Annotated in this window: 205 protein-coding genes, 2 tRNA genes and 4 pseudogenes (2 of these 211 running past the window's edge); 104 read left to right on the top strand and 107 right to left on the bottom strand. The window is 62.3% G+C overall.

Annotated features, from left to right (window positions below):
• The 14 genes from mnmG to tet all read left to right on the top strand — a co-directional run.
• Positions 1-825, top strand: partial view of a tRNA uridine-5-carboxymethylaminomethyl(34) synthesis enzyme MnmG gene (gene mnmG / locus D0T21_RS21105; protein ID WP_116991272.1) — the end only. It extends 1,107 nt beyond the left edge of the window; 825 of the gene's 1,932 nt are visible here — the last part of the coding sequence; its start codon lies beyond the left edge, outside the window; its stop codon occupies positions 823-825.
• On the top strand, positions 822-1,475 hold the full coding sequence (rsmG, locus tag D0T21_RS21100; RefSeq protein WP_116991271.1) for a 16S rRNA (guanine(527)-N(7))-methyltransferase RsmG: 654 nt from the start codon (positions 822-824) through the stop codon (positions 1,473-1,475). Before mnmG ends, rsmG begins: the two co-directional genes overlap by 4 nt.
• A gap of 116 nt (positions 1,476-1,591) precedes the next feature.
• Positions 1,592-2,362 (top strand): ParA family protein, encoded by a 771-nt coding sequence (locus tag D0T21_RS21095; protein WP_116991270.1) that lies wholly within the window; start codon positions 1,592-1,594, stop codon positions 2,360-2,362.
• Positions 2,363-2,371: 9 nt separating this feature from the next.
• Positions 2,372-3,259, top strand: a complete 888-nt coding sequence (locus D0T21_RS21090; protein ID WP_116991269.1) for a ParB/RepB/Spo0J family partition protein — start codon at positions 2,372-2,374, stop codon at positions 3,257-3,259.
• Between the two features lie 207 nt (positions 3,260-3,466).
• Complete coding sequence (locus D0T21_RS21085) at positions 3,467-3,832, top strand: ATP synthase subunit I (RefSeq protein ID WP_070268109.1); 366 nt, start codon at positions 3,467-3,469, stop codon at positions 3,830-3,832.
• Between the two features lie 21 nt (positions 3,833-3,853).
• Positions 3,854-4,654 carry a F0F1 ATP synthase subunit A gene (atpB, locus tag D0T21_RS21080; protein ID WP_116991268.1) on the top strand — a complete coding sequence of 267 codons (801 nt, stop codon included), beginning with the start codon at positions 3,854-3,856 and terminating at the stop codon, positions 4,652-4,654.
• 72 nt (positions 4,655-4,726) lie between these two features.
• Positions 4,727-4,990, top strand: coding sequence for a F0F1 ATP synthase subunit C (atpE, locus tag D0T21_RS21075; RefSeq protein ID WP_371875058.1), 264 nt, complete (start codon positions 4,727-4,729; stop codon positions 4,988-4,990).
• A gap of 42 nt (positions 4,991-5,032) precedes the next feature.
• Positions 5,033-5,503 carry a F0F1 ATP synthase subunit B gene (locus tag D0T21_RS21070; protein WP_116991267.1) on the top strand — a complete coding sequence of 157 codons (471 nt, stop codon included), beginning with the start codon at positions 5,033-5,035 and terminating at the stop codon, positions 5,501-5,503.
• A gap of 2 nt (positions 5,504-5,505) precedes the next feature.
• Positions 5,506-6,051 (top strand): F0F1 ATP synthase subunit delta, encoded by a 546-nt coding sequence (locus D0T21_RS21065; RefSeq protein ID WP_116991266.1) that lies wholly within the window; start codon positions 5,506-5,508, stop codon positions 6,049-6,051.
• A 62-nt stretch (positions 6,052-6,113) separates the two neighbouring features.
• A complete protein-coding gene (gene atpA, locus D0T21_RS21060; protein ID WP_116991265.1) occupies positions 6,114-7,655 on the top strand; it encodes a F0F1 ATP synthase subunit alpha in 1,542 nt (513 codons plus the stop codon).
• 52 nt (positions 7,656-7,707) lie between these two features.
• On the top strand, positions 7,708-8,583 hold the full coding sequence (atpG, locus tag D0T21_RS21055) for a F0F1 ATP synthase subunit gamma (RefSeq protein WP_116991264.1): 876 nt from the start codon (positions 7,708-7,710) through the stop codon (positions 8,581-8,583).
• A 29-nt stretch (positions 8,584-8,612) separates the two neighbouring features.
• On the top strand, positions 8,613-10,013 hold the full coding sequence (gene atpD, locus D0T21_RS21050; RefSeq protein WP_116991263.1) for a F0F1 ATP synthase subunit beta: 1,401 nt from the start codon (positions 8,613-8,615) through the stop codon (positions 10,011-10,013).
• Positions 10,014-10,073: 60 nt separating this feature from the next.
• Complete coding sequence (locus D0T21_RS21045) at positions 10,074-10,496, top strand: F0F1 ATP synthase subunit epsilon (protein WP_008443442.1); 423 nt, start codon at positions 10,074-10,076, stop codon at positions 10,494-10,496.
• 252 nt (positions 10,497-10,748) lie between these two features.
• A complete protein-coding gene (tet, locus tag D0T21_RS21040; protein ID WP_116991262.1) occupies positions 10,749-11,942 on the top strand; it encodes a Tet(A)/Tet(B)/Tet(C) family tetracycline efflux MFS transporter in 1,194 nt (397 codons plus the stop codon).
• A gap of 22 nt (positions 11,943-11,964) precedes the next feature.
• On the opposite strand, the gene rsgA is transcribed toward tet, so the two are convergent.
• From rsgA to D0T21_RS21025, 3 genes are all read right to left on the bottom strand, one after another.
• A complete protein-coding gene (rsgA, locus tag D0T21_RS21035; RefSeq protein WP_116991261.1) occupies positions 11,965-13,017 on the bottom strand; it encodes a ribosome small subunit-dependent GTPase A in 1,053 nt (350 codons plus the stop codon).
• A gap of 228 nt (positions 13,018-13,245) precedes the next feature.
• The gene (locus tag D0T21_RS21030; RefSeq protein WP_116991260.1) at positions 13,246-14,097 is read right to left on the bottom strand and encodes a PhzF family phenazine biosynthesis protein; all 852 of its coding nucleotides are present in this window, start codon (positions 14,095-14,097) and stop codon (positions 13,246-13,248) included.
• Positions 14,094-14,903, bottom strand: coding sequence for a helix-turn-helix domain-containing protein (locus tag D0T21_RS21025; RefSeq protein WP_116991259.1), 810 nt, complete (start codon positions 14,901-14,903; stop codon positions 14,094-14,096). The genes D0T21_RS21030 and D0T21_RS21025 overlap by 4 nt, the downstream gene beginning before the upstream one ends.
• An 80-nt stretch (positions 14,904-14,983) precedes the next feature.
• On the opposite strand from D0T21_RS21025, the gene D0T21_RS21020 reads away from it, so the two are divergent.
• Positions 14,984-15,610, top strand: a complete 627-nt coding sequence (locus tag D0T21_RS21020) for a glutathione S-transferase family protein (RefSeq protein ID WP_116991258.1) — start codon at positions 14,984-14,986, stop codon at positions 15,608-15,610.
• Here D0T21_RS21020 and D0T21_RS21015 read toward each other — a convergent pair.
• The gene (locus D0T21_RS21015; protein WP_199538515.1) at positions 15,607-15,975 is read right to left on the bottom strand and encodes a VOC family protein; all 369 of its coding nucleotides are present in this window, start codon (positions 15,973-15,975) and stop codon (positions 15,607-15,609) included. The two genes, D0T21_RS21020 and D0T21_RS21015, sit on opposite strands and share 4 nt — an antisense overlap.
• 86 nt (positions 15,976-16,061) lie before the next feature.
• On the opposite strand from D0T21_RS21015, the gene D0T21_RS31805 reads away from it, so the two are divergent.
• Positions 16,062-16,241 (top strand): hypothetical protein, encoded by a 180-nt coding sequence (locus tag D0T21_RS31805; RefSeq protein ID WP_147328150.1) that lies wholly within the window; start codon positions 16,062-16,064, stop codon positions 16,239-16,241.
• On the opposite strand, the gene speD is transcribed toward D0T21_RS31805, so the two are convergent.
• Genes speD through D0T21_RS20990 form a run of 5 tightly spaced genes read right to left on the bottom strand, consistent with a single transcriptional unit; the run spans position 16,234 to position 19,714 of the window.
• Positions 16,234-16,632 carry an adenosylmethionine decarboxylase gene (gene speD / locus D0T21_RS21010; RefSeq protein WP_116991257.1) on the bottom strand — a complete coding sequence of 133 codons (399 nt, stop codon included), beginning with the start codon at positions 16,630-16,632 and terminating at the stop codon, positions 16,234-16,236. The two genes, D0T21_RS31805 and speD, sit on opposite strands and share 8 nt — an antisense overlap.
• The gene (locus tag D0T21_RS21005; protein WP_116991256.1) at positions 16,629-16,811 is read right to left on the bottom strand and encodes a hypothetical protein; all 183 of its coding nucleotides are present in this window, start codon (positions 16,809-16,811) and stop codon (positions 16,629-16,631) included. Before D0T21_RS21005 ends, speD begins: the two co-directional genes overlap by 4 nt.
• Complete coding sequence (locus D0T21_RS21000; protein ID WP_116991255.1) at positions 16,808-18,274, bottom strand: DUF4178 domain-containing protein; 1,467 nt, start codon at positions 18,272-18,274, stop codon at positions 16,808-16,810. The genes D0T21_RS21005 and D0T21_RS21000 overlap by 4 nt, the downstream gene beginning before the upstream one ends.
• 9 nt (positions 18,275-18,283) lie before the next feature.
• Positions 18,284-19,312 carry an SPFH domain-containing protein gene (locus tag D0T21_RS20995; protein ID WP_116991254.1) on the bottom strand — a complete coding sequence of 343 codons (1,029 nt, stop codon included), beginning with the start codon at positions 19,310-19,312 and terminating at the stop codon, positions 18,284-18,286.
• A gap of 15 nt (positions 19,313-19,327) precedes the next feature.
• Complete coding sequence (locus tag D0T21_RS20990; protein WP_229211580.1) at positions 19,328-19,714, bottom strand: DUF350 domain-containing protein; 387 nt, start codon at positions 19,712-19,714, stop codon at positions 19,328-19,330.
• 65 nt (positions 19,715-19,779) lie between these two features.
• On the opposite strand from D0T21_RS20990, the gene D0T21_RS20985 reads away from it, so the two are divergent.
• From D0T21_RS20985 to D0T21_RS20970, 4 genes are read left to right on the top strand one after another with little or no spacing between them, the layout of a single operon-like run.
• The gene (locus D0T21_RS20985; protein ID WP_116991252.1) at positions 19,780-21,291 is read left to right on the top strand and encodes a polyamine aminopropyltransferase; all 1,512 of its coding nucleotides are present in this window, start codon (positions 19,780-19,782) and stop codon (positions 21,289-21,291) included.
• Entirely contained in the window at positions 21,291-22,901 is a 1,611-nt protein-coding gene (locus D0T21_RS20980) for an NAD(P)/FAD-dependent oxidoreductase (RefSeq protein WP_116991251.1), read from the top strand. Before D0T21_RS20985 ends, D0T21_RS20980 begins: the two co-directional genes overlap by 1 nt.
• Before the next feature lie 12 nt (positions 22,902-22,913).
• On the top strand, positions 22,914-23,756 hold the full coding sequence (locus D0T21_RS20975; RefSeq protein ID WP_116991250.1) for a polyphosphate kinase 2 family protein: 843 nt from the start codon (positions 22,914-22,916) through the stop codon (positions 23,754-23,756).
• A gap of 12 nt (positions 23,757-23,768) precedes the next feature.
• Positions 23,769-25,223: an NAD-dependent succinate-semialdehyde dehydrogenase gene (locus D0T21_RS20970; protein WP_116991249.1), complete on the top strand. Its 1,455-nt coding sequence runs from the start codon at positions 23,769-23,771 to the stop codon at positions 25,221-25,223.
• Here D0T21_RS20970 and D0T21_RS20965 read toward each other — a convergent pair.
• Entirely contained in the window at positions 25,220-26,281 is a 1,062-nt protein-coding gene (locus tag D0T21_RS20965; protein WP_229211579.1) for a PHB depolymerase family esterase, read from the bottom strand. The two genes, D0T21_RS20970 and D0T21_RS20965, sit on opposite strands and share 4 nt — an antisense overlap.
• A gap of 167 nt (positions 26,282-26,448) precedes the next feature.
• Here D0T21_RS20965 and D0T21_RS20960 point away from each other — a divergent pair, with 167 nt between their 5' ends.
• From D0T21_RS20960 to D0T21_RS20950, 4 genes are all read left to right on the top strand, one after another.
• Positions 26,449-27,051, top strand: coding sequence for a glutathione peroxidase (locus D0T21_RS20960; protein WP_020703997.1), 603 nt, complete (start codon positions 26,449-26,451; stop codon positions 27,049-27,051).
• 82 nt (positions 27,052-27,133) lie between these two features.
• Positions 27,134-27,388 (top strand): hypothetical protein, encoded by a 255-nt coding sequence (locus tag D0T21_RS31800; protein WP_147328149.1) that lies wholly within the window; start codon positions 27,134-27,136, stop codon positions 27,386-27,388.
• A 43-nt stretch (positions 27,389-27,431) separates the two neighbouring features.
• On the top strand, positions 27,432-28,127 hold the full coding sequence (locus D0T21_RS20955) for a toxin (RefSeq protein ID WP_116991248.1): 696 nt from the start codon (positions 27,432-27,434) through the stop codon (positions 28,125-28,127).
• Between the two features lie 70 nt (positions 28,128-28,197).
• Entirely contained in the window at positions 28,198-28,437 is a 240-nt protein-coding gene (locus tag D0T21_RS20950) for a hypothetical protein (protein ID WP_116991247.1), read from the top strand.
• Positions 28,438-28,439: 2 nt separating this feature from the next.
• Here D0T21_RS20950 and D0T21_RS20945 read toward each other — a convergent pair whose 3' ends face one another.
• Positions 28,440-28,841: a rhodanese-like domain-containing protein gene (locus D0T21_RS20945; protein WP_116991436.1), complete on the bottom strand. Its 402-nt coding sequence runs from the start codon at positions 28,839-28,841 to the stop codon at positions 28,440-28,442.
• Between the two features lie 97 nt (positions 28,842-28,938).
• On the opposite strand from D0T21_RS20945, the gene ftrA reads away from it, so the two are divergent.
• A complete protein-coding gene (ftrA, locus tag D0T21_RS20940) occupies positions 28,939-29,895 on the top strand; it encodes a transcriptional regulator FtrA (RefSeq protein ID WP_116991246.1) in 957 nt (318 codons plus the stop codon).
• Here the strand turns inward: ftrA and D0T21_RS20935 are convergent.
• Complete coding sequence (locus D0T21_RS20935; RefSeq protein ID WP_147328148.1) at positions 29,892-30,665, bottom strand: ABC transporter substrate-binding protein; 774 nt, start codon at positions 30,663-30,665, stop codon at positions 29,892-29,894. The genes ftrA and D0T21_RS20935 overlap by 4 nt on opposite strands.
• A 119-nt stretch (positions 30,666-30,784) precedes the next feature.
• Here D0T21_RS20935 and D0T21_RS20930 point away from each other — a divergent pair, with 119 nt between their 5' ends.
• Positions 30,785-31,144, top strand: a complete 360-nt coding sequence (locus D0T21_RS20930; RefSeq protein ID WP_116991244.1) for a DUF1428 domain-containing protein — start codon at positions 30,785-30,787, stop codon at positions 31,142-31,144.
• Positions 31,144-31,605: a GNAT family N-acetyltransferase gene (locus D0T21_RS20925; protein ID WP_116991243.1), complete on the top strand. Its 462-nt coding sequence runs from the start codon at positions 31,144-31,146 to the stop codon at positions 31,603-31,605. The genes D0T21_RS20930 and D0T21_RS20925 overlap by 1 nt, the downstream gene beginning before the upstream one ends.
• On the opposite strand, the gene pabB is transcribed toward D0T21_RS20925, so the two are convergent.
• The 3 genes from pabB to D0T21_RS20910 are packed head-to-tail and all read right to left on the bottom strand — an operon-like array spanning position 31,602 to position 34,799.
• Positions 31,602-33,452 (bottom strand): aminodeoxychorismate synthase component I, encoded by a 1,851-nt coding sequence (gene pabB, locus D0T21_RS20920; protein ID WP_116991242.1) that lies wholly within the window; start codon positions 33,450-33,452, stop codon positions 31,602-31,604. The two genes, D0T21_RS20925 and pabB, sit on opposite strands and share 4 nt — an antisense overlap.
• Positions 33,442-34,035: a nucleoid occlusion factor SlmA gene (gene slmA / locus D0T21_RS20915; protein WP_116991241.1), complete on the bottom strand. Its 594-nt coding sequence runs from the start codon at positions 34,033-34,035 to the stop codon at positions 33,442-33,444. Before slmA ends, pabB begins: the two co-directional genes overlap by 11 nt.
• Before the next feature lie 41 nt (positions 34,036-34,076).
• The gene (locus D0T21_RS20910; protein WP_373886681.1) at positions 34,077-34,799 is read right to left on the bottom strand and encodes a pyrimidine 5'-nucleotidase; all 723 of its coding nucleotides are present in this window, start codon (positions 34,797-34,799) and stop codon (positions 34,077-34,079) included.
• 85 nt (positions 34,800-34,884) lie between these two features.
• On the opposite strand from D0T21_RS20910, the gene D0T21_RS20905 reads away from it, so the two are divergent.
• A complete protein-coding gene (locus D0T21_RS20905; protein WP_229211577.1) occupies positions 34,885-35,760 on the top strand; it encodes a TraB/GumN family protein in 876 nt (291 codons plus the stop codon).
• Positions 35,761-35,795: 35 nt separating this feature from the next.
• Here D0T21_RS20905 and D0T21_RS20900 read toward each other — a convergent pair.
• Positions 35,796-35,870 (bottom strand) — tRNA-Thr (locus D0T21_RS20900).
• Positions 35,871-35,924: 54 nt separating this feature from the next.
• Positions 35,925-36,818 (bottom strand): acetylglutamate kinase, encoded by an 894-nt coding sequence (argB, locus tag D0T21_RS20895; protein WP_020704010.1) that lies wholly within the window; start codon positions 36,816-36,818, stop codon positions 35,925-35,927.
• A gap of 145 nt (positions 36,819-36,963) precedes the next feature.
• Here argB and D0T21_RS20890 point away from each other — a divergent pair, with 145 nt between their 5' ends.
• Genes D0T21_RS20890 through D0T21_RS20870 form a run of 5 tightly spaced genes read left to right on the top strand, consistent with a single transcriptional unit; the run spans position 36,964 to position 42,229 of the window.
• Positions 36,964-37,539: a sigma-70 family RNA polymerase sigma factor gene (locus tag D0T21_RS20890; RefSeq protein WP_116991238.1), complete on the top strand. Its 576-nt coding sequence runs from the start codon at positions 36,964-36,966 to the stop codon at positions 37,537-37,539.
• 24 nt (positions 37,540-37,563) lie between these two features.
• The gene (locus D0T21_RS20885) at positions 37,564-37,809 is read left to right on the top strand and encodes a zf-HC2 domain-containing protein (RefSeq protein ID WP_116991237.1); all 246 of its coding nucleotides are present in this window, start codon (positions 37,564-37,566) and stop codon (positions 37,807-37,809) included.
• A gap of 9 nt (positions 37,810-37,818) precedes the next feature.
• The gene (locus D0T21_RS20880; RefSeq protein WP_116991236.1) at positions 37,819-38,013 is read left to right on the top strand and encodes a cysteine-rich CWC family protein; all 195 of its coding nucleotides are present in this window, start codon (positions 37,819-37,821) and stop codon (positions 38,011-38,013) included.
• A gap of 12 nt (positions 38,014-38,025) precedes the next feature.
• Positions 38,026-41,082, top strand: coding sequence for a hybrid sensor histidine kinase/response regulator (locus D0T21_RS20875; protein ID WP_229211576.1), 3,057 nt, complete (start codon positions 38,026-38,028; stop codon positions 41,080-41,082).
• A gap of 13 nt (positions 41,083-41,095) precedes the next feature.
• Positions 41,096-42,229 (top strand): two-component system response regulator, encoded by a 1,134-nt coding sequence (locus tag D0T21_RS20870; RefSeq protein ID WP_116991434.1) that lies wholly within the window; start codon positions 41,096-41,098, stop codon positions 42,227-42,229.
• On the opposite strand, the gene D0T21_RS20865 is transcribed toward D0T21_RS20870, so the two are convergent.
• Positions 42,230-43,399 (bottom strand): PHB depolymerase family esterase, encoded by a 1,170-nt coding sequence (locus D0T21_RS20865; protein WP_116991235.1) that lies wholly within the window; start codon positions 43,397-43,399, stop codon positions 42,230-42,232.
• Between the two features lie 33 nt (positions 43,400-43,432).
• Positions 43,433-43,846: a CopG family transcriptional regulator gene (locus tag D0T21_RS20860; RefSeq protein WP_116991234.1), complete on the bottom strand. Its 414-nt coding sequence runs from the start codon at positions 43,844-43,846 to the stop codon at positions 43,433-43,435.
• Between the two features lie 87 nt (positions 43,847-43,933).
• Here D0T21_RS20860 and D0T21_RS20855 point away from each other — a divergent pair, with 87 nt between their 5' ends.
• From D0T21_RS20855 to D0T21_RS20845, 3 genes are all read left to right on the top strand, one after another.
• Positions 43,934-44,164 carry a DUF1289 domain-containing protein gene (locus D0T21_RS20855; protein WP_116991233.1) on the top strand — a complete coding sequence of 77 codons (231 nt, stop codon included), beginning with the start codon at positions 43,934-43,936 and terminating at the stop codon, positions 44,162-44,164.
• Positions 44,161-45,069 carry an MBL fold metallo-hydrolase gene (locus tag D0T21_RS20850; protein WP_116991232.1) on the top strand — a complete coding sequence of 303 codons (909 nt, stop codon included), beginning with the start codon at positions 44,161-44,163 and terminating at the stop codon, positions 45,067-45,069. Before D0T21_RS20855 ends, D0T21_RS20850 begins: the two co-directional genes overlap by 4 nt.
• Before the next feature lie 110 nt (positions 45,070-45,179).
• On the top strand, positions 45,180-46,133 hold the full coding sequence (locus tag D0T21_RS20845; RefSeq protein ID WP_116991231.1) for a nitronate monooxygenase family protein: 954 nt from the start codon (positions 45,180-45,182) through the stop codon (positions 46,131-46,133).
• A gap of 12 nt (positions 46,134-46,145) precedes the next feature.
• On the opposite strand, the gene D0T21_RS20840 is transcribed toward D0T21_RS20845, so the two are convergent.
• Both D0T21_RS20840 and D0T21_RS20835 read right to left on the bottom strand, forming a co-directional pair.
• Positions 46,146-47,615, bottom strand: coding sequence for an amidohydrolase family protein (locus D0T21_RS20840; RefSeq protein ID WP_116994509.1), 1,470 nt, complete (start codon positions 47,613-47,615; stop codon positions 46,146-46,148).
• Positions 47,616-47,693: 78 nt separating this feature from the next.
• Positions 47,694-48,746 carry a helix-turn-helix domain-containing protein gene (locus tag D0T21_RS20835; RefSeq protein ID WP_229211575.1) on the bottom strand — a complete coding sequence of 351 codons (1,053 nt, stop codon included), beginning with the start codon at positions 48,744-48,746 and terminating at the stop codon, positions 47,694-47,696.
• Between the two features lie 134 nt (positions 48,747-48,880).
• On the opposite strand from D0T21_RS20835, the gene D0T21_RS20830 reads away from it, so the two are divergent.
• Positions 48,881-50,077: a tetratricopeptide repeat protein gene (locus tag D0T21_RS20830; RefSeq protein WP_116991229.1), complete on the top strand. Its 1,197-nt coding sequence runs from the start codon at positions 48,881-48,883 to the stop codon at positions 50,075-50,077.
• Between the two features lie 3 nt (positions 50,078-50,080).
• Here the strand turns inward: D0T21_RS20830 and D0T21_RS20825 are convergent, their stop codons facing one another.
• The 9 genes from D0T21_RS20825 to D0T21_RS20785 form a co-directional block, all read right to left on the bottom strand.
• On the bottom strand, positions 50,081-50,650 hold the full coding sequence (locus D0T21_RS20825; RefSeq protein WP_116991228.1) for a hypoxanthine-guanine phosphoribosyltransferase: 570 nt from the start codon (positions 50,648-50,650) through the stop codon (positions 50,081-50,083).
• A 99-nt stretch (positions 50,651-50,749) separates the two neighbouring features.
• Positions 50,750-52,006 carry a phenylacetate--CoA ligase family protein gene (locus tag D0T21_RS20820; protein WP_116991227.1) on the bottom strand — a complete coding sequence of 419 codons (1,257 nt, stop codon included), beginning with the start codon at positions 52,004-52,006 and terminating at the stop codon, positions 50,750-50,752.
• A 6-nt stretch (positions 52,007-52,012) separates the two neighbouring features.
• Entirely contained in the window at positions 52,013-52,360 is a 348-nt protein-coding gene (locus tag D0T21_RS20815; protein WP_116991226.1) for an MmcQ/YjbR family DNA-binding protein, read from the bottom strand.
• A 20-nt stretch (positions 52,361-52,380) separates the two neighbouring features.
• Positions 52,381-53,232 (bottom strand): ABC transporter ATP-binding protein, encoded by an 852-nt coding sequence (locus tag D0T21_RS20810; protein ID WP_116991225.1) that lies wholly within the window; start codon positions 53,230-53,232, stop codon positions 52,381-52,383.
• On the bottom strand, positions 53,229-54,527 hold the full coding sequence (locus D0T21_RS20805) for an ABC transporter substrate-binding protein (RefSeq protein ID WP_116991224.1): 1,299 nt from the start codon (positions 54,525-54,527) through the stop codon (positions 53,229-53,231). Before D0T21_RS20805 ends, D0T21_RS20810 begins: the two co-directional genes overlap by 4 nt.
• Positions 54,528-54,562: 35 nt before the next feature.
• Positions 54,563-55,621 carry a branched-chain amino acid ABC transporter permease gene (locus D0T21_RS20800; protein WP_116991223.1) on the bottom strand — a complete coding sequence of 353 codons (1,059 nt, stop codon included), beginning with the start codon at positions 55,619-55,621 and terminating at the stop codon, positions 54,563-54,565.
• Positions 55,622-55,630: 9 nt separating this feature from the next.
• On the bottom strand, positions 55,631-56,527 hold the full coding sequence (locus D0T21_RS20795) for a branched-chain amino acid ABC transporter permease (protein ID WP_199538513.1): 897 nt from the start codon (positions 56,525-56,527) through the stop codon (positions 55,631-55,633).
• Positions 56,524-57,357: an ABC transporter ATP-binding protein gene (locus D0T21_RS20790; RefSeq protein ID WP_116991432.1), complete on the bottom strand. Its 834-nt coding sequence runs from the start codon at positions 57,355-57,357 to the stop codon at positions 56,524-56,526. The genes D0T21_RS20795 and D0T21_RS20790 overlap by 4 nt, the downstream gene beginning before the upstream one ends.
• A gap of 14 nt (positions 57,358-57,371) precedes the next feature.
• The gene (locus D0T21_RS20785; RefSeq protein ID WP_373886680.1) at positions 57,372-59,318 is read right to left on the bottom strand and encodes a long-chain fatty acid--CoA ligase; all 1,947 of its coding nucleotides are present in this window, start codon (positions 59,316-59,318) and stop codon (positions 57,372-57,374) included.
• 139 nt (positions 59,319-59,457) lie between these two features.
• Between D0T21_RS20785 and D0T21_RS20780 the strand changes: the two genes are divergently transcribed.
• Complete coding sequence (locus tag D0T21_RS20780; RefSeq protein ID WP_116991220.1) at positions 59,458-60,147, top strand: Crp/Fnr family transcriptional regulator; 690 nt, start codon at positions 59,458-59,460, stop codon at positions 60,145-60,147.
• A 102-nt stretch (positions 60,148-60,249) separates the two neighbouring features.
• Here the strand turns inward: D0T21_RS20780 and D0T21_RS31795 are convergent, their stop codons facing one another.
• Together D0T21_RS31795 and D0T21_RS20775 are read right to left on the bottom strand one after the other, a co-directional pair.
• A complete protein-coding gene (locus D0T21_RS31795; protein ID WP_147328147.1) occupies positions 60,250-60,537 on the bottom strand; it encodes a hypothetical protein in 288 nt (95 codons plus the stop codon).
• A 334-nt stretch (positions 60,538-60,871) separates the two neighbouring features.
• Entirely contained in the window at positions 60,872-61,126 is a 255-nt protein-coding gene (locus D0T21_RS20775; protein WP_229211574.1) for a HigA family addiction module antitoxin, read from the bottom strand.
• A 204-nt stretch (positions 61,127-61,330) separates the two neighbouring features.
• On the opposite strand from D0T21_RS20775, the gene D0T21_RS20770 reads away from it, so the two are divergent.
• The 6 genes from D0T21_RS20770 to D0T21_RS20745 all read left to right on the top strand — a co-directional run bounded on the left by D0T21_RS20770 (position 61,331) and on the right by D0T21_RS20745 (position 66,211).
• Positions 61,331-63,145: an aminopeptidase P family protein gene (locus D0T21_RS20770; RefSeq protein WP_116991219.1), complete on the top strand. Its 1,815-nt coding sequence runs from the start codon at positions 61,331-61,333 to the stop codon at positions 63,143-63,145.
• Positions 63,142-63,399: a hypothetical protein gene (locus D0T21_RS20765; protein ID WP_116991218.1), complete on the top strand. Its 258-nt coding sequence runs from the start codon at positions 63,142-63,144 to the stop codon at positions 63,397-63,399. The genes D0T21_RS20770 and D0T21_RS20765 overlap by 4 nt, the downstream gene beginning before the upstream one ends.
• A 24-nt stretch (positions 63,400-63,423) precedes the next feature.
• The gene (locus tag D0T21_RS20760; protein WP_116991217.1) at positions 63,424-64,170 is read left to right on the top strand and encodes an MgtC/SapB family protein; all 747 of its coding nucleotides are present in this window, start codon (positions 63,424-63,426) and stop codon (positions 64,168-64,170) included.
• A gap of 1 nt (position 64,171) precedes the next feature.
• Positions 64,172-64,789, top strand: coding sequence for a DUF924 family protein (locus D0T21_RS20755; protein ID WP_116991216.1), 618 nt, complete (start codon positions 64,172-64,174; stop codon positions 64,787-64,789).
• Positions 64,789-65,613, top strand: a complete 825-nt coding sequence (locus D0T21_RS20750) for a Rossmann-like and DUF2520 domain-containing protein (RefSeq protein WP_116994508.1) — start codon at positions 64,789-64,791, stop codon at positions 65,611-65,613. Before D0T21_RS20755 ends, D0T21_RS20750 begins: the two co-directional genes overlap by 1 nt.
• 235 nt (positions 65,614-65,848) lie before the next feature.
• A complete protein-coding gene (locus tag D0T21_RS20745) occupies positions 65,849-66,211 on the top strand; it encodes a hypothetical protein (RefSeq protein WP_116991214.1) in 363 nt (120 codons plus the stop codon).
• A gap of 2 nt (positions 66,212-66,213) precedes the next feature.
• Here D0T21_RS20745 and D0T21_RS20740 read toward each other — a convergent pair whose 3' ends face one another.
• Positions 66,214-66,801: a molybdopterin-dependent oxidoreductase gene (locus tag D0T21_RS20740; protein WP_116991213.1), complete on the bottom strand. Its 588-nt coding sequence runs from the start codon at positions 66,799-66,801 to the stop codon at positions 66,214-66,216.
• A 43-nt stretch (positions 66,802-66,844) separates the two neighbouring features.
• Between D0T21_RS20740 and D0T21_RS20735 the strand changes: the two genes are divergently transcribed.
• Both D0T21_RS20735 and D0T21_RS20730 read left to right on the top strand, forming a co-directional pair.
• A complete protein-coding gene (locus tag D0T21_RS20735) occupies positions 66,845-67,450 on the top strand; it encodes an alpha-ketoglutarate-dependent dioxygenase AlkB (RefSeq protein WP_116991212.1) in 606 nt (201 codons plus the stop codon).
• Positions 67,451-67,633: 183 nt separating this feature from the next.
• Complete coding sequence (locus tag D0T21_RS20730; protein WP_116991211.1) at positions 67,634-68,221, top strand: outer membrane beta-barrel protein; 588 nt, start codon at positions 67,634-67,636, stop codon at positions 68,219-68,221.
• A 50-nt stretch (positions 68,222-68,271) separates the two neighbouring features.
• On the opposite strand, the gene ettA is transcribed toward D0T21_RS20730, so the two are convergent.
• Positions 68,272-69,939 (bottom strand): energy-dependent translational throttle protein EttA, encoded by a 1,668-nt coding sequence (ettA, locus tag D0T21_RS20725; protein WP_116991210.1) that lies wholly within the window; start codon positions 69,937-69,939, stop codon positions 68,272-68,274.
• A gap of 82 nt (positions 69,940-70,021) precedes the next feature.
• Positions 70,022-70,897 (bottom strand): EamA family transporter RarD, encoded by an 876-nt coding sequence (gene rarD / locus D0T21_RS20720; protein WP_116991209.1) that lies wholly within the window; start codon positions 70,895-70,897, stop codon positions 70,022-70,024.
• A 227-nt stretch (positions 70,898-71,124) separates the two neighbouring features.
• On the opposite strand from rarD, the gene D0T21_RS20715 reads away from it, so the two are divergent.
• Complete coding sequence (locus D0T21_RS20715; RefSeq protein ID WP_116991208.1) at positions 71,125-73,005, top strand: potassium transporter Kup; 1,881 nt, start codon at positions 71,125-71,127, stop codon at positions 73,003-73,005.
• Positions 73,006-73,122: 117 nt separating this feature from the next.
• Positions 73,123-73,977, top strand: a complete 855-nt coding sequence (locus D0T21_RS20710; RefSeq protein ID WP_116991207.1) for an FKBP-type peptidyl-prolyl cis-trans isomerase — start codon at positions 73,123-73,125, stop codon at positions 73,975-73,977.
• A 73-nt stretch (positions 73,978-74,050) separates the two neighbouring features.
• On the opposite strand, the gene D0T21_RS20705 is transcribed toward D0T21_RS20710, so the two are convergent.
• From D0T21_RS20705 to D0T21_RS20690, 4 genes are read right to left on the bottom strand one after another with little or no spacing between them, the layout of a single operon-like run.
• Positions 74,051-76,480 (bottom strand): ABC transporter permease, encoded by a 2,430-nt coding sequence (locus tag D0T21_RS20705; protein ID WP_116991206.1) that lies wholly within the window; start codon positions 76,478-76,480, stop codon positions 74,051-74,053.
• Positions 76,481-76,493: 13 nt separating this feature from the next.
• The gene (locus D0T21_RS20700; RefSeq protein WP_116991205.1) at positions 76,494-78,884 is read right to left on the bottom strand and encodes an ABC transporter permease; all 2,391 of its coding nucleotides are present in this window, start codon (positions 78,882-78,884) and stop codon (positions 76,494-76,496) included.
• 18 nt (positions 78,885-78,902) lie between these two features.
• The gene (locus D0T21_RS20695; protein WP_008443565.1) at positions 78,903-79,583 is read right to left on the bottom strand and encodes an ABC transporter ATP-binding protein; all 681 of its coding nucleotides are present in this window, start codon (positions 79,581-79,583) and stop codon (positions 78,903-78,905) included.
• Between the two features lie 32 nt (positions 79,584-79,615).
• Positions 79,616-80,920, bottom strand: coding sequence for an efflux RND transporter periplasmic adaptor subunit (locus D0T21_RS20690; protein ID WP_229211573.1), 1,305 nt, complete (start codon positions 80,918-80,920; stop codon positions 79,616-79,618).
• A 201-nt stretch (positions 80,921-81,121) separates the two neighbouring features.
• On the opposite strand from D0T21_RS20690, the gene D0T21_RS20685 reads away from it, so the two are divergent.
• A complete protein-coding gene (locus tag D0T21_RS20685) occupies positions 81,122-82,549 on the top strand; it encodes a sigma-54 dependent transcriptional regulator (protein WP_116994507.1) in 1,428 nt (475 codons plus the stop codon).
• Entirely contained in the window at positions 82,539-83,783 is a 1,245-nt protein-coding gene (locus D0T21_RS20680; protein WP_116994506.1) for a PAS domain-containing sensor histidine kinase, read from the top strand. Before D0T21_RS20685 ends, D0T21_RS20680 begins: the two co-directional genes overlap by 11 nt.
• Before the next feature lie 10 nt (positions 83,784-83,793).
• Here the strand turns inward: D0T21_RS20680 and D0T21_RS20675 are convergent, their stop codons facing one another.
• Positions 83,794-84,246 (bottom strand): GNAT family N-acetyltransferase, encoded by a 453-nt coding sequence (locus tag D0T21_RS20675; RefSeq protein WP_116991202.1) that lies wholly within the window; start codon positions 84,244-84,246, stop codon positions 83,794-83,796.
• Between the two features lie 95 nt (positions 84,247-84,341).
• A complete protein-coding gene (locus D0T21_RS20670) occupies positions 84,342-84,767 on the bottom strand; it encodes an organic hydroperoxide resistance protein (protein WP_008443571.1) in 426 nt (141 codons plus the stop codon).
• A gap of 242 nt (positions 84,768-85,009) precedes the next feature.
• Between D0T21_RS20670 and D0T21_RS20665 the strand changes: the two genes are divergently transcribed.
• Positions 85,010-86,005 (top strand): TniQ family protein, encoded by a 996-nt coding sequence (locus D0T21_RS20665; RefSeq protein WP_116994505.1) that lies wholly within the window; start codon positions 85,010-85,012, stop codon positions 86,003-86,005.
• A gap of 116 nt (positions 86,006-86,121) precedes the next feature.
• Positions 86,122-87,021 (top strand): TniQ family protein, encoded by a 900-nt coding sequence (locus D0T21_RS32875; protein WP_116994504.1) that lies wholly within the window; start codon positions 86,122-86,124, stop codon positions 87,019-87,021.
• A gap of 184 nt (positions 87,022-87,205) precedes the next feature.
• Here D0T21_RS32875 and D0T21_RS20655 read toward each other — a convergent pair whose 3' ends face one another.
• The 7 genes from D0T21_RS20655 to D0T21_RS20615 all read right to left on the bottom strand — a co-directional run bounded on the left by D0T21_RS20655 (position 87,206) and on the right by D0T21_RS20615 (position 99,776).
• Positions 87,206-88,444 carry an AAA family ATPase gene (locus D0T21_RS20655; protein ID WP_116994503.1) on the bottom strand — a complete coding sequence of 413 codons (1,239 nt, stop codon included), beginning with the start codon at positions 88,442-88,444 and terminating at the stop codon, positions 87,206-87,208.
• Between the two features lie 15 nt (positions 88,445-88,459).
• Positions 88,460-90,679: a transposase gene (locus D0T21_RS20650; protein ID WP_147328146.1), complete on the bottom strand. Its 2,220-nt coding sequence runs from the start codon at positions 90,677-90,679 to the stop codon at positions 88,460-88,462.
• Positions 90,667-91,587, bottom strand: coding sequence for a TnsA endonuclease N-terminal domain-containing protein (locus D0T21_RS20640; protein ID WP_116994500.1), 921 nt, complete (start codon positions 91,585-91,587; stop codon positions 90,667-90,669). The genes D0T21_RS20650 and D0T21_RS20640 overlap by 13 nt, the downstream gene beginning before the upstream one ends.
• 1,298 nt (positions 91,588-92,885) lie before the next feature.
• On the bottom strand, positions 92,886-93,611 hold the full coding sequence (locus tag D0T21_RS20635) for an immunity 52 family protein (RefSeq protein WP_116994499.1): 726 nt from the start codon (positions 93,609-93,611) through the stop codon (positions 92,886-92,888).
• A gap of 392 nt (positions 93,612-94,003) precedes the next feature.
• A complete protein-coding gene (locus tag D0T21_RS20625; protein ID WP_116994497.1) occupies positions 94,004-95,008 on the bottom strand; it encodes a PoNe immunity protein domain-containing protein in 1,005 nt (334 codons plus the stop codon).
• A 41-nt stretch (positions 95,009-95,049) separates the two neighbouring features.
• Positions 95,050-96,669 carry a hypothetical protein gene (locus D0T21_RS20620; protein ID WP_116994496.1) on the bottom strand — a complete coding sequence of 540 codons (1,620 nt, stop codon included), beginning with the start codon at positions 96,667-96,669 and terminating at the stop codon, positions 95,050-95,052.
• Positions 96,666-99,776, bottom strand: coding sequence for a type VI secretion system Vgr family protein (locus D0T21_RS20615; protein ID WP_116994495.1), 3,111 nt, complete (start codon positions 99,774-99,776; stop codon positions 96,666-96,668). The genes D0T21_RS20620 and D0T21_RS20615 overlap by 4 nt, the downstream gene beginning before the upstream one ends.
• A gap of 308 nt (positions 99,777-100,084) precedes the next feature.
• Between D0T21_RS20615 and D0T21_RS20610 the strand changes: the two genes are divergently transcribed.
• Positions 100,085-100,480: a DUF2384 domain-containing protein gene (locus tag D0T21_RS20610; protein WP_116994494.1), complete on the top strand. Its 396-nt coding sequence runs from the start codon at positions 100,085-100,087 to the stop codon at positions 100,478-100,480.
• Positions 100,481-100,900: 420 nt separating this feature from the next.
• On the opposite strand, the gene D0T21_RS20605 is transcribed toward D0T21_RS20610, so the two are convergent.
• Both D0T21_RS20605 and D0T21_RS20600 read right to left on the bottom strand, forming a co-directional pair.
• Positions 100,901-102,244, bottom strand: a complete 1,344-nt coding sequence (locus D0T21_RS20605; protein WP_116994493.1) for a type II toxin-antitoxin system HipA family toxin — start codon at positions 102,242-102,244, stop codon at positions 100,901-100,903.
• Positions 102,244-102,549, bottom strand: a complete 306-nt coding sequence (locus D0T21_RS20600; protein WP_116994492.1) for a helix-turn-helix domain-containing protein — start codon at positions 102,547-102,549, stop codon at positions 102,244-102,246. The genes D0T21_RS20605 and D0T21_RS20600 overlap by 1 nt, the downstream gene beginning before the upstream one ends.
• A gap of 180 nt (positions 102,550-102,729) precedes the next feature.
• Between D0T21_RS20600 and D0T21_RS32520 the strand changes: the two genes are divergently transcribed.
• The 4 genes from D0T21_RS32520 (at position 102,730) to tcmP (ending at position 106,448) form a co-directional block, all read left to right on the top strand.
• Positions 102,730-102,993 (top strand): DUF6471 domain-containing protein, encoded by a 264-nt coding sequence (locus D0T21_RS32520; protein WP_116994491.1) that lies wholly within the window; start codon positions 102,730-102,732, stop codon positions 102,991-102,993.
• 72 nt (positions 102,994-103,065) lie between these two features.
• Entirely contained in the window at positions 103,066-103,941 is an 876-nt protein-coding gene (locus D0T21_RS20590) for a DUF5131 family protein (RefSeq protein ID WP_116994490.1), read from the top strand.
• Positions 103,942-103,953: 12 nt separating this feature from the next.
• On the top strand, positions 103,954-105,240 hold the full coding sequence (locus tag D0T21_RS20585) for a three-Cys-motif partner protein TcmP (protein ID WP_116994489.1): 1,287 nt from the start codon (positions 103,954-103,956) through the stop codon (positions 105,238-105,240).
• Entirely contained in the window at positions 105,240-106,448 is a 1,209-nt protein-coding gene (tcmP, locus tag D0T21_RS20580) for a three-Cys-motif partner protein TcmP (protein ID WP_116994488.1), read from the top strand. Before D0T21_RS20585 ends, tcmP begins: the two co-directional genes overlap by 1 nt.
• A 257-nt stretch (positions 106,449-106,705) precedes the next feature.
• Here tcmP and D0T21_RS31790 read toward each other — a convergent pair whose 3' ends face one another.
• From D0T21_RS31790 to D0T21_RS20560, 4 genes are all read right to left on the bottom strand, one after another.
• A complete protein-coding gene (locus tag D0T21_RS31790; protein ID WP_147328145.1) occupies positions 106,706-107,395 on the bottom strand; it encodes a hypothetical protein in 690 nt (229 codons plus the stop codon).
• 82 nt (positions 107,396-107,477) lie between these two features.
• Positions 107,478-108,170 (bottom strand): metallophosphoesterase, encoded by a 693-nt coding sequence (locus D0T21_RS20570; protein WP_116994486.1) that lies wholly within the window; start codon positions 108,168-108,170, stop codon positions 107,478-107,480.
• 25 nt (positions 108,171-108,195) lie between these two features.
• Positions 108,196-108,663, bottom strand: a complete 468-nt coding sequence (locus D0T21_RS31785) for a hypothetical protein (RefSeq protein ID WP_147328144.1) — start codon at positions 108,661-108,663, stop codon at positions 108,196-108,198.
• Between the two features lie 62 nt (positions 108,664-108,725).
• A complete protein-coding gene (locus D0T21_RS20560) occupies positions 108,726-109,865 on the bottom strand; it encodes a CAP domain-containing protein (protein ID WP_116994484.1) in 1,140 nt (379 codons plus the stop codon).
• A 51-nt stretch (positions 109,866-109,916) separates the two neighbouring features.
• On the opposite strand from D0T21_RS20560, the gene D0T21_RS20555 reads away from it, so the two are divergent.
• The 3 genes from D0T21_RS20555 to D0T21_RS20545 all read left to right on the top strand — a co-directional run bounded on the left by D0T21_RS20555 (position 109,917) and on the right by D0T21_RS20545 (position 115,948).
• Positions 109,917-110,336 carry a helix-turn-helix transcriptional regulator gene (locus tag D0T21_RS20555; protein ID WP_116994483.1) on the top strand — a complete coding sequence of 140 codons (420 nt, stop codon included), beginning with the start codon at positions 109,917-109,919 and terminating at the stop codon, positions 110,334-110,336.
• A 311-nt stretch (positions 110,337-110,647) separates the two neighbouring features.
• Positions 110,648-113,593: a TrlF family AAA-like ATPase gene (locus D0T21_RS20550; protein ID WP_199539642.1), complete on the top strand. Its 2,946-nt coding sequence runs from the start codon at positions 110,648-110,650 to the stop codon at positions 113,591-113,593.
• An 81-nt stretch (positions 113,594-113,674) separates the two neighbouring features.
• Positions 113,675-115,948: a hypothetical protein gene (locus D0T21_RS20545; protein WP_116994482.1), complete on the top strand. Its 2,274-nt coding sequence runs from the start codon at positions 113,675-113,677 to the stop codon at positions 115,946-115,948.
• 260 nt (positions 115,949-116,208) lie between these two features.
• Here the strand turns inward: D0T21_RS20545 and D0T21_RS32515 are convergent.
• Positions 116,209-116,341, bottom strand: a pseudogene (locus tag D0T21_RS32515) (helix-turn-helix domain-containing protein); the annotation flags it as partial.
• Positions 116,342-116,465: 124 nt separating this feature from the next.
• Here D0T21_RS32515 and D0T21_RS32510 point away from each other — a divergent pair.
• A pseudogene (locus tag D0T21_RS32510) lies at positions 116,466-116,582 on the top strand (IS30 family transposase); the annotation flags it as partial.
• Positions 116,583-116,747: 165 nt separating this feature from the next.
• Here D0T21_RS32510 and D0T21_RS31780 read toward each other — a convergent pair.
• The 5 genes and pseudogenes from D0T21_RS31780 to D0T21_RS20510 form a co-directional block, all read right to left on the bottom strand.
• Complete coding sequence (locus tag D0T21_RS31780) at positions 116,748-117,689, bottom strand: hypothetical protein (protein WP_147328143.1); 942 nt, start codon at positions 117,687-117,689, stop codon at positions 116,748-116,750.
• Positions 117,690-117,830: 141 nt separating this feature from the next.
• A complete protein-coding gene (locus tag D0T21_RS20525) occupies positions 117,831-118,442 on the bottom strand; it encodes an RES family NAD+ phosphorylase (protein ID WP_158568031.1) in 612 nt (203 codons plus the stop codon).
• A gap of 1 nt (position 118,443) precedes the next feature.
• Positions 118,444-119,208, bottom strand: coding sequence for a helix-turn-helix domain-containing protein (locus D0T21_RS20520; RefSeq protein ID WP_116994478.1), 765 nt, complete (start codon positions 119,206-119,208; stop codon positions 118,444-118,446).
• Positions 119,209-119,455: 247 nt separating this feature from the next.
• A complete protein-coding gene (locus tag D0T21_RS20515; RefSeq protein WP_116994477.1) occupies positions 119,456-120,439 on the bottom strand; it encodes a hypothetical protein in 984 nt (327 codons plus the stop codon).
• A 390-nt stretch (positions 120,440-120,829) separates the two neighbouring features.
• Positions 120,830-122,011, bottom strand: a pseudogene (locus D0T21_RS20510) (OB-fold nucleic acid binding domain-containing protein); the annotation flags it as partial.
• Between D0T21_RS20510 and D0T21_RS20505 the strand changes: the two are divergent.
• From D0T21_RS20505 to D0T21_RS20495, 3 genes are all read left to right on the top strand, one after another.
• Entirely contained in the window at positions 122,005-122,367 is a 363-nt protein-coding gene (locus D0T21_RS20505) for a hypothetical protein (RefSeq protein WP_147328142.1), read from the top strand. The pseudogene D0T21_RS20510 and the gene D0T21_RS20505 sit on opposite strands and share 7 nt — an antisense overlap.
• Before the next feature lie 213 nt (positions 122,368-122,580).
• On the top strand, positions 122,581-122,919 hold the full coding sequence (locus D0T21_RS20500; protein WP_116994474.1) for a hypothetical protein: 339 nt from the start codon (positions 122,581-122,583) through the stop codon (positions 122,917-122,919).
• 301 nt (positions 122,920-123,220) lie between these two features.
• A complete protein-coding gene (locus tag D0T21_RS20495) occupies positions 123,221-127,204 on the top strand; it encodes a hypothetical protein (RefSeq protein ID WP_116994473.1) in 3,984 nt (1,327 codons plus the stop codon).
• 426 nt (positions 127,205-127,630) lie between these two features.
• On the opposite strand, the gene D0T21_RS20490 is transcribed toward D0T21_RS20495, so the two are convergent.
• From D0T21_RS20490 to D0T21_RS20475, 4 genes are read right to left on the bottom strand one after another with little or no spacing between them, the layout of a single operon-like run.
• Complete coding sequence (locus D0T21_RS20490; RefSeq protein WP_116991201.1) at positions 127,631-130,057, bottom strand: penicillin acylase family protein; 2,427 nt, start codon at positions 130,055-130,057, stop codon at positions 127,631-127,633.
• A gap of 1 nt (position 130,058) precedes the next feature.
• On the bottom strand, positions 130,059-130,877 hold the full coding sequence (locus D0T21_RS20485) for an arginase family protein (RefSeq protein ID WP_116991200.1): 819 nt from the start codon (positions 130,875-130,877) through the stop codon (positions 130,059-130,061).
• Positions 130,874-132,112 (bottom strand): hypothetical protein, encoded by a 1,239-nt coding sequence (locus D0T21_RS20480; RefSeq protein ID WP_116991199.1) that lies wholly within the window; start codon positions 132,110-132,112, stop codon positions 130,874-130,876. The genes D0T21_RS20485 and D0T21_RS20480 overlap by 4 nt, the downstream gene beginning before the upstream one ends.
• Positions 132,109-132,801 carry a methyltransferase gene (locus D0T21_RS20475; RefSeq protein WP_116991198.1) on the bottom strand — a complete coding sequence of 231 codons (693 nt, stop codon included), beginning with the start codon at positions 132,799-132,801 and terminating at the stop codon, positions 132,109-132,111. The genes D0T21_RS20480 and D0T21_RS20475 overlap by 4 nt, the downstream gene beginning before the upstream one ends.
• Positions 132,802-132,946: 145 nt before the next feature.
• On the opposite strand from D0T21_RS20475, the gene tolB reads away from it, so the two are divergent.
• Entirely contained in the window at positions 132,947-134,218 is a 1,272-nt protein-coding gene (gene tolB, locus D0T21_RS20470; RefSeq protein ID WP_116991429.1) for a Tol-Pal system beta propeller repeat protein TolB, read from the top strand.
• On the opposite strand, the gene D0T21_RS20465 is transcribed toward tolB, so the two are convergent.
• The 8 genes from D0T21_RS20465 to D0T21_RS20430 all read right to left on the bottom strand — a co-directional run bounded on the left by D0T21_RS20465 (position 134,184) and on the right by D0T21_RS20430 (position 142,442).
• Positions 134,184-134,969 carry a diguanylate cyclase domain-containing protein gene (locus D0T21_RS20465; protein WP_116991197.1) on the bottom strand — a complete coding sequence of 262 codons (786 nt, stop codon included), beginning with the start codon at positions 134,967-134,969 and terminating at the stop codon, positions 134,184-134,186. The genes tolB and D0T21_RS20465 overlap by 35 nt on opposite strands.
• Positions 134,970-134,976: 7 nt before the next feature.
• Entirely contained in the window at positions 134,977-136,020 is a 1,044-nt protein-coding gene (locus D0T21_RS20460) for a histone deacetylase family protein (protein WP_116991196.1), read from the bottom strand.
• 13 nt (positions 136,021-136,033) lie between these two features.
• Positions 136,034-137,632, bottom strand: a complete 1,599-nt coding sequence (gene gshA, locus D0T21_RS20455) for a glutamate--cysteine ligase (protein WP_116991428.1) — start codon at positions 137,630-137,632, stop codon at positions 136,034-136,036.
• Between the two features lie 181 nt (positions 137,633-137,813).
• Positions 137,814-138,653 (bottom strand): peptide chain release factor N(5)-glutamine methyltransferase, encoded by an 840-nt coding sequence (prmC, locus tag D0T21_RS20450; protein WP_116991195.1) that lies wholly within the window; start codon positions 138,651-138,653, stop codon positions 137,814-137,816.
• Complete coding sequence (locus tag D0T21_RS20445) at positions 138,650-139,120, bottom strand: disulfide bond formation protein B (protein ID WP_116991194.1); 471 nt, start codon at positions 139,118-139,120, stop codon at positions 138,650-138,652. The genes prmC and D0T21_RS20445 overlap by 4 nt, the downstream gene beginning before the upstream one ends.
• Positions 139,121-139,202: 82 nt before the next feature.
• Positions 139,203-140,279 carry a peptide chain release factor 1 gene (gene prfA / locus D0T21_RS20440; RefSeq protein WP_116991193.1) on the bottom strand — a complete coding sequence of 359 codons (1,077 nt, stop codon included), beginning with the start codon at positions 140,277-140,279 and terminating at the stop codon, positions 139,203-139,205.
• A 92-nt stretch (positions 140,280-140,371) separates the two neighbouring features.
• Positions 140,372-141,646, bottom strand: a complete 1,275-nt coding sequence (hemA, locus tag D0T21_RS20435) for a glutamyl-tRNA reductase (protein WP_116991192.1) — start codon at positions 141,644-141,646, stop codon at positions 140,372-140,374.
• A gap of 106 nt (positions 141,647-141,752) precedes the next feature.
• A complete protein-coding gene (locus tag D0T21_RS20430) occupies positions 141,753-142,442 on the bottom strand; it encodes a response regulator transcription factor (RefSeq protein WP_116991191.1) in 690 nt (229 codons plus the stop codon).
• A gap of 238 nt (positions 142,443-142,680) precedes the next feature.
• On the opposite strand from D0T21_RS20430, the gene D0T21_RS20425 reads away from it, so the two are divergent.
• Entirely contained in the window at positions 142,681-143,193 is a 513-nt protein-coding gene (locus tag D0T21_RS20425) for a hypothetical protein (protein ID WP_116991190.1), read from the top strand.
• Positions 143,194-143,196: 3 nt separating this feature from the next.
• Here the strand turns inward: D0T21_RS20425 and minE are convergent, their stop codons facing one another.
• The 4 genes from minE to metE all read right to left on the bottom strand — a co-directional run bounded on the left by minE (position 143,197) and on the right by metE (position 147,576).
• Positions 143,197-143,448, bottom strand: a complete 252-nt coding sequence (gene minE, locus D0T21_RS20420) for a cell division topological specificity factor MinE (RefSeq protein ID WP_008443622.1) — start codon at positions 143,446-143,448, stop codon at positions 143,197-143,199.
• Between the two features lie 2 nt (positions 143,449-143,450).
• Entirely contained in the window at positions 143,451-144,266 is an 816-nt protein-coding gene (gene minD, locus D0T21_RS20415) for a septum site-determining protein MinD (RefSeq protein ID WP_026334797.1), read from the bottom strand.
• Positions 144,267-144,294: 28 nt separating this feature from the next.
• Positions 144,295-145,068: a septum site-determining protein MinC gene (gene minC / locus D0T21_RS20410; RefSeq protein ID WP_116991189.1), complete on the bottom strand. Its 774-nt coding sequence runs from the start codon at positions 145,066-145,068 to the stop codon at positions 144,295-144,297.
• Between the two features lie 150 nt (positions 145,069-145,218).
• Entirely contained in the window at positions 145,219-147,576 is a 2,358-nt protein-coding gene (gene metE / locus D0T21_RS20405; RefSeq protein ID WP_116994472.1) for a 5-methyltetrahydropteroyltriglutamate--homocysteine S-methyltransferase, read from the bottom strand.
• Positions 147,577-147,682: 106 nt separating this feature from the next.
• Here metE and D0T21_RS20400 point away from each other — a divergent pair, with 106 nt between their 5' ends.
• The 6 genes from D0T21_RS20400 (at position 147,683) to D0T21_RS20375 (ending at position 152,935) form a co-directional block, all read left to right on the top strand.
• Positions 147,683-148,591, top strand: a complete 909-nt coding sequence (locus D0T21_RS20400) for a LysR family transcriptional regulator (protein ID WP_116994471.1) — start codon at positions 147,683-147,685, stop codon at positions 148,589-148,591.
• Between the two features lie 263 nt (positions 148,592-148,854).
• Positions 148,855-150,033 carry an acetyl-CoA C-acetyltransferase gene (locus D0T21_RS20395; RefSeq protein WP_116991186.1) on the top strand — a complete coding sequence of 393 codons (1,179 nt, stop codon included), beginning with the start codon at positions 148,855-148,857 and terminating at the stop codon, positions 150,031-150,033.
• A 113-nt stretch (positions 150,034-150,146) separates the two neighbouring features.
• The gene (gene phbB / locus D0T21_RS20390; protein ID WP_116991185.1) at positions 150,147-150,887 is read left to right on the top strand and encodes an acetoacetyl-CoA reductase; all 741 of its coding nucleotides are present in this window, start codon (positions 150,147-150,149) and stop codon (positions 150,885-150,887) included.
• Positions 150,888-150,976: 89 nt separating this feature from the next.
• On the top strand, positions 150,977-151,933 hold the full coding sequence (gene pip / locus D0T21_RS20385; protein ID WP_116991184.1) for a prolyl aminopeptidase: 957 nt from the start codon (positions 150,977-150,979) through the stop codon (positions 151,931-151,933).
• 81 nt (positions 151,934-152,014) lie between these two features.
• A complete protein-coding gene (locus tag D0T21_RS20380) occupies positions 152,015-152,458 on the top strand; it encodes a DUF2721 domain-containing protein (RefSeq protein ID WP_116991183.1) in 444 nt (147 codons plus the stop codon).
• A 24-nt stretch (positions 152,459-152,482) separates the two neighbouring features.
• Positions 152,483-152,935, top strand: a complete 453-nt coding sequence (locus tag D0T21_RS20375; protein ID WP_020704076.1) for a hypothetical protein — start codon at positions 152,483-152,485, stop codon at positions 152,933-152,935.
• Positions 152,936-153,032: 97 nt separating this feature from the next.
• Here D0T21_RS20375 and D0T21_RS20370 read toward each other — a convergent pair whose 3' ends face one another.
• Positions 153,033-153,608 carry an SRPBCC family protein gene (locus D0T21_RS20370; protein ID WP_229211572.1) on the bottom strand — a complete coding sequence of 192 codons (576 nt, stop codon included), beginning with the start codon at positions 153,606-153,608 and terminating at the stop codon, positions 153,033-153,035.
• A 166-nt stretch (positions 153,609-153,774) separates the two neighbouring features.
• Between D0T21_RS20370 and D0T21_RS20365 the strand changes: the two genes are divergently transcribed.
• Positions 153,775-155,820 carry an NADPH-dependent 2,4-dienoyl-CoA reductase gene (locus D0T21_RS20365; RefSeq protein WP_116991181.1) on the top strand — a complete coding sequence of 682 codons (2,046 nt, stop codon included), beginning with the start codon at positions 153,775-153,777 and terminating at the stop codon, positions 155,818-155,820.
• 9 nt (positions 155,821-155,829) lie between these two features.
• Here the strand turns inward: D0T21_RS20365 and D0T21_RS20360 are convergent, their stop codons facing one another.
• The 3 genes from D0T21_RS20360 to D0T21_RS20350 form a co-directional block, all read right to left on the bottom strand.
• Positions 155,830-156,798 (bottom strand): hypothetical protein, encoded by a 969-nt coding sequence (locus D0T21_RS20360; RefSeq protein WP_147328141.1) that lies wholly within the window; start codon positions 156,796-156,798, stop codon positions 155,830-155,832.
• The gene (ybaL, locus tag D0T21_RS20355) at positions 156,788-158,515 is read right to left on the bottom strand and encodes a YbaL family putative K(+) efflux transporter (protein WP_116991179.1); all 1,728 of its coding nucleotides are present in this window, start codon (positions 158,513-158,515) and stop codon (positions 156,788-156,790) included. Before ybaL ends, D0T21_RS20360 begins: the two co-directional genes overlap by 11 nt.
• Positions 158,516-158,586: 71 nt before the next feature.
• The gene (locus D0T21_RS20350; protein ID WP_116991178.1) at positions 158,587-160,017 is read right to left on the bottom strand and encodes a PLP-dependent aminotransferase family protein; all 1,431 of its coding nucleotides are present in this window, start codon (positions 160,015-160,017) and stop codon (positions 158,587-158,589) included.
• A 79-nt stretch (positions 160,018-160,096) separates the two neighbouring features.
• Between D0T21_RS20350 and D0T21_RS20345 the strand changes: the two genes are divergently transcribed.
• Entirely contained in the window at positions 160,097-160,540 is a 444-nt protein-coding gene (locus D0T21_RS20345) for a GNAT family N-acetyltransferase (protein WP_116991177.1), read from the top strand.
• Positions 160,537-161,154 carry an FMN-dependent NADH-azoreductase gene (locus D0T21_RS20340; RefSeq protein ID WP_116991176.1) on the top strand — a complete coding sequence of 206 codons (618 nt, stop codon included), beginning with the start codon at positions 160,537-160,539 and terminating at the stop codon, positions 161,152-161,154. The genes D0T21_RS20345 and D0T21_RS20340 overlap by 4 nt, the downstream gene beginning before the upstream one ends.
• Before the next feature lie 4 nt (positions 161,155-161,158).
• Here D0T21_RS20340 and D0T21_RS20335 read toward each other — a convergent pair whose 3' ends face one another.
• Positions 161,159-162,280, bottom strand: coding sequence for a beta-ketoacyl-ACP synthase III (locus D0T21_RS20335; RefSeq protein WP_116991175.1), 1,122 nt, complete (start codon positions 162,278-162,280; stop codon positions 161,159-161,161).
• Positions 162,281-162,408: 128 nt separating this feature from the next.
• Positions 162,409-163,854: a S41 family peptidase gene (locus D0T21_RS20330; protein WP_116991174.1), complete on the bottom strand. Its 1,446-nt coding sequence runs from the start codon at positions 163,852-163,854 to the stop codon at positions 162,409-162,411.
• A gap of 363 nt (positions 163,855-164,217) precedes the next feature.
• Between D0T21_RS20330 and D0T21_RS20325 the strand changes: the two genes are divergently transcribed.
• The 11 genes from D0T21_RS20325 (at position 164,218) to D0T21_RS20275 (ending at position 180,143) form a co-directional block, all read left to right on the top strand.
• Positions 164,218-164,793, top strand: a complete 576-nt coding sequence (locus D0T21_RS20325; protein ID WP_116991173.1) for a hypothetical protein — start codon at positions 164,218-164,220, stop codon at positions 164,791-164,793.
• A gap of 166 nt (positions 164,794-164,959) precedes the next feature.
• Positions 164,960-167,188, top strand: a complete 2,229-nt coding sequence (locus tag D0T21_RS20320; RefSeq protein ID WP_116991172.1) for a TonB-dependent siderophore receptor — start codon at positions 164,960-164,962, stop codon at positions 167,186-167,188.
• A gap of 55 nt (positions 167,189-167,243) precedes the next feature.
• Positions 167,244-169,235, top strand: coding sequence for a M13 family metallopeptidase (locus D0T21_RS20315; protein WP_199538522.1), 1,992 nt, complete (start codon positions 167,244-167,246; stop codon positions 169,233-169,235).
• A 201-nt stretch (positions 169,236-169,436) separates the two neighbouring features.
• On the top strand, positions 169,437-171,437 hold the full coding sequence (locus D0T21_RS20310) for a M13 family metallopeptidase (protein WP_199538521.1): 2,001 nt from the start codon (positions 169,437-169,439) through the stop codon (positions 171,435-171,437).
• A gap of 88 nt (positions 171,438-171,525) precedes the next feature.
• A complete protein-coding gene (locus D0T21_RS20305; RefSeq protein ID WP_116991169.1) occupies positions 171,526-173,592 on the top strand; it encodes a M13 family metallopeptidase in 2,067 nt (688 codons plus the stop codon).
• A 94-nt stretch (positions 173,593-173,686) separates the two neighbouring features.
• Positions 173,687-174,244 (top strand): hypothetical protein, encoded by a 558-nt coding sequence (locus D0T21_RS20300; RefSeq protein ID WP_116991168.1) that lies wholly within the window; start codon positions 173,687-173,689, stop codon positions 174,242-174,244.
• Between the two features lie 178 nt (positions 174,245-174,422).
• On the top strand, positions 174,423-175,394 hold the full coding sequence (locus D0T21_RS20295) for an ABC transporter substrate-binding protein (protein ID WP_116991167.1): 972 nt from the start codon (positions 174,423-174,425) through the stop codon (positions 175,392-175,394).
• A gap of 15 nt (positions 175,395-175,409) precedes the next feature.
• Positions 175,410-176,231 (top strand): ABC transporter permease, encoded by an 822-nt coding sequence (locus D0T21_RS20290; RefSeq protein WP_116991166.1) that lies wholly within the window; start codon positions 175,410-175,412, stop codon positions 176,229-176,231.
• 1 nt (position 176,232) lies between these two features.
• Positions 176,233-177,024 (top strand): ABC transporter ATP-binding protein, encoded by a 792-nt coding sequence (locus tag D0T21_RS20285; RefSeq protein WP_199538511.1) that lies wholly within the window; start codon positions 176,233-176,235, stop codon positions 177,022-177,024.
• A 22-nt stretch (positions 177,025-177,046) separates the two neighbouring features.
• On the top strand, positions 177,047-178,816 hold the full coding sequence (locus D0T21_RS20280; RefSeq protein WP_116991164.1) for an ATP-binding protein: 1,770 nt from the start codon (positions 177,047-177,049) through the stop codon (positions 178,814-178,816).
• A 1-nt stretch (position 178,817) separates the two neighbouring features.
• Positions 178,818-180,143 (top strand): sigma-54 dependent transcriptional regulator, encoded by a 1,326-nt coding sequence (locus tag D0T21_RS20275; protein ID WP_116991163.1) that lies wholly within the window; start codon positions 178,818-178,820, stop codon positions 180,141-180,143.
• Positions 180,144-180,198: 55 nt separating this feature from the next.
• Here D0T21_RS20275 and D0T21_RS20270 read toward each other — a convergent pair whose 3' ends face one another.
• Entirely contained in the window at positions 180,199-180,747 is a 549-nt protein-coding gene (locus tag D0T21_RS20270; protein ID WP_116991162.1) for a cytochrome c5 family protein, read from the bottom strand.
• A gap of 204 nt (positions 180,748-180,951) precedes the next feature.
• Between D0T21_RS20270 and D0T21_RS20265 the strand changes: the two genes are divergently transcribed.
• Positions 180,952-181,027: transfer RNA gene (locus tag D0T21_RS20265), tRNA-Arg, on the top strand.
• A gap of 176 nt (positions 181,028-181,203) precedes the next feature.
• On the opposite strand, the gene D0T21_RS20260 is transcribed toward D0T21_RS20265, so the two are convergent.
• From D0T21_RS20260 to D0T21_RS20240, 5 genes and pseudogenes are all read right to left on the bottom strand, one after another.
• On the bottom strand, positions 181,204-181,512 hold the full coding sequence (locus D0T21_RS20260) for a cyclic-phosphate processing receiver domain-containing protein (RefSeq protein WP_116991161.1): 309 nt from the start codon (positions 181,510-181,512) through the stop codon (positions 181,204-181,206).
• Positions 181,513-181,595: 83 nt separating this feature from the next.
• Positions 181,596-181,667 (bottom strand): annotated as a pseudogene (locus tag D0T21_RS20255) (helix-turn-helix domain-containing protein); the annotation flags it as partial.
• Positions 181,668-181,720: 53 nt separating this feature from the next.
• Positions 181,721-182,347, bottom strand: a complete 627-nt coding sequence (locus D0T21_RS20250; RefSeq protein ID WP_147328140.1) for a hypothetical protein — start codon at positions 182,345-182,347, stop codon at positions 181,721-181,723.
• Positions 182,348-182,769: 422 nt separating this feature from the next.
• Positions 182,770-183,858: a type II asparaginase gene (locus D0T21_RS20245; protein ID WP_116991158.1), complete on the bottom strand. Its 1,089-nt coding sequence runs from the start codon at positions 183,856-183,858 to the stop codon at positions 182,770-182,772.
• 93 nt (positions 183,859-183,951) lie between these two features.
• A complete protein-coding gene (locus D0T21_RS20240) occupies positions 183,952-184,959 on the bottom strand; it encodes a porin (protein ID WP_116991157.1) in 1,008 nt (335 codons plus the stop codon).
• Positions 184,960-185,545: 586 nt separating this feature from the next.
• Between D0T21_RS20240 and D0T21_RS20235 the strand changes: the two genes are divergently transcribed.
• A complete protein-coding gene (locus D0T21_RS20235; protein ID WP_158568029.1) occupies positions 185,546-186,280 on the top strand; it encodes an ABC transporter substrate-binding protein in 735 nt (244 codons plus the stop codon).
• Positions 186,281-186,331: 51 nt separating this feature from the next.
• Here the strand turns inward: D0T21_RS20235 and D0T21_RS20230 are convergent, their stop codons facing one another.
• From D0T21_RS20230 to soxC, 10 genes are read right to left on the bottom strand one after another with little or no spacing between them, the layout of a single operon-like run.
• Positions 186,332-186,757 (bottom strand): DsrE family protein, encoded by a 426-nt coding sequence (locus D0T21_RS20230; RefSeq protein ID WP_116991155.1) that lies wholly within the window; start codon positions 186,755-186,757, stop codon positions 186,332-186,334.
• Positions 186,754-187,734 carry an MBL fold metallo-hydrolase gene (locus tag D0T21_RS20225; protein ID WP_116991154.1) on the bottom strand — a complete coding sequence of 327 codons (981 nt, stop codon included), beginning with the start codon at positions 187,732-187,734 and terminating at the stop codon, positions 186,754-186,756. Before D0T21_RS20225 ends, D0T21_RS20230 begins: the two co-directional genes overlap by 4 nt.
• Positions 187,731-188,168 (bottom strand): hypothetical protein, encoded by a 438-nt coding sequence (locus tag D0T21_RS20220; RefSeq protein ID WP_116991153.1) that lies wholly within the window; start codon positions 188,166-188,168, stop codon positions 187,731-187,733. The genes D0T21_RS20225 and D0T21_RS20220 overlap by 4 nt, the downstream gene beginning before the upstream one ends.
• 6 nt (positions 188,169-188,174) lie before the next feature.
• Positions 188,175-189,893: a thiosulfohydrolase SoxB gene (gene soxB, locus D0T21_RS20215; protein ID WP_116991152.1), complete on the bottom strand. Its 1,719-nt coding sequence runs from the start codon at positions 189,891-189,893 to the stop codon at positions 188,175-188,177.
• 28 nt (positions 189,894-189,921) lie between these two features.
• On the bottom strand, positions 189,922-190,539 hold the full coding sequence (soxX, locus tag D0T21_RS20210) for a sulfur oxidation c-type cytochrome SoxX (protein ID WP_116991151.1): 618 nt from the start codon (positions 190,537-190,539) through the stop codon (positions 189,922-189,924).
• A 13-nt stretch (positions 190,540-190,552) separates the two neighbouring features.
• Positions 190,553-191,359 (bottom strand): sulfur oxidation c-type cytochrome SoxA, encoded by an 807-nt coding sequence (gene soxA, locus D0T21_RS20205; protein ID WP_116991150.1) that lies wholly within the window; start codon positions 191,357-191,359, stop codon positions 190,553-190,555.
• Between the two features lie 10 nt (positions 191,360-191,369).
• Complete coding sequence (gene soxZ / locus D0T21_RS20200; RefSeq protein WP_116991149.1) at positions 191,370-191,681, bottom strand: thiosulfate oxidation carrier complex protein SoxZ; 312 nt, start codon at positions 191,679-191,681, stop codon at positions 191,370-191,372.
• A 29-nt stretch (positions 191,682-191,710) separates the two neighbouring features.
• A complete protein-coding gene (gene soxY / locus D0T21_RS20195) occupies positions 191,711-192,169 on the bottom strand; it encodes a thiosulfate oxidation carrier protein SoxY (protein WP_116991148.1) in 459 nt (152 codons plus the stop codon).
• A 31-nt stretch (positions 192,170-192,200) separates the two neighbouring features.
• Positions 192,201-193,265, bottom strand: a complete 1,065-nt coding sequence (locus tag D0T21_RS20190) for a c-type cytochrome (RefSeq protein ID WP_116991147.1) — start codon at positions 193,263-193,265, stop codon at positions 192,201-192,203.
• A complete protein-coding gene (gene soxC / locus D0T21_RS20185; protein ID WP_116991146.1) occupies positions 193,265-194,599 on the bottom strand; it encodes a sulfite dehydrogenase in 1,335 nt (444 codons plus the stop codon). The genes D0T21_RS20190 and soxC overlap by 1 nt, the downstream gene beginning before the upstream one ends.
• 135 nt (positions 194,600-194,734) lie before the next feature.
• Here soxC and D0T21_RS32760 point away from each other — a divergent pair, with 135 nt between their 5' ends.
• From D0T21_RS32760 to D0T21_RS20155, 6 genes are all read left to right on the top strand, one after another.
• Positions 194,735-196,267: a methyl-accepting chemotaxis protein gene (locus tag D0T21_RS32760; RefSeq protein WP_116991145.1), complete on the top strand. Its 1,533-nt coding sequence runs from the start codon at positions 194,735-194,737 to the stop codon at positions 196,265-196,267.
• 210 nt (positions 196,268-196,477) lie between these two features.
• Entirely contained in the window at positions 196,478-197,572 is a 1,095-nt protein-coding gene (locus tag D0T21_RS20175; protein ID WP_116991144.1) for an SGNH/GDSL hydrolase family protein, read from the top strand.
• Positions 197,572-198,201: a hypothetical protein gene (locus D0T21_RS20170; protein ID WP_116991143.1), complete on the top strand. Its 630-nt coding sequence runs from the start codon at positions 197,572-197,574 to the stop codon at positions 198,199-198,201. The genes D0T21_RS20175 and D0T21_RS20170 overlap by 1 nt, the downstream gene beginning before the upstream one ends.
• Before the next feature lie 5 nt (positions 198,202-198,206).
• Positions 198,207-200,678: an apolipoprotein N-acyltransferase gene (gene lnt / locus D0T21_RS20165; RefSeq protein ID WP_229211571.1), complete on the top strand. Its 2,472-nt coding sequence runs from the start codon at positions 198,207-198,209 to the stop codon at positions 200,676-200,678.
• Positions 200,679-200,803: 125 nt separating this feature from the next.
• Positions 200,804-202,066 carry a phosphatidylserine decarboxylase family protein gene (locus tag D0T21_RS20160; RefSeq protein WP_158568028.1) on the top strand — a complete coding sequence of 421 codons (1,263 nt, stop codon included), beginning with the start codon at positions 200,804-200,806 and terminating at the stop codon, positions 202,064-202,066.
• Between the two features lie 50 nt (positions 202,067-202,116).
• Positions 202,117-203,283 carry a hypothetical protein gene (locus D0T21_RS20155; protein ID WP_147328139.1) on the top strand — a complete coding sequence of 389 codons (1,167 nt, stop codon included), beginning with the start codon at positions 202,117-202,119 and terminating at the stop codon, positions 203,281-203,283.
• Between the two features lie 19 nt (positions 203,284-203,302).
• Here D0T21_RS20155 and D0T21_RS20150 read toward each other — a convergent pair whose 3' ends face one another.
• Positions 203,303-205,465 (bottom strand): methyl-accepting chemotaxis protein, encoded by a 2,163-nt coding sequence (locus tag D0T21_RS20150; RefSeq protein ID WP_116991139.1) that lies wholly within the window; start codon positions 205,463-205,465, stop codon positions 203,303-203,305.
• 164 nt (positions 205,466-205,629) lie between these two features.
• Here D0T21_RS20150 and D0T21_RS20145 point away from each other — a divergent pair, with 164 nt between their 5' ends.
• The 5 genes from D0T21_RS20145 (at position 205,630) to D0T21_RS20125 (ending at position 209,758) form a co-directional block, all read left to right on the top strand.
• The gene (locus D0T21_RS20145; protein WP_116991138.1) at positions 205,630-206,445 is read left to right on the top strand and encodes an arylamine N-acetyltransferase; all 816 of its coding nucleotides are present in this window, start codon (positions 205,630-205,632) and stop codon (positions 206,443-206,445) included.
• A 125-nt stretch (positions 206,446-206,570) separates the two neighbouring features.
• On the top strand, positions 206,571-207,293 hold the full coding sequence (locus tag D0T21_RS20140) for a PEP-CTERM sorting domain-containing protein (RefSeq protein WP_116991137.1): 723 nt from the start codon (positions 206,571-206,573) through the stop codon (positions 207,291-207,293).
• Between the two features lie 112 nt (positions 207,294-207,405).
• Entirely contained in the window at positions 207,406-208,188 is a 783-nt protein-coding gene (locus D0T21_RS20135; RefSeq protein ID WP_116991136.1) for an ABC transporter substrate-binding protein, read from the top strand.
• A 20-nt stretch (positions 208,189-208,208) separates the two neighbouring features.
• Positions 208,209-209,318, top strand: a complete 1,110-nt coding sequence (locus D0T21_RS20130) for a porin (protein WP_116991135.1) — start codon at positions 208,209-208,211, stop codon at positions 209,316-209,318.
• Positions 209,319-209,332: 14 nt separating this feature from the next.
• Entirely contained in the window at positions 209,333-209,758 is a 426-nt protein-coding gene (locus tag D0T21_RS20125) for a phosphate ABC transporter substrate-binding protein (protein ID WP_116991134.1), read from the top strand.
• Here D0T21_RS20125 and D0T21_RS20120 read toward each other — a convergent pair.
• Positions 209,755-214,125 carry a molybdopterin cofactor-binding domain-containing protein gene (locus D0T21_RS20120; protein WP_116991133.1) on the bottom strand — a complete coding sequence of 1,457 codons (4,371 nt, stop codon included), beginning with the start codon at positions 214,123-214,125 and terminating at the stop codon, positions 209,755-209,757. The genes D0T21_RS20125 and D0T21_RS20120 overlap by 4 nt on opposite strands.
• A gap of 282 nt (positions 214,126-214,407) precedes the next feature.
• On the opposite strand from D0T21_RS20120, the gene D0T21_RS20115 reads away from it, so the two are divergent.
• Both D0T21_RS20115 and D0T21_RS20110 read left to right on the top strand, forming a co-directional pair.
• On the top strand, positions 214,408-215,904 hold the full coding sequence (locus D0T21_RS20115; protein ID WP_116991132.1) for a glycoside hydrolase family 30 beta sandwich domain-containing protein: 1,497 nt from the start codon (positions 214,408-214,410) through the stop codon (positions 215,902-215,904).
• A 131-nt stretch (positions 215,905-216,035) separates the two neighbouring features.
• Entirely contained in the window at positions 216,036-218,753 is a 2,718-nt protein-coding gene (locus D0T21_RS20110) for a TonB-dependent receptor (RefSeq protein WP_229211570.1), read from the top strand.
• A gap of 18 nt (positions 218,754-218,771) precedes the next feature.
• Here D0T21_RS20110 and D0T21_RS20105 read toward each other — a convergent pair whose 3' ends face one another.
• From D0T21_RS20105 to D0T21_RS20075, 7 genes are all read right to left on the bottom strand, one after another.
• Entirely contained in the window at positions 218,772-219,164 is a 393-nt protein-coding gene (locus tag D0T21_RS20105) for an EF-hand domain-containing protein (protein ID WP_229211569.1), read from the bottom strand.
• Positions 219,165-219,205: 41 nt separating this feature from the next.
• Positions 219,206-220,795, bottom strand: a complete 1,590-nt coding sequence (locus D0T21_RS20100; protein WP_199538510.1) for a S10 family peptidase — start codon at positions 220,793-220,795, stop codon at positions 219,206-219,208.
• Between the two features lie 58 nt (positions 220,796-220,853).
• Positions 220,854-221,333 carry a nucleoside deaminase gene (locus D0T21_RS20095; RefSeq protein WP_116991130.1) on the bottom strand — a complete coding sequence of 160 codons (480 nt, stop codon included), beginning with the start codon at positions 221,331-221,333 and terminating at the stop codon, positions 220,854-220,856.
• Complete coding sequence (locus D0T21_RS20090) at positions 221,330-222,352, bottom strand: aromatic ring-hydroxylating dioxygenase subunit alpha (protein ID WP_116991129.1); 1,023 nt, start codon at positions 222,350-222,352, stop codon at positions 221,330-221,332. Before D0T21_RS20090 ends, D0T21_RS20095 begins: the two co-directional genes overlap by 4 nt.
• Positions 222,349-223,431: a BMP family ABC transporter substrate-binding protein gene (locus D0T21_RS20085; RefSeq protein ID WP_116991128.1), complete on the bottom strand. Its 1,083-nt coding sequence runs from the start codon at positions 223,429-223,431 to the stop codon at positions 222,349-222,351. The genes D0T21_RS20090 and D0T21_RS20085 overlap by 4 nt, the downstream gene beginning before the upstream one ends.
• A 20-nt stretch (positions 223,432-223,451) precedes the next feature.
• Positions 223,452-224,303 carry an outer envelope protein gene (locus D0T21_RS20080; RefSeq protein WP_116991425.1) on the bottom strand — a complete coding sequence of 284 codons (852 nt, stop codon included), beginning with the start codon at positions 224,301-224,303 and terminating at the stop codon, positions 223,452-223,454.
• Between the two features lie 124 nt (positions 224,304-224,427).
• The gene (locus D0T21_RS20075; RefSeq protein WP_116991127.1) at positions 224,428-225,180 is read right to left on the bottom strand and encodes a GntR family transcriptional regulator; all 753 of its coding nucleotides are present in this window, start codon (positions 225,178-225,180) and stop codon (positions 224,428-224,430) included.
• Between the two features lie 276 nt (positions 225,181-225,456).
• Here D0T21_RS20075 and D0T21_RS20070 point away from each other — a divergent pair, with 276 nt between their 5' ends.
• The 3 genes in view from D0T21_RS20070 to D0T21_RS20060 are tightly spaced (each overlapping or abutting the next) and all read left to right on the top strand, a layout consistent with a single transcriptional unit that may run on beyond the window.
• Entirely contained in the window at positions 225,457-226,998 is a 1,542-nt protein-coding gene (locus D0T21_RS20070; protein ID WP_116991126.1) for an ABC transporter ATP-binding protein, read from the top strand.
• Positions 226,985-228,073, top strand: coding sequence for an ABC transporter permease (locus tag D0T21_RS20065; protein WP_116991125.1), 1,089 nt, complete (start codon positions 226,985-226,987; stop codon positions 228,071-228,073). Before D0T21_RS20070 ends, D0T21_RS20065 begins: the two co-directional genes overlap by 14 nt.
• Positions 228,070-228,820, top strand: partial view of an ABC transporter permease gene (locus D0T21_RS20060; protein WP_116991124.1) — the 5' portion only. The gene runs 176 nt beyond the window's last position; only the first 751 of its 927 coding nucleotides appear in the window; it begins with the start codon at positions 228,070-228,072; its stop codon lies off the right edge, out of view. The genes D0T21_RS20065 and D0T21_RS20060 overlap by 4 nt, the downstream gene beginning before the upstream one ends.

Genomic DNA, 228,820 nt, shown 5'->3' with positions numbered 1-228,820 from the left:
GGTCAGATCAACGGCACCACCGGCTACGAAGAAGCGGCGGCGCAGGGCATGCTGGCCGGTATCAACGCCGCGCTGCAAACCCAGGGCCGTGAAGCCTGGACGCCGGCTCGTTCCGAAGCCTATCTGGGCGTGATGGTCGACGACCTGGTCACGCAAGGCGTGATGGAACCGTACCGCATGTTCACCAGCCGCGCCGAGTATCGCCTGAGCTTGCGTGAAGACAATGCCGACATGCGCCTGACCGAAATCGGCCGCAAACTGGGCGTGGTTGGCGATGCGCAGTGGCAGGCATTCGAGACCAAACGCGAAGCCGTGGCCCGCGAACTGGAGCGTTTGCGCTCCACGTGGGTGAACCCGCGCATCCTGGAAGCGGCCGAATCCGAGCGCGTTATTGGCCAGGCGATCGAGCGCGAGTACTCGCTGGCGAACCTGCTGGCCCGTCCCGGCGTCGACTACGACAAGCTGATGAGCCTGTCCGGCATCGACGGCCGCGAGCTGGCCGGCCCCGGCGTGGCCGACGAAGCAGTGCGCGAGCAGGTGGAAATCCAGCTCAAATATTCGGGCTATATCGACCGCCAGACCAAGGAAGTCGAGCGCCACGAGCACTACGAAAACCTGAAATTGCCGGAAGGTTTCAACTATCTGGACATCACCGCGCTGTCGGTGGAAGTGCGCCAGAAGCTGCACGCGCAGCGTCCGGAAACGCTGGGCCAGGCATCGCGCATTTCCGGCGTGACGCCGGCGGCGATTTCGCTGCTGCTGGTGCACCTGAAGAAGGCCGGTTTCGGCGGTTTTTTGAATCAAAAAGATGAGGCTGTTCAATGAAGGTGTTTGACCGTGCAGTACTAGCGGATGTTTTAAAACAAGGCATCAACAGTCTGAAGCTGGGCCTCGGCGACGACCAGGTGGAGAAATTGCTGGACTACCTGGCGCTGCTGAACAAGTGGAATTCGGTGTACAACCTGACCTCGGTGCGCGACCCGATGCAGATGGTCACCTTGCATGTGCTGGACTCGCTGGCGGCGGTGCCTGCCTTCGCCGGCGCGCAGAATGTGCTGGACGTGGGAGCAGGGGGCGGCTTGCCGGGCATGGTGCTGGCGATCAGCCGTCCGGACATGAAAGTGTCGATGATCGACACGGTGCACAAGAAGACCGCGTTCCTGAACCAGGTGAAGGCGGAGCTGGGCCTGGCCAACGTGACGGTGTACACCAAGCGCGTGGAGCAGCTGGAAGTGAAGACGAAATTCGACGTCATCACCTCGCGGGCTTTTGCGGACCTGTCCGACTTCGTCAACTGGTCGGGGCACCTGCTGCAAGAGGGCGGGCGATTCATAGCCCTGAAAGGAACGGCGCCGGCAGAGGAGCGAGAGCGACTGCCAGAGCCATGGAAAGTGCAGAAATTAGAGCCGTTAGAAGTACCGGGGCTGGACGCGGAGCGCCACCTGGTTTTCATTCAAGCCGAAACGAGTAAATGATTTATACGATATTAATCATTTATAAGGTTTATACAGTTTATTCTGTATAAACAGTATAAATCGTTTATATCGTTTTAATAGTATAAATAATTAAGAAGCACAACCCAAAGAAATACATGGCGAAAATTTTTTGCGTAGCGAATCAAAAGGGTGGCGTAGGTAAGACTACCACGACGGTCAACCTGGCCGCCGGATTAGCAAAGCTGGACCAGCGGGTACTGCTGGTCGACCTGGACCCACAAGGCAATGCCACGATGGGCGCAGGCATCAACAAGGCGGGACTGCCTGCATCGACCTATGAGGTGATGCTGGGCGAATCCGACGTGGCCACCGCGCGCCAGCGTTCGGAGCCGGGCCAGTTCGACGTGCTGCCTTCCAACCGCGAGCTGGCCGGCGCCGAAGTCGAGATGGTCTCGCTGGAAAACCGCGAACGCCGCCTGAAGGATGCGCTGGCCCTGGTCGACGGTGAGTACGACTTCATCCTGATCGACTGCCCGCCGGCATTGTCGATGCTGACCTTGAACGGCCTGTGCGCCGCGCACGGCGTCATCATCCCCATGCAGTGCGAGTACTACGCGCTGGAAGGCTTGTCCGACCTGGTCAACACGATCAAGAAGGTGCACGCCAACCTGAACCCGGACCTGAAGATCATCGGCCTGCTGCGCGTGATGTTCGATCCGCGCATGACGCTGTCGCAGCAAGTGTCGGCCCAGCTGGAGCAGCACTTCGGCGACAAGGTCTTCAAAACCATCATCCCCCGCAACGTACGCCTGGCCGAAGCGCCGTCCTACGGCCTGCCGGGCGTCACCTTCGATCCATCCTCCAAGGGTGCGCAGGCGTATATCGCCTTCGGCGCCGAGATGGTCAAGCGCATCAAGAAAATGTAAGGCAATAAAATGGCAACCAAAAAACTCAAAGGCCTGGGTCGCGGCCTGGAAGCGCTGCTCGGCGGCGACGGCGACATCACCACTCCGGACGCCAACACGCCGTCCGAACTCCCGGTCACGCAAATGCAGGCCGGTAAATATCAGCCACGTACCCGTATGGATGAGGGCGGCTTGCAGGAGCTGGCCGCGTCGATCAAAACCCAGGGCATCATGCAGCCCATCCTGGTCCGTCCGGTCGGCACCGACAAGCTGACCGGCGCCATCAAGTACGAGATCATCGCCGGCGAACGCCGTTTCCGCGCCGCGCAAATCGCCGGCCTGGAAGTGCTGCCGGTCTTGGTGCGCGACGTGGACGACCAGGCCGCCGCCGCGATGGCCCTGATCGAGAACATGCAGCGCGAGGATTTGAATCCGCTGGAAGAGGCGCAGGGCATACATCGCCTGATCACCGATTTCAGTTTCACGCACGAGCAGGCGGCCACGGCCGTTGGCCGTTCGCGCAGCGCGGTGTCCAACCTGCTGCGTTTGATGAACCTGGCCAATCCGGTGCAGACCATGCTGATGGCCGGCGATATCGACATGGGCCACGCCCGCGCGCTGTTGTCGGTGGATGCGGCCACGCAGATCAACCTGGCCAATATGGTCATCGCCAAACGGTTGTCGGTACGTGAAACTGAAAAGTTGGTGGCAAAGACGCTGGAAGATCAAAAAGCCTCGCCGACCGAAGCGCGCCAGAAAGAAAAGTCCGGCGACATCGTGCGCCTGGAAGAAGAGCTGTCGGACAAGCTGGCCACGCCGGTGGTGTTCAAGATGGGCACCAAGGGTCGTGGTCAGATGATCATCGACTTCGCCGACCTCGACATCCTCGACGGCGTGCTCGCCCGACTGCGCGCTTAAACTTGTTGAAGTTGCAGCAGAGGCAATAAAAAACGAAAACGCTTAACTGGTTCCAACTTGGTGCAACCGGCTTGGAAATGTTTATAAAAGCGTCGCTTTCGTGCACCAATTGCTCTGCTGCGGTGCAGCAATGTTTGACGTGATACAGTAAAGACACATATAATCCCGTGTCTTTGGGTTTTATCGGCTTTTCAGGGAGCTCGCCAGATGAATGATTCGACGAGTATTTCCAAGCCGGTGTATAAAGTCGTCGCCCTCCAGTTAGCCATCGCAACTGGATTCGCCTTGCTCGCCTGGAACTTGGGTGGAGTACTCAAAGCTTGGTCGGCCGCCTATGGCGGAGCAATCGCAGTCATCGGGAGTCTGATGTACGCGATGATTGTTGCGGGCGGAACAAATGACGCCAAAAAAGCTTTCCGGTCGCATGTACGCGCCGAAGTAGTGAAAATATTTATCACGGTAGTGCTGTTTGTTTTGGCACTGGCGCTGTTTCAGTCGGCCTCTTGGTTATGGCTGATCTTGGGTTTCGCGGTGGCAACCTTAGCTTATTGGTTTTCACTGCTCGCAATTTAATCACCAAAATCTAATACTTTTATGACCACAGAAAACGCTGTAGGGGCACACGAAGCGCCCACCTCCATTGAGTATATTCAGCATCACCTGTCGCACCTGAAGTCTGCCGACGGCGCTTATAACCTGGACACGTTCTGGGTTTCGGCCGTTCTGGGCATGATTTTCCTCGGCGTGTTCTACATGGCCTCGCGCCGTGCGACCGCCGGTGTGCCGGGCAAGCTGCAAAACTTCGTCGAAGCCGTCATGGAGCTGGTCAACGAAGTCGTCAATTCCGCATTCCACGCCAAGAGCAAGGTCATCGCACCGCTGGCTATCACGATCTTCTGCTGGGTTTGGCTGATGAACGCGATGGACTTCCTGCCGGTCGATCTGCTGCCTAAGATTCTTGGCTACGCTGGCGTCCACAAACTGCGTGTCGTGCCGACCGCGGACGTCAACCACACTTTCGGCATGTCGTTCGGCGTCATGCTGTGCATTATTGGTTTCTCGATCAAAGCCAAAGGTCTCGGCGGCTGGGGTAAAGAGTTGCTGACCGCTCCGTTCCACGCCCACGGCTTCATGGCCGTCGTGCTGGCTCCGGTCAACTTCGCCTTCCAGATGATCGAGTTGCTGGCTAAGCCACTGTCGCTGTCGCTGCGACTCTTCGGCAATATGTACGCCGGTGAGCTGCTGTTCATTCTGATCGCTCTGCTGCCATGGTGGGCGCAGTGGCTGCTGGGTGGTCCTTGGGTTATCTTCCACATCCTGGTGGTGACCCTGCAAGCGTTTGTGTTTATGGCGTTGACTGTTGTGTACCTGAGCCTCGCGGTTGAGAAGCACTAAGCAACTTAGTTTTAACTTTTTAGTATCTGTAGTCTTTTTTAAAATCTTAGGAGAAATTCAATGCAAGCTCTGATCGCACAAGTACAAAGCATGACCGTTCTGGCCGCAGCAATCATCATCGGCCTGGCCGCTATCGGCACCGCACTCGGTTTCGCAATTCTGGGCGGCAAATTCCTGGAAGCTTCGGCTCGTCAACCAGAACTGATGCCACAACTGCAAACCAAACTGTTCGTTATCGCTGGTCTGCTGGATGCGATCTCGATGATCGGCGTCGGCGTTGCTCTGCTGTACACCTTCAGCAACCCATTCCTGGCAGCTGTTCTGGCGGCACATTAATTCGCTCCCTTCTAGGAGAAACTTTTAGTTAGGAGCAAAGGTATGGACATCAATATGTCTCTCATCGGTCAGATGATCACCTTCGCGGTGTTGGTCTGGGTTTCGATGAAGTTCGTATTTCCATCGCTGAATGCAGCGTTGGATGAGCGTGCCAAGCGTATCGCTGACGGTCTGGCTGCGGCCGACCAAGGCCAGCAAGCGATGGTAGTGGCTGAGAAGCGCGCCAGCGAAGCGCTGGCAGGTGCACGCGAAGAAGCTTCGCAACGCGTTGCCGACGCTGAAAAGCGCGCGCAACTGGTGGCAGAAGAAATCAAAGCAAATGCACAAGCCGAAGCGGACCGCATCATTGCGCAAGCCAAGGCAGACGCCGATCAGCAACTGGCCAAAGCGCGCGACACGCTGCGCGCTCAGGTGGCTGACCTGGCTGTGAAGGGCGCCGAGCAAATCCTCAAGCGCGAAGTCAACGCTTCGGCTCACGCCGATCTGTTGTCGCGCCTGTCTGTCGAGCTGTAATCATGGCAGAAAACGCAACCGTCGCCCGTCCCTACGCGGAAGCTTTGTTCCGCGTAGCCCAAGCAGGTAAGGAATCGTTCAACCTCGCGGCGTGGTCCGAACTGGTGGCCGAACTGGCCCAGGTCGGTGCCCACCCCGAGGTGCAAGCATTCGCCCGCAACCCGAAAGCTTCGGCTAGCGATGTGAGCGCCGCCATTACGGCACTGGTCAAGTCGCCGTTGAACACGGAAGCGAAAAACTTCCTGGCGATGCTGGTCGACAACGGCCGCATCAGTCTGCTGCCGGAAATCGGCGCGCAATTCCAGGCGTTGAAAAACGCCGTGGAAGGTGCGGCAGACGCCGACATCACCAGCGCCTTCGACCTGAGCTCGGCTCAAGTGAACGAGCTGGTCGCCACGCTGGAGAAGAAATTCAGCCGCAAGCTGAACCCGGTCGTGACCGTGGATCCAGCGTTGATCGGTGGCGTACGCGTCGTTGTTGGCGACCAGGTGCTGGACACGTCGGTCCGCGCCAAGTTGCAGCAAATGCGTGTTGCGCTGGTCGCGTAAGCGCCGCTTAGAACAGATTCTTCCCCTCGCGCAAGCTGAGAGAAACACTTTTAGGAGTTAGTATGCAACTCAACCCATCTGAAATCAGCGAGCTGATCAAGAGCCGTATCCAAGGCCTTGATGGCGGCGCTGAAGTACGCAACCAAGGCACGGTTATTTCCGTCGCCGACGGTATCGTCCGCATCCACGGCCTGTCGGACGTAATGCAGGGCGAAATGCTGGAATTCCCTGGTAACACCTTTGGTCTGGCGATGAACCTGGAGCGTGACTCCGTCGGCGCCGTGATTCTGGGTGCTTACGAGCACATCTCCGAAGGCGACACGGTCAAGTGCACCGGCCGCATTCTGGAAGTGCCGGTCGGTCCTGAACTGCGTGGCCGTGTGGTCAACGCCCTGGGCCAGCCGATCGACGGCAAAGGCGCTGTCGATGCCAAGATGACCTCGCCAATCGAAAAGATCGCTCCAGGCGTTATCGCCCGTGAGTCCGTCTCGCAGCCTATGCAGACCGGTCTGAAATCGATCGACGCGATGGTACCAATCGGCCGTGGCCAGCGCGAGCTGATCATTGGCGACCGTCAAACCGGTAAGTCCGCCGTAGCGGTTGATGCGATCATCAACCAAAAAGGCCAGGGCATGACCTGCATCTACGTGGCTATCGGTCAGAAAGCCTCGACGATCAAGAACATCGTGCGTTCGCTGGAACAGCACGGCGCGCTGGAGTACACCATTGTTGTTGCCGCATCGGCCGCCGAATCGGCAGCGATGCAGTACATCTCGGCCTACTCGGGCTGCACCATGGGCGAGTACTTCCGCGACCGCGGTGAAGACGCGCTGATCGTGTACGATGACTTGTCGAAACAAGCCGTTGCCTACCGTCAGATCTCCCTGCTGCTGCGCCGCCCACCAGGCCGCGAAGCTTACCCAGGCGACGTGTTCTACCTGCACAGCCGTCTGCTGGAACGCGCAGCACGCGTGAACGCCGACTACGTGTCGGCCTTCACCAACGGCGCAGTCACCGGCAAGACCGGTTCGCTGACCGCACTGCCGATCATTGAAACCCAGGCTGGCGACGTTTCGGCGTTCGTTCCAACCAACGTGATTTCGATTACCGACGGTCAGATCTTCCTGGAAACCTCGCTGTTCAACTCGGGTATCCGTCCTGCGATTAACGCCGGTATCTCGGTGTCGCGCGTTGGTGGTGCCGCTCAGACCAAGGTCATCAAAAACCTGTCCGGCGGTATCCGTACCGACTTGGCGCAGTACCGTGAACTGGCTGCGTTCGCGCAGTTCGCTTCCGACCTGGACGAATCGACCCGCAAGCAGCTGGACCGCGGCGCCCGCGTGACCGAACTGCTGAAGCAGGCTCAGTACTCGCCACTGTCGATCTCCCTGATGGCCGCTTCGCTGTTCGCAGTGAACAAGGGCTACCTGGATGATGTGCCAGTCAAGAAAGTACTGCCGTTCGAAGCCGGCCTGCACGCCTACCTGAAGACCAAGCAAGCTGACCTGCTGTCCAAGATTGAATCGTCGAAGCAACTGGACAAAGACGGCGAAGCAACGCTGTCGGCCGCCATTGCGGACTTCAAGAAATCCGGCGCATTTTAAGCACAACGGCGCCCCGCGAGGGGCGCCTTACGCGCAGAAGGAGTAAGGACTCATGGCAGTAGGCAAAGAGATACGTGGCAAGATCAAGAGCGTAGAGAATACGAAGAAGATCACCAAGGCGATGGAAATGGTCGCCGCATCGAAAATGCGCAAAGCGCAGGATCGCATGCGCGCCGCCCGTCCCTACAGTGAAAAGATTCGCAATATCGCCGCTAATCTGGCTACCGCAAATCCGGAATACACCCACCCGTTCCTGGCTGAAGAGCAAAAGGACTCGGCGAAGGCAGTTGGCTTCGTGATCGTCACCACCGACAAAGGTCTGTGCGGCGGCATGAACACCAACATCCTGCGCATGGTGACGGCGAAAACCCGTGAGCTGGAAACAGCCGGCAACAAGATTGCCGCAGTAGCTATCGGTAACAAAGGTTTGGGGTTTTTGAATCGCGTAGGCATCCCTGTCGTTGCGCAAGTAACGCAGATCGGCGACACGCCGCACCTGGAAAAACTGATCGGACCTGTCAAGGTCATGCTCGAGAAGTTCCAGAACGGTGAAGTTGACGCAGTCTACCTGTGCTACACCAAGTTCATTAACACGATGAAGCAAGAGCCGGTAGTGGAGCAATTGTTGCCACTGCCAGCCGCGAAGACGCAGGCCGACGCGGGTAATCACAACTGGGATTACATCTACGAGCCGGATGCTGCGACCGTGATTGATGAGCTGCTGGAGCGCTATGTAGAAGCGCTGGTGTACCAGTCGGTGGCGGAAAACCTGGCGTCCGAGCAATCGGCGCGTATGGTGGCGATGAAGTCGGCAAGCGACAACGCCGGCAGTGTGATCGGCGAATTGAAGCTGATCTACAACAAGACCCGCCAAGCTGCGATTACCAAAGAACTCTCCGAAATCGTCGCCGGTGCGGCTGCGGTTTAAACGAATTAAACTATATAGAAGGAACGAACATGGCTGATGGCAAAATCGTTCAGTGTATCGGCGCTGTGGTGGACGTAGAGTTTCCACGCAACGCGATGCCTAAGGTATTTGATGCCTTGAAAATGGAAGGCTCCGAGCTGACCCTGGAAGTACAACAACAGCTGGGCGACGGCGTGGTCCGTACCATTGCTCTGGGTTCGTCCGACGGTCTGCGTCGCGGCATGATGATCCAGAACACCGGCAAGCCAATCATGGTGCCAGTGGGTAAAGCTACCCTGGGTCGCATCATGGACGTGCTGGGCAACCCGATCGACGAATGCGGCCCGGTCGCTCACGACCAGATCGCCTCGATCCACCGCACTCCTCCTGCATACGACGAACTGTCGCCATCGCAGGACCTGCTGGAAACCGGCATCAAGGTGATTGACCTGGTTTGCCCGTTCGCCAAAGGCGGTAAAGTCGGTCTGTTCGGCGGTGCAGGTGTGGGCAAGACCGTGAACATGATGGAACTGATCAACAACATCGCTAAAGCGCACTCGGGTCTGTCCGTGTTCGCCGGCGTTGGTGAGCGTACCCGCGAAGGTAACGACTTCTACCACGAAATGGCTGACGCTAAAGTAGTTGACCTGGAAAACCCGGCCAACTCGAAAGTAGCGATGGTCTACGGTCAGATGAACGAACCACCTGGTAACCGTCTGCGCGTCGCGCTGACCGGTCTGACCATCGCGGAATCGTTCCGTGACGAAGGCAAGGACGTTCTGTTCTTCGTGGATAACATCTACCGCTTCACCCTGGCCGGTACCGAAGTATCCGCACTGCTGGGCCGTATGCCTTCCGCAGTGGGTTACCAGCCTACCCTGGCCGAAGAAATGGGCCGTCTGCAAGAGCGCATCACCTCGACCAAGACCGGTTCGATCACCTCGATCCAGGCTGTGTATGTTCCAGCGGATGACTTGACCGACCCATCGCCAGCGACCACCTTCGGTCACCTGGATTCGACCGTCGTTCTGTCGCGTGACATCGCCTCGCTGGGTATCTACCCTGCGGTGGACCCACTGGATTCGACCTCGCGTCAGCTGGATCCGCTGGTCGTCGGCCAAGAGCACTACGACACCGCGCGCGCCGTTCAGGGCACCCTGCAGCGCTACAAGGAACTGCGTGACATTATCGCGATTCTGGGTATGGACGAACTGGCTCCTGAAGACAAACTGCTGGTATCGCGTGCACGTAAGATGCAGCGTTTCCTGTCGCAGCCGTTCCACGTTGCTGAAGTGTTTACCGGTTCGCCAGGTAAATACGTTTCGCTGAAAGACACGATCAAGGGCTTCAAAATGATCGCTTCCGGCGAACTCGATCACCTGCCAGAACAAGCGTTCTACATGGTCGGCACGATCGATGAAGCCATCGAAAAAGCCAAGAAACTCAACTAATCATTGAGCTTCGATCGCGGCCCCGTGTGAGCGGGGCCGCATCACACCGACAGGACACACATGGCAAACACTATACACGTTGACGTGGTTTCCGCCGAGGAGTTGATCTACTCGGGCGAAGCCGAATTCGTCGCGTTGCCGGGCGAACAGGGCGAGCTGGGGATCTACCCTAAGCACACGCCTTTGATCACCCGCATCCGTCCGGGCGCGGTGCGCATCCAGGTACCAGGTCAAGCCGAGGAAGAATTTGTCTTCGTCGCGGGCGGCCTGCTGGAAGTGCAGCCGGGCGCCGTGACGGTGCTGGCGGATACCGCGATTCGCGGCAAGGATCTGGACGAAGCCAAAGCGGCAGCGGCCAAGAAACGCGCCGAAGAAGCGCTGGCGAACAACACCTCCGGTATCGACTACGCGAAAGCGCAAGCCGAACTGGCAGCGGCCATCGGCCAGCTGGCGGCGATCGCCAAACTGCGCGCCAAGCACTAAGCAACGCACAGCATCACAGCAAAAAGGCAGCCTCGGCTGCCTTTTTTTATATGAAGATCCGGCAGTTCCTCATCGCTTAGAGGCAGTGTTTTTTTCGTAGACACGGAGTGCTCCTTCATCTACATCCAAGAAGTATAGTCGATTTGATTTGACACATTGGAGACGTCAAATCGGCTCCGGCATTGTGACAGCGGGCACAGCTAGAAAAGTTTGCCACTAATACAATGTTCGTCTACTTCACGAAAAGCACCGATGAACCGAGCACTGCTGACCATACTTTCCACCGTTGTCCTGAGCGCCGTCGGCATCGGGCTGACCATGCCCATCATTCCGCAATTGATGCGCGATGTCGGCCATACGTCCGAGCTGGGCTGGCGCTTCGGCGCCTTCACCGGGCTGTATGCGCTGATGCAGTTCATCTTCTCGCCGATACTCGGCGTGTTGAGCGACCGCATCGGACGCCGGCCGGTGCTGCTGCTGTCGCTGGCCGGCACCGTGGTCGACTACCTGTTCATGGCGATGGCGCCGTCGCTGGCCTTGCTGTTCGTCGGCCGCGCGATCGCCGGCATCACCGGCGCCAGCATGGCCGTCACCTCGGCCTACATTGCCGACGTCACGCCGGAAGACCAGCGGTCGCGCCGCTACGGCCAGCTGGGCGCCTGCTTCGGCATCGGCTTCATCATCGGTCCGGTGATCGGCGGCTTGCTGGGTGCGTGGTGGGTGAGGGCGCCGTTCCTGGCGGCTGCGGCGATGAACGCCGTCAATCTGATCCTGACCTTGCTGGTGGTGCGCGAGTCGCACACGCCGCGCGCGGCCGACGCGGCGCCTGCCGAACGCATGTCCTTCAATCCGTTGGCCAATCTGCGCTGGGCGGCCAGCTTCAAGTCGCTGCTGCCGCTGATCGGCGCTTCCGGCGTGCTGGTGTTGATCGGGGAAATCGGCGGTACGGTTTGGGTGCTGTACGGCGAAGACAAGTTTGCCTGGGACTCGCTGACCATCGGCATCTCGCTGGCCGGCTTTGGCGCGTTTCATGCGCTGGCGCAGGCCTTCGTGGTCGGGCCGATCGCGGAACGCTGGGGCGAACGCCGCGCGTTGCTGGTCGGCATAGCGGCCGACAGCTGCGCCTATATCCTGATCGCTTTGGCCAGCCAAGGTTGGATGGCGTTCGCGCTGATGCCCTTGTTCTGCCTTGGCGGCATCGGTGCGCCGGCTCTGCAGTCGCTGGTGTCGGCCAGCGTCGGCCCGGAACAGCAGGGAAAACTGCAAGGCGTACTGGCCAGCACCGCCAGCCTGGCGACCGTGATCGGCCCGGTGGCGATCAGCACCATCTACTTCATGTCGCGCGGCAGCTTCCCCGGCCTGGTCTGGCTGATCGGCGCCGGCCTGTGCGTGTTGTGCCTGCCGGTGTTGATGCGCAAACCTGAAGCGCCGCCGGCTGCATCCTAGCCGACGGCGCATCCTGGCTCGGCTAACGCTTGCCGAGCTTGTCTTTCGAGCGGGCTACGGCGGCGCGTTGCATCACTTTCCACTTGGCGACTTCGGCGATGCGGTCCAGCGGGGTTTGCTGGCTGCGGCGCGCCTCGCGCAATAGCTTGTGGTAGTTCAGCAGACGATCCTCATCTACCGCACCACGCACCGCGCAACCGGGTTCGCCGGCATGGCGGCAGTCGCGGAACTGGCATTGCGCCGCCAGCGCGTCGATGTCTTCGAAGGCGGCCGTCAGGCTGGCCTCGTCGGCATCGGGCTGCCAGCTGCGCAGGCCGGGCGTGTCGATGATGCAGGCGCCGCCGGCGCACAGGTGCAGCGAACGGGACGTGGTCGTGTGCCGGCCGCGCCCATCACCCTTGCGCACGCCGCCGGTTTGCTGGCCGGCCTGCGTCAGCGTATTGGTCAGCGTGGACTTGCCTGCGCCTGAGGAGCCCAGCAACACCAGCGTCTGTCCTACTCCCAGCCACGGCGCCAGTTGCTGCGCAGCGTAGTCGCTGAGCGTGTTCACGGCCAGCAGCGGAATGCTGGCGGGCAGGCGTTGCCGCAGCAGCTCCATGCGCTGTTCCACATCGTCGCCGATGTCGGCCTTGCTCATCACCACCACCGGCTCCACGCCTGCCGTCTTCACGATGGCGAGGTAGCGCTCCAGCCGGCGCGGATTGAAGTCGTGATCCAGGCCCATCACCAGCAGCGCCGTGTCGACATTGCTGACCAGGCTGTGATGCCGGCCGTCGTTGCCGCGCCGGGCGATGTGGGTGGTGGGTGGCAGCAGCGTGCTGAGCCAGCGTTCGTCATGCGCCAGCGTCGTGCTGAGCACCCAGTCGCCGACGGCCAGCGCTTCGTCGTGCAGCGCCGGCAGCACGCGCGCGCGGAACTCGGCCTGGCCATCGTGGACGGTGAGCCAGTCGCGCTGGATTTCGGTGATGCGGACCAGGCTGGCGTTGGCCGGTGCGTCGTGCAGTTGGTAGAGCTGGCTGGCGATGGTTTGCGTTAAGCCGATAAGGCGCAGCGATTCAAAATCGATGTCGATCATGGTGTGTGTATTTCCTGATTCCGGTAAGACGAGCAGTACCCTTCGCGAATATGCGAATAGGTGGCGAATACGGGAAGTCAGCTGCGCGAGAACGCGCGGATCAACACACTACAGGGGGAGTCCCGACGTAATCAGGCAGCCGACAGGAGGGCAGTATCTACTTGGCGCATTTTATGGTCTCCTGTGGTTGGGGTAAGGCGCACAGTGTCTCATCTGGATGATGGGTGGTCAATGGTTCTTCATCACACCATCGATGACCGTGACGACATGTCCGCCTATCCACGGTTCGCCATCGAGATAGGTGATGGTCACGCGACCATTCCGTCCCAGCGCTGTGCCCTGGCGCACGGTGTAGTCCGGGCCACCGATCAGCAAGCGGGCGATGCTGGCGTTGGCGCTGCCGGTGACCGGGTCTTCGATCATCACGCCGTTTTCCACGCACATCGCGCGCACCTCGTAGTCCGCCGGGGCGCCGGACGGATGCGGGCCATAGACCGCAACGCCGTCGCTGCCGGCGCGCTGCGTCAGCTCGGCGATCGCCGCCGCGCTGAACGACGCAGCCATGCAATCGGCCGCCGTATCGAGCCGCACGACCAGCCAGCGTATGCCGATATTCACCACGACCGGCGGCTGGCCTTCGGTCGGCGCAGCGGTGCCGAGCGCGGTCCGCAGCAGCGGCATCAGGCCGGCATCCAGCGCGGCGACCGTGGCCGGCGGCGCACGGAACGCCAGGCCGCCATCATCGGCGATACGCACCAGCACCAGGCCGACGCCGCATTCCTGCACCAGCACGCCGGGCGTCTTGGGCCGCAGTCCCGCCTGCAGCAGCGCGTGGGCCGTGCCCAGCGTCGGATGGCCGGCAAATGGAAATTCTTCCGACGTCGTGAAGATGCGTATGCGGTAATCGGCGGCCGGATCGGTGGCCGGCAGCACGAAGGTGGTCTCGGACAAATTGGTCCAGCGCGCGATGGCTTGCATCTGCTGGCCGCTGAGTCCTTCCGCATCGAGTATCACCGCCAACGGGTTGCCCATGAACGGCGCGGTGGTGAAGACATCGACCTGCTTGAAACGACGACTCATGCCTGCTCCTTGCAACTGCGGCGGTAATCGGCCGGCGGCTTGCCGACCAGTTTTTCAAAATCGGTGGTGAAGTGGGCCTGGTCGTAATAGCCCAGCGCCTGCGCCAGCGAGGCCAGGTCGATTTCGCTGCCGTGCGACAGTTGGTCGGCCGCGTCCAGCAGGCGGTTGCGGCGTATCACCCATTTCGGCGTGGCGCCCACGTATTCCTTGAACAGGATTTGCAGGCGGCGCACGCTGATGCCGGTGTGATCCGCCAGCTGCTGCACCTGCGTGATCTCGGGATGGTGCGCGATCGCATCCAGGATCTCGGCGATGCGCGCGGTCTGCGGATCGGGCACGGGCAGGGCGCGGCGCAGGATGGCGCTGGCCGCTTCCACCATGCCGGCGGCGTCGGCCGCCGTCAGCACGCTGCGCTCGGCCTCCGCATCGTCGCAATCGAACAGCGCCGACAGCGGCAATTCGCGGTCCGTCACCGACTGCACCGGTTGCTTCAGGAAGCTGCGGAAGGCGCCCGGCAAAAAGCGCACGCCCAAGATGCGGCCGCTGTTTTTCAGCGTATATTCGAAAGCGCCAGTCATCACGCCGAACACCGCCGTGCGGCCGGCGTCGAACACCAGGTGGATGCAGGGCGAGGGCAGGGTGCGCTGCACATGGACTACGCCCTCCGGCAACTGCCACGCCACCAGCCAGAAATACTCGACGAAAGGCGCCAGGTCCGGCGTCGGCAGGTAGCGTTCCAGGCGGAAGATTTTTTCCGCTGCGGCGGGATTGACCACGCCCTTGGGCCGGCTCGTCACGGTTTGCATAAGGTGTTCGCGTTTTTACAAGACCCTTATCATAGCAAGAGTTATCGTGACGTTTCTTCACCACCGACAGGAGAACTGACATGGCACCACTGCTGACTTTGTACCACTGCCCGTATTCCCGCTCCACCGGCGTCATGACCTTGCTGGAAGAGCTGCATGCGCCCTACGACCTGCATGTGATGAACATGAAGAAGGGCGAGAACCGCGAAGCGGCTTACCTGGCCATCAACCCGATGGGCAAGGTGCCGGCGATCCGCCACGGCGACGCCGTCATCACCGAGCAGGTGGCGATCTACCTGTACCTGGCCGACCTGTTCCCGGACGCCAAACTGGCGCCGCCGCTGGGCGATCCTCTACGTGGACCGTATCTGCGCTGGATGGCCTTCTACGGCAGCTGCTTCGAGCCGGCCATCGTCGACAAGTGGATGAAAAACACGCCGGCCGACAAGACCTCCTGCCACTACGGCGACTTCGACACCATGTTCAACACGCTGATCGAACAGCTGTCCAAGGGCCCGTACCTGCTGGGTGAGCAGTTCAGCGCGCTGGACGTGTTGTGGGCTTCATCGATGGGATGGATGGGCGCCTACGAGCTGCTGCCCAAGCTGCCGGTGATCGAGCAATATGTGGCGCGCGTCATGAGCCGGCCCGCTTTTGCCGCAGCCAATGCCAAGGACGGCGAACTGGCCGCCGCCCAGGCCGCTTAGCGCTTTTCTTCCATCACGGCCAGCAGGTGGCCGTCCGGGTCGCGGAAAAAGCCCATCCACAGCTCGTGGTCGGGCATTTTCGCCACCAGGTGCGGCGCCGCTTCGAACACCACGCCCTTCGCTTGCAGCGCGGCGGCCACCGCCTCGATCTGCTCGACCTTGAAATAATGGCACACGCCGGTGCCGGCTTGCACCGGCGCCTTGCCCGATCCATCCAGCATCAGGCGCACGCCGCCGCAATCGAAAAACACCAGTTCACCGTAGCGGAACAGCTTGGGCAGGCCCAGGCTGTCGCCGTAAAACCGCTCGGAGCGGTCGGCATCGGAAATGGGCAGGGCGATCTGCCCTAGGCAGGAAAGCGTCATGGTGCACACCTTTGAAAATTGCATATTGTCATCGTCCATTTCCTGAGTGATAATTTGATGGAGACGATGTCCATCAGGGGAAATACATGAAGAGAATACTCGCTTTGTCGTGTCTGTTGGCGATGGCGGCTTGCGCCCCGGCGCCGCACATCGTCGTTGTGCCGGCGCCCCAGGTCGCCGCGCCCGTCATGGCAGCCAGCCTGCCGCTGGAGGAAGTGCCGTTGAAGCTGATGTCGCCGAGCCAGAGCGCCGCCCGGGTCAACTGATCGCGGGCGGTGCGCGTCGCACCGTGTTGATCTGGCTGGACGTCGGCTGCAAGGCCGTTTCAATGATGGTGAGCGCTAACTCAGGCCTCGCGCTGCCGCACATGAAGATGTCGGCGGCGGCAAAGCCGCATTCGGGCCAGGTGTGGATCGAGATGTGCGATTCGGCCAGCAGCACCACCCCGGTCACGCCCTGGCCCTCGCCAAATCCGTGAAAATGACTGAACAGCACGCGCGCGTGCGCGGCCTCGGCGGCCGCGCGCAGCAGCGCGTCCAGCGCGGCGCAATCGCCCAGTTTTTCGGCAGCGATGCCGCTCAGGTCCGCCAGCAGATGCGTGCCGGCCGGCTGGTGGACCACCGGCTGCGCCGGATCCGGGAGTGCTTCGCGTTTCACTTGTGGCCTCCGCCGCCGGAGCCGCCGCCGTAACTGCCGCCGCCACCGCCGGTGTTCGAACTCCAGGTGCTGCCCCGGTAGCCGCTGCTGTAGTTGCTGCTGCCGCTCATGGCGCGCATCCAGCTGCTGCCCGAGGTGACCACCGAAACGATGATCGCGTAGATGAAGAATTTGCTCATGATTTGTCTTCGTTATCCATAAACCAGGCGGGCAGGTAGATCGCCGCCGCGCCGACCAGGCTGAGGAACCAGGTTCCGGAGAAATTCATCAGCAACGGAATCGCATTAATCGCCAGCATGAACCAGATGATGTATTTGGCCGTGTCGCGGTAGCGGCGCTTGCCGCCCTTGGCCGCCGCCGGCGCGCCCACGCGGCCCTTGAACTGGTCGCCGAACCAGGCTTTGAGCTGGTCGGCCGATACCGGCGAGGAGCGCGACCACGTCATCTCCTGCTCGGTGGTTTCGGACGCCAGCCGGATCTGGCCGGCGGAGAATTCCTCCACCCGCGTGCGGTCGCCCGCCGCCACCCGCCAGTTGAAGGCGCCGGCCGCGAAGGTCACCACCGAACCGTAATCGTACAGACGGGAAAACTGCGACTTATCCACAGTCACCGTCGGCGCGCCGGGCGCGTACCAGGCCGGCCACTCGGCCATCACGTTGGAACCGGACCAGCCTTCGTCGGTCTCCACCAGCCACGAGAAGCCGGCGCGGGTGCCGTACATCAGGTACTCGTTCCACTGCGTGCCTTCGTCGTCGGCGCGGCGCATCATGCCGATGATGGTGAAGTCCTGGTTGTTGATCCTGGCGGTCGCGCCCAGTTCTATCGTCATCGGCACGGCGGCCACGCGTTCGCCGGCCGCCAGCACTTCGGCCTTTGGACTGGCGGCGTCGATCTGCGCGTGGCAGGCCGGGCACACCAGCGTCGCCGTCACGCCGGGGATGTATTTGATCGCGCTGCCGCAGGATGGGCAATCGAGCGCATCGAGCTTGCCGCGATAACGGCCGGCCGCGCGCTGGATGGTGTCGTCGTCGCGCAGCAGCTGGCATTTCATGCTTTCCAGCGTGACGGCCACGCCGGTGTAGACCACGGGCCGCGGCGAATCCGAATAATCGAGCGTGATGAATTCGCCGCCGCGGCGGAAGTCCGCCACCTTGGCCTGGTAACCTTCGCCGACCTTGAACGGCAGCTCGCCCTGGCCGCCGATGCAATCCGCAGTGCGAATTTCGGCGGCAATATAGGGCGCGCCGTTGATCGGGTAGCTACGGCCGGGCTGCAGCTGCTCGAAGGCCGGTAGTTCGCCTTCGCCCTTGTACTGCGCGGTGACGGTGTACATGCCGGACGAATCGCCCAGCCACGAGGTGACGCCGTCGTCGAACAGCAGGTACCACTCGTTCCACATGCCGGCCGAATAGCGCAGCTGGATGCGGCCGACCACCGTGAACTGGCGCTTGCCCAGTATGCCGGTGGTGCCGATCTGGATCGGCGAATAGTCCTCCAGCACGGACGACATCTTGCCCAGGTCCTTGACCGAGTCGGCGTCTTTGAGCACGCTGGTGCTGCAATATTCGCAGACAGCCATAACCGAGGCAGCCGAGCGGAATTTGACTTCCGCGCCGCAGCTGGGACAGGAAACGATTTGCATGTAGTGCGCTTAACCGAGCAGTTTTTTCAGCAGCTCGGCCTTGGTGCTGTCGTAGTCGGTAGCCGTGATCAAGCCCTTGTCGAGCAGACCCTTAAGTTTTTCCAGCCGCGCCTCGATCGAGTCCTCGGCCGGTGCTGCTGCTGTGGGAGCCGCCTGCGGCGCCAGGGTCGCGCCGAGCGCCTGGCCCATCACCTGGCCCAGCTGCACGCCCGCGCCCAGGCCGACGCCGATGCCGGCCATGCCGCCCTCGTTCTGCGCCGCCAGCGGAATCGCGCTGGCCACCTGGTACTTGGTGAAGCCGGCCATCTTGTCGGCGCTCATGCCGCCCTTCATGCCGGCGGAGATGCGTTCGTCCAGCGCGGCCTGCAGTTCTTCCGGCAGGCTGACGCTGGCGACGTTGAATTCATCGAGGCCGATGCCGTAGCGGCTGAACGCCGTGGCCAGGTCGCCCTTGACCTGCCGCGCCATCAGCGCCTGGTTGGCCGCCATGTCGAGGAAGGGCACTTGCGCGCTGCCCAGCGAGCTGGCCATGGTCGCCATCAGGATGCCGCGCAGCTGGTCTTCCACCTCGTCGCGGGTGTAGGCCTCGCGGGTGCCGCTGATCTCCTTGAAGAACAGCCGCGGATCGGCCACGCGGTACGAATACATGCCGAAGGCGCGCACGCGCACCATGTCAAAGTCCTTGTCGCGGATGGTGATCGGCTGCTGCGTGCCCCATTTACGGCCGGTCTGCACGCGGGTGCTGAAATAATAGACATCCGACTTGAACGGCGAATCGAACAGCTTGTCCCAGTTTTTCAGGTTGGTCAGCACCGGCAGGGTTTGGGTGCTCAGCTTATGGGTGCCGGGGCCGAACACGTCGGCGATCTGGCCCTCGTTGACGAACACCGCCATCTGCGATTCACGCACCACCAGCACGCCGCCATTCTGGATCTCCTGGTCCTGCATCGGATAACGCCAGGCCAGTACGCCGTCGACTTCCTCGTTCCACTGAAGTACGTCTATAAACTGCTTCTTGATAAAGCTGCCTAAGCCCATGATGGTCCTCGCTAATTAGGAAATGCAGGCGCCGTTGATGGCGCCGATGGAAATGGAAATGGCCCCCAGCAGGCCGCCGAAGGCCGCGTTGTTGCCTTCGATCTGGTCCTTCGACATGTTCAGCGCGCGCGTGGTGATGGCATAGGCCAGCATCTGCACCACCATCGCGCCGAGCGCCCAGGCGGAGAACTCCTTGTAATCGGCAGTATGCACCAGCGCCGAGGCGATGGTGATGGAAAAACCTATCAAGGCCCCGCCCAGCGATAGCGCCGCGGCGAAATTCCCCTGCCGTATCAGCAGCACCTCGTCAAAAGGCGTCATCCACGTGTAGGCTTTGAAAAATATCGCCAGCAGCACGGCGGCCAGCAAAAGATGAATCAGGTAGTTTAGGATGGCGGGCACGGCGCACCTTGGGTTAAAGTGGTTAACTTGCTAACGCTCAAACATATTAGTGCAAAAATAGCTAAATGACCAAAAAGATTCTCATCCTGTCCGTCTTCGTCGTCGCTTCCTGCGGCCTGGCCTACGAATTGATCGCCGGCGCCCTGTCCAGCTACCTGCTGGGCGATTCCATCTTGCAGTTCTCCACCATCATCGGCTGCTATCTGTTCGCCATGGGCGTCGGCGCCCACTTTTCCAAGTATGTCAGGGATGAGGATGTGCTGGCGCGCTTTGTGGATATCGAACTGGCGGTCGGCCTGGTGGGCGGCCTGTCGGCGGCGGTGCTGTTCCTGACCTTCTCGTGGATGGCGGCGCCGTTCCGCACGCTGCTGTACGTGATGGTATTCCTGATCGGCGCCTTCGTCGGCATGGAGGTGCCGCTGGTGATGCGCGCGCTTAACGAGCGCAAGACCGAATTCAATGAGCTGGTCAGCCGCGTGCTGACTTTCGATTACCTGGGCGCGCTGGCGGTGTCGCTGTTGTTCCCGCTGGTGCTGGCGCCGTATCTGGGGCTGGTGCGCACCGGGTTTTTGTTCGGCATGCTCAATGTGGGCGTCGCCCTGTGGACAATTACGGCGTTTCGCACAGAGCTGAAAAACGTCACCGGCCGCATGCTGCGCGCCGCCAGTGTGATGTGCGTGCTGATTTTCGGCTTCGCCTTCGCCGACAAGATGACCTACTGGGGCGAGCATGGCCTGTTCGGCGACGAGATCGTGTACGCCACCACCACGCCCTATCAGCGGCTGGTGATCACGCGCTGGAAGGACGACCTGCGCCTGTACATCAACGGCAACCTGCAATTCTCCTCGCGCGACGAGTACCGCTATCACGAAGCGCTGGTGCACCCGGTGCTGCAACCGCTGCCTTGGGCGCGGCACGTGCTGGTGCTGGGCGGCGGCGACGGCCTGGCGCTGCGCGAGATCCTGCGTTATCCGAATATCGAACAGGTCACGCTGGTCGACCTCGACCCGGCAATGACGGGCGCCTTCACCAAGCGCGAAGAGCTGGTCAAGCTGAATCATGGCTCCTTCAGCGACAAGCGGGTGCGCGTCATCAACGCCGACGCGGCGATCTGGCTGCAGCACAGCGACGATATGTTTGACGCCGTCATCGTCGATTTCCCCGATCCGTCCAGTTTCGCGCTGGGCAAGCTGTATTCGGTGCCGTTCTACGGCATGGTGAAGAAGCACCTGGCCGCCAATGGCTTGATGGTGGTGCAATCGACGTCGCCGTTCTTCGCGCCGCACGCTTACTGGACCATCGACGCCACGCTGCGCGAAGTGGGCCTGAAGACCTATCCCTACCACGCCTACGTGCCGTCGTTCGGCGAATGGGGCTTCATCCTCGCCACGCCGCAGGCGGACTACAAGCCGCCCACCGAATACCGCCTGCCGATGCGCTACCTGAACGCCGACACCACGCGCGAGATGTTCATCTTCCCGCCGGATATGAAGGCGCTGCCGATGGAGCCGAACCGCCTCAACACGCAGTCGCTGGTGCACGAGTTCGAGCAGGACTGGCGCAGGGTGATACGCTGATGCTGCGCCGCTCCTTCCTTGTATGGGCCGGCGCCAGCGGCGTGGTGGCGGCGGGTAGCGTGGCAGGATTTCATCGCTGGCAGGAGATCACGCCAACGGTCCACTATCCGGGCCGCGACGAGGGCCACTTCCTGCGCGACCGCCGCGCCTTGCCGCCGCCATCGGAAGTTATCCACACCGACATCGCCATCCTCGGCTCCGGCGTGGCCGGCCTGACCGCCGCGTGGAAGCTGAAAAAACTCGGCAAGACCGATGTGTTGATGATAGACGGCCCGCAGCCGCACGGTAACGCCGCCGGCGGCGCCTTCGGCGACCTCGAATATCCGACCGGCGCGCACTACCTGCCGCTGCCATCGCCGGAATCGGTGCACGTGCGCGAGATCCTGGCCGACCTGGGCATCATTCAAAAAGATGCGATGGCGGAGAAGCCTTACTACGACGAGCGTTTCATCCTGCACGGTCCGGAAGAACGCCTGCTGTTCAACGGCCACTGGCAGGACGGTTTCATTCCCACCGACGGCGTGCCGCAATGGGAGCGCGACGAACACACGCGCTTCTTCGCCGAGGTAACGCGGCTGCGCCAGACTCACGGCGCCGACGGCCGCCGCGTGTTCGTGTTCCCGACCGTGCTGTCGTCGGAAGACCCGCAGTGGCAGGCGCTGGATCGCATCACTCTCAAGCAGTGGCTGGAGCAGAACGGCTACAAGTCGCCGACGCTGCACTGGTACCTGAACTACTGCTGCCGCGACGACTACGGCACCCGCTATGACCAGGTTTCGGCCTGGGCCGGGCTGCACTACTATTGCAGCCGCTGGGGCCAGGCCGCCAACGCCGGCAACGGTGCCTGGCTCACCTGGCCGGGAGGCTTGCAGCCGCTGGCTTCCGGCATCGAGCGCGCGTCCGGCATCCAGCGCAAGGCCGGCACCGTCGTGTCGCTGAAGACCACGGCGGGCGGCGTCGAGGCGCTGTGCTTCAAGCTGGAAAACGGCAAGCCGTCCACCTACATGGTCCGCGCCCGCAAGGCGATCTGCGCGATGCCCACCTACGTGGCGGCGCGGGTTGTGGATAACATCGCCGCTTACGGTTTCGATCCGGTCAAACACGTTCCCGACTACGCGCCGTGGATGGTGGCGAACTTCCTGCTCAAGCGCTTCCCGGACGAGCGTCCCAGCCAGCCGCTGTCGTGGGATAACGTGGTGTACAGCGAGCCGGGACTGGGCTTTGTCGTCTCGACGCATCAGGACATCCGCGTGCGGCCGCCGGAGAAGACCGTCTTCAGCGCCTACGTCGCGCTGTCGGACCGCAAGCCTGCCGCCGCGCGCCGCTGGCTGGAGGCGGCCAAGCCGGAGGAGCTGCTGGCGCTGGCCAGCGCCGATCTGAAGGAAGCCTACGGCTCGCAGTTCGCCTCCTGCGTCGAACGGGTCGACATCACGCTGCGCGGCCACGCGATGGCGTCGCCGGGACCCAACTTCCGCAGCAACGCCGGCATGAAGGCGCTGCGCGAGGTCGATGGTCCCATACTGTTCGCGCATGCCGACCTGTCGGGCTTCTCGGTGTTCGAGGAGGCCGCGTGGTGGGGCTATCGCGCCGCAACCCTTGCCGCAAAGTGATAAGCTGATCTCATGACACATAACGCCCGCCAGCGCTTCGGCGCCTCCGCCAAACTCAAACTGCACGAAAAATATGCAGACGACGCGGCTTTTTCCAGCCGCTCCGCCAACCCGGAATTGAGCAAGTCCAAGGCCAAGGCGCTGGACCGCAAGCGCATCGCCGCGCTGCTCGACCGCATCGGCGCCTTGCAGGACAAGCTGTATGCACAGCACCAGCAGAAGGTGCTGCTGATCTTGCAGGGCATGGACACCGCCGGCAAGGACGGCACGATACGCGCCATGTTCAGCGGCATCAGCCCGATGGGCATACGGGCCGCCGCCTTCAAGGCGCCGACCGACAACGAACTGGCGCACGACTACCTGTGGCGCGTGCACCAGCAGGTACCGGTCAAGGGCGAGATCGCGATCTTCAACCGCAGCCACTACGAAGACGTGTTGATCACCAAGGTACAGGGCATGATCGACGGCGAGGAATGCCAGCGCCGTTACGCGCAGATCCGCGATTTCGAACGCATGCTGGCGGAGACTGGCACGGTGATCGTCAAAGTGTTCCTGCACATCTCGAAGGAAGAGCAGCGCGAGCGCTTGCAGGAGCGCTTGGACGATCCCGACAAGCAGTGGAAATTCAATCCGGCCGACGTCGAGCAGCGCAAGAAATGGGGCGAGTACCAGCGCGCTTACGAACAGGCCATCCGCGAGACCAACGCGCCGCATGCGCCGTGGTACGTGGTGCCGGCCAATTCCAAGACCCACCGCAACCTGGTGGTCGCCAGCCTGCTGCTGGAGACCTTGGAAGGCATGGACCTGGCGTATCCCGAACCGCATCCCGATTTGTCCTCGTTCACCGTGGAGTAAAGGAGTCTACCAATGCTGCAACTTAAAGATCCCAGCCTGCTGCGGCAGCAGGCCTACATCAACGGCGAGTGGGCCGATGCCGACAACGGCGCCACGCTGGCCGTGACCAATCCCGCCACCGGCGAGCAACTCGGCACCGTGCCGTTGATGGGCACCGCCGAGACGCGCCGCGCCATCGCCGCCGCCAACGCGGCGTGGCCCGCATGGCGCAAGAAGAGCGCCAAGGAGCGCGCCGTCATCCTGCGCAAGTGGAATGACCTGATCCTGGAAAACACCGAAGACCTGGCGCAGCTGATGACGGCCGAACAGGGCAAGCCGCTGGCTGAGTCGCGCGGCGAGGTGGCGTATGGCGCGTCCTTCATCGAATGGTTTGGCGAGGAAGCCAAGCGCGTGTCCGGCGAAACGCTGGCGTCGCCGTGGCTGGACCGCCGTTTGGTGGTGACCAAGGAGCCGATCGGCGTCTGCGCCGCCATCACGCCGTGGAACTTCCCGATCGCGATGATCACCCGCAAGGCCGGTCCCGCACTGGCCGCCGGCTGTCCGATGGTACTCAAGCCCGCGGAATCGACGCCGTACTGCGCGCTGGCGCTGGCTGTATTGGCCGAGCGCGCGGGCGTACCGGCTGGCGTGTTCAGCGTGGTGACCGGTACGCCGAAGGATATCGGCGCCGAGATGACGTCCAACCCGACCGTGCGCAAGTTGACCTTCACCGGCTCGACGGCGGTGGGCCGTCTGCTGATGGAGCAGAGCGCCAAGACGATCAAGAAGCTGTCGCTGGAACTGGGCGGCAACGCGCCGTTTATCGTGTTCGACGATGCCGACCTCGATGCGGCGGTGGAGGGCGCATTGGCCTCCAAGTACCGCAACGCCGGCCAGACCTGCGTCTGCGCCAACCGCATCTACGTGCAGGACGGCGTGTACGAACAATTTGCCGAAAAGCTGGTGGCCGCCGTGGCCAAGCTCAAGGTCGGCAACGGCGCGGACGAGGGCGTGACCCAGGGGCCGCTGATCGACGATAAGGCGGTGCAGAAGGTCGAGCAGCATGTGGCCGATGCGCTGGCCAAGGGCGGTCGCCTGCTGGTCGGCGGCAAGCGGCACGCGCTGGGCCACAGCTTCTTCCAGCCGACCGTGATCGCCGACGTCACCAGCGACATGATCGTCGCCACCGAAGAGACCTTCGGTCCGCTGGCGCCGCTGTTCCGCTTCACGACCGACGAGCAAGCCGTGGAACTGGCCAACAACACCGAGTTCGGCCTGGCCAGCTACTTCTATTCGCGCGACATCGGCCGCATCTGGCGCGTGGCGGAAGGGCTGGAGAGCGGCATGGTCGGCGTCAACACCGGCTTGATCTCCAATGAAATCGCACCGTTCGGCGGCGTCAAGCAATCGGGCCTGGGGCGCGAAGGCTCGCACTACGGGCTGGACGACTACCTGGTCATCAAATACATCTGCCTCGGCGGCATCTAGTCGTGCGCGCCTAGCCGCACCAGCACGGTGGCCGGCGCCACGCCGGTCAGCCGGTCGACCATGCGCTTGACGGCCGCCATCTGGTGGCCGGATTGCTGTGCAAAGCGCGGATCGTCATAGGAAAACCAGTCCCAGCATGCGTTGGGATTGGTGTACGGGTAGATCGCCGACGCCTGCGGATACAGCACCACGATCTTGTTGCTGTCGGCCCAGGCGTTGTAGCCGGCGTGCTCGACAAAGGTGGTGCCGATGCTGTCCAGGTCTTGCAGGCAGCCATGGAAGGCCACGTGCAGCTTGCAGCCGGCGCCGCTGTTGCCGTCGCAGGCCTTGGGCAGGTACATATAGCCAGTGCTGGCCATGCCGTGCCAGCCGGGCAGCGGCAAAAAATCCGATTGGTCGAAGGCGATCAGGCGGCCGCCCAGCGTGCCGTTGTTGCGTGGCGTGAGCGGGCCGTAGATCCAGCGCAGCAGTTCGCCCGCCGCATCGTAGCCGCAGTTGTTGATGTAGGGCGTGCCCAGCGTGCTGCAGGTGTTGCCGAACTGGTCCGTCGGCATCGCGTGCTCGGCCGGCAGGGTGCGGGTGTAGGAGATGTGGTCGGCGTCGACATAGTGGCGATAGTAGAAGTACAGGTCGGTCATCACCGCCTGCGGCACGACCGAGTCGGCGCTGCCGGACAGCATCCAGATATGGTGGCCGGCCAGGGCGGCCGTGGGGTCGATGGTGCCGGCGCCGGCGAACCAGTCGGTGAAGGCGATTAGGTCGTTGATGCGGGTGCCGCCGGGGCGCACGCGGCAGGTGAACAGCTCGCTGGTGCAGCTGCAACTGGTGGTGGCGGTGAACACGCTGCCCTGCGAGCAGAAGTACGGCCCGCCGGCGATGACGCCGGCGCCCCGCACCGTCTCCGAGAAGGCCACCTCGAACTGCACCGCCATGTAGGCTCCGGACGAGAGGCCGGAGACGGTGACCTGGGTGGTCGTCATATTCGGCAGTGGTTCTAGCTGCGCCATCTGCGCCTGGGCCGCGCCCATCAGCAGCCACAGCAGACACAGTATTCTCATCACGCTCTCCTCGCGTCGGATCTGGAGTCGAGTGTGGGGCAGGGGAGTGTCATTTTCTTAATTTCGCTCAATCGTGCGCGGGGCATAAAATTGTTATTCACAGCCTCGGCAAGCAGGGTGTTGGCGTTTGGCATAGAATGGTTTTTTCCCTTTTTCGGCCCATCACCATGTCCAAGACCTTTGCCCAGTTATGCCTGCTTTCCTCGCTGACTTTGCTGGCCAGCGCGTCCGCGTTTGCCCAGGCGCCCGCCGCCGCGCCAACGGCGGCCCCGGCCGCTGCGGCGGGCAGTTGCCCGGCCATTCTCAAGCAAACCTTCAAGCGCTTGCAGGACGAGTCGCCGCAGGACCTGTGCCAGTACGCCGGCAAGGTGATCCTGGTGGTCAACACCGCCAGCTACTGCGGCTTCACCAGCCAGTACGAGGGCCTGGAAGCGATGTACGCCAAGTACGGCAGCAAGGGCCTGGTGGTGCTGGGCTTCCCGTCGAACGACTTCGGCCAGCAGGAGCCGGGCAGCAGCAAGGAAATCGCCGATTTCTGCTACAACACCTACGGCGTGAAGTTCCCGATGTTCGCCAAGTCGGTGGTGTCGGGCAAGGAGCCGAATCCGCTGTTCGCCAACCTGATCAAAATCACCGGCAAGGCGCCGGCGTGGAACTTCCACAAATACCTGATCGACCGCAACGGCAAGGTGGTGGAGAACTTCGGCAGCAAAGTCACGCCTAGCGACAAGCAACTGGTCGGCGCGGTGGAAAAAGCGCTGGCGATGTAAGCGGTGCTGAACTTTTGAGCAGTGCCGGGGTCTACCAATCATGGCTGCCCCGGCGGCTTAACCGCCAGTGCAGGAGGATGCTATGGCGCGTAACAGAAAGATGCAGGTAGTAGTTCCGCCGGTTGCAGAGGATGCCGATCTGCGAGACAGCCGTCGTGTAGCCAAGGCCTTACCCGTGGCAGTAGCCGCTTTGCCTGCTGAGCTGAGCCTGCGCTTCAAGAGCGATACACCGCTGTTTTCCGCCGATCCCTCCGATCCAACGATCGTCATCCGTAAACTCAAACGAAAAACCTCTCGTGGCCGCTTCATTGGCGGCAAGTTTGTCGAAATAAAGTGAGCCTATTGTGCGCGTGGTACGCACAGTTCGCGGCGCGGTCCGCATGGCACTGCCGCAGGAGAGCAGGCAATTGGCTATTGTCCTCTGCGGGCATAATGGATCGGGGAAGTCGACCTTATGGTACGAGTTTCTTGCTGATCATTTCAAAATTCCACTGCTAAATGCAGATCGGATGTTGCTTTCGTTGTTGCCTGAACAGCATGACGGCCGTCTTTGGCCGGCGTGGGCGCAAAGATTTCGCGATCAAAATTCCTTATGGATGGGTATCTCCCAGCGTGGTATCGCTGACTTGATGAACGAGGCCATTGCCAGCCAAGCCACTTTTGCCTTTGAGACCGTGTTTTCGTATTGGCAGCCAATGCCAGACGGGACTGTTCGCAGCAAGATAGATCTGATAGAACGACTGCGCAGCGCCGGGTACTTTGTAGTGTTGTTGTTCGTTGGCCTGGCTGATGTGGGCCTTTCCATCGGACGAGTACTGACGCGAGTACATGAGGGTGGTCACAAAGTTGCGCACCGCAAGTTGATCGAGCGCTTTCCACGCACCCAGCAGGCGGTTGCGCATGCGCTGGACGTCGTGGATGCTGCGATTCTGTTTGATAACAGCTGCACGCTTCGGCAGACTTACACCCCCGTTCATGTGCGCGCAAACAAAGAGATTCTGTTCGATATCCGCGAAATGGGAGCTCCTGCGCAGACCATCACGCGGTGGCTGGATCTGGTTGCGCCGCTGTCGTGAACTTTTGAGCAGGACCGGGGTCTACCAATAATGGCTGCCCCGGCAGCTCAATCGGCAGAGTGGAGGCGCCATGCTTGATATCTCGGTTGGCAGCATTACAATCCGGACGAAACCGTCAACGGTCCTGCAATTGGTGCGAGCGCGCAACTTCGGCAAGCGCGGTGTGATTGCGCTAGCCGATGCGCTCACCGAGCCGGGCACGCCCATCTTCAGCACCGATCCGCAAGACCCCCAACTGGTCATCCGTGAACTTGATGGCCGGGTGGCGAGAGGGTATTTTAAAGCGGGGAAGTTTATCGAGGTCCCGTGACCTTACGCTGTCGCCAACGCAAAGCCCTCATCCACCCAACCAGTAATCCCACCCGGCATCACTTTGACTGGGCGGCCCAGTTGCGCCAGCCGCACGGCGGCGCGGGCGGCGCCGTTGCAGTGGGGGCCGGCGCAGTACACCACGAACAGCGTGTCGGCCGGGAACTCGGCCAGCCTGGAGCCGATGATCTTGCGGTGCGCCAGGTCCAGCGCGCCCGGCACGTGGCCGGCCGCGTATTTCTCCGTGCCGCGCACATCCAGCAGAACGAAATCCTGCGGGCCGTTGGTCAGCGCGTTGTGCACGTCCCAGCAGTCGGTTTCGTAGCTGAAGCTGGCTTCAAAGCGGGCCAGCGCATCGCTGCTGGCGGCGGCGGGAATGGCGGCGACGAGGGACTTGGCGGACATCGTGATCTCCTTCAATGAGTGGACAGTGACGCCATTGTGCGACGCCGCCGCCATCGCCGGCAGTGGCGCATAAGCCATTCTGCGTTAAGATTACGCCATGAAAAAACATCTGGTTGTCGCACTGGCCTACGACCGCCTGTGCACCTTCGAGTTCGGCTGCACGGTCGAACTGTTCGCGCTGGAACGTCCCGAGCTGGACGTGGACTGGTACGACTTCGCCGTCTGCGCCGTCGAACCCGGCCCGATCCGCGCGGCCGGCGGCATCACCGTGCAGGCGCCGTACGCGCCGGAGCTGTTGGAACGGGCCGACACCATCGTCATCCCCGGCTGGCGCGACGCCGACGAACTGCCGCCGCCGGCCGTGCTGGATATGATCCGCGCCGCCCACCGGCGCGGCGCCCGCCTGTGCTCGATCTGCTCCGGCGTCTTCGTGCTGGCCGCCGCCGGCGTGCTGGACGGCCAGCGCGCCACCACCCACTGGCGCTACGCCGACCGCCTGGCCCAACGTTATCCACAGATCCAGGTCCAGCCCGACGACCTGTATGTGGACAACGGCCAGATCATCACCGCGGCCGGTTCGGCCGCCGGACTCGACATGCTGCTGCATCTGGTGCGCAGGGATTACGGCGCCAAGGTCGGCAACCTGGTGGCGCAGCGGCTGGTGGTGGCGCCGCATCGCGAAGGCGGCCAGGCGCAGTTCCTGCCGCGGCCGATGGCACAGGGCGAGCAGGGCCGCCTGTCGCGCTTGATGGACTGGCTGCGCAGCCACCCCGAACAGCCGCACACCGTCAACAGCATGGCCGAACGCGCCGCCATGAGTCCGCGCACCTTGCAGCGCCAGTTCCAGCAGGCTACCGGCCTCGGCCCGGTCGAATGGCTGATCCGCGAGCGCGTCGCCATCGTCAAGGACATGCTGGAGGTGCCGGACGTGCCGCTGGCGCAGATCGCCGAGCGTGCCGGTTTCGGTTCGGAGGAATCGCTGCGCCACCATTTCCGCCGCCTGGCCGCCACCACGCCGGGCGCCTACCGCCGCCGCTTCGCCCACACGATCTAGTCGATTTTGTAGCGCTTTTGCAGCGCCTTCAGATCGCCCGAAGTTTCAAGTTTGTGCATGCCGTCGGCCAGCGCGCGGATCCAGGTGTCGGCGCGTATATCCTGTGTCGCGAAGCCGATGGTCAGGGGCAGTTCGTGTTCCAGGCAGCCCGCCTGGCGGATGCGGTCGGCCACGTCGAGCCGCTTGCTCAATTGCGCCATGACGGCGGTATGTTCCAGCATCACACGATAGCGTCCGCCCAGCAGCTTCTGGACATTGGTGGTGCCGGCCGATGCGCCGAAGGCGAGTGCGATGAGGGCAGGTTTATGCCGGTTTTCCGCGATATAGGCATCCATCGGCCCGTCGTCGTAGCCGTAGTCGTCGATCACGCCGACCACCAGTGTTTTGAGCGACTTGATGGATTGAAAAGTCCAATCGTCGCCCACCCGCGTGTAGAAGCAGGCCCGCGACTGCGCCAGGGGGGCGCTCAAACGCAGGCGCTGATCGATCGGCGGCGCGTACACCCCTTCGATATCGCCGTGCGCCGTTTGCGTGATGGCGCGGTTGAGCGGCATGAGCACCGGTTCCGCCCGATACCCTTCCAGCGCCATCGCCATCGCGGTCAGCTCCACCAGATAGCCGCTGGGCGGCTTGCCGTCGACCGCGCACACAAACGGGCACCAGTCGTCCGAGCCCAGGCGGATCAACGGGGCGGCCCGTGCCGGCCCCGATGATGCCAGCATGCTAGCGAGTAGCGCAGCAGCGAACAGTCGGCCCGCGTTGATGGTCATGCAGCTCTCCCGATTTCTTTGGTGTCCAAGCTTACTCCATTCAACCGCGCGCACGGCACTGCTTGTCAAATCTGCCATATTTGGCTACCCTGAATTTCCAAACTGAGAAGGAGACAGCCATGTCCTATGTAGACGGTTTTGTGATTCCGGTGCCGAAGGAAAATGTTGAGGCGTACAAGAAAATGTCGCTTGAATGCGGCAAGGTCTGGAAGGAGTTCGGCGCGCTCGAATTCCGCGAGTGCATAGGCGACGATGTCCCGCCCGGCAAGGTGACGTCGTTCCCGCTCAGCGTCGACCTGCAGGACGGCGAGTCCGTGGTGTTTTCATGGATTGTCTACGCCTCCCGCGCCGCGCGCGACGAGATCAATGAGAAGGTGATGAAAGACCCGCGCATCGCCCACTACATGGATCCGAAGAACATGCCGTTCGACGGCAAGCGCATGGTCTGGGGCGGATTCGAAATGATGATCGACCTGTGATGCTGGCGCGCCGATCCAGCCAGCCCGACGACGAGGCCTTCCTGCGCAGCGTGTACGCCTCCACCCGCGCGAACGAAATCGGCTTGTTCGGCTGGCACTCCAGCCAGGCGGAGATTTTCCTGCGCATGCAGTTCGACGCGCAGGACCGCCACTACCGCTCGGCCTATCCCGACGCGCGGTTCGATATCGTCGAACTGGATGGCGCGGCGATCGGCCGCCTCTACGTCGCGCAGCGGCCGCAGGTCACGCACGTGATCGACATCACGCTGCTGCCGCCGTGGCAAGGCCAGGGCATCGGCACGCAACTGCTGCAAGGCTTGCAGCAGGACGCGGCGCGCGATGGCGGCAGCATCAGCATGCACGTGGAGGGCAGCAATCCGGCGCAGCGTTTATATGATCGCCTGGGATTTCGTGTCACCGGCGACGCCGGCCCGTACAAGATGCTGGAGTGGCGTTCCTAGCTTGCCAATACGGCTCGCATGGCGCCGCGCAGCGCGTTGCAGACGATGATTTCGTCAGCCGCCGCCAGCATCGCGCGCGTGATGACGGCTTCGCTGGCCTGCCATTGCGGATCGTCCAGCATTACGCCGCGCATCACGCCGGGCAGCACGCCGCTGCTCAGGGGCGGCGTCAGCCAGCGGCCGTCCACGCGCACGAAGACGTTGGTGCGGCCTCCTTCGGTCAGCTCGCCGCGCTCGTTGAAGAACAGCGTATCGAAAGCGCCCTGCGCCTCGGCCTCGCGCCAGGCGGCGTCGTAGCGGCTGCGGATGCTGGTTTTATGGCGCAGGAACAGGTCGCCCGACTCGGTGGCGTCCGGCGCCAGCAGCACGCGCACCGGTTCCGTCAGCGGCGTCACCGGCGCATGCTGCACCGAGAACGCGCCCGCTGAGCTGAGCGCCAATCGCACCCGGTAGTCGACACCCGCATCCAGCATCGCGCAGGCGGTGTCCAGGTAGGCGTTGGCCGCCGCAGCGTCCCAGGCGTAGCCGAAGCAGGCCGCCGATGCCGCCAGCCGCTTCAGGTGGCGGTCACGATGGCGCACGCCGTCGGCCCGCGTGGCGCGCATGGTTTCGAAAATCTCGAAGTCGTTTTTCAGGCCGGTGAGGAAGCGCGCCTTGAGCTGGCATTCGGCGTATTCCTCCTGCGCGTCGCTGTCGAAGACGATGCCGGCGCCCACGCCCATCTCGCCGCGGCGCGCGCCGTTCGGGCTGGCCGGCGCTTGCAGCGTCAGCGTGCGGATCGGCACCGACATGCAGAAGTCGCCCACCTTGCCATCCTTGCGCGGATCGAACCAGCCGATGGCGCCGGTGTAGACGCCGCGCGGATCCGGCTCCAGTTCGCGGATGATCTCCATCGTGCGCCGCTTGGGCGCGCCGGTGATCGAGCCGCATGGGTACAGCGCGTTGAAGATGTCGGCCAGCGTGGCGTCGTCGCGCAGTCTGGCGGTGATGGTGGACGTCATTTGCAGCACGCTGCTGTAGCGGTGCACCTCGAACAGCGCAGGCACCGCCACGCTGCCGGTCTGCGCGATGCGGGCGATGTCGTTGCGCAGCAGGTCGACGATCATCAGGTTTTCGGCGCGGTTCTTCGGATCGGCTGCCAGCGTGGTGGCGCGCAGGATGTTCTCGGCCGGCTGCGATGGCGGCGCGGCGGGCGCGGTGCCCTTCATCGGCCGCGCCGTTAGCACGCCGTCCTCGTGGCGCACGAACAGTTCGGGCGACAGCGACAGGATGGCGGTACCGTCCTCCAGCCGCACCAGCGCGCCGTAGGGCACCGGCTGGCGGCCGCGCAGGCGCGCGTACAGCGCGTGGATGCTGCCGAAGGCGTCAAACCGCAGCCTGTACGTGTAATTGACCTGGTAGGTGTCGCCGGCCTCGATGTAGTCGTGGATGCGCGCCAGGGCGCCGCTAAAGGCTTCCTGGTCGATGTTGGGGCGGATGTTGGCGATGCCGGACGGACGGTCGACCGGGAAGGAACGCGCCGCCAGCCAGTCGCCCACTTCGTCCGACGACAGCTGGGCGCAGTGCGAGAACAGCAGGATCTGCGCCAGCGGCGGGGTCTCTGCGGTGCGGGTGGCGGCTGCGCCCAGCTCCAGCAGCTCCGCTCCCAGCTCGTAGCTGCATACGGTGACGGCGTATTCGCCGCGCGTCAGCGCCGCCTGCATCCGCTCCAGCAGTTGCGGCCACTGGCCGATGTCGTCGCAACGCAGCGTGCCGGTGTGGCCGGTGTACAGGCGTGAACGCGCACCCGGAGTTTGCGTACCTTCCGGGCTGGCGTCATCCAGCAGTGCAAAGCATTCAGCGTTCATCTTCTACGTAAGGCAGCAACAGGGCTATTTGCAGCGGCGCGTCCTGCGCCGGGTTGTTCTTGAATCCACTCTTGGCGTAACGGTGCCAGCGGCCGATGACGAAACTCACCAGCATGCCGGCGCGCGCGGCCACTTCCGCTTCGTGCGCCTGGCCTTCGGTCACGGCCAGCCGCAAGGCCTGCTTCAGCGCCAGCTCGACGCGGTCGTAGAACTGGTTCATGCGCAGTTGCAGGCGCTCGTCCTCGTTGACCAGCGCTTCGCCGGTCAGCACCCGTGTCATGCCGGGATTCTGGCTGGCGAAGTTGAGCAGCATGCCGAGAATGTCGCGCGCCTGCGCCAGGCCATCGCTCTGGCGTTCGGCGATCTGGTTGATCAAGCCGAACACCGACGACTCGATAAACTCGATCAGCCCCTCGAACATCTGCGCTTTGCTGGCGAAGTGCCGGTACAGCGCGGCCTCGGAAAACTCCAGCTTGCGCGCCAGCGCAGCGGTGGTGATTTTCTCGCCTTTGGGTTGTTCCAGCATCTCCGCCAGCGCCTGCAAAATTTGCATGCGGCGCTGGCCCGGCGGGTTGCTTGCCATGTGATCTCGCGGATAAGTGAATGGATGTGTAAGTTTTTTGTTCAGCGCAGGTGATGCAGGCGTGCCGGCAGTTTCCTGACAGATTTTACTTTGACATCGACATAAGCGGGGCGAATTAACCTTTTTTGCGGATGCGCCAGGCCAACCGCGTCGCCCACTTCGAGGTACTGGGTGACCCACGCGGTGCGCATGCCCAGCGCGTGGGCGCTGCGCAGATTGGCCAGCGTATCCTCGACCAGCACGCAGCGGCCGGGCGTCAGCCCGTGGCTGCGCATCAGCTTACGCAGCAGCAGCTTGGACGGCTTGGGCCGCATCTGCCGGTGCACCGTCATCGATTCGACCGAGATGTGGTGGCTGAAGTGGCGCTGCAAGCCCAGGTGGCGCAGCACCTGCGTCGAATAGCGGTGCGGCGCGTTGGTCAGCAGGATTTTTCGGCCGGGCAGGCGGCGCAGCAGCTGGCGCAGGCCGCGTTCGGCGCGGATCATGTCGGTCAGGCTGTCGAAGCTGTGGGTTTCGTCGAGAAAGTGCGCGGCTTTTACGCCATGGTGCTTCACCAGTCCCAGCATGGTCGCGCCGTAACGCCGCCAGTACAGGGTGCGCGCGGCATTGACGGCGTCTTCGCCGGCGGGCGTGACGCCGTCGCCCAGCACATTGGCGATGTAGGCGTTCATGTTGGCCATGAGCGCCGGGAAGATCGCGTGGGAGGCGTTGTGCAGCGTGTTATCCAGATCGAATAGCCACACCGGGGCGTTGCGAGTAATAATGTTCACTTCAAGTCAGTCATCCAAGGAAGCCATGCGGGTAGCCATTCAGCGCCAGATTATAGTGATGTTCTGGACTTTGTTCTCATTGTCCTACCTTATGCTCACGCCGGCGTGGGCCGCCGACAAGGTCCAAGTACCCAACCACGGCGCCTTGTTCAAGGTGCAGCAGGGCGGACATACACTGTACCTGTTTGGCACCATCCACGTCGGCGCGGCCGACTTCTATCCGCTGGAGCCGCGCATTGCCGCCGCGTTGAAGAAGGCGCCGGTGCTGGCGCTGGAGATCGATCCGCTGGGCGACCAGCAGCCGCTGATGCGCGCCGTGCAGCGCCACGGCATGCTGACCAGGGGCGGCCCGGCCGGACCGGAACTGTCGGCCGACTGGCGGCAGCGGCTGGACCGCCTGCTCAAGCAGTACAACATCGAACCGGAGACCGTGGCGGCGATGAAGCCCTGGCTGCTGGCCAGCCTGCTGACGGTGAGCGAGTTCTCGGCCCAGGGTTACGAGGCGGCGCTGGCGGTGGATGCCCATTTGTCGCGGCAGGCGCACGCGCGCGGCCAGAAAGTGGTCGAGCTGGAATCGGCCGAGAGCCAGATGGCGCTGTTCGACCAGATGAGCGCCGCCGAGCAGCTGGTCTTCCTGCAAGAGGCCATCGCCGGCATCGAGGACAAGGAGCAGGCCAACCAGGCGCGCGAGATCGCCGACGCCTGGCGCAAGGCCGATGTCATCGCGCTGGACGCGCTGGCGCTCAAGGCAGAGATGGACGACAGCTTTTCCGGCCGCTTCGTGCAGAAGGTGCTGCTGGACGGACGCAATCCCACGCTGGCCGACGGCATGGCCAAGCTGATGGCGCGCGATAACAATAGCGTGGCGGCGATCGGCATACTGCATTTGGTCGGTAACGGAAGCGTGCCGGAACTGCTGCGCAAACGCGGCATGACGGTAGAGCGGATTTACTAAACGGGGAGGGTGCTACAGGAAGGGTATTGCAGAAATGGTGCCCTTTACGTGGATTGAACACGTGGCCTCTCCCTTACCAAGGGAGTGCTCTACCACTGAGCTAAAAGGGCGTACTGGTATGACGATGCACTTGAAATCGCGGCTAGAAGTGCATCGCCGTTTTTTCAGTGAGACCGGATCATAGTGCCAAAAGCCTGTTCGGTCAACACCTCGAGCAATAAACTGTGTTCAATTCGCCCGTCGATGATGTGCACCGTGTTGACGCCGGACTTGGCCGCGTCCAGGGCTGATGAAATTTTAGGCAGCATGCCGCCCGAAATCGTCCCGTCGGCGAACATCTCGTCGATCTCGCGCGCCGACAGGTCGGTCACCAGGTTGCCCTGCTTGTCCTGCACGCCGGCGATGTTGGTCATCATGATCAGCTTTTCAGCCTTCAGGATCTCGGCGATCTTGCCGGCGACGACGTCGGCGTTGATGTTGTACGCCTGGCCATCCTGGCCGAAGCCGATCGGCGAAATGATCGGAATGAAGGCGTCGTCCTGCAGCGCCTTGACCACGGCCGGGTTGATCGCGTCGATCTCGCCGACGAAGCCGATGTCGAGGAACTGGCCCGGATTGTCCTTGTCCGGCATGGCCATCTTCTTGGCGCGTATCAGGCCGCCGTCCTTGCCGGTCAGGCCCACGGCCTGGCCGCCGTAGTGATTAATCAGCATCACGATGTCCTGCTGGACTTCGCCGCCCAGCACCCACTCCACCACTTCCATGGTTTCTTCGTCGGTGATGCGCATGCCCTGCACGAAAGTGCCTTGCTTGCCGATTTTTTTCAGCGCGTTGTCGATCTGCGGACCGCCGCCGTGCACCACGACCGGGTTCATGCCCACCAGTTTGAGCAAAATGACATCGCGCGCGAAGCCGTGTTTCAGGCGTTCGTCGGTCATTGCGTTGCCACCGTATTTGATGACAATGGTCTTGCCATGGAAATTACGGATGTAGGGCAGGGCCTCAGCCAGGATCTGCGCCTTGATCTGCGGCGCCACCGCGGTCAAGTCGTCAGTCATGCCTAAGTTAAGGTTGCTTAGTTGGGTCATGGCGAGTCCGGTTAGAAAATTTTGTGCAATTTTACAGCCTGATGCTGCAATCAACCATGCATTATAGGGCTATCCGGTTGTATTTTCAGAGATCATCCGATACGCTGGCCGTCATATGAGCCCTATCGATACCCTTCACCGCCAGCTGGAAGTCATGCGCCCCCTGCTTGTTAGATTTGCACAGTTGCAAATACGGAATCAAGCCATGGCCGAAGACGCGGTCCAGGACGCGCTGATCGCCGTGCTGGAAAAGCCCGAACGCTTCAATGGACAGTCTTCCCTGCGCACTTATGTGACGGGCATCCTGAAGTTCAAGATCATCGACTGCCTGCGCGCCAGCTCGCGCGAGCGCCAGATCGACACCGCCGAGGACCAGTCCGAGGACGACGCCATCGATTCGCTGTTCAAGGCCGACGGCCACACCGTTAATCAGCCGATGGCCTGGGGCGATCCGGATGCCACGCTGGAGCAGAAGGATTTCTTCAAGGTGCTGGAGATTTGCCTGGAAAAGCTGCCCGCCAAGACCGCCCGCATTTTCATGATGCGCGAATGGCTGGAGCTGGAAACCGACGAAATTTGTAAGGAACTGGCGATTACAACGTCTAATGCCTGGGTGCTCCTGTACCGGGCCCGCATGCGTCTGCGCGAATGCCTGGACTTGAACTGGTTTGGCAACCGCCAGGCCACGTGACCGCGCCACTTACTGTCTGCGACTATGGAACCACATAAAACCGGCTTGAAACCGACCTGCCGTGAAGTGCACCGGCTGGTGTCGGAGGGGATGGACCGCAATTTGTCCTTCATCGAACGCACCCGCATGCGGCTGCACCTGATGGTCTGCGACGCCTGCACCCGCTTCAACGGCCAGATGTCGCTGCTGCGCACCGCCATGCACCGCTTCCCGGACGACAGCCCGCCGCCGCTGGACGACGACGAGCACGCGGGACATCATCACTCGTAGGCGCGCGCCATGAGCACCTGTTCGCGCTGCGGCGTCCAATTCAGCTGCGCCATGGTGGACGCCGATCCGGCGGCGCCGGCCCAGCCTTGCTGGTGCACGTATTTGCCGGCGTCGTTGCCGGTGCCGTCCGCGCCGGGCGCCAGCTGCTGGTGTCCGGATTGTCTGAAACAGCATATTGCCGACCATCCCAGGCCGGCCGGCTAACCTGAAGGAAGCATGATGCGCCGTTTTAGCGACATGGGTATCCGCGCGCGCATCAGCAGCGGCTACATCATCCTGATCCTGCTGATGATAGGCGTGATCCTGGTGGGCGTGAGCCGCATCTACGCCATCCGCGGCGAGAGCGACCATATCCTGCACCAGGACTGGGCCGCCAGCGCCGCCATCAACGCCATCGATACGCAATCGCGCGAGGCCGCGACCCGCATCATCACGCTGATCATCCAGAAGGACCAGAAGCACCGCGTCGACAGCTACAGCCACATCGACCGCATCAAGCTCGATATCGACGCCCAGCTGGAACTGCTGGCCAAGCTGGACGCCACGCCGGAAGCGCGGGCGCAGATCGAAAAGGTCAAGCAGGCGCGCGCCGCCTACTACAACACCTTCATCGCCGTGGCCGACATGGTGGAGGCCGAAGACCGCGACCAGGCCGAAGAAAAAATGAACGCGATCGCGCTGCCGGCGCTGGATCACCTGCTGGAGCAGATCCGGATACTGGGCCAGCTGCAGCAAAGCCAGGTGATGGCCAGCGCCGGGCGCGCGCGGGCCGACATCAATTTTTCGCTGATGCTGATTTCGCTGATGGGCGGCGCGGCGGTGCTGGTGGGGATAGGCTTCGGCTTTTCGGCGCGCTCGATCACGCGGCCGCTGGAGGCGGCCATCGGCATCGCCAAGCGCGTCGGGCAGGGCGACCTCAGTTCCGTGATCGAAGTGACCTCGCAGGACGAGACGGGCGAACTGCTGCACGCGCTGAAGCTGATGACGGCCAGCCTGGCGGCCGAACAGCAGCTGCGCCGCGCGGTGACGGTGGCCGAGGACGCGACCAAGATGAAGTCCGACTTCCTGGCCAATATGTCCCACGAGATCCGCACGCCGATGAACGGCATCATCGGCATGACCCACCTGGCGCTGCAAACCGACCTCACGCCCAAGCAGCGCAACTACCTGGAGAAAGTGGAAGGCGCGGCCAAGAACCTGCTGGGCATCATCAACGACATCCTGGACTTTTCGAAGATCGAGGCCGGCAAGCTGGCCTTCGAGCAGGTCGATTTCTACGTCGAGGACGTGATGGCGAATATCGCCGACCTGTCCGTCATGCGGGCGCAGGACAAGGGCCTGGAGCTGCTGTTCGATGTCGCGCCCGACGTGCCGCAGGCGCTGGTCGGCGATCCGCTGCGCTTCGGCCAGGTGATGATCAACCTGACCAACAACGCCATCAAGTTCACCCAGCAGGGCGAGATCGTGGTGACGATCCACGTGCAGGAGCGCTTGCCTGACGAGCGCGTGCGCCTGCGCGTGGACGTGCGCGACACCGGCCCGGGCCTGACGCCGGAACAGCAGGCGCGCCTGTTCCAGGCCTTCTCGCAGGCCGACACCTCCACCACGCGCCACCACGGCGGCACCGGCCTGGGCCTGACCATCAGCAAGCGTTTGGTCGAGCTGATGGACGGCGAGATCGGACTGGAAAGCCAGCCCGGCGTGGGCAGCACCTTCTACTTCACGGCGGTATTCGGCGTCGCCACCGTCGAGGCGCCGCTGCCGCTGCCGGACATTTCCGGCCTGCGCGCGCTGGTGGTGGACGACAACGCCAGCGCCCGCGAAATCTTCATGGGCATGCTGTCGACCATGCAGTTCAACGCCGCCTGCGCCGACAGCGGCCAGCGCGCCGTCGACATGGCGGCGCAGGCCCGCAACGAAGGCCGGCCGTTCAATATCGTGCTGCTGGACTGGCAAATGCCCGGCATGAACGGCCTGGAGGCGCTGCAGGCGATACGCGAGCAGGCCGTGGCCGCCGGCGCCGAGTCGCCGGCCTTCATCATGGTCACCGCCTACAACCGCGACGTGCTGATGGACGAGGCGCGCGGCATCGCCATCGACGCCATGTTGAACAAGCCGGTCAGCGCGTCCACGCTGCTCGATTCGATTTCCACCGTGTTCGGCAAGGACTTGAGCCGTTGCCGCAGCACGCGCCGTCGCGCCGACTACATGGCGGCCGAAGAGGCGATGCGCGGCGCCTACCTGCTGCTGGTCGAGGACAACGAGGTCAATCAGGAAGTGGCGCAGCAGATCCTCAGCGACGCCGGTATCCGTGTCGACATCGCCGTCAACGGCGCGATGGCGCTGGCGAAAATCGCCGTGGCCGACTACGACGGCGTGCTGATGGACTGCCAGATGCCGGTCATGGACGGCTACGACGCCACCCGCAAGCTGCGCGAGGACGCGCGCTACGCCGGCCTGCCGGTGATCGCCATGACCGCCAACGCCATGGTCGGCGACAAGGAGAAGTGCCTGGCCGCCGGCATGAACGACTTCATCGCCAAGCCTATCGACGTGGCGCAGCTGTTCACCACGCTGGCGCGCTGGGTCACGGTGAAGAATCCGCTGGCGCCCGAAGCGGTGGCCGAAACGCCTTTCGGCGCGGCCCGTGACGAGGCGCTGCCGGTGGTCGCCGGCCTGCGCATGGAAGCCGCGCTACAGCGAGTCGGCGGTAATGTTAAGCTGATGCGCAAGCTGCTGTCGCGCTTTGTCGAAACCCAGATCGACGCCATGCAGCGCATCGCCACCGCCATCGAGAACAACGATCTGGCAGGGGCCACGCGCGAGGCGCATACTGTCAAGGGACTGGCCGGCAATATCGGCGCCGGCGGCATGGCCGATGCGGCCGGCAAGGTGGAGCAGATGCTGGCGATGGGCGCGACCAAGGGCCGCGACGAAGCCATCGCCGAAATGGCGGGCGAGTTGAACGACCTGGTGGCGCGCATTGCGATGGCGATGTCGATGGAAGACAAGCCGGCCGCCGACGAAGCCGCAGCGGCCGCGCAAGTCGTCGACACGGCCGAGCTGACGGCATTGGCGCATGAGATGGCGCGCCTGCTGGCGCAGGACGACGGCGCCGCCGTCAAGCTGTTGGACCGCCTGTGCGGCGCGCTGACCGCCGTCGGCCAGGCCGAACATGCGCGCCAGATGCGGCGCATGCTGGGACAATATGATTTTGAAGGCGCGCTGGATGAACTGAAGGCCGCCGCCGATGCATTGAACATCGCCTTGTGAAGAGAGTATGCCGATGAACGCAAAACCAACGATCCTCGTGGTCGACGATATCCCGGACAACATCGATCTGCTGTGCGCCGTGCTGGAAGACGACTACCGCACCAAGATCGCCGTCAACGGCGAGCGCGCCCTGAAGATCGCCAACGGCGAATCCAAGCCGGACCTGATCCTGCTGGATGTGATGATGCCGGGGATGAGTGGCTATGATGTTTGCAAGGCGCTCAAGGCCAATCCCGACACGCGCGACATTCCGGTCATCTTCGTCACCGCCATGAGTGAGGCGGTGGACGAGCAGCTGGGCCTGAGCCTGGGCGCGGCCGACTACATCACCAAGCCGATCTCCGCGCCGATCGTGCAGGCGCGCATCAAGACCCAGCTGTCGATGAAGCGGGTGCACGACTTCCTGCGCGACCAGAACAACTTCCTCGAAACGGAAATCGAAAAGCGCACGCGCGAAATCGTCGCCTTGCAGGACGTGACCATCCACACCATGGCCTCGCTGGCCGAAACCCGCGACAGCGAAACCGGCAACCATATCCGCCGCACCGCGCACTACGTGAAGACGCTGGCGGAAAAGCTGCGCACCAATCCGCGCTTCAGCGATTTTTTGACCGATAAAAACATCGAGCTGCTGTTCAAGTCTGCGCCGCTGCACGACATCGGCAAGGTCGGCATCCCGGACCGCATCCTGCTCAAGCCCGGTCGCTTCGAGGGCAACGAGTTCGAGATCATGAAAACCCACACCACGCTGGGCCGCGACGCGATCCGCCAGGCCGAGCGCGAGCTGGGGCTGGAGGTGGACTTCCTCAAGTTCGCCAAGGAGATCGCCTACGGCCACCAGGAGAAGTGGGACGGCAGCGGCTATCCCGAAGGCCTGAGCGGCGACAACATCCCGATCTCCGCGCGCCTGATGGCGGTGGCCGACGTGTACGACGCGCTGATCAGCCGCCGCGTCTACAAGGCCGGCATGTCGCACGAGGCGGCGGTGGCCATCATCATCGAGGGACGCGGACAGCACTTCGATCCCGACATGGTCGACGCCTTCCTGGAACTGCAACAGGAATTCATCGACATCGCCAAGCGCTACGCGGATTCCGACCACGACATGGAGCAGAACCGCGAGAAGATCGAGCGTTTTACTGGGTAATCAGCTGACGGTGCGGAAGAAGCGCAGCATCTCGCGGCTGGCGTCCGGGCCTTTGGCGTCGGTGTAGGTGCCGCTGCCGTTGCCGCCGAACCAGGCATGGCCGGCGCCGTGCACCACCCAGTGCTCGCCGATCGGCGTGCCGTCCGCCTTGGTGTGCTTGGTTTGCGTGTAGCGGTGGCCGTTCGGCACGCTGCCCGATTGCACCGACTGCTTGCCCTGCTGGTGCAGCAGCTGTTCGATCACCTGTTCGCCGTTGCGCGGATGGACGGTGCTGTCGCTGTCGCCGTGGAAGACGATGATGGGCTGCGAGCCGTCGCCGGCCTTGCGCGGCGCGGGAACGCCGCGCTTCATGGCCGTCAGCGCCGACGGCAGGTCCTGCGCCGAGGCGAACGGCAACCCCGAATGCACGCCCACCGCCGCAAACAGTTCCGGATACAGCGTGCCGACGATGACCGCCATCGCGCCGCCCGCCGACAGGCCGGCCACATACACCTGGCGCTCGTTGACCGGATAGTCGTCGATGATCTGCTGGGCGATGCCGGCGATGATGGACGGTTCGCCCTGGCCGCGTTGCTGGTCGATGGCGCTGAACCAGTTCCAGCATTTGTGCTGGTTGGCGTTGGGCGTCTGCTCCGGGTAGACCACGAAGCATTCCTTCTCCTCCGCCAACTGGTTCATTTGCGTGCCGACGGCGAAATCGTCCGGGTTCTGCGTGCAGCCGTGCAGCATCACCAGCAGCGGCATCGCCTGGCCGTGATAGCTGGCCGGGATGTACAGCTTGTAGTTGCGGGTGCCGGCGTGGTTGGTGTAGCTGCTCTTGATGAACTGCGCGCCGTCCGGCAGCGCCACTTCCGGCGCCGGATGCATGAGGGCGCCGACGTCGATGGCGCGGTCGATATTGGCTTGCAGGTCGACCTTGATGCCCATGCGGTTCAGCATATCCTGCGCGAACTCGGTCGGATGCGTGGCCGGATTCGGCTTGGCGCCGTTGCGCGGCGGCGTTGCAGGTTCCGGCGCTGCCTTGGGCGCCGCGGTCTGGCCTGGCGGCGGATTGATGTCGCGCATGGCCGGTTGCGGCGGCGCGGCCGGATGCCCGCGCAGGCTGTCCATGGCCTGCTGGATGGCGGCCGACGCGCTCTTGTTCATCAGCTTCTGCGCTGCTTCGCGCATGTGTGAAAACAACGGTAATTTCATGATGCTCCTTTAATGGATGCGGTTTGCCAGCGCGGTTTTGAGCACGGCGCTGGCATGCAGCGATCCCAATACAAAGATGGATTCGATCGTCGCCAGCGCCAGTTCGACGGAAACGTCGCTGGCGATGCTGGCCAAGCCCAGTACCTGGATTTGCAGCCGCTGTCCCGCCGCCTGGGTAGCTTCCAGGTCGGCGCGCGAATAGTGCTGCATCCCGAGTACCAGGCTTTTGCGCGCCACCGTCTGTTTCACGACGTCGGCGTGCTGGTTCAACTGATTGCGGATCGCCGTTCGTATCAAGTCGGTGCGGTTGGAATAAAACCCCTCCTGCACCAACAGGTCAATTTGTCCCAGGTCGATAGGACCGAGATTGATCGTGATCTTTTCCGATTCAGCGGTCTTCAGTTTTAATTCTTGCTTTGCCATGAGTCTCCATCCGGTTACCATCTACATGGATGGTAGTATAGGCCTGAAAATCACCAAGTCAAGCGCGTTCGCGGGCATAATGGCGGCATGAGTGAACCAGCTAACTTAATTCCCCCCGGTGCGCCGGAATTGGCCACACCGGTGCCGTCGCCCTGCGTCAGCCTGTGCAAAATGGACGCCGACCGCCTGTACTGCATGGGCTGCATGCGCACGATCCCGGAGATCATCGCCTGGTCCAAGGCGGACGACGACTACAAGCGCGGCGTGTGGGCGGAAATCCGCCGCCGTGAACAATTAATCAACTTCGACGACGAATGAACGCGCTGCCCGACTCGATTCAGGTGTTTGAACGGGGTTGGCTGTCGTCCAACAACGTGATGCTGCTGGGCCGCCACGACACGGCCATCATCGACACCGGCTATTTGAGCCACGCGCCGCAAACGCTGGCGATGGTGCGCCATGCGCTGCACGGCCGCCACCTCGACCAGATCGTCAACACCCATCTGCATTCCGACCATTGCGGCGGCAACGCCATCTTGCAGGCGCATTTCGGCAGCCGCACGTCGATCCCGGTCGCCGAGGCGGACAAGGTGCGGCGCTGGGACGTGGAGGCGCTCAGCTTCAAGGCCACCGGCCAGCGCTGCGAGCGATTCACCTTCGACGCCACCATCGCCCCCGGCGACGTGCTGAAACTGGCGGACTTGGAATGGCAGGCGCTGGGCGCGCCCGGCCACGATCCGCATTCGCTGATCTTCTACTGCCCGCAGGAGCGGCTGCTGATTTCGGCGGACGCGCTGTGGGAAAACGGCTTCGGCATCATCTTCCCGGAGCTGGACGGCCAGTCCGGCTTTGCCGAGGAACGCGCCACGCTGGACGTGATCGAGGGGCTGGACGTGCGGCTGGTGATCCCCGGCCACGGCAAGCCGTTCAACGACGTGGCCGGCGCGCTGGCGCGGGCCCGTTCGCGGCTGGATTACCTGGAGGCAGATCCGGTGCGCAACGCGCAGAACGCGCTGAAGGTGCTGCTGAAGTTCCTGCTGCTGGAGCGCCAGCGCATTCCGCTGGCGGACGTGCCACAGTTGCTGATGGCGATGCCGGTATTTGAAAAGGCCAACACCAACTTCCTGAAGCAGACGCCGGAGCAGGTCGGCGCCTGGGCGGTCGGCCAGCTGGTGCGTGCTGCTGCGGCCCGTGTCGAGGGTGAGTACTTACTTAATGAGTAGTTGAGCGAATAGTCGCCAGGAAATATAGAGGAAGCCGCCTAGTTTCGGCACGGTCGTACTATTTTCGATCTATAATCGATTTTCCTTAACTCACCGACAGCGAGTTCGCCATGGCCCTGCCAGCAGCGTTGCAAAACCTTTCCCTCCCAGTTATCGCATCCCCGATGTTCATCGCCAGCGGCCCGGCCCTGGTCGCGGCGCAGTGCAAGGCCGGTATCGTCGGCTCCTTCCCGGCGCTGAACGCCCGCCCGGCGGAACTGCTGGACGTGTGGCTGACCGATTTGCAGAAAGAGCTGGCCGAATTCCAGGCCGCCAATCCCGGCAAGCGCGTCGGCCCGATCGCCGTCAACCAGATCGTGCACCAGTCGAACGACCGCCTGGCGCATGACGTGGAAGTCTGCGTCAAGCACCAGATCCCGATCATCATCTCCTCGCTGCGCGCGCCGCCGAAAGAGATGCTGGACGCGATCCACAGCTACGGCGGCATCGTTCTGCACGACGTGGTCTCGATCCGCCACGCCGAAAAGGCGCTGGAAGCGGGCGTCGATGGCCTGATCCTGGTGGCCAGCGGCGCCGGCGGCCATGCCGGCACCCTGTCGCCGTTCGCGCTGGTCGGTGAAATCCGCAAATTCTTCAAGGGCCCGATCGCGCTGTCCGGCTCCATCGCCACCGGTGATGCGATCCTGGCGGCACAGGCGATGGGCGCGGACTTCGCGTACATCGGCTCGCGCTGGCTGGCGACACAGGAATCGAACGTCAGCGACGACTATCGCAACGCCATCGTGGAATCGACCGCTGCGGACATCGTTTATTCGAACCTGTTCACCGGCGTGCATGGCAACTACCTGAAAAAATCCATCGTCGCCGCTGGCCTGGATCCGGAAGCGCTGCCGCAGGCCGACAAGAGCTCGATGAACTTCGGCTCCGCCAGCGCCAAGGCCTGGCGCGACATCTGGGGCGCCGGCCAGGGCGTGGGCCTGATGGACGACGTGCCGACCACCGCCGATATGGTGGCGCGTCTGAAGCAGGAATACGACGCCGCGCGCGCGCGCCTGGCCCTGTAACTGGCGCTGTAATTACTGCTTGACCGACAGGCTGCCGCGCGCAGCCTGTTTGCCGCGTACCCAGACCGTATCGATGCTGTCGTAGGCGCGGATATCGGCCAGTGGCGACATCTTCATCAGCACCAGGTTCGCGACCTTGCCCGCTTCGATGGTGCCCACTTGCGCGTCGATTTTGAAGGTGCGGGCGTTGTTGATGGTGGCCGCCTTGAACAGCTGCGCCAGCGACAGGCCGGCCTTGTGCAGGTCCTGCATCTCCAGGTAGCCGTTTAGGCCGGGGATGTTGCCGTAGGTCGGCGACGACGGCGTATCGGTGCCGAACACGAAGTTGGCGTCCTTGCTGGCCAGGTAGGCCACCACCTGCTGCTGGCGGCGCAGCGGCGCTTCCATGCCCTTCAATACCGCCGCATCGGTTTCGTCTTCCGCCAGCTCTTGCTTGAACCATTGGCCTTCGGGCGTCTTGAGCCAGGCCAGCATGGACGGCGGCAGCAGCTTGGCCAGCGCCGGGTTGTTCAGGTAGGCCGGTTCGAAATAGGCGTTCAGGCCATACAGCACCTGCATCGTCGCCTGGTAGCCGATCTTGCGCTCGACGATCCGGTCCAGCAGCTGCTTGATCTCGGCCGGCAGTTCCTTCTCCTTGTCCATCGCGCCCCAGTGCCACATGCCGTGCGCCAGCACGTCGACGCCGCCGTTGACGGCGAAGGTCTGCGCCTCGAACGAATTGCCATGGGTGACCAGCACCAGGCCGTCCTTGCTGGCGGCCGTCCGTACTTCCGAGTACACGGCGGGGCTCATCACCGGCAGGTTGTGCATGGTGCCGAAGCCGTGCTCAAAGTGGGTTTTGACGCAAATGGCGTGGTCGGCCTTGACCCGCGCCACGCCCTTGGCCGGGGTGTAGTCCTCCGGCTTGAAGCGGGCGGGGATCTTGTCGGCCTGCGCCGGGTCGTAGATAAAGTTGGAGAACATCTCGAAGCGGCTTTCCGGCGGCGCGTAGGAGGAGGGATAGCCGTTGGCGAACACCAGCGGCGCGCCGCAGTCGTAGACGTCCGGGTGCAGCGGCGTGGCCTTCACGCGGTCGATGAATTCGCGGCTGCCGGCGGCCAGGTCGATCACCGTGGTGTAGCCGTAGTAGAGGAAGGAGCGCGGCATCTGCGCGAAGTATTCGGCGGCCATGGTCTTCTTCTGGTCGGCCTGCTCGAAGCTCATGCCGGGGACGGAGTACAGGTGGACGTGCGAGTCGATCAGGCCGGGCGTGAGGAACTGGCCTTTGCCGTCGATGCGGCGGGCGCCGGCCGGCGCTTTCTTGCCCGCGCCGCGTTCGACGCGGACGATGCGCTCGTCCTCGATCAGCACGCTGCCGGCCTCGATGCGGTCCAGTTTTTCAGGTGACACCAGCTTGACGTTGGTGATCCAGGTTTGCTGGCCGGCCCAGGCCTGGGCGCAGAGGAGGAGGGACAGGCTGGCGAGAATGCGGGTGGTTTTCATGTGAAGCTCCGTGTTGTGAGGAGCCCAGTGTGCCGCCGCACATCGCGTTTTGCGTCTCAAATGATGATTTGGCACCTGCTACGCGGGCGTTTTGGCCTGGTCGCGGAATTCGCCCGGCGTCATGCCGGTCTGCTTCTTAAATACGCGGTTCATCGCGCTTTTACTGTTAAATCCGGCCAGTATCGCCAGATCGAGGATGCTGGCGCTGGCTTGCGCGGGGTCGTGCAAGGCCTGTTTCAGGGCTTCGACGCGGTGGCGGTTCAGGAAATCGGCGAAATTGACGCCGCAGCTTTCGTTGATCAGCTGGGACAGTTCGTGCGGCGTCATCGCCACCTGCGCGGCCAGGTCTTCCAGCTTCAATTCGCCGTTGCGGTAGGGCTGCTCCTGTTCCATGCAGGCGTTCAGCCGCGCGAGGAAGGCATCGCGGTCGGCTGTGGATAACTGTTTGCTGGCGTAGCGTGGCTTGGGCGGCGGGGGCGGTGGCAGCGCGCGCGGACGATAACCCAGCGGCAGCCGCATCGCCGTGAAGGCGGTCGCGAATACGAACAGCATCAGCGAAATGCCGTCCATCGCGTCGGCGGACACTGGCTGTTCCACGTCCAGCACCGCCATCGCCAGCGCGACGATGCTGAGCGCCGCGCTCACCAGCCACATGCCCATCAACCGCCGCAGGTCGCGTACCAGGTCGGAATCGGCCGGCACGCGGCCCACCAGCCGGTAGGTGGCGCGGATGTAGGTCAGCAGGATGGCCAGCTTGGCCAGCCCCGCCACGGTCAGATACCACGGCCAGCCATGCCATTGATGCATCCACGCCAGCTTCTCATCGGCCGAGCGCAGGTAGAACGGCGTCATCGCCAGCGTGGCAACGGCGAAGGGTATGAAGTGCAGCAGTACGCGACGGCCCAGCTTTTGATCGGACAGCATCGCGTGCAGGTACAGATATTGGAGCGGTCCGACCACCAGCCCCAAGGTGACGATGGCCAGCGCGCTGTGCGGATACTGCTGATACAGGTGGTTGAGCCCCAGCCAGTTGTGGCCGATGATGGCCGCGAACACCAGCAACAGCGCGGACAGCAGCCGGTTGGCGGTGCGCATCTCCGACTGGCGGACGCTGAGCAGCGTCGCCGTCATCAGAAAGGCCTGACCTATCGCCAGGAGAAAGAGCCACGAAAGTATCAAATTGTACATTCCGGCCATGCTGACATTTTCTGGGATGGAAAGCAATTATACTAATTCCAATCTTATCAATTGGTGAACTTCGCTCGATGAAAAAAATTCGCGTTTTGACGATGGTGCTGGCGCTGGCCAGCGTCCATGCCTATGCCTATGCCACCGTACTACCCAACGAAGCGGCCAAGCCGCTGGTGCAGGAAGGATCGGTACTGGCCGCGCAGGGCAAGTATCAGGATGCGCTGAACAAATTTTCTGCAGCGATGAAGGCCGATCCGGCGGCATCGATGCCGCTGTCCCACATCGCCCATGTATTGTTGATGGCGTCGTTGAATGGTAACGGTGACAACGCGGCCAAGCTGCGGCAGCAGTCGGAAGGCGTGGCGCGCCAGGCCTTGGCGCTCGATGCCCAGGACCCGCTGGCACAGGAAGTGCTGCGCTCACTGCTGGACGACAAGGACGCGCCGCTGCACGTGCCGTCGCCCGACGCCTGGAAGCTGACGCAGGAGGGCGAGGTGCTATACCAAGGGCAAAAGCTGGACGAGGCGCGCGCCAAATATGAGCAGGCGGCCAAGCTGGACCCGCAGTATTCCTCGGCGTTGGTGTATATCGGCGATACCTACTACACGCAGAAGAACATGCCGGAAGCGGAAGCGTACTTCCGCAAGGCCGCTGAGCTGGAGCCGCTGAACGGCCAGGCCTGGCGCTTCTATTCCGATGCGTTGGCGCAGCAGGGCAAGCGGGCGGCGGCGGAAACGGCGCTGTTGAGCGGCATCGCCGCGCAGCCCAGCCAGCGCCCCAACTGGGACAAGCTGGCGTCGCTTCGCGCCGCCAATGGCTATCCGCTGACTGCCTTGAAAATGCAGCGCAAGGCGCGCGCCGAGATGGATCCGGCGACCGGCAAGTTCACCATCCATCTTGACGATAAATTCAGTCCGCCGGCCGAGCAAAAAAGCCCCGATGGCGCGGTATGGCTGGCGCTAGCCCTCAAAGAGAGCAATATCCGCAGCAAGAACCGCGAAGACAAGGTGGCCGACAAGCCGTTCGCCATCGAGCTGGCGTCGTGGCAGGGCGCGATGCAGGTGGCCGATGAACTGGCCGCTAACGGCGCCGGCGAAGTCACCGATCCGAACCTGAAGACCATGCGCATGCTGGCCAAGGCCGGCCAGCTGGAAACCGCGCTGATGCTGTTGCAGTACAAGGAATCCTGGCGCCTCGAGTTCGAGGCGTGGAAGCGCGAACACCCGGACGGCATCCGCAAATTTGTCGACGCTTACGGCCTGCGGCCGTAAGGCTTAGTTCTCGGTCTGGATGGCCCACAGGCCTGGCAGGTTGCGCCAGTAGCCGTAGGCGTCCATGCCGAAGCCCACCACGAAGCGGTTGGGAATGGTGATGCCGACGATGTCGGCCTTGCACGGCTTGGCCTTGCCGATCGCCTTGTCGGCGAAGACGGCCAGCACCACTTCGGCGGCGCCCATGTCCAGCAGGCGCTGTTTGACGTGGGCCAGCGTTTCGCCTTCGTCCAGGATATCGTCCAGCACGATGACCACGCGGCCGGCCACGTTCGAACGCGGCACCACTTTCCAGACCACTTGACCGCCCTTGTCGTCGTCGCCGTAGCGGCTGACGTGGATGTAGTCGAATTCGAGCGGGAAGGTCAGTTGCGGCAGCAGGTTGCCCGTGAAGACCACGGCGCCTCCCATCACGCCCAGCACCAGCGGGAAGGAATCGCTGTCCGGTCGGTCGAAACGGGCGTTGAGGGTGTCGGCCATCGCGGTGACGGCTTGGTCGACGTCTGCTTTGGTGAACAGTTCTTCCGCGTTCTCCAGCAGGGCGCGGGCACGGGTGTGGTGGAAGTCTTGCATGATCTTCGTCGGCTTCTAAAAACAGGAGGTAAGTTCGCTATTATCCGCCATATCCCACCTCGCCGCATGCCGTTGGTTTTCCACCACAATAGGCGCAGCCTATGTGTAGTCGCGCACGTCGTCGATCACCTTGCCGTCGTTGGGCAGGCTGCCGATGGTGGCAAACCGCACCTCGCCCCGCAATTTGGTCAGGTCGCGTATCGATTCGGTGATGGCGACGGCGCTGGAGGCGCTGGACGGATCGGCCACTTCGCAGTGCAGCGTCATCACGTCCTGCGCCATATGGCCGGACACCACCAGCCGCGCCTTGACGATTTCCGGGTGACGGCGGGTGACGTCGTGCACCTGCGACGGATGCACGAACATCGCGCGTACCTTGGTGGTCTGGTCGGCGCGGCCCATCCAGCCCTTGATGCGGGTGTTGGTGCGGCCGCAGGGCGAGGGCGGTACGTTGGTCAGGATTGCCGACAAGTCGCCGGTGGCGAAGCGGATCAGCGGGTAGTCCGGATTGAAGAGGGTGACGACCACCTCGCCGATTTCGCCGTCGGGCACGGGATCGCCGCTGCCGGGGCGGACGATTTCCAGTATCAGGTCCTCGTCCAGCACCATGCCCGGATCGCGCACGCCGCCGCTCTGGGTTTCATAGGCGATGCTGCCGATATCGGCCGACGCATAGCATTGCAGCACGTGCGGCACGCCGCGCTCGATGAACCAGCTTCGCAGCGATTCCGGCAGCGCCTCGGCGGACATCAAGGCCTGCTGGATGCTGCTGACGTCCGCGCCCAGTTCCTGCGCTTTTTCGATGATGATCTTCAGGAAGGACGGCGTGCCGATGTAGGTATCGGGCCGCAAGTGGCCGATGGCCTGCACCTGCATCTCGGTCTGGCCGGCGCCGGCCGGTATCACGGCGCAGCCTATGCGCGCGGCGCCGCCTTCGACCATGAACGCCGCCGGCGTAAAGTGATACGAGAAGCAGTTCTGCAGCAGGCCGCCGGGACGCACGCCGGCCGCATACATCGGCCGGGCGAAACGCCACCAGTCCTGGCCGCGTCCTTCGGGATCGAAAATCGGGCCGGGCGACATGAACACGCGCGACAACTGGCCGACCGGCGTGGTATTGAGTCCGCCGAACGGCGCCTGCTGCTTCTGCAAGCCGTGCAACTCGGACTTGCGCGTCACCGGCAGCGTCGCCAGCGCGGCGCGGCTGTTGATGTCGGCGGCGTTGACGTCGTGCAGGATGCGCGACCAGCCGGCGGCGGCCTTGGCGCGCGCCACCAGCTGCGGCAGGCGTGACATCAGCTCGCGTTCGCGTTGTTCTGGCGAGCGCGTTTCGAGACTGTCGTAGGTATCGGCCATGATTGTTTATCCTTGTATCTCGCGTTGCAGCTTCTTGGTCAGTTTGCCGAACACCAGTTCATAAGAGCGCGTCAGCAGTTCTTTGGCTTCGGCGTCGCTGAGGGTTTTTAAATCCTCGACATATATCCACTTCGCCCGCGCCAGGTAGGGCGCGGGAATGATGCCGGGGCGGTCGGTCAGTTCCAGGAAGCGGTCGTCGTCCACCTTGAAGCTGATGCCCTTGGCCTTGTCATCGAGCTCGGTGACGGCGAACATTTTCGTCCCGACGGAGAACACGAGATCCGCGCCCCACTTGGTATCCTCGGTCGCGCCGGGGAAGGTGCGGCACAGGGCCTTGGCCTGCTTGATATTCATGCGGTGTGATCCTCTGTTCTTCAGGCCAGCCAGCGTTTGCGGCGGCGGTAAAATTTCATGTCGCGGAAGCTCTTGCGGCCGGCGCCGGAAACGCCGAGGTAGAACTCCTTGACGTCTTCATTGCTGGCCAGCTCGGAGGCCGCGCCTTCCATCACCACGCGGCCGTTCTCCAGGATGTAGCCGAAGTCCGCGTAGCGCAGCGCGATGCTGGTGTTCTGCTCGGCCAGCAGGAAGGAGACGTTTTCCTTGCTGTTCAAGTCCTTCACGATGCCGAAGATCTCGTCGACGATCTGCGGCGCGATGCCCATCGACGGCTCGTCCAGCAGGATCATCGACGGCTTGGCCATCAGCGCGCGGCCAATGGCGCACATCTGCTGCTCGCCGCCGGAGGTGTAGCCGGCCTGGCTGCCGCGGCGTTCGCGCAATCGCGGGAAGTAGTGGTAGACCTTTTCCAGCGATTCCTTCAGCTCCGCCCGCGATGCGCTACGGGTGTAGGCGCCGGTGAGCAGGTTCTCTTCGATGGTCAGGTGGCCGAAGCAGTGACGGCCCTCCATCACCTGCGACAGGCCGCGCCGCACCAGTTCATTGGGCGTGAGCTGGTCGATGCGCTCGCCCTTGAACTGGACTTCGCCCTTGGTGACGTCGCCCCGTTCGCCGCGCAGCAGCGTGGAGATGGTTTTCAGCGTGGTGGACTTGCCGGCGCCGTTGGCGCCCAGCAGGGCCACGATCTTCCCCTGCGGGACTTGCAGGGACACGCCCTTGAGCACCAGGATCACGTGGTCGTAGATTACTTCCACGTTATTCACGGACAGGTAGGGCGCTGCCGCCGGAGCGGTGGGGTTGCTGGTACCGGTGCTGGTGGCTGTCATCATTTTGCGCAGGCCGGGGTGATTTTTTTCTCGGTCGCGTAGGCTGCGGAGCTTTCTTCCAGCAGCTTGCGGGTCAGGGCCTTGTCGCCGACGATCCAGTTCGGCGTGATGGCGTTCCACTTCTTGCCGTCCCATTGCTGGACCTTGACCGCGCCCGAGCCTTCATGGTCGTCGCAGCTGGTCTTCACCACCGGCAGCATGCCGAAGGCGCCGATGGCTTTCTGGCGCGCTTCGTCGACGTTCAGGTGCTCCAGGCCCCAGCGCATTTGTTCGCCGGTGACCGGTTTGCCTTTGCCGAATTTGTCCTGCGCGGTGCGCATCGCTTCCACCCACAGGATGGCCGCGCTGACGCCGCGCATGTGGTACACGGAGCCGATGCGGCTGCGGTCGGCCAGGTTGCCCTTGCCGGCGTCGTAGAGTTTTTTGTGGATCTCATCCATCACCGGGTAGTTGCCCGGCGTGTTGAAGGTCATCGCGCTGTAGCCTTTGGCGGCGTCGCCGGCCGGCACGGTGTCTTCTTCGGAGCCGGCCCACCACACGCCCAGCAGCTTCTCGCGCGGGATGCCGTTGCGCTGCGCGGTCTTGATGGCGACCGCGTTCATCGAGCCCCAGCCCCACAGGATCACATGGTCAGGATTGGCCTGGCGGATCTGCAGCCATTGCGATTGCTGCTCGGTACCCGGCGGCGTGACGGGGATCTTGACCAGGTCAAAGCCGTACTGCTTGGACAAGGCCTCCAGCACCGGCAAGGGTTCCTTGCCGAACGCCGAGTCGTGGTACAGATAAGCGATCTTCTTGCCTTTCAATTTGTCCATGCCGCCGTTTTTATCGCCGAGGTATTTGATCATCGCGGCGGCCTGGTTCCAGTAGCTGGTAATCAGCGGGAACACATAGGGGAAGACCTTGCCGTTGGCGGCGTCCGAGCGGCCGTAGCCGATCATCGTCATCGGAATTTTATCGGTCGGCAGGCGATCGAGTACGCCGTAGGCGACGCCGGTGGACAATGGTTCAACCAAAGTGGCGCCGCCGTTCTTGGTCTTCAGGCGCTCGTAGCATTCGACGCCGCGCGAAGGGTTGTATTCGGTTTCGCACTCTTCCCACGAGATCTTCACGCCGTTGACGCCGCCCGCCAGGTTGACCAGGTTGAAGTAATCGATAATGCCGCCGTAAAAGCCGGAGCCGCCCGCCGCGTAAGGGCCGACGCGGTACGAGGGCAGGGCGACGTATTGGTCCTGCGCCCACGCTGTAACGGATGCCGCCAGTGTGAGTCCAACTACCAGGGATGCGATGCGCTTCATTTGTCTTCTCCTCCAGGTTATTGTTTTTTATGCGCTCAGTGCGGGAATGGCCACAGACGCAGTTTCTCTTTACCGATTTGCCATAGACGCGCCAGACCGTGCGGTTCCACGATCAGGAAAAATATGATCAGGGCGCCGAACACCATCAGCTCCAGGTTGGACGCCACGCTGGTCGGCAGCGCCAGGCTGTGCGCGAAAATATTCAGGAACACCGGCAGCAGCACGATGAACGCTGCGCCGAGGAAGGAGCCGAGCACCGAACCGACGCCGCCGATGATCACCATGAACAGGATGCGGAACGACAGGTCGAGGTTGTAGGCTTCCGGCTCCACCGTGCCCAGGTAGGCGTAGGCGTACAGCGCGCCGGCCACGCCGCAGTAGAAGGAGCTGACGGCGAAGGCCAGCAGCTTGGTGCGCATCAGGCGGAAGCCGATCACCTCGGCCGCCACGTCCATGTCGCGCACCGCCATCCACGAGCGGCCGACGTTGGAGCGGATCATGTTCTTGGCCAGCAGCGCCATCACGGCCACCACGCCCAGCACCAGCAGGTACTTGCGGCTGGGCGTATCGAACTGGTAGCCGAGGATGGCGATCTTCTGCGCGGTGATCACGCCGGAGCTGCTGTAGTTGGTCAGGTAGGGGATCTTGGTCAGGCACCACACCACGAAGAACTGCGTGGCCAGCGTGGAGGCGGCCAGGTAGAAGCCGCGTATCCGCAGCGACGGCAAGCCGAAGGCGATGCCGACCATTGCCGCGCTCAAGCCGCCCAGCACAAAGGCCAGCAGCACCGGCAGGCCGGGCAAGCGCGCCAGGAAGTTGTACGAAGCGAAGGCGCCGACCGCCATGAAGGCCGCCGTGCCCAGCGACAGCTGGCCCGCGTAGCCGGTCAGGATGTTCAGTCCCAGCGCGGCCAGCGAGAAAATCAGGAAGGGAATCAGGATCGCCGACAAGGCGTACGGCGATGCGAACAGCGGCACCACCACGATCGCCACGGCCAGCAACGCAAACAGCGCGATGCGGTCCTGCAGGATGGGGAAGATCTGGCTGTCGGCCTGATAGCTGGTTTTAAATTGTCCTGCTTCGCGGTAGAGCATTCTGGCCTCTCAGATTCTGCGGATGATTTTTTCGCCGAACAGGCCTTCCGGCCGCACCAGCAGGAACAACAGCGCCAGCACATACGGGAACCAGCCTTCGATGCCGCCGCCGACCAGCGGGCCGATATACACCTCGGCCATTTTTTCGGAGGCGCCGATAATCAGGCCGCCGACGATCGCGCCCGGCATCGACGTGAAGCCGCCGAGTATCAGCACCGGCAACGCCTTCAGCGCCACGAAGGTCAGCGCGAACTGCACGCCGTTGCGGGCGCCCCACAGCAGGCCGGCCACCAGCGCGACCAGCCCGGCCACCGCCCACAGCACCGCCCAGATGCGTTGCAGCGGGATGCCGACGGCCAGCGCGGCCTGGTGATCGTCCGCCACCGCGCGCAATGCGCGGCCCACCTTGGTCTTGGAGAACAGCAGTGCCAGCGCGGTCACCAGCAGGCCGCAGACGGCGGCCGCCATGATGTCGAACTGCGAGACCAGGATGTTAAATTTGTTCATCAGGTACTCGGACGGCACGTCCTCGATCGGCAGCTCCAGCTTGTGCACCTGCGAGCCCCACATCAGCTGCGCCAGGCCTTCGATGAAGAACGCCAGGCCGATGGTGGCCATGAACAGCGTGATCTCCGGCTGGTTCACCAGCGGCCGCAGCACCACGCGCTCGATGGCGATGCCGAGCAGGATCATGACCACGATGGTCAGCGGGATCGCTACCCACAGCGACACGCCGAAGTTGTCGACGATGCCGACGCAGGTCAGCGCGGCGAAGAACACCATCGCGCCCTGGGCGAAGTTGAATACGCCGGAAGCCTTGTAGATCAGCACAAAGCCGATCGCCACCAGCGCGTACATCACGCCCGACAGCAGGCCGCCGATCAGCACTTCAAAGAAAAAGTTCATTCGCAGGCCTTTCCTAAATACGCGTTGATCACGTCCTGGTTGCAGCGGATGTCGTCGGGCGTGCCGTCGCCGATTTTCTTGCCGTAGTCGAGCACCACCACGCGGTCCGAGATGTCCATCACCACGCCCATGTCATGCTCGATCAGCACGATGGTGGTGCCGAATTGGTCGTTGACGTCGAGGATGAAACGGCACATGTCCTGTTTCTCTTCGACGTTCATGCCGGCCATAGGTTCATCGAGCAGCAGGATTTCCGGTTCGGCGGCCAGAGCCCGACCCAGTTCCACGCGCTTTTGCAGGCCGTAGGGCAGGCGGCCCACGGGGGTCTTGCGGATCGCCTGGATCTCCAGGAAGTCGATGATCTCCTCCGCCTTGACGCGGTGGGCGATTTCCTCGCGCCGCGCCGGACCCCAGTACAGGGCCTGCATCAGGAAGTTGGACTTCATCTTCAGGTTACGGCCGGTCATGATGTTGTCGAGGACCGTCATGCCCTTGAACAGCGCGATATTCTGGAAGGTGCGGGCGATGCCGGATTTGGCGGCCGCGTGGCAGTCCATGTTCTTGCGGTGTTCGCCGCGGTAGATGATCTCCCCCTGCTGCGGGCGGTACACGCCGTTGATCACGTTGAGCATCGAGCTTTTGCCGGCGCCATTGGGACCGATGATGGCGCGGATCTCGTGCTGCTTCACGTCGAAGGAGATGTCGGTCAGCGCCTTCACGCCGCCGAACGATAGCGAGATGTTTTTCAGGTCGAGGATCACCGGGCCGATTTTCCGGCGGCCGGGATCTGCGTCCGCCCCGAAGTGGGTGTCTGGTTCGTTCATTTGCATGGTGGCCTCCTCGATCATGCCGCTGCTTTGATGGCAGGGAAGGTCTTGCTGGACTCGATCTTCAGGTCCGCCGCCACCAGCCCGCTGCGACCATCCTCGAACTTGACCTGCGTTTCGATGTACTGCGACTGCTTGCCGCTGTAGAGCGCCTCGATCAGCACCGCGTACTTCTCGGCGATGAACTTGCGGCGCACCTTGCGGGTGCGGGTCAGCTCATCGTCGTCGGGATCGAGCTCCTTGTGCAGCACCAGGTAGCGGTGGATCTGCGTGTCGCTCATCATCGGTTCGGCCGCCAGGTCGGCGTTGACCTGCTCGATGCAGTCGCGCACCAGGCCATATACCTGCGGATGCGCGGCCAGGTCGGTGTAGCCGGAATAGGCGATGCTGCGGCGTTCGGCCCAGTTGCCCACGGCTTCCATGTCGATATTGATGAAGGCGCAGACCTCGTCGCGTTTGTCGCCGAACACCACCGCCTCTTTGATGAAGGGGAAGAACTTGAGTTTGTTCTCCACATAATTGGGCGCGAAGATGGCGCCGCCGTTCATCTTGCCGACGTCCGCCGCGCGGTCGATGATCTTCAGGTGGCCTTCGTGGTCGAACAGGCCGGCGTCGCCGGTGTGGAAGTAGCCTTCGGCGTCGATCGCTTCGTTGGTGGCGTCGGGGCGCTTGTAGTAGCAATCCATCAATGTTGGTGACCTGACTAGGACCTCGCCGTTATCGGCCAGCTTGACTTCGACACCGGGCGCCGGCAGGCCGACGCTGTCGAACTTGATCTGGCCGTCCGGCTGCAGACATATATAAGCGCAGGTTTCGGTGGAGCCGTAGAACTGCTTCAGGTTGACGCCGATGGAGCGGTAGAAGCGGAACAGGTCGGGGCCGATCGCGGCGCCGGCGGTGTAGGCGACCCGCACGCGTGACAGTCCGAGCACGTTTTTCAGCGGGCCGTAGACCAGCACCTTGCCGACCGCGTAGGCCAGGCGGTCGGACAGCGGCACCGGCTTGCCGTCCAGGATGGCGGCGCCGCTGCGGCGCGCCACAGCCATGAAGTGATGGAACATGCGGCGCTTGATGGCGCCGGCGTCCTCCATCCGTATCATCACGGTGGTGAGCATGTTCTCGAACACGCGCGGCGGGGCGAAGTAATAAGTAGGGCCGATTTCGCGCATGTCGGTCATGACGGTGTCGCCGGATTCGGGGCAGTTGACGGTGAAGCCGGCCGTCATCGCCTGCGCGAACGAGAACAGGCAGTCGCCCACCCAGGCCATCGGCAGGTAGGACAGGATGTCTTCCTCGTCGGTGAGGTTCTCGAAACCGACGCCGCCGGTGCCGGCCGCGATCAGCGCGCTGTGGGTCTGGCACACGCCTTTGGGCTTGCCGGTGGTGCCGGAGGTGTACAGGATGATGGCGTTGTCGCTGCCCTTGCCGGCTTGGACGGCGGCGTCGAACATGCCGGGATTGGCCTTGTCCCAGTCGCGGCCCAGCTCTTGCAGGCGGGCGAAGGACAGCAGGCCTTGCTGGCGGTAGTGGCGCATGCCGCGCTCGTCGTCATAGGCGACGTGGGCGATATGCGGGTACAGACTTTGCAATTCCGTCAACTTGTCGACCTGTTCCTGGTCTTCGACGATGGCGTAGCGGATTTCGGCGTTTTCCAGCACGTAGGCCATGTCGGCGGCGGGGGCGTCCTGGTACAGCGGCACCGGCACGCCGCCCAGGCATTGCGCGGCCAGCATCGACCAGTAGAGGCGGGGGCGGTTGTCGCCGATGATGGCCAGGTTCATGCCGCGCTGGAAGCCGATGGCGGCCAGGCCGCAGGCCAGCGCGCGCACTTCGTCGTTGACCTGGGCCCAGGTCCAGCTTTGCCAGATGCCCAGGTATTTTTCCCGGAATGCGGGTTTCCCCGGCCGGAGCTGACCGTGGGTCAGCAGCCAACGCGGGAACGTCTCGTTCTGTGTATGCACCAGTGTCTCCTGTTGCTGTTTGCTCGTACTTGTTAAACTTCTGATACGGCAGCCTTTTTATGTGATGATATTAGCCTGCCGCCGAGAGTCAGGTTGTCTTTTCGGCGACATTTGACCGAACTTTCCATATTGCGTTGCAATAATGCCTAATCGACATCAAATTACTCTCAAGGAATCATTGCGCACGGCGATCTGGGCCCAGGGTCTGACGCCGGAACAAATGGCGCGCGTGGAGGCTGAGACCTTTGAAACTTTTGTTCCGAAGGGCGGTTATGTTTGCCGCAAGGGGGAAATGGTCGAGCATTGGCTGGGGATTATGGAGGGCATGGTCAAGATGACTAATTTCTCGGCTGCCGGTAAAAGCGTGTCATTTACCGGCGTACCGCCCGGTGGCTGGTTTGGCGAGGGTTCGATATTAAAGCGGGAAATACTGAAATACGATGCGATGACATTGCGCGATAGCCGTATCGCCCGCATGCCGATGTCCACTTTTCACTGGTTGCTGGATACCAGTTTGCCATTCACGCGGTTTTTATTGATGCAGCTGAATGAGCGGCTGGGGCAGTTTATCGGCATGGTGGAAAATGACCGCTTATTAAATCCCGATACCCGCGTGGCGCGCTGTCTGGTTTCCATGTTCAATTCCCATCTTTATCCGGGACTGGAGAAACTGGTGCAGATATCGCAGGAGGAGTTGGGCCTGCTATCCGGCGCTTCGCGCCAGCGCGCCAATCAGGCATTGCAGCTGCTTGAGAAACAAGGCTTATTAAGTCTTGATTATGGCGGCATCCGCATACTTGATCTCGAAGGCCTGCGCCGCTACGAGGCCTGAGCACCACTTCCCCTAGCTATGAATCGCCGATCAGGGAAGTTTTACCCTTAAATCATGCTAGTTTTTGGCGTGTTTGCGCCAGATTCCAGCTTTTGTCGGTCGTCAGGCGACGGTTGGCACCGTTCTGCCTTCGACACGGATGGCGCCGTCGTTAATCACCGCGGCGCGATCGCTGGCCACGAACGTCACGACATTGGGAACTTCATGGGGTTTAGCCAGACGGTAAATAAGCGATGATGGTCTATTCTCGGACTTAGACTTGTGATCAGTTTCGGGATAAGAAAATTCCGGATTGACGGAAGAGATTAAGTCCTTCAAGCTTTCCGTTTCAATCTGGTGTGGTAGCTTGATTCCGCCAAACCGTGCTCCGCAGCCACGGTCGGATAACATTTATTTCCAACGGGATGGCACCAATGTCAACGGATGCATTCTCTTCGAACCACATGCGTTGCCAATCTTCGTCCCACGTTGAAAGTAATTACTCAATGCGCAAGTATCCGTGTTATTCACAAGGAGGTTGATCACTGAGTATTTTGAGATTACTTGGTATTCTCAGTGTCCGTTACCGATAATGCCAGGGAACCGAACTGTTGATTAAGTGCTGCCAAGGCGTGATTTACTCCGGCTTAGTTGCAGCCATAGATAATGTTGCTTCATTAATTGATCGGCGACGTGGCAGGGTAGTTCGAACTGTTATTCGACTTTCTGGTCGAAAAGTTAACCGCTATGCTGCGTTGCGCTGTTTTTCTAGCCAGCGATCATGCATTTCCTGCATGGCAAGCCAACTTTCCGGTGAGCTTCCCAGAGCAGATGCCAGGCGCTGTGCCATTGAGGCCGTCACTCTTCCACGGCCGCTTAAAATGCGGTTTAAGGTTGACGGCGCGACACCTAATTTGGCGGCGCAACGGCGGCCGCTGATTTTCTGCGGACGCAAATACACTTCCAGGATGAATTCGCCAGGATGAAGAGGATTGTGCATATCAATCAATCTTTGTGCTGGAACGAGACGATCATGATCACTATAGCTTTCGACGCATTGCGGAACAAGCTGAGCGATTAAAGCATTTTGCCTTGGCGCCCATCTGATGGCAGATCAATGTTCAAGGCCTGTGCCCCAGGCAATCGCGGTATCATAGCGACAAGCTATGCCGCATCGGCGGCGCACCGGAAATCGACTCATCCCATGCATATTCCAGAAACTTCCCACGTTGCCGAGCGCCTGGCGCTGTTGCGCGCGGCGATGCGCCAACAGCAGATCGACGCGCTGATCGTGCCGTCCGCCGATCCCCATTTGTCCGAATACCTGCCGGCCCGCTGGCAGGGCCGCGAGTGGCTGTCCGGATTCACCGGCTCGGTCGGCACCTTCATCATCACGCCGGAATTTGCCGGCATCTGGACCGACGCCCGCTATTGGACCCAGGCCGAGCAGCAACTGGCCAGCACCGGTATTGCGCTAATGAAACTGACCTCCGGCGCCAGCGTGCAATATGTCGACTGGCTGGCCGCGACCCTGACGCCCGGCCAGACGGCTGCGGTCGACGGCGCGGTGCTTGGCCTGTCCATCGCCCGGCTGCTGGAAACCGCGTTGCAAGCGAAAAACATCACATTGCGCACCGATCTCGATCTGCTGGATCAGGTCTGGAGCGGCCGCCCGGCGTTGCCGGCCACGCCGGTGTACGAGCATCTGCCGCCATTCGCATCCCAGACCCGCGCCGAAAAACTTGCCAATTTGCGCACAACGATGCAGCAACTGGGCGCGCAACGCCACCTGATCTCGACGCTGGACGATATCGCCTACCTGTTCAACCTGCGCGGCGCCGACGTCAATTACAACCCGATTTTCCTGTCCCACGCGCTGATCGGCCCGACCCGGGCCACGCTGTTCGTCGCCGACGGCAAGATATCGCCGGCGTTGCACCTCACACTGGCGGAGGACGGCGTCGACGTTGCGCCATATGAAACGGCCGCCGTCGCGTTGGCCACGCTGCCGGCCGACAGCACCTTGCTGATCGATCCGCGCCGCCTCACCTACGGCACGCGCCAGTGGATACCGGCCACGGTCCAGGTGATCGAGGCGATTAACCCGACCACCTTCGCCAAATCGAAGAAAAGCGAGGCCGATGCGGCGCACGTGCGCGCCACGATGGAGCAGGACGGCGCCGCCCTGTGCGAATTCTTCACCTGGCTGGAGCAGACGCTGGCCGATCCGCAACGCCCGCCGCTGACCGAACTGGCCATCGACCGTGAAATCACGGCCGCGCGCGCGCGCCGTCCGGGCTTCGTCAGCCCCAGCTTCTCCACCATCGCCGGCTTCCGCTCCAACGGCGCGATCATGCATTACCGCGCCACCGAAGCCCAGCACTCCGTCATCGAAGGCGACGGCCTGCTGCTGATCGACTCCGGCGGCCAGTATGTGGGCGGCACCACCGACATCACCCGCGTGGTGGGCGTCGGCGCCATCACGGGCGAACACAGACGCGATTTCACGCTGGTGCTCAAGGGCGTGATCGCCCTGTCTTCGGCGCGCTTCCCGCGCGGGACCAGATCGCCGATGCTCGACGCCATCGCCCGCGCGCCGCTGTGGGCCGAAGGCATGGACTTTGGCCACGGCACCGGCCACGGCGTCGGCTACTTCCTCAACGTGCACGAAGGCCCGCAGTCGATTTCGCAATCGGCGATGCCGGAGCCGCACACCGCCATGGAACCAGGCATGATTACATCGATAGAACCGGGCTTGTACCGCCCCGGCAAGTGGGGCATCCGGATTGAAAACCTGGTGCTGAATCGTCCCGCAGGCCAGACCGAGTTCGGCGAGTTCCTCGATTTCGAGACGCTGACCCTGTGCCCGATCGACACGCGCTGCATCGAGCCCTCGCTGCTGCGCGACGACGAGAAACGTTGGCTGAACGACTATCACGCCACGGTGCGCCAGCGTTTGCGTCCGCTGCTGTCGGGCGCCGCGCTGGCCTGGCTGGAAACCCGCACGGAGGCGCTATGAGCGGCCGCGCAACCCGGGCCACGACGGCCGTCGACCGTCTCAAGGTTCGTAGTGGAAATGCCAAGTATTCGATGTCGCGCACCGGCAGCGGCCATTTCTTCCTGACCGAAGGCCCCGGCCAGCCGCCGCTGTGTGCGCCGCTGGAGCTCGACGATTTCGTTGCCTTCGTCAACGGCATTTCGCCGGGGCCGCCGCGGCGCGTGAGCAAGCTTGATGTCGCATTCGAAAAACAGCTCGTTAAAAAAACACCATAGCGCCACCGCTGAAAGAGACCACGCATGCCACCGATCGAGTTCCTGTTTGCTTACTGGTCCGCCCATGAAATCGCCACCAACGGCGTAATTTTGCTGAATCTGGTCGGCGCTCTGCTGCTAGGCCTGATGGTCGGCTACGAGCGCTCGTATCACGGCCGCGCCGCCGGCATGCGCACTTACGGGCTGGTATGCATGGCGTCCGCCGCGCTGACCGTGATCGGCGGCTATCCCGGCGAGTGGTTTGGCGGCCATGCCGGTCACACCATCCTGACCTCCGACCCGACCCGCATCGTGCAGGGCATCGTCACCGGCATTGGCTTCCTCGGGGCCGGCGTCATCATGCGCGAAGGCTTTAATATCAGCGGCCTGACGACGGCGGCCTCGATCTGGGCCTCCTCGGTGATCGGCGTGATGGTCGGCATCGGCTTCTACCTGGGCGCGATGGGGCTGGCGGTGCTGTGCGCCGGCGCGATGATCCTGCTGACCAGGGTCGAGGCCTGGTTGCCGTCGCGGCATGCGATCGCGATCACCATGCGCTTCAAGGCCGGTTATCTGCCGCAGGAACCGGCGCTGCGGCAGATGGCGCTGCAACGCGGCTATGAAATCGCCGGCGGCTCGCTGATGATAGGCAGCGACGGCGGCATGCAGGAATGGCGCTTCGTCGCCATCGCGCTGAGCAAGCGTAGCGGTGCGCCGATGTCGGTGCTGTCGGCTGAGCTGGCGCAATTCGACGGCATCCACAGCTTCCAACTCTCGCACGCACGCAACTAACATGAGCATGAACGAACAAGCCAGGGCAGTATTCGATTTCTGGTTCCAGCCCACCGCAGGGCAGGCCGCCGACGCGACGCGGCGCGAGTGGTTCCAGAAGAACGACGATTTCGACCGTGAGATCGCCAGCCGTTTTGGCACGCTGATCGAGCAGGCGCTGGCCGGCGGGTTGCATGCGTGGGATGCGGAAGGTCCGCAGTCCGCGCTGGCGCGCATCCTGGTGCTGGACCAGTTCTGCCGCAACGTCCACCGCGGCACGCCGCTGGCCTTTGGCGGCGACCCGCAAGCCTTGCAGGCGGCGCGCAATATGGTCGAGACGGAGCAGGACCTGGCGCTGCCGCCCCTGCAACGCGCTTTTGTTTACCTGCCGTTCGAGCACGCGGAGGACATGGCGATGCAGGAGCAGGCCGTGGCCCTGTACACCCGCATGGCGGACGCCGGACGCGACACGACGCCGCCGGCCACCAGCCAGGCCATCGCCGGCATGCTCGATTTCGCTCATCGCCATCGCGAGGTGATACGCCGCTTCGGCCGCTTCCCGCACCGTAACGCCATCCTTGGCCGCGCGTCGACGCCGGAAGAACGGGAGTTTTTGCAGCAGCCGGGGTCCGGTTTCTGATGGCGACCTTCAACCTGATCGGCGCCGGCCATGTCGGCCGCGTGCTGGGACGTTTGCTGGCTGCACAGGGTGGCTTCCAGGTGCGGCAGGTGCTGACGCGCTCCGCCGCGTCGGCGCAGGCTGGCGTGGATTTCATCGGCAGCGGCGCGCCGGTGCAGCGTTACGATCAATTGCTGCCGGCCGACATCCATGTGCTGGCCGTGGGCGATGACCAGATCGCCAGCGCCTGCGCCGCGCTGGCGCTGGCGGTGCCGCTGCAAGGCAGCATCGTATTCCATTGCAGCGGCGCGCTGGCGTCCGGCCAGTTGCAGGCCGCGCGCGATGCGGGCGCGCTGGTCGCCAGCGTCCATCCGATCCGCAGCTTTGCCGATCCGGAAGCGGTGGCTGCCCAATTTCCGGGCACCTACTGCGGCATCGAGGGCGACGCCGTCGCGCTGGCCGTGCTGACGCCGGCCTTGCAGGCGATCGGCGCGCAGCCGGTGCCGATCGATGCCTCGGCGAAGACCGTGTATCACGCCGCCGCCGTCTTCGCCAGCAACTACCTGGTGACGGTGCTGGACGCCGCCTTGCGCGCTTACATGGCGGCCGGCATCCCCGAGGAGGTGGCGCGCCAGATGGCGCAGCCGCTCGCGACCGAGTCGATGGCCAATGTGTTCCGGCTCGGCGCGGCCGCCGCGCTCAGCGGCCCGATCGCGCGCGGCGACATGGTCACTGTGGATCGCCAACAACGGGCGGTCGACCAGTGGGACAGATCAACCGGCGAACTTTACCGGGCGCTGGTGGCGCCCACCGTCGATCTGGCGCAGCGAAAACGGCAGAAATAGCCCGCCGTGACGGCTACGCCTCTTATCTCCTTGCAAATTACTACTTAACAACTATATTTTAAGTAGGTGTATGCTTTTCCCGTGAGCGAGCGTTGCAGTTTTATTGGTACGAATTGACAAATAAGTGGCGGGATTAGTCGACAAACCTCGGAATTAGCAATAAGCTTGTTTCTTAGAATGTTTTCTTGAAGAATCTAGCAATAAGCCGGCGCACCAATAGGATAGGGGTAAGAACATGTTATTTCTGAAGAGTACGACCGTCACGAAAGCGCCAGGGATTTACGACGTAGATATCGCCGCTAAACCACCCGGCAAGACTTTTGGTGTGTTCATGGCCACCGATCCGGACAATCCTCCGGCCGAAGTGCTGGCGGCACTGGCGGCGATGGGTTTCAAGAACACCTACAGCGGCGGCTACACCCACAAGGACCGCGGCAAGGTGCTGGACCTGCACTTCCAGAAAGACGGCACCGACTTGTTCCAAGGCTGGAAAGCCGAAGAGATGGAAGCCAATATGGCCGCCATCACTTCGCTGTTCAGCGGCATCGGCATCACCATCGCGCCGCGCGTGATGACTTTGGCCGAAGCGTACGCCTAAGCCTAAGCCTGCACCTCGATGTGATACAGGGCCCACGGGCAGGAACCGAACCGTTCTGCGAGCGGTTTGGCCGCCATTTTCGGGACCTTGTCGGCATCGTAAATCGCCCATAGCGGACCCAGTCCGCCCAGCGCCATCGCGGCGCCATCCAGATGGGTGGCGACGATGTAGCGCTGCGCGCGCGCCTGCGCCACGGTGACCGTGGCCGCATAACCATCCACCGCACGCAACACCAGCTTGCCGCTATCGCCCAGCGATGCGCCGGCCGCCTTCATCACGTCCAGCAGCAGCGGGCCGCGCAGCGTGTGCACCTTGCCGTCGTATTCCAGCGTCGGCTGGATGGTGATGGCCGGCAGCGCGGCCAGCGCGGCGAAGTCGAAGGCATGCGCCTTGTCGAAGCTGAGTTTTTGCTTGAACATCATCTGGTCGCGCACTGGATCGAAGCGGCCACGGTTGACCTTGCCGACGGCGCCGGTCACGGTCAACAGCGCCGGTCCGGCGTTGCCCGCAGCTGCGGTGGCTTGCGAGACGGGCAGGGCGGCGGCCATGCCGGCCAAGGCGGCGCGGCCCAGAAACTGGCGTTTTTGCATACGAGGTTCTCCTGTCTGACGTAGTGCCGGTATCATACCGCGCATGGACTTATTTGCAGACGACGGCGACTTGACGCCCATCCCGATCGAGGATGGCGAACTGTGGTTCCAGCAGCGGCTGGCGCTGGACCTGGCGCCGGCCGAGGCCATGCAGCGCCTGCTCGACGAAACCGACTGGCGCGAGGAACAGATCCAGGTCTGGGGCAAGCTGCACATGCAGCCGCGCCTGAGCGCCTGGCATGGCGACGCCCGCTACCGATATTCCGGCAAGCTGTTCCATCCGCTGCCCTTCACCCCTTTGCAACTGCACATCAAACAGGCAGTGGAGCTGGCCACCGGCCGCCAGTTCAACAGCCTGCTGCTGAACTACTACCGCGACGAACGCGACCGCATGGGCTTCCATGCCGACAACGAGCCGACGCTGGGGCCGAATCCCGCCATCGCCTCGGTCAGCTTCGGCGCGGCGCGCACCTTTATCCTCAAGCACCGGACCCTGCCGAAGACCGTCAAGCTGGCGCTGGGCGACGGCTGCCTGCTGCTGATGGCGGGCAGCTTGCAGCATCACTGGCTGCATGGCATCAACAAGGAACGCGGACCCAAGGGGCCGCGCATCAACCTCACTTTCCGCAATATTCTGCGCGAACCTTAAGCCTCTCTTAAGTTTGGAGGAAGCTAGTGTAAGCCATCTATAATTCGGCTTACATCCTGTCACACTTCTTACTAAATCGGTGCGGACAGGTGTTGGCGTGAGTGCTATCTTGGCTCCATCGCAATTCAGAGAACTGCGATCCCAAGCAAGTCCAACACTCATTTTGCTGAAAGATCCAAGACCATGAAAAAAATTCTGTTCACATTAGTTGCTTCCGCTGCCGCCCTGGCCGGCACCTCCGCTTACGCCGCCGATGACGCGGGCACCGCCTACATCGGCGCCGGTGTCGTGGGCAGCCACTACAAGTTCGACGTGCCTGGCGCGACCAGCACCTCCGACCGCAGTGGCGACAAGGCGACCGGCAAGATATTCGCCGGCTACAACATCGACAAGACCTGGGCGGTTGAAGGCGGTTATACCGACTTCGGCAAGAAAGGTTATGACTACACGGTAGGCGGCGCACCCGGCCACGTGCAGACCAAAGCAAGCTCGTTCTACGTTGCGGGCAAGGGCACCTACACGGTGAATGACCAGGTCGCCGTGTTCGGCAAGCTGGGCGTGGCGCGTAACCACAACGACGTCACCACCACCGGCATCGCCTCCGTCAGTGGCGACGCCAACAAGAGCGCGCTGTACGCCTCGGTTGGCGCAGAGTACGCGATCAACAAGAACGTGAAGGTCTCGCTGGAGTATGAAAACTACGGCAAGAACAACATCGACCTGGGCCGCAAAAACAGCGCCATCACTGCAGGCGTGCGCTACAACTTCTAACGCTTTCGTTCCTGCATAAAAAAAGGCCACCTCGCGGTGGCCTTTTGTTTTTATACGGTCAGTGGCTTGTAGCGGATGCGCTTAGGCTTGGCGCCCTCTTCACCCAGACGTTTCTTCTTGTCGGCTTCGTATTCCTGATAGTTACCGTCGAAGAAGGTGACCTGCGAGTTGCCTTCGAATGCCAGGATGTGGGTGGCGATACGGTCCAGGAACCAGCGATCGTGGGAGATCACCAGCACGGAACCGGCGAACTCCAGCAGCGCATCTTCCAGCGCGCGCAGGGTTTCCACGTCCAGATCGTTCGACGGTTCATCCAGCAGCAACACGTTGCCGCCTTTGAGCAGCGTTTTGGCCAGGTGCAGGCGGCCGCGTTCACCACCGGACAGGTTGCCGACGATCTTCTGCTGGTCCGAACCCTTGAAGTTGAAGCGGCCCAGGTAGGCGCGCGACGGCATGTCGAAACGGCCGACGCTGAGCATGTCGGCGCCGCCGGACACGTCCTCGAACACGCTCTTGCTGTCGCTCAGCGTATCGCGGCTCTGGTCCACCAGCGAGATGCGGGCGGTCTGGCCGATCACCACTTCACCGCTGTCCGGCTTGTCGAGGCCGGCGATCATCTTGAACAGCGTCGATTTACCGGCGCCGTTCGGGCCGATGATGCCGACGATGGCGCCCGGCGGAATGGTGAACGACACATTGTCGATCAGCAGGCGGTCGCCAAACGCTTTCGACACGTTCTTGAACTCGATCACTTCGTTACCCAGACGCTCGGCCACAGGGATGAAGATCTCCTGGGTCTCGTTGCGCTTCTGGTATTCGTACTCGCTCAGCTCGTTGAAGCGGGCCAGGCGGGCCTTGGACTTGGCCTGGCGCGCCTTCGGATTCTGACGCGACCATTCCAGTTCCTTCTGCAGCGCCTTCTGGCGCGCCGATTCGGTCGATTCTTCCTGCTTCAGGCGATTGGACTTCTGGTCCAGCCACGACGAGTAGTTGCCCTTCCATGGAATGCCATGGCCGCGGTCCAGCTCCAGGATCCATTCGGCGGCGTTGTCGAGGAAGTAGCGATCGTGGGTGATGCCGACCACGGTGCCCGGGAAGCGCAGCAGGAATTGTTCGAGCCAATCGACGGACTCGGCGTCCAGGTGGTTGGTCGGTTCGTCGAGCAGCAGCATGTCCGGCTTGGACAGCAGCAGCTTGCACAGCGCCACACGGCGTTTTTCACCGCCGGACAGCACGCCGATCTTAGCGTCCCAAGGCGGCAGGCGCAGCGCGTCGGCCGCCATTTCCAGTTGCAGGTTCAGGTTGCCGCCGTCGGAGGTCGAGATGATCGCTTCCAGACGTGCCTGCTCGGTGGCGAGGGCGTCGAAGTCGGCGTCTTCCTCGGCGTAGGCGGCGTACACGGCTTCCAGCTTGGCTTGCGCTTCAAACACTTCGCCCAGGCCCGATTCGACTTCCTCGCGCACGGTTTTTTCGGGATCCAGCTGCGGTTCCTGCGGCAGGTAGCCGATGTTCAGGCCCGGCATCGGCACGGCTTCGCCCTGGATGTCGGTGTCGATGCCTGCCATAATTTTCAGCAAGGTCGACTTACCGGAGCCGTTCAGGCCCAGCACGCCGATCTTTGCGCCCGGGAAGAAGGACAGCGAAATATCTTTCAGAATCTGGCGCTTGGGCGGGACGATTTTGCCCACCTTGTTCATGGTATAGACGTAATTTGCCATTGAGAATCTCAGTAAGAATTTTTTAATTGCGTAGAAATGCAAGGAAGGACGACAGGATACGATAAATCCCGCCGTCCGCCCACTATTTAGCGCGTTTGCCGGCCCACAGCCCCTCGGCCACGTACAGCGCCAGCGCGCTCCAGATGATGGCGAAGCCGATCAGCCGCGCCGGCGGGAAGCTTTCATGGAACACCCACACGCCCAGCAGCGCCTGCATGGTGGGCGACAGGTATTGCAGCAGGCCCAGCACCGACATCGGGATCTTGCGCGCGCCGGCCGCGAACATCACCAGCGGAATCGCGGTGATCGGCCCGGCCGCCGCCAGCAGCCAGCGGGTGCTGTCGTACGGGGTGTTGATGAAGGTATTGTGGCCGTGCAGCGTCAGCCAGACTACATACACCAGCGCCAGCGGGAACAGCAGCATGGTCTCCAGCGACAGGCCTTCCAGCGCCGCCAGCGCCGCCGTCTTGCGCAGCAGGCCGTAGCCGCCGAAGGTGATGCCTAAAATTAAGGCAATCCACGGCACCTGGCCGGCCGACCAGGTCAGCCACAGCACGCCGCTGGTGGCCACACCGATGGCGATCCACTGGCCGCGTCGCAGCTTTTCCTTCAGCACCAGCAGTCCCAGCAGCACGTTGACCAGCGGATTGATGAAGTAGCCCAGGCTGGAATCGATGACGTGGCCGTTGTTGACCGACCAGATGTAGACGAACCAGTTGGCCGTCAGCAGCAGCGCCGAGGCGACAAAGCTGGCCAGCACGCGCGGATTGCGCAGCACCTTCGGCAGCCACTTCCATTGCTGGCGCGCGGTCAGCACCAGGCCCAGGAACAACAGCGACCACAACATCCGATGCGCCAGGATTTCCATCGCCGGCACCTCGCCAATGGCGTGGAAATACAGCGGGAACAGACCCCAGCAAAAGAACGCGAATGTGGCGTAAACAATACCTATGTTCATGGGGAAGGACGGCGGGGACGAGGGCAAGGTCTGCCATTATCGCTTAAATGGCGTGGCGCCGCTGCCGGGCCCGCCGCCGCGCCTGCCGCCGTACTCGCGCTTCAGCCCGCACCAGCGTACACTGGCGTTATTGAAATATTGGAACGCCCTTCCATGCGAAAATCTCCTTGCCTTTTGCAAATACTTATCCTATTGTGCAATGCACCAAAACAACAACAGGTGCAATCTTGACCGAGCAACATAAGAAAAGCAGCCTCGTCGCCCTGACGCTGGCTGCGGTAGGCATCGTCTACGGCGATATCGGTACCAGTCCCCTCTACACCCTCAAAACCATCTTCGATCCCGAGCACGGCCTGACGTTGAACGAGTTCAACCTGCTGGGTATCATCTCGCTGATCTTCTGGGGCCTGACGACCATCGTCTCGCTCAAATACGTCAGCCTGGTGCTGCGCGCCGACAACCGTGGCGAGGGCGGCATCATGGCGCTGATGGCGCTGGCCCTGAACTCGGTCACCAAGAAAGCGCCGCGCTGGCACTATCCGCTGATGCTGCTGGGCGTGATCGGCGCCACCATGTTCTACGGCGACAGCGTGATCACCCCTGCCATCTCGGTGCTGAGCGCGATCGAGGGCCTGGAAGTGGCCGCGACCGGACTGGAACAGTACATCGTGCCGCTGACCATCATCGTGCTGGTGACCTTGTACGCGGTGCAGCGCCACGGGACGGCCGGCATCGGCCGCTGGTTCGGCCCGGTGATGGTGGTCTGGTTTGCCGCGCTGTCGGTCATGGGCCTGATCAACATCGTGCAGGCGCCGCAGATCCTGTGGGCGTTGAACCCGCTGCACGCGCTGCGCTTCATGTTTGAAAACCGCATGATCGCCTTTGTCGCGCTGGGCGCCGTGGTGCTGGCTTTCACCGGCGCCGAGGCGCTGTACGCCGACATGGGCCACTTCGGCAAGCGGCCGATCCGCTTCGCCTGGTTCATGATCGTGTTCCCGTCGCTGGCGCTGAACTACCTGGGCCAGGGCGCGCTGTTGCTGACCCATCCCGAAGCGATCGCCAATCCCTTCTTCCAGCAGCTCGGCGCCTGGAGCGTCTACCCGCTGGTGGCGTTGTCGACGCTGGCGACGGTGATCGCCTCGCAAGCCACCATTTCCGGCACCTTCTCGATGACCAAGCAGGCCATCGCCCTGGGCCTGCTGCCGCGCATGCGCGTGCTGCATACCTCGGCCACCGAGATCGGCCAGATCTACATTCCTATCGTCAACTGGCTGCAACTGGCGGTGGTGCTGATGGCGGTGGTCGGTTTCGGCTCGTCGGAGAAACTGGCCGGCGCCTACGGCATCGCGGTCACCGCGACCATGCTGGCCACCACCTTCCTGACCTTCTTCGTGATCCGCTTCCGCTGGAACCTGCCGCTGTGGGTGTGCTTTGCCTCCACCGGCTTCTTCATCGTGATCGACATGCTGCTATTCTCGGCCAGCTCGCTCAAGCTGTTCCACGGCGGCTGGTTCCCGCTGCTGCTGGCGATCATCCTGTTCACGGTGATGCTGACCTGGAAGCGCGGCCGCGAGCTGGTGTTCCAGAACTTGCAGAAGCATGCGATTCCGCTGGAAGACTTCCTGGCCTCGCTGTTCGTGGCGCCGCCGACGCGGGTCTACGGCACCGCCATCTTCCTGCGCGGCGAGAGCGACGGCGTGCCGCACGCGCTGCTGCACAACCTGTCGCACAACAAGGTGCTGCATGAGCGCGTGGTGTTCTTCACGGTGCACGTGGTGGAAGAGCCGTTCGTGCCCGCGGCCGAGCAGGTCAAGGTCACGGACCTGGGCCACCAGTGCTACCAGGTGAACGTCCACTACGGCTTCAAGGACGAACCGGACATCCCGAAAGCGCTGGCCCTGTGCGATTGCCTCGGCCTGCCGTTCGAGATGATGGAGACCTCGTTCTTCATCGCCCGCCAGACGGTGATCTCGACCCCCGGCGCCGGCATGTCGACCTGGCGCGAGCACCTGTTCGTGGCGATGTCGCGCAACGCCCGCGGCGCCGCCGACTACTACCAGATTCCCACCAACCGCGTGATCGAACTTGGCACGCAAGTGGAAATTTAAGCACACCCACGGCGCTAAAAGATGTAACCGAATGTAGCGCCCGGAGCGGAAGCGGCATGGTCTGCTAAACTTCTGCTCCGAATGTGCGACCAATACGAATACTCATCAAAGGTAATCATGAAATCGATGTTTCAATTTATTGCTGCCGTTGCCTGCGTAGCGGCCCTGACGGCCTGCGGCGGGGGCTCGAAAGCTCCGGTGGCGGTGGTGGTGCCGCAACCGGCGTTCAAACTGACCGATACCGTGGTCGGCACCGGCGCCGCGCCCAAGGCGGGCGACATTGTGGTGATCAACTTCACCGGCTACCTGTATGACTCGACCAAGGCCGATTTCAAGGGCGCCAAAGTGGAAAGCTCGGTCGATACCGGCAAACCGGCCACGCCGTTCACGGTGGGCCTGGGCGCCGTGGTGGCGGGCTGGGACCAGTCCATCCTCGGCGTGGATCCTGTCCCCGCCATGAAAATCGGCGGCAAGCGCACCGCGATCCTGCCGGCCAACCTGGTGTACGGCGCCACAACGCGCGTCGCGACAGGCATCTATCCGGCGATTCCCGCCAATTCGCCGATGGTTTATGACTTCGAACTGGTCGATGTCATCCCGGGCACGGTAATCGTTCCCGTTCCGCCGCCGACGGTGCTGACTATAGTCAATGACGCGGTCGGCACCGGCGCTGTCGCGGCCTCCGGCAAGACCGTGACTGTGCGTTATACCGGTTGGTTGTATGACGGCACCCGCGCGGACTATAAGGGCCCTCAGTTCGACAGTAATGTGACCGCGACCGATCCGGCTAAGTTCGTCCTTGGCAGCGGCGATTCGATTGCGGGGTTCAGCAATGGCATCATCGGCATGGCGGTCGGCGGTACGCGAACCGTGACCATACCGCCCGACCAGGGTTATGGTGCGGCCGGCAAAGGGAGCATTCCGCCCAATGCGACGCTGATCTTCCAGATACAACTCATCACGGTCAATTAATTCGATCGGATGCAAATGAAAAAGGCCGGTTCCCCTGTTGAGGGAACCGGCCTTTTTTTTTGATGCGGGGCGCCTAGTCGCGCAGCGCCTGCGCCGGTGCGATGCGCATCGCCGCCAGCGTGTGGCGGGCGGTGGCCAGCGCCATGATCAGCAGCGCGCACGCCAGCGCCGCCGCCGGCGCCCAACCGCCCAGCGGTGTGCGCGCCGCGAAGCCCGCCAGATAGCGCTCGATGGCCAGCCACGCCAGCGGCAGCCCGGCTGCGGCGGCGGCCATCGTCAGCAGCAGGAATTCGCGGCTGACCAGCTTCGCGATCGCCTTGCGGCCTGCGCCGTGCAGCTTGCGCAGCACGATCTCGCGCGCGCGGCGCTGCACGCTGTGCGCCGCCAGCACGTAGATGCCGAAAGCGGCCAGCGCGAACACCACCGCCGTGGCGCAGGCCAGCAGCCTGGCCATGCGCACATCGTCGGCGTAGGCCTGCGCGTAGTAGCTGCCGGCCCGGCGTATCACCGGCTCGCTGGCCGGGAAGTAGCGGCTCCAGACGGCGGCGATGTCCTGTTCCAGTACGGCGCGGCCTTGGGCATCCGGCGCGGCGCGCATGCGCACCGTCAGCAGCTGATTGTCCTGGGTGATCTGGTACATGGTCGGACGCACCGGGTCGCGCAGTGTTTCCCAGCGCAGGTCGGGCGCCACGCCGGCGATGCGGAACTGGCTGCCATTGATGCGCTGTCCCACCGCCTGCTGCGAGGACGACCAACCCAGCGCCTGCACCGCCGCCTGGTTGACCACGACGTTTTGCTCGCCGTCGCCGGCCGCGCCTTCTATGCGCGGATCGAACAGGCGTCCGGCCAAGGCTTTCAGGCCATAGACGTTGAAGAAATCCGGCCCGACAAAATGCACCGATAGCGCTGCGCTGCTGCCGTCCACGCGCTTGACCGTGGTGCTGCCGTGGGTGCCGGTATGGTCGTCGCGGCCCGGCACGTCGCGGGTGTCGGCCACGCCGGCCACGCCGGGCAGTCGCGCGATGGCGTCGCGCAGCGAACGGGCAGCGGGACTGTCGCGCAGGTTCTCGCTCATCTCCACCACCAGCAGCGGTTCGGCATCGAAGCCCGGCGGCGCCGCTGCGGCGAACTGTGTCTGCCACAAGATCGCCAGCGCCACGCTGCCCATGCTCATCGCCGCGCCGAACTGCACCGCCGTCAGGACGCGGCGCAGCCAAGCGCCGCCGGCGGTCTCGCCGCTGCGGTGGGCCAGCGCGATGCCCATGTCGACGCCGCGCGCCAGCCAGCCCGGATAGACGCCGGCCGCCGCGCCGACCAGCGCGCCGGCCAGCAGGCACACGCCGATCGCCGCCGGCGTGAACATGCCGTCCAGGCGTCTCTCCAGCAGGTCGGAGGCCAGCGGCAGCAGCAGCCACGCCAGCAGCACGCCCAGCGCGGCGGCAGCCACCGACAGCAGCAACGACTCGGCCATGAACTGCGCCAGCAACTGGCGCGTGCTGGCGCCCAGTACGCGGCGCACGGCGATCTCGCGCTGGCGGCGCAAGGTGCGCACCGTCGCCAGGTTGACGTAGTTGATCACGGCGAGCAGCAGTATCAGCAGGCCGGTGGCGCCGAGCGCGAGTACCACGCGCAGGTCGCCGCGCGGGCCGGTGCCCATGGTGTTGGCGACGCTGCGGTCGAAGTAGGCGTCGGCCAGCGGACCGAGGCCGACATCGACCATCTTGCGTCGGCCCAGCGCCACCTTCATTTCAGGCGTCGCCAGGTTGGCCCACGGAGCACGGTCGATCACGTCCTGCAGCGCCCGCTGCAGGGCTTGCGGATTGACGCCCTGGCCGGTTTTGACGTAGATGCGGCCGCCGATGCCCATCCAGTTGGACAGCGCCGCCTGGCGCTCCTTCTCCGGCCACAGCGCGCTGCCCACGCCAACCAGCGCGTTGAATTGCAGCGTGCTGTTGGCCGGACGGTCCGCCAGCACGGCTAGTACTTGCAGCGCCTGGCGATTGATCTCGATGCTGCGTCCCAGCGCCTGCGTGGTGCCGAACAGGCGCAGCGCGGTCTGCTGCGTCACGGCCAGGCCGTCGGGCCGGGTCAACGCCGCACGCAGGTCGCCGGCTAATGCGGGCAGGCCGCTGATGGACTGGAACGCCGGATCGACCGCCGTGACCTCCAGTTGCTGCGTGCGTCCGTGCAGTTGCAGCGTGGTCTGGCGCGGCCACCAGGCGCTGGCTTCCAGCGGCACGCCGCTGCGCAGCGCCACCTCGCGCAGCGCGAACGGCGTGTATTCCATCCATTGCGGCTGCGGGATGAAGTTCAGCCGGTGCTTGATGACGAACACGCGCTCGCGCTGCGGCACGTCGCGGTCGTAGCTGAAGGAGTAGGCCACAAATCCCAGCAGGAGGAAGCAGACGGCGAAGCCGGTCGCCAGTCCCAGTATCTCCACGGCGGAGTGCAAGGGATGGCGCAGCAGCAGGCGCCAGCCGATGCGAAAGTCGCTCGTTTTCATTCCAGTCTCCGGTTCAGTCGCGCAGCGCCAATGCGGGCGACATGCGCAAGGCCGTCACGGTATGGCGGGTGGTGGCCAATAGCGCCACCAGAAGGGCCATCGCCAGCGCCGCCGCCAGCGTCCAGATGCCGATGGGGGCGTGCTCGGTGTAGACCGCCAGGTAGCGCTGGATGGCCACCGCCGCCAGCGGCAGGCCGATCAGCGCACCGGCGCCCACCAGCGCCGAGAATTCGCGGCCCATCATCAGCGCGATGTCGGCGCGGCCGGCGCCGTGCAGCTTGCGCATCACGATCTCGCGCCGGCTGCGCTGCACGCTGTAGGCCGACAGCACGTAGATGCCGAAGGCCGCCAGGGCGATGGCGATCACACTGGTGGCCGCCAGTATCCGTATCAGCCGCGCTTCGGTGGCGTAGCGTTCTTCGATGACGGCCTGCTGCGTCTTCATCTCCATGATGGCGTTGGGGAAGTGGCGGCGCCATACCGGTTCGATCTCGCTGTACGCCGTCTCCAGGCTGTCGCTGGTGCGTATCATCAGCACGCCGCCGGGACGGACGAAATAGACGATCGCTTTCGGTGGCTGGTGCAGTCCCTGGAAGCGCACATCGGGCGCGACGCCGACGATCTCCATGCCGCCCGGTACAACCTGGCCGACCGCATCCTTCGGCGCCGCAAAACCCAGCGCCAACGCGGCGGCGGTGTTGACCACCGCGCGCGGGGACTTGCCGTAGTCGACATCCTGCGTCGCGTTATACAGGCGTCCGTGCAGCGCTTGCAGGCGGTTCAGCTCAAACCAGTTGGCGCTGATGTTCTTGCCCTCCAATGGGATTTCGCGGCCATCCCTGGTCGTCACGGTGTTGATCAGCTTCATGCCATCGCGGCCGACCGCCTCTGAAATGGACGACACGCCTTCGACGCGCGGCAGCCGGGCCAGTTGCTCCATGAAGGCGACAGCACCCTGCCTGCCCTCCGCGTCGGACGGCAGGTTCAGCACCAGCAGGTGCGCGGTATCGAATCCCGGCGAGGCGTGCATGGCGAACCAGGTCTGCCAGCCGACCGCCAGCGCCGTCGCCGACAGCGCCATCGCGCTGGAAAACTGCAGTACCGTCAGCACGCGCCGCACCCACAGACCGGCCGCGGTTTCGCTGTTGCCGCGTCCCGCCAGCGCGGGTCCCGGCAACGCGTGCTGCGCCAGCCATGCAGGATAGGCGCCCGCGCACACACCGATGAACAGTCCGAACGCCAGCGCGATCACGCAGCGCCAGGGCGTGAACATGCCGGCCAGCGGGCGGTTCACCAGCTCCGAGAAGGTCGGCAGCAGCAGCCACGCCAGCACCAGGCCGGCCATGGCCGCCAGCACGGAGGTCAGCGCCGCCTCGCTGAGGAACTGGCGTACCAGGCGCATCGAGCTGGCGCCCAGCAGCTTGCGGATGCCGATCTCGCGCTGGCGGCGCAAGGTGCGCACCGTCGCCAGGTTGATGTAGTTGATCGCGGCCAGCAGCAGGATCAGGAAACCCGCCGCCGCCAGTCCGAACACGCTGCTGCGCTGGCCGTACTGCTCGCCCGCGCGGCTGTTGGCCAGGCCTTCGTCGAAGTAGGCGTCGCGCAGCGGCAGCAGGCTGATATCGGCGACGTTGCGGCCGTTCAGGCCTTTGCCCATGGCGCTGGTTTTCACCCGCTGGTTGGTGGGCGATTTTTCGCTGGCTTCCTGCAGCAGCGCCGTCAACGCCGCCATCGACGCGCCGGGCTTGAGCTTCATGTAGACGGTGCCGCGTCCCCATTTGCTGATCGCGGTCTCGCGCTCCGGCCAGGCGCTGCTGCCGGTACCGACCAGCGCCTCGTACTGCTGGCTACTGTTGGCCGGCGGATCGGGCATCAGCGCCCGCACCTGCAATACCGTGCCGTCGACCCTGACGGTCTGACCGATCGCGGGATTGTCACCGAACAGTTTATGCGCACCGGTCCGCGTCAACGCCAGGCCGTCCGGCTGCGTCAGCGCCGCGTTCAAGTCGCCTTGCAGCGCGACGATGCCGAACATGGTGCGAAAATCGGGATCGACCACTTGCAGCGCCAGTGCGCGCAGTTCGTTGCCGGCCCGTAGCGGCGATTCCAGCGGCTTGGCGACGCTGGCCTCCGATACCATGCCGCTGGCGAGGGCCACATCGCGCAGGGGCATGAAGGCCCAGGCTTGCCATTCAGGGCGCGGGAAGACGTTGATGCGCTGCTTGACCACGACCAGGCGGTCGTTGTCGGGGATGGCGCTGTTGAAGTTCAGGCAGAACTCGACAAAGCCGAACAGCAGGAAGCAGGCGGCAAAGCCGATCGCCAGGCCGCCGATGACCACGGCGGAGTAGGCCGGCTGCTGCAACAGCAGGCGCCAGCCGATGCGAAAGTCGCGCAGGTTCATGAAGGTGGTCCTGACGTTTTAAGCGGCTTGCAGGACGTCGACCATGATGCGGCCATCCAGAAGATTCAGTGTGCGCGAAGCCTGCGCGGCATGGTCCGGCGAGTGCGTGACCATCACCACGGTGGTGCCTTCGGCGTTAATCTCGCGCAGCAGGCGCATGACTTCATCGCCGTGCGCGGTATCCAGGTTACCGGTCGGTTCATCGGCCAGCAGGACTGCGGGGCCGGCCACCAGCGCACGCGCGATCGCCACGCGCTGTTGTTGGCCGCCCGACAGTTGCGAAGGGCGGTGCGAAGCGCGATGACCCACGCCCAGTTTGTTGAGCATCGCTGTTACGCGCTCGCGCCGTTCGCGCGCCGGCGTGCCGTTGTATTCCAGCGCCAGTTCGACGTTCTCGAACACGGTCAATTCTTCGATCAGGTTGAAGCTTTGGAAGATGAAGCCGATGCGGCCGCGCCGCAGCTGGTTCAGTTTCGATTCGCTCCAGCCGGCCACGTTCTGGCCTTCGAACCAGTATTCGCCGTGGTTCGGCACGTCCAGCAGCCCCAGTATGCCCAGCATGGTCGACTTGCCGCAGCCGGACGGCCCGGTGATGGCGACGTATTCGCCCGCTTCGATTTCCAGGTCGATGCGATCCAGCGCGGTGGTCTGGATTTCTCCTGCCTGGTGGATTTTGCTGATGCCGACGAGTTTGAGCATGGGGTTTTGCCTTTAGTGATAGTTATGGGAATTTACTGCGTTATTTGCAGCCGTGGTGAATTTCCGTAGGCCGCGTAGCTGGACAGGATCACCTTGTCGCCGGCGGCCAGGCCTTCGAGCACTTCGAGCTGGCTGTTGTTGCGGCGGCCGACGCGTACCGCGCGCCGCTGCGCCGTGCGGCCGCCGGCGTCCAGCACATAGACCCAGGCGCCGCCGCTGTCGTTGATGAAGGCGCCGTTCGGCAGCAGCAGCGCCTTGGCCGGCTCGCCCAGCGTGATGCGCGCGTCCAGGCTCTGGCCGGGATTGAGCACCGGCGGCTGGCCGCCGGTGAACACCAGTTCCACCATGAAGCGGCCCTCCTTGATCTGCGGGTAGATGGCGCGGATGTCGATCGCGTAGCTGCGCTCGTCCTGTTTGACGCTGCCATGGCGGCCGACCGCCATGCGGTTCAGGTAGTACTCGTCGACGCTGGCGGAGAGCTTGAAGCGCGCCGGATCGTCGATGCGGCCGATGTTCTTGCCGGTGCTGATCGATTCACCCACCTGCAGGCGGAAGTTGGTCAGCCGGCCGTCGACCGGTGCCCGCACGGCCAGCGCATCGACGGTGGCGGCGACCAGCTTCAGGCCGGAGTTCAGGCCGCCGATCGCCGTTTCCAGCTGCGTTGCGGCATCGCGGCGCACGCTGTCCTCGGTGCCGGAGGCGCGCTCCTCCTGTGCCAGCAGGCGGCGTTGCTGTTGCAGCTTGTCGGCCGATTCCTCCAGCGCGACGGCGGAGATATAGCCCTGCGCCGCCAGCCTCACGTTGCGCTCATGCTGCTTGCGGACCTGCTCCAGCGCGTACTGGAGATCTTCGCGCCGACGCTGGTGGTCGCTGGCGCTGGCCTCCTGCGCCACGCGCAGGTTGGACAGGTTGAAGATGCTGACCGCGTGTTCCGACTGGCGCGCCAGCAGCTCCAGGTTGCGCTGCGGGTTGGAGATGCGGAACAGCAGCTGGCCTTTTTTCACCAGCGTGCCGTCGATGGCGAAGACTTCTTCGACCCGGCCCGATTCAACCGAGTCGAGTATCACGGAATTGAGCGGCTCCGCATTGGCGCGCACGACGATTTCGTCGACGAAGATGCCGCGCGCGGCCTGGCCGATGCGCAGGTCGGCGCCGTCGATCTGCAGGCCGCGCGGCATCCACGACCACAGGGCGTAGCCGGCCGCCGCGACGGCCAGCGTGGCCGCCAGCCCGATGGCGATGGCCTTGCCGCGTTTGCGGGGCACCACGACATCCATCGCCGCGCCGCTGGATGGCAGGTGGGAAGGAGAGGGGCCGATATTTTTTTTGATGTGCATGGCAGCCATACAGCAAGCCCTGTGCCATGGTCAAAAAGCCTGTATCGACGGCCTGTTTGGCCCTCATTGGCGCTCATTGGCTACCCGGTGTCCGCTTATGAACAGCGGCCAGTGTTCGGAACTGAACACTTGCGGCGCGCGTCCGGGGCCTGCGGCCGGAAGCCATGTCCGGCGCCCGTTGGCGGCTGCTAGAATGCCTGCATGACCGCCTACGTACTGATACTCGATGATGACGCCGATGTCGCCACTGCCGCGCAGCTGCTGCTGCGGCGACGCTATGACAAGGTCGCCACGCTGTGCGATCCGGCAGGCTTGCCGGCCTTGCTGGCGCAGGGCGTGCCGGATGTGGTGCTGCTGGACCTGAACTTCACGCCCGGCTTCATCGACGGCGCCGAAGGCCTGGCGCTGCTGGACCTGTTGCGCCCACAGGCACAGCCGCCGGCGGTGATCGCGATGACCGCCTACGCAGACGTGCCGCTGGCGGTGGAAGCGCTGAAGCGCGGCGCTGGCGATTTCATCACCAAGCCATGGGACAACGCGCGGCTGGTAGCCGCCATCGACCAGGCGCTGGCCCGTCGCGCCGCCCTGCGCGGGCCGACCGCGGCGACGCCGGAGCTGATGGGCGAGTCGGCTGCGATGCGCGAGTTGAAGGCCTTGATCGCCAGCGTGGCGCCGACCGAGGCGAACGTGATGGTGCTGGGCGAGAATGGCGTTGGCAAGGAGCTGGTGGCGCGCGCCATTCACGCGTTGTCGCGCCGCGCGGCCGGCACGCTGCTGGCGGTGGACATGGGGGCGCTGCCGGAATCGACGTTCGAGAGCGAGTTGTTCGGCCACCGCAAAGGTTCGTTCACGGACGCCAAGGCCGACAGGGCGGGGCGCTTCCAGGCCGCGCGCGGCGGCTCGCTGTTTTTGGACGAAATCGGCAACATGCCGCTGGCGGCGCAGGCCAAGTTGCTGACCGCCCTGGAACGGCGCGAGGTAACGCCGATCGGCGCCGACAAGCCGGAAGCCATCGACGTGCGCATCGTCAGCGCCACCAATCTGGACGAGGCGCGGCTGTTCGATCCCGCCGTGTTCCGGCCGGATTTGCTGTTCCGCCTGAACACCATCGTGATCCGCGTGCCGCCGCTGCGCGAACGGCGCGAGGACATTCCGCTGCTGCTGGCGCATTATCTGAACCTGTACGCCTTGCAGTACGACCGGCCGGTCCGCAACGTGAGCGCGGCGGCGATGGACGGCCTGCTGCGCCACGACTGGCCGGGCAATGTGCGGGCGCTGCGCCACGCCTGCGAACGCGCCGTGATCCTGGGGCAGGGCGCTGAATTCTCGCTGGGCGATTTCGGCCTCGGCGCCGGCGCTGCGGCGCTGGATGATGGCGAAGATTTCATCGCATCGCCGGGCGTCGCAGTTGCCGCTTCAGCGCGCGCCACCATCAATGGCTCCGTCAGCGGCTCCACTAGCGGCTCCGGCAGCGGCGCCATCGCCGGCGACATGACGCTCGACGCGCTGGAACGCGAAGCCATCGCCTCGGCGCTGGCCCAGTTCAACGGCAATATCAGCCACGCCGCCAAGTCGCTGGGCGTCAGCCGCGCAGCGCTGTACCGCAAGCTGGGCAAGCATGGCATCTGAACGCCTCCTTAAGCTGGGCGCTGCCGCCAGCGTCGCCGGCTTGATGGCGCTGACCGCCGTTGCCGACGTTATGTCCGCCACGCCAGAGCCGCGCCGCATCGTGCTGTGCTGCCTGGCCGCGCTGGTGCCTGCGGCCGTGCTGTGGCAATGCCTGCGCCGCCTGGCTCCGCGCACCCCACGCATGGAAGCGCACGATAGCGCGATGCATCACGGCGCCCCCGCAGGTCGCGAACTGGCCGACACCATCCACGCGCTGGAAGCCCGGCTCGAACACGCGCCCATCGCGCTGTTCAGCATCCGGAACGCGGCCGGCGCCGGCGCGGTGGCGCCGCTGAACGCCAGCGCGCGCCGCTTGCTCGCACCCGGCCGCGCCAGCGCGCCGCAGGACCTGCACCAACTGCTGGCCGCGCAGACCGCCGGCCAGCGGCAGCTGATCAGCTTTGACACCGAACGTGGCGTGGAGCGCGCGCTGGTCGCCGTCGCCGCGCTGACGATGCAGGGCGCGGCCCAGCGCCTGGCCGCGCTGATGCCGGTGGAAAGCGAACTGGAAGCCGAAGCCCTGAACGCCTGGCGCGAACTGGTGCAGGTCCTGACCCACGAGATCATGAACTCGCTGACCCCGGTGGCGTCCTTGTCGCGCACCGCCTGCGGCTTGCTGGACGAAGCGGCGGCCGGACTGCCGGCCGATATCCACGCCGACCTGGGCACCGCGCTGGACGCCATCTCGCGCCGCGCCGCCAGCCTGGTCGATTTTGTCGGCAGCTACCGCAGCCTGTCGACCGTGCCGCAGGCGCAGCCGCAGCGCGTGCTGCTGGAGGAGTTGTTCGACCGCCTGTCGATGCTGATCACGCCGCAATGGCAGGCCTTGGGTGGAAAGGTGTCGTTCTCGGTGGAGCCGGCGTCGCTGGCGGTGATGGTCGATCCCGGCCAGTTGGAGCAGGCGCTCATCAACCTGCTGAAGAACGCGTCCGAAGCCATCACCGACAAGGCGCCGGAAGCGCAGGTGCGCGCGCGCTTCAGCCGGGGTGGCCGTTTGCGCATCGAGGTGGTGGACAACGGCCCAGGCGTGCCGGAGGCGCTGGCCGCGCACATCTTCACGCCGTTCTTCTCGACCAAAAAACAGGGCCGGGGCATCGGCCTGGCGATGGTGCGGCACCTGGTGCACGCCAACGGCGGCACGGTGCGTTACGCGCGCTCGGTCAGCGCCGGCGCGCGTTTCATGCTGACGTTCTAGCGCACGGGTCTTACCGCAGCATGTCGATGTGCAGGATGCCGTCTTCGTCGTAAGGCTCGGTCACCGTCTTGAAGCCGAAGCTGCCGTAGAATTTTTCCAGGTGCGCCTGCGCGCCGATGCGGAAACCGTGGCCGGGATGCAGTGCTTCTGCCAGCGGGATCGCCTTGGCCAGCAGCTCGCGGCCGATGCCGCTGCCGCGCGCGGCCTGCGTGGTCAGCACGCGGCCCAGCGACATTTCGTCATACTTCACGCCGGGCGGCACGCAGCGCAGATACGCAACCAGCGTGCGCTTGCCGTCGATCTCGCGCCAGGCCATCAGGTGATGGCACTGTGGATCGGCGCCGTCGATGTCCGGGTACAAACAGGTCTGCTCCAGGATGAACACCTGCTGACGCTGCAGCAGCACTTCATGCCAGTCCAGGCGGGGGATGTCGTCAAAGGCCAGCCATTGCCACTCAATCATTGCGTGTCCCGATGCGGTTCAAAACAACGATTGTATGTGAAAAAAGGCCGGCGCCTCGGAGGAGGGGCCGGCCTTTCATTCGGGGACCGTATCGATTAAACGATGGTCAGGGTGACGTCGATGTTGCCGCGGGTGGCGTTCGAGTATGGGCACACGATGTGGGCGGCGGCGACCAGTTTCTCGGCTTCTGCGCGGTCCAGGCCTGGCAGCGAGATTTTCAGTTCGACTTCGATGCCGAAACCGGTAGGGATAGGACCGATGCCGACGGTGCCTTCCACCGAAACGTCTGCCGGAACGGCGATCTTGTCGCGGCCGCCGACGAATTTCATCGCGCCCAGGAAGCAGGCCGAGTAGCCTGCAGCGAACAGCTGCTCAGGGTTGGTGCCGACGGCGCCGGCGCCGCCCAGTTCTTTCGGGGTGGTCAGTTTCGCGTCCAGCACGCCGTCGGAGGAAACAGCACGGCCTTCGCGGCCACCGGTTGCTTTTGCGTTTGCGCGGTACAGAACTTGTTGGATCGACATGATGATTTCCTTTGAGTTGGTGAGAATGTTTAATTAACTATCTAATCGCTAGCTACCTACTTCTACTACTATCCGGCGCTGTTTGCAGCGCCCATGAACACACTATAGATCGTGTGCTATTGAATAGCAAGCGATTTTTAAAAATATTTTTTACACGGGATGCGTGGCCCGTCGACGTATTCCGTGCAAATAAAGTCGCTAATGTTTTAAAAAAGTCGCAAACAGCCAAATAAAGTCGCTAAATGAAAATATTGATAAAAAACACACAAAACTCGATCACAAAAAGTTCTCAACTCAGTGCGTTCGAAGGCCACCTTTTCGACTGGTTTCCAGGGGAAACGATATACGGGTTACTCTCCAGACACCACCAGTCTCGGGGACATATTGAGGCAGTTGACACGATCAAACGCTTCTTTGGCACGGACAATGGCGCCAGCCTTCACGAAAACTTGTCTAGCCTTGATGTCTTCGTGAGGAAAACAGGTGGCCGCCTAGGAACTCCGAAGTCGATCTTGGTGGAGCATACGCTGTTGCGGTTCTATCGCTCGTTCATGAGCGAACGTGAAACTTTGCTGCTGGGGTCTGCGCGACCGCGCGCCGAAACCGTTCTGAAATTTCCTCTGAACCTTTGGCGGGGAGGCTTTAGTGGTTTGCATCCACACAAAGCCTGTCCAGAGTGTGTAGAAAATGACCTAGAAAATTTCGGTGTCGCATACTGGCATTTGGTTCACCAGTATCCTGGGGTCTGGGTTTGTCTACACCATGGTCGCGGACTACTTTCGGCGTCCATGACCGCGAAGGGGCGGCAGCGGTTCATGTGGGCGACTCCCGGTGCGGAGGAGTTTCTGGAAGCGCCCACGCACCTTGCCGGGCAAGCCAACCTCAGCAATTTTGTTTGGCTTGGGGAGCTAATTACCTCTAAGCTGGTATCTGACTCAGGCCGAGTCCTAGTCGAGACAACGAGAGCTAGATTTCGCAAGCGCTTACATGAGGGCGGCAAATTGACCCCGACGCACAAGCTTCGCAGTCCGGACAATTCTGAAATCGCCAATATTTGTAAGCGGTTTCTGACTTTCGTGGAAAATTATCGCGGTGCGCCGGAATTCGCAAGCATGCCCGATACCGTTCTTTCAGCTCACCGGCTTCTGTCGCGATACGTAAATGGCAAGAGCCGTCTAAAAACATTAGAGCACTTGCTTCTATGCGCTTGGGAAATTGGTGAGTCAGGACGGCTCTGATTCAAAAGGGAGACTATAATTTGGCCCTCAAGGGGTGGTATTGGGTATTGGAAATTTGAGTTGTCTTTTGGGATTTCTTTTACAATCTTGGTCCGGGACTTTTTTTGGATTGAAGATTGCTCTACCAGCTACCACTTCCCGACGAATTTTACTTGGGATACTCCGGACGCCTTGCACGTTCCAGCGGTTGTTCGTCGCTCCGCGCACAAAAAATAATTGCTGCCAAGTTTCCTTCGGCGAACCCAGCGCAGAAGAAAAGGTACTTGATTGAGCTTTTAGCTCAGGCGGCCAATGCGGACTTTGCCGACTTTGTTCTTGCGCACACCTTACTACCTTATCAGCACGCAATACGCTGGAATGACACGCTCATCAAACATGGGGAACCAAAACGGTTGCCCTTCATGTGCAGGGCGGCAACAAGGATATTGAGACCAGGTGGCTATCTTTGCGCACAATGCATTGCAGATGATTTCGAATTGCATGGACCGAGCTATTGGAGACGGGCTCACCAATTGCCCGGTATCTACTTGTGTAGTGACCATCGAACGCCACTGCATTATTTGGGGGGGCGGGATGTATTTGACCTAGCGCCGTCTGCAGCGCTAGAATTCGCCAATTCCGTCGGAGACGAGATCGCAATGGAGGCGGCCACGTCACCATTCGTCTCAGAATTTGTACGTTTGTCGAATGTCACAATGACGTCCAAGCGGCCGTTGTCTACGCACATTGCCTATAAAATCTTCAACTTGAAGGAATCGCGGATAGATTACACGCTCAGAGAGCAAGCACCTGCGCCCCATCGACTACTCAGTGATCAGATCCTGGCTGCTTTTCCTCGATCGTGGCTTGAGGCGACATTGCCCGAGACCCTAAAGAAAAAGCGAGGTCAGTTTTCTCGGATTGATAGGGTATTGCTGCGGTCCCCTAACGCTGGCTCTTGGATCGCATACTTGCTAGCGTTTTGCGTTGTACCAGCGGCTGCGGCGAGATTCGAAGAAATGGTAAGCAGCGCATAAATAATCGTGGGGGTTATGGTACCGTGAGTATTCTCATCGTGCCGGACACTCGGCCGAAAGTGGGCTGATCCGGCTTGCCGCGAGAATCGATGCCCGGATTGATGAGAATACTGAGTACCGTTGGCAAAGTACTGAAGCCGCGCCCCCGACAAATTCGGGCAACTGCGGCTCGGAAGGCAGACCACTATCCCCAATTAGCTGCCCAGTTCGCATCATCCGACGGGAGCATGTCTGAGAATTCTCCCATCCGTTTCGGATCCCTGGACCTTACAGCTTCGATCGGAGAATGAATGGCCTGTTGATAAAGGACAGAGGCACGCTCGAAGTCACCGAGCCTCAGGGAGTCTGTATTTTGACGTAAGAATGCGACTCTATGTGCTCCTATCCACAGAGCGAATATGATCCGCAGAACTCCGCCTGTCAGGTCAAGAAGAAGTTGCGGCAGCTCATGCGCATCCTTCTTGTTCAAGGGATCTGCTACATACTGATGCTTCATTAGCTCCCCCAACAATTGCTGATAGTAGGGATCGCTGACTTTCTCAATTGGCTTGAAACGATGATGCCCACCTTCCGAAATACGTTGGCCAGTCGAGAACCGCGTATTGAACGCAGGTGTAACGTCGGGCGTTCCGGTGAAGAGGACCGAAATCTGAGAATTCATTAGAGTTAAAAGCCCCCTCAAACAAAGGTCGTCTTTCAACGATAACGACGATATCCGACGAGCATCGTCTTTTTTTCTCCGTCTAGCTTCTAATGTTGGAAGTGTAAATAAATTTTGTATTTCGTCTAGGTGGAGCTGGCCCAAGTAGAGCGAGTTCGCTTCGCAGATCCAACGATTCAGCATTTCTTCAGCGTCCGGTCTAGGTTTTGCAAGATCGTCATCGAATATGGAAGTCTGACAGACTCTATCGGTCTCGCGCATCAAAGCTCGCGCCAAATCCACCAATTTCCCAGATCCAGGCACAGTGCAACTTATCCACACGAGTTGGGGAACCGGCCACGCGACATCTGGGAAATCGTCGTGAATGATTAACTGTTCGAGTGTCCCTAAAATATGCTTGGCTGCTGCAGTTTTACCTACCCCGGAGAGGGCCTCCACGATTGCGCTCATTGCAGGAGGAATCGGGCGGCTTCCTCCCTTCTCCTTATTTATAAAGCGCCTTGCAGAGGGATTTCTTGGATCTAAAGAAGCGAGGTTGCTCCTCATGTTCAGCTCCACCGTTTCGAACAACCGAAGCTCGGATGGATGTGGAATATGCATTGAGCGCACGTTTTGCAAAATGTGAAGACGGATGTGAGGTGGGACCTCTGCAATGTTTTCATGGACGGCCGGCAGATACGTTAGAGCTGCCATAGCCTCGTCCCGTGATAACAACGGACGCAAGCGGTCAATCAAAATATTGCCAGCATAGGGGTTATACATTTTCACTCCCTCCCATCACGTATTTCGTTGAGCGTTCAAAACCGCGGCCATCATCGAGCTGTAGGAATAATCATCATCCTCAAGCTCGTCCACGTCACGGGCCGAGCGGCCGGCGGCAGGTTGCACAACAGATGGTTCTGCAACCTTTGATTCCATATCACGAGCCTCAGGTATCGATGGTTTGGGGCCTGATGCATCTTTCACAGCCTGTTTGGTCTTGGCCTTTGCCTTCGCGACTAGCGCTTCGTTTTTGTGATGGAACTCCATCTCTTGATTGAAGGTCTCATGCCGCTTTTCACTCTTGTCGAGATCGTTGAAGGCAAACGCATCTATCACCTCTTCAAAGGTCTGAGTGTCAGTTGCGGTGGCGGTGTCCGTAAGTTTGAGTTCTAAGCGCCCGGTCCCGGAAACCTCGTTAGGGATCCATATGCGTGACACACTTCCCGGATAATGATGACAAGGTACTTCCCAGCTGCCAAAGTTGCGAGCAAGACCAGTCCATTGTTCAGCATTGATCACGTCTGATTCATATGCCATTTTGTTGAATATGATCCCCGATCGTGTGACTTTGGCTTGGCTCTGGCATAGAAGCTTTTGAATCAGATCGTCATCGGACATGTGTCGTTGGAAGCCGATGCCCACTTCATGTCCCCACCGCCACAATCCTGCCGGAGTGGGGCGGACGCCATCCGCGATCATGCCGGTCGTTAAGCGATTGGACCGATCCGCTGTGAGGTTGTACTCCGAAAAGATATTGCTCAAAACTTGCACGTATTCTGGCACAGTGAAGATACCGGAGCTGGCGTCAAACTTACGCAATTCCAGTTCTTTTTTTCGGGCATCGATAGCGCCAGGAATCCAATTCTGATGGTCTTTTCCGATTCGATTAATGACCTCTACATTTCCTTTGAGATCTCCCCTGTAAGGCGGTGTGAAGCTCTGACGGTCAACCAAATCGAGTAACGTCTCTTTTGCTCTCTCGGCTAAGTATTCGCCACGATCGCACAGCAGGACTGCCGGCAAGGAGGGTGCTGGATAGAGACTTTGCATTGGTTGAAAGCCCCAGAGCGATTGATATAGTTCCGTGCCTATGACGGTGTTATAGAGCGCGATCTTTGCCATATCCCAATTTGGACCCCGTAAGCACAAATAGAATCCCACGATGGCAGTGGACCAAACACATACAATGATGTACACGATCGGCCGGCCTATAGGCCATGCCCTGTTAACGCTCGAACGCAGGTAGATGTCCCATTTAGTCGAATCGATGGCAAGCGTATGTCCGGGGCCCGGGGAGTGTTCCCAGGCTTTGCCCGTCATCGAACGTTTATGTCCAGCGAAGTGCCCTTTCGTCGTCAGCTCGAGAATCTGCTGCATGCTCGGTATCTCAATATCTAATACGCGACGGACCTGCTGCTCGTTTGGATAAAGCCCATGCTCTAGAGGCTGCGGTTTTTTCTCCCCGTTTTCCTGTTGGAAGTGTTTGACGAAGCTCTCCATGATCTTAGCGTATCGTCTTTTCCACCTCGGCTTTGGTGAAGGTATATTTCGATCTGCGATCACGATCACTTGACGCCATTTAGAGCTCATTGCTGGCGTACCATCTTCCACCGGCTCGCCTGTATCTGCGGACATCCGCTGCCTGTTGGTTCTACGGCCGGGTTTCTTTCTGCCACCTGGATCGCAATCTCGCGTGACGCCGGGCGCTCCGCAGCGATCGTAACGCGCACGCAGGCTATCTTCCAGGAAACCGAGACGACATAGCATCGACCAACAGTTGTAAACAAAATATTTGCTTACCCCATATTTTTCCGCCGTCGCTTCTACTAGCGGCCCGATTGAGCCAGTTCGGCTTTGCAGGATTGAATTTCGCAATGAATCAAAATTGAGAAACTCAGCCATAACGGCCTTGCGACGTTCGAAGATACTCTTCGCTTTTTCGCTTTCTCTGAAGTTTTGGCGGCCTACTTCGATAGCGTGCAACAGGCCCTTATCCCCTAGGGCATCCAGGACGTTTTGCTTCAGCCAACGGATCTGCCCGGTGTTTCGTGCTTTCCCATTGCGCGTAGCAACCTGGCGTGGACGAGCATCTTCCTCAAATGGGCCTCCCTCAACCTGGTCAATGCGTACTACTGCTATCAGGCCATCCGCCTTCTCGTTCAGCACTATTCGGTACATGCCTTCACCCAATTCAGAAATCACACGTACGGTTTGATTGTGGATTAGAATTTCCATGAGGTTCGCCCTGAAACGATCGGGTTTCGATCCCAATACTCTCGAGATGAAAGAAGTACGAACGGCGCGGACGGCCACCGTGTTCGCCGCAAATCAAACAGCAGATTGCTGGACCATATTCCCTGCCATAGCGCACGGTTTACAGCGTCAGCGTTCGTACCCATCTCGCGACAACGCCGGTGGATTGAGGTCAGGTTTTCGCCATTAAGACCGTGTTGTTCCTCCACCATCCACTGCAGAAGCTGTTGATCGCACTTTGGGGCGAGTGCCCAGCAGCTCGTCATGTGCAGGTTTCTTGCTACTAGCGGATCGTATAGCGTCGGCGTAATTAAGAGCCATTGCACGCCTCGGGCAGTCCAATACTCTCTCTCTAAATTGAGTAGTTCTTTAGCGCGCTCGTCTTTCCACGGTATGGCTGGCCTAACTGAAACAGCCAAGAGCTTGAGTTCGCCTCCTGTCTCTCTAATTGTGAGAAGCAGATCAGTCGAAAGCACCCAAGGAGCCGAGTCCCCCTTATGGGTAACAATTGGGTGTTTCATATGAAGTTTTTCCGCTAACTCGATAGTCCCGGGGAAGGTAGAGTCTACAAAACGGTCGCGATACGCATTAAGCTCATGCGTTCCGGAGTCCAGCGCCAGCGGAAATTGCTCACGTATATCGAGGATGCCAGGATGCATAGTCGCTAAGTGGAATGCGACAAGCTCGCCATCAGAGAGGAACTCGTAATGGCGAGGTTTCCACTCATTCGAGGGGCCTGCCCATACTTGTAGGTGTGAACGTCCCCTGCTGGACGGGTCAGTACGCGTAACTCGATGCCAAGCTATAAAAGCTTCAAAAATGCCAGTGCCGCGAAAACGTTCTCTAAACCGCTCAAGGTCGCGCGGGGTGAACAGTGGTTTTTTCCTCATGAAGTATTTCCTTTCTCCGTTGTATTGGGGTGTAACGACTCAACTCGAAAGCGCACGGATGGCTTTTTCGAGACAAAACGAGGCCCGCCTCGCATAGCTATGCGAAGCAAATCGTTGACAGGGGAAGGGGGAAAGAAGATACTTGGTGTGTACATGTGATTCCAAGTACCCGAACCCGTGAGCTCGCAACTCGCGGGTTTTTTCTTTTTTGCCCTAGTTGTTATCGTTCGGTTTTGGTCAAGGCATGTTCGTTCTCCGCAATTGATTGCAACGGTGTATCACGATGAGCAGACTGTCGTTGTAGCGCGATCTAATGCTCGAATTACACGGGACGAAGGTTTCCCGCTCGCATTCGAATTAAAAAATACGTATCGGCGGAATACCGATGCTGTCCACAGGCTGCTCCCGACATCGCTATGCAAGACGAGTTCCGGCCCGGGTAGCCATAGAAGATTGCTAACGATCCCGACTTAACGGCGAACTTCTATAAGAAATCCATTAGGAAAGTTTTATTTCTTTAAATCAATAATTAATTGATTGCATAGCGGATGCATCTCATCACTCAAATAGCTGCAGTACTGGTCTAGTCATTCCAGTTGAGAACATCTTATCAGCAGAAAAATATTTGATAAATAGAAAATTTGGTATTTATGGTGCTTTTCCGTGTTTCGTACACGTCATAACGTGTACGGGCGCGCCAATCGTATGGAGAGTTACAACGAAGGTTATCTGTTAGTTATTTTCATGAGGGATAGGCAGCGTCGATTATTTTTGTATGACCATTTCAGTATCTCTGTGATCCGGCAGTTCAGGTCAGCGCCGTGCCCACATCAGCAATCGCAGCACGCAACCTGAAATCGCGCCTGGATGCGTTGGCAGCCAGCATCTGTTTCTTATTGGTGAGCGCCGGACAGACGCATGGAGACACGCGGCGCCATAGATCAGTTTTCCACCCTCGACTGCTGCTAGAAGTGTATCGATGCGTTGTATTGTTCCGTTGTGAGATTTCGAAATAAATGCGACTGAGACGAATAAAATGCGACTGAGATTCGAGTGCTAGTTCCCGCCGCAGCTGCAGCGGCGCACTGCTATCGGCAGCTGGCGTGCCGTCTCAAGTCGGCGACGGATGCTGGTATGCCATCCCTCCTGCCATGGCGGAGTCATTTGGTAAGGCCGGAGCGGAAGTTGTCCGGTCCAATGCTTTGCCGTGCTGAGGATGGCCGTGAAACAGAAGCGCAAGCGCATCTGGCGCCGCCACACATCGAGTTCTTCTGAAGTCTAACTTATGGCCACGTCGTTCAGAGATCCACGTATCGGGGCAGCAAGTCCTGGTCGACTAGACGAATTTCGATGGCGTTGGCGATCTTGACGTGCTCTGGATTCTCATCCGAGAACGGCGCGTCGGTGACGCTAACGATGACGGTCCCGATCTGTTTTTCATTTCCTTTCGCGTCCTTGCCTGCCACTGGTACGAGAGCTCGGGCCTCTGGGACTTGCTGGACGGTCAGCACACGCGGCAGGTAAAGCATCCAACCGATTCCAGGCCGATCCTTGAAGACCTTCTTGTCGAAGTAGGCAGTCGTTTCGACCGATACCGCCGCGGGGGCGAACAATCCAGCGGTCTTGAGAATGGCCTTCAAGACGGGCTCCACAGTCCTCGAAAAGGCCGCTGGCTTTGCTCTGAGCACAAGCATGCTTGTTTCCGGCGCAATACGGCCGACATATTGCAGCGACACTCCTTCCAGTCGTTCCCTTCCATTCCACATGCTGATGATCTTGGGATCGACGACGGCCTTCAGTGATTCGGTAAGCACGGCAATAGCCGCTGACGTCGGGCCTGCGGCGTCAAAGACGTCGTAACGGTAGGTCTCATCCTTGGTGTTGCGCTTCAAGAGCCAATCATCGAGCAGGGGCGAACACGCCTTCAACTCCTGACGGATTGAATGCACCTCCGTCAACATGGCGGGCACATCCAGCGGGCCAGGTTGCCGGAAAATGACGGTCAGTTCATATGGTCGCTTCATGGCTGGAAGACCGTTTCGATGGGGAGCCGCATTGCGGAGAATACTTTGGAAAAGAATCGATAGCTCTTGGGCTGCATGAAGTGCCACCTTACTTGAACAGGGGGTTGAGGCTTGGCCACGACCGACTGCGCTGTTGCGTGGGTCATGATCGACTCGTCACCCTTCCACCACTCCTTTGGATCATGCAAGCGCGCCGATAGCTTCATCATCGGGGCGCAACCGAGCGCGGGAGCGCGAAGGACCGGCCGTTTGCGCGCGCCGGGGACGGCGGGTGCGAGGAATGCGACTTCCCAAACACCCAGGCGCACGATGGCAAGATGGCAATGGTCGGCGTCCCGTCTGTGGTGATTTTCGAATTATTCAGCGGCCTATTTAATGAGGCGAAGAACGGCTCACTCCACAGTTGGTTTAAGGGGAGGTAATTGCTCCGTACTCCATTGCCAGATGGTCACGCCATATTGCGAATTTGCGGACACAGGCATGATCTCGCCTTGTTCGAAATGACGAAGACTATCGGGTATGGCGGGGCTGAACCAGTTGCCGGTTTGGGGACATGGTTTGCCGCCTTCGACACGCAATTCTTCAGGCACTGAGGATGCGGGCCCCAGTTGCTTGTCGAGATTTCTGGCGTAGTCCACCAAGTCTTTGGGATATACGATGTGATCGCGGAAACTGCGGTCGTCCAAGTCCAAAAGATACACTGCAGCTGCAGCTTCAATGGCCCAGTAACCGCTATATGCGCCACCGGCCTCGCTAGTATCTAAATGGCTATCGTGCCACGGCGCTTTCTTCATTGACTGGTACCAAGCCTTCAGATACCTGTCAATATCCATAATACTTTCTTCCGGCGTGTCCCGATAAAAGCTGTTAATCAGATCACGATACGGCTTATCGTGGTACCACTCGTCGACTTCATAACGATCTTTGAGTTCATATGCAAACATGTCTTCATAGAGCGTATCTTTTCCCGCAAAAGCGCCATCGAGCATTGCTGCCAATCGTGGCAACAAGTCGCGGCGATGCAGTAGGTAGCACAACCCAATGAGTTGCATTGCGCGCTCGTATTCGTCTATTTCGGCAAAGCGAAGTGGCGGAAAATTCGGATCGTCTGAATATTCTCGTTCGTATATTGTGTTCAGCTCGAAAGTTTCAATAACTTTAGTCAAATCATCGCGAAAAGTATCTATCGGCTCACCGCCAGTGTACTTAAGAATAAATAGATCAAATGTTTGATTCGCGACATCGATAGATGCCAATGCTCGACCAAATACTTCTGAGCCAGCATTGGAAGGAATATGATCGCGCCAATGCAAAATTGTTTTTTCTATAAAGTTCGTGAAGAAATTATAGTAGTTTTCGTTTAAAAATTGTTGTCTTCGTTTTTCATGGAATTGCATGTTGTGCACCTAATTAGGTTTCATCAAAATAGTTGATACTCTTACGGCTCAAGCGTTAAGCTCAACTTTGCGAGCTTGTGATTAACGGCTGCTTTCACTTCCTGTTCATCGTGCCGGTGCGTGGATGGAATATCGTGATTGGCATGTTTCTCGGGCTTGCCTCGCTCATCCTCAAGCAACGCCTTCTCATGTTCTGCGGCCGAAGGCAGATAGAACGGAGTATAGAAAAGGTGACGCGAATACCCGAATTGTTTGATATCAACTTCGAGAACACGGCCGACTGCCGAGAATAGATTTTTACCTATCCACCGATGACTCATCTGCACAAGTGGTTGCTCAGCTCCGCTACTCTTCGATGCCGGCGACACACCGGCACTTGGCGCATCCCGCTTCGGCTGCGCTTGCTTGGCGCCAGTTGAAAGCTTGCCGCCCCCTATGCCGTTTTTCCCGCCTGGCTTACCGCTTGGTTTTCCGGTGCCAGCAGATCCGTTGTCCTCACTCGTATCCGGTTCCAACAATTCCTCAGACCTGGGCAGCGCTGCGTCTTTGATCCGCCGGGCATTATCCATCAGCTTATTTTTCACGCCGGGCTTGCTGGAGGCGTTCTTCGGTGCCTTGCCTACCTTTGACGCCTTCGATTCCACGATTGCATACGGCTTGCCGCCGTTGTGCGGATCGCCCATTTGCACTTTCCACACGCCATCTATGCCTGTGCCATGCGCTTTCAGGGCGAACAGCGGATTGAGCCGGGTTCCCTCGTTGAGTTTGCCAGGAAAAGTCTTGCTTGGCCTTTCTTTCCACTCGCCTTGCATTCCCGTGTCGTGTCGGCTCCAGCCCTTGCCCCAGCCGTATTTTTCATACAGAAAATAATCGGTAATATGCTCGCCCACAATGCCGGTCAGGGTGTTGCTCACACCTTCGATGACGCTGGTGCCGATCGAGGCATTGACCGTATTGTTCGACGTGCTAAGCGTGGGGGCATTGTGGCCGGCTTCGGCGACTTTGGGATCTTTCTTTTCGGGCTTCTTTTCCGCCGGATTGACCTTGCCTTGCGGGCCGATGACCTGCGCCGCATTGTTACGTTGCTTGGTCTTCCAGTGGGCCAACTTGAGCGTGACAAGCATCACCATTGCCGGCAACTGAGCACGCACCGTGCTCATGCAGGTGCTCAGGGCGAGCCGTCCTTCGGCGGGCAGGTCGTCGTAAAGCCATGAACCTTCGATCGCGCTCTGGACCGTTCCGAGCTGGTTTTTCAGACCGACAGCGTCGAATAATTTGTCAAGCAAGAATTCCGGGCTGGTGTGGATGCCAACTTTGTCGCAAACCATGCGAAGCACGTCGAACAGAATCGGCGCAAAGCGCTCGGGATGCTTGTTGACGATGCGGATCGTTTTCTTGACTCCGCCGCCCGCGCCCGGTATCCAGCCCACCAGTGCCAAGACCAGGTCGAATTTGGCTTCCATCTGGTCTTCCGCCGACGTGCTGTTGTGAAGTGTCAGCATGCATGTGATGGTGTCGTAGATATTGATCGCCTGGCCCAGGAAGGGGACGAGTCCGGTAGCTACGGCGACGCTGATCTCTTCGATGGCACTGGTGATGGCCGCGCTGTCGGTTTGTGTCTCACCTACTTGAGATGAGGTGGTCGCAGGTGCGTCGCTCATTGGATATCCCTTCCAGCCATGCTGTACAGCAGCGACTCGACATCATCCGAATCGGTGGGGTGGCCGTGTTTTTTCAAGTCGTTTAGCACGTTTTCCAAGGTGGTCTTTCCGGCGTCTTTGGCGCTGTCTGCTGTGAACGGTTTAGGGTCTTCTCCGAAATAGACCTTGACCGCTCCTTGCGGAATGTTTTCCAGGCGGGCGTGGCCTTTGGCGTCCAGCCTGCCGACACGTGCGGTACCGTCGGCGAATTCCGCACGGTACGCACCGCCTGCAACAGGCGTCAAGTCCGGCCAGTGATGGTTGAATTCGATGAAGTTCTTGATCTGGTCAGTCTTAGGTAACGGTGGCAGGATGGGAGCGGAGGATGCAGGCCCAGCCAGTTCCTTCATGCTGGCCTTGAACGTCATGGTCCCCGGCCCGTGAATCATGATGTCGCCGCCTTCGAGCTTGATGTAGGCGCCTTGTGAGGTCAGCAGCACATGCTCCTTGGCCGCGACGGACACGCTCTTGGTGATGCTCGCCACCGTGATGGACTTGTCGGCGGTGATGCGCGTTTCGTCTGACTGGCTTTGGCTGGACACCTTGCCGCTGGCCGCGTGCAGCATGATGCCCGTTTCCTGGTTCGGCTTGTCCTTGCTGTCGGCCTTGCCATACGTGAACAGGCTGATGCCGCCCTTGACCGCATACAGGCCGTTGCCTTGGGCCGCAAAGTTGATGTCCTGGCCAGCCGTGATGCTGCTGGTATTGCCTGCGCTGATGATCGCGTCGGCCGGCGTGGTCACCGCGATGCCGGCAGGGCTCGACAACTGCAGATGCGGTTCGTCGTAGGCCGTTACCTCGCCGTCGCCGCCGGCGCCGTCGCCGCTGGACGTATTGCTCGCCGTGGCTTCGATGACGGTGACGCTGTGCGCCATCTGCGCGATCGATTGCAGCTTCTCGGGCGCTGGCTCGGCCTGGCCCTTGTCATCCTTGAGCATGGCATTGTGCCTTTGCGCCGTCGTCGCAAGCGCCATCTGCAATTGCAGGCTCTGGTCGATCTGAGCTTTTGCCTCGCGCGAATCGAGTTGGCTACCGTTGGCATTGATCCGCGCGTCGGTCGACAGCAGCAGGCCGGAACCGGCTCGAATGGCGGCGCCGTGCTCCGTCTTGAGCTCGGCGCCGAATCCCACGGGATTGAGTCGTTGGTTATCGGTCTGGTGACGCAAGTGTCCCATGTTCAATTCGTCCGTGCCTTGGTGCGGGTTGGCATGGCGCTGCAATGCCACGCGGGACTGCCCGGCCGTATCGTCAAATACCAGTTGGCTGTAGGCGCCGCTGCCGTCTTGGCTGGTATTCATTGCCTGTGTCTTGAAACCCGACAGTACAGCTGGATGCGCATGCGCGCCGGCACCGCCCGGGAACCATGCTGGTGCGTTGCCGGTCGAAACACCCGCGCCCTGTGCCACCTGGTTGTTTTGGGCGTCATCCTGGCCTTTGCCGTTGTACAGGCTTCCAATAACCACGGGGCGGTCGATGTCGCCATCAAGGAAATCGATCATGACTTCACTGCCGACGCGTGGCACGGCGACCGATCCCCAGTTGGCGCCCGCGACCGGCGCCATCGGCGTGGCTATGCGCACCCATGTACCTGACTTCTCGTTTGCCGGCGCACCTGCGTGGCCGTCGGACGATGGATGGTTCAGGCGGCTGTGACTGAGGTCGTTCTCGCCCGCGCCACGCTGCCAATGAAACTGCACCTTGATGCGATGATCGCGGTCCGTGTAGGTGGCCGCGCCTGCCGGTCCGACCACGATGGCGGTCTGCTGCCCGCGGACGGTGGGACGGGGATTCAGAAGTTGGCCATGCCCATCCTGCCCGCTGCTGCGATAGGGTGTCTTGCTGCGGATGGCGTCGATACGGTTGCGGTAGACGGGACGTTCGCCCTTCTCCGCCCCCACTGCATGCAGACTATGATTGCATTCTTTCTGGATAAGGGCGTCGAGTACGCTCTGGCCCAGTCGTTCGGTGATTTCTGTTTTCGCCTCGGTACTCAGGTTGTTGTGGGCGAGATGCACCACTCGCACGATGAGCAGGGTACGAGCATCGTCGCCGTCGCTGACACTGGCGGCGTCAAGTTGCGCTTGCCCGTGGAGCGTGAAGGTCGTGCCGGCTGAGAGCGTGCGCACGGTACCTGCACCGATGTGCGTTTCACGCATCGCGTCCAGCGCCTGCATCTGGTTGTCGGCGATGCGCTGGCCCTGCTCCTTCGACTCGTAGGCATATGCGCCGGGCGTGTCGCGGCTGATCAGCGGACTCCCGCCGTCACGATTGGCACTGACAGAACTCACCGGTCGCGATCCAGTCGTGCGGTAGTCCCAACTCGACAACTCGATGGCGTTCGTTTGCAGGCGCACGCTGGTGCGCCAGCGGTCCATACTGTCCTCTTTCATTACCGCGCCGGGCTGCGTGAAATTGATCGTGGCCTGAACATTTGGTTTGAAACTGCCATTATGGTCGGCGATGACCATTGTGTGGGAGCCAAGGGTGGCGCTTTCAGCATTGCCGGTGTGCTCGAAGTAGTAAAACAAGCCCTCGTCGCGCATCAGGCGTTCGGCGAACGCCATGTTACTTTCCTGATACTGGCAAGTCAGCGATCTGATCGGGTACACGTCTCTGTCAAGGATGTCGTAGCGCCACGCCGGCACCAAGGGCCCCACGTTCTGCCAGCCACCGAAGATCGCGTCGAGGATGTCGAATACAGTTTTGTCCTGGAATATTCGGCTATCGCGGCCATGAGCCAGGAACGCGTACCAGGGGCCGATCGTTAAGACGTAGCGCGCAAAGCCGCCATCAGCACCGACGAGCTCGGCCGAAGTGATATGGCCATGGAATGGGCGTTTGTCATCACAACTCGTGGCCGTCAGCAGTTCAAGCAGAACCGGCTGCCCGTGTAACGATTTGAGAGTAATTCCCGCATCGGTCGAGAGCGCAGTGACCTTGAATGCAAAGCATTCGCTCAGTCCTTCCTCGCCGCGAAAGCATTCGGCAAGAAGCTTGTCGCGGCCAATCGGCGTGCTTAACGTAAGCAAGCGAGTATCTTGAGTGAAGCTGTTGAGCAGCGCTGACATAGGGGGGGCTCCTGGGAGGCGAGTCGATCGCAGCTTGATATTGGTGGCGAAAAAAGTCTAAGGTTGTATTAAATCACAGGAATGTTATCTATCTAGTTACGATTGGGCGTTCGAGCTTGCGTGGTGTCAAGAACACTGGCTATGGGCCCACATGCGTAAGCGGTCACGCGGCGGCGGAAGTATGTGGGCCTCGCCGGCGCCAATGTGAAATACTGCGCAGATCCGGCGGTCTCGCCGGCAGTTGAGGGTAAAATCGAGCGATACCTGGACAGCCATCCAGACTGTACGTTTTTTGTAAGGAGAAGGCATTGGAAGAACGCATTGAGAAAATCCCTGTTTTTGAACAGGACTTCGAGCAGCTTCTCACTTTTCTTTGCGATGTGGATGGGGCAATTTCGCCGACACGTTTTGCCCGTATTTTCAATTTCGACCTCCAGACACTAGCCTTGGCCTCCCAAGTGCCCGTGGATAAGCTCTGGAATACGCCACACGATGAGCGAATTCAGCGATACCTGAGCGACTGTCTTCAAATCACACAGGCAGCAGCGAAAGTAGTGGACAACGTGGAGAAGGCACTTTTCTGGGTTAAGAACGCCCCCATACCATCTCTGGATGGTAAGACCGGCTACGCATTAGCTTCCGCTGGTCGGACGAATGATGTACTGCGTTACATTGAGTCTCTGGAGGCGGGATTTTGCGGCTAGAGGCCGCTCGACAATGTGCACAACACCGCCGTTCTACGCCGCCTAAACATTGGATAAGTAGAAGTCCTGCGTGGGCGATAAGGATAGTGCGGCACCTCGAACTCCCGTTCGCTCACCCGCATCATGCCGTTCGCCTCGATGGCTTGCGACACGGCTTCACCAAGCGGTTCTTCATAGAGTTGCATACGGTTTATCTGTCCAGATAGCTAAATTGATTTAGCCTTACTTTATGAATATCTCATAGTTTATCTGTACAGCTAAATGATAGTAAGGAAATCCAGCAGGGGAATTGAGGTGATGGAAAAGGTACCGGATGCTCAAGTTTTGATACAGATGCAATCGCTCTTAGCGTGAAGCACTACGCTACATGACGGCAGCTTCGGTTGTTTTCAGCAGAGCCCATCTACTAACCTAACCACCTTATCTGGGCTTCGGGCGATTGCCGATTGCTTGCGGCGCCTCATTCAACTCCACGAACTGATCATGAGCAAGCACGGCATTGATGACCTGTACCTGCGGCCGTTCAGCTTCGTCAGCAACACTGAAACAGCCAGCGAGCGTATGGATGTCGCGCGGCGCAACGCCTGCGTCCCGGAATTCGTCGCGCCAAGTGGAGGCGATGTCCTTCACCTCGCTGATGATCTCGCGTGCTTCAGGCTGCGTAAGCAGAAAGCGGCCGCATTGTGAGAGGGCGTTCGCAATGGTGCGCGCCGGTCCGAATTCACCGACACCAATGCTCTGTGGCCGGCCGGCCGCTTCGATATCGGGGAGGATATCGAAGGCTGGAGAAAGACGGTACTGACCAGGTTGGAGCATCAGGAAGGCGTGATTGCGTAAGTGGTCATCAACATTACCCACCATGATGTTGAGCACCATGCGCCGGTACAGCTCATGCGCATCACCGCGCGCATCAGCCCCGTAGGGCCGCAGTATCTCGGCGATTCCCGCGTATGAAAAGCTGGTGACGTAATCGCGACCGTCCGGACTGAGCGGCTTCGGATCGAGGAAGCTGTGCGCACTTGCGTAGTGAATGCGGTTGCCCTCCACTCGATCAAATCGATCAACAAGCAGAACGGACCGGTTTAAAATCTTGATGAGCTCGAAACTGGGCACATTGATACCTGCTCTGGTCGCTAGTCTCAGCGTGGCATATTCTGCGGCCGGCACGTCGAACAAATCATCTGGCCGGCTGAATTTCGCAATGTACTCTTTGCCATCGTGCATGACCACCGTTTTAGGGCGGACGCCGCCCAGGCCACTGCCGGGGAAAAGTAGGTGTGCCGTTTCTGCATCGATTCGCGCCGCCGGATCGGCAGTGTAGGCCTCCATTTCTTGCAACGCTCTGGCTGACAGTGCACGCGAAGATTGAATGTCATTCTTGAGCTGCGGTGGCGTGCGGGGATCAGTGGAGAAACCAAGGCAGCCCGAACCGTGATGGAGCGAACTTAGAAGCCATTCAATGGCGTTCTGTGGCGCGCGGTGATTGGATTCGCACAGCAGCTTGAGGGTGAGCTTGGCTCCCCAGGCGTTAGGACCTGCATCGGAGAAAACGCCGTATGTCCCATCTCCTCTGCGGGGGATCGCGATTTCATGCGTTTGCAAGGGCACATGGATTGGATCAAGCGAAAACGCTCCCAAAGTTTGCAGATATCGCAATCCATATCCGAAGCGTCCGTTGCCATGCGCATCAAGTCCAAAGCGTCCGATCGGAATAGAAGCTTCGGGATTGGAACAGTCGAAGACGATACAGGACTCGATCGTCATTAGAAATCTCGCTCAAGAGGCACATCGACGCCCGAGCGCAAATGCGTAGGCGTATCTGGCTGGTTGACGAGCAATTCGACACTGGACAGTTCTCGCAACGCCTCAAGCACACTCAAAAAGACACCGATGGAAACACCTGGATCGCCGCGTTCGAGGCGTGCGAGTGTTTGCCGGTGCACGCGGCACGCGCTTTCCAAATCGACCAACGAGCGCTTCTGTGCTTTTCTAGAGGTGCGAATACGCTCACCAAGACGCTGAGCAGCACTCTGGACAGCAATAGAATTAAAGTTTTGATCGTGTCGCATGATTGATAGCTCTAAGACTGATGGTTCTCATGCTATCGTCAATGTCGCTTAGATGCATCATTTAATGAATAAATGATGTTTCTAAGCGTCTTTTGGAATTTTGTGGAGAACTTGCTTTCATAAACGAAACCTCCTCATATATAAGGATAATATCTCATATACATTGATTTATCCCCGCATATGAGGAACAATGTCACAATCAAATTTAACTCAATTGCCGACGTGTATTCCGATGAATGGTCTGAAAAGGCCGCCAACAAACTGAAGGCCGAATTGCGGCTGTCGGGAGTGGGCTACGGTGAGTTAGTCACACGCTTGGCCCAAATTGGCGTAAAGGACACCTATAAGGGTGTCGCTACTAAAATCACGCGCGGCCGCTTCACGTTCGCATTTTTTATGCAATGTATGAAAGCCTTAGGTAAAAATGAGGTGCGGTTTGACTAACTATTTATTGCGTAGTGCGACGAATTTACAACTGTATTAACATACAGTTGTCTTACATTTTTGGAGAGCATCATGGGCGTCAACAGTAAGATTGAGTGGACCCATCACACATTTAATCCCTGGTGGGGGTGCCTACGCATCTCGCCTGCATGCAAACACTGCTACGCTGAGACTTGGGCGAAGCGTGTAGGCATGAATGATCTCTGGGGAAAAGAAGCGCCTAGGCGTTTCTTTACTGATGCTCACTGGCGCGAACCACTTAAATGGGACAGAGATGCCGCCGCTGCGGGCGAACGCAGACGAGTATTTTGCGCATCGATGGCGGATGTGTTTGAAGATCGGGCAGATTTGAACGAAACTCGGGAAAGGCTTTGGGCGCTGATTGAAGCGACGCCAAATCTCGATTGGCTGCTGCTGACGAAAAGGATACGCCACGTTAAAAAACTGGCTCCTTGGTCTGGAAAGTGGCCCGAGAACATTTGGCTGGGCACCAGCACCGAAAATCAAAATTGGTTAGAAAAAAGAGTAGACCATTTGCTTCAGCACAATGTAGTGGTACGCTTCGTTTCAGCAGAGCCACTTTTGGGTCCTCTGAATTTACGACCTTGGTTACAAGCGCCAGGGTCAAGTGTTCCCGGAATCAATTGGGTGATTGCAGGCGGTGAGAGCGGACCAGATTCGCGGTCCATGAATCCTGCGTGGCCGGAAGACCTGCGCGACCAGTGCAACGAAGCCAATGTACCCTTCCACTTTAAGCAGTGGGGGCATTGGGCGCCCGAAGAACTGATTGCAGAGGGCATATCGGCCAGAGCGCAACGTATCGACGTCGTGGGCCGCGATGGGGCAATTATTCGGTTGGTCAAGGTTGGTAAATCAAAGGGTGGACGGGAATTAGGTGGAACGACGTGGGACCAAGTACCTTTGCTAGACGGAGGGCTTGCACGATAACGGGACGAATAATTGACTAAAACTGGCGATAAATGGCAATGGATAATTGGAGATGCACCTCCTCCACTTGATCCACACTCAAAAGTAAAACATCAGCTAGTTAGGGATTATCTCTACAAGTACATTGGCGTCTTGATGGCCAACGAGAAGATCCCGCGGCTTAAGCTCACGCTGGTCGATGGTTTTGCCGGCGGAGGGTTGTACACCGACGGCAATGGTATTGCGCCAGGATCCCCGCTGATCATGCTTCAGACCGTCAAGGAGGCTGAGGCCTATCTGAACGCCACACGCACGCAGACCCGTCGTGCGGTAGAAGCTCAGTACCATTTCGTCGAGCCCAATCCGAGTTCGTTTGAGTACCTCACGCACACCCTCAAGGCCGAGAATTACGGCCACCTCATCGATAACGACATCCGGCTGTACAAGAATAAATTCGAGTCGGTCTGCGCCGACATCACTGCGGCCGGCGTTTCACACCAAGGCGGACAGCGCGCGATTTTTCTTCTCGATCAGTATGCATACAATGATATTTCGATGCCCACGGTGCGCAATATTTTCCAGCACCTTAAAGGTGCCGAGGTCATCTTAACGTTCAACGTCGACTCGCTGCTGACGTTCCTGACAGATAGCAAGCAGTTCCACTCGATCACGCAAAAAATCGGATTGGAGCATTACATCAATTGGCAGGATATCGCGCGCCTGAAGGCCGGCTCCCACTGGCGCCAGATGATCCAGCGTCAAATCTCGCACGGCATCTGGAAGGCCAGCGGTGCCCGCTTTATGACTCTTTTCTTCGTTACGCCAAAAGGGAACCGCCCTTGGTCATATTGGCTCGTACATTTGTCCAATGCGTACCGCGCGAATGACGTAATGAAGACAGTGCACTGGGACCATGGCAATAGCTTTGGGCACAGCCTTGACGGTGGCTTCTTCGAAATCGGCTACGAGGCAAACAAAGACATTGATGTCACGTCTCAGTCCGAGATGAATTTTACGGAAACGCGTGCTTTCGATGACACCCTGCGCTCGAAAAGCGTGGAGACGCTGCAGGATCTGCTCCCTCGCATGATCTATAGCAATCCAAAGGGCCTTCTGTTCAACGACCTCATGTCGCAGATCGCCAATCAGACCACCGCCACGGAAAAGATCGTCAAAGAATCGCTCCATGTCGGCGTGGCATCCAAGGAAGTGCAAGCAGTCATCGAGGGGGGCGGGTTGCGTGCGAAAGGCAGTTCCATCCACGGCACCGACATACTGATTCCGCATCGTCAAAGATCGATCTTCTTAGGGCACCTGTGATGAAATTTGACCCACACGAAATTATTCCGTCGTCCTACGTGGGCCGCGAGCAGGCATACATAAAGCATCTGCTACTGGACGGGTATCTCGAACGACTACTCTACATTGTCGGCTGGAGCGCCAACAAACTCGGTCACGAAGAGATCATTTTTGTCGATTGCTTTGCAGGGCCCTGGAAGGACGAGAGCGATGACCTAGCATCGACATCGATCGCGATTTCTATGAACCTGCTCTCGATGGTCCAATACGCCCTTGAGAAGGTCGGCAAGTCAGTGAAATTCCGAGCTGTCTATGTAGAAAAGGACGATGGCGCCTTCGGCCGGCTAAGTCAGTTCTTAGCCAGTCATTCGCCTGCGAATGTAAAGACCGAAGCAATTCACGGGGATTTCACGCGGAGCATTCCCGACATCCTGGCACGCTGCCCGACAAAAAGTTTCGCATTCTTTTTCATCGACCCGAAGGGGTGGATGGCGGTGAAGCCCGACATTCTTCAGCCGTTGCTCGAACGCCCGCGCAGCGAGTTCCTGATCAATTTCATGTATGACTTCATCAATCGCGCGGCCTCAATGAATGCTCTGCGTGACGATATCGCAGCCCTCCTTGGTGGCCAACTTGATGCGGAAAAAATACCAAGCAACCCAGCTCAGCGTGAGCAGTTTTTACTGGAACGATATCGTAGTGCGCTGGCAGACCGAGTGAGCACCGCAAACGCTAAAGCTTTGTCTGGGTATGTCACCATACTAGATCCAACCGTGGACCGAACAAAGTACCATCTCATCTACCTGACTCGGCATCCCAAAGGGATTATCGAATTCATGAAGCAATCGGACAAGCTGGCTGGGGTGCAAAGCGCCGTGCGCAATACTGCCAAATACAATAAACAAACCCAAGCTGATAAAACAGGCGACCTTTTTGGAATCGACGCCGGCCAGATGGAACCAAGTTGGAACGAATCGAATGCACGCATCCACGAGCTCCAGCAGCTTTGGCTTGCGCGCATTGGCGATCAGAATTTATTGGTCACGGAGCCCGTATTTGCAAACCTCATATGTCAGAGCAATTGCTTCCCATCGGAGCTTCAACTTGCCTTGAGGGGACTGATCGAACGTGGTGAGGTTCAAAACGCCACTGCAGGCCCGAAACTTCGGCCGAAAAACGTTGTCGACTATGAGAAGGGGGAAACCCTAACGAGGGCAGTCCCGCGTTAGGATGCCTCATAAGCTTTAACGCGCAGGAGCATGGCATAAAGCAGCTCCTACGAGAGGTGAATCCGATGATCAAAGAGCTACGCCACTACCTTGAACATAAGAAATTCAAAAACAGAAGCAGCTGGCTGGCGCGATCATACCTTCATGAGATACCACTGGATTTCACCCTGATCCAATCGGCAAAGTAACCATCGAAGGTCCTACCGATACTGTCTCGCTACGGTCCGGTTGCGAATGAGGGGACTTGAACTCAACGGTTAATTTGGATCCGGTGGAATCTGAACTAGCGATGCTGAAACTTCGCCGGGAGCATCCCAGGAAAGCTGTTTTGCTGTACGGCCTATGACCCATTTCATATCGACGTCTGATCCCCAACCGGTGCGGAGAAGACGATCCAGGTACTGCTTGAGAATCTCCTTTTGGGAAAGGTGAGCATATTTCCCCTTTTCATTTTCCAGGCATTTACCGGCAAATTGCCGCGCGAGGTCCTCGCATACTTCCCACCTCTCAAGCACTTCGGGTGGCGACGTCCCGGGCTCGTAAAATTTCCCTCCATAGGCCACCAACGCAATTTTTGGATGGGCACCGCTAAGAGCGGCGGCCAGCGGTTGTGCTGGAAAATCTGGCGGCACAAGCACGCGTCTCAGTTCGATATTCAGCGTCGACGCGCGGCCGCTTCGAACGCGTTCAGCCAGCGAAACAACGGAATCGATCGCGTGCAGCGCACCGACGTCGGCGCCGGACGCCGAGCAGCATGCCTGGAGAATTAAATCCGCGGACGCACAACTGAGGAAACCTGAGATGACAAGTTCGAGCTCCGGCCCAGCGTCACCTGTACGCAACGCATCCATTAATTCTGCTAGAGGAACCGGCGTTGGCAGTGACAATGAGGCGACGACTTTCTCCACTTCCATTTCGATTTTCTGCGTTGAAAGCATGACTTGCATTTTTCCTCCACGTGCGTATCGGTGAAAACAGTACGGTTCGACAAAGTGACATGCGGAACTTCAATCAGCTAGGCGGATTGGCCTACTCATCAGGACTCGCGTAGATGACTTTCCCATCAAGGTCCACGATGCCTCGATATCCTACGCCCATCCAGGGGCTCGACAGATAACAGATGAAATCATGCAGATGTCCATGGAATGCTTTTTTTACTCCCATACTTTGGCCAAGCTGTGTGATGACATCGAATCCGCACGCGTGCATTCCAGGAGCTTCGTGGGTGACAAGAATATCGGCTGACTGTCGCGACAGGCAAAAGAGATCCGCCGGAAAAATTGTCGTGCGATGCCTTAGCGGCAGGCCACCTCTGAACAGATTTCCTCTGCCAAGCGTTTTCGCGTATGCCTCGCCGCTGAACTCTGGATCGAAATGTGTCTGCAAGCGCGGATACCAAGGTTTTCGAAACACACCGCCAAGGCCAGCGATACGCACTCCCGCGACTGTTACAACGGCGCCGTGCAAATTCACAAACCCGCTCTCTGTCAAATTGTCCCAGTTCGCCTCGGAATCGCTGTCATGATTGCCGGGGATATAGGCCACTTCGACATCCGCCGCCAGGTCGCGCAATTCCTGCTGAAGGGGCGTCGGACAATCAAGGTCGCCCAGCAAAACAATCGCATTCGGACGATGCTTATACGCAGTTTCAAGAATATGCGAGAACTGTCCGTGGCAGTCACCTGCGAACCAGATTTCCGGTCTAGCCAAATTCGTCGCCATTCGATCGCTCCCGTTCCTGCCGCCGTTATTTTTTGATCCGTCCACTTCGAAGCTGCGCTTGAAAATGCGTGTACGCGTGCGTATCCATTCTGCTGACCGCTTCCATGGCAGTTATTGTAGCGTTCGATCTCGCCTTGCCTAGCATATCGGGCCAGCGCTTGGCATTGCCATTATCCTGGTGCTTTTTTGTGCTCGCATCAATGGCTTGAGAGACCGCGTGCCGAAGAAAAAGATTACGCGCCTCTGGACGACTAGGATTGCTAAGATCTTTCGTCTTAGCAGGATCTGCGAGTTCGTCCAGCATGGCCTCGCAAAGCTGCTGGTAGCCAGTGGAAATGGCTTGCCACGCAATGGTGTCGGCATAGGCATATCCAAGCGCAGCGTACATTCTATCGACATCATCCTCAGCGCTATTGGCACGCTTGGCGGCGCCGACTGCCAAGCCGAGATAAAGATGACTGTTATCTCGTCCGCCCGAATCATTTCCCCACATAGTTACCTCACAGGTTAAGGGAGCAATCGAAAGGGCCACCACGCCGGCGGCCCTGGACTGATTTAGTTAGCTGCGGTGGTAAATTTCCAGGACTTTGAAATCGATGCGCCATTTACGGTCCCCGAGAAGGAAACGGTATAAACAGTATTTGGCACCATCCTGGCGATCGGCACGACCGTGAGCGTGTAGGCAGCCATTCGATCATCACCGATCAGCTCTGGACCAGCAGTTAGCACACCTCCAGCGTTGAGATTGGCTAGGACGCGTGCCGTCAGCGGTTGAGCTCCGGCCGGCGTGATCGTCAATTGCGAAACGGAGATTGATGGCTTCGCGCCAGCCGCCGCGAACGATTTGGTCTTGAAATTTAGCGTAACTGGTGTGCCCAATTCCTGATATTGAGGAAGTGGCGTAGGTGATTCCGCCTGGTTGTAGAATACGATAGGTACCGCCGTCTGATCTGGATAAGGATAAACACGAACTGTGCCATCGGCCGGCAGTTGCTCCGACTTTGAAGAAACCAGGGAGAAATCGGTCACGCACACGGTGTATTTACCGTAGACCGGATCATCTTTCGTGGTTAAAGCCGATACGCCGATATCGCGCATCCCAGAAAAATAAACACCGATGTGGTAAACGCTGTTTGCCCAGCTAGCGGCGCAGCCGGCGAAATTATCGGCGCCGTTGGTGCCAAAGATGACCTCATCCACATATGCGCCTGAGTATCCTACGGCCTTCGCACGGGCAGTGGCATCGACACCGGTGAATCCGCTTTTCCCCTCGGTCTCGCTATGCAAACTAACGATGGTGTTCGCGTCCAGATACTTCCAGTGGGCGAGCGCCGCTTGGTCAAGCATAGTGCTTTGAGCAAGCAAGCCAGACCCGATCTTCTCACGCAAGGCGTTCACCGCATTGAACACGATGAGGTTTCCGGAATCGCTGGTATAGATAGGTGCGCTAACGGTTTTTACGAGCTCGTTGACATCTGCAATCGGCGGCGCGACAACCGGCGGTGTTACGGCCTGGGGGACCGATGACGATCCACCCCCGCCGCAAGCTGTAAGCGTCATAGCTAAGGACAGCACAAATCTGGTCTTACTTCGCATGAATTTCCTTTTTGTTAACTTCGATGAGTTGGCATAGATTGGTGCGGCTGAAATTAAATTTCCCGATTGAAACGAATTTATTTTAACAATAAATTCCATAATCGGATATCCGAAAATCGGATATCCGATTTCAGCATTCAGACTTAAGGGATGAGCACATACAATCCCAACCTAGACGCGCACTATCAGATCCTCAGGGAAATGCTGATTGAGGCTCGCCAATCGAAGGGCTGGTTTCAAAAAGACGTGGCCAAACTGCTGCAGCGCAGCCAGGCGTTTGTATCAAAGTACGAGAGTGGAGAACGAACACTCGACTGGGTCGAAGTACTGTATTTGCTTGAACTATTCGAAGTAACAGAGACAAAATTTACGCAGGAATTTCGGAAGCGAGTCGTCCAGTTCAACGACTCGACTGAGGCGGCGGTGCTTCGAAAAGTCGCCGCGCGCGAGAGAAAGTCCAAGGTTCAGCAAGAGATCAGCCGCTTAGCGCATGAGCATGGACTGACGCCGGCCGACTTAAAAACCGCCGTGCTTCCATCCAAAAAACGCGACAGCATAAAAAAATCGTGACGCCAACAAATAGTTGAAGGAGCTGGGAGATGCGGCCGCCCGCTAATTGGCCCAGGGTGTTCACGCCGATGCCAAATTGAACCAGACAGCCGAGATTCGCTGACCCAGGCGAATTCCCTCAAGCGCACGCTCCGTGCGGCTCCCGAAGTTGGCACCCGGTTCAGGCACTTCGGCGCTGAGGGGCAATCTGGCCTCGGCGCCAACAGCGAAGCCCCCCACGTAACATTCTCCTGCAAAAAGAAAACGCTTGCCAAATGTGCAATAACCGGCAATATTACCGGTAGTCAATCCTTACCCGCGAGCGCTACCGAATGGAAAACTTCAAAGAATCAAGCTACCCCCGAGGTTCGGAGTGGCGGCGGTGGGATCTACACATCCATACGCCAGAAAGCAAGCTGGGAACATCGTTTCCCGGCATGGATTGGGAAGGATACGTGACGGCGCTCGAAGCGGCGGCTTTCGCAAACGGCATTGCAGTAGTCGGGATAACGGATTACATGTCTATAGACGGCTACGAGAAAGCATTGGAATCGAAGGTTCATCCCACCAACCCGCGCTTAGGGGCCGTTGCCCTACTTATTCCGAACATCGAATTGCGCGTCCTTCCCGCAACGAAGGATAGCAAGGCCCTCAATGTCCATGTCCTCGTCGACCCGACTGCCCCCGATCATGTGGACAGGATCAAGCGGGCCATGCGCCAGCTCCGAGTCAAGTACAACGGGGAAACTTACGGCTGCTGCAGAGACGAGCTCATCGAATTCGCGAGAAAGCAGCAGGCAGGTCTGGAAGACGAGGAAGTAGCCTACAAGTTTGGCATCGAGCAATTCAAGCCGTCGTACGAGGCCATTGCGGAATGGATCGCCAGTGAGAAATGGCTCAGGGACAACTGCTTGATCGGTGTGGCCAATGGCAAAGACGGAATTAGCGGCTTGCCCGCCGACGGCTTTTCCGCAACGAGGGACGAGCTGCTGAAATTGGCCCATTTCGTATTTTCGGGAAATCCGAAGGACCGCGAATATTACGTGGGGAAAAAATCTGGCGTGCCGGTTGCCGAAATCGTGCGCCAATACGGCTCCCTCAAGCCATGCCTTCACGGTTCAGACGCGCATTCAGTCGCCACGCTTTTCAAGCCCGACGAGAACAGGTACTGTTGGATTAAGGGCGACCCGACCTTCGAAGGGCTGCGTCAAGTATTGTGGGAGCCAGAGGCGCGCGTTGCGATCGGCGCCTCTAAGCCTGAGCAGTCGGACAGGAGCCGCGTAATATCCGAACTCCGCATTCCGTCGAAAAACTCGTGGTTTGCCCAATCCGCCATCCAGCTTAATCCCGGGCTGGTGGCCATAATCGGAGAGAAGGGGTCCGGCAAGACCGCAGTCGCCGACCTGATCGCTTTCGCGGCAGGTGCCTACAACGCGAAGGAGTCCCAGTCTTCCTTTATCGCGAAAGGCCGTTTGCACCTCAACGGCATCGAGACGTGCCTGGCATGGGAAGCGGGAGATCCGACCAATGCAACCCTAACTGGAAGTCCTTACCGCGCGCAGCGCCCCCTTGTTCGCTACCTGTCGCAGGACTTTGTCGAACAGCTCTGCAGCAACGACCATGATGGCCACGAGCTTCAGCAGGCGATAGAAGAAGTCGTCTTCGCACATTTGGATGAAGGAAGCAAAGAAGGGTTTTCCTCTTTCGCGGAATTGCGCGCGTCGAGGGAATTCGCGTCCCAATCCCAGCGAGATACGATCCGGGGAGAGCTTGCCGCGACCCATCGGGAAATCGAGCGGATCATGCAGTCGATCGCACAGATACCTGCCAAGGCCGCCCTTAAGGAACAGGCCGAGACGCGCGTCGAAGAACTTAAGAAGCAGTTGCCGGAAGTCGAGGCACTTGCAGACCAGACTATCCTCGAAAAGCTCGAAAAGGAAAAAGCCGAGGCCTTGTCCGTCGAGAAGCTTATAGCGGAGAAGTCGCGGCAGAGACGGGCGATTGATGACATGGCGAAAGCTTACGTACTCATCAAGGAACGCACCGGGAAGCAGATCGACGAGTTGACAGAGTCCGCCAAGGGTATCCCGCAATTGGCCCCAATGCTTGAAGCCGGGCTCCATCCCCTATGGAACGACAGCATAGAGCTCAGCCTTGCGGGCGTGGCCGAAGCGCTGGAAGCGGAGATAGCCGCGTTAAAGGGGCCGGCAGAAGGAGCTGTTCCGGATGGCGTGTCGCTAGCGTCGAGAGCAGCGCGAATCAAGGGGCTGCAAGATTCCCTTTCCAAGGACGAGCAGAACCGTAAGCGCCTTTTGGACCTGCAGAAGCAAGTAGCCGACCAGGATGCGGCCATCGTGCGCATAGCGAAGGAAATATCCGAGCTAGAAGGCAAAGCTAGGAAGCAGCTCCTCGCCAAGCAAGCAGAAAGGAGCGAGCTGTACGAGAGCTATTTCGCGGCTTTGGAGGAGGACGGAAAAGGGCTGAGGGAACTCTACGCGCCGATGAAAAGCCAACTCGGAGCACTCGGCTCGAAAATGCAATTCGAATTATCTGCCGGCTATCGCGTGGACACCAAGGGATGGCTCGAAAAGGCTTCGCGCTTCTACGACGGAAGAAAGTCCACGGCTTCCAACCTCAAGGACGCTGTGGAGAAATTCGCGCTCGATTCCCTGGCCCCAGCTTGGAAAACCGGCGAGAAGGAAAAAATCGCGGCAGCGTTCGGCGAGTTTCACGACCTGATTGCGCCAGACTCGTTCATAGCCCTGCAAGCGACGCCGAGCCTCAAGCTGCTGGACCTGTTCGATTGGATGTACTCGACGGATCACGTGGACATCAGCTACAAGATCCTTTACGGGGGGACAGAACTCGAATACCTGTCTCCGGGTACGCGCGGAATTGCGCTTCTCGTGCTGTACCTCCTAATGGATGACGACGACAGGCGTCCACTGATCATCGATCAGCCGGAAGGCAATCTGGACAACTCGTCTATCTACGCGCAGCTCGTGCCGTACATCAGGGCCGCGAAGGAGAAGCGACAGATAATCCTTGTCACCCACAACCCGAACCTCGTCGTGGCTACCGATGCAGAACAGGTTATCGTGGCGACGGCAGAAAGGCCGACGACCCAGCATTACCCGAGGATCACTTATCGCAGCGGCTCGTTAGAACATGCGCACAGCGACGAGTCGCCGGGAATTCGGCAGGCTGTTTGTACGCTCTTGGAAGGAGGGAAGCGGGCCTTCAAGGAACGAGAGGGCCGATACTCGATCAAGGACTGAGACGAGATTCGCGCATATTGTCATCTCCGAATAAAGCCTAGTCGAAACGCGAATGGTTTATCTATTAAACGGGATTTTTACATGTACGACTTGCACCGTCTCGGATGGAACAGCTTCCAGCAGCTTTGCCTCACCATCGCTAGGGAGATACTTGGTCAGACGGTTCAGTCTTTTCTGGATTCTAACGACGCGGGAAGGGATGGTGCGTTCGCCGGAAACTGGGCGCCGGCGCCGGGACAGCATCTCAGCGGGAATTTCGTAATTCAGTGCAAGTTTTCGGGCAAGCCCGGTTACCTCCTGAGCATGTCAGACATGGCCGACGAAATCCCCAAGGTGCGCAGGCTCGCAGCCGAAGGGCTTTGCGACGTCTACGTGCTGATGACGAATGCAGGCGTGTCGGGCAAGCAGGACGGGCATATTAAATCGGTGCTAATGACTGCGGGAGCCAAGCAGGTCCTGATATACGGGCCCACTTGGATAGAGGACCAGATCAAAGCAAACACGAGGCTTCGGATGCTCGTGCCCCGTCTGTACGGACTTGGAGACCTGAGCCAGATCCTCGACGAACGCGCCTACGCGCAGGCACGCGCTGTTCTAGAGTCGCTGCGAGAAGACTTGGCCAAGGTCGTCATCACGGACTCCTACCGGAAGGCTGTCCATGCCTTGGACGAGCACGGTTTCGTGTTGCTGATTGGTGAACCTGCGGCAGGAAAGACGACCATCGCCTCGATGTTGGCAATGGCTGCCGCCGACAAGTGGAAGTCATCGGTGCTCAAGCTGGCCGATCCGGCAAAGGTCGTCGAGCACTGGAACGTGGATGAACCGTCGCAGTTTTTTTGGATCGACGACGCATTCGGCGTGACGCAGTACGAGTCAGATCTAGCGCACGGGTGGAACCACTCGCTAGCCCAAGTAAGGGCGATGCTCCGCAAAGATGCCAAGATCGTCATGACCTCGCGGGACTACATCTACAACCGCGCTCGCCACGACCTCAAGGAAAGCGCCTTTCCTCTCCTCAGCGAAAGCCAGGTCGTGATCGACGTCCACGACCTGTCCGCCTTCGAAAGGGAGCAGATCCTGTACAACCACCTGAAGCTGGGCAAGCAGCCTTCTTCATTTCGTGCGAAGATCAAGGACCATCTGGAATACGTGGCGGCACATGCGCGCTTCATCCCGGAGACGGCACGACGCGTTGCGGATCCGCTATTTACCAAGGAGCTTTATCTCAGCGAGTACCACCTAGGCCAGTTCGTGGAAAAGCGCGAGCAGCTCCTGCTCGAAGTGATCCAGAGCTTGGACGCGAGCAGCAAGGCCGCGCTCGGCTTAGTCTACATGAGGAAAGACAACCTCGAAAGCCCCGTTAGCCTAGAAGGCTCGGAGCGGCAGGCGCTGGAAATGCTCGGCAGCACGTTGGGGGATTGTATTGCGGCGCTCAACGCGCTCAATGGCAGCCTGGTGACTCAACTGCAGGTTGACGACGAACACGTTTGGCGTTTCAAGCACCCAACCATAGGCGACGCCTACGCGGCGACACTAGCGTTCAGCCCGGATCTGCTCGGGATTTTCCTGAGTGGCAGCTCCCCGGAAAATCTTATTTCACAAGTCACCTGCGGAAACGTCGGCCTGGAGAAAGCGGTCGTCGTCCCGAGATCGCTTTTTCCAACGATGTGCGCGCGTCTCCTCGAATTCACCGCCAGCGACCAGTACAAAGTGCAGTGGATGTCCTCGTGGGGAGCAAGACGGGCGCTGTATCAATTTCTTGCAAACCGCTGTTCTAAGGAATTCCTCGCGCTCTACCTTGAGCAGGATCCGGACATCGCGAATCGGGTATCGCAGCCAAGCCTTTGCCTTAGCGTAGTTGCCGAGGTAGAGTTGGCCGTTAGACTGCACGGTTTCGACCTCCTGCCCGAGGTGAATCGCAAAGAGTTCGTCGAGACGGTAAGTAACTACGCGATTGAGGGGGAAGACATGCACGCACTGGCCGATGCCGGCATACGCAGCGTTTTCACTGACAGCGAATTCGATCGGCTCGTGGAGACAGTGCGTACTGACCTCCTGCCGAAGCTCGCAGACGTGCGGCTTAAGGTGCAGCGCAGTCATGATCCCGACGTTTCTCCTGACGAGCACATGCAGGACATGCTCGAATCGCTCAGCACTCTCCGGAAGCAATTCGAGGAAGACGAAAACGTGGCCAAGGTCATTGAAAGGGAGGTCGACCTCGCCAACGAGTGGATCGCCGAGACCGAGCCTCCGGAGCTGAAAGTTAGTGCCCGGACTTTGGGAACTGTGGAACCCGCTGAGAAAAAGCACGGCACGAGAAGTATCTTTGACGACATCGCCGACGACGCTACCTAACCTTGGAAATTCTTTCGCTTTGTCACGAAAGCAGGACGCGCCTTAGCTCCTGAAGCTGATTTCCCGATATCACTAGGCTCTTAAGGCCCGTTCGTGGCTCCAGCAATTGTTTGGAGGGCTGCGTGCGCGGCCCTTATAGCTGCCTCGGCCTTGGTTGGACTCTCCCCGTTTCTCATTATTTCCGATAGCCTCTGTTTTGAGCAGGGCAGCGAGCTGGAAGGCGTATTTGTCGATGGCGCTGGCTGCACGCCTCTCAGGGTAGGCGGGCTCCACCATCTCCGAGCGGAGATAACGTCGGACGGTGTTTCTGGAGATGCCCAAGCGCCTGGCGATCTCTCTCAATGGGACCTGGTCACGAATGTGCCAGCGTCGAATAATTCGTAGTAGCTCCACGTCGATCACTCCATTTCCCCGCTCAATGTCATGAGCAGGATTGTGTCTTATGCGTGGGCCAGATTCGCCTGCAAATTATGGGGTGAAGTGGGTCAGTTTTCGATGCAAATCAACACAGCTTATTATGGTCACCAGCAAGCTCCAGTTGCAATGGTCGCCGGAACAGGTTGCTGGATGGCTCAGGCAACTGTTCCCGAGCTACGAGGAGTACCACGTGTCGCATGAGACGATCTATCGCAGCCAGGTGGCGGCTGTGATGCGATTACTCACCTGCAGCCTGGTACAGGTGAAAATATGCTCGTGATCGTGGGTGTCGACGACCTCCGAGCATGGTTGGAAATTATGGACCGTGGCGTAGGCTAGGCCTATGGCAACAACTGGCCGGTCCAGTATCGCTGGGCTCAAGTTAATCAGAGGCCCGCTCGACCAGCCATTCTCGCAAATCGTTACTGCGCGGGCCAGAGCCTTCGACGATCGTCGTAATGGAGTCCCGCTTTTCTTGCGCTATGAGCTGCCAGAACGCCTCTAATACCTTTCTATCGGTCGCGCTCGCAATGTGGCCACCATCGATAGCACTCTCTGACACCGGGGGCGAAACGAAGCTGACACCCAGCGATTGGGCCACTTTGTAGTAACCACAGGCGTCTGTACGTCGGCTTCTCACCACCGAATCGGTCGCGGCGTTTTCACTACGATCGGCGTTCGAACGCGCCAGTCGCATAGCTGATTGTTGAGCGATGGTCCGCTCATGGTGCCCAACCGGGACATGGAAGCCAGCCAGGATGTTGCTGATGTGCTGAGCTTTTTCTTCGTCATCTATCCCCATCGGACGGCCGCAGTAGCGCAGAACGGTCTTTTCGGTGACCCATTTCTGACCATCCCACAACAGCTCCCCGGTACTGTCGTCGTCAAAAAGAACCCAGTAGTTGCCCGATTCGATCGGTGGACGGTCGAACGTTATGCTTCTTTCAATATCAAACATTGTTGTCCTCAGGTCAAAGGCCCGTCCTAGCAGGCAGGTGCGACGCATCGTCGGGAACGCGTCCAGCGTTGTCGTGCGCTCAAAGACTATACGCGTTGGCGGTTTTCGTGTCGATGACGTTTTTTTACGCGTAACTTTTCTTCGGGGTGCCGTTTGTTCATCGACCGGAGCTTCCGGCAAGTCATCGAGTCCATGCTCCGCGAGCACGGCTTCGCCGCCGACGCCAGCCATTTCAGCTTCGCTCTGCTGCGCTAACACGAGCAGCGCCCAGGCGCGAGAAACCGACCTGGCTGTCATCCAGGCCTGTGCCGGCGCAGCGGCATCTGGTTCAGCATCGACGCCGGCAAGTGGAGAGAGATCACCCATTTTCGGCGGCGACTTTACCCACTACAAACGCCAGCCTGCCCTGAGGCTAGTTGCATTCCCAGGACTGGCGTAGCGATTCCGCGACCCGCATAGCACACCGCAATGGCCTCTCAATATTGGGAATCCTGGATGGGGTCCAGGTCAGATGCCCACGATGCCGAACTTCCTCGCAACGGTGACATACCCTGGAGTTCGGATCAAGACAGAGTGCGACGCGCTGTGCAGCTTGGACTGTGCGCGGTCGAACAGCACCACAGCCTTGCTCAAGGTCGCATGCCGCGACGCATAAATGAAGCCATCGTACATGGCGGGGTTATTGAACACCGCCAGCGACCATTGCTGGGGCAGGTGATAGTCGCCGGTGCCGGTCAGCTCAGCGTGTCCGTTCAACCGCTTCAGGATGGCGCCAGTCAGGTTCAGCAAACGAAGCTTCTCGCCGTCAAAACGATGCACATAGCTCCCGGCAAGCACCGTATTGGCGACCATGAACTTTCCCGCCACGGCAAGCCGGTCGTGCAGCACTGATTCTGCCAACGCGACTTCCAATGTAGCACCGAGATAGCAGGCGCCGAATTGCGACGCACCGGCTACCCACCCAGGTGCGTCGAAGCGGTTGCCGCCCGACCGCCCGAAAAACGGCTCGCCCGTCGTGTAACTACTGATGCGAAACAATGTTTCCGGCGCCACCAGGGTGGCGCGAAACGGTTCGGAAGAGAGGACGGCCGGCGGTGGCCCCAGCGACGACGCGGCCAATTCAGCGGCCCCTGAATGCGCCAGCGGCAGCGAGGACCTTCGGCAAATCTCCGTCCGCCAGCGCGGCCACCGGCGAACGTTCGTTCAGGGATAACTTGGGTGAAATGAAGAAATCCCATTTGCTCGGGCCAGGCAGATCGCCCAAGGCTTGCGAGACCTGCTCCAACTTGCGGCGCTCCGCCTTGCCGGTCGCGAAGAATGCCGGATAGAGTTGGGAGCCGGACAGCCCGTCCACATAGAACATGCGCTGTTCCTTCACTGCCTTGCTCAAGGCCTGGCGGGAAATGCCGAGCCGCTCGCACAGATCTGCGGACGTCAGCAATCGCCCCTCGGCAAGGTGCACTTGCCGGGAATTCACGCTCTCCAGGTTCACCTTCGCAGTGAACGCTTCGTTGTCTGCCTGAGGACGCCGTCCACGACCGCGCCGCGCGCCCGTCCCGCCAGGTGTTTGGACGAAGTGCCCTGCGCCTCTGTTCAACAGGGCATCGATCGCAGCCGGATCGATGGTCGGAACGCCATGTTCAAGGAACTCCACGGGAGCGTCGGCCGGCCCCGATCCCCCACGTTTGTCCGCCTTGGGGAAGCGGAACTTGAGGACGTAGTAACCCTCACCCAGATTCAATGCGCGCTCGATGGCGGAACCCGGAATCACCGCACCGACGCCGGCAGCCCCCGGCGGTACGCCTCTGACAGGCCGCTGCCGGTCCTGCACAGGCGGCACCTGAACGGCCGAGGCGCTGACTTTCTTTCTGGCAAGTGTGGTCATGATGGGCTCCTGTAGCTAACGGCCAGTTTACACCATCCATCAACCGTGTCAACTACGTCAATCTGGTCAACTATCCAAGTAGAACAGGCATGCACGCCTATCCCTGCTGTTTCGGCGCACCTTGCGGTGGCCCACCCGTCGCCGCCAGCGACAGGCAGTGCTGCCGGGACTGCGCTGACACTGCGGTCTATGCACCACTTGTTTGTTTAACCGTGTAGAGGCCTCCAACCAGAAGCTGTTCGTATTCCTATTGCAATTTCTTGTACCGGCAAACGACTTCCCAGGCATTCGGCATCACGATCGGAAGCAGCACCAACGAGAACTCAGGCGGCGAGATTGGAGACCGCAACGCGTCCAAGCGCGGCGCCGAGGGCACTGCCGGGAAACTAATCGCTGGCTGCGGCAAGGACAACGCCGGCGGCGACTCGGACGACAGCGACGCATCCAACCTCGGCGCCGAGGAACCAGTCAGTGGCGGCGGCAACCGTAACGTCGGCGGCACCCTGGCCGCCGACCATGCATCCAGCCGCGGCGCCGAGGGGATTGCCGGGGACCTATCCTGCGCGGGCAGCGCGGGACCCGTGATCGATGCGGATGATGGCTTCAGTCTCGACACTGGCGGCACACGTCGCGCGGGCGCGGGCTGAGCCGCAATGAGCCCTGCCAGCGAACTTACCTCTAACTTCGCACCGCAGGTGAGAAACTCCTGCAACTGCTGTTCGGCATTTTCGATAAAGAGCCTGTTGTTATCCGGCACGCCCTGGTCGTTGAGCGTTTTAAACATCGAGAACTTGGAGGCCCATCCATGCAGTACGGCGATATCATCCCCGCTTTTGATGACCGTGATGTAATGGCTGGCTAGGACGCCTAGTCCCTTGGCTTTGAGCTGCAGCAGCTCTGACCGGCAGTCGGTTGAAAACTTGATGGAGTGGTCTCGATCGACAGTCCGTGCTTTTTCCGATTCCGTCGCCGTGGCCGAGCGGGAGCCCTTCAACTCGGGTCCGTTGTCATTTCTGGGGACAACGATCTCAAGTGCTCCCTTGAAGAACTCGTTACGTCCGTACACCTTCACCAGGAAGTCGGCAGTGCCGCTGCAGCTCGTCAGTTCCATGAGATCTACATTGCCACCGACACTGCTAAGGAGGATCGGATCGTATTCGTTGGCGTTCGCGATGATCTCGTCCAGCTTCATCGGGTCGAACGTCGTCTTCAAATGCTGGACTTCTGACATGGCTTACTCTCCTTGGCGCGACCTGATTGACTGCACTGCTGATGGCGTCGAGCGCCTGCCAGCGCGCGTCGGCGTTGTGAACAAAAACAGGAACGCGATGCTCGGTAGCCCATCCCGGTTCGCGCAAGGTTCAGTTAGCCGACAAGCAACCGGCTTGTTTGCTCAGGCCAGCCGACGCGTCGGCGACAGACGCTGTGAGGGCATTGCCATTATTCAAATACTAGCATTTTACCAACATCGCCACAACAGCGAACCCGGACCGGAGCCGGTTGGGCCCGGCGCGTAGGGGGGATGTCGCCTTGGTCGGGCAAGCACTGTCGCGAAAGGATCGCTGGCGTGGCACGCGACAGCGCGACTGCTGCCATCTGGTCCACTGCATGAACTGCCTGGTCAATGAAAGTCGCGGGACCTGGTGCTCAGGTCTCCCAGCAAATGCGAACACTCCACCAGCCGCTTGGCGATCAGGTTGCGCCCCCCTGAGCGCGACTGCCATACACCGTACACGCCCAGCAGCCTGGACTTCACCAGCTCCGTGCGCTGTTTCTCGCCCAGGTCGGGGAACACAATCACGTTGATGGTGCCGCCTTCGTCCTCCAGTGTCAGGAACGTCACGCCGTTGGCGGTGCCCGGCCGCTGGCGCACCGTCACCAGGCCGCAGCCGCGCGCCAACTGGCCGTCTTCGAAACTTTGCAGCACATCAGAAGGCGTGAAGCGGCGGCGGTATAGCTCATCGCGCAGCAAGGCCAGCGGATGGCGTCCCAGCGTCAGCCCCAGGCGCCGGTAGTCGGCGACGATCTCCTGCCCTTCGGTCGCCGCAGCGATCGCCACCGGCGCTTCTTCGATGGCGGCGTGCCGCAGCAGGCCACGGTCGGGCACGCCGGACGCGGCCTGCCACAGCGCCTGCCGGCGGTTGCCTTCCAGTGACGCCAGCGCGTTGGCGGCGGCCAGGTCGGTCATGTGGTGCGCCGTCAGCGCGGCCCGCATTGCCAGGTCCTGGGTGCTGGCGAACGGCCGCGCGGAGCGCGCTTCCTCCACGCGCCAGCCGGCCTCGCGCTCGAGGCCGCGGATCAAGTTCAGCCCCAGGCGCACCGCAGGCCAGGCATCGGCGCGCGGCTCCAGCGATGCCTCCCAGCCGCTGACGCAGGCATCAACCGGCAGCACTTCGACGCCGTGGCGGCGCGCGTCCTGCACCAGCGCCGACGGCGAGTAGAATCCCATCGGCTGGCAGTTCAGCAGCGACGCCAGGAACTCGGCCGGGTGGTGACATTTTAGCCAGCAGCTGGCATAGGCGATCAGCGCGAAGCTGTGCGCGTGCGACTCCGGAAAACCGTACTCGGCGAAGCCCCGGATCTGCGCCACGATCGACTGCGCGAACTGCTCGGTGTAGCCGCGCGACGCCATCCCCTCCAGAAGCTTCTGATCGAACTCTTCCAGCCCGCCCTTGCGCTTCCAGGCCGACATGGCGCGCCGCAAGTGGTCTGCTTCGCCCGCCGTGAAACCGGCGGCGACCATCGCGATCGACATGACCTGCTCCTGGAAGATCGGTACCGCTGTTCCTGGGCCGGGTGTGGTGGCACTACACGGTCACGCTGGGTGCGGCCCAGGACGCGCAACTCTATCTGGCACAGACACCCTATTCAATCATGGCCGACATCATGCTGGCGCCTGCGGCCGCTGCGGCAGCGAACGACATCATGACGGCCGAGCTGGTGGAGCTGAAGCCGGGAGACTATCCGGTGTACCACGGCGTCTACTGCGACAGCGGCGCCTGCGTGGGCTACACGGTACCCGATACGCTGCAAGCCTGGACGCAGCAGGCGGTGCAGGATCCCCTGTATGCGGCGGAGACCAACAACTACTTCGACGCGGCGAACAATTTGGGCATCTACATCGCCACCTACGTCTCCCAGCCCTATGTCGGCCGCTAGCCTCGCGCAGGTCAAGCCGCCTGGCCGCCAGCGCGGCGCGGTGGTCGCGGAATTCGCTTTGGTGCTGGTGCTGATGCTGCTGCTGATGCTGATGCTGATGTTCGGGGTGATCGAGCTCGCCCGGCTTATGTACATGTTCAACTCCATTCAAATGGCGGCGCGCCGGGCCGCCCACGCCGCCGTCAACGCCGACTTCAGCGACCAGGCGGCGATATGGCGACGGTGCGCCAGACGGCGATCTTCAGGCAAGGCCCGGGAGGCTTGCCGCTCGGCGCCCCCATCACCGATGCCTACGTCCGCATCGACTACATGGCGCAGCTGCGGGGCAGCGATGGTACGCTCACGAGCGTGCCGATCGCGCCGGCCAACCTGCCGGCCTGCCCGGCCAGCAACAGACTGGTGTGCATGAATGACCCCTACGACGCCAGCTGCATCAGCCTGGTGCGGGTGCGCATCTGCGATCCAGCAAGTGCCGGTAGCTGCCCCCCGTCCGCTACCAAGCGCTGTTCTCGTTCGTCCCCTTGGCTATCAACCTGCCGACAGCTCCAGTGATCATACCAGCCCAGACCTTGGGCTTCGTGCCGGGAACGCCGCCATGTCGCTGAGGAAAGAACCGGTGCATGCAGGTGTGCACCAGGCGGCTAGCAATCGGAGCCCGCGGACCGCCGGGGAGTTGCGAAGCGCGTCTGCCGGACGCGTCTGGGCCGCAATTTGCAACGTTACCTTGTGCAGCCAAGCGCTTCGGCACCAACACGATGATTGCACCATTGATCTCGCACGGCTCACGCATTTTCAACGGCGAGACCTTAGGTAGTGCGATAATGCCAAGAGTCAACACCAACCCGAGCCGGCCTTGTCCCAATTCTACGCGCACAGAATCCAAAAGCCATCCGACGACGCCGAGTTTGAAGGAATGTGCGCACGCGTGTACGGTGAAGTCCACAGCGACTCCAGCCCTAAACGCAACGGGCGCCGCGGACAAAAGCAATCGGGAGTCGACGTGTTCGTGCGCGCAAGTGAAGGGCGGATTGGCATCCAGTGCAAGCGATACAAGGATGGCGGCCTGACGTTTCGGCACGTCGAAAAGGAGGTCGCTGCTGCCGACTCCGGCGAGGTCTCAATCAAGCGCTTAATTATCGCCACAACTGCGGCGAGCGATTCGAATCTGGTGGGCAAGGTGCTGCTGCTGTCCGACGAGCGCGAGGCAGCCGGCCATTTTCCCGTCGAGATTGATTTTTGGGAGGAGATAGAGGCCCATATAACGGGAAGCGTCAAATTACTTTCCTTGTATGACCCAATTTCCCCTGGCGGCTCATTCCATCGTTTCGGCGAAACGCAAGAGTCGATGAACCAGGCTATGGTGGCACGCTTTGATCAACTGTCCAGGCAAGTCTCCCTTGCGCAGTCGGCATCCAATGACACTTCGGTCCCCGCGTCCCGCCAAAGCTCACTGAACCAGGTCGTGACAAGCAATATCGACGGTATCAACGACCTTCTCAAAGCTGGCCGGTATCGCGATGCGAACGAGCGACTCGACGAGATTTGGCGGTCATTCGATGCTTTTGATGAACATCAAAAGGCAAGGTGGTACGTGCAACGCAGCGTCTGTCGTGTGCATCTGTTTGATGGAAAGGGGGCCGCCGACGATCTTTTGGAAGCAGCGCGCCTGTACCCCCATGACGAAAAAATCGCCGCCGCAGGTGTCCGAGGACTCCATCTCCTTGGCAGAGTTGCCGAAGCTGTCGTCGCAGGAAAGGCGGCGTCAAAAGCCTTTCCCGGTTCCGGCAACATCTGGGCGGCGACGGCATACGCGAGACTGGACGCCGGCGAGATGCTCACCATCGACGACGTGCCGCCGGAACTCATTGGCGACGTTGATGTGCTAACTGCCATGTGTTCTGCTGCACAAAAGGCCGGCGACATGAAACAGAGTTGGGCATACGGCCGGCAGATACTCCGTCATCCGGATGCACGCCAGCCGAGCAAATCGGCAGCGTTCGCGACGGCGCTCTCGTGGGCCGCTGGCGATCCGGTCAAGCGGACTTACGGTCTTATCGACGCCGATGCTATGGCGGCGCTCGCGGAAGCCGTGGAGATATTCCATCCTCGCACTACGGCCCTCTGGACAAATCAGAGTTTAGTGACGCTTCCTGCAGACGTTTCCAACCTTTGCTATGCCTACTACCTGTTGGACCGATACGATGATCTTCTGTCGCTTTGCACAGAGGCGAGTTCGATGGATCCATATCCTGAACACTTGCTTGGTTTAAAACTGGCGTCCCTCCTCGCGCTGGGGCGTCCTGACGAAATGATGGAATCCGTCAAGGGCAAAGTAAGTGAACTGCAGGGGGCCTCAATCATGATGGTCGCGGAAGGCGCCGCATCGCGCGGCGATGTCGAGCTGGTAGACGAGCTGGCGCTGCATGCAGCTAAGATCGAGGCAACCGACGTAGTCCCCAAAGTGGTCTCAGCGCTACGCACAATTGCACTTCTTCATCGCGGCTCCGATACGGAAGCGGTTCGTGAAGCCTTGGCGATCGGGTACGTTCGTGGGGACCACCCCGGCGCAGCGCTGGTAGCTGTCCGGACGCTACTCGCGGCGAACCAAGTCGACGCTGGTGCGCAGCGACTCGATGCTGTTGCAGCAGCGATCACCGAAGAGGCTGGCCCCCAAATGCGCCTGATGCTCGCTGATTGCCTCTTTTTTGCCAAGCGCTTTTCCGAAGCAGCCATCATTTATGCACCGTACTGCTCGACAGGGAAGTTTTCTGAATTACATGGGCGACTGTTTCGCGCGTATGTCGAGTCCGGTTTAAGGGCGAAGGCGCGTGATCTGTTAGCTAGCTTCCCGCCCGAATGGGTCAACGACGACAGTACACGCGAGGCAGCCATTTTCCTTGCGCAGAAAGCCACCGATTGGCATCTTCTCAGCGAGATGGCGAAGGAACAGATTCAGCGGAGCCCTATGTACGCCGGATCATGGTTATTGGCGCTGCACTGCGAGCATTTCGGAGGTTCTAAGGAAAAATTCATCGCCCTGCTTGGCGAAGTTCCGGAACCGCTGCAGGGCTCGTTTCGACAAGTGGCTCAGGTCGCATCGCTGCAATTTCAGTTTGGAACACCAACGAACGGCATGCGCAGTCTGTACTGCATGATGCGATCAAACATGCAATCCACGGAGGCCGCCAGTGCCTACATGATGAGCTTTATGATGCAGAGGGAACTATCTGAACTGACGGCTCCGATCGGTGTTGCGGCTCCGGGTACAAGCTGCATAATGAGGAGCGAAAACGGTGCCGAAATGACCGTCAATATCGACCCCGATTGCATGGAGGCCCTGCCCCAGCAACTGACTTATTTCCAGGCGACGAGCGATGTCGCGATCGCTGTCATCGGTAAGAGCGTCGGCGACACGGTTGACATCAAAGGACCGTTCGGATCGCCTCGTGCCTTTTTGATTGAACGGATCATTCCAGTTTACTTGCACCTCCTGCACACCATTCAGGAGATGGCCAACCAGACGCCCGAGGGCATCCCTCGGGTGCAATCGGTCCAGGTAATCAACGAGGATGGGAGCGTGGATGTTTCGGCGTTCCGTAAGCTAGCTCAACCCGGTAGTAGAAATGCCCAGTTTGTATTCGACGCCTATGCCAACGGTCCGATGACCTTAGGCATTATGGCGCACGCGCTTCAGACAACCACGGTTGAACTGATCAGGGATTGGCCGCTTGACGCAAGCCCATTGCGCATTTCTTTGGGCACCAACGAGGAGCGTACACGCGCCGGCTTACTTCAAAATGCCGACGTGAAAGCCATTGTAGTCGACCTTGCGACCCTTGGCGACCTTGTGTCGCTTGGCTGTGAGGCATCACTTGCGAGTGTGCCCGTAGTGTATATCAGTGCGACGGCAGTTCAAATGCTGAACGGACTGCGTGAAGAGGCCGCTGATGATAGATCTCTTGGACGCGCTTGCGAGATCGAAGGGCAACTCAGGATCTTCGCTTACCCCGCAGACTACGCGTCTAAAAAAATTGGCTTCTATGATCGCATTGCCGCTGCCATCTCAAGGTATTGCGAAGTGTGCGCCGTGTACGGTACCAGCGATCTGTCAATTGAGATGGCTGACATGGACGGCAAGCTCGGTGACGACGAGTACGCCGCATTGCTCCTGGCGATAGAAAGGAAAGCCATCCTGCTGTCAGTCGATCTCCACTGTCGACAAATGGCTGATATCTGCCTTAAGGTCGAAGGGATTTGGCCTCAGGCGATCATGATCCACGCCGTGAATACTGGCCATTTGGATTGGATAACGTACCGCAACGCCACCCAGCAAATGTTTCGCAGCAACCGGACCCATGTTTATGTTGACGCTCGCGACTTATTATTCATGTGCCTGCAGGGCGGCGAATCTCTTCAAGGGGGATTGGCCAAGGTCGCTGGCATTTTCGGTTCGCGCCAAAGCGATGTTATCACTTCTAACAAAGTCGTCGAAGAACTGCTGGACGCGGTCTCCAAAGCGGGAGTAACGCTTTCAGTATTGCTCGAGCTCGTCGAATTTCTGTACGAGCCGTTTTTCCGCCATCCTGATTGCCCATTACATTTTCAAACGGATGCCTGTACTTTCCTAAGGAACTTCGCTCAAAAGTTCCGCTCGCTCCCGCGCTGGATCCCGCGTTCGCCCGTTCGGGCTGCTGAAGACCAGCGCCTTAGGGCGATCGGTGAGATCCTGACTGAGAGGGTGGAGGTTGCACGACAACGAGCACTAATGCCTCCGGTTGCAAGAAAAGTTCCGATTAAGACATTGTTCGTCACAAAACAACCAACACTCTGGGCATAGTCTATTGGGGAGTGTTCTACCCCAATATCGATTTAGAACCGAGAAGTCGACGCGATCATCGTATTTGCGCGCCCACATAGTCGAAACCCAGCGATCGCATTTCGACAGCCGGTCAAACTGTTGATTTGCATGAACTTTTGACCCAACCTTAAGGATAGATTTGCATTGCCGGCTGACTCGTGCGACTTGGCCCGTAACTCATCTATTCACAGGCTTTATGTCGGAAAAGGCGGGTCAATCATAGTGGGTCAAATCGGCGCACAAACGAACACACAGAAGTTAGCGACTATATTTGCACGCTTTAACAGTTCGAATATTCCAAGATACAGTTAATAGCGACTTTAGCCAGCGCGTCAGTTACGCCAAAACATCTCTGTAGCCCTACACCTTGTTAGCGACTATATTTGTTTGGAATACGACGCCTGTCTAGCGCACTGCTGGCGCGAGCTCGATGATTTCCGTGGTCGCCTTGTCGATCGCCGTTCGGCTGTACAGCATCGGAAAATAGCCGCCCCGCGCCCACAGCGGCGCCAGATCGCGGTAGTGCGGGCTGTCCGGGTTGCCGGACTGGCCCGGCGCATTGACGATGCGCGAACCGTCCCAGTTGCCGACATCCAGCACCATGCGCACCGAAGCGCCGGCGGTCAGTTCAAAGTCGCTGGCGCGGTAGGCGGCCGCCATCGGCGTGTAGGCCGAACCGCCCATCGGACCTGCCTCCACGTTCATGCGCTTGGCGGTGGCCGCGTCGTACAGCTGGTCCATCGGGTGATGGAAGGCCGCGTGGTGCAGGGCGCCCCATTGCCAGGTTTTCGCGTCGGGGCCGAGCAGGCGCGCCGTTTCTGTCATGGCGGCCTTGAGCGAACTGCCGAGGACCTCATCGCGTTGCGCCGGCGTGAGCCAGCCGGACGGCGCCGCCAGTGCTTCGAGCACGCGCGCCTGGTCGCCCGGCGCGGCCAGGGCAGCGCCGTCTTTGCCCAGCATGGCGGCCAGCGCGGCCGGGCGCAAATACTTCGACATCCACACTTCGTACAGCGCCGCCGCCGCACTGTCGGCGGACTCGCTGCCATCCCAGCCGCGCAGCAATGCCAGCGCCGCGTCGCGGACAGCGTCGCCGTTGGCCGGCAGATCCTTGAGCAGTGCGACCGACTGGCGCGCGGGCATCGACACCACATCGTTCTGCCACGCCTGCGCCTGCGCCACGCTCACTTTGGGTTGGGCCGCCAGCAGGGGATTGAGCCGCCGCGCGCGAGCACTGTCGTTCCACTCGTAGCCGATGCCCAGCTTCGCGGCCGGGTGGCCGGACGGGATACCGTTCTCGTTGGCCGTGACGACAAAACCGGCGGCCGGATTGAGCACCGTCGGCAACTCGTCCATCGAGCGGTAGCCGGCCCATTCGTAACGCCCGTCGCCGGGTACCGGCGTCAACCCATCCCAGTTGGGCCGGATCGGCGTCAGGCCGACCGGATGCCAACCGATATTGCCGCGCCGGTCGGCGTACACCATGTTCAGGCCAGGGGCGCCCCAGCGATTCAGTGCGCCGTTGAATTGGTCCCAGGTGTGTGCACGCATCATGGCGACCGCGCCGAAGTAAGGCGCCATGCCCACATCCAGCCAGGCGGCACGCAGCGCATAGGCGCGGCCATCCGCCGCGTGCAGCACGGGGCCGTGGCGCGTGTAGTCGATCGTGACCGTGCGTGGCGTGGCTTCACCCCTGACGCTGATCGCTTCGGTCACACGCTGCATGGGTTCCCAGCGGCCCTGATAGCGGTATTCGTGCGCGTCGGCCGGATTGGTCTCGTACACATACAGGTCTTCCTGGTCGATATAGAAGCGCGTCAGGCCAAAGCTCACGTCCTCGTTGTGTCCGAGCGAAATGCCGGGCAGGAAAGGTTCGCCCGCGCCGACCACCGATAGTCCCGGCGCGTCCAGGTGCACGATGTAGCGCAGCGACGGCGCACCGTGTGCGCGGTGCGGGTCGTTGGCCAGGATAGGGCGGCCGGTGCTGGTGCGCGAAGGCGCAACCACCCAGCTGTTCGAGCCGGTGTTGCGCATGTTCTCGCCGTCGGCCGGCTCCAGCGCATACAGTTCGGCCGCTGCCGGCGTGCCCGCCAGCTGCGCGGTGAACGCTTCTTTCGGAAAGCGCGCCACCGCCGTGGCCAGGCCGTAGGCCTTCTCGATGGCGGCCACGGGAATGTCGCACGGGTCGAGACCTTGGGCCAGTTGCGGTGTCACGGGCGGGTCGAGCTCGCGCCGCAGCCAGTCGGCGCGTTCGCCGTCGGTCTTGCCCTTGCAGCGGGCTTGTGCGCGCGTTGCCTCGCCGAGGAAGTTGAGAGTCAGGCCATGGTGACGGATGCGCACGATGTCGTCCGCCTTCCAGGTGCCCGGGCGATAATCGAGGCGTTTGAATTCTGGCGGCAGCAGCGCCGGCTCGCGCTCGGTCAGGCGCACATAGGCGTTCACGCCGGCGACAAAGGCCTCGGCCACGCGCTTGGCGTCGTCGCCATAGGCGATCCATTCGCGGTACATATCGCCGCGAAACAGCACCGCGCGCGCCATGCGGTCGCCCTCGGCGTAGGCGGGACCGAAGTCCTTGGCCATTTCACCGAGACCGCGCTTGCGCCACAGGTCGATCTGCCACAGCCGGTCGCGCGCGGCCATGAAGCCCTGTGCGTAGAACGCGTCATACAGGCGCACGGCGTAAATGTGCGGCACGCCCCAGGTGTCGATCTGTATGCGCACCGGCGCCTCGAGGCCTTCGAGCGAGTAGCGCATCGCGCGCGGTGCCTCGGCGTGGGCGCCCAGTGCTGCGCATAGGGTCAGGGTGAGTGCAATGCGGGGGCGGATGAAAGTCATTTTACGTCTCCAATTCACCCAGCAGTGCCAGGCATGCCCGCGCGGCCGCGTTGTCCAGGTCTTTTTCCTCGTGCCAGGCCGACACCGATACCGCAACGATGTCATGCCCGCGCAGTGAGCGGAATAGCGCCGCCATGTCGTCGTAGTTCGGCCCTGATTTGACGTGGTATTTCAGCGCCGGCATTTCCGCTTCCGCGTCCATCACGTCGCTGTCGAAATGCAGATAGAGGCGTTCGCCCGGCTTCAGGTGCTCGCCTATCTGCGCGATGGTGCAGCAGGTGATGCCGGAGCTTCTCACCGCCTCCAGCTCGCCCGGGTCGAGGTCGCGCGCGTCGGACAGGATCACCCGCTGTTCGGGGAATGGCGTGACGCCGATGGTCGCCAGCATCGAACCGATGGTGTCGCGGCTTTGCTTGCGACGGTCTCCGCGTCCCACCAGGATCGCCAGCGGCATGCCGCCGAGGTACTGGGTCTGCGTGGTTTCCCAGGTGTGGAAATCGCCATGGGCGTCGAGCCACAAGATGCGGTCCGGCGGGCGTCCGCTGCGTTGCAGGCCGCCCAGCATGCCGAGCGTGGACATGCAGTCGCCGGCGATGCTGACCGGGACCTTGCCCGCATCGACGATCCGGTGCACGCGTTCCGCCATCCCGGCGTAGATCCTGCCCATCCTGCGCAGCTTCTCGTTGGGATCGCTCAGCGCGGTCTCGGTGAAATCGGCGACGTCGACGATGTCCCAGTCATGGCGGTCGAGGTCAGTGACGCGGCGCAGGCCATCGCGGCGTTGCCCGATCAGGAAGGGCACCAGCAAGTGATTGTTCATGTCCACGTCTCCGGATTCATCGTGTAGCCCAGCTGCTCCATCATCGCCCGCACCGGCCGGTGTTGGCCCATCTCCAGCAAAGCCTGTTCGCGCTTGCGCCAGCGCAGCGCGCCGGGGGCGTCGGTGGCCATCGTGACGGGCAGCCGCGCGGGCAGCGCCAGATTGGACAAGCCAAGCAAGTCGCCGATGCGCTGCAACTGCGCCGCCGGGTTCTCCATGAAGGCCTCGAACGCTATGCGCAGCGCCGGCACGCCGCTGGCAATGATCGCCTCATTGGCTGCCAGCCATTGGTTCAGGCAGACGTCGCCCAGGCCGGAGTGCATGAACTGGCGCCAGTTGGGCGGCAGGTCGAACTTCCACCAGCGCTGGCCGAACGGCATGGCGTCGGAGTAGCCGCCTATCCGCAGCGCCATGCCGGCCCGCGCCATGTCGTGCGCGAAGAAGCCCTTGGGCGACAGCCAGCCGTCCATCAGGCCATTGACCGATTGCGCATAGCCCCGGGTGAGGTGGATGTATTGGATGTCGGCCTGCGGGAACAGCTGCTCGTGCATGCCGATCCGGTAGGCATCGCTCGGCGATTTGAACAGCAGGATCTTGTTGGCGGCGTCGTCGATGGTGAACGGGCGACGATAACTGCGCGGCAGCACGAACGGCGGCTCTTCGATCTTCAGCTGTTCGTCGTAGTAGCCGCTGGGGCCCAGTCCGAAATCGCGCAGCGACGACGGCGGCTGTCCGTCATAAAAATTCATCCGCCACGGCTGATCGCGGAACACCGACGCCAGTATCGTGCGTTGCAGCGCGCTGTCCGGCGATTGCAAGGCTACGTCCAGCGCAGCGTTGAGCTGTTGCTGTTGCACCGGGTCGATGAAGAGCAGCGGGAACTGCAGGAGCAGGCGCCGCCGCCAGCGGTCCTTCAATTGCTCCAATGGCGGCAGTACCGGACTGGGTACGCTGAGCTCGGCGAAGATGTTGTCGGCCAATAGGTCCGGCTGCGCCAGGGTGCCGATGGCGTCGCTGTCGGCGTGGACGCCGAAGCTATTGCCGGTGAGCGCCAGATACGGTTCCATCTCCCCATCGAGCGAAGCGATGTCCGGATGATCGGCCAGCACGTGCTTGACCAGGCTGGACCCCGCGCGCGAGTTGCAGAGTACCACCACCACACGCCGCACCAGCGGACGCCATGGCGCATGGGCCACCGCGCGCAAGCCTGCGATGGTGTCGAGCACCTGGTTCATGCGCGTGCGGCTTGAGGCAATCGCTTGATGAGAAACGCATAAAACTCTTTGGTCTCGTCGGCGCGCGCGCGGGCCACCATGCGCATGCTGTAGCCGTTGTCCTTGGCCAGCTTGCGCACTTCCTTGACCGCGCCGAAATTGGAATGCGCAAAATAGATGCGTCCATCCGGCTTCAGATATTTGCCGACCTGCTCGAAGAACTGGGTATTGGTACGGAAGTCAGTGTCCCATTGCGAACGCGCGACGACGTCGGGCGCCTCCTTGTTGCGGAAGGGGAGGTTGGCGGTGATGACGTCGAACTGCTCGTTGCCGATGCCGTCGAACAGGCAGGAATACCGCACTTCCATCGTTTCGCCGAAGCCGTGCTCGGTGGCGTTGTGTTGCGCGCTCTTCAGCGCGGCGGGGTTGATGTCGACCGCCAGCACGCGGGCGGCGCCGCCATAGCAGGCGAATACCGCGATGACGCCGGAGCCGGTGCCGACATCGAGCACGCTGTCCCCCGGCTTGACGCGCAGGCTGCTGACCAGCGGCTGGCTATCCGTGTAGGGCCAGAAGGTGTTGGGGAAAACGTGGAATTCCTTGCCCAGGTAGCGAAACGTCTTGCCGCCCTCGGGTACTATTTTGAAAGCCTTCTGGCGGTCCTTCTGCCAGCGATCGATGTGCGCCTGTTTGCCTGGGGAATTGTCCATTTCTATCACCTATCGGATGAAGGAAAGCAAAGTTGGATACTACACCGATAATTTATCGTTGGAAAAACAATTGAATATCGAGAGCGAAGTAGCCGCCGCCAGTGATTTCGACTATATTCGCTCGGACTATTTATCCGTCCCTTCCATGAAAAAACTCAGTCACTACTTAATCTTCGCCGGCATGGCCGTCGTCATCAACACCGCGCAGGCACAGATGCGGATTGAAATCAGCGGCGTCGGCAGCAATCAGATTCCCGTTGCCGTGGCCGGCTTCGCCGATGAAATCCTGGCGCCGCAGCAGATCTCCGCCATCATCAAGGCCGACCTGGAACGCAGCGGCATGTTCAAGGTGATCGATGCCGGCGCCATCGCCGACGTCAACAACATCGACTACGCCGGCTGGAAAGCCAAGGGCGCCGATGCGCTGGTGGTGGGCACGGTGTCGGCGCTGGCCGACGGCCGCTACGATGTGCGCTACAAATTGTTCGACACCGTCAAGGCCAGCCAGCTGTCGCGCCAGGACCAGTCGGTGTCCAGCCAGGCCGCGCGCCTGGCGGCGCACAAGATCGCCGACGATGTGTTCTTCAAGCTGACCGGCGTCCCCGGCGCCTTCGCGACCCGCGTGGCCTACGTCAAGCAGGAGGGGCGCAACTACCAGCTGGCCGTGGCCGATATCGACGGCGAGGGCGAGCAGGCGGCGCGGCGTTCGAATGATCCCATCATTTCACCGGTCTGGTCGCCGGACGGCGGCAAGGTCGCCTACGTGTCGTTCGAGCAGAAGAAGCCCGTGGTGTATGTGCAGAACCTGCTCACCCAGGCGCGCACCGTGGTCGCCAACGAAAAGGGCAGCAACTCGTCGCCGGCATGGTCGCCGGATGGCGCCAGGCTGGCAGTCTCGTTGTCGATGGATGGCCACACGCAGATCTACACCGTCAACGCCGATGGCAGCGGCTTGCGCCGCGTGTCTGACGGCACTGGCGCCGCCATCGACACCGAGGCGCAATTCTCGGCCGACGGCCGCAGCATCTATTTCACCAGCGACCGCAGCGGCGGTCCGCAGATCTACCGCATGAATGTGGATGGCAGCGACGTCAAGCGCATCACCTTTGCCGGCGGCTACAACATCAGCCCGCGCATCTCGCCCGACGGCATGACGCTGGCCTACATCTCTCGCCGCGACGGCAATTACCAGCTGTACGTGCTGGACCTGACCACCGGCCAGGAGCAGCGCCTGTCCGACAGCACCGACGACCTGTCGCCCAGCTTCGCGCCGAACGGCAAGTACATCATCTACGCCACCGAAGCGGCCGGGCGCAAATCGCTGATGGTGGTGTCGGTGGACGGCCGCGTGAAGCAGAAACTCAGCGCCCAGGACGGCGACATCAGGCAGCCGACCTGGGGGCCTTTCCAGCGTTAGGCGCGTAGTCCGCCGTCAAGCTGCGTGCGGTGATTTGGTGGAGCTGCGCCAGTGTTTGCGCGTCTTCCGGCCAGCGGGCCAGGCCCAGCCTGGCGGGCGTGTGCGTTTCTGCGTTGAGGCGCGCCAGCAGGCGGTCGGCGATCTGTTGGCCCTGCACTTGCGACACCCACGGCACCAGCACGCAGTACCTGTCGTCGCCGAAGCGGAAGGCCCAGTCGCTGCCGCGGCACACTTCCTCGATCAGCCGTGCGGCCTCGATCAGGCGGGCGTCGTCGGCGCCGGGCGCCAGCGCCACCAGCATCATCGTCACCGATTGCGGCTTGCCGCGCTGGCTGCGCGTGAGCTGGCTGAAGATCGATTCCAGGTACAGGTGGTTGTGCAGGCCGGTCAGCGGATCGAGTGCGGCGGTGCGGCGCAATACCGCCATCAATGCCGCGCGCCGCACTTCGAACCAGTGCGACAGCAGGCCCGCGCCCAGCACGGCGGCGGCGGTGCCCAGCAGCGCCTCGGTGGAGCTGCCCGGCCGCAGCACCAGCACGGCCATGCCCAGCACCGACCAGCCGATGCTGTACACCATGCCCATGTGCAGACCCAGCATCAGGTAGGAGGCCACCGGCACCACGCACAGCAGGCTGGCGAGCGGCGGCAGCAGATACACCGCCGCCAGCAGGGCGCTGAAACAGCAAAACAGCACGGCGCACCACATGGTCAGTTGCGGCGTGTCGTCGGCCCAGGGCAGAGGTTTATTCATGGATTGGTCAGAGCGCCGTCTCGTAACCTTCGAGGACGTTGACGACGTTGGTGCCCAGTTCCTTGACCGCGTAGCCGCCTTCGAAAATGAAGGCGGTGGGCACGTTCAGCCAGGCCAGGCGCTCGCCGATTTTCAGGTAGTCGGCGCTTTGCAGCGCGAAGCGCGACAGCGGATCGCCGGCGAAGGTGTCGACGCCCAGCGACACCACCAGCGCATCCGGCGCGAAGCTGCCCAGGCGGATGCAGGCCGTCTCCAGCGCCGCGAACCAGGCCTGCGGCGAGCTGCCAGCCGCCAGCGGCAGGTTCATGTTGTAGCCCAGTCCCGCGCCTTCGCCGCGCTCGTCGGCATGGCCCAGGTAGAACGGATACTCGTTGCGCGGATCGGCGTGGATGGAGATGAACAGCACGTCGTCGCGGTTGTAGAAAATGCTCTGCGTGCCGTTGCCGTGGTGGTAGTCGATGTCGATGATGGCGACTTTGCGGGCGCCGTCGTCCAGCATGTGCTGCGCGGCCAGCGCGGCGTTGTTGAGGAAGCAGTAGCCGCCGAAGAAATCCGCGCCCGCATGGTGGCCCGGCGGACGGCTCAACACGAAGGCGCCGCGCTCTCCCAGCCGCAGCGCGTGCGCGGCGTTGACCGCGCAATCGGCGCCGGTCTTGGCGGCGGTCCAGGTGCCGGCCGTCAGCGGCGTGCCGCTGTCCATCGAATACAGTCCCAGTTTGGCGCAGAAGTTGTCCGGTTCGATGTCGTCGCGCAGCGAGCGTATAGGCCAGACGGCGGGGAAGGCGTCCTTGCCGGCGTTGGCCGGATCGAGCGCCAGCCATTCGTTCCAGGCGCCGCGCAGGAACTGCAGGTAGCGCGGCGTGTGAATGCGTTCCAGCGACATCAGCGGCACGCCGTGCGGCGTGACGATCTTGCCCAGGCCGCGCCGGCCCAGCTCCGCCAGCACCGAATCGACCCGCTCCGGTTTTTCGAAGCACGGCACCATCTCGCCGCGGAAGATCTCGTAGCGGCCGCGATGCTGCGCGTGCAGTTCGTTGTAGAAGGTGAGCAAGGAGGCCCCTGGTTTAGTCGCAATCCATACTGGAGTGGCACAGATTGCTGGCGCGGTAGGCGGCGACGTAATCGTCGAAGCTCGATTGCGGCGCAGCTTCCATCTCCGCCTGCTCGGCCAGCGAGACGGCGGCCAGGCCGTCGAAGTAGGCGGCTTGTTCTGCGTCCGGCGCGTGGCTGCGGAAGTAGGCCGCGTGCCGCTTGCTTTGCTCCAGGCCGAAGGCGGCGAACGATTTGCCGTTGGCGCGCAAGGCCGCCAGCACCTTGGCCGACGGCGTCAGGTCGGCGTCCAGCAGCTTGGACGCTTGCTGCGCCATGGCGTCGGCGTGCACGGTGTCGCCGCGCTGCGCGTCGAGCAGGGCCGCCACCGGGCGGATGCGCTCCAGCAGCTGCTGGCCCCAGGCTTGCAGGCTGATCTCGCCGTTGTCGCTGTTCAGCGTCAGGCCCGGACGGCGGCCTTCCTTGACGGTTCGGGCGAAGTTCTCGGTGTGGCGCAGGCCTTCTTCCGGCGAGATGGCCGGGCTTTCTTCCAATGCGCAGAACAGCAGGAAGGCGTCGAGGAAGCGGCCGGTCGGCACGCTGATGCCGACCGGTTCGAACGGGTCGACGTCCATGCAGCGCACTTCGATGTATTGCACGCCGCGCGCGCACAGCGCCTGGATCGGCCGCTCGCCGGTCTGGATCACGCGCTTGGGGCGGATGGTGGAGTAGTACTCGTTTTCGATCTGCAGCACGTTGGTGCTCAGCTGTATCCATTCGCCGTCGCGCTTGGTGCCCAGCGCCGCGTACGGTTCGTACGGCTGGTTGACGGCCTTGGTCAGGGCGGCGACGTAGCTGTCCAGGCAGTTTTCATGCGGGCTCAGTCCCGATTGCGCGTCGTTCTGGTAGCCGAGGTCGCTCATGCGCAGGCTGGTGGCGTAGGGCAGGTAGAGCGTGTCGTCGGACAGCGTTTCCAGCTTGTGCGGACGGCCGCGCAGGAAGCCGGTCGACAGCACCGGCGAGGCGCCGAACAGATACATCAGCAGCCAGCTGTAGCGGCGGAAGTTGCGGATCGTCGCCAGGTAGGCTTCGGACTGGAAGGCTTTGGACGTCAGGCGCTTGTCGTTGCCTTCATGCTCGGCCAGCACGCGCCACAGGCGTTCGTCCAGCGAGTAGTTGTAGTGGATGCCGGCGATGCACTGCATGGCCTTGCCGTAGCGCAGCGCCAGGCCGCGCCGGTACACATGCTTGAGCGTACCCATGTTGGAGGTGCCATACCAGGCGATCTCGATGTCTTCCTCGCCCGGCAGCTGGCAGGGCATGGACTGGCTCCACAGCAGCTCGTCGCCCAGCTTGGTGTAGGCGTGGCGGTGGATGCCGTCGAGCTTGGCGATGGTGGTGGCGATGTCGGCCTCGGCCGGGGTGATGAACTCCAGCAGCGTTTCGGCGTAATCGGTGGTGATTTGCGGGTGCGTCAGGGCCGAGCCCATGGCCACCGGATGCGGCGTCGCCGCCAGGTGGCCACGCGCGTCCACCCGCAGGGTTTCGCGTTCGATGCCACGCAAGCCACCCAGCACCGGACGGTGCTCTGGCTGGGCCAGCAAGGCCAGGCGGCGAGTCAATAGATTGGACAATTGGATCTTCCTTTCGTAGTGCATCAAGTGTTGCATCAAAGCGTGAGGTGCGAGATTAACCGAAAACGGCCAATCGCGTCGGCGCCGGCCCAAAGTTCACCGGAGCCGAAGATCGCTTGCTAGTTTATCAAATACTTGGAAGGGGGGCCGAAAGCCAGAATATTGCGTATCGATGACGCTGTCAGTGCGTCCGCGCACCTGTGACGCGCTCGATGCCGGCCAGGTCGGTCCAGCTTTGCACTTCGCTGTAACCTTGTGCGGTTAACAAGTCGCGCACGGCGGCGGCCTGGTCGTAGCCGTGCTCCATCAGCAGCCAGCCTTGCGGCTTCAGATGCGCGGCGGCGCCGGCGACGATGATGCGCAGCGCCGACAGGCCGTCCGCGTGGTCGGTCAGCGCGCCGGTCGGTTCGTAGCGCAGGTCGCCTTCGGACAGATGGCGGTCGCCGCTGGCGATGTAGGGCGGGTTGGAGGCGATGACGTCGAACGGCGGCTGGCCTTGCAGCGCGGCGTACCAGTCGCTTTGCAGGAAGTTGACCTGGGCGCTGTTGGCGGCGGCGTTGCGGCGCGCCACGGCCAGCGCGTCCGGGCTGACGTCGAGCGCGGTGACGGCGGCGTCGCGCCGGGTGTGCGCCAGCGCCACGGCGATGGCGCCGCTGCCGGTGCCCATGTCCAGCACGCGGCCTTGCGGCGGCAGGCGGTCCAGGGTCAGTTCGACCAGCAGTTCGGTGTCGGGGCGGGGGATCAGCACGGCGCCGTTGACTTCAAACGGCAGGCCGAAAAATTCGCGCTGGCCGACGATGTAGGCGACCGGTTCGCCGGCCACGCGGCGCTGCACCAGGGCGGCAAAACGCGCCGCCTGTTCGGCATCGAGTTGGCGTTCGGACTGGGTGATCAGGCTAACGCGCGACAGGCCCAGCGCGTGGCACAGCAGCACGCGGTTGTCCAGCGGGTCCAACAGGGACTGCACTTGCAGCGCACCGATGGTGATGCCTGCGGCGATGGTGCTGATGTCCGAAATCATTTGCGTGCGCGGCGGATCAGCAGCCAGGCCAGGCCCAGCGTGCACAGGCCGAAGCTCAGGAAGGACCACTGCGGAATCGACAGGCCGAACCACGGCGCCAGCGCGTCTTCGCACAGCCCGTCGGCGTGGAACAGGACGGGCAGGTAGGTCGCGGTGGGGATCTTGTTGAGAAAGGTCTCCATCGGATCGATGCCGCACGACAGACCGGGATGGGCCAGGATGTACAGGTGCATCCCGGCGATACGCAGGCCGCCCAGTGCGGCCAGCAGGCCAAGGCCGGCGCCCAGCTTGGGCTTGCTGTAGGCGCCGACCAGGCAGCAGATGCCGATGGCGATGAACAGGTAGCGCTGGATCACGCACAGGGGACACGGCAGCATGTCCAGGCCGATCTGCAAGTACAGGGCGACGCCGATCACGCCGAAGCAGGCGATGGCTATGGACAGCAGCAGGGAGCGCGTATGTAGCATGGGGTGATCCGATTCGGTGGCGGTGGGAATAGCGGGCAATTTTCGCACAAAGTTGTCGCTTCAGCCTTAGGCCGGCGTTAACTTAGTCGCCCAGCGCCGCCAGCAGCTCGGCCTGGTGTTCGGCGGCCAGCGCATTGGTCAGCTCCGTCAGGTCGCCGTCCATGATGAAGTCCAGCTTGTACAAGGTCAAGTTGATGCGGTGGTCCGTCATGCGGCCCTGCGGGTAGTTGTAGGTGCGGATACGTTCGCTGCGGTCGCCCGAGCCGATCAGGCTCTTGCGGGTGGCCGCTTCCTTCGACTGCTGCTCGCGCAGCTGCACGTCCTTGATGCGCGCCGCCAGCACCTTCATCGCTTGCGCCTTGTTCTTGTGCTGCGAGCGGTCGTCCTGGCACTCGACCACGATGCCGGTCGGCAGGTGGGTGATGCGCACGGCCGAATCGGTCTTGTTGATGTGCTGGCCGCCGGCGCCGGAAGCGCGGTAGGTGTCGATGCGCAGGTCGGCCGGGTTGATGTTGACGTCTTCCACTTCGTCCGCCTCCGGCATCACCGCCACGGTGCAGGCGGAGGTGTGGATGCGGCCCTGGGTTTCGGTGGCCGGCACGCGCTGCACGCGGTGGCCGCCGGATTCGAACTTCAGCTTGGAGTAGACGCTGTTGCCGATCAGGCGCACGATCACCTCGCGGTAGCCGCCCAGGTCCGACGCCGATTCCGACACCACTTCCACCTGCCAGCGATTGCGCTCGGCGAAGCGGGTGTACATGCGCAGCAGGTCGCCGGCGAACAGGGCCGACTCGTCGCCGCCGGTGCCGGCGCGGATTTCCAGGAAGATGTTGCGCTCGTCGTTGGCGTCCTTCGGCAGCAGCATTTTCTGCAGCTCCAGTTCCAGTTCCGCCAGGCGGGTCTTGGCCGCCTCGATTTCGTCCTGCGCGAAGTCCTTCATTTCCGGATCGCTGAGCATTTCCTGCGCGGCGTCCAGGTCGCCGATGGCATCCTGGTAGGACTTGTACAGCGCCACCAGCGGGCCGAGTTCGGCGTGCTCGCGGGTCATCTTGCGGTAGGCGTCCATATTACTGGTCGCGCCTTCGGTCATCAGCAATTCATCGAGTTCGACCAGGCGGTTTGCCAATTGATCGAGCTTGCCCAGCATGGATGGTTTCATAGCGTATTCGGTAAAGGAGTTGGAGCAGATGCCGCGCGGTGGCGGCGGGGAGTGCGCGGCGGCGTGGCGCGCGCGCTGATCAGGCAGTGTCGCTAACGACGGCCGCGGAACAGCTGCGGCAGCAGCTCGGCCAGGTGGGCGCGTTCTTCGCCCTGCGCGCGGTGCAGCGCCTGCTGCGGGCCGTGCATGAATTTCGCGGTCAGGCCCTTGGACAGGGCTTCCAGCACGGCGTCGATGTCTTCGCCCTTGGCCAGCATCTTGCGGGCGCGTTCCAGTTCCAGCTGGCGCAGCGCTTCGCCGTTTTCCTGCAGGCTCTGGATGACCGGCACCACGGCGCGGTCGTCGATCCAGTGCATGAACGATTGCACGCGGGTTTCGATGATCGCTTCCGCCTGGGCCACGGCGGCCTGGCGGTTTTCCATGCCGGTCTGCACCACTTTGCCCAGGTCGTCCACGGTGTACAGGAAGACGTCGTTGAGGCGGCCCACTTCGGCTTCGATATCGCGCGGCACGGCCAGGTCGACCATGAACATCGGCTTGTGGCGGCGCGCCTTGATCGCGCGCTCCACCATGCCCAGGCCGATCAGCGGCAGCGACGAGGCGGTGCAGGAGATGACGATGTCGTACTGGTGCAGCTTGTCCTGCAGCTCGGCCAGGCGGATGGCGCGGCCGCCGAAGCGGTGCGCCAGGATCTCGCCGCGGTCCAGCGTGCGGTTGGCGATGGTGATGGACTTGGGATTCTGCGCCGCGAAGTGGGTAGCGCACAATTCGATCATCTCGCCGGCGCCGATGAACAGCACGTTCTGCTCGGCGATCTTGTCGAAGATGCGCTGCGACAGCCGCACGGCGGCCGCCGCCATCGACACGCTGTGGGCGCCGATCTCGGTGGTGCTGCGCACTTCCTTGGCGACCGAGAACGAGCGCTGGAACAGCTGGTGCAGATAGGTGCCCAGGCCGCCCGCTTCGTCGGCGGTGCGGATCGCGTCCTTGATCTGGCCGAGGATTTGCGTCTCGCCCAGCACCATCGAATCGAGCCCGGAGGCGACGCGGAAGGTGTGGCGCACGGCGTCGTGCTGCGGCAGCAGGTACAGGTGCGGGCGCAGTTCGGCGTAGTTCAGTTTGTGGAAGTCGGCCAGGAAGTGGGCGCCGGCGTCGAGCGGGTCGGGCACCCGGCTGGCCGCGTACAACTCGGTGCGGTTGCAGGTCGACAGGATCGCCGCCTCGTCGCTGCCGCGATGGTCGATGCGCTCGAACCAGGAACGTGCCGCCACCACCGCCTGCCCCAGTTGCTCAGGGGCGAACGCCAGCTGCTCGCGCAGCGAGACGGGGGCAGTGTTATGGTTGAGGCCGACGGCAAGCAGCTGCATTTCGGGTCCGGGCGTTGATTGTGCGGACATTATACCGTGTTGTACCCGTAGGTTGCCTGGGGCTGCCTATATGTCAGGCAGCATACCGGCCATATCGAGGGTCCGATCAAGCGCCCAGTTTTTCCAGGCGATAGCCGTAGCTGTAGACCGGCACCAGGCGGAAGCCGTTTTCTGGTTTTAATTGCAATTTATTGCGGACGCGCGACACGTGGGTGTCCATGGTGCGCGACGGCACGGCGGTCTCGCGTATCCACACCGCCTCGTGGATGTAGGCGCGCGATAGCGGCCGTCCGATGTTGCGGAAAAATAACAGTGCCAGGTAGAACTCTTTGTGGGTGACGTCCAAAACGATGCCATCCATCAACAAACGGCCGGGACGGGTCTCGAACACATATTGACCGAATTGTAATTGTTCGGCGCCATTTTGCGCCGGGTAGGCGCGCCGCAGTAAAGCTTGCACGCGGGCCACCATTTCGCTGCGGCGCAGCGGTTTGATCATGTAATCGTCGGCGCCGGCAGCCAGGCCGGCGACGATGTCGTCCTCGCCCGAGCTGGTGGTCAGGAACAATACCGGGGCGCTGTCGGGCAGTTTTTCGCGGGCGCGACGCAGCACTTCGGCACCGCTGAGATCGACGACTTGCCAGTCGAGGATCAGCATGTCATAGCTGTCCTTGCGCAATTGCGCCAGCACGTCCTTGGCGGTCTGGAAGCTGTGGCAGATGTGTCCTGCCGAGGTCAGCACCTGGCAGATCAGATCGGCTTGGCTGCGGTCATTGTCAAGTACGGCGATTCTCATACTACTGCCTGTAGGAAATTATGTTAAGGAGAAGTCACTACAAATATAACAGAGATTTACAAAAATAGTTAGCAAAATGGCTAATTATTTTTCTTAATGCACTAATATTTCCTTGACGACAACTCGATAATTCACCGTGCGTACCTGCACAACCATTACACGGTACACTGGAAAAACGCTGAATTCAATGAAGAAGTTGAAAAAAGGAAAGAAATCCTAGTTACCGCCGGGAGCGCGCATGGGACTGAAAAAAGACACAAATTGGACGCTGGTCCCGGGGACCGAGCGCGATATCGAGGCCGTGCGCGAGCGTTGCCGCAAGCTGGTGCGGCGGCGCGCCATGGTCTCGGCCGGCGTGGCGGCGGTGCCGATACCGGGGCTGGACGTGGTGTCCGACCTGCGCCTGTTCTCGCTGTTGATCGACGACATCAACCAGGAATTCGGCCTGACGGCGCAGCAGATCGAGCGCATGCAGCCGAAGTTCCGGCTGATCGCCTACGAGGCCGCGATCGGCGTCGGCGGCATGCTGGTGGGGAAATTGGTGACGCGGGAAGTGGTGTTGCACCTGCTGCGCCGCACCGGCCTGAAGTCGGTGGCGCGGCAAGCCAGCAAGCTGGTGCCGCTGGCCGGACAACTGGCCTCGGCCGGCATCGGCTTCGTGGCGTTCCGACAGATCGGCTACCAGCACGTGGATGCCTGCGCCAAGGTGGCGCAGGAACTGGTGACGGCCGGGATCGCCCGGCCGTTGTAGCTGTTACGCGTCCGGCAGCACCACGTTCACGTCCAGCACCTCCAGGTTGCCCTGGCGGTCCAGCGAGATCTTGATGTCGTCGGCGTTGACCTTGGTGTACTTCGAGATCACCTCGATCAGCTCCTTGTGCAGCGCCGGCAGGAAGTCGGGACCGCTGCGGCCATTGCGCTCGCGCGCGATGATGATCTGCAACCGCTCCTTGGCCGCGGTGGCGGTTTTGGGTTTTTGCGGGAACAGGAAAGAAAGCAGGGCCATGATTACTTGCTCCCGAAAATACGCTGCAGCAGGCCAGGCTTCTCGTAGTTAGTGAAGCGCAACGGCAATTCCTGGCCGAGGAAGCGCGACACCACATCTTCGTAGGCTTCCGCAACATCGGTGCCCTTGAAGTGAATCGCCGGGTTACCCTGGTTCGACGCGTGCAGCACCGATTCCGATTCCGGAATGATGCCGATCAGTGGAATGCGCAGGATTTCCTGCACATCTTCGTACGACAGCATTTCGTCCGCTTCCACGCGTTTCGGCGAGTAGCGGGTGATCAGCAGGTGCTCCTTGACGGGCTCGCCGCCGGTCTGGGCGCGGCGCGACTTGGCCTGGATGATGCCGAGGATGCGGTCCGAATCGCGCACCGACGATACTTCCGGGTTGGTGACGATGATGGCCTCGTCGGCGAAGGTCAGCGCCATCAGCGCGCCGTGCTCGATGCCGGCCGGCGAATCGCAGATGATGAACTCGAAGCCCATGTTGATCAGCTCGTGCAGCACGACTTCCACGCCGTCTTCCGACAGCGCATCCTTGTCGCGCGTCTGCGACGCCGGCAGGATGAACAGGTTGTCGCAGTGCTTGTCCTTGATCAGCGCCTGGGTCAGCGACGCCTCTTTATTGATCACATTGATCAGGTCGTACACCACGCGGCGTTCGCAGCCCATGATCAGGTCGAGGTTACGCAGGCCGACGTCGAAGTCGATCACCGCGGTTTTATGGCCGCGCATGGCCAGCCCGGTGGAGAAGCTGGCGCTGGAAGTCGTCTTACCGACACCGCCCTTACCGGACGTTACAACAATAATTCTCGCCACAAAAAAATCCTTTTCAGAGAGTTGCTACTCAAGCGCGGTTTGCAGAATTGACAGATAGTATATCGATTCGGTCGCCGACCAAGCGAATTTGCGCAGGGGAACGTGCATATTCGGTCGGGAAGCCGTCTTCAAAAGTGCGGTAAACGCCGGCAATGGAGACTAACTCCGGCGACATATTCATTGCAAAGATGCGTGCTTCGGCATTGCCGGAAGCGCCCGCCAGCGCGCGGCCGTTCAGCGTGGCGTACACGTGGATGCTGCCGTCGGCGATGATTTCGGCGCCGTTGTTGACCACGGCGGTGATGATCAGGTCGCAGCCGCGCGCGTAGATGCGCTGGCCGGCGCGCACCGGAGTGTCGATGATCATCACGCCGGCCTTGCCGGGCAGGGCTTCGGCCACTGCTGCTGGAACCGCTGGCGCGGGTGCTGCTGCCGGGGCCGCCTTGACCGGTGCTGGAGCGGGCTCCTGCTCTTCGCGCGGCTTGGTCGCGGTTTCCACGCTCAGGCCGTGGGCGGCGATTTCGGCGGCCATGGCCGGCGGCGCGTTGCGCACGGCGACCGGGTTCAGGCGGTATTTCTTCAGCAGGGCGATGATGCCGGCCCAGTCGATCTCGGTGCCGGCCGGCAGCGCGGCGACGTCGATCACGGTCAGGTCGTCTTCGAAGAAGTCGGTGGTGCCGCCGGTCATTTCGGCCAGCGCGGCGTCGAGGGCCAGGCGGTCCGCCGTGGACAGGATGGCGGAGACTGCGACTACGGTGGAAATCTTAATTTCTATGGGCTTTTGAAACAGGCTCTTGGACATGGGCGACAGTATTAGAGGTTTAACCTCGCGCGCATGCGCAGGCACGAGCATTTTACTGTGGAAAACGACGGATGGGGAGGGCTGGCACCGTACTGGGCCAGTAAAAATGCGGGATGGCGGCGGCCCGGCAGGCCGCCGCCACAGTGTTGCTTAGTAGATCGTGTGCTCGGCGCGCAGCTGGCGGGCGGCGGCCACCATGTTGCGCAGCGCGGTTTCGGTTTCCGGCCAGCCACGGGTTTTCAGTCCGCAATCCGGATTGACCCACAGATTGGCCGGCGGGATCACCTCGCTGGCTTTCTGCAACAGCCGCACCATCTCGGCCTGGCCCGGCACGCGCGGCGAGTGGATGTCATACACGCCGGGACCGATCTCGTTCGGATAGCGGAACTGGCCGAAGCCGTTCAACAGCTCCATGTCCGAGCGGCTGGTCTCGATGGTGATGACGTCGGCATCCATGGCGGCGATCTGCGGCAGGATGTCGTTGAACTCGGCGTAGCACATGTGGGTGTGGATCTGCGTGCCGTCGGCCGCCGCGCTGGCCGACACGCGGAAGGCGCGCGTGGCCCAGTCCAGGTACTCGTCCCAGCGGCTGCGGCGCAGCGGCAAGCCTTCGCGCACGGCCGGCTCGTCGATCTGGATGATGCCGATGCCGGCCTGCTCCAGGTCGGCCACCTCGTCGCGGATCGCCAGCGCGATCTGCAGCGCGGTGAGCGAGCGCGGCTGGTCGTCGCGCACGAAGGACCATTGCAAAATCGTGATCGGGCCGGTCAGCATGCCCTTCATCGGCTTGGCGGTCAGGCTTTGCGCGTGCACGGTCCAGTCCACCGTCATGGCTTTCGGGCGGCTGACGTCGCCGTAGATGACGGGCGGCTTGACGCAGCGCGAGCCGTACGACTGCACCCAGCCCAGTTGCGTGAAGACGAAGCCTTCCAGCTGCTCGCCGAAATACTCGACCATGTCGTTGCGTTCGGCTTCGCCGTGCACCAGCACGTCCAGGCCCAGGTCTTCCTGGCGGCGCACGGCGTAGGCGATTTCTTCGCTCATCTTGGCGTGGTAGCTGGTGGCGCTCAGTTCGCCGCGCTTGAAGCTGGCGCGGGCGGCGCGGATAGTCGCTGTTTGCGGGAACGAGCCGATGGTGGTGGTCGGGAAGGCAGGCAGCTTGAAGCGGGCGCGCTGCTCGGCCTGGCGCTGGACGAACTGCGAACGGCGCTGGTCGGCGTCGGCCGGCAGCGCGGCGATGCGCTCGCGCACGGCGTCCTGGTGCACGCGCGGGCTGGCGCGGCGGCTGGCGATGGCGGCGCGCGACACATCCAGCGCCTCGGCGGTGGCGGCGTCGTATTCACCTTGCAGCGCTTGCTTGAGCACATACAGCTCGTCCAGCTTTTCGGTGGCGAAGGCCAGCCATGAGCGGATTTCATGATCGAGCGCGCTTTCCGCCGCCAGCGTGAACGGCACGTGCAGCAGCGAGCACGAGGACGACAGCCACAGCTTGCCGCCACGTTTTTCGACGATAGGCGCCAGCGTGGCCAGCGCTGCGTCGAGGTCGGTGCGCCAGATGTTGCGGCCGTCGACGATGCCGACCGACAGCACCTTGTGCACCGGCAGCCAGTCGGCGATGCTGGTCAGTTCCTGCGGGGCGCGCACGCCGTCCACGTGCAGGCCGGCCACCGGCAGGCGGCAGGCCAGGCTGAGGTTTTCTTCCAGCGGCGAGAAATAGGTGGCCAGCAGCAGCGGCACGCCGACCTGGTTCAGCTGCCAGTAGCTGTTTTCAAACGCGCTGCGCCATGGCGCTGGCAGGTCGAGTCCGAGGATGGGCTCGTCGATCTGCACCCACTGCACGCCTTGCGCCTTCAGGCGGTCCAGCACCTGGCCGTAGACCGGCAGCAGCTGGTCCAGCAGGCTGAGGCGATCGAAGCCGGCGTCCTTGGTCTTGCCCAGCCACAGGAAACTCAACGGTCCCAGCAGCACGGCCTTGACCGCATGGCCCAGCGCCAGCGCTTCGTTGACTTCGTCGAACAGGCGCTCGCAAGCCAGCGAGAAAGCGGTTTCCGGCGTGAACTCCGGCACCAGGTAGTGGTAGTTGGTATCGAACCACTTGGTCATTTCCAGCGCGGCCGAGGCGTGCACCTGGCCGTCGTCATGCGCGTGGTCGTGGCCGCAGGCGGCCGGCTCGACCTTGGCGCCGTTGCCGCGCGCCATGGCGAAATAGCGGCTCAATTGCGACTGATCGGCGCTGAAGCCGTAGCGGGCCGGTTCGCAGCCCAGCAGTTGGATGTGGTTGGCGACCTGGTCGTAGTAGGCGAAATCGCCGACCGTGACGAAGTCCAGCCCGGCCTGCTGCTGCAAGGCCCAGTGACGGGCGCGCAGTTGGCGGCCGACGTTTTCCAGTTCGGCGTCCGGCAATTCGCCGCGCCAGTTGGCTTCCAGCGCGAACTTCAGTTCGCGCGCCGCGCCTATCCGTGGGAAGCCTGGAATGTGGCTTTGTATGGCTTTATTGGGTGTTGTCATTTTGATGTCATCCGCATTTAATATTGGTGATATAAAGTGTGCGGCAATCCGGTCTATAATCAAAACGAAAGATTTTGCGGCTTCACATGAAAAAATTTAATAGACCATGCTAGAGATACGTCACCTGCGCACCCTGAGTGCCCTCCGTTCCGCCGGCAGCCTGGTTCGTGCTGCGCAACTGCTGAATCTGACGCAGTCGGCCTTGTCGCATCAAATCAAGTTGCTGGAAGATCGCTACGGTGGGCCGCTTTTTGAGCGAAAATCCGTGCCGATCGGGTTTACCGCCACCGGCGCGCGGCTGCTCAAGCTGGCCGATCTGCTGCTGCCGGAAATCGAATCGGCCGAGCGCGAAGTGGCGCGCCTGACCCAGGGCGACACCGGCCAGCTGCGCGTGGCGCTGGAGTGCCATACCTGCTTCGACTGGCTGATGCCGGTGATGGATGAATTCCGCAAACGCTGGCCGGAAGTGGAAATCGACCTGGTGTCGGGCTTCCACAGCGAACCGGCCGAGCTGCTGCGCAGCGGCGCCGCCGACCTGGTGATCGGCTCGCCCTACGGCCCGGACTTCGCCACCTTCCCGCTGTTCCGCTTTGAAATCCTGGTGGTGATGGCGCAGAAACACCGGCTGGCGGCGCAGCGCCGCCTGCAAGCATCCGATTTCGAAGGCGAAACGCTGATCACCTATCCGGTGCCGGAAAGCCGTATCGACCTGATCCGCGAAGTGCTGCAGCCGGCCGATATCCACTTCGAACGCCGCACCGCCGAGCTGACGGTGGCGGTGCTGCAATTGGTGGCCAGCCGCCGCGGCATCGCCGCGCTGCCGAACTGGGCGATCAAGAACTACGTCGACTACGACTACGTGATCGCCAAGCCGATCGGCGAGCAGGGTTTGTGGAGCGATTTGTTCGTGTCGGTGCCGGAGGCGCAGAAGCAGAAGGCCTACGTGCTCGACTTCGTCAACGTGATACGCGAACAGTGCGCCAGCACCCTGGACGGTATCAAATTATTATCGTGACAGACTGACATTGTTTCTTCAGAATGATTGCCGCAGCTTTGACGAAAGTCAAAGTTGCCACCATGTGCGACGCTTACGATGGGTGCCCAACGACAGCTAGTCGTTGGCACGGATGCTGCTAGAGAAATCCTGTCATTACCTTGGGAAAGTTCTCGCGGCGACGCACCATCGAAACACCGCACGGCCCAGTCGTCGAAGCGTATTATCGAAGTTCGCGTTGTTGCTAAACTAAGCCGGCCTTGGCCGGCGCATTGGAGAGTCAAATGGATGATGTAGTTATCGTGGCCGCTGGCCGTACTGGTGTCGGCAAATTCGGCGGTAGCCTGGCCAAGACGCCGGCTGCCGAATTGGGCGCACACGTGATCAAGGGCTTGCTGGCCCAGACCGGTATCGATCCCAACCTGATCAGCGAAGCCATCCTCGGCCAGGTGCTGACCGCCGGCGTCGGCCAGAATCCGGCCCGTCAGGCCGTCATCAAGGCCGGCCTGCCGAATACCATTCCTGGTTTCACCATCAACCACGTGTGCGGCAGCGGCCTGAAAGCCACCCACCTGGCGGCGCAAGCCATCAAGGCTGGTGATGCTGAAATCATCATTGCCGGTGGCCAGGAAAACATGAGCGCCTCGCCGCACGTGATGAATGGTTCGCGCGACGGTTTCCGCATGGGCGACTTCAAGATGGTCGATTCCATGATCGTCGACGGCCTGTGGGACGCCTACAACCAGTACCACATGGGCACCACCGCCGAGAACGTCGCGAAGAAATACGAGATTTCCCGCACCGAGCAGGACGAGTTCGCGCTGAACTCGCAGCTGAAAGCGGAAGCCGCGCAAAAAGCCGGCAAGTTCAAGGATGAGATCCTGCCGCTGGAAATCGTCCAGAAAAAGGGCAGCATCGTGTTCGACAGCGATGAATACGTCAAACCGGGCTCGACCATCGAAGCGCTGGCCGGCCTGCGTCCCGCGTTCGCCAAGGACGGTTCCGTCACCGCCGGCAACGCCTCCGGCCTGAACGACGGCGCCGCCGCCGTCATCATGATGTCCGCCACCAAGGCCAAGGAACTGGGCCTGCCGGTGCTGGCCAAGGTCAAGGCCTACGCCTCGTCCGGCCTGGACCCGGCCTTCATGGGCATGGGCCCGGTCTCGGCCACCAAGCTGTGCCTGAAAAAAGCCGGCTGGACCCCGGACGACCTGGACCTGATGGAAATTAACGAAGCCTTCGCCGCCCAGGCCGTGGCCGTGAACAAGGAAATGGGCTGGGACACCAGCAAGATCAACGTGAACGGCGGCGCCATCGCCATCGGTCACCCGATCGGTGCATCCGGCGCCCGCATCCTGGTCACGCTGATCCACGAAATGGTGCGTCGCGACGCCAAGAAAGGCCTGGCCTCGCTGTGCATCGGCGGCGGCATGGGCGTGGCGCTGGCGATCGAGCGCGCTTAATCGGCATTCGGATTTGTATCCGTATTTGTAGCATCCGCAGCAGCAGTGCCGCGCCGGGCTGGTCCCGGTGCGGTGTCAGATGATTTTTGGTGTCAATTTAAGAGGGGACGAAAATGGCAAGAGTTGCATTAGTAACCGGTGGCATGGGTGGTCTGGGCGAGGCAGTGTGTTTCAAACTGTCGGCACTAGGCTATTGCGTCGTTACCACGTATTCCCCTGGCAATCCGAAGGTCGAGCAATGGCTCGCAACTACCCGCGATCAGGGCTTTAATTTCCGCGCTTACCCGTGCGATGTGGCCGATTACGATTCGGCTCAAACGTGCGTCGCCGCGATCGAAAAAGATATCGGTCCGATCGACGTGCTGGTGAACAACGCCGGCATCACCCGCGACATGACCTTCAAGAAGATGGACAAGCCGAATTGGGACGCCGTCATGGCCACCAATCTGGACTCCGTGTTCAACATGACCAAGCCGGTGTGCGATGGCATGGTGGAACGCGGCTGGGGTCGCATCATCAACATCTCGTCGGTCAACGGCCAGAAGGGCGCCTTCGGCCAGACCAACTATTCGGCCGCCAAGGCCGGCATGCACGGCTTCACCAAAGCGCTGGCGCTGGAAGTGGCGCGCAAGGGCGTGACCGTCAACACCATTTCGCCGGGCTACATCGGCACCAAAATGGTGATGGAGATCCCGCAGGAAGTGCTCGACACCAAAATCATTCCGCAAATTCCGATGGCCCGCCTGGGCAAGCCGGAAGAAGTGGCGGGCCTGGTGGCCTACCTGTCGTCGGACGAAGCGGCTTTCGTCACCGGCGCCAATATCGCCATCAACGGCGGCCAGCACATGTCCTAAGCGGCATGATGTTGTAGCCTCGGGCTAGGATCGTTCGCGATCCTGGCTTTTTTTTCGTACAATCTGCTATCGATGCCTAAAGGATAGCCATGTTCGACCCGACTTCGCCCCTGTTCCCGCCCGTTTTGCCGTCGCGCCACGGCATGCTGGCGGTCGACGACCTGCACACCATTTACTGGGAGGAGGTCGGCAATCCACAGGGCATACCGGTGGTCTTCCTGCATGGCGGGCCGGGCGCCGGGCTGTCGCCGCAGCACCGCCGCTTCTTCGATCCGGACCAGTACCGCGTGATTTTGTTCGACCAGCGCGGCGCCGGCAAGTCGCTGCCGCTGGGCGAATGCCGCGCCAACACCACCGAGCTGCTGGTCGACGACATCGAGCGCCTGCGCGTCATGTGCGGCATCGAGCAGTGGCTGGTGTTCGGCGGCTCCTGGGGTTCGACGCTGGCGCTGGCATACGGCCAGGCCCATCCCGAGCGCTGCCTGGGCTTCATCCTGCGCGGCATCTTCCTGTGCACGCAGGCGGAAGTGGACTGGTTCCTGCACGGCGCGCAGTGGTTCCATCCGGAAGTGCACGCCGAATTCGTCGCGCCTATCCCGCCGGCGGAACGCGGCAACCTGCTGCAAGCCTATGTCGACCGCATCATGAGCGACGACCCGGCCATCCACTGGCCGGCGGTGCGCGCCTGGAGCCGCTTCGAAGGACGCCGCGTGTTCCTGATGCCGCAGGCCGAGGATCCGCCATCCGACACGCTGGACCTGGGCGTGGGCAGGCTGGAATCGCACTACATGGCCAACCTGGGTTTCTTCAGCGAGGACCAGCTGCTGCGCAATGTCGACCGCATCGCCCACCTGCCGGCGGTGATCGTGCAGGGCCGCTACGACGTGATCTGCCCGCCGGTATCGGCCTGGCGCCTGCACCAGGCCTGGCCGGGATCGTTGTTGAACATGGTGCCGGACGCCGGTCACGGCGCGATGGAAAAGGGCATTTCGCGGGCCCTGGTGGGCGCCACCGAGCAGTTCAAGAAGAGCCGCGGATTTGCCTGAACCGGTCCGGAATCGGCCCGGAATCGGGGCATACCCGGCGCGGGCTGATACACTATCGATAATTCCAGCTACAACGCATCCATGAATATACAAGTCGGCGATATCGGCCACATCATCCAGCTGGCGATCGCGCCGGTGTTCCTGCTGACCGGCGTATGCACCAACCTGATGGTGCTGACCAACCGCCTGGCGCGCATCATCGACCGTTCGCGGGTGCTGGAAGACAGGCTCGATATCGGCTACAGCGACGTTTATCTGAACGAACTCGATGTGCTGTACCGGCGATCGCACCTGATCAACGCCTCGATCACCCTGTCGACCGCCTGCGGGCTGCTGATTTGCCTGGTGATTGCGATGCTGTTTTTGGGCGATATCACCAACATCTCGCTGGATAAGTACATCGCGGGCATGTTCGTGGTGGCGATGCTGGCCCTGATCGGCAGCTTCTGCTACCTGCTGCGCGAGATTTTCATCGCCTCGGCGGCGATGCGCTCGCACCGCCACGTGCGCCGCACGATCAAATAACTTTGCAAAGAATAGAGTATCAACATGCACGATTACAAACGCCCTCCGACCCTGTACCGCTACGGCGTGCGCGAAGACCTGGAACTGGCGCTGACCCAGGGCCAGTTTATCCTGACCCCGGCCAACAGCTGCCTGACCCTGAGCTTCTCGCAGGCGTGGGACCGCAAGCTGTTCGAGCTGTTCTCGTCGGACACCTGCCTGGTCATCCACAACACCGAGGAATTCGGCGAACGCCTGCACCGCGCGGTGCAGCGCACCTTGCCTAGCTGGGCCGGCATCGACGGCGCCATCGAATACGGCACCCGTGCAGCCCTGGGCGCGGCCTTCACCAAGACCGCCGCCGAAGCGCAGGAACAGGAATGGCAGTTCGCCTGGCGCGCCATGCAGGCGAAGCTGAGCCTCAATCCGGTGCTGGTGAAGATCGGCAGCCTGGAAAACTTCGCCGAACTTCGCGACCGCGACACCTATTTGGCTTGAAGCTGATTCAAAAAGACCGCAGCGTCGTTGCGGCGCCTCGCCGTGCTAACGCACTGTCTTCGTCGCCGCGCCTAGCTGCGCTCATTTTGAATCAGCTTCATTTGGTAGCGTCTTCGCGACGGTCGAGACGCGCCAGCACGGCGCTCATCATGCGCTCGATATCGCCGCGTATCATCTTCGCGCCCAGGATGCCGGGCACGTAGAAGTTCGGTATCAGCTTGCCGCTGTAGACCACCTTGGTGCCGCCGGTTTCGGGCACCGGTATCAATTCCCAGTGCGATTCGTAGTGCTTCATGTCGCCGGAAATGAGCGAGATGTCGATCGACGACATCGGCTGCTCGGTCGCGCGCACGATCAGGTGGATGGATTTGGACATGAACAGGAAGCGGGCCACGCCGAATTGTTCAACAATGACTTCATTGCCATTGCGCGACAGGACCCGGCACGACTCCATGTCAGGCACGAATTCGGCCATGCGCTCATAGCCGGTCAGGATGCGCCATACCTTCGGCAGTGGCGCCGCCACCGTGCCGGTGGCGTCCACTTCGTACATATGCAGCGCATCGAGTTCCACCCGGTTGACTGACACCTCCAGCTTGGGCAATTCAAGCCTAGGTGCCTGCGCCATCACCGGGGCGGCTACACCTAGCATCAAAAACAGAAGGAATCGCATCATCTTTCCAGCGTAAGGGAAAGGGTGGCAGAATACAAGAGCGCTACCGCACCCACGGCAAAATTCAGGGACGGGCGCCGGGACTTTAGAAGCCCAGGTCTAGAGAATTGCGTTTTAATGCGGGCATTGCCTCGGCTCTGACCCACGTCTGACTCTAACAACCATAATGACAACTTCACCATACCCACACCTGCTGGCCCCCCTCGACCTGGGCTTCACGACGCTGCGCAACCGCGTCCTCATGGGCTCCATGCACACCGGTCTTGAGGACCGCTTCTACAACTACGGCAAGCTGGCCGCCTTCTACCGCGAACGCGCGCGCGGCGGCGTCGGATTGATCGTCACCGGCGGCATCTCGCCCAACCGCTCCGGATGGCTGCTGCCGTTCGGCGGTACGCTCAACTTCAAGGGCGACGTGATCAACCATCGCCGCGTCACCAGCGCGGTGCACGAGGAGGGCGGCAAGATCCTGATGCAGATCCTGCACGCGGGCCGCTACGGCTACCAGCCCTTCGTGGTGTCGGCGTCGGAGAAAAAATCGCCGATCTCGCCGTTCAAGCCGCGCGCGCTGACCGAGGCCGGCATCGAAGCGACCATCCGCGACTATGCCCGCTGCGCCAGGCTGGCGCGCGACGCCGGCTACGACGGCATCGAAGTGATGGGTAGTGAAGGCTATCTGCTCAACCAGTTCCTGTGCGCGCGTACCAACCTGCGCACCGACCGCTGGGGCGGCAGCATCGAGAACCGCATGCGGCTGCCGGTGGAAATCGTCAAGCGCATCCGCGCGGAAGTGGGCAATGACTTCATCATCATGTACCGCCACTCGCTGCTCGACCTGGTCGACGGCGGCAACACCTGGGACGACGTGGTGGCCGTGGCCAAGGCCTTGCAGCACGCCGGTGTGACCATCCTCAATTCCGGCTACGGCTGGCACGAGGCGCGCGTGCCGACCATCGTGACCTCGGTGCCGCGCGGCGCCTTCGCCAGCCTGGCGGGCCGCCTGCGCCGCGAGGTGACGATACCGGTGGTGGCGTCCAACCGCATCAACATGCCGGCCGAGGCGGAAGGCATCCTGCAACGCGGCGACGCCGACATGATTTCGATGGCGCGTCCCTTCCTGGCCGATTCGCATTTCGTCATCAAGGCCGCTGAAGGTCGCGCCGACGAAATCAACACCTGCATCGGCTGCAACCAGGCCTGCCTGGACCACACCTTCTCCAACAAGCGCGCCAGCTGCCTGGTGAACCCGCGTGCCTGCCATGAGACGGAACTGGTATACGCGCCAACGGCCAAAAAGCGACGCGTGGCGGTGGTCGGCGCCGGCCCTGCCGGTTTGTCGGCGGCCACGGTGGCGGCGGAATGCGGCCATGACGTGACGCTGTTCGATTCCAGCGACAGCGTCGGCGGCCAGTTCAAGATCGCCATGCAGATTCCGGGCAAAGAGGAATTCGCCGAGACCATCCGCTACTTCCGCCGCAAGCTGGAGCTGACCGGCGTGAGCGTCAAGCTGGGCGTGCGCGTCACGCGCGAGCAGCTGATCGCCGACGGCTACGACGACGTGGTGGTCGCCACCGGTATCAAGGTGCGCCGTCCGCCGATCGAGGGCATCAACCATCCGAAGGTGCTGTCGTATATCGACGTCCTGCAGAACAAGGCGCCGGTGGGCAAGCGCGTGGCCATCATCGGCGCGGGCGGCATCGGCTTCGACGTCGGCGAGTACCTGCTGCACGACCCGAAGCATCCGCTGCCGCTGGCGCTGGATGTCTGGGCCAAGGAATGGGGCGTGGACATGAAGGGCGACGCGCCGGGCGGCCTGACGACCGTCTCCGCGCCGGAGCCGGTGCGCCAGCTGTATCTGTTGCAGCGCAAGGTGTCGAAGCTGGGCGCTGGCCTGGGCAAGACCTCGGGTTGGGTGCACCGCGCGGTCCTGGCGCGCAACGGCGTGGTGATGCTGGCCGGTGTGCAGTACGACCGCATCGACGACCAGGGCCTGCACGTGACCATCGCCGGCGAGCAGCGCCTGCTGTCGGTGGATAACGTGGTGGTCTGTGCGGGCCAGGACAGCCTGACGGAGTTGATGCCGTCGGAGGAGGAAGTCAAAGCCAACGCCAAATGGCCGCGCTTCCACAAGATCGGCGGCGCCGCACTGGCGGCGGAGCTGGACGCCAAGCGCGCCATCAAGGAAGGCGCGGAGCTGGCAGTCAGTTTGTAAGCACGGTCGCTATGCGGCGGGCAGCCGGTTCACCATGTGGACCACTGCCTGGTCGAAGGTCTGTTTGCCGTCCATGTAGGCGCGCCATTCGCTCTCCACCAGCGGCGCAAGAGGCGCCCAGTAGCCTTTGTACACGCCGCCCTTGTCCGCGTAGGTTTCGTAGTCGATGCCGTCGCGCCGTTTGTACGCGTCCTTCACCACGGCGCCTACGGTGTAGAACTGCACCACGTGCCACAGGTCCGAATCGGGCTTGCGTTGTGTCGCCTTGAGGCGCGCCTCGATGGCGTCCTCCAGCTTCTCCGTCGAGGCGATGTGGGAAATCTCGTGATACACCATCTCCAGCGACGCCAAGCCCTGATAGCCGGGACGTCCGCTCGGGATCACCGCTTGCGTGTCGGTGTAGGCGCCCTGGCGCTTGCCGGTTTCCACCACGATGTCGATGCGGATCGGCGTCAGCGGGAACGGCGTTTGCAGATAGCGGGCGACGCCTTCCTGCACCTCGGCGCCGTAGCGTTCATCGAGCCGCTTCGCTTCGGCGATCCATTGCTGGTTGCTGGCATCCTGCTGCGCCCAGATGCAGCGCGCGTACATCGGCGCGACGCTATCCAGGGTGGCCGCCAGTTGCGGCGGCAGCGCCAGGCCGCTGGTGTCGCGCCGCGTATCGGCCACGCTCAGCGCGGTTTTGATGGACGCCATCTGATCGCCGAACAGCAGGTCGCGCTTGGCGTAGTTGTCGTGATACCAGGCGACGGCGCTGCGCAGCGCCGCCATCTCGTCGGCGGAAGGCGCGGCCGTCCAGCTGATTTTTTCCAGCTGATCCGGGTGCACACCCAGGTTGTACAGGAAGTGGTGCAGATTCATCAGGAACGCGCTGTGGAACTCCAGCTTTACGCGTGCCTGCGAAGCGCCCGCACCGGCAACGATGATGGACAACGGCAGCGCCGCAGCAAAGCGCATCAGCGCGCGCCTAGTGAGCATGGGAACCTCCGTCTTTTTTCATATTGGCCAGCACGAACTCCGTCATCCCTTTGGCCAGCTCCTGCTCGCCGATGAAGATTTCGCCGGCGCGTTCGCCGCGCAGCAGTTCCGCCACTTCGTCGCTGTGCGTGCGCACCACGGTCTTGATGTTGGGGTTGAGCGCGCGGGCGGTTTCGATCATGGTCCGCACGTCGAAAGTGTCCGGCGTCGCAATCACCAGCATCGCGGCGCGCGCGATGTGCGCCTGGATCAACACCGCCGGCTCGCCGGCGTTGCCGGCCACCGCATGCGCGCCGTCCTTGCGCAACTGGTCGACCAGTTCGCGATTCTGCTCCGCCACCACGAAGGGGATGCCGTGCTCGGTGAGCACCGCGGCGATGCGCCGGCCCACGCGGCCATACCCGACCAGCACCACTTGTCCCGACAGATGCTCCTGCGGCACCGATGTCGGCAACTCCGCCAGCGGATCGGCGGGGCGCTCGAACTTGGCCGCCAGCGCCACGTTCTTGCCCAGCCAGCGCTCCAATGGTTTCGTGACGCGGAACACCACCGGATTGAGCGCGATGGAGATGATGGCGCCGGCCAGTATCAGGCTTTGTCCTTCGACCGGCATCACGCCCAGGGACAGGCCCAGCGCCGCCAGGATGAAGGAGAACTCGCCGATCTGCGCCAGGCTGGCCGAGACCATCAGCGCAGTCTTGGCCGGGTAGCGCAGCAGCAGCACCAGCAGGAAGGCCGCGACCGATTTGCCGACCACGATAATTAACACCACCGCCAGCAGCTTGAGCGGCTGCTCGACCAGTATCGACGGCTCGAACAGCATGCCGACCGAAACGAAGAATAGCACCGCAAACGCATCGCGCAGCGGCAGCGATTCCTCGGCGGCGCGGTGCGCCAGCTCGGATTCGCGCAGCACCATGCCGGCGAAGAAGGCGCCCAGTGCGAACGAGACGCCGAAGTAATGCGTCGATGCATAGGCGATGCCGACGGCGGCGGCGATCACGCACAGCGTGAACAGCTCGCGCGAGCCGGTGCGCGCCACCTGCCACAGGATCCACGGGAACAGCTTGCGGCCGACCACCAGCATCAGCGCGATGAAGGCGCCCACCTGGCCCAGCGTGATGGCCAGCGTGGTCCACAGGTTCGCTTCGCCCATGCCGGTGACGCCGTGGCTTTCGCTGTACGTGCCGCCCAGCGAGCCGGCCAATGCCGGCAGCAGTACCAGAACCAGCACCGTCACCAGGTCTTCCACTACCAGCCAGCCGACCGCGATGCGGCCGTTGAAGCTATCGAGGATGCCGCGCTCCTCCAGCGCCCGCAGCAGCACCACCGTGCTGGCCACCGACAGGGCGAGCCCGAATACCAGCCCACCGCCCAGGCTCCAGCCCCAGAAGTGGGCCAGCACCATGCCGAGCGCGGTGGCAACCGCAATTTGCAGCACGGCGCCCGGCAGCGCCACGCGCCGCACGGCCCACAGGTCGTCAAGGGAAAAATGCAGGCCCACGCCGAACATCATCAGCATCACGCCGATTTCGGCCAACTGCCCGGCCAATGCCGTATCGGCCACGAAGCCCGGTGTGGCGGGGCCAATGATGATGCCCGCAGCCAGATAGCCCACCAGCGCCGGCAGCTTGAGGCGCGTTGCGAGATAGCCGAACAAAAGGCCGAAACCCAGTGCGGCCGCGATGGTGGTGATCAGGCTGATATTGTGGGGCATGCGTGCGGAGCTCCTGCGATAGGGTGGATGAACCCTAGCGTAGCACAATCATGCCCGCGCGGATCGCATGGTTACAGCAGCCTGAGTATCCGCTTGCCCAGTTCGCGCGCCCGCTGCGGCGTGTCGATGTTGGTGAAGGCCAGCAGCAGCGCCGACGACGCGTGCGGCAGCAGTGTGCGCTCGGACAGCGCCAGCGCCGCCATGCCGTCCTGCCGCATGCGCTCGGCCAGGACGCGGTCGGTGTGGTGTCCCTTCATGCGCAGCACCAGGTGCATGCCGCCCGGCTGCGGATCGATGCGCAGGTGCTTGTCCAGCGCCGCACTCAATCCTTCCGCGGCGATCTGGCTGCGTTCGGCGTAGAGACGCCGCATGCGCTGGATGTGGCGGGCGAAATGGCCTTCGTTCATGAAATCGCTGACGATGGTTTGTGTCAGCGCGGGTCCGCCGGCGGCGAAGGTATGGCAGGTTTGCTCGAAGCGCCGCACCTGCGCCTCCGGCACCACCAGATAGGCCAGCCGCACCGCAGGGAACAGCACCTTGCTGAAGGTGCCGGCGTACAGTACGCGGCCGTCGCGGTCCAGGCTTTGCAGCGCCGGCAGCGGGCGGCTGGCGTAGCGGTACTCGCCGTCGTAGTCGTCTTCCACGATCCAGGCGTCGGCCTGCGCCGCCCAGTCCAGCAGCGCGAGACGGCGTGGCAGCGACAGCGATACGCACAGCGGGCTTTGATGCGCCGGCGTGACGATGGCGGCCTTTGCGCGCGGCGCCGTCGCCACGCCGTGCGACACCACCAGGCCTTCCGCGTCAACCGCCACCGGGGCCAGTTTCATGCCGGCTTGTTTGAGCAGCTCGCCGGTGGCCGGGAAGCCGGGATCTTCCACCCACACGCCGTCGCCCGGTTGCAGCAGGGCGCGCATGATCAGCTCCAGCGTGTTGCGGTAGCCGGAGGTGATGAACACCTGCGACGGCGAGCAGTTGATGCCGCGTGATAGCTGCAGGTACGTGGCGATGGCCGCGCGCAGCGGCGCCTGGCCGGCGAGCGGTGGATAGACCATGTCGTCGGCCTGCGTGGCGCGGATCGCGCGCGCCGCCAGCCGCGCCCATACCTTGCGGGGGAAGGCGTCCAGCGCCGGCAAGCCCATTTGGAAGGGCCGGTTCAGCGTTTCCCGCACGGGGGAGGGCGATGCGCCGGCGGGTGCGCGGCGCGCACGCGTGGCAGGCTTCGATACCGCTGTCGCGGCGTGGCGCGCCAGCGCCGGCGTGACCACGGTGCCGGCCTGGCCGCGCGTTTCGACGTAGCCTTCGGCGGCCAGCAGCGAGTAGGCCGCTTCCACCGTGCCGCGCGCCAGGCCCAGTTCCAGCGCCAGCGCGCGGGCCGATGGAATGCGCGCGTCCGGCAGCAGCAGGCCGTCGGCGATGGCGCTGCGGAAGCGGATGTAGATCTGCCGGTACAGAGGTTCGGCGGCGGCGTTGTCGAGCTGGAGGAAGTCGGGCTTGGTTTTCATGGCCTAGTCGGGATGTCATTTTATGGCTCTGGAGATTATGCCATTGCAGCCATAAGATGGTGTTTTAAAAGGAGCCACCATGCACGACAAACTGAAGGATGTGGAGACGGCGGAGCAGCTGCGCGCCTGCTATCCGGTGATGAAGGAACTGCGTCCGCACCTGCAAACCGAAGAAGAATTCGTCATGCGCGTGACGCGCATGAACGAGCAGGGCTACCGCATCCTGGCCGCCTGGGAGGATGGCGAAGTGGTGGCGCTGGCCGGCTATCGCGTGGAAGAGAATCTGGTGTACGGAAAATTCCTGTACGTGGACGACCTGGTGGCCGGCGAAAAGACGCGCGGCCAGGGCTGGGGCGCGCGGCTGCTGGAGCACCTGACCGTCTACGCGGAGCAGGCGGCATGCGCCAAGCTGGTACTTGATACCGGAATGACGAACGCGCTGGCGCAGCGCTTCTACTTCCGTCAGGGCCTGCTGACGGGCGCGATGCGCTTCGGTAAATTCCTGAAAGCGGGTGCGGCATGAAGATCCTGCACATCACCTGCAGCCCGCGCGGACAGCAATCGGTGAGTTATCGCCTGTCCCAGCGCGTGATGGACCGGCTGTTGTCGCAGCACCCTGCCGCGCAGATCGTCACGCGCGATCTGTGGGCCGAGCCGCTGCCGCATGTCGACGGCGAGTATGCGGGCGCGTTGGGGGGCACTCGGGATGGCGCGAGGGCGGCCAGTGGCCGCGCCATGTCCTCGCTGGTGCTGTCGGAACGCCTGATCGCCGAACTGCGCGACGCCGATTGCGTGATCATCGCCACGCCGATGCACAACTTCACGGTGCCGTCGGCGCTGAAGGCCTGGCTGGACCACGTGGTGCGCATCGGCGTCACCTTCAACGCCACCCCGGAAGGCAAGATCGGCACGCTGGCGGACCGTCCGGTGTATATCGCCGTCAGCTCCGGCGGCTACCGCACCGGCGAACGCGCCCGCCAGCCCGACTTCCTCGAACCCTATCTGCGCGCGATCCTGCCGACGATAGGCCTGAAGAATTTGACCTTCTTCTCCGTCGAGTCCACCGTCGCCGGCCCGGAAGCGACGACGGCCGCATTCGCGGCCGTCGAGCGGGAACTGGACGACTGCGTCGCCTAGTCGCTTAGATCCGGCGCACCACCACGCAGCCGATCGAGTAGCCGGCGCCGAACGAGCAGATCACGCCCAGCTGGCCGGGCGCCATGTCGTCCGAGTGCTTGTGGAAGGCGATCACCGAACCGGCCGACGAGGTGTTGGCGTAGGTGTCCAGGATTACCGGCGCTTCGCCCGGTTCGGCGTCGCGGCCCAGCACCATGCGGCTGATCAGCAGGTTCATGTTCAGGTTGGCCTGGTGCAGCCAGTAGCGGCTCACCTGCGGCACTTCCAGGCCGGCGCCGGCGACGGTGGTCTTGATCATCTCGGCGGCCATCGGGCACACGTCCTTGAACACCTTGCGGCCCTGCTGGCGGAACAGCTTGTCCGGCTGGCCGATGCCGGCTTCGTCGAAGCGGTTCAGGAAGCCGAAGTTGTTGCGGATGTTGTTGGAGAAGCTGGTCTTGAGCTTGGTCTCGACGATTTCCCAGCGGTGCGAACCCTTGGCCGTGTCGGCCGCCTCGATCACCATCGCCGTGCAGGCGTCGCCGAAGATGAAGTGGCTGTCGCGGTCGCGCCAGTTCAGGTGGCCGCTGGTGATTTCAGGATTGAGCACCAGCACCGCGCGCGCCTGGCCGCTCTGCACCGCCGCCACCGCCTGCTGGATGCCGAAGGTGGCCGACGAGCAGGCCACGTTCATGTCGAAGCCGTAGCCTTCGATGCCCAGCGCGCCTTGCACTTCCACCGCCATCGCCGGATAGCCGCGCTGCATATTCGAGCAGGCCACCAGCACCATGTCGATATCGGCCGGCACGCGGCCGGCGCGGTCCAGCGCCTGGCGCGCCGCCGCGACGCAGATTTCCGCCTGCAGCGACAATTCCTCGTCGGCGCGCTCGGGGATGCGCGACACCATGCGCTGCGGGTCCAGGATGCCGGTCTTTTCCATCACGTAGCGCGATTTGATGCCCGACGCCTTCTCGATGAAGGCCACGCTGGACAGTTCCAGGGCGGTGACGCTGCCGTCCGCGATGGCGGCGGCGTTGTCGGCGTTGAACTGCTCGGCATAGGCATTGAAGCATTCCACCAGCTCTTCGTTGGAGATCGACTGGGCTGGCGTAAAGAGACCGGTACCGCTGATGACCGCTTGTTTCATGTTTAAACTTTCAAATTAAGCAATGGCTTACGCCAATAATGAGGCAAATTCTACACAATGACTGCATGTTAGGCGAAAATAAAAGCGGCGCCCCTGGGGCGCCGCTGAGTTCGCTACAACAAATACAGTTATTTCTTGGCCAGATCCTTCTTCACGCCCACTTCGGCCTGCACCACCGTGGTCTCCGGCTTGGCCAGCTGCACCGGCAAGCCTTTCAGGTGGTTCAGCGCCTGCGCCAGCTGGAAATCGTCGGCGCTGCCGTATTCCAGCGGCTTGCGTTTCTTCTCCAGCGCCACGATGCGCAGCTGTTCTTCCAGCTCGTCGCGCTTGCTCTTGGCGATTTCCTGGTCGCGGTCGTTGGTCAGGTGCTTGTCGAGGTCGGCTTCGCGGGTGCGCAGCGCGTTCAGGCCGTCGCCGTCGGCGTTTTCATCCACCGCCAGGTCCGGCACGATGCCCTTGGCCTGGATCGAACGGCCGTTCGGCGTGTAGTAGCGCGCCGTGGTCAGCTTGACGGCGGTGTCGGCGGTCAGCTGGCGGATGGTCTGCACCGATCCCTTGCCGAAGGTCTGGGTGCCGATGATGTCGGCCCGCTTGTAGTCCTGCAGCGCGCCGGCGACGATTTCCGAGGCCGAGGCCGATCCGGTGTTGACCAGCACCGCCATCGGCACCTGCTTGATGGCGGCCGGCAGCTTGGCCAGCGCGTCGCTGTCGTTGCGCAGCGCGTAGTATTCGGGACGGCCGTAGAAGATCTGCTTGGAGTCCGGCAGCTGGCCGTTGGTCGAGACGATGGCCGCATCCTTGGGCAGGAAGGCCGCCGCCACGCCGATCGCGCCTTGCAGCACGCCGCCCGGGTCGTTGCGCAGGTCCAGCACCAGGCCCTTGATGTTCGGGTCCTGTTTGTACAATTCGATAATCTTGGCGGCCAGGTCATCGACGGTCGGCTCCTGGAACTGCGAAATGCGCAGCCATGCATAGCCAGGCTCGACGATCTTGCCCTTGACGCTCTTCTGGTGGATCTCTTCGCGCGTGATGTTGAACACCAGCGGCTCGGCCTCGCCCTTGCGCAGGATCGTCATGCTGACCTTGGTGTGCGGCTCGCCGCGCATCTTCTTGACCGACTCGTCCAGGCTCAGGCCCTTGACCGGCGTGTTGTCCAGGCGGGAGATCAGGTCGCCCGCCTTGATGCCGGCGCGCCAGGCCGGCGAATCCTCGATCGGCGCGACGATCTTGATGTAGCCGTCCTCGCTCTGGCCGATCTCGATGCCGAGGCCGACGAACTTGCCCTGCGAACCCTCGCGCAGCTCGGCGTAGGCTTTCTTGTCCAGATAGGCGGAATGCGGGTCCAGCGAGGCCACCATGCCGGAGATGGCTTCGGTCAGCAGCTTCTTGTCCTCGACCTTTTCGACATAGTCGGACTTGATCAGGCCGAACACGTCGGCCAGCTGGCGCAGTTCCTCCAACGGCAGCGGCGGGTCCACCGGCTTTTGCGCCATGGCGGAAAATTGCAGGGACACAGCGATGCCGGCAATGACGCCCAGGCCGACCAGTCCGGAATTCTTTAGTTTCTTGCCCATGTTTCACCTATCGAAGCTGTTGCCGACAGCCGTCGCCGGTGGGCCACCCCGCCGCAACGCGCTTGAGTTGAGTATAAACCTGATTCCCGGCAAACGTAGTAGCCGTCGCGAAATCATTTATACCTTTACGAGAATTTACAACGCTGGCCGTTGACATTTGAAGCACACCAGCGCCCGCTTGGCGTTGCATCAAGTTTGCTGTTTTGTACGCAGTGTATCCTTCACGTTCACGACCGTAAGCAATTGTAAGAAGTCCTGTAACGGCGGGGGGCGCGACCTAAACTGAACTCGTATTTCTCTCTACCCTGAAGTGGTTTTCGCCTGCGCCCCAAGCGCAGGCTTTTTTTTATCTACGGAGCTCACATGCGTACTAGTTTCTGTTTCAAGTTGCAGCGCGTGACTGTCGCGCTGGCCCTGAGCGCGGCCTTGCTGCCGGCTTTCGCGCTGCCTGTCATGGAAATGCGCGCCGAGGATTTCCTGCCGATGGCGGCCGAGCTGAAAAAATCGCTGAACCTGAACGCCAACCAGCAAGTGCTGTGGCAGCAGACCGAAAGCAAGACCCGCAACCTGCTGCGCGAGCGCCAGTCGCGTCGCGAACGCCTGCAGGCGGCCACGCTGGAAGGCACCAGGAATGCCAATGTCGAGCTGCGCGACCTGGCCAAGGCGGTGGACGAGGAAACTACGGCCAGCGCGCTGGAGGAAAAGCTGATGCGCGAATGGTGGCTGACCGTCAACGATGCCCTGAATGAAACCCAGCGCCAGGCCGTGGTGCAGCTGGTCGGCGAACAGCTGATGCGGGTGCCGGACAATGGCGTCCGCAGCGGCGGTGCGCCGCGCAAGGAAGAGGGCGGCGAGCAGCATCGCGGCGGCCGCAAGGGCGGCATGGGTGGCGGCATCGGCGGACCTGGCGGCGCCAGCATCAGCCTGCCGGGCGGCTAAGCCGCCCGTCGTTCCCGCGCAGGCGAGAACCCATGCTGAGTATCCGGTCTGGCTCAGTATAGATTCCCGCTTTCGCGGGAATGACGCGGCGCGGGTGTGTATCGTAAAGTAAAAATCGGCCTGCTGGCCCTTTTGCCAGCAGGGCTGCCGGTAGAATGTGCAGCCTATGAACAAACTGATCCCCTTCGCCTGTCTGGCCCTGTTGGGCGCTTCCGATGTGTATGCACAAGCCGACGCTGCACCCACCACCACCGCACCCGCCAAGCCGGCCCTGGGGCCGGACGGCAAGCCGGTGCCCCAGGTCACCATCAGCGGCGGCCGCGCCAGCGACATGGACGAACGCCGCAACTCGGTGGCCGGCAAGCAGATATATGGCCGCGAAGAGCTGGACCGCAACGGCGACAGCAACCTCGGCGACATCCTCAAGCGCCTGCCGGGCGTGACCATCGGCGGCCGTCCCGGCCGTGGCGGCGACGTGCGCATGCGCGGCATGGGCAACGGCTACACGCAGGTGCTGCTGAACGGCGAACGGCCGCCGGCCGGCTTCTCGATGGAATCGCTGTCGCCCGACCAGGTCGAGCGGGTGGAAATCATGCGCGGCCCGATCGCCGAGCACAGCACGCGCGCCATCGCCGGCACCATCAACATCATCCTGCGCGACGGCTACCAGCAAAAAGACAACCAGCTCAAGTTCACCGACAGCATCGAGCAGGGCCGCCACGCGCCGAACGTCTCGCTGACGGTGCCGGGCAAGGTGGGCAGCCTGACCTGGCTGCTGACCGGTTCGGTCTTCGAAAACCGCCAGCACGACCAGACCGAAACCTACAACCGCGACACCCGCGAAGACGGCGTGGTGCTCAAGGACCAGAACGTCCTCGACGAAACCAAGCGCACTTCGCGCGGCATCCACCTGACGCCGCGCCTGTCTTATAAATTCGACAGCGGCGATACGCTCAACTTCCAGCCCTTCCTGATGGTCAACCGCAGCGACGGCAACTCGCGCAGCGACCTGACGCAGAACTTCGGCCTGGTGCCGCCGGCCTTGCAGCAACCGCCCGAATACAACCTGGCGCTGACCGGCACCCACTCGGAATCGACCTTTTTGCGCGGCTTCGGCAACTGGGTGCACAAGCTGGAGGGCGCGTCCAAGCTGGACGTCAAGTTCGGCTTCGGCAGCGGCCACAGCGACAGCGACTCGCTGCGCTATCAATACGAGAACGCCGGTAACCTGCTGCAGCGCTACACCGACGACGCCACCGTGCGCGACCGCAGCGCCAGCAGCGGCGGCAAGTACACCACGCCGATCGGCAAGGAACACTCGCTGGCGGCCGGCTGGGATGTCGAGCTGGGCCATCGCGTCGAGACCAAGACTTCGCTGGACAAGAACGGTGTCTCGCAGTTCGGCGATTCCGGCGACAACCTGACCGCCGACACCCGCCGCCTGGCCGTGTTCGCACAGGACGAGTGGGACATCAACAAGCAGTGGTCGGGCTATGCCGGCCTGCGCTGGGAAGGCATACGCACCACCAGCACTCGCGCCGGCCAGGACATCAGCAACACCAGCAGCGTGCTGAGCCCGCTGCTGCACGGCGTCTACCGCATTCCCGAGCACGACAAGGACCAGATCCGCGCCAGCCTGACCAAGAGCTACAAGGCCGCCAACATCCAGGACCTGATCGCCTTGCCGTCGCTGTCGCGGCTGAACAGCGCCACCCGTCCCGACCGTACCGGCAACCCCGACCTGAAGCCCGAACTGGCGACCGGCCTGGACTTCGCGTACGAGCACTACCTGGGCCGCAGCGGCATCATCACGGCCGGCGGCTTCGTGCGCGACATCAAGGACCTGATCCGCCGCGAGCTGACCTTGCAGAACACGCCGACCGGCCCGCGCTGGGTGTCGACGCCGGCCAACATCGGCCACGCGCTCACCAAGGGCATCGAGCTGGAGGCCAAGTTCCAGTTGCAGGAGCTGATCGCGGATGGCCCGGCGATCGATTTCCGTTCCAACTACAGCCGCTTCTGGTCCAGCGTGGACGGCATCCCCGGCCCCAACAACCGCCTCGACGCGCAGCCCAAGCAGACCGCCAACGTCGGCCTGGACTACCGCCTGAAACCGGTGCCGTTGACCCTGGGCGCCAGCCTGAACTGGACGCCGGAGACCGTCATCCAGAGCAGCGCCGAGCAGGTGGTGACCACCAGCCGCAAGCGCTCGTTCGACGCCTACGGCCTGTGGAAGTTCAACGCGCGCAATCAAGTCCGCATTTCTGCAAATAATTTAATGGCGGAAGACGCGCTGGGTAGTAATATCGTGACCACCAATGGCCTGGCACAACTGGCCAACACGACCAACCAGACTTACGTGGTCTGGAGCGTCAAATACGAGATGAAATTCTGACCAAGAAGGAAATGCAGTGAAACGATACTTGCTGAGCGCGCTTACCCTGAGCCTGATGACCGCCGTTGCCGGCGCCGCCGACACCGCCCCCGTGTCCGGCATCGCCACCCAATACATCGACGCCAGCGTGCGTCCGCAAGACGACTTCTATCACTACCTGAACGGCGAGTGGCTGAAGAGCACGCAAATCCCCGAAGACAAATCCAGCTGGGGCACCTTCGCCAAGCTGCGCGATGATGTGCTGCCGCAGCTGCGCGCCATCATCGAAGCGGCCGAGGCCGACAAGAACCGCAAGGCCGGCAGCGACGCCCAGAAAATCGGCGACCTGTACGCCAGCTTCATGGACGAGAAAAAACTGGAGGCGCTGGGCGTCAAGCCGCTGGCCGGTGAACTGAACCGCATCCGCGCCATCAAGGACAAGAAGGCCTTCCCGATGCTGATCGCCCACCTGGACGAGATCGGCGTCGGCGCGCCGTACGGCATCTACGTCAGCCAGGATGCGCGCGAATCGACCAAGTACGCGGTCGGCATCTCGCAAAGCGGCCTGGGCCTGCCGGACCGCGACTACTACCTGAAAAAAGACGACGCCAAGATGGTGGACACGCTGGCCAAGTACGAGGCGCACGTGGCCAAGATCCTGGCGCTGGGCGGCGACAAGCACGCCGCCGCCAGCGCCAAGGCCGTGGTCGCTCTGGAAACCGCGCTGGCCGAGGTGCAGTGGACCAAGGTCGAGAACCGCGACCCGGTCAAGCGCTACAACAAGATGTCGATCGCCAAGCTGTCCGAGCTTGCGCCTGGCTACGACTGGCAGCACGCGCTGTCGGCGGCCGGCGTGGCGAACAAGATCGACTACGTCATCGTCAACCAGCCGAGCTACCTGAGTGGCTTCAACGCCGCGCTGGAAAAGACCGACCTGGCGACCTGGAAATCCTACTTCGAATGGCAGCTGCTGCGCCGCGCCTCGCCTTACCTGTCGAAGGACTTCGCCGACGCCAACTTCGATTTCTACAGCACCGTGCTGACCGGCGTGGCCGTCAAGCCGCCGCGCTGGAAATCGGCGGTGAATCTGGTGGAGGGCAGCCTGGGCGAGGTGCTGGGCAAGCTGTACGTGGGCCAGCATTTCCCGCCGGAGCGCAAGGCGCGCATGGAAGAGCTGGTGAAGAACCTGCTGGCTTCGTACAAGGCCAGCATCGACACGCTGGACTGGATGAGCCCGGAAACCAAGAAGGAAGCGCAAGCCAAGCTGGCCAAGTTCACGCCCAAGATCGGTTACCCGAACAAGTGGCGCGACTACTCGTCGCTGGCCATCGTCAAGAGCGACCTGGTGGGCAACGCCATGCGCGCCTCGGTGTTCGGCCATCAGCGCATGGTCAACAAGTTGGGCAAGCCGGTCGACCGCGAAGAGTGGGGCATGACGCCGCAGACCATCAACGCCTATTACAATTCGACGATGAACGAGATCGTGTTCCCGGCCGCGATCCTGCAGCCGCCGTTCTTTGACGCCAAGGCCGACGATGCCGTCAACTACGGCGCCATCGGCGCGGTGATCGGCCACGAAATCAGCCACGGCTTCGACGACAAGGGCAGCCAGTCCGACGGCGACGGCAATCTGCGCGACTGGTGGACCAAGGAAGACCGCGCCAACTTCAAGGCCAAGGCCGACGCGCTGACCAGGCAGTACGACGGCTACAGCCCGATCAAGGGCTACAACGTCAACGGCTCGCTGACCCTGGGCGAGAACATCGCCGACAACAGCGGCGTATCGATCGCCTACAAGGCCTACAAGCTGTCGCTGGGCGGCAAAGAAGCGCCGGTGATCGACGGCCTGACCGGTGACCAGCGCTTCTACATGGGCTTTGCCCAGGTATGGCGCAGCAAGACGCGCGACGCCCAGCAGATCGTGCTGATCAAGACCGATCCGCATTCGCCGGGCCAGTTCCGCGCCAACGGCACGATGGTCAACCAGCCGGGCTTCTACGAAGCCTTCGGCGTGAAGCCGGGCGACAAGATGTATGTTGCGCCGGAACAGCGCGTGATCATCTGGTAAGCGCTTAATCGCCTGAAAAACGCATAAAAAGGCCACCAAGTGTGGCCTTTTTGTTATTGTTTGAAAAACACTGGGGTCAAGTCTGACATTCGGACACAAGCTCGGCCGTATGCGCTTGCTACGCCAGAGGCCGTGTCCGAATGTCAGACTTGACCCCCATCTTTGGAGAGTGACTTGAAAGCACATCTGTTAAGCGCGCTGATGCTGGCGCTGCTGGCTTCGGCCGGCGTCCAGGCACAGCAAAAAATCTCGGGCGTGGACGTGGGCGAAATCAACGCCGCAGTGCGCCCGCAGGACGATTTCTTCCTCAACCTGAACGGCAAATGGCTGGCCAAGACCGCCATCCCGGCCGACAAATCGAGCTGGGGTTCGTTTGAAAAACTGGACGACGACACCAAGCCGCAACTGCGCGCCATCATCGAGGCGGCCGCCGCCGACCCGAACAAGACGCCCGGCTCCGACGCCCAGCGCATCGGCGATTTCTTCGCCAGCTATATGGACGAAGCCAAACTGGCGGAGGTGGGCCTGACCCCGCTGCGCGCCGAGCTCGACCGCGTGACCGCGCTCAAGGACAAGAAGGACATCCCGGCTCTGATCGCCCATTTCAACCGCTACGGCGTGACCGCGCCCTACGGCTTCGCCATCCACCAGGACAACAAGGATTCGACCAAATACGTGGCCGACCTCGTGCAGGATGGCCTGAGCCTGCCGGACCGCGACTACTACCTGAAAAAGTCGGACAAGAAGATGGCCGACACGCTGGCCAAGTACCAGCAGCACGTGACCAAGATGCTGACCCTGGCCGGCAACGCCAACCCGGCGGCCGACGCCAAGGCCATCGTCGCGCTGGAAACCGAGCTGGCGAAAATCCAGTGGACCAAGGTCGAGCTGCGCGACCCGGTCAAGGCCTACAACAAGGTGCCGCTGGCCGACCTGTCCAAGCTGGCGCCGGGCTACGACTGGACCACCTGGCTCAACGACACCGGCATCGGCGGCAAGGTCGACTACGTCATCGTCAGCCAGCCCAGCTTCATCACCGGTTTCAACAAGGTGCTGAACAAAACCCCGCTGTCCACCTGGCAGGCCTGGTTCCGCTGGCAGGTGATCCACGCCAGCGCGCCTTACCTGGCGAAGGATTTCGCGCTGGAGAACTTCGCCTTCTACGGCACCGTGCTGAGCGACACCAAAGAGCAAGAGCCACGCTGGAAGCGCGCGGTCAACGCCACCGACGGCGCGCTGGGCGAGAGCCTGGGCAAGCTGTACGTGGAGCAGCACTTCCCGGCCGAGCGCAAGGCGCGCATGGAGGCGCTGGTGAACAACCTGCTGGCGGCCTTCAAGCAAAGCATCAACACGCTGGACTGGATGGGCCCGGCCACCAAGGAACAGGCGCAGGCCAAGCTGGCCAAGTTCATGGTCAAGATCGGCTATCCGAACAAATGGCGCGACTACTCGTCGCTGGTGGTGGTCAAGGATGACCTGGTGGGCAATGTCCGCCGCTCGCGCGAGTTCGACTACAACAAGGAAGTGAACAAGCTCGGCAAGCCGATCGATCGCGACGAATGGGGCATGACGCCGCAGACCGTCAACGCCTACTACAACCCGGAGCTGAACGAGATCGTGTTCCCGGCCGTGATCCTGCAGCCGCCGTTCTTCAACGCCGACGCCGATGACGCGGTCAACTACGGCGCCATCGGCGCGGTGATCGGCCACGAGATCAGCCACGGCTTCGACGACCAGGGCGCCCAGTACGACGGCGACGGCAACCTGCGCGACTGGTGGACCAAGGCCGACCACAAGAACTTCGCCGCCAAGAGCAAGATGCTGGTCAAGCAGTACAACGCCTTCAGCCCGGTCAAGGGCTACCACGTCAACGGCGAGCTGACCCTGGGCGAGAACATCGCCGACAACTCCGGCGCGGCGATCGCCCTCAAGGCTTACCAGATCTCGCTGAACGGCCAGCCGTCGCCGGTGATCGACGGCCTGACCGGCGAGCAGCGCTTCTACATGGGCTTTGGCCAGGTGTGGCGCAGCAAGATCCGCGACGCCCAGCAAATCGTTTACCTTAAATCCGATCCGCACTCGCCGGACCAGTTCCGCGCCAACGGCACGGTGCGCAACCAGCCGGGTTTTTACAACGCTTTTGGCGTAAAACCGGGCGACAAGATGTATCTGGCGCCAAAAGACCGCGTCATCATGTGGTAACACTTTATGCGGTAGCGGCCCTGTGATATAAAGCGCAACAGGGCCAAACACCGTGGATTGGCCTTTATTAAATCAAGAGGATATTTTCGTGAAACGTCATCTCGTAAGTGCATTGACCCTGAGCCTGATCGCAGGCCTGGCGGGCGCCGCCGACAACACCACAAGTGTAGCTCCGGCCAGCGCCCAAGTAGCAAACGCCAAGCTGGCTTCCGGCATTGCGGTGGAATACATCGATCCAGCGGTACGCGCGCAGGACGACCTGTTCACCCATATGAACGGCAAATGGCTGGCCACGACTGAAATCCCGGCCGACAAAGCCAGCTGGGGCAGCTTCGCCAAGCTGCGCGACGATATCCAGCCGCAACTGCGCGCCATCATCGAAGGCGCCGCCGCCAACAAGGCCGGCGGCCCTGAAGCCCAGCGCATCGGCGACTTCTACAACAGCTTCATGGACGAAGCCAAGCTGGAACAGCTGGGCCTGACCCCGCTGAACGCGGAACTGGCGAAGATCGCCGCCGTGAACAACAAGAAGCAGCTGCCGGCGCTGATCTCGCACCTGAACAAAATCGGCGTGACCGCGCCGTACGGCTACGGCATCCACCAGGACAACAAGGATTCGACCAAGTATGTGGTCGATATCGGCCAGGACGGCCTGGGCCTGCCGGACCGCGATTACTACCTGAAAGCGGACGACAAGAAGATGGCCGATGCGCTGGCCAAGTATGAACTGCACATCGGCAAAATGCTGACCATGGCAGGCGACGAGCACGGCGCCATCACCGCGCACGCCATCGTGGAATTCGAAAAAGAGCTGGCCAAGATCCAGTGGACCAAGGTCGAACTGCGCGACCCGGTCAAGGCCTACAACAAGGTCGACATCGCCAAGCTGGGCAAGGTCGCGCCAGGTTTCGACTGGAACGCCTACCTGACCGACGCCGGCGTGACCGGCAAGGTCAAGTACGTGATCGTCGGCCAGCCTAGCTACCTGAAGGGCATGACCGCGCTGCTGGCCAAGACCCCGCTGGACACGCTGAAGTCCTACTTCCGCTGGCAGTTGCTGCGTTCGGGTGCGCCTTACCTGAGCAAAGCCTACGTCGATGAAAACTTCGCCTTCTACGGCACCGTGCTGAGCGGCGTGACCGAACAGCGTCCACGCTGGAAGCGCGGCGTATCCGTGACCGAAGGCGCGCTGGGCGAAGCCGTCGGCAAGATCTACGTCGAGCAGAACTTCCCGGCCGAGCGCAAGGCGCGCATGCAGGCGCTGGTCAACAACCTGCTGGCCGCCTACAAGGTCAGCATCGACCAGCTGGACTGGATGAGCCCAGTCACCAAGAAACAGGCGCAGGAAAAGCTGGCCAAGTTCACCACCAAGATCGCATACCCGGACCAGTGGCGCGATTACTCCAAGCTGGTCGTCTCCAAGGATGACCTGGTGGGCAACGTGGTGCGTTCGCGCGAGTTCGAGTACAACAAGGAACTGGCCAAGCTGGGCAAGCCGATCGACCGCGCAGAGTGGGGCATGACGCCGCAAACCGTCAACGCCTACTACAACCCGGAAATGAACGAAATCGTGTTCCCGGCCTCGATCCTGCAAGCACCGTTCTTCAATGCTGACGCGGACGACGCGGTCAACTACGGCGCCATCGGTGGCGTGATTGGCCACGAAATCAGCCACGGCTTCGACGACCAGGGCGCGCAGTACGACGGCGACGGCAACCTGCGTGACTGGTGGACCGCTGCGGACCACAAGAACTTCGCGGCCAAGACCAAGATGCTGGTGGAGCAGTACAACCAGTTCAGCCCGCTGCCTGGCTACCATGTCAACGGCGAACTGACCCTGGGCGAGAACATTGCCGACAACAGCGGCGTGGCGATTGCGTACAAGGCCTACAAGCTGTCGCTGGGCGGCAAGGAAGCACCAGTGATCGACGGCCTGACCGGCGACCAGCGCTTCTACATGGGCTTTGCTCAGGTATGGCGTTTGAAGATGCGCGAAGCGCAGCAGATCGTGCAGATCAAGACCGACCCGCACTCGCCAGGCCAATTCCGCGCCAACGGCCCGATGCGCAACCAGCCAGGCTTCTACGACGCCTTCAACGTGAAGCCAGGCGACAAGATGTACCTGGAACCAAAAGACCGCGTGATCATGTGGTAATCACCACGTAGACGCAACCAAGGGCCGCAGCGATGCGGCCCTTTTTCATTTCAGAGTAAACTACGGACTTCGAACTACAAGAAACCGGTACCCCATGCGCTTGCGTTATTCCGCACTCATCGTTTTGCCCCTGCTGCTGGCCGCTTGCGGCGATTCGTTCACGCCTGTCGATGTCTACATGGCGAAGACGCCGGAGTGCTCCACCTGGCAGGACGGCTCGCGCTATGAGCTGCCGCGCGGGATCAGTGTGTCGACCACGCCGCCGGTCACGCTGCCGGACGGCGGCGCGGAGTTCACCTTCGTCTACCTGGTGCCGCGCGGCGAGCGGGCCATGTTCCTGAGCCGCGAATACCACGTCACCGCACCCAAGGGCCCGGTGCTGGCCAAGGCGGAACTGGTCAGTTTCTACCAGCGCGCCACCAATTCACGGCCGGAAATCGTCGATGTGATCCCCAAGGTGCCGGACATGCTGGTCGCCGGCGCCACCAGCGATGACACGATCTGGCGCGTGCGCCTGCGCGTCAAGGACAAGCTGCCGGAACGCTTCGACGTGGTGCCGCCCGCCTTCGAGATCGCGCTGACCAAGTACCCGATGCGCACCTTCACCTATCGCTACTTCGCCGACCGCAAAGCCTTCGGCCTGTGCAGCTGATGCGCAGCTAAGCTTGGCGGATTTCCGCATAAGCACCGCCCGGTTCATGCGGTTTTCCGCCTGAACCGCCGCGCGCCAGTTTCGCCATCCCTTATAAATCAATGACTTGAACCGCAGTCCGTGCTTGGCACGGAAGCTGCAATGTCTCCCGGTAACTACAACCACAAAGGAGACAAGCATGTCCAAGTTCCGTCTGTTATCCCTGACGCTCGCCATCGTCGCCGCTGCGTCCACCGCACAGGCCCAGGAAGTGGTCCGCCTCGGCAACCTCAAGTTCGCCCACTACGGCGCCGTCTCGTACATCAAGGAAATCGCGCCCAAGTGCGGCATCAAGGTGGAAGAGCACGTCTTCGCCAAGGGTCCGGACGTGATGCAAGCCATCCTGGCCGGCGAGCTCGACGTCGGCGCCACCGCTTCCGAGGCCGCCATCTCCGGCCGCGCCAACGGCGCGCCCATCTACGTGGTGGCCGGCTTCGCCAAGGGCGGCGCGCGCCTGGTCGCCCGTCCCGACAGCAACATCAAGGCCATCAAGGATTTGAAGGGCAAGAAAGTCGGCGTCACGCGCGGCGGCATCCACGAGGTGCTGCTGATCGCCGAACTGGCCCAGGCCGGCCTGACCGCCTCCGACTCGCCGGGCAAGGATGTGCAGCTGGTGTTCCTGGCGTTCGCCGACCTGAACCAAGCGTTGATGGGCAAGAACCTGGACGCCATCATGCAAAGCGAACCGCAATCTTCGCAAGCCATCAACAAAGGCTACGGCGTGGAAGTGATGAAGCCGTACGACACGCCGATCGGCGCGCCGGTGCGCACCATGGTGATGAGCGAGAAGTTCTACAAGGAGCATCGCGCCACCGCCGCCAAGTTCATGACCTGCTTCGTGCAGGCCACCAAGCTGTTCCTCGACAACAAGCCGGTCGCCGAGAAATACGTGCGCGAAGTGATCTTCAAGAACCAGATCAGCAAGGACGATTTCGACGACGCCATCAGCAATTCGCCGTACACCTACGACATCACCGCCGAGCACATCCAGATCACCACCGACGTGATGGCCAAGCACGGCACCGGCAAGATGCGCGCCGCGCCTGTGGCCAAGGACTGGGTCAAGACCGACCTGCTGGAAGCGGCCAAGAAAAGCCTCAATATTCAATAACGACGGAGACACATCATGAGCAAGCAAGACTGGCGGCAGTCCGCCTCGGGCGCGGTTGTGCCCATCGTAATCGTCGCCCTGTGGCAAGCCAGCGCCATGCTGGGCTGGGTCAATCCGCAGGTGCTGCCGTCGCCGTTCGCGGTGGTGCACAAGTGGATCGAGTACCTGCTGCCGCTGACGGCCTACGATCCGTCCGCGCAATCGTGGCTGGGTTGGGCGCTGTCCGGCGAGCTGCTGGGCGACACCTTCAGCAGCATGTACCGCGTGATCGTCGGCTTCGCCATCGGCGCCGGCCTGGCGCTGCCGCTGGGCTTGCTGATGGGATCGAGCCAGCGCATGTATGCGTGGTTCAATCCGCTGATGCAGGTGCTGCGGCCGATTCCGCCGATCGCCTACATTCCGCTGGCGATTCTGTGGTTCGGCCTGGGTAATGCACCGGCCGTGTTCCTGATCGCGCTGGGTGCGTTTTTCCCGGTGCTGGTCAACACCATCGCCGGCGTGCGCCAGGTGGACGGCATCTACATCCGCGCCGCCCGCAACCTGGGCGTCAGCCAGCGCACCATGTTTGTCCGCGTGATGCTGCCGGCCGCCGTGCCCTACATCCTGTCCGGCGTGCGCATCGGCATCGGCACCGCCTTCATCGTGGTGATCGTGTCGGAGATGATCGCCGTGAACAACGGCCTCGGCTTCCGCATCCTCGAAGCGCGCGAATACTTCTGGTCCGACAAAATCATCGCCGGCATGATCAGCATCGGCTTGCTGGGCCTGATCATCGACGTCGGCATGAACAAACTGAACAATCATTTGCTGCGCTGGCACCGCGGCCTGGAGAATTAAGATGACCCATATCGAAGTCAAAGCCGTCAACAAGGTCTTCAAGACCGACAGCCGCGAAGTGATTGCCCTCAAGGACATCAACCTGGAGATCCCGCAAGGCCAGTTCGTCTGCCTGCTGGGGCCTTCCGGCTGCGGCAAGTCCACGCTGCTGAACGCGATCGCCGGTTTCTCGCTGCCGTCGTCCGGCGCCATCACCGCCGACAGCAAGCTGGTCACCGGTCCCGGCCCGGAACGCGGCATGGTGTTCCAGGAGTACGCACTGTTCCCCTGGATGACGGTGGAAAAGAACATCGCCTTCGGCCTGGAGATCAAGGGCATGCCGCAGGCCGAGATCACGGCCAAGGTCGATCAGCTGCTGGGCATGCTGTCGCTGAGCGATTTCAAGCACCGCTTCCCGAAAGACCTGTCCGGCGGCATGCGCCAGCGGGTCGCCATCGCCCGCGTGCTGGCGCTAGATTCGCCGATCATGCTGATGGACGAGCCGTTCGGCGCACTAGATGCGCTGACCCGCCGCAACCTGCAAGACGAACTGCTGCGCATCTGGGCCGAGCTGAAGAAGACCATCATCTTCGTCACCCACAGCATCGAGGAAGCGATTTACCTGGCCGACCGCATCGTCGTGATGACCTACCGTCCCGGCACCGTCAAGCGCGACCTGATGGTGGACCTGCCGCGCCTGCGCGACCCGTCCGCCGCCGAGTTCAACGCACTGAAGCGCGAACTGGGCCAGCTGGTGATGGAAGAGCAGCAACGCCATCACAACGACGAGATGCGCATGGCGGCGGTGGACTGAGCAGGTGCAGTAGAATCTGCGTATGCGCGCTCAAAAAAACCTGCTACTGCTGTTCGCACTCGTGTGCGCGCTGGGTGTGATTGCCGGGTCCTACCTGGCCGGCACCTGGCGCGCGCGTGAGGAACTGCGGCAGCAGGGCCAGCGCCAGTTGCAACTGATGGCGCCGGACCTGCAATCGCTGCTGCAAAAATATGAAACGCTGCCCTTTGTACTGGGCTTCCAGCCCGACCTGATCGAAGCGCTGGCGCATCCGTCCGACGCGCAGGCGATCACCCGCCTCAACAGCACGCTGCAAACCATCCAGCAACAAGCCAAGGTGGGCGCCATCTACGTGATGGACCGCGACGGCCTGACCATAGGCGCCAGCAACTGGGACCAGCCGCTGGGTTTCGTCGGCAAGAACTTTTCCTATCGTCCCTATTTCGACGCCGCGCTGCATGGCAGGGCGGGGCGCTTCTACGGCATCGGCACCAGCACCAGCGAGGCCGGCTACTTCATCGCGCAGCCGGTGTACCGCAACGGCACGGCAGGTGGCCCGGTCACCGGCGTGGTGGCGGTGAAGATCAGCCTGGCCGACTTCGAACGCACCTGGCGCAGCAGCGACGACGCCATCGTGCTGGCCGACAGCACCGGCGTCATTTTCCTCAGCAACCGCCCGGACTGGATCTACCGCAGCCTGCACGCGCTGGACGCGGCCACCGAGCGCCAACTGGCGCACACCCAGCAATACACCGGCCAGAAGATCACGCCGCTGAGCGGGCATGCCGACCTGTTCGTCACGCAATCGGTGGGGCAGCTGGGTTGGCAGCTGATGCTGTTCCCCGGCCAGCTGCGCGTGGTGCGCACCGGCGTGCAGTGGGCCGCTGCGGCGGCGTTGCTGCTGGCTTGCGCGGCGGTGTCGAGTTGGGCGCTGCATCAGCGCCGTCGCCGCCTGGAAGAGCGCATGGCCTCGGCCGCAGCGCTGCAAAAGGCGGCCGACGAGCTGGACGACAAAATCGTCGAACGCACGCAACAACTGCGCACTACCAATCAGCATCTGGAAAGCAAGTACGCCAAGTTGCAGGAGACCGAACACCTGCTGCGCTCCACGCAGAACGAGCTGGTCCAGGCGGGCAAGCTGGCGATGCTGGGCCAGATGGCGGCCGGCATCACCCACGAACTGAACCAGCCGCTGGCCGCGATCCGCGCCTTTGCCGACAACGCCCGCGTGTTCCTGGCGCGCGGGCAGGGCGAGCAGGTGGAGGGCAACCTCGGCCACATCAGCGAGGCCAGCGCGCGCATGGGCGCCATTATTGGCCAGTTGAAGGGCTTCGCGCGCAAGGATGAAACGGTGGCGATGGTCGATCTGGCGGCCTCGGTGCGCGCTTCGGCGTTTTTGTTGGAAAGCGAGTTCCGCCGTCACGCTGTCGCGCTGGACATCGCCGCTGCCGACGGCCTGCAAGTGACCGGCAGCAGTGTGCGCATCGAACAAGTGCTGATCAACCTGCTGCGCAACGCGCTCGACGCGGTGGAGACGGCAGAGCGGCGCGAAGTCGCCATCCGTCTGGAGCGCGACGGCGCGTGTGCGCTGGTCAGCATCAGCGATAGTGGCGCCGGCATACCGGATCAGGTGGTGGCGCATTTGTTCGAGCCGTTCTTCACCACCAAGCCGTCCGGCAAGGGATTGGGACTGGGGCTGGCGATCTCATCGTCCATCGTGCAGGCCATGAACGGCCAATTGACGGCGCATAATCAAGCAGGCGGCGGCGCGCGCTTCGAGTTGCGCCTGCCGCTGCAAACCGAGGGAGCATAAAGTGCAGGCTATTTTGATCGAAGACGAAGCCGCGCTGCGCCTGGCCACCAGCCAGACGCTGGAACTGGGCGGCTTCAGCGTGCAGGCCTGCGCCAGCGCCGAGGAAGCGCTGGCGCTGCTGCGCGCCGATTATCCCGGCGTGATCGTCACCGACGTGCGCTTGCCGGGCCGCTCCGGCCTGGAACTGCTGGCGCAGGCCGCCGCGCTGGACGCGGAATTGCCAGTCATCGTCGTCACCGGCCACGGCGATGTCGAGATGGCGGTGGCCGCGATGCGCAGCGGCGCCTACGACTTCATCGAGAAACCGTTCGCGGCCGAGCGCCTGCTGGAAGCGGTGCGCCGCGCCCAGGAACGCCGTCGTCTGGTGCTGGAAAACCGCCAACTGCGCAGCGCCCGCGCCCAGCATCCGGACGTGCCCGACCTGGTCGGCCGCTCGGCCGCCATCGAGCAGTTGAAAGTCCTGATCCGCAATATCGCCCCGGCCGGCGTGGATGTGCTGATCAACGGCCAGACCGGCACCGGCAAGGAAGTGGCCGCGCGCCTGCTGCACGCGGCCAGCGGACGCAAGGGTAACTTCGTCGCCATCAACTGCGGCGCGCTGCCGGAATCGGTGTTTGAAAGCGAGATCTTCGGCCACGAGGCGGGCGCTTTCACCGGCGCGCAAAAGCGCCGCATCGGCAAGCTGGAGTACGCGCAGGGCGGCACCGTCTTCCTCGACGAAATCGAAAGCATGCCGATGGCCTTGCAGGTCAAATTGCTTCGGGTGTTGCAGGAGCGGCGGCTGGAACGGCTGGGCGCCAACGAGACGGTGGCGCTGGATTGCACCATCGTCGCCGCCACCAAACTTGATCTATTACAGTTGAGCGCGCAGGGCCAGTTCCGCGAGGATCTGTACTACCGCATCAGCGTGGTCAGCATCGACCTGCCGCGTCTGCGCGACCGGCGCGACGATATTCCACTGCTGCTGGCCCACTTCGCCGCCGACGCTGCAGCCCGCTACCATCGCCCGCTGCCGGACTGGAGCGCGCAGCAGATGGCGCAGTGGCAGGCGGCGGATTGGCCGGGCAATGTGCGCGAGTTGCGCAACTTCGCCGAGCGGCTGGTGCTGGGCATAGCCGCTGCGGCGGTTGCAGCACCGGCGCTGGCTGTCGATGGCGTGGCCTTGTCGCTACCGCAGCAGGTCGACCATCACGAGCGCGAGCTGATCGTGCAGGCGCTGTCGGCGGTCGACGGCAACGTCGGGCTGGCGGCGGACAACCTGATGGTGCCGCGCAAAACCCTGTACGACAAGCTGAAGAAATACCAGATCGTCACCGGCCGCAAATAATCCGGACGTAAAAAAACCGGCCGCATGGGGCCGGTTCTTCAGGAGAGGCTGGGGCTTACTTGGCTGGCGTGGACGCTGCTGCTGCGGCCGCTGGAGCCGGTGCTTCAGGTTCCTTGAACTTGGCGCCGCCTTTGTTGGCCATGTAGACCACGGCGCGAGCCACTTCCACGTCGTCCAGATCCGGGTTGCCGCCTTTGGCTGGCATGGCGCGCAGGCCTTCGAGCGCGTGCTTGACCACGGTATCGTAACCTTGGGCGATACGAGCGCTCCAGGCACCAGCGTCACCGAACTTCGGTGCACCGGCGGCGCCGCTGCCGTGGCAGGCTGCGCAGGTCGAGGTGTAGATGGCTTCGCCGGTTTGCAGCACTTTCGGCGCGTTCGAGTCTTTCAGCGTAAAGCCGGCGTCGGCGACGGGGGCAATACGGGTGGCGATTTCTTCGGGGGCCTGGCTATTGGAGCCGGCGCCGGTCAATTTGTCTGCGGTCACGTACTGCACCAGCAGGATGATGCCAATTACTGTGACTCCAAAGAAGCCGATAACAGCAGCAACGAGCTGCGTAGGCGTTCTGATGGCGGATTCGTGTTCGTTATGTGCGTCGCTCATGATTTCCTTAACAGACTAATTTCGAAGCCGGGTGGCGTGAGAAGAAAAGTATCAACCAGCTGCCTTGCAAAACCTTCACCAAACGGGCGATTATAGACTTAAAAATGCCTGCTTGGAAACGCTAAGATGCTCAAAACGACACTTTCCATGGACGGCCCTCGATAAAAACGGTATCCTACGGCACACTTCAGAAATTCCCCCAGCGCGGCTGTAGCTCAGTGGATAGAGTATTGGCCTCCGAAGCCAAGGGTCGTGGGTTCGATCCCCGCCAGCCGCACCACAATTTCCTATATAAATCAAATACTTAACTGTTGCATTGGTTCGCAATGCGATGCGTTAATTCGCACATTTTGGCACACTCACTGTGCACAAAATTGTGCCAAGCTTTCTGTCATCAGGCGTTGTAAAAGGATCGTTGGCACAGTTGTGCTGCATTGAGCTTACATATGCTCGGACTTAGCCTTGATCTGTCTGCCGCTTCGCGAGAGTCTCAATAGCGTTGATACCAGCTAACATTTTTTCCCGTGCAGAGCTGTTAGCCGAATGGACAAAGAGTGCCGGAGGGCTAAACCCCCTGAGTGCAACCGCCTCTTCGATCCATAGAATGACGTCGTAGCCTGTTCCTCGCTCATCGTCCCCTAGGTCATGATCGAGGCTAACGTGGGTAACTCCCCCTTGTTCAAGCAGAGCGATCACTTCCTCGGGCCAGTAGGTGCGAACCCAGCCCTCAGGCGTGGTGCGTTCGTCGTCTAAGTAAATACGCATCTATCGCTCCCATTTTTCAAAACGCAATTTTTTCGCTGATGTCAATTTCGACTAGCGTCTTTTCCTGCTGGCTTCGAATAGCCATAGCGTCGGACGGTGTTTCTGGAGACTCCCAATCGCCTGGCGATCTCTCTCAATGGGACCTGGTCGCGAATGTGACTGCATAAGCTAGCTGTCGGTACGTACTAGGCGAGCTCGATACATTCGTCTACTGGAGGAACGGGCCGACCGCCTCTACTTCTTCAATGAGAGACTCGGCTGTGCTGAGAGTTAAAGCGTGGAACAGGCACAAGCCGGCTAAAAAGACGAAGTACAACGAGGCTAGCGGCGGAAGCTTAAGAATTGCATCCAGAATCAAGGAGAAGGTTTTAGGATACGGACCGAACAATGCCGGCAGGCCAACTAACGAAAACGCCAGATAGAGGAAGAACAGCGTTCCCATTATCGACTTTCTGTACCAGCGCGATTTATAGCGCTCCACCTTCCACCGTAAAACTTGGCCAGAGTGATGAACAGTTAAAAATCGGCGCGATTTCAAATATCGCGGCATGGACCGGACCCGATTTGGTAGAGTGAGTAAGGCGCGTCTCTGACTCATGTTCAGATTTTGATCGCCAATCAAAATTTTGAACGCAAGCTCTTCTACATAGCTGTTCAGTGCAGGATCACCGGTTTGTTGTGCTAACGACTTCGCGAACTCGTACTCACTACGGGCGCGAATGGTCGGGCCGGTACTCAGTTCGATCACTGTCTTCACAAGAAGAGCGACCGACCCAAGGCCGCCAACTACTGTAAGAACGCGAGTTGTTTGCTCAATGAGTTGGGTGAGTTCCATGAGTTCCTTTGGGATGACTTGGCCTACGAACTTGACTCTCGTTCCCACGAGGGGAGTTTTGCATATGCAACGGCCGCGATACTCGCCACCGCCATGGCACAACATTGCCAAAATTGCATTTTATAGCATGGCCGAGCTGCCAAGCAAAACTTTTGTGTGTATGGGAAAGCTTTTGACGTGAGCAGCTCCAAGAGCGTTCAATCAGGCGAGACATTACTTTGCAGCTCGTTTTAACGCTTGACCAGTTTATCGAGGTTAAGCAGTCGCTGGCCGGCGGGGTCGGACCCCGTAGATGGTCCGACTCCTAAGCGGTGCAGCATACGTCGTTGCTAAAGCTTGCGGGGTAAGTTCGACCTTTCCCCATCATCCGTGATGAACTTTTTTGTCCGAATGGCAGACCTGCCCCCGGAGTTTTCCAAGTTTTAGTAGGTGTAGAACATGCGCTGGATTTCCTTACTGTCGCTGGTCTTGGTCAGGGCCAGCATCAGCAGGATGCGCGCCTTTTGCGCATTCAGCGTATCGGAGACCACGAAGTCCAGCTCATCGTCGTTGGCTTCGCCGTTGCGGGCCACGATACCTTGGCCGACGCGGGCCGAGCGCACGATCAGCACGCCTTGCTTGCGGGCCGCGGTCAGCGAAGGCAGGACCTTGGACGCCAGGCTGCCGTCGCCGACGCCGGCGTGGATGATGCCCTTGGCGCCAGCGGCCACCAGCGCATTCAATGCAACCGGGTTGACGTTGGCGTAGCCGTAGACGATGTCGACCTGCGGCAGCGCGTCCAGCTTGCTGATGTCAAACTCGGTGTCGGCCGTGTGCTTGCGCGTGCTGGTGTGGTAGAAGTAGGGCTTGTTGCCCTGGATGTAGCCCAGCATGCCCAGCTCCGGCGTCTTGAAGCTGTCCAGGGTCGAGGTGTTGGTCTTGGTGACGTCGCGCGCGCCCTGGATCTGGTCGTTCAAAGCCACCAGCACGCCCTTGCCGATGGCTTCCTTGCTGGCCGCCAGCAGCACCGCGTTGTACAGGTTGATCGGACCGTCGGCCGACAGCGCGGTGCCCGGACGCATGGCGCCGACCAGCACCACCGGCTTGTGGCTCTTCACTACCATGTCGAGGAAGAAGGCGGTCTCTTCCAGCGTATCGGTGCCGTGGGTGATGACGATGCCATCCACATCAGGCTGGGCCAGCAGCGTGTTGACGCGCTTGGCCAGCACCAGCCAGTGTTCGTTGCTCATGTTTTCGCTGGCGATCTGGAACACTTGCTCACCCTTGACTTGCGCCACCTTGGCCAGTTCCGGCACGGCCTGGATCAGGCGGTCGACCCCGACTGTAGCGGCGGTGTAGCCGACCGTGGTGGTGCTGGTGGCGCCGCTGCCGGCGATGGTGCCGCCGGTGGCCAGGATGGTCACATGGGCCGATGGCGCGGCGTCAGCGGCGCGGACCGCTGGAACAGCCCCGGCCAGCAGTGTGAAGGCGCACAGCGCGGACAACAGACGGGAGGAAATAGGAACGAACATAGAGTCTCCAAGAAAGATAAGGGGATGGATAGGGTCTGGTCCCGAAAGGGGACTAACCCCGGTGGTGCTTTGTGGGTTTTATTCGTCGGGATGTCAGAACTTATGACGGATTCCGACCGACAGTGCTCGCGATCCATCTCCGGCAGCCGGCGCGCTGCCGCCGCTGGAGGCATCGCCCACCACATTGGTGGCGGCCAGCTCGTTGCGGATGGTGCCGAATGAACTGTAGAGGTTGGTGCGTTTGGACAGCGCGTAGGTATAGCCCACCGCAAGCTGTCTTCCGCCCCGCTGGGTCGCGGAACGGTCCTGCTTTTTCACATACGAGGCCAGCAGCTTGCCCTGTCCGAGCGGCACTGAGGCGCCCAGCAGGAAGTCGCGGAAATCGCCGCCGACGTCGTTCTTTTCGGTTTCAAACGCGGCGTGCACGGTCGCGGGGCCGAAGTTGTAGCTGGCGCCCAGCAGGACCTCTTTCAGCGTATTGAAAGAAGTGGCCTTCAAGCTGTCATATGCCAAGGTTCCCACCCACGGGCCCGCGGCGTAGTCGACGGAAAAAGCGACGGTACGGCCCAAGGTGCTATCGCCGGGCTGTTCGCCAAAACCATACATCACGGTGGCCGACAGTCCATTCAGCTTGGGCGTTGCATAGCTGATGGTGTTATTGGTACGTGCCGTGCCGATGCTCATCAGGTTGGTGGCGGCACCAGTAAAGCCGGTTTCAAACGGGTCGATGCCGTCCAGCGCGATGAAGATCGGGTTGCATTGACGGCCCAGGTTGACGGTACCGGCGCTGGTAGTCAGGCCGACATAGGCATGGCGGCCGAACAAAGCGCCGTTCTGGCGCGCCTTGCCGGTGTCGAGATCCAGCCCGTTCTCCAGCACGAAGTGGGCGTTCATGCCATTGCCCAGGTCCTCCTGCCCTTTGAAGCCCAGCCGGCTGCCGGACTGCACGCCAGAGGCCAGCTTGGTGACCGCGCCATCGGCGCCCCCGGTTTCGCGGGTGATGCCCGCGTCCAGTATGCCGTAGACGGTGATGCCAGATTGCGCTGAGGCGGCGCCGGCTGTGGAGGCGAGCAAGAGACCAGCTACTAATGATGCTTTCATAAACGATCCAATAAGATTGTGTGATAGGTACAACCACGCGACCGGGAGCACTGGAACGCCGCACCCGGAAAATCGAGGGCGCAGCGATACCCGCCGGACTTGCGGGAGCAAGGTCCGGGCTCGGTCAGCCGTGAAATTAGCGATGGAGTGACGCGCAAGCGGCGCCGCCAGAGAGGCGGTGCCGGCGCTTACGTCAAGAAGCTGGCTTGCGCGTTCGGGCGGGAATTACTTTGTTCATTTTTTGGTCTCCGTTTTATTTGTAGTAAAAAGCGATTCGAAGCGGATGGCCGTCATCGAATATGCTTTTCACAACAGAGATAGCACTATCCGTGCCATGGGAATGGCAAGCCGGACTATTGAACCAAGCCATTGATTACATGAATTTTTTTGAGATGGATGGGGCCAAGCGCCGGTGCAAGAGTATGAATTGTCATACTCGGACCTTGAGCTAAATATCAATTTCGTTAACGCCGCCGCGATCGAGAGGGGCGTGGACGGTACGGTGTTCCTAATGCCGAGAGAAGAGTATACTTTTGATAGTCCCGGCACCGCCATTCGGATGCCGGAACTTGTCCGGAGAGAGCGCATGTGGCGAGCAATCTTGGTCACTTTGACGGTGTTGTTGATGACCCGGCAGGCCAGTTCGCTGGCGGCGGAAATCGTCTTTGTCGCGCCGGCCAACCATGCGATGCCGCTGATGCAGTTTGAAGAGGGCCAGCTCAAGAGCGGCATCCTGAAAGACCTGGGCGATGCCTTCGCCAAGCGCCTGGGCGTGGAGGCCCGCTACATTACGGTGCCGAGCAAACGCGTGTCCATGGTACTGCAACGGGGCGAGGCCGATTGCCTGTGCTACGTCTTACCCGGCTGGCTGGACGGGGAATTCGACTGGAGTCATCCCATCATGTCCGACGGTGGCGTGCTGGTGGCGCGCGCCGATGCGCCGCGTATCAATACGCTCAATGACCTGGCCGACCAGCGGGTGGGGACAGTGAGCGGTTATCGCTATCCGCAGCTGGTCGATGCGCTAGGGCCGCGTTTCTTGCGTGACGACGGGCCGACCGCCGAGCATAGCCTGCGCAAGTTGATGGCAGGCCGCAGCCAGTATGCGATCGTCGAGGAATTGATGGCGGGCTATCAAATGCGCATCGATCCCAGACATCAGCTACGCATTGACCTGGTGGTCTCCAGGTTCCACGCGCGCTGCGCATTTTCGCGCCGCGCGAAGCTGGGCGCGGCGCGCATGAACCATGCGCTCGATAGCTTGATCGATGACGGCAGCATCGAGCGTATCGTGGCGCGCTATCGCGATGCGACACCTTGATGCTCAATCGCATCAGCCTGGGTACTGCACTGACACAAACTCTTGAACAGCCTACGGCTTGATGTAAGCGTAGCCTTCCAATGCCTGTAATCGGCTGATTTCCGCCACGCCGGATGGGACGATGGTTGCTTCCGGCAGCACCTTGTCCTTGCTGATGTTGCGTGCTTTCAGCGTGTTGTTGCAGACTCGGAACTGCACATGGCGGGCCGCCAGCTCCTGCACCACCACTTCATACGGATTGCCGTTCTTGTCCTTCTCACCGTCGAGCAGGAAATCGATGCCCGCGCCCAGCGCCACGACGACGATCTGCGCATTGGGACTGGCGTCCAGGTGGTTGCGGATGTTGCGCAAGCCGCCCATGGCATTGCCGCTCTCGCTGAAGTGATAGACCACTTTTTCCACGCGCGGCGCCTCGGCCTGCGACGCCTGGGCGCACAGCAGCAGCAGGGGCAGCATCAAAATACGGAACAGTTTCATTTGGACTCCTTGCCAGTTTGCAGAGTTTCTTTTTCCATCAGCAGGTACGTGCCATAGGCGTTGAGCCGGTTGGCCTGGCTGAAGGCAGGATAGTCCTTGAACGCGGACCAATCGGTGCGCGCATAGGCCTCATCAAAGGATAGCAGTTCCTGCACGGCATTGCCCATCTGTTCGCGCAGGTAACGCAGATAGCGTTGGGTCAGCAGCATGTCCTCGCGCGGCGCGCGCGAGGCCGGGCCGTGGCCGGGGATCACCACGGCCGGCTGCGCGTCGAGCATGCGATCCAGCGCTTGCAACCAGCGCTTGCTGTCCGCGTCGCCGACATACGGCAGGCGGCCGCTGAAGAACAGGTCGCCCGCGAACAGCACGTGGTCTTCTTCCACCAGCATCAGCAAGTCTTCCGGCGAATGGGCGCCGCTGCTGTCGATCACGCGGAAGTGCAGGCCACCCAGTTCGAAGCGCCACGGCTGGCCGTCGGCAAAGTCCAGCCAGCGGTCGGCCGACACCAGTTCCGTGCGCTCATCCACCCACGGCGCCAGTTCGGCGCGGCGCTGGGCCAGCCGTTCGCGCGCCAGGTCCGAACGTAGGTAGTCGCGGCCGTTGCGATGCGCGGCGATCACCACGCCGGGCTGGCGCAGGGCTTGCAGGCCGTAGAAATGGTCGGCGTGGTAATGCCCGACGATCACCATCTTCAGCGGCGCCGATGTCACCAGGCGGATCGCGCGCAGCATGGCGGCGCCCAGCGCCGGCGTGGCCAGCGCGTCGTACACCACCACGCCGGCGGGCGTGACGACAAAGCCGGCATTCGACATGAAGCCCTGGTTGGCCTGGCTGGCCATGCCGGCTTCCCCCTGGAAGTAGTAGACGTGCGGGCTGACCTGGATCGGCTTGAGGACGATGTCCGGAACGGCTTGGGCTTGGGCCGTCAGCGCCGGCAGTACCGCAGCCAGCAACAGCAGTCGGCGGACGAGGTTCATTTGGTTTCCTTGGGTGAGGCGAGGGCGGCAGCTCGCGCCTGTTGCAGGCGGCCCTCCAGATAGGCACCGTAGAAGCCGGCCTGATCCAGGCCGGGTAAGGCTGCGGCCAGTGTGCGGCCTCCGCTACCGAGAAATAATACCGTGGGAAAGAAACTCACATGCAGCTGGCGCAGCGCTTCGGCAATGGGCTGCGGCTGTCCTGCCGCGTCGATCAACTGCTCCACCGTATCGCTTTCCAGTTCGCGCAGCACCAGGTGCGGATCGTTTTCGCGCAGCAGCGGCGCCAGATAGTTGCGCCGCACTTCCAGACAATACGGGCAGTCCCGGCGCGACACCAGCAGCACCAGCACCGCCGATGTGGCCGTCAGCGCGGCCAGTTCCGCCCGCAGATCGCGCAGCGGCGGCAACAAGGGGGCGGGCAGGGCGTCGGCCACGGCAGCTCAGACAGCCATGCCGGGATTGCCGGCCGTGCCCACCAGTGTCGGCTGGTCGGGACGGCGCGCGCGCACCACCGGGTGGGCGCGCAGATACGTTTCCATCACGTCCCAGATCGGTGCGCCGCTGGCGCCCTCGGCCACCGGCGCCCAGCCGGCCACCTTGTAGGTTTTGTCCGCGTCGAGCAGCTTGCCGTTCAATCGCATGTCGCTGATGCGCCGACCCGTGGCAGCGGTCGGCGTGCAGGTGTAGTTCATGCCGCCCACGCGCACCATGTCGCCGCCCTGCTGGTAGTAGGGGTCCGGGTGGAACAGGTTGTCGCACACATCTTCCATGATGGTCTTGATGGTGGCGCCCGTCATCTCGGTCAGCGTTGTGGCCGGGTAGGTAATCGCCAGCTGGTCCATCAGATCGCCGCGCGTGATGGGGGCGCCCGGCAGCAGCGACGTACCCCAGCGGAAGCCCGGCGAGAACGCCAGGTCGGCGCCCTTGACCGCCAGCAGCCCGTCGACGATCAACTGGTCCCAGCTGCCATTGAAATTACCGCGCCGGTACAGCAAGCCTTCGGTGACGGCCAGTGTTTCATCCAGTTTGGCGCGGAACGGCGCGCGCACCGCGTCGATGTGCGCCTGCATGGCGCGGTCGGCCGGCAGCAGATTGGAGAACACCGGCAGCAGGCGGTACTGGTAGCCCTGGATGCGGCCGTCGCGCACGTCGAAATCCAGCACGCCGAGGAACTTGCCGTTCGAGCCGGCATTGGTCACCAGCGTCTGGCCGCCCTGGTTGGACACCACCACCGGTGTCGGTACGCCATCGTGGGTGTGGCCGCCGAGGATGGCGTCGATGCCGCTGACGCGGCTGGCCAGCTTCAGGTCCACGTCCATGCCGTTGTGCGACAGCAGCACCACCACCTTGGCGCCCTTGGCGCGCACTTCCTTGACCAGCGCCTGCAAGCGCTCCTCCTGGATGCCGAAGCTCCAGTCCGGCACCATGTAGCGCGGGTTGGCGATCGGCGTGTACGGGAAAGCCTGGCCGATCACGGCCACCGGCACGCCGTTCATTTCACGCCAGCTGTAGGGGGCAAACACGGAGTCGCCGAAATCGGCCGTCACCACGTTCTGCGCGACGAAATCCACCTTGCCCTGGAAATCCTTCTGCACGATTTCCTGCACCCGTTGCGCGCCCAGCGTGAACTCCCAGTGCGGCGCCATGATCTCCACGCCCAGCAGCTTGGCGGCATCGACCATGTCCTGGCCATTGGTCCACAGCGCCGTGGCCGAGCCCTGCCAGGTGTCGCCGCCGTCGCACAGCACGGCATGCGGACGGCTGGCGCGCAGCTGCTGGACCAGGGTGGACAAATGGGCGAAGCCGCCGACCTTGCCGTACACCTTGGCGGCGGCGGTAAAGTCGAGGTAGGTGAAGGCGTGCGCGCGCGCCGTCTTCGGTGCGATCTTGAACTGCTTGAGCAAGGCGTCGCCCACCAGGTGCGGCGCCTTGCCGGCCGCTTCGCCGATGCCGAGGTTGACGCTGGGCTCGCGGAAATACAGCGGCCGCAGCTGGGCGTGGCAATCGGTGATGTGCAGCAGGCTGACGTTGCCGAATTTCGGCACCGCATACAGCTGCTCGGCGGCGCCGGGCGTGGCGGCCAGCGCATCCTTGCCGGCCAAGGCCAGGCCGCCGGCGCTGGCGATGGCCAGCATTTGCATGAATTCGCGTCGTTGCATGGGGTAGCCTGGCTAAGGTTCGGATGGATTACTGGTTGACCGGCGATTCAGGCGCCAGCAGCAGCGCCATCACATCCTGCATCTGCTTCTCCGTCAGGATGCCGGCGGCGCCGAAGCGCGGCATCACCGAGCACGCCTGGAAGGCATGCGAGTTGTAGATCTTGGCCCAGGTGTATTTCAGGATCTCCGGCGTCGGGCCGCCGCGCAGCTTGCCGTACTGCTGCAAACTGGGGCCGATATTGCCGAAGGCGATTTCCTTCTGGTCCAGCTTATGACAGGCATAGCAATTGCCGCCGGCCGCCGTCCCTTTCGGATCGGACGATTGCAGGCCGCGGCCGTTCTGCGCGACCTTTTCGCCTTCCTTCCAGTCGCCCAGATAGTTGCCGTCGGCCGGATAGCGCACGGTGGCCGTGGCCTGCTGCTCGATCTGCTTGCGCTGCGCGGGTTTCAGCGGGTGCTGCGCATCCTGCGAGCACAGGCGTTGCGCCTCGGTCTGCTCCAGGCGGTCGACGGTGGCTTCGTTCTTGTCGCGGAACGAAGCCTTGAAAGCGGCCAGGTCGGCGCTATCCTTGGCTGGCCCGGCGGCCAGTGCAGCGCTGGAGGCCAGCGCGCCCAACAGGGCGGCGGTGATGAATTTGCTGTGCATGGACACTCCGGTATCAGCGTTTCAAGCCCGGCGCCGCCATCACGCCGCCCTTGGCGTTGACGCCGAGGTAGGTGATCAGGTCGATGGCTGCCTGGGAGTTGTATTCCAGTTGCGGGAAGCGCTGCTGGCGGAAGCAGTCGGCCATGCGCCACTGCATGGTGCGCACCGCGCCTTGGCTGACGCGGTAAGCCGGCCAGCTGGCGAAGGCACCGCGCGCCGCAGCCGCCTGTTGCAGGTTCGGCAGGTCTTGCAGACGGATGCGCTGGTCGTTCTTGCTGTGGCAGGAGGCGCAGGAAAAATCATGCGGGCCGGCGCGGTAGAAGAACGCTTGCTTGCCGCGCGCATACGCGGCCTTTTCTTCGGCATGCTGCTGCGGCAGATTGATTTTCATGTCGCGCGAGGCGGCCGAGACGTAGGCTGCCAGCGCCTCCATGTCGGTGGCGCGTTCGCCCTGTTCGGAATACGGTTTGCGCACAATGTCGGCACGCTCGATGCCCTGTAGCGTCACCATGCAATGCACCAGGCGCGCTTCGGCATCCATCACCTTGCCCGTGTCCTTGAAATAGCGCGGCAGCTCGGCATAGGCGCCGGCAATGACGCCCGGCCCTTTGCCCAGGTCGCAGCCTTCCAGCGTGGCCTGCTTGGGGCCGCGCTTGGTGGTCCACAGCACTTCGCCCTGGCCTTCGACCAGCTCGGCGGGGTTGCCGTCGGCCAGCATGGCGCGGTACTTGGCGATTTCATCGCTGACGCTTTGCGCTGCGGCGCTGCCTGCAATGACCAGCCCCAACAGGCTGGCCCAGGTGACACGGGATAGTGGCATGGTGGCGGCCTCAGGCTACGGTGGCTTGGTCGGTGCGGCTCTCGCCCCGATTGTCCTGCCAGCTGACGCTGACCGTATCACCCTTGGCGCCGCCCTTGAACTTGAAGGCGAGGTAAGGGTTTTGCGAGACCGACTGGCCCCACATGCATTGCAGCACCACGCGCTCGCCGTGCTTGACGGTGACGTCGGTGATGTAGTGCGCCGGCACCACGTTGCCGGCCGCGTCCTTGCGGATGCCGGCCTCCATCGGATGGGCCATCAGTACTTTTACTTCCGTGACGCCATTGGCGGCGTTGGCACGGATTTTCATTGGATCTGCCATGTTTGCTCCTGTCCTGATTCTGATTGTGGTTAGCCGCCGCAGCCGCCCAGCGTGACCTTGGTTTCCTTGGTCGCCGAGTACAGCTTGCCGTCGGCGGTCTTCACCACCGCCACCACGTTGGTGCTCTGGCCCATCTTCAGGCGGCTCTGCACGGCGGCGTTGGTGTCGTCCGGAATGCGGAACATGGCGGCCAGCGGGTTCGGGTTCTTTTCGACAAAGAAGTAGATTTCGCTGGTGCCGGGAATATTGGACACCACGCCCACCGGCACCACGGCGCCGTTTTCAGCGATGTCGGGCGAGGTGATGACGATGTCCTTGCTGTCGGCCGGCGTGCCGCCGACGGCGGCCAGCGCATCGGCCAGGCTCTTGGCGCTGAAGCCTTCGCGGCCGGTGGCGGCCAGCGCTTGCTGGCTGGTCACCAGGCCACAGGCGACCAGCAGGCCAAGGGCCGAGCTGGTTTTCAATACGGTACGACGGGTCGGGTTCATGCAGTCTCCTGGTGGTTGCGGGGTGGCCCGCTCATTGTGCACCGCTGGCCAGCCATTGAATGATGGCTTGCATGTCGGCTTCTTTCAATTGGCTTTGCGGCGGCATGGGCATGGCGCCCCAGGCGCCCGCGCCGCCGCTGCGTATCTTGGCCTGCAAATAGGCTGTGCGGTCGGCGCGGCCCTGGTATTTGGTGGCGACGTCGCGCAAGGCGGGACCGATAATTTTGTTGGTCACGCCGTGACAGCCGAGGCATCCGTTCTTGTTCAGCAGCTGCTGCACGTCTCCGCCGGCGGCAGCCTTGGCTGGGGCCGCGGTCGGCGCAACTGCGGCTGCTGCGGCCGGCGCCAGTGCGGCGCGCGGGGGACGCGTGGTATCGGTGCCGCGCACGCCGCCCAGCAGACGGTTTTGCTCGGCCAGATTGCCATGCGCGTTGCGGGCGAAGTCGGGCAGGCTGGAAGTCTGCTTGGCCTCGGTCGGGCAATTCGTCATGCAGGCGGTATTGAGCACATCGGGTTTGCCCTTGATGTCCCACAGGCCGGGCTGGCGCACCAGGCCATTGCGGTTGGGCAGTCGCTGCTGCACGTCGGCGATGTTGTCGTTGCTCAGCACGAAATCGGCCGGCACGATGCCGCCCAGGTTCAGGATGTGTGCGGTGACTGCATACACCTCATCCGTGGTCAGCGACTTGGGCGCGTCCCATGGCATGGCGCGGTTGATGTAGTCCCACAGCGTGGACAGATGGGCCACCTTCATCAGCGTCGTGCGTTGCGGCACGCTGCCGTTGGACAAGGCCGCCACGTGGCCGCTCTTGATATCGGCATCGGTGGTGCCGCCGACGATGGGCGTGAACACCTCGTTCGATTCGCCAAAGCTGCCGTGGCAGCCGGCGCAGCGGTTTTCCCAGATCTGCTCGCCCTGGGCGACGGAACCGCGGCCTTTCGGCAGTCCCTGGAAATCGGCGCGCACGTCAATATCCCAGGCCTTGATTTCAGCTGGCGTGGCGGCGCGGCCGATGGCTTGCCACGGCGCGTCGGCCGCTTGCACCAGCAGGCAAGCGCCCAATAGCGCGGCGGCGGCGAGGATCGTTTTTTTCATCAGCTCACCTGCACGTTGGAGACTTCGCCGTTCGGCGACACCTGCCAGGACTGGATGGCGTTGTTGTGATAAATGGAGCGCGTGCCGCGCACGGCGCGCAGCTGGTTGATCTTGGGTTGCACATAACCGCTGTCGTCGATGGCGCGGCTTTGCAGCACGGCGTTGCCGCCATCCCACACCCAGTCGATATTAAAGCGCGTTAGCGCCTTGTTCTGCACCGGTCCTTCGATGCGGGCGGTACGCCAGTTTCGGCCGCCGTCCGTGCTGACGTCGACGCGCTTGATGCGCCCGCGTCCCGACCAGGCCAGCCCGCTGATGTTGTAGTAGCCGCGATCGAGTAAGGTCTGGCCGCCGGACGGCGTGGTGATCACGCTCTTGCATTCCTGGATGGAAGTGTACTGGCGATGCTGCCCGTCCGGCATCAGGTCGACGTAGTGGATGGTTTCGTCCTTGGTGTCCCACGGCTGGTCGCCCACTTCGATGCGGCGCAGATACTTGACCCAGCTGACGCCCTGCACGCCCGGCACCACCAGGCGCAGCGGATAGCCGTTTTCCGGCCGCAGCATTTCGCCGTTCTGGCCCCAGGCCACGATGACATCGTCCAGCGCCCGTTCGATGGCGATGGTGCGCGTCATGCTGGAACCGTCGGCGCCTTCGGCCAGCACAAAACGGGCGCGCTTGCGGTCGATGCCGCACATGTCGAGCAGGGTCGACAGCAGCACCCCCGTGTACTCCGAGCAGGCCAGCATGCCATGCGTATATTGCACCGTCGGCAGCGCGACGTTGCCCCACTCGGCGCCGGTATTGGCGCCGCATTCGATGAAGTGGATGCGCGACACGGACGGCAGGCGCATCAGGTCGTCCATGGTGAACACGCGCGGCTCGCGCACCAGGCCGTTGATCATCAAACGATGCTGGCTGGAGTCGATGTCGTGCCAGCCCTGGTGGTGACGTTCAAAGTGCAAGCCGCTGGGCGTGATGATGCCGAACAGCCCTTGCAGTGGCGTGAAACTGACGGACGCCTGGCGCACGCGGGTCAGGCCCGGGCTTTCGCGGCGCTGCAGATTGCCTTCCCACTTGGACGGCTGGCCATAGGGCAGGGCGGCGACCGGCTGGCCCAGCGTTTTGCTGTGCGCCGGCAGGGTCAGGATGGCGTCGTCGCCGGCCGCGTTCTGTGCGGCGGCCACACCGCCCGCAGCGACGCCGGCGCCCATGGCCAGGGCCTTGCCCATGAAGCTGCGGCGCGCGGTACGCGCCTGTGCATGCTGGGCCTCACCGAGATGATGCTCGGGGGCTTGCAACAGCCTGCCGATAGTGCGTAGCACATCCGTCACGGCCGGTCTCCTTGTGTTTTTGTGGGGATAAGCTTAGCCTGTACAAGTTCCTCTATGCAAGACATTTCCTGTTCCATATCGTTGCCGTTAATGTAGTGAAAAAAACCTAGAATATCCAACAAGGGGAGAACACCGATGAAGTTACGCGACAAGATGGTGCTGTGCATGGCGGTTGTATGTTGTGCTTTCCTGGTCGCGCTGGGGGTGGCGCTGATGGGCATGCAAAGCGCACGCAACCAGTTCCAGCAATTCCTGGAAGTGGACCAAGCCTTGCTGCAGACTACCACCAACCTGTACGCGCAAGGCCTGCAAATGGGACAGGCGCTGCGCAACGTGGTGCTCGATCCCAGCAACAAGGCCGGCCTCAAGAATATCGACGACGCCAGCAAGTCCTTCGCGGAATACCTGCAGGTGGCGCAAGGCCTGGTCGCACCGCAAAGCGAGGCCGGCAAGATGTTCGCGGACATGGCGCAATTGCGTGAAAAACAGGCCGGGCTGCAAGCGAAGATCATGTCGCTGGCCAAGGACGACCAGCCCGCCGCGATCCAGGTGCTGAACAAGGATGAAACGCCGGTCTGGCGCGTCATGCGTGGCCATCTGCTGGACTTCCTCAAGGCCAAGAAGGACGACGTCAAGCTGGCCGAAGCCAGCGTGATCGCCTCCACCCAGCGCACCATGTGGGTCAGCCTGGGCCTGGCGCTGGCCACCCTGGTGGCGGCCGGCGTGGTCACCTATTTGTTGTCGGCCAATGTGATGCGCCAGCTGGGCGGCGAACCGGACTATGCCGCCGACATCGCGCGCCGCATCGCCGCCGGCGATTTCACCGAAGAGATACAAACGAGCGGCGGCGATCGCGACAGCCTGCTGTCGGCGATGAAGTCGATGCAGCAAAGCCTGGCCGGCATCGTGGCGCAGATCCGCAGCGGCGCCGAGACCATTTCGACCGCGTCGAGCGAAATCGCCGACGGCAACCTCGACCTGTCCAACCGCACGGAACAGCAAGCCACCTCGCTGGGCCAGACCGCCAGCGCCATGGACCAGCTGACCGGCACGGTCAAGCAGAACGCCGGCAGCGCGCGCCAAGCCAGCGGCCTGGTGGCGGCGACCGCCGCCGTCGCGGTCAAGGGCGGCACGGTGGTGGCCGAGGTGGTGACGACGATGGGCGAGATCAACCAATCGTCGCGCCGCATTGTCGACATCATCGGCGTCATCGATGGCATCGCTTTCCAGACCAATATCCTGGCGTTGAATGCGGCGGTTGAAGCGGCGCGGGCCGGCGAGCAGGGGCGCGGCTTTGCCGTGGTGGCGTCCGAGGTGCGCAACCTGGCCCAGCGTTCGGCCTCCGCCGCCAAGGAAATCAAGGAACTGATCGGCGTCTCCGTGCAAAGCGTGGAACAAGGCGCGCGCCTGGTCGAGCAGGCCGGCACCACGATGGACGAGATCGTGGCCAGCGTCAATCGCGTCAGCGCCATCATGGGCGAGATCGCCGACGCCAGCGAAGAACAAACCTCCGGCATCGAGCACGTCAACAACGCCATCGTCCAGATGGACCAGGTGACGCAGCAGAATGCGGCGCTGGTCGAGCAGGCCACGGCGGCGGCGCAATCGATGCAGCAGCAGGCCGCCGAGCTGGCCGGCGCCGTCAGCGTATTCAAGCTGCGGCGCTAAGCTCCGGCACGCTGTGATCGCAACGCGACAGGACTCCGGTCCTGTCGAGACATTCTCTTGTCCCTTCGAGACAGGCGACGGGCGGTGCAGAACCGCACCCGCGCCCGGGGTAGGATGTGATGGCTCGCACTGCCGAGGTAGCTGTACGCCGTAGCGCGAGAGACCTCATAAAAACAGCCATCTTGCAGATCCCCTAACCGGAGACACCCCATGTCGTACACCCGCTTTCACAAGAAGTCGTTGCCTACGCTGTTGTCCTCACTCGTCTTGCTCGCCGTTGGAAACCACGCGGCGGCCAGCACCCTGAACCAAAACGTATCCTGGACCATCGACCGTCCCGGCACCTCCACCGTCTATCGCGTGGTGGCCTACGGCGATTCGATCTTTGCCGGCTACAACGGCTCGGTCACCAGCGCCGCCAAGTACTCGGCGCCGACCGTGGACGCCGAATACCTGTCCGCGCTGTGGAACGCCGACATCGAGAGCGTGCGCCGCACCAAGTCCGGCGCGGTGGCCTCGGACGTGTACAACAACAAGATCGTGGCCGAGCGTTCGTATATGCAAGCCAGTAACACCCGCGTGGTGGCTTTCGAGATGTGCGGCAATGATGGCTTGCAAGCCCGTACCGCCTTCAAGAGCCAGACCGGCACCTGCGACGACAGCGTGCTGACGGCGGCGGAAAGCAGCTGCAAGACCTATGTCGGAGCGGCGATGGACTACATCAACGCCAACGCCTATTCCGGCGTCAAGCTCAAGCTGGTGTCCAACCTGCATTACCCAGGCTACGACGCCGACAACGTCCAGAGCTCCTGCAAGGACGCATCGACCGGCAAGACCGTCAACATGCAGGACAAGTTCCTGCCTTCGCTGGTGCGCATCAACTTCGCGATGTGCGACCTGGCGCGCCAGAAGGGCTTCGCCTGCGCGGACAACTTCGCCCAGTACATGGGCGCCGACTATGACAGCAACGGCGACGGCAAGATCGACTCCGAAGCGCTGCGCTATGTCGCCGGCGAGAGCCAGGCCAGCTACCTGACCCGGATCACCACCACCTTGCGCTCGACGCTGCGCGACGCCAACACGCACTTCGTGTCGGCCGGCAGCAGCTACGACTACATCCAGTCGGACGACACCCACCCGACCTACAACGGCAGCACCGTCACGGCCGGCCTGTTTGGCGGCACCACCGGTTCGGGCGCGCCGCGTTACAGCTCCATCGCCGGCGGGAAAAATCCGATCTGGAATCAATATGGCCATGAGCGGATGGGCTGGGCGGTGTCGACCTACAACGTCGCCACGCCCTGATGCACGGCGCCTGGCGTCCGCGCACCGGCCTGCTGGCCGTTGCGCTGGTGCTTGCCGTGATCGGCTTCGGCGTGCTGATCTACCTGGTCACGACGCCTGATCCCGGCGTCGCCGCCGGGGCGTCGCCGCAGCCGCCTACGGCCAGCGCGGCGGCGGCTTCCGGGTCGCCGCTTGCATCGTCGCCTGGCGCGCCGCAGCCCGCAGCAGCAGAACCGCAGCGCGCGCCGGAAGGCGACGCCGACCCGACGCGCGACCTGAAAAGCTATGTGTCGCGCGGCGAGAAGCCGACCATGCCCGAAGTGATCGAACGCCTGCATGAGCGCGGCATCTACTCCGGCCTCGGCGCGTTTTCGCCGCCGGGCACCCGGCCGCCCATGGTTGGCCTTGCGGTGCCCGAGGACTTCGTGCTGCCGGAGGGTTATGTCCGCCACCACCAGGCCACCGACGATGGCCAGCGCATCGAAGCGATTCTGATGTTCGCGCCGGATTTCAAACTGTACGACGCCGCCCACAATCCGATTCCCATGCCCAAGAACCGCGTCGTGCCGCCGGAGCTGGCGCCGCCCGGCCTGCCGATCCGGCGCATCGTCATTCCACCTCCAATTGAACCGGCCGCTCCCGGCCGCTGATCCGCATGCGACAATTCCTGAACTCTTCCCCGGCGCGCATGGCTGCCGGCATTTTGACGAGCGCCGTCCTGTCGGCCCTGTATGCGCGCGGCGGCCCCGGCTGGCTGCTGGGCTTCGTGATGCTGGTCCCGTGGCTGGGCACGCTGAACGCCAGCCGCTCGCTGGCCGCGACGCTGGGTTCGGCTTACCTGATGTCGCTGGCTTTCACGGCGGCCGTCTTCCCCTGGTTCGGCATCGCGCTCGGACGCTACACGCACGTTGGCGCCAGCACCGGCCTGGCCGTGCTGCTGCTGGCCGCGCCCTTGTTCCAACCGCAGTTCCTGGTGTTCGCGCTGGTGCGCCATGTGAGCGGACGCGGGCATGGTCCGCTGTTGCGCGCGCTGGCTGCGGCCGCAGCTTGGGTGGCGGCAGAATGGCTGCTGCCCAAGCTGCTCGGCGACACGCTGGGCCACGGCCTGTATCCGTCGGCGCTGATGCGCCAGGGCGCCGCCGTGGGTGGCGCCGCCGGCCTGACCGTGCTGCTGTTGCTGGCCAACGAGGGCGTGGTGGCGGCGCTGGCGCGCGATCGCTCAAACGCTCGCGCTGGCTGGCGCGCGGCCGCCCAACCGCTGGCGCTGGCCGCGCTGGGACCGCTGCTGCTGGCGGGCTACGGACTGGTGGCGCTGCCGGATAGCGGCACCGCCGCCGACAAGCCATTGCGCATGGGCCTGGTCCAATCGAACATCGTCGACTACGAAGGCCTGCGCCGGCAAAAGGGCGCGGGCGCGGTGGTGCGCGACGTGCTCGATACCCATTTCGCCATGAGCTATGACGCGGTGGTGCGGCGCCATGCGGACGCGGTGCTGTGGTCGGAGACCGCCTATCCCACCACCTTCGGCCATCCCAAGAGCGAAGCCGGCGCGGGCTTCGACCGCGAGATCCTCGCCACCGTTCATGCCGCCGGCGTGCCCTTCGTGTTCGGCACCTACGACATCGACAGCGGCGGCGAATACAACGCGGCCGCCTTCGTGCAGCCCGGCGGCCCGGTGGGTTTCTATCGCAAGACGCATCTGTTCCCGTTCACCGAATACGTGCCGGCCTGGCTGGACGGGCCGCGCTTGCGGAGCCTGCTGCCGTGGACCGGCAACTGGAAGGCGGGCAATGGCGCGCGGGTGTTCCCGCTGCGCCTGGCCGACGGCCGCGAGATCCCGGTGCTGCCGCTGATCTGCCTCGACGATGTCGATGCCGGGCTGGCGATCGCCGGCGCCAAGCTGGGCGCGCAGGCCATCCTGACCATGTCGAACGACTCCTGGTTCAGCGACGCTCCCGAAGGCGCGCGCCTGCACCAGACGGTGGCCGCGTTCCGCAGCATCGAAACCGGCTTGCCGCAATTCCGCGTCACCAGCAACGGCTACAGCGCGGCGTTCGACGCCAGCGGCGCGCTGCTGGCGGGCACGCGCATGGGCGAACCGGCGCTGGTGGTCGCGGACGTCGCGGTGCGCAAGCCGGCGCCGACCTTGATGGTCCGCTGGGGCGACTGGGTGGGACGCGCCGCCTGCGCCTTGCTGCTGTTGCTGGCGGCCAGGGCGGCCATCCCTTCCTGGCGTTCGCCAGCGGCGGACGGCGTATCGCCGGCTCGGCTGGCGATGACGTTTCCGGTCCGGGTCGCGGTGTTGCCGCCGGCGGCCCGCCTTGCCGCAGCGTTGCTGCGCGTCATGGCGCGCGCCGGCCTGCTCGGCATCTGCGTGGCCTTGCTGCTCAACGAAGCATTGCGGACCAACACGCTGGCGCAAATCCGCCTGTTCAGCGGACTGTTCCTTGCCCCGGAAGCCGCCTCGTGGTGCGTGCTGCTGGCGTTTGCTGCGCAAGCGTCAATCAGCGATGGCGTGCTGGTGTTGACGCGCGGCGCCCAGCGCATCGAACTGGCGCTCGGCGAGATTGCCGCGGTCCGCTTGTGGCGCTTGCCGGTTCCGGCCGCCGGCCTGGCGTTGCGCCTGGCGTCGGGCCAGCGCTGGCGCTACGGGCTGGCGCTGGCCAACCCGCTGGCCTTCGCCGCCGCGCTGGCCGGCGCCGGTGGTCCACAGGGTTTCGAGCAGCCCGGCGCGACGATGGGCGTGTATGCGCGCGCCCGCCTGGCGCTGCGCAGCCGCAAGCTCGACCGTCCATTGGTCAAGTTCGGTTTGCTGCCGCTGGCGCTGGCCATCCCCGCCTTCCACCTACACCAGCATATCGCCTACGGCAGCGCCTTCGGCGAGTACTACACCTTCGGCTTGAAGGCTTACCTGCTGGCGTTTGCCTTGTGGTGGGCGGCCTGGTCCATCGGCGTGGTGCTGAGCGCGGCCTTGCTGCGCGCGGCGATCGAAGCCGGCACGCTGCTGGCGGCCTTGCTGCATCCAGGGCGGGCGATCGAAGTCCGCCGCTGGCTGGAGCGCGCCGGCCGCGCGGCGCTGTATGTGGGCCTGCCCGGCTGGCTGCTGGCGAACCTGTTTGGCGCGTAGCGGGGGGACGTCTCACTATCAAGAATGATGTTAGGAAATTAATTTTTCCATTGTTACATTGTGCGTACCTGGAGAAAAATGGAGTGGGTAGACTGTTCAACACGTTAACCTTGATGAGGCGACCCATGAACAAGCTCTCGTACTTTCAATTGTTTTCCAGCGCATCCAGCACCCATGCTCCAGACGTTGTGGAAGAGTCCAATCGCATTTTTGCCACGCATGCCCGCAAGCACGCGCTGGAACTGGATCCGTCGATAGTGGAATTGCAGAAGTATGTGGAACAGCCGCAAAATGAATTCCTCCGCATCTACATCAGCAATATGCTGGATGAAGCAAACCAGAAAAGTCCCATCAACATCAAAACGCCGGCGGACTTTTTCCAGCAGCTCGATAACGCCCTGCACAGCTATCCGAAGTACGATGCGCAGTTCATCGCGGCGTTGCCGTTCTACGCGGTCCTGCAACCGTTCATGGCGAACAAGTACGGCTATTTCTTGTTCACCAACGAGCAGGTCCGGCCTTATTTTTCCAGGATACTCAGCGTCTATCACCAGAAGCTGGCGGGGACGGAGTCGCTCGCCTATTTGAACGACTCGTATGGCAACTGGCTCAGCGCCGAGGCGCGGCAATACCTGAGTCTTGACGAGTCCGTCTACGATCCGAAGCTGCCGCATGGCGGCTTCAGTTCATGGAACGATTTCTTCACCCGTCCCTTCAAGGACATCAACAAGAGCCGCCCCATCGCTGCCAACCACACCGGCAAGGACATCATCAGTCCGGTGGACGGCCAGGTATGGAAGATCTCGAAGCAGGTCCAGCAGAAGGCCGCCTTCGCGATCAAAGGCGAACAATATTACCTGACCGATTTGCTCGATGAAGCCAAGGACAGTGACTTGCTGACGCCGTTCATCGACGGCCTCGCGGTGCAGGTCGTGCTGATGCCGTTCAACTATCACCGCTGGCATGCGCCGGTGGCGGGGCGGATCAAGGATGTCAAGACCGTGCCGGGGCTGTTCTTCGCCGCGCCCACGCCGGACCAGGATTACGCCGCGTCCTTCCCGTTCCTCAGCCATGTGAACACCCGCACCATCGTGTTCATCGAGCCGCAGGATGAGCGCGTCGGCGATATCGCCCTGATCTTCGTCGGCTTGACCGAAGTGTCCTCCTGCCAGGCCACGGTCAAGAAAGGCGACACCGTCAAGCTGGGCGACGAGATCGGGCATTTTGCGTTCGGCGGATCGACCTGCTGCATGCTGTTCGAAAAGGCCAAGATCTCGCAGCTTTACATCACCGACAACGCGAACTTGTCGGATGGCGGCGCGAGCCCGGCAGGCGGCAAGGTCAGCAATATTGTTCAGGTTCGGCAGACCATCGCTTCGGCCTTGTGACCCCATCGACGAGACTTACGGAGGAATCCATGTTCATCAAACAGATACGTATGACTTTGTTGGTCTCGCTGCTGGTTGGCGTGTGTCCGGCAGTCCTGGCCGGGCCTGCCGCCAAGGCGCCCGGCGCATTCCGGATCGTTGAAACCGCGCGCGCCGGCGCGGTGCAAGGCACGCGCCAGAATTCCGACGAATTTGTCTGGCGCCTGTTCACGCAGTTCACGGCGCCCACGCCGGGCGCGCAGCCGCCGTCGGTGATCTTCGACACCTGGGCGTCGGACGCCGACACCTTCGCAGCCCACCCTGTGTGGCCGAGCCCGGACCGGCCCAGGAAATTCCAGGCGAGCGCGCTGATGACCGCAAAGCTGCATGGCAGCGGTCCGATAGACCTGGCCTGCCTGGCGCCGGCCGGCGCCGCTGCGGGTGGCTTTCCCACCGATGGCACGCCGACGCCCTGCATCGCCGAAGAGGTCCGGCGCAATCGCCCGCAGTTCGAGTACATCAAGTCGAACGGCCTCAACACCCAGGCGGGCCTGGCGGCGGCCTACAAGGTCTCGCTCAACGTGCAGATGCCGCTCGATGCCCTTTCCGTCAAGAGTGACTGGGTGCCCGTCCAGACCTTGTTGAAGTGGATACCTGAACTGGGCAGCGTGGAACGCATCCGCACGCTGTACTACACCAGCGTGTCGGAGCAGGTGGAATATGCGGTGGTGGCCCTGCATGTGAGCAGCCGCCAGAATCCGAACTGGGTCTGGGGTTCCTTTGAACACCAGAAAAATCCCGGCCGTTGCGACGACCTGGGCTGCTACGACAGCTTTGGCGCCACGAAGCCGGTGGTGACGCCCAACCGGCGCGCGATCAACACCCAGTACGGGGCCTGCACCAAGTCGCCCAAACTGCTGGCCTTGATGCGCGAAGCCAAGTTGTCGCCGGTCTGGCAGAACTACTGCCTGAAGTCCACCCAGGTCGACTACACGGCGGCTGACGGCACACCGTATGCGCTGGGTAATTCGGTCACTGAGCGCATCGTCGGCAATGGCACGGTGGTGGCGTCGTCCTGCATCGCCTGTCATGTGTATGCGTCGTTCAATGCGTCGGGCACGCCGTCCCTGGCGGCGCAGGCCATGCTGCCCTTCAATCCGACCGGCGCGCCGATACCGGCCGTGCTGAAGGACTCGCTCAAGTTCGACTTCATGTGGGGAGTCATACAGGCCAAGTGACGGCGCTCCCGCAGCGCTGCTAGAACTTGGCGAACTTGCTCTCGTCGACCTCCTGGACGCTGCCGGACATGGTGTGGATGTTCTGCGACGGGCCCGGCCGCCTGCCGCCGCGCACCGGCGCCCGGCCGCCCTTGGCGGGCGCGCTGGCGCGGCCGCTGCCTTCGAGCTTGAAGAAGGCCATCGCCGTTTGCAGCTGCTCGGCCTGGCCGCTCATTTCCTCGGCCGTGGCCGCCAGTTGTTCCGAGCTGGAGGCGTTCTGCTGGGTGGTCTGGCTCAGCTGGCCCACCGCGCTGTTGATCTGGCCCACGCCGGCCGATTGCTCCTCCGACGCGGCGGTGATTTCCTGCACCAGGTCCGACGTCTTGCGGATGTTCGGCACCATCTGGTCGAGCAGGCGGCCGGCCTTCTCGGCCAGGTCGACGCTGCTGGTGGCGACCTGTTCGATCTCCTGCGCCGCCAGCTGGCTGCGTTCGGCCAGCTTGCGCACCTCGGCGGCCACCACGGCGAAACCCTTGCCGTGATCGCCGGCGCGCGCCGCCTCGATGGCCGCGTTCAGCGCCAGCAGGTTGGTCTGGTAGGCGATGTCGTCGATGATGTGGATCTTCTTGGCGATCTGCTGCATCGCCGCCACCGTCGAGCGCACCGCGTCGCCGCCTTCGACCGCTTCCTTGGCGGCCTGGCTGGCCATGCCGTCGGTGACCCGGGCGTTCTCGGTGTTGGCCGAGATTGACGCCGTCATCTGCTCGATGGCGGCGCTGGTTTCCTCGGCGCCGGCGGCTTGCTCGCTGGCCGCCTGCGACAGCGTCTGCGCGGTGGCGCTGATTTCCTCGGAGGCGCTGGCCAGGGCCTCGGCGCTGCCATTGACCTCGGTGACCACCTGGCCCAGCTTGTAGACGGTGTTGTTGCAGTATTCCTTGAGCTCGCCGAAGGAGCCCTCGTAATCCTTGTCGATGCTGGCGCTCAGGTCGCCCTCGGACATGGCGCCCATCACCCGCACCACGTCGTCGATGCTGGCGCCGGTGGTGGTGACCAGGTTGTTCAAGCCTTCGCCCATCTCTTTCTGGAAGCCCTGCAGGCCGGCCAGGTCGATGCGGTCGTTGAAGTTGCCGTGGTTGGCCGCCTCGACCACGCGGCGCTGGCCTTCGATCACCTGCTTGAGCTTGGCGATCATCTGGTTGGCGTAATCCTTCAGCTCGCCGAACGCGCCTTCATAGGGTTTCTCGATGCTCTTCGACAGGTCGCCGGCGGACAGCGCGCCCATCACCCGCACCACGTCGTCGATGCTGGCGCCGGTGGTTTGCATCAGCGCGTTCAGGCCGTCGGCCATGTCCTTCTGGAAGCCCTGCAGATCCGTGGCGCTGATGCGCATGGCGAAGTTGCCGCGATTGGCCGCGTCCACCATGCTGCGCTGGCTTTCTATCATCTCGCGCAACTTCACGATCATGTGCTTCATCGCCGCCAGCAACTGGCCGGTCTCGTCGTTCGACTTGACCTGGATGTCCAGGTTCAGGTCGCCGCGCGCCAGCGTCTCGGCGGCCGCCACCGCCTGGCTGATCGGGCGAGTGATGCTGAGCGTGATGTAGATGCCGGCGGCGATGGTCAGCACCACGATCAGCGCCAGCGTCTGCATCACCTTGGTCTGGGCGGCGGCGCTGACCTCGCTCATGACCTGGTCGGAGTGCTTGAGGGTGGCCTCGGTCTTCTCGCGCAGGCTGTTGAGGGCGGCGTTGATCGGCTTGTCGGCGCCGGCCACTGCCTTGTCGAGTTCGTTCGGATTGTCGGTCTTGGCGCGCATGGAGACCAGCACCGCCATGTCCTTGCGGTAGGCGGTGGCGCCGTCGCGCAATTGGCTCAGCAGCTTGTCTTCGTCGGCCGTCACGAAGCCGGTGGCCTTGTAGTCGTCCATGGTGCGGTCGATATCGACCATGTCGGCTTCGAACTTCTTGTCGTAGTCGCCGCCGCGCAGGATGTAGTTCTTGAAATGGTGGATGCCGGCGCCCAGGGCGTTGGAGCCGCGGTTGATCGCGCTGCGCTTGGCCAGCGCATCCTCCTTGATGGTCTTCCACTGTTCGTTCATGGCGGAAGTCTCGTGGATGGCGATCCAGCCCAGCGCCACCGACAGCAAAGTGAGCAGGAAAAATGCCAGTCCTAAACGCGTGCCAACCTTTAAATTGGAAAACATTTACGCCTCCTGGGTATTTGCGTTACGCCAATAAGTGCAAGGTTGATACTACTCCCGTTCGACTTGCATTTGATATAGCGTCAGGTGGATCTGTGGGAATTGTGAAACGCGACAGGACTGCTATGATGATGGCTCTTTCGCTAACATTTCAAACAGGCGGGACCATGGAATTACTGGACGCATACTGCGCGCGCATCGGCTACACGGGGCCGCGCACTCCCACGCTGGACACGCTGCGCGCCTTGCAGCAGCTGCACCCGGCCGTCATTCCTTTCGAGGCCATCGATGTGCTGCTGGACCGGCCGGTGCTGCTGGCGCCGGAAGCGGTGGATGCCAAGCTGCTGCAGGCCGGGCGCGGCGGCTATTGCTTCGAGCAGAACAGCCTGTTCCAGCGCGTGCTGTGCGCGCTGGGCTTCCAGGTCGAGCCCCTGATCGCCCAGGTGCAATGGATGGCCGGCCCCGAGGCGCGGCAGCGGCCGCGCACCCACATGGTGTTGCGGGTGACGGTGGACGGCCGGCCCTGGCTGTGCGACGTCGGCTTCGGCAGCTGCGTGTTGACGGCGCCGATCCGCTTCGACCTGACCACGCCGCAGTCCACCCAGCACGAGCGCTTCCGCCTCACGCCGCAAGGCAACGAGCATCTGCTGGAAGCGCTGCTGGGCGACGACTGGATGCCGGTCTACCTGATCTCGCCGGCGCCATGCCGCGACGGCGATTATGTGATGGCGAACTATTACTCGTCGACCTACCCGCAATCGCACTTCCGCCACGACCTGATCGTGGCACGCAGCACGCCCGAGGCGCGCCACGCGCTGCTGCGCAACCGCCTGACGATACGCCGCGCCGACGGCGCCAGCGAACGCCGTTTCCTGAGCGCCGACCAGCTTGAGCAGGCGCTGGCCGAGGTGTTCCTGCTGCCGGTGACGCCGGACTGGCGCCCCGTGATCGAGCGCGCGGCGGCCGCGGTGTGGGACGAATAGGGCGGCCGCCGGCGCGCGACTTGCTGTCCGAAAGTTGTTTTTATTGCAGCTATTTCGAAAGATTGTCTATATAATAATTTTCCGATGCATCGAAATTTTAATGTAGACCTATCTGGAGAAAGCTCATGAAAGCGATTTTTACGGTATTGGCGCTGGCCCTGCCACTGGCCTCGTACGCTGCGCAACCCATACAAACCAGCACGCTCACCTTTAGCGATGTGCGGCACGAGTCGTACTGGAACCCCTTGCCAGCGGATGCGGGACTGACCATCCTCAGCGACGTCGGCGGGGCCACGACCATCACCACGGCGTCCTGGGGCAAGGTATTGAATCAGGTCAATGGCGGCACCTGGAGCATAGGCTCGGACTATGTGCTGTCGATGAACCTGGCGCCGAAAGCCGGTTACGTCATTACCGGCTTTTCATTCTCCGCGACGGTTTCCGGCGTACTGGAGACGACCAGCCCGCCGCAGCTACCGGGATGGCTGAACCCGGGCATGGCGGCGAATACCGCCGGAATCTCCCTGCCGGATGGCAAGGGGGGAGCGGTCACCAAGCTCGCCAAGGATGTGACCGATCCGGTGCAGTATTCGTTTGCTCGCAACGACCTCTCGATCGACAAAACGCAGAAATTTGTCTTTGATACCGAGCTGGTCGCCTACACGCAAGCCGGGTATTGGTCCACCCCCGATGGGGACTACAAGCTGCCGTCTTACGCTGAGATCCACCTTAACGATCCCAAGCTGACGATCTACACCGCCCTGGCCCCGGTACCCGAGCCGGAGGCCTGGGCGATGCTGCTGGCGGGACTGGCTTTTGCCGGCGTGGTAGCGCGCCGCCGCAAGTAGTCCTCGCGCCGCTCAGCGTAAAAAAAGTTTTCATCGGCGCAACACTTATTACGGCGGCCGAGACGGCATTTGCTAGAATGGGTCTCGGATTGTTGCGGTCGGCCCCTATGTTATGAATCGTTTCTACGCATTCTTGCTACTGCTGTGCCTTGCTGCAGGCTCTGCCTGCGCCGGCACGGTGCAAGTCTGTGCCGACCAGGCGGAAATGCCGCCGTTCGTGTTCGCCGAGCGCGCCAATGGCCAGCGCGGCGGACACGTGGTGGGGGCCAGCGTCGACCTGCTCAACCTGGTCGGCGCGCGCTACGGCTGGACCGTCAGCGTGCAACTGCTGCCCTGGGCGCGCTGCCTGGCGCTGGTGGCGGACCATCGCGTCGATATCGCGCTCAACGTCGGCCAGGCCGATGCCGCCGGCAACCTGGTGCTGAGCGACGCCTACTTCACCATGCACAATGTGTACTTCTACTCGCGCCGGGCGCGGCCGCAAGGGCTCAACCTGCAACAGCTGGGCGATGTGCGCCACTACCATCTGTGCGGCCTGGGCGGCTACCGCTTCGAGGTCTACGGCATTCCCACCAACACGGTCGACCGCGGCGCCACCATCGGCTACGAACAACTGATCGGCAAGCTGCACCTGGGCCGCTGCGACCTGTTCATCGACAGCCGCGAGACCATGGCCGGCCAGTACCTGATCAACCCCAAGCTGCGCAGCCTGCTGGTGGACGGCACGCTGGTGAGCCAGCCGCTGCCGGATTCGCCGCTGCGGCCGCTGTACTTCGGCGTGGCGGCCAGCGGCGCCGACGCGGCCAAGCTGTTGAGTTCCCTGAACGAAGGCCTGGCGCGGCTGGCCAAGACCAGGGAGCTCGACAAGCTGCTGGCGCACTACATGGAACAATAACCAACCTGCCTGGAGCCTGGATGCTTGCCATCTCCCATCTGATTTCGGCCACGACTGCGGTGCTGCTGAGCTTGACCTTGGCCTTGCCCGCGCGCGCGGGAGAGTTCGCGGCCGATCCGGTGCGGCCCTGGCTGTCGGTCAACGGCTTTGGCACGGTCGGCCTGGCGCACTCGGACGAGCATGGCGCCGACTATGTGTTCGACAACCTGCAACCCTCCGGCACCGGCCGCAACCGCCAGTGGACCGGCGACATCGACAGCCGGCTGGGCCTGCAACTGACGGCCAACTTCACGCCGCAGCTGTCCGGCGTGGTGCAGGTGGTGTCCGAGTACCGCTGGAACGATACCTATCGGCCCCTGCTGACCTGGGCCAATCTGAAGTACGCGTTTTCACCGGACCTCAGCGTGCGCGTGGGGCGGATCGGACTGGCCAGTTTCCTGGCGTCGGATTCGCGCCGGGTCGGCTACAGCAATATCACGGCGCGTCCGCCGATCGAGGTCTACCGCCTGCTGGCGCTGAAGGAAAGCGACGGCGTGGACGCCTCGTATCGCATCCACGCCGGCGGCATCAGCAACACCACCAGCATCCTGTACGGCAAGCGCACCGTCACCAACACGCGCGGCGTCGACGTTCACTCCACCGCCGTGATGGGCATCTTCGACACACTGGAACGCGGTCCGTTGACGCTGCACGCCGCCTACCAGGAACGCGACGTCGACAACCAGAACCCGCCGCGCGGGCGCTTTACGTCGCTGGGCGCATCGTGGGATCCGGGCGAGTGGTTCGTCTCCGGCGAATGGGTGCGGGCCACCAATTATGACGGCAAGCGCGTCAAGGCCATCCGCGAAGCCTGGTATGTGAACGGCGGCATGCGCTTCGGCACGCTGACACCCTATGTCACCGTGTCCGAACTGCGGCCGCTGACCGACACCGGCAACCTCCCGATTGCCCAGCACACCTATGCGGCCGGCCTGCGCTGGGATGTGGCGCGCAACCTCGATCTCAAAGTGCAATGGGACCAGCTGCACCTGGGCGCCAATTCCTACGGCACCTTGCAGAGCGTGGTGGCCGGCACGCCGCGCGGCGGCCATGTGAACGTGGTCAGCCTGCTGGCCGATTTCCTCTACTGACGGGAGGGCAGATCATGCACAAGTCCATCCCCCATTGCCTGCTGGCCGCGCTGCTGTTGGCCGGCAGTTGCAGCCGCGCCGAGGTGGTGGTGATCGTCTCGGCCCGCAATGCCGTCAAGGCCCTGAGCGGCGAGCAGGCGGCCGACCTGTTCCTCGGCAAGGCGGTCGACTTCCCCAACGGCCAGCACGCGGTGCCGATCGACCAGACCGAAGGCTCGCCGGTGCGCGACGTGTTCTACCTGAAGAGCAGCGGCAAGGCGCCGGCCCAGATGAAGGCCTACTGGGCCCACATGCTGTTCACCGGACGCGGGCAGCCGCCGGTGGAATCGGGTGACAGCGCCGCCATCAAGCGCCTGGTGGCCGACAACCCCAACCTGGTCGGCTATATCGACCGCAGCGCGCTGGATTCCAGCGTGCGTGCGGTGCTGTCCATCCACTAGTCCGCGCTGAGGTCGGCCGTGTCGACCAGGCAGGCCTCGTGCACGCGCTGCACCGTGGCCGGCGACTCCATCTGGAACCACTCGTGGTGGCCGCGGTCCTTGCGCGCCGCCAGCACGGCGCGCTTGATCGCGAAGAAGGCCGCCACCGCCAGCGTCATCGGCGGTTCGCCCATTTCCTTGGCCGACAGGATATCGCCCTGGTCCGGCGGCGCGTTCGGCGCCAGCTCGCGCGGGAACATCATGATGTTCATCTGCAGCGGGATCGATTGCGCTGCCGGCGGTTTGTACTCCCAGGTGTTGGTGGTGTACAGCGCGCCCGGCGCCGGCCGCGTGGCGCTGGGCTCGGTGCTGGAATCGGCCGGCTGGTAGCTCAGGTCCTCGCTGGTCACATAGCCCAGGCCCTGCACGAAGCCGCCTTCCACCTGGCCGACGTCGATCGCCGGATTGAGGCACTTGCCGCCGTCGTACACCACGTCCGCGCGCAGGATGGTGGTCTCGCCGGTCAGCACGTCGAGCTCGACCTCGATGCAGGCCGCGCTGTAGGTGTAGCCGGTGAAGTAGTCGACCTCCTCTTTGGCCGGCTTGCCGTCCACCTTCTTGAATTCCAGGTTGCCGTCGGGATGGGTGCCGCCGTCGATCGCCACCCGCGCCTGCGCCGACAGGTTGAGCCGCTCGTTGAAGGCGTTGCCGACGATGACCGCCCACATCGTCATGGTCTTGCCGTTGTGGACCACCTCGGTGCGCCAGCCTTCCTTGTAGTCCCAGAAGTTGATCTGGTTGGCGGCGCACCACTCGTTGCCGTTGGCGGTCAGCAGGCCCAGGCAATAGGCCTCCAGCCGGCCGCGTAGTTCGCCGCAGGCCTGCTGCGCCGCCAGGCCGTTGAACGAGGTGCCGGTCGAGGCGCCGGTGCTCTCGGGATTGGGCACCACGGCGGTGTCGTTTTCCGCCACCCGTATCATGCCGATCGGGACATTGAGCGCGTACGCCACCACCTGCGCCATCTTGGTGTTCAGGCCCTGGCCCATCTCGATGCCGCCGTGCCGCACCAGCACCGTGCCGTCCTGCGAATACGCCTCGATCAGCGCGCCGCCCTGTTCCAGCAGCGCCAGGTTGAAGCCCGAGCCGTACTTCACCGGCAGCACCGAGATGCCGCGCTTGCGCCAGCGGTTGGCGGCGTTGAACTGCTCCACCGCCGCCGCGCGCCTGGTGAAGTCGGCCTTGTCCAGCGTGTACTGCCACACCTCGCGCATGTAGCACGACTCCAGCGGTTCGGCATACGGCGTGACCTGGCCCTGCACGTACAGGTTGCGCGCGCGCACCTGCTCCGGCGTCAGGCCGACGCTGTGCGCGGCCGCCTCGATCGCGTCCTCGACGATGATGGCGCCCTGGATCATGCCCACCGTGCGCATCGAGGTGTTGGTGGTCTTGTCGGTGCGGCAGACGTCGGTGGTGCACGACCAGTTCGGAATGAAATAGGCCGAGTCGCTGCGCAGCGACATGCAGTCGCTGATGACGAAGCTGCAATCGTAGGTGCGGCCGCCGTCGAGCCAGTAGTCGGCCTGGAAGCCGAACAGCTTGCCGTGCGTGAGCGGGTTGCTGGCGTCGCCGATGGCGATGTTGTAGTTGCCCAGCGCCGGGTGGCGGTGGCCGAACATGGCGGTGTCGACCTGGCGCAGCGCGGCCATGCGCAGCGGCCGGTTCAGCTTCCACGCGCCGACCGCGGCGATGGTGCTGGCGAAGGCCGACTGGCCGCACTTGCCGCCGTAGCCGCCGCCGATGCGGCGCACCCGCACGTCGACCTTGTTGACCGGCAGTTGCAGCACGCTGGCGACGGCGCCCTGCACCACGTTGGCGTCCTGGGTGGAGGCGTAGACGCGCACCTGGCGGTCTTCCACCGGTTCGACGTAGCTCGACTGCGTCTCCATGTAGAAGTGGATCTGGCTGCCCACCTTCTGCTGGCTGGCGGTGCGGGTGCAGCTGACGGCGCCGTAGATGTCGCTGGCGATGGCCACCTTGTAGTCGACCACCGGCCGCTTCAGGTCCGGCTGTTCGGGCGTGCGCGGCGCCACCCAGTCCAGGCTGCTGCCGGCGCGGGTGATTTTCCAGATATGCGAATACCACGGCGCGCCGGCCGGCTGGTCCAGGTAGACCAGCTTGTTGCGCGCGGCGTCGGTGTCCGGCAGCTCGATCTGCGGGCGCTCGGCGCTGAACCGGCAGAAATGCGTTTGCAGGTAGAACGCCGCTTCCTGCGCCAGCTGTTCGTTGCGCGCCACCACCATGCCGATGCACTGGCCGTAGCCGGTCAGGATCAGCGGCGCGCGCGGGTTGTAGCCCTTGGGCAGCGCGCCTTTCGGACAGGCGCTGACGGCCACGCTGATGGCGAAGATGGGATCGTCCAGCGCCATGCCGTCGATCACTGCGCCGGGCACGTCGATGGCGGTGATGTAGTCCTTCACGCCGGGATACACCGCCTGCAGCGCCGCCAGCACCTCGGCCGGCGAGGCCGGGCCTGCCACGCCGGGCACCTGGTAGATGCAGCTGCCCAGCGCGACCTGGCTCTGCACCGGCGCGCCGTTCATGCCGGTCGGCGGCATCGGGATGTCGTGGATGTACTGGGCTTCGCCGGTGGCTTGCAGCATGGCTTCGATTTTGACGTAGGGCACATGCACCGGGAACTGGTCGGTGTAGGTGACGTAGGCTTGCGTGCCGGTCGACACCGGCCGCTCGCCGCGTTCGCCGGCCGAGCGCAGCGCCGGCGGCACCGGCAGGCCGCGCCATTCGCAGACGGCGATGAAGAATTTGTACAGATACGACTCGGCCAGCTGGCGCTTGTAGGTGGAACTGTAGCCTTCGTCGGGCAGCTGCGCGTAGTGGGCGGCGTAGCGGTCGGCCAGCGCATCGAGTTCCTGGCGCAGCACCGGCATCGCCTTGGCCAGCGCGGCGGCGTCCCAGTGCTGGCCGCGCAGCGCCTGCTCGGTGTGCGGCATGCGGGTGGCCGTCGGCGACATGCCGCCATACACCAGCGTGATGTCGGCCACGCGTTGCTGCGCGTCGAGCCGCACGCGCATGCCGCCGTTGACGATGGAGTGGGCGTTGACCTCGCGCTGCGCGGTCTTGTAGGTTTGCGCGTATTCGTCGGCGCCGGTCAGGTGCAGCTGGTAGGACAGCAGCACGCAGCCGTCGGCGTGCTGGCGCCAGTAGGCGGGCAGGTCCAGCAGTGGCAGGGTTTTCGGCTCGGCCTGGTCGGGGGCGGCCACCGTCACCGTCGCGCCCAGCGCGGCCAGCGCCGTGTACACGTCGGAAGGGAAGGGCACGCCCTGTTCGGCATGCGTGACCACCAGCATGGTGTTGCCGGCCAGGGTGGCGGCGTTGCGGACGATGCCGCCGGCGGTGCGGCCGGCCATGTAGGCCAGCGCTTGCAGGCCGGCGTTGGGCGCGCGGTCGTTGGCGGCGTCGAGGAAGTCCAGCAGCTTGGCGTACAGCAGGCCGCCGCCCAGGCGCAGCTGGCCGTCCGCCAGGCTCAGCTCATGCAGTTCCGGCACGTGCGAGATGTCGATGAACACGTGCGGATTTTCCACTGTGCGCGGGTAGATGCCGATCGAGGTGTTGCCGCCGACCAGGCGCAAGTCGGCGCGGTCGTGGAAGTCGCGCATCAGGCCGATGGCGCTGGACACCGTCAGCGGCCGAAACCAGTGATAGCCGTTGGCCGAGTAGTGCACCGGGCGCGGCGGCTTGCGCAGCTCGGCGGGGAAGGCGATCTCCACCGGCGCGACCTTGTCCACCTTCTCGGCCGGGTCGACTTCGCACGTCATGCTGCCGGCCTCGTCGACCTTGGGGTTCCAGTCGGAGGCGAAGGTTTTCTTGAAGCCGTACAGGATGGGACGGTAGCCGGTGCAACGGCAGATATTCCCATCGAACATGGCCTCGATCTCCTGCTTGGTGCCCGGCTTGGGACCGCGCTGGGCCACGGCGGCCGTCATGTTCATCACCCAGCCGGGCGTGCAGTAGCCGCACTGGGTGCCGTTGTTGCAGGCCAGTCCGTCCTGCACGGTGCTGATGCAGCCGGACTTGACGCTGCCCGTGCCTTCCACCGTGGTCACCAGCATGCCGTCCAGCGAGGCCACCGGCCGCAGGCAGGAGTTCACCGAGCGGTGTTCGACCTGCTGGCTGTCCTCGTTCCAGCTCGACAGCATGACGGTGCAGGCGCCGCAGCCGCCTTGCTTGCAGCCTATCTTGGTGCCGGTCAGGCCGACTTCCGGCGAGCGCAGGTAGTCGGCCAGCAGCACGGTCGGATCGACCGTGGGCAGCTGGACCCGCTCGCCGTTGAGATAAAACACCAGGTCGGGCGTTTGGTCGGAAGTGGACATGTGGGACTCCTGTGGCGTGGGTGGTTGGTCCAGCGTGGCAAATTCGAGACAGCGAAAAATCGCCGATGGCGAAGGGGCAGAATACTGGTTTCGCGATGGGCGGCCAACTTAATTTTGCGCACTTTTTGCACGCCGAAAACTCACCAATTAACACCGCTGGCGCTTTTCCCTGATTGACATCGCAGAATTCGCGGTGCTATAGTGAATTTAACAAATGGAAGCGTTTCCACTCATGTAAAAACCACAGACGGACGGGCCACGACCCTTCTGCATGGAGACAGAATGTTCACAGCCAGCCCCGCTCTGCCGGGCGATGCGGCCTCGCGCCCTTCGCACGTCCGCCATCCGCTATCACCGTTGTTGCGCCGGCTTGCCGTGCCGTTGTTGCTGCCGTTGCTGCTGTGCGCGCACGGCGCGGCGCAGGCTCAGGGGCCGGTGCAAGCGTGGATCACCACCGGCGACCAGAGCAAGCTGCTGGCGCGCGGCGCCGACGCCGCCTTCGGTTCCGGCGTCAAGGCCGCCATCGTCATCGACGTCGATCCCGCCCAGCGCTACCAGGAGATGGTGGGCTTCGGCGCCGCCATCACCGACGCCTCGGCCTGGCTGATCCAGAACCGCCTGAACCCGCAGCAGCGCGGCGCGCTGATGAACGAGCTGTTCGGCAAGGCGCCCGGCGCCAACTTCAGCTTCACCCGCCTGACCATCGGCGCCTCCGACTTCTCGCGCAGCCACTACAGCTTCGACGACATGCCCCCCGGCCAGACCGATCCATCGCTGGCGCATTTCTCCATCGAACCCAACCGCGCCGACGTGCTGCCGGTCACCCAGGCCGCGCTGGCGATCAATCCGAATCTGCGTGTGATGGCCTCGCCGTGGAGCGCGCCGGGCTGGATGAAAAGCACCGACAGCCTGATCCAGGGCACCCTGAAGCCGGAAGCGTTCGCGCCGTTCGCCGCCTACCTGTCGCGCTACATCGGCGCGTATGAGAAGGAGGGCGTGCCGATCTACGCGCTGACCTTGCAGAACGAACCGCACTTCGAACCCAAGGATTATCCCGGCATGCGGGTCGAGCCGGCCAAGCGCGCCGCCTTCATCGGCGGCCACCTGGGCCCGCTGCTGGCGAAGGAACATCCGCAAACCCGCATCCTCGACTGGGACCATAACTGGGACGAGCCGGGCTCGCCGGCCGATGTGCTGAAAGACCCGGTGGCCAACAAATACGTCAACGGCGTGGCCTGGCACGGCTACAACGGCGACGTGCGGGTGCAGGCCGCGCTGCACGACCGCTGGCCGGACAAGGACACCTATTTCACCGAATGCTCGGGCGGCAAATGGGCGCCGGTGTGGTCGGACAATCTGCAGCACTTCGCCCGCACCTTGGTGATCGGCACCACGCGCGGCTGGGCCAAGGGCGTGCTGCTGTGGAACCTGGCGCTGGACGAGAACGACGGCCCGCACCTGGGCGGCTGCAAGGATTGCCGCGGCGTCGTCACCATCGACAGCCGTGACGGCAAGGTCACGCGCAACGAGGAGTATTACGCGCTGGCCCACGCCAGCCGCTTCGTGCGCCAGGGCGCGCGCCGCATTGCCTCGAGCAGCGGCTACAACGAGCTCGACACGGTGGCCTTCCGTAACGCCGACGACGGTTCGGTGGCGCTGCTGGTGGTGAACTCGGCCAAGACGCCGCGCAGTTTCGCCGTGCGCCTGGCGCCGGGCCAGCGCAGCTTCAGCTACACCTTGCCGGCCGCCAGCGTCGCCACGTTTACCTGGAAACCATAACCAGCACTGTCGTGCAGTTGCGCGGCAGTTTTTTCAGCACAGAAGTGGAAGCGCTTCCATTTCGCGTCATAGCAGTTCCGCCAGTAGCCGTTTGCAGTTCCCACCACGTCTAAAACTATAAGAGAGACCAGATGATGAGCAAGCCAACCCAAGCACTCGTACTGACACCGATCGCCGCCGCCTGCGCGGCGCTGGTGTTCGCCTCCGCCCCGGCATGGGCGCAGCAGGGACCGTCCGCCGCTGCGGACGACAAGGAAGTCCAGTCGGTGGTCGTCACCGGCATCCGCCGCAGCATCGAGACCTCGATGGCGGTCAAGCGCGACGCCGATTCCATCGTCGAGGCCATCACCGCCGAAGACATCGGCAAGCTGCCCGACGTCAGCATCGCCGAATCCATCGCCCGCCTGGCCGGCCTGACGGCGCAGCGCGTCGAAGGCCGGGCGCAGGTGATCTCGATCCGCGGCCTGGCGCCGGACTTCTCCGGCACCCTGATGAACGGGCGCGAACTGGTCTCCACCAGCAACAACCGCGGCGCCGAGTACGACCAGTATCCGTCCGAGCTGATCAACGGCGTCACCGTCTACAAGACGCCGGATGCATCGCTGGCGGGAGGCGGCCTGTCCGGCACGGTGGACCTGCACACCGTGCGTCCGCTCGACATCCGTGAACGCACCATCGTGTTCAACGCGCGCGGCGAGCACAATTCCAACGGCAAGCTGAACTCGAACACCTCGGCCAACGGCAACCGCATCAGCGCCTCGTATGTGGACCAGTTCATGAACAACACGCTGGGCGTGGCGTTCGGCTACGCCCACCTGGATTCGCCGGGCCAGCAACAGGAATACAAATCGTGGTGGTGGGGCACCGACAACAAGCTGCCCAAGGGCGATGAAGACGTGGTGGCGCTGAAGGGCGCCGAAGTGACGGCCACCTCGCGCAAGCAGAAGCGCGATGGCCTGATGGGCGTGATCGAATACCGTCCGACCAAGGAATTCCGCACCTCGCTGGACCTGTACTATTCCGAGTTCAAGGAAGACACCACCATGCGCGGCATGATGTGGAACTCGCACCAGTGGAGCGACGTCATCTACACCAACCCGATCATCCAGACCATAGGCGGCACCCGTCTGCTGGTGGGCGGTTCGCTGGTCAACCTGGAACCCATCGTCCGCAACGACTTCAACACCCGCAAGGACCAGCTGGGCGCGGTGGGCTGGAACAACACCTACAAGAAGGACGGCTGGACGCTGGTGGGCGATGCGTCGTACTCGAGCGCCAAGCGCCGCGAGATGGTGCTGGAAACCTATGCCGGCCTGGGCCCGGCCGGCTCGCACATCACCGACAACAACTTCCAGTTCCGCATCCCGACCGCCAGCGGCCTGCCGACCTTCACGCCCAGCCTCAACTTCGCCGACCCGTCCATCATCAAGCTGACCGACGTCGGCGGCTGGGGCAAGGACGCCGACATGCACCACCCGGTGGTGGAGGACAAGCTGGGTTCGCTCAAGTTCTCGGCCAAGCGCGACCTGGAGGGCATGTTCCGCAACATGGAAGGCGGCGTCAACTTCAGCAAGCGCGAGAAGACCCACGCCGACACCAACAACTACTGGAACCTGAACAACGGCCGCGCGCCGGCGGTCGTCTCGCCCGACCTGATCCAGCCGTCGACCTCGCTGGCCTTCGCCGGTATCCCGAGCGTGCTGACCTATGACGTCATGGGCGTGCTGGGCAAGTACTACACGATGCAGCCGGCTCGTCCCGACGACCAGGCCCTGCAGGACTGGGGCGTGACCGAGAAAGTCACCACCGCCTACGCCAGGCTGGGCATCGACACCGACATCGGCCCCTTCCCGCTGCGCGGCAACCTCGGCCTGCAAGCGGTCAACGTCGACCAGAAATCGCGCGGCGCCACAGTCAACGCCGGCAAGCTGGGTTCGATCACCGGCGGCGCCAACTACACCGACGTGCTGCCGAGCCTGAACCTGAACTTCGACCTCGGCAAGTATCTCGACACCACCAACCTGCGCTTCGGCGCCGCCAAGACGGTGGCCCGCCCGCAGATGCAGGACATGCGCGCCGGCGTTTCGGGCGGGGTCGACGCCACCACCCGCATGTGGAACGGCAGCGGCGGCAATCCGCAGCTGGAGCCGTGGCGCGCCAATTCCTACGACCTGTCGATGGAGAAATACATCGGCAAGCGCAGCTACATCGCCGCCGCGCTCTGGTATAAAAAGCTGCAGAGCTACATCTACAACCAGCAGACCGCGTTCAGCTTTGCCGGCTTCCCGAACCCGTCGGGCGTGGTGCCGCTGCAGGACATCGGCACGCTGAACCGGCCGACCAACGGCGCCGGCGGCCTGGTCAAGGGTGTCGAGCTGTCGGGCGCGCTGGACGGCGGCCTGCTGTACGCACCGCTGGAAGGCTTCGGCGTGACGGGCAGCATGTCCGGCACCGAGAGCTCGATCCATCCCAACGGTCCGGGCACCAAGGAGAAGCTGCCGGGGCTGTCGGGCGTGGTGTCCAACTTCACGGTCTACTACGAGAAAGCGGGCTACCAGGCGCGCGCCAGCCGGCGCTACCGTTCGGCGTATCGTGGCGAGGTGACGGGCTTGTTCGCGCAGCGTTCCTTCAGCGAGATCCTGGCCGAGCGCCAGATCGACTTGCAGCTGGGTTATGCGATCGAGGAAGGCCGCTACAAGGGCCTGTCCTTCCTGTTCCAGGTGAACAACCTGAACAACTCGCCTTACCAGACACGCCAGGGCGATGCGTTCTCGGGCGGTTCGTACGCGCCCGAGCGCTACACCACCTACGGCCGCCAGTTCCTGCTGGGCTTGAACTACAAGCTGTAAGCCGAAGAAGCGCGCCGCTCAACGCGAGCGCGCTTCTTCGCGGCGCTGGATGATGAAGGTCTTCAAGTCTTCGAAGGTGACCACGCCGCGCTGGGCGCTGTCGATATGGTCGAAGTTTTTCTCGATGAAGCCCAGGCCGGCCTTGTGCGCTTCTTCGCGGCTCAGGCTGCCGCTGCCGTCCAGGTCGGCTTCCTCAAAACGTCGTTTCAGTTTCTGCATGGCCTGGTATTGCAATACCGGGCCGGAGGCGCCGTCGCGCGGCGGCTTGCGCATGGCCGGCGGGATATAGGGATCGGGATGGAGCGGCGCCGACATCATGACCGGCGCGTCTTCCCGATTCGGCGCCTGGGCATGCGCGCAGGCGCAGGCTGTGGCGGCGGTCAGCATGGCAATGTGGACTAGCAGTTTCATGATCGTCTCCCCCGCGCAGCTTGTTGAGCCTGGCGCATGGCTTATGGTGTCACTGTGACGCTGTTGAAGAAATTAATCAAATCCATTTGCTGTGCCCGGCGCGCACTGTCGTCTAGATACGTCATATGCCCGCTTGCATAATATTTGAGCACAATTAGCGGATTTGCACCCAAACGCGCCAGATCGAGTTCGGTCTGGTGGAAGGGAGTGGCGAGGTCGTAGTAGCCGTTGACCGACAGCACCTTCATGGACGGATTCAGCGTCATGGCGGCGGCCAGGTCCGGAATGGTGTCCGGCAGCTGCTTGCCGTCGTGGCTGAAGTTCCACTGGTCGACGATGTTGTTGCTGCTGGTGTAGCCGGAACGGGCGCTGTAGTGCAGCTCGTTGGCCAGGTAGCTCGCGATGCCGTTGACGAAGGCGGAGTTGATGACCGTCAGCGAGGGATCGCCGTCCACCGTCAGCGCGCTGCCGTTGGGCGCGGAGACGCGGGCGTCGTAGCGGCCCACCAGGCTACCCGGCACGGCGTTTCGTTGATAGTAGTCCGGGCCCATGTCGAAGTTCTGCTGCCAGGTCAGCACCGGCAGGCCGGTGTAGGCGACCAGCTGCGCGATCACGCCGGCCGGCGGTGCAACCTTGCTGGCCAGGTAAGCCGTCATGGCGCTGCGATAGTCGCCGGCGGCAAAGCCGCGCGCCTGCTGCACGTAGGCGCTGAAATCGCTGGGCAGCGGATTGCTGCGCTGGTAGTAGGCGCTGGTGGCGGCGTAGGTCGGGACGTAGCCTTCGCAGCTGATGGCGCCCGGATCGAGCACGCCGCAGTTGCTGTTGTAGTCCATGATGGACGATTGCAGCACCACTGCCGCCACCTGCACGCCGGCCAGTTCCAGCAGGTTGGCCAGCACCGCCGTGCGCGGCGTGCCATACGATTCGCCGAACAGGATCTTGGGCGAGGCCTCGCGCTTGTTGACGGCTACGTAGCGCTGCACGAAATCGCGGAAGGCGGCGGCGTCCGCATCCACGCCCCAGAAGGTCTGGTTGGTGTTGGGCGCGATGGCTTGCGAGTAGCCGGTGCCGATGGCGTCCACGAACACCAGGTCCGATTGTGCCAGCAGGGTTTCCTGGTTGTCGACCAGCTGCACCGGCATGACGGTGGCGTTGGGTATGGTGCTGACCAGCCGGCGCGGCCCGAACGAACCCAGATGCAAATAGGTGGAGGAGGAACCGGGGCCGCCGTTGTAGAAGAAGGTGACGGGCCGCTTGGCCGCACCGGCGCCGGCCACGGTGTAGGCGACGTAGAAGAACGAGGCCGAGGCCTTGCCGGTACGGACGTCGGTGGCGGTCAGGTGGCCGGTGGTGGCGGTGTAGTTGAACTGCTGGCCGTTCAGCTGGATATGGCTGGCGATGACGGCGGCGTTTTCATTGGGGGTGGACAGCGAGCCGCTGGCAAGGTTGGAATAGGCCAGCGTGTCGTCGAAGGCGCCGGGCACCGTCGGCGTGGTGGGCGTGACCGGGGGCGTGGGAGTTACCGCCGCACTGGAATCGCCACCGCCGCCGCCGCAGGCGACCAATAACGCGGCGCAGGCGGCAAACGCCGCTGCGCGCAACTCACACCGCAATTTTGTAGAATTTGCCACTGTGCTCTCCACCAGGCCGGATCACAATTATGATCCCGACTTGCATGAAATGCATCAGCTATTTTTTCCAGAATCCTGCGTGGGCCTGCCGCGCCTCGTCCTCGCGCAGTGGTCCGATGACTTCAGTCGGGCGCTGGCCGCGCGCGAACACCTCGCGGCAGGGCAGCGACAGCGTCGGATTTTCAGGATCGCTGCCGGTCAATGCCAGCAGGCTCGCTTCGGACATCGCGTACACCACCCGTCCCACGCCGCTCCAGTAGGTGCCGCCGGCACACATGGCGCAAGGTTCGGCGTTGGCGTACAGCGTGGCCGTCGCCAGCTGCTCGGGGCCGTGGCGCTGCGATGCCTGGCGCAGCGCGTTCATCTCGGCGTGCGCGGTGCGGTCGCTGCTGGAGGCGTTCATCGCTTCCGAGATCACCGTGCCGTCGGCGGCGACCACCATGGCGGCGAAGGGATGGTGGCCTTCGTCGCGCGAGCGCTGCGCCAATGCCAGCACGCGGGTGAGGAATTCGTGGTCCTGATCGGTGGCGTTGCTCATGTTGTCTCCTGATCGTTGCGCAGCACCCCGTAGCGCAGGTTCTGCTGTTTGAGATAGGCGCGGTAGGCCAGCGACATGCGGTCGCAGGCCACCGACACTTCGGCGCCCGGTATCAAAGGCAGCCTGGCGGGGCTCTGGCTTTCCAGGATCGGTCGGTCTTGCAGGAAGATGGTGTCCTGGAACTGGCGCAGTTCGTCGTCGCCGGAGGTGAAGTCGTCCAGCGCCAGGATGATCCAGACGCGGGTAGTGGTTTCGGTCAGCGGTTGCAGCATCAGCGCGATCGCCTCGCGCACACTGTCCACCGGATGCTTGGTCAGCACCGCCGTCAGTGGACGCACCACGCGGTAGGTGTATTCGATGTCGGCGCCGCCGGTGGCGGCCTTGCTGGCCTGCGGCTGCCATGCGCGGCATTGCCTGGCCCAGACGCCGCTGCCGTAATCGGCATCGTCAAAGGTTTCGACGGTGTAGTTGGCGATGGCGGCTTGTTCCTGCAAGCCCAGTATGCCCTCGTGGACAAAGGCGAAATGCGCCATGTCGAGGAAGTTCTCGACGATGCGCGGCCCGCTGCTCTGCACGTCGTACGGGCCGCACCAGACCTTGCGCAAGGCCGGGTCGGAAAATTCGGGAAAGCGCGGCGGCGCTGGCGTGGCCACGGCAGGCTCGCCGAGGCAGACCCACACCAGGCCATGACATTCCTGCACACGGAAGGTGGCGACTTGCGCCTTCAGGTTCGCTTCGCCCAGCGCCGGCAGCGCGGGGATGTGCCGGCAGCGGCCTTCGCTGCCGAAGGTCCAGCCGTGGTAGGCGCAGCGCAGCGTGTCGCCGTGCAGTGCGCCCATCGACAAACGGGTGCCGCGATGCGGACAGCGGTCTTGCCACGCGTGCAGCGCACCGCCGCTGTCGCGCCACAGGGCGAGGCGCGTGTCCAGCAGGTCGGTGGCGGCGATCGCGCCGGCCACGATCTCTTGCGAGAGCGCGACCGGGTGCCAGTCGTTCAACAGGACCGGATCAGGGGTCACTTCGGAATCGAGCCTTCCACGCCCTGCACGTAGAAGTTCATCGACAGCAGGTCCTTCAGCGGCACCACCACGCCGGCCGCGTACTTGACCGCGCCCGACTGGTCCTTGATCGGACCGGTGAACGGCGCGAGGGTGCCGGCGGTGAGCGCAGCTTTCTTCTCTTCGAACACCTTGGCCGCTTCGGCAGGCACCGCGGCGTTCAGGGGCGACATCTTGACCATGCCTTCCTTCATGCCGCCATGGTAATCGCCGGTTTTCCAGGTACCGGCGATGACCGCCTTGGCGGTCTCGATGTAGTAGGGAGCCCAGTTGTTGGTGGCCGCCGTCAGGTGCGCCTTCGGTGCGAACTTGGACATGTCCGAATCCCAGCCGAACGCGTACACGCCTTTTTCCTGCGCCACTTGCAGCGTGGCCGGCGAGTCGGTGTTCTGTGCCATCACATCCGCGCCTTGCGCCACCAGGGTTTCCGCCGCCTGGCGTTCCTTGGCCGGGTCGTACCACGAGTTCACCCAGATCACCTTGGTCTTGACGCCGGGATTGACGCTCTGCGCGCCCAGCGTATAGGCGTTGATGTTGCGGATCACCTCAGGCACGGGGAAGGAGGCGATGAAGCCTAGCGTCTTGGACTTGGTCATCTTGCCGGCGATGACGCCGTTCAGGTACGCGCCCTCATACAGGCGTGATTCATAGGTGCCGAGGTTCTTGCCGGTCTTGAAGCCGGTGGCGTGCAGAAACACCACGCCCGGCGTGCTCTTGGCGACTTTCTCGGTCGGATTCATGTAGCCGAAGGAGGTGGTGAAAATCAGCTTGTTGCCGCCGGCGACCAGCTTGCGGATCACGCGTTCCGCATCCGCGCCTTCCGGCACGTTTTCGACGTAGGTGGTCTTGACCTGGGCGCCGAGCTCCTTCTCCATCGCCAGGCGGGCCTGGTCGTGGGCGTAGGTCCAGCCGGCGTCGCCGACCGGGCCGACGTAGACGAAGCCTATCTTCAGCGGCTCCGCTGCGGACGCGGAGGCGGACAGGCCGATGCTTGCGGCGGCCAGCGCGGCCAGTGCCAGTACTTTGCGACGATTCATCATACGGTTTCCTTTGGACGGAGTTAGAAGTGGTATTCGGCGCGGACCATCGGCGTTTTCGCCGTTGCGCCAGGATTGTTGGTGTCAGGGTTGCCGAACTTGTTTTTCCAGAACTGGTATTCGACGCCGACCTTGAAGGTGTTCTTCGGCGCACTGACCACGGCGCTCATGTCGTACATGACCTGCATGTCGATATTGGTTTCGCGCGCGGTGTCGCCGCCGAATTCGTTCTTGCCCTTGGTGCCGATGAAGTTGGCGAAGCCTTCGAACGACAGCGGAATGCCGACGTTGAACGGGATGCCCCAGGCGGCGGTCAGCATCGGGTGGGTCTTGTAGGCGTAGCGCGGCGTGGCGGCGCCGGTGAAGGTGTTGAACGGCGCGTTGCTCTCCCACAGCGCGAGCAGGCTGACGTCGAGGAAGCCCGGCACGTCCAGCATCAGCGTCGGGCCGGCGACGATCATGCGCTTCTTGGAGTTGTAGCCGGCGTCGGTCTTGCTGTTGAAATCAAAGCCGGCGGTGGCGCCGACGCCGCGCACCGGACCGAAGGCCCAGCTATTGCCGGTGACCTTGCCCAGGTCCAGCGTGTGGCGGTACAGCGCATAGGCTTCATGCGCGCCGCTCTTGGCGCCGGCCGACGACGGGTCCAGTTCCGACGACATCAGGAAGTCGACGCTGAAGAAGTTCTTGCCGTACTTGTAGCCGGACACGCTGCTCAGGTTGACGATGTTCTTGGTGATGTCGTTGTTGTTGAACGGCTCGGCGAACTTGGTGCCGTAGCGGTAGCTGAGCGAGGTGTCGCTCCAGTCGGCGGCGTGGGCGGCGCAGGCGCAGCTGGCGAGGAGGACGAGGGCGGTGCGGGAAGCGAGACGGGACATCATGAACTCCATTCAGTGAGATAAAGTGGACAGTACGGTTTGTAAGAACTTCTTTTGTATCCAATTCGTTGTGGCGATTGGATTCAATCTCATCGACTTCTCTAGCAATTCCTGGGCCACGCCGCTAATACCCGGACAGCGCCTCGGCCAGATTCACTTTCTTGTCCTGCTCATTCAGATGCAGGCGCGCTTCGATTTCCAGCAGGTGGTGCTCGATCAAATGGGTGGCCTCCTTGATTTTTCCCTGCTCGATCAGGGTGGCCAGGTCCTGGTGCTCGTCGTTCTCGCACATGGTGGCGCCGGGCGCTTCGTACAGGGCGATGATCAGCGAGCAGCGCGACACCAGCTCCGCCATGAAGCGTTGCAGCACCTGGTTGCCGGCCAGTTCCGCCAGCAGGATGTGGAACTCGCCGCCGAGGCGTATCCAGCCGGCGCGGTCGCCGGTGCGGCGGGCCTGGTCCTCGGCGTGCAGCGCGGCGCGGATCTGCTTGAGCGAGGCGGGGGTGGCGTTGCGTATCACCAGCGGCACGATCTCCCGTTCGATGGCGCGGCGGGCTGCGAAGATGTCGCGCGCTTCCTCCGGCGTGGGCGAGGCGATCACCGCGCCGCGATTGGGCCGCAGCTCGATGATGTGGTCGTGCGCCAGCCTTTGCAGCGCCTTGCGCACGGTGGTGCGGCTGACTTGATACAGTTCGCAGAAATCGGCTTCGCCCAGGTGGGTGCCGGGAGGCAGGCGGTGGCTCATGACGGCGTTGACGACCGCGCGATAGATGCGCAGGTCGACGGCGGTGGTGCCGCGCTTGGTGGCGGCAGGCGCGCCCACGGCGATGGCCGCAGCTTCGGCCTTGCGAGGTTTGCGTTTGCCTGGTGATGGCATCGATCGATTCTCCGTGAGGGTGGTACTCACACTGCATAAAGCAGGAACCATGCTAACTACATCGTGTACAACGATTGCGCTAAAGCTGTCTTGTATTGTGTACGAAAGTACTTTGTTCTGTCCTCATTTTTGAACGTTGCGCACGTTTTTGGTGAGGAAGTGTGTCATATTTAGTGCACTCTTCCGCCCAAAATAGCGCGTTTCAGGCGGATCGTGACTGGCATGTTAATTGCGTCTGTTTTTGTATTCAATTTGTATACGATGAGGGAAGCGCCGATGACAGAGCCGCGCCTGAAGATGCTGGGCATCTCCAAGATTTACCCTTCCGTGGTGGCCAATGCCGCCGTCGACCTGACCGTGATGCCGGGCGAAATCCACGCCGTGCTGGGCGAGAACGGCGCCGGCAAGAGTACGCTGATGAAGATCATCTACGGCGTGACCAAACCCGATGAAGGCCAGATCATGTGGGAGGGGAAGCAGGTCCACATCCATTCGCCGCACGACGCGCGCAAGCTGGGCATCGGCATGGTGTTCCAGCACTTCGCGTTGTTCGAGACGCTGACCGTGGCCGAGAATATCGCGCTGGCGCTGGACGAGAAGATCGCGCCGGCCGCGCTGGCGCCGCGCATCCGCGCCGTCTCCGAACAATACGGTTTGCCGCTGGACCCGCAACGGCTGGTGCACAGCATGTCGGTGGGCGAGCGGCAGCGGGTGGAGATCGTGCGCTGCCTGTTGCAGTCGCCACGCCTGCTGATCATGGACGAGCCGACCTCGGTGCTGACGCCGGACGCGGTGCTCAAGCTGTTCGAATCGCTGCGACGCCTGGCCTCCGAAGGCGTCAGCATCCTGTATATCAGCCACAAGCTCGATGAAATCCAGGCCCTGTGCGACAAGGCCACCGTGCTGCGCGCGGGGCGCGTTTCCGGCACCGCCAATCCGAAAGAGGAAAGCGCCAAGTCGCTGGCGGAGTTGATGATAGGCCGCGAGCTGCCGGTATGCGTGCACGAGCCGCGCGAGCCCGGCGAGGTGCTGCTGGCGCTCGAAAAACTCAATGTGCGCAGCGACGATCCGTTCGGCACGCGCTTGAAGGACATCAGCCTGGCGCTGCGCAGCGGCGAGATCGTCGGCATCGCCGGCATTTCCGGCAACGGCCAGCAGGAACTATTGAAAGCCATCTCCGGCGAGCGCGCGCTGGCTGTGGGCAGTGGCGCGATCCGCCTGTGCGGGCAGGACGTGGGCAGGCTCAATGCGGCGCAGCGCCGCCAGTTGGGACTGGGCTTCGTGCCGGAGGAGCGCCTTGGGCGCGGCGCCGTGCCCGACCTGTCGCTGGCCGATAACGCGCTGCTGACCGGCTATCTGCCGGCCGCCAACACCGGCATGGTCAAGCGCGGCCTGATACAGCGCGGCGCGGTGCGCGAGTTCGCGCGCAAGGTGATCGAGCGCTTCAACGTCAAGTGCGGTGGCGAGCAGTCTGCGGCGGCCAGTCTTTCGGGCGGCAATCTGCAGAAGTTTATCGTCGGCCGCGAGATCGCGCTGACGCCGAAGGTGATGGTGTTCGCGCAGCCGACTTGGGGCGTGGACATCGGCGCCGCCATGCTGATACGGCAGGCCATCATCGATATGCGCGACCAGGGCGTGGCGGTGCTGGTGTTGTCGGAGGAGCTGGACGAATTGTTCATGATGAGCGACCGCATCGCCGTGCTGGCGGATGGCCGCTTGTCGCAAGTGGTGCGGGCCGCAGGCACCAGCATCAACCAGATCGGCGTGTGGATGAGCGGCGATTTCGATTACCAGGGAGCAGAACATGTCGCGGCTTGAACGACGTCCCGAACCATCGCGTTCGATGATGCTGGCGTCGCCGCTGATCGCGGCGGCGGCCATGCTGGTGACCGGCTCCGTGCTGTTCTTCTTTTTGGGGCAGGAGCCGCTGCATGCCTTCTACGTCTACTTCATCAAGCCGTGGACCACGCTGTACGGCGTCGGCGAATTGCTGCTGAAGGCGACGCCGCTGATCCTGTGCGGCGTGGGCCTGGCGATCGGCTTCCGCGCCAACGTCGCCAACATCGGCGCCGATGGCCAGCTGACGGTGGGCGCGATCGCCGCCGGCGCGGTGGCGCTGTATTTCGACGAGGTGCAGGCATGGTGGGTGTTGCCGCTGATGCTGCTGGCGGGTGCGCTGGGCGGCATGCTGTGGGCGGCGATTCCCGCGCTGCTGCGCACGCGCTTCAACACCAGCGAGATTCTCGTCAGCCTGATGCTGGTGTACGTGGCGTATCACTTGCTGAGCTACCTGGTGCACGGGCCGATGCGCGATCCGGCCGGCTTCAACTTCCCGCAGTCGAAGATGTTCAGCGACTCGGCCACCTTGCCGCTGCTGGTGGAAGGCTTGCGCCTGAACGCGGCCTTCATCCTGTCGCTGGTCGCGGCGGTGGCGGCCTGGTTCTTCTGCAAGCACACGTTCGCCGGCTACCGCATGCAGGTCAGCGGCATGGCGCCTGCCGCCGCGTTGTACGCCGGCTTCAGCGAACCGCGCAATGTGTGGCTGGCCTTCATGGTCAGCGGCGCCTTGTCCGGCATCGCCGGCGTCGGCGAAGTGGCGGGGCCGCTGGGGCAGATGCAGCCGTCGGTGTCGGCCGGCTATGGCTTCGCGGCCATCATCGTCGCCTACGTCGGACGCTTGCATCCGCTGGGCGTGGTGCTGTCGGCGTTGTTGATGTCGCTGCTGTACATCGGCGGCGAGACGGCGCAGATCGAGCTGCAGGTGCCGTCAGCCATCACCGGCATGTTCCAGGGCCTGCTGCTGTTCTACCTGCTGGCGGCGGACCTGTTCATTCATTACCGCTTCAAGCCGCGCAAGCGCCACTTGCCTGTCACCGCTGGAGAACCCGCATGATCAGCACCGAACTGTTAATCGCCTTCCTCGCCAGCACGGCGGGCGCCGCCACGCCGCTGGTGGTGGCCTCGATGGGCGAGCTGGTGACCGAGCGTTCCGGCGTGCTCAATTTGGGCATGGAGGGCATGATGCTGGTCGGCGCCGTGGTGGGCTTCGGCGTCACCTTGGGCACGGGGCAGATGTGGCTGGGGCTATTGGCGGCGATTGCAGCCGGCATGCTGATGTCGCTGATCTTCGGCTTCCTTGTGTTGACGCTGCAAACGAACCAGGTGGCCACCGGGCTGGCGCTGACTTTGTTCGGCATCGGGCTGTCGGCCTTCATGGGGCGCGGGCTGGTAGGGCAGACGGTGGAGCCGATGCCACACCTGCACTTCCCGTTGCTGTCCGACCTGCCGTTTGTCGGGCCGCTGCTGTTCCGCTTTGACGCGATGGTGTATGGCTCGGTGCTGCTGGTGGTGCTGATCGGCTGGGTGCTGGCGCGCACCCACATCGGCTTGGTGGTGCGCGCGGTGGGCGAGTCGCCGCACAGCGCCCATGCGATCGGTTATCCGGTGATCGGCCTGCGTTACGGCACGGTGCTGTTCGGCGGCGCCATGGCCGGCCTGGGCGGCGCCTACCTGTCGCTGGCGCTGACGCCGATGTGGGTCGAGGGCATGACGGCGGGACGCGGCTGGATCGCGCTGGCGCAGGTGGTGTTCGCGACGTGGAAGCCGCGCGGCGTGATGGTGGGCGCCTATCTGTTTGGCG

Source organism: Duganella sp. BJB476 (assembly GCF_003416895.1).
GTDB lineage: Bacteria > Pseudomonadota > Gammaproteobacteria > Burkholderiales > Burkholderiaceae_D > Rugamonas.
Note: the sequence above shows the minus strand (reverse complement) of the source record. Positions and strands in the feature narration are given on the sequence as shown.

Bases quoted from the DNA above. Each gene is read 5' to 3' on its own strand.
- rsmG (WP_116991271.1), top strand. From the start codon at position 822: ATGAAGGTGTTTGACCGTGCAGTACTAGCGGATGTTTTAAAACAAGGC.
- D0T21_RS21095 (WP_116991270.1), top strand. From the start codon at position 1,592: ATGGCGAAAATTTTTTGCGTAGCGAATCAAAAGGGTGGCGTAGGTAAG.
- D0T21_RS21090 (WP_116991269.1), top strand. From the start codon at position 2,372: ATGGCAACCAAAAAACTCAAAGGCCTGGGTCGCGGCCTGGAAGCGCTG.
- D0T21_RS21085 (WP_070268109.1), top strand. From the start codon at position 3,467: ATGAATGATTCGACGAGTATTTCCAAGCCGGTGTATAAAGTCGTCGCC.
- atpB (WP_116991268.1), top strand. From the start codon at position 3,854: ATGACCACAGAAAACGCTGTAGGGGCACACGAAGCGCCCACCTCCATT.
- D0T21_RS21070 (WP_116991267.1), top strand. From the start codon at position 5,033: ATGGACATCAATATGTCTCTCATCGGTCAGATGATCACCTTCGCGGTG.
- D0T21_RS21065 (WP_116991266.1), top strand. From the start codon at position 5,506: ATGGCAGAAAACGCAACCGTCGCCCGTCCCTACGCGGAAGCTTTGTTC.
- atpA (WP_116991265.1), top strand. From the start codon at position 6,114: ATGCAACTCAACCCATCTGAAATCAGCGAGCTGATCAAGAGCCGTATC.
- atpG (WP_116991264.1), top strand. From the start codon at position 7,708: ATGGCAGTAGGCAAAGAGATACGTGGCAAGATCAAGAGCGTAGAGAAT.
- atpD (WP_116991263.1), top strand. From the start codon at position 8,613: ATGGCTGATGGCAAAATCGTTCAGTGTATCGGCGCTGTGGTGGACGTA.
- D0T21_RS21045 (WP_008443442.1), top strand. From the start codon at position 10,074: ATGGCAAACACTATACACGTTGACGTGGTTTCCGCCGAGGAGTTGATC.
- tet (WP_116991262.1), top strand. From the start codon at position 10,749: ATGAACCGAGCACTGCTGACCATACTTTCCACCGTTGTCCTGAGCGCC.
- rsgA (WP_116991261.1), bottom strand. From the start codon at position 13,017: ATGATCGACATCGATTTTGAATCGCTGCGCCTTATCGGCTTAACGCAA.
- D0T21_RS21030 (WP_116991260.1), bottom strand. From the start codon at position 14,097: ATGAGTCGTCGTTTCAAGCAGGTCGATGTCTTCACCACCGCGCCGTTC.
- D0T21_RS21025 (WP_116991259.1), bottom strand. From the start codon at position 14,903: ATGCAAACCGTGACGAGCCGGCCCAAGGGCGTGGTCAATCCCGCCGCA.
- D0T21_RS21020 (WP_116991258.1), top strand. From the start codon at position 14,984: ATGGCACCACTGCTGACTTTGTACCACTGCCCGTATTCCCGCTCCACC.
- D0T21_RS21015 (WP_199538515.1), bottom strand. From the start codon at position 15,975: ATGACGCTTTCCTGCCTAGGGCAGATCGCCCTGCCCATTTCCGATGCC.
- D0T21_RS31805 (WP_147328150.1), top strand. From the start codon at position 16,062: ATGAAGAGAATACTCGCTTTGTCGTGTCTGTTGGCGATGGCGGCTTGC.
- D0T21_RS21005 (WP_116991256.1), bottom strand. From the start codon at position 16,811: ATGAGCAAATTCTTCATCTACGCGATCATCGTTTCGGTGGTCACCTCG.
- D0T21_RS21000 (WP_116991255.1), bottom strand. From the start codon at position 18,274: ATGCAAATCGTTTCCTGTCCCAGCTGCGGCGCGGAAGTCAAATTCCGC.
- D0T21_RS20995 (WP_116991254.1), bottom strand. From the start codon at position 19,312: ATGGGCTTAGGCAGCTTTATCAAGAAGCAGTTTATAGACGTACTTCAG.
- D0T21_RS20985 (WP_116991252.1), top strand. From the start codon at position 19,780: ATGACCAAAAAGATTCTCATCCTGTCCGTCTTCGTCGTCGCTTCCTGC.
- D0T21_RS20980 (WP_116991251.1), top strand. From the start codon at position 21,291: ATGCTGCGCCGCTCCTTCCTTGTATGGGCCGGCGCCAGCGGCGTGGTG.
- D0T21_RS20975 (WP_116991250.1), top strand. From the start codon at position 22,914: ATGACACATAACGCCCGCCAGCGCTTCGGCGCCTCCGCCAAACTCAAA.
- D0T21_RS20970 (WP_116991249.1), top strand. From the start codon at position 23,769: ATGCTGCAACTTAAAGATCCCAGCCTGCTGCGGCAGCAGGCCTACATC.
- D0T21_RS20965 (WP_229211579.1), bottom strand. From the start codon at position 26,281: ATGAGAATACTGTGTCTGCTGTGGCTGCTGATGGGCGCGGCCCAGGCG.
- D0T21_RS20960 (WP_020703997.1), top strand. From the start codon at position 26,449: ATGTCCAAGACCTTTGCCCAGTTATGCCTGCTTTCCTCGCTGACTTTG.
- D0T21_RS31800 (WP_147328149.1), top strand. From the start codon at position 27,134: ATGGCGCGTAACAGAAAGATGCAGGTAGTAGTTCCGCCGGTTGCAGAG.
- D0T21_RS20955 (WP_116991248.1), top strand. From the start codon at position 27,432: ATGGCACTGCCGCAGGAGAGCAGGCAATTGGCTATTGTCCTCTGCGGG.
- D0T21_RS20950 (WP_116991247.1), top strand. From the start codon at position 28,198: ATGCTTGATATCTCGGTTGGCAGCATTACAATCCGGACGAAACCGTCA.
- D0T21_RS20945 (WP_116991436.1), bottom strand. From the start codon at position 28,841: ATGTCCGCCAAGTCCCTCGTCGCCGCCATTCCCGCCGCCGCCAGCAGC.
- ftrA (WP_116991246.1), top strand. From the start codon at position 28,939: ATGAAAAAACATCTGGTTGTCGCACTGGCCTACGACCGCCTGTGCACC.
- D0T21_RS20935 (WP_147328148.1), bottom strand. From the start codon at position 30,665: ATGACCATCAACGCGGGCCGACTGTTCGCTGCTGCGCTACTCGCTAGC.
- D0T21_RS20930 (WP_116991244.1), top strand. From the start codon at position 30,785: ATGTCCTATGTAGACGGTTTTGTGATTCCGGTGCCGAAGGAAAATGTT.
- D0T21_RS20925 (WP_116991243.1), top strand. From the start codon at position 31,144: ATGCTGGCGCGCCGATCCAGCCAGCCCGACGACGAGGCCTTCCTGCGC.
- pabB (WP_116991242.1), bottom strand. From the start codon at position 33,452: ATGAACGCTGAATGCTTTGCACTGCTGGATGACGCCAGCCCGGAAGGT.
- slmA (WP_116991241.1), bottom strand. From the start codon at position 34,035: ATGGCAAGCAACCCGCCGGGCCAGCGCCGCATGCAAATTTTGCAGGCG.
- argB (WP_020704010.1), bottom strand. From the start codon at position 36,818: ATGACTGACGACTTGACCGCGGTGGCGCCGCAGATCAAGGCGCAGATC.
- D0T21_RS20890 (WP_116991238.1), top strand. From the start codon at position 36,964: ATGAGCCCTATCGATACCCTTCACCGCCAGCTGGAAGTCATGCGCCCC.
- D0T21_RS20885 (WP_116991237.1), top strand. From the start codon at position 37,564: ATGGAACCACATAAAACCGGCTTGAAACCGACCTGCCGTGAAGTGCAC.
- D0T21_RS20880 (WP_116991236.1), top strand. From the start codon at position 37,819: ATGAGCACCTGTTCGCGCTGCGGCGTCCAATTCAGCTGCGCCATGGTG.
- D0T21_RS20875 (WP_229211576.1), top strand. From the start codon at position 38,026: ATGATGCGCCGTTTTAGCGACATGGGTATCCGCGCGCGCATCAGCAGC.
- D0T21_RS20870 (WP_116991434.1), top strand. From the start codon at position 41,096: ATGAACGCAAAACCAACGATCCTCGTGGTCGACGATATCCCGGACAAC.
- D0T21_RS20865 (WP_116991235.1), bottom strand. From the start codon at position 43,399: ATGCGCGAAGCAGCGCAGAAGCTGATGAACAAGAGCGCGTCGGCCGCC.
- D0T21_RS20860 (WP_116991234.1), bottom strand. From the start codon at position 43,846: ATGGCAAAGCAAGAATTAAAACTGAAGACCGCTGAATCGGAAAAGATC.
- D0T21_RS20855 (WP_116991233.1), top strand. From the start codon at position 43,934: ATGAGTGAACCAGCTAACTTAATTCCCCCCGGTGCGCCGGAATTGGCC.
- D0T21_RS20850 (WP_116991232.1), top strand. From the start codon at position 44,161: ATGAACGCGCTGCCCGACTCGATTCAGGTGTTTGAACGGGGTTGGCTG.
- D0T21_RS20845 (WP_116991231.1), top strand. From the start codon at position 45,180: ATGGCCCTGCCAGCAGCGTTGCAAAACCTTTCCCTCCCAGTTATCGCA.
- D0T21_RS20840 (WP_116994509.1), bottom strand. From the start codon at position 47,615: ATGAAAACCACCCGCATTCTCGCCAGCCTGTCCCTCCTCCTCTGCGCC.
- D0T21_RS20835 (WP_229211575.1), bottom strand. From the start codon at position 48,746: ATGACGGCGACGCTGCTCAGCGTCCGCCAGTCGGAGATGCGCACCGCC.
- D0T21_RS20830 (WP_116991229.1), top strand. From the start codon at position 48,881: ATGAAAAAAATTCGCGTTTTGACGATGGTGCTGGCGCTGGCCAGCGTC.
- D0T21_RS20825 (WP_116991228.1), bottom strand. From the start codon at position 50,650: ATGCAAGACTTCCACCACACCCGTGCCCGCGCCCTGCTGGAGAACGCG.
- D0T21_RS20820 (WP_116991227.1), bottom strand. From the start codon at position 52,006: ATGGCCGATACCTACGACAGTCTCGAAACGCGCTCGCCAGAACAACGC.
- D0T21_RS20815 (WP_116991226.1), bottom strand. From the start codon at position 52,360: ATGAATATCAAGCAGGCCAAGGCCCTGTGCCGCACCTTCCCCGGCGCG.
- D0T21_RS20810 (WP_116991225.1), bottom strand. From the start codon at position 53,232: ATGATGACAGCCACCAGCACCGGTACCAGCAACCCCACCGCTCCGGCG.
- D0T21_RS20805 (WP_116991224.1), bottom strand. From the start codon at position 54,527: ATGAAGCGCATCGCATCCCTGGTAGTTGGACTCACACTGGCGGCATCC.
- D0T21_RS20800 (WP_116991223.1), bottom strand. From the start codon at position 55,621: ATGCTCTACCGCGAAGCAGGACAATTTAAAACCAGCTATCAGGCCGAC.
- D0T21_RS20795 (WP_199538513.1), bottom strand. From the start codon at position 56,527: ATGAACTTTTTCTTTGAAGTGCTGATCGGCGGCCTGCTGTCGGGCGTG.
- D0T21_RS20790 (WP_116991432.1), bottom strand. From the start codon at position 57,357: ATGCAAATGAACGAACCAGACACCCACTTCGGGGCGGACGCAGATCCC.
- D0T21_RS20780 (WP_116991220.1), top strand. From the start codon at position 59,458: ATGCCTAATCGACATCAAATTACTCTCAAGGAATCATTGCGCACGGCG.
- D0T21_RS31795 (WP_147328147.1), bottom strand. From the start codon at position 60,537: ATGTTATCCGACCGTGGCTGCGGAGCACGGTTTGGCGGAATCAAGCTA.
- D0T21_RS20775 (WP_229211574.1), bottom strand. From the start codon at position 61,126: ATGCACAATCCTCTTCATCCTGGCGAATTCATCCTGGAAGTGTATTTG.
- D0T21_RS20770 (WP_116991219.1), top strand. From the start codon at position 61,331: ATGCATATTCCAGAAACTTCCCACGTTGCCGAGCGCCTGGCGCTGTTG.
- D0T21_RS20765 (WP_116991218.1), top strand. From the start codon at position 63,142: ATGAGCGGCCGCGCAACCCGGGCCACGACGGCCGTCGACCGTCTCAAG.
- D0T21_RS20760 (WP_116991217.1), top strand. From the start codon at position 63,424: ATGCCACCGATCGAGTTCCTGTTTGCTTACTGGTCCGCCCATGAAATC.
- D0T21_RS20755 (WP_116991216.1), top strand. From the start codon at position 64,172: ATGAGCATGAACGAACAAGCCAGGGCAGTATTCGATTTCTGGTTCCAG.
- D0T21_RS20750 (WP_116994508.1), top strand. From the start codon at position 64,789: ATGGCGACCTTCAACCTGATCGGCGCCGGCCATGTCGGCCGCGTGCTG.
- D0T21_RS20745 (WP_116991214.1), top strand. From the start codon at position 65,849: ATGTTATTTCTGAAGAGTACGACCGTCACGAAAGCGCCAGGGATTTAC.
- D0T21_RS20740 (WP_116991213.1), bottom strand. From the start codon at position 66,801: ATGCAAAAACGCCAGTTTCTGGGCCGCGCCGCCTTGGCCGGCATGGCC.
- D0T21_RS20735 (WP_116991212.1), top strand. From the start codon at position 66,845: ATGGACTTATTTGCAGACGACGGCGACTTGACGCCCATCCCGATCGAG.
- D0T21_RS20730 (WP_116991211.1), top strand. From the start codon at position 67,634: ATGAAAAAAATTCTGTTCACATTAGTTGCTTCCGCTGCCGCCCTGGCC.
- ettA (WP_116991210.1), bottom strand. From the start codon at position 69,939: ATGGCAAATTACGTCTATACCATGAACAAGGTGGGCAAAATCGTCCCG.
- rarD (WP_116991209.1), bottom strand. From the start codon at position 70,897: ATGAACATAGGTATTGTTTACGCCACATTCGCGTTCTTTTGCTGGGGT.
- D0T21_RS20710 (WP_116991207.1), top strand. From the start codon at position 73,123: ATGAAATCGATGTTTCAATTTATTGCTGCCGTTGCCTGCGTAGCGGCC.
- D0T21_RS20705 (WP_116991206.1), bottom strand. From the start codon at position 76,480: ATGAAAACGAGCGACTTTCGCATCGGCTGGCGCCTGCTGCTGCGCCAT.
- D0T21_RS20700 (WP_116991205.1), bottom strand. From the start codon at position 78,884: ATGAACCTGCGCGACTTTCGCATCGGCTGGCGCCTGCTGTTGCAGCAG.
- D0T21_RS20695 (WP_008443565.1), bottom strand. From the start codon at position 79,583: ATGCTCAAACTCGTCGGCATCAGCAAAATCCACCAGGCAGGAGAAATC.
- D0T21_RS20690 (WP_229211573.1), bottom strand. From the start codon at position 80,920: ATGCACATCAAAAAAAATATCGGCCCCTCTCCTTCCCACCTGCCATCC.
- D0T21_RS20685 (WP_116994507.1), top strand. From the start codon at position 81,122: ATGACCGCCTACGTACTGATACTCGATGATGACGCCGATGTCGCCACT.
- D0T21_RS20680 (WP_116994506.1), top strand. From the start codon at position 82,539: ATGGCATCTGAACGCCTCCTTAAGCTGGGCGCTGCCGCCAGCGTCGCC.
- D0T21_RS20675 (WP_116991202.1), bottom strand. From the start codon at position 84,246: ATGATTGAGTGGCAATGGCTGGCCTTTGACGACATCCCCCGCCTGGAC.
- D0T21_RS20670 (WP_008443571.1), bottom strand. From the start codon at position 84,767: ATGTCGATCCAACAAGTTCTGTACCGCGCAAACGCAAAAGCAACCGGT.
- D0T21_RS20665 (WP_116994505.1), top strand. From the start codon at position 85,010: ATGAAAATATTGATAAAAAACACACAAAACTCGATCACAAAAAGTTCT.
- D0T21_RS20655 (WP_116994503.1), bottom strand. From the start codon at position 88,444: ATGTATAACCCCTATGCTGGCAATATTTTGATTGACCGCTTGCGTCCG.
- D0T21_RS20650 (WP_147328146.1), bottom strand. From the start codon at position 90,679: ATGGAAATTCTAATCCACAATCAAACCGTACGTGTGATTTCTGAATTG.
- D0T21_RS20640 (WP_116994500.1), bottom strand. From the start codon at position 91,587: ATGAGGAAAAAACCACTGTTCACCCCGCGCGACCTTGAGCGGTTTAGA.
- D0T21_RS20635 (WP_116994499.1), bottom strand. From the start codon at position 93,611: ATGAAGCGACCATATGAACTGACCGTCATTTTCCGGCAACCTGGCCCG.
- D0T21_RS20625 (WP_116994497.1), bottom strand. From the start codon at position 95,008: ATGCAATTCCATGAAAAACGAAGACAACAATTTTTAAACGAAAACTAC.
- D0T21_RS20620 (WP_116994496.1), bottom strand. From the start codon at position 96,669: ATGAGCGACGCACCTGCGACCACCTCATCTCAAGTAGGTGAGACACAA.
- D0T21_RS20615 (WP_116994495.1), bottom strand. From the start codon at position 99,776: ATGTCAGCGCTGCTCAACAGCTTCACTCAAGATACTCGCTTGCTTACG.
- D0T21_RS20605 (WP_116994493.1), bottom strand. From the start codon at position 102,244: ATGACGATCGAGTCCTGTATCGTCTTCGACTGTTCCAATCCCGAAGCT.
- D0T21_RS20600 (WP_116994492.1), bottom strand. From the start codon at position 102,549: ATGCGACACGATCAAAACTTTAATTCTATTGCTGTCCAGAGTGCTGCT.
- D0T21_RS32520 (WP_116994491.1), top strand. From the start codon at position 102,730: ATGAGGAACAATGTCACAATCAAATTTAACTCAATTGCCGACGTGTAT.
- D0T21_RS20590 (WP_116994490.1), top strand. From the start codon at position 103,066: ATGGGCGTCAACAGTAAGATTGAGTGGACCCATCACACATTTAATCCC.
- tcmP (WP_116994488.1), top strand. From the start codon at position 105,240: ATGAAATTTGACCCACACGAAATTATTCCGTCGTCCTACGTGGGCCGC.
- D0T21_RS31790 (WP_147328145.1), bottom strand. From the start codon at position 107,395: ATGCAAGTCATGCTTTCAACGCAGAAAATCGAAATGGAAGTGGAGAAA.
- D0T21_RS20570 (WP_116994486.1), bottom strand. From the start codon at position 108,170: ATGGCGACGAATTTGGCTAGACCGGAAATCTGGTTCGCAGGTGACTGC.
- D0T21_RS31785 (WP_147328144.1), bottom strand. From the start codon at position 108,663: ATGTGGGGAAATGATTCGGGCGGACGAGATAACAGTCATCTTTATCTC.
- D0T21_RS20560 (WP_116994484.1), bottom strand. From the start codon at position 109,865: ATGGAATTTATTGTTAAAATAAATTCGTTTCAATCGGGAAATTTAATT.
- D0T21_RS20555 (WP_116994483.1), top strand. From the start codon at position 109,917: ATGAGCACATACAATCCCAACCTAGACGCGCACTATCAGATCCTCAGG.
- D0T21_RS20550 (WP_199539642.1), top strand. From the start codon at position 110,648: ATGGAAAACTTCAAAGAATCAAGCTACCCCCGAGGTTCGGAGTGGCGG.
- D0T21_RS20545 (WP_116994482.1), top strand. From the start codon at position 113,675: ATGTACGACTTGCACCGTCTCGGATGGAACAGCTTCCAGCAGCTTTGC.
- D0T21_RS31780 (WP_147328143.1), bottom strand. From the start codon at position 117,689: ATGGGTGATCTCTCTCCACTTGCCGGCGTCGATGCTGAACCAGATGCC.
- D0T21_RS20520 (WP_116994478.1), bottom strand. From the start codon at position 119,208: ATGACCACACTTGCCAGAAAGAAAGTCAGCGCCTCGGCCGTTCAGGTG.
- D0T21_RS20515 (WP_116994477.1), bottom strand. From the start codon at position 120,439: ATGTCAGAAGTCCAGCATTTGAAGACGACGTTCGACCCGATGAAGCTG.
- D0T21_RS20500 (WP_116994474.1), top strand. From the start codon at position 122,581: ATGGCGACGGTGCGCCAGACGGCGATCTTCAGGCAAGGCCCGGGAGGC.
- D0T21_RS20490 (WP_116991201.1), bottom strand. From the start codon at position 130,057: ATGACTTTCATCCGCCCCCGCATTGCACTCACCCTGACCCTATGCGCA.
- D0T21_RS20485 (WP_116991200.1), bottom strand. From the start codon at position 130,877: ATGAACAATCACTTGCTGGTGCCCTTCCTGATCGGGCAACGCCGCGAT.
- D0T21_RS20480 (WP_116991199.1), bottom strand. From the start codon at position 132,112: ATGAACCAGGTGCTCGACACCATCGCAGGCTTGCGCGCGGTGGCCCAT.
- D0T21_RS20475 (WP_116991198.1), bottom strand. From the start codon at position 132,801: ATGGACAATTCCCCAGGCAAACAGGCGCACATCGATCGCTGGCAGAAG.
- tolB (WP_116991429.1), top strand. From the start codon at position 132,947: ATGAAAAAACTCAGTCACTACTTAATCTTCGCCGGCATGGCCGTCGTC.
- D0T21_RS20465 (WP_116991197.1), bottom strand. From the start codon at position 134,969: ATGAATAAACCTCTGCCCTGGGCCGACGACACGCCGCAACTGACCATG.
- prmC (WP_116991195.1), bottom strand. From the start codon at position 138,653: ATGATTTCGGACATCAGCACCATCGCCGCAGGCATCACCATCGGTGCG.
- D0T21_RS20445 (WP_116991194.1), bottom strand. From the start codon at position 139,120: ATGCTACATACGCGCTCCCTGCTGCTGTCCATAGCCATCGCCTGCTTC.
- prfA (WP_116991193.1), bottom strand. From the start codon at position 140,279: ATGAAACCATCCATGCTGGGCAAGCTCGATCAATTGGCAAACCGCCTG.
- hemA (WP_116991192.1), bottom strand. From the start codon at position 141,646: ATGCAGCTGCTTGCCGTCGGCCTCAACCATAACACTGCCCCCGTCTCG.
- D0T21_RS20430 (WP_116991191.1), bottom strand. From the start codon at position 142,442: ATGAGAATCGCCGTACTTGACAATGACCGCAGCCAAGCCGATCTGATC.
- D0T21_RS20425 (WP_116991190.1), top strand. From the start codon at position 142,681: ATGGGACTGAAAAAAGACACAAATTGGACGCTGGTCCCGGGGACCGAG.
- minE (WP_008443622.1), bottom strand. From the start codon at position 143,448: ATGGCCCTGCTTTCTTTCCTGTTCCCGCAAAAACCCAAAACCGCCACC.
- minC (WP_116991189.1), bottom strand. From the start codon at position 145,068: ATGTCCAAGAGCCTGTTTCAAAAGCCCATAGAAATTAAGATTTCCACC.
- metE (WP_116994472.1), bottom strand. From the start codon at position 147,576: ATGACAACACCCAATAAAGCCATACAAAGCCACATTCCAGGCTTCCCA.
- D0T21_RS20400 (WP_116994471.1), top strand. From the start codon at position 147,683: ATGCTAGAGATACGTCACCTGCGCACCCTGAGTGCCCTCCGTTCCGCC.
- D0T21_RS20395 (WP_116991186.1), top strand. From the start codon at position 148,855: ATGGATGATGTAGTTATCGTGGCCGCTGGCCGTACTGGTGTCGGCAAA.
- phbB (WP_116991185.1), top strand. From the start codon at position 150,147: ATGGCAAGAGTTGCATTAGTAACCGGTGGCATGGGTGGTCTGGGCGAG.
- pip (WP_116991184.1), top strand. From the start codon at position 150,977: ATGTTCGACCCGACTTCGCCCCTGTTCCCGCCCGTTTTGCCGTCGCGC.
- D0T21_RS20380 (WP_116991183.1), top strand. From the start codon at position 152,015: ATGAATATACAAGTCGGCGATATCGGCCACATCATCCAGCTGGCGATC.
- D0T21_RS20375 (WP_020704076.1), top strand. From the start codon at position 152,483: ATGCACGATTACAAACGCCCTCCGACCCTGTACCGCTACGGCGTGCGC.
- D0T21_RS20370 (WP_229211572.1), bottom strand. From the start codon at position 153,608: ATGCGATTCCTTCTGTTTTTGATGCTAGGTGTAGCCGCCCCGGTGATG.
- D0T21_RS20365 (WP_116991181.1), top strand. From the start codon at position 153,775: ATGACAACTTCACCATACCCACACCTGCTGGCCCCCCTCGACCTGGGC.
- D0T21_RS20360 (WP_147328141.1), bottom strand. From the start codon at position 156,798: ATGCTCACTAGGCGCGCGCTGATGCGCTTTGCTGCGGCGCTGCCGTTG.
- ybaL (WP_116991179.1), bottom strand. From the start codon at position 158,515: ATGCCCCACAATATCAGCCTGATCACCACCATCGCGGCCGCACTGGGT.
- D0T21_RS20350 (WP_116991178.1), bottom strand. From the start codon at position 160,017: ATGAAAACCAAGCCCGACTTCCTCCAGCTCGACAACGCCGCCGCCGAA.
- D0T21_RS20345 (WP_116991177.1), top strand. From the start codon at position 160,097: ATGCACGACAAACTGAAGGATGTGGAGACGGCGGAGCAGCTGCGCGCC.
- D0T21_RS20340 (WP_116991176.1), top strand. From the start codon at position 160,537: ATGAAGATCCTGCACATCACCTGCAGCCCGCGCGGACAGCAATCGGTG.
- D0T21_RS20335 (WP_116991175.1), bottom strand. From the start codon at position 162,280: ATGAAACAAGCGGTCATCAGCGGTACCGGTCTCTTTACGCCAGCCCAG.
- D0T21_RS20330 (WP_116991174.1), bottom strand. From the start codon at position 163,854: ATGGGCAAGAAACTAAAGAATTCCGGACTGGTCGGCCTGGGCGTCATT.
- D0T21_RS20325 (WP_116991173.1), top strand. From the start codon at position 164,218: ATGCGTACTAGTTTCTGTTTCAAGTTGCAGCGCGTGACTGTCGCGCTG.
- D0T21_RS20320 (WP_116991172.1), top strand. From the start codon at position 164,960: ATGAACAAACTGATCCCCTTCGCCTGTCTGGCCCTGTTGGGCGCTTCC.
- D0T21_RS20315 (WP_199538522.1), top strand. From the start codon at position 167,244: ATGACCGCCGTTGCCGGCGCCGCCGACACCGCCCCCGTGTCCGGCATC.
- D0T21_RS20310 (WP_199538521.1), top strand. From the start codon at position 169,437: ATGCTGGCGCTGCTGGCTTCGGCCGGCGTCCAGGCACAGCAAAAAATC.
- D0T21_RS20300 (WP_116991168.1), top strand. From the start codon at position 173,687: ATGCGCTTGCGTTATTCCGCACTCATCGTTTTGCCCCTGCTGCTGGCC.
- D0T21_RS20295 (WP_116991167.1), top strand. From the start codon at position 174,423: ATGTCCAAGTTCCGTCTGTTATCCCTGACGCTCGCCATCGTCGCCGCT.
- D0T21_RS20290 (WP_116991166.1), top strand. From the start codon at position 175,410: ATGAGCAAGCAAGACTGGCGGCAGTCCGCCTCGGGCGCGGTTGTGCCC.
- D0T21_RS20285 (WP_199538511.1), top strand. From the start codon at position 176,233: ATGACCCATATCGAAGTCAAAGCCGTCAACAAGGTCTTCAAGACCGAC.
- D0T21_RS20280 (WP_116991164.1), top strand. From the start codon at position 177,047: ATGCGCGCTCAAAAAAACCTGCTACTGCTGTTCGCACTCGTGTGCGCG.
- D0T21_RS20270 (WP_116991162.1), bottom strand. From the start codon at position 180,747: ATGAGCGACGCACATAACGAACACGAATCCGCCATCAGAACGCCTACG.
- D0T21_RS20260 (WP_116991161.1), bottom strand. From the start codon at position 181,512: ATGCGTATTTACTTAGACGACGAACGCACCACGCCTGAGGGCTGGGTT.
- D0T21_RS20250 (WP_147328140.1), bottom strand. From the start codon at position 182,347: ATGGAACTCACCCAACTCATTGAGCAAACAACTCGCGTTCTTACAGTA.
- D0T21_RS20245 (WP_116991158.1), bottom strand. From the start codon at position 183,858: ATGTTCGTTCCTATTTCCTCCCGTCTGTTGTCCGCGCTGTGCGCCTTC.
- D0T21_RS20240 (WP_116991157.1), bottom strand. From the start codon at position 184,959: ATGAAAGCATCATTAGTAGCTGGTCTCTTGCTCGCCTCCACAGCCGGC.
- D0T21_RS20235 (WP_158568029.1), top strand. From the start codon at position 185,546: ATGTGGCGAGCAATCTTGGTCACTTTGACGGTGTTGTTGATGACCCGG.
- D0T21_RS20230 (WP_116991155.1), bottom strand. From the start codon at position 186,757: ATGAAACTGTTCCGTATTTTGATGCTGCCCCTGCTGCTGCTGTGCGCC.
- D0T21_RS20225 (WP_116991154.1), bottom strand. From the start codon at position 187,734: ATGAACCTCGTCCGCCGACTGCTGTTGCTGGCTGCGGTACTGCCGGCG.
- soxB (WP_116991152.1), bottom strand. From the start codon at position 189,893: ATGCAACGACGCGAATTCATGCAAATGCTGGCCATCGCCAGCGCCGGC.
- soxX (WP_116991151.1), bottom strand. From the start codon at position 190,539: ATGCACAGCAAATTCATCACCGCCGCCCTGTTGGGCGCGCTGGCCTCC.
- soxA (WP_116991150.1), bottom strand. From the start codon at position 191,359: ATGCCACTATCCCGTGTCACCTGGGCCAGCCTGTTGGGGCTGGTCATT.
- soxZ (WP_116991149.1), bottom strand. From the start codon at position 191,681: ATGGCAGATCCAATGAAAATCCGTGCCAACGCCGCCAATGGCGTCACG.
- soxY (WP_116991148.1), bottom strand. From the start codon at position 192,169: ATGAACCCGACCCGTCGTACCGTATTGAAAACCAGCTCGGCCCTTGGC.
- D0T21_RS20190 (WP_116991147.1), bottom strand. From the start codon at position 193,265: ATGAAAAAAACGATCCTCGCCGCCGCCGCGCTATTGGGCGCTTGCCTG.
- D0T21_RS32760 (WP_116991145.1), top strand. From the start codon at position 194,735: ATGAAGTTACGCGACAAGATGGTGCTGTGCATGGCGGTTGTATGTTGT.
- D0T21_RS20175 (WP_116991144.1), top strand. From the start codon at position 196,478: ATGTCGTACACCCGCTTTCACAAGAAGTCGTTGCCTACGCTGTTGTCC.
- D0T21_RS20170 (WP_116991143.1), top strand. From the start codon at position 197,572: ATGCACGGCGCCTGGCGTCCGCGCACCGGCCTGCTGGCCGTTGCGCTG.
- lnt (WP_229211571.1), top strand. From the start codon at position 198,207: ATGCGACAATTCCTGAACTCTTCCCCGGCGCGCATGGCTGCCGGCATT.
- D0T21_RS20160 (WP_158568028.1), top strand. From the start codon at position 200,804: ATGAACAAGCTCTCGTACTTTCAATTGTTTTCCAGCGCATCCAGCACC.
- D0T21_RS20155 (WP_147328139.1), top strand. From the start codon at position 202,117: ATGACTTTGTTGGTCTCGCTGCTGGTTGGCGTGTGTCCGGCAGTCCTG.
- D0T21_RS20150 (WP_116991139.1), bottom strand. From the start codon at position 205,465: ATGTTTTCCAATTTAAAGGTTGGCACGCGTTTAGGACTGGCATTTTTC.
- D0T21_RS20145 (WP_116991138.1), top strand. From the start codon at position 205,630: ATGGAATTACTGGACGCATACTGCGCGCGCATCGGCTACACGGGGCCG.
- D0T21_RS20140 (WP_116991137.1), top strand. From the start codon at position 206,571: ATGAAAGCGATTTTTACGGTATTGGCGCTGGCCCTGCCACTGGCCTCG.
- D0T21_RS20135 (WP_116991136.1), top strand. From the start codon at position 207,406: ATGAATCGTTTCTACGCATTCTTGCTACTGCTGTGCCTTGCTGCAGGC.
- D0T21_RS20130 (WP_116991135.1), top strand. From the start codon at position 208,209: ATGCTTGCCATCTCCCATCTGATTTCGGCCACGACTGCGGTGCTGCTG.
- D0T21_RS20125 (WP_116991134.1), top strand. From the start codon at position 209,333: ATGCACAAGTCCATCCCCCATTGCCTGCTGGCCGCGCTGCTGTTGGCC.
- D0T21_RS20120 (WP_116991133.1), bottom strand. From the start codon at position 214,125: ATGTCCACTTCCGACCAAACGCCCGACCTGGTGTTTTATCTCAACGGC.
- D0T21_RS20115 (WP_116991132.1), top strand. From the start codon at position 214,408: ATGTTCACAGCCAGCCCCGCTCTGCCGGGCGATGCGGCCTCGCGCCCT.
- D0T21_RS20110 (WP_229211570.1), top strand. From the start codon at position 216,036: ATGATGAGCAAGCCAACCCAAGCACTCGTACTGACACCGATCGCCGCC.
- D0T21_RS20105 (WP_229211569.1), bottom strand. From the start codon at position 219,164: ATGAAACTGCTAGTCCACATTGCCATGCTGACCGCCGCCACAGCCTGC.
- D0T21_RS20095 (WP_116991130.1), bottom strand. From the start codon at position 221,333: ATGAGCAACGCCACCGATCAGGACCACGAATTCCTCACCCGCGTGCTG.
- D0T21_RS20085 (WP_116991128.1), bottom strand. From the start codon at position 223,431: ATGATGAATCGTCGCAAAGTACTGGCACTGGCCGCGCTGGCCGCCGCA.
- D0T21_RS20080 (WP_116991425.1), bottom strand. From the start codon at position 224,303: ATGTCCCGTCTCGCTTCCCGCACCGCCCTCGTCCTCCTCGCCAGCTGC.
- D0T21_RS20075 (WP_116991127.1), bottom strand. From the start codon at position 225,180: ATGCCATCACCAGGCAAACGCAAACCTCGCAAGGCCGAAGCTGCGGCC.
- D0T21_RS20070 (WP_116991126.1), top strand. From the start codon at position 225,457: ATGACAGAGCCGCGCCTGAAGATGCTGGGCATCTCCAAGATTTACCCT.
- D0T21_RS20065 (WP_116991125.1), top strand. From the start codon at position 226,985: ATGTCGCGGCTTGAACGACGTCCCGAACCATCGCGTTCGATGATGCTG.